The sequence below is a fragment of the Oceanicella actignis genome, assembly GCF_900111545.1.
Classification (GTDB): Bacteria; Pseudomonadota; Alphaproteobacteria; order Rhodobacterales; family Rhodobacteraceae; genus Oceanicella; species Oceanicella actignis.
Window position 1 is genome coordinate 1 of the sequence record NZ_FOHL01000006.1, and the last position, 212,575, is coordinate 212,575.

At 73.0% G+C, this 212,575-nt stretch carries 196 protein-coding genes, 3 tRNA genes and 2 pseudogenes; 85 read left to right on the forward strand and 116 right to left on the reverse strand.

Annotated features, from left to right (window positions below; genetic code table 11):
• From BMW67_RS10190 to BMW67_RS10245, 12 genes are all read right to left on the reverse strand, one after another.
• A partial coding sequence (locus tag BMW67_RS10190; RefSeq protein ID WP_143053720.1) for an acetyl-coenzyme A synthetase N-terminal domain-containing protein occupies positions 1 to 412 on the reverse strand: 412 nt, incomplete at its 3' end.
• A gap of 185 nt (positions 413 to 597) precedes the next feature.
• Positions 598 to 1,542, reverse strand: a complete 945-nt coding sequence (locus BMW67_RS10195) for an AEC family transporter (RefSeq protein WP_072747611.1) — start codon at positions 1,540 to 1,542, stop codon at positions 598 to 600.
• Between the two features lie 8 nt (positions 1,543 to 1,550).
• Positions 1,551 to 2,378, reverse strand: coding sequence for an MBL fold metallo-hydrolase (locus tag BMW67_RS10200; protein ID WP_072747610.1), 828 nt, complete (start codon positions 2,376 to 2,378; stop codon positions 1,551 to 1,553).
• Positions 2,375 to 3,184: a TatD family hydrolase gene (locus BMW67_RS10205; RefSeq protein WP_072747609.1), complete on the reverse strand. Its 810-nt coding sequence runs from the start codon at positions 3,182 to 3,184 to the stop codon at positions 2,375 to 2,377. The genes BMW67_RS10200 and BMW67_RS10205 overlap by 4 nt, the downstream gene beginning before the upstream one ends.
• 51 nt (positions 3,185 to 3,235) lie before the next feature.
• Positions 3,236 to 4,369 (reverse strand): DNA polymerase III subunit delta', encoded by a 1,134-nt coding sequence (locus BMW67_RS10210; protein ID WP_072747608.1) that lies wholly within the window; start codon positions 4,367 to 4,369, stop codon positions 3,236 to 3,238.
• On the reverse strand, positions 4,366 to 5,001 hold the full coding sequence (gene tmk, locus BMW67_RS10215) for a dTMP kinase (protein WP_072747607.1): 636 nt from the start codon (positions 4,999 to 5,001) through the stop codon (positions 4,366 to 4,368). Before tmk ends, BMW67_RS10210 begins: the two co-directional genes overlap by 4 nt.
• Positions 4,998 to 6,272, reverse strand: a complete 1,275-nt coding sequence (locus tag BMW67_RS10220; protein ID WP_083581364.1) for a D-alanyl-D-alanine carboxypeptidase family protein — start codon at positions 6,270 to 6,272, stop codon at positions 4,998 to 5,000. The genes tmk and BMW67_RS10220 overlap by 4 nt, the downstream gene beginning before the upstream one ends.
• A gap of 30 nt (positions 6,273 to 6,302) precedes the next feature.
• Positions 6,303 to 7,466, reverse strand: a complete 1,164-nt coding sequence (locus tag BMW67_RS10225; RefSeq protein WP_083581362.1) for an SPOR domain-containing protein — start codon at positions 7,464 to 7,466, stop codon at positions 6,303 to 6,305.
• A gap of 317 nt (positions 7,467 to 7,783) precedes the next feature.
• Complete coding sequence (locus BMW67_RS10230) at positions 7,784 to 8,509, reverse strand: alanyl-tRNA editing protein (protein ID WP_072747605.1); 726 nt, start codon at positions 8,507 to 8,509, stop codon at positions 7,784 to 7,786.
• The gene (locus BMW67_RS10235; protein WP_072747604.1) at positions 8,506 to 10,935 is read right to left on the reverse strand and encodes a DUF3772 domain-containing protein; all 2,430 of its coding nucleotides are present in this window, start codon (positions 10,933 to 10,935) and stop codon (positions 8,506 to 8,508) included. The genes BMW67_RS10230 and BMW67_RS10235 overlap by 4 nt, the downstream gene beginning before the upstream one ends.
• Positions 10,936 to 10,965: 30 nt before the next feature.
• Positions 10,966 to 12,006, reverse strand: coding sequence for a cysteine synthase A (locus tag BMW67_RS10240; RefSeq protein WP_072747603.1), 1,041 nt, complete (start codon positions 12,004 to 12,006; stop codon positions 10,966 to 10,968).
• A 114-nt stretch (positions 12,007 to 12,120) separates the two neighbouring features.
• Positions 12,121 to 13,152: a pseudouridine synthase gene (locus tag BMW67_RS10245; RefSeq protein ID WP_083581360.1), complete on the reverse strand. Its 1,032-nt coding sequence runs from the start codon at positions 13,150 to 13,152 to the stop codon at positions 12,121 to 12,123.
• A 343-nt stretch (positions 13,153 to 13,495) separates the two neighbouring features.
• On the opposite strand from BMW67_RS10245, the gene BMW67_RS10250 reads away from it, so the two are divergent.
• Both BMW67_RS10250 and BMW67_RS10255 read left to right on the forward strand, forming a co-directional pair.
• The gene (locus tag BMW67_RS10250) at positions 13,496 to 14,041 is read left to right on the forward strand and encodes a GNAT family N-acetyltransferase (protein ID WP_125459031.1); all 546 of its coding nucleotides are present in this window, start codon (positions 13,496 to 13,498) and stop codon (positions 14,039 to 14,041) included.
• Positions 14,038 to 14,532, forward strand: a complete 495-nt coding sequence (locus tag BMW67_RS10255; protein ID WP_072747601.1) for a nucleoside deaminase — start codon at positions 14,038 to 14,040, stop codon at positions 14,530 to 14,532. The genes BMW67_RS10250 and BMW67_RS10255 overlap by 4 nt, the downstream gene beginning before the upstream one ends.
• Before the next feature lie 302 nt (positions 14,533 to 14,834).
• Here the strand turns inward: BMW67_RS10255 and BMW67_RS10260 are convergent, their stop codons facing one another.
• Positions 14,835 to 15,518: a metal-dependent hydrolase gene (locus tag BMW67_RS10260; RefSeq protein ID WP_072747600.1), complete on the reverse strand. Its 684-nt coding sequence runs from the start codon at positions 15,516 to 15,518 to the stop codon at positions 14,835 to 14,837.
• Positions 15,519 to 15,664: 146 nt separating this feature from the next.
• On the opposite strand from BMW67_RS10260, the gene BMW67_RS10265 reads away from it, so the two are divergent.
• From BMW67_RS10265 to gatA, 3 genes are all read left to right on the forward strand, one after another.
• On the forward strand, positions 15,665 to 16,351 hold the full coding sequence (locus tag BMW67_RS10265) for a ceramidase domain-containing protein (RefSeq protein ID WP_072747599.1): 687 nt from the start codon (positions 15,665 to 15,667) through the stop codon (positions 16,349 to 16,351).
• 403 nt (positions 16,352 to 16,754) lie between these two features.
• Entirely contained in the window at positions 16,755 to 17,042 is a 288-nt protein-coding gene (gatC, locus tag BMW67_RS10270) for an Asp-tRNA(Asn)/Glu-tRNA(Gln) amidotransferase subunit GatC (protein WP_072747598.1), read from the forward strand.
• A 76-nt stretch (positions 17,043 to 17,118) separates the two neighbouring features.
• The gene (gatA, locus tag BMW67_RS10275; protein WP_072747597.1) at positions 17,119 to 18,606 is read left to right on the forward strand and encodes an Asp-tRNA(Asn)/Glu-tRNA(Gln) amidotransferase subunit GatA; all 1,488 of its coding nucleotides are present in this window, start codon (positions 17,119 to 17,121) and stop codon (positions 18,604 to 18,606) included.
• Positions 18,607 to 18,989: 383 nt separating this feature from the next.
• On the opposite strand, the gene cobM is transcribed toward gatA, so the two are convergent.
• The 7 genes from cobM to BMW67_RS10310 all read right to left on the reverse strand — a co-directional run bounded on the left by cobM (position 18,990) and on the right by BMW67_RS10310 (position 26,552).
• On the reverse strand, positions 18,990 to 19,754 hold the full coding sequence (gene cobM, locus BMW67_RS10280) for a precorrin-4 C(11)-methyltransferase (protein ID WP_072747596.1): 765 nt from the start codon (positions 19,752 to 19,754) through the stop codon (positions 18,990 to 18,992).
• Positions 19,751 to 21,610, reverse strand: a complete 1,860-nt coding sequence (cobJ, locus tag BMW67_RS10285; RefSeq protein ID WP_072747640.1) for a precorrin-3B C(17)-methyltransferase — start codon at positions 21,608 to 21,610, stop codon at positions 19,751 to 19,753. The genes cobM and cobJ overlap by 4 nt, the downstream gene beginning before the upstream one ends.
• A gap of 83 nt (positions 21,611 to 21,693) precedes the next feature.
• Positions 21,694 to 22,404, reverse strand: a complete 711-nt coding sequence (gene cobI, locus BMW67_RS10290; RefSeq protein ID WP_072747595.1) for a precorrin-2 C(20)-methyltransferase — start codon at positions 22,402 to 22,404, stop codon at positions 21,694 to 21,696.
• On the reverse strand, positions 22,401 to 23,603 hold the full coding sequence (gene cbiE, locus BMW67_RS10295; RefSeq protein WP_072747594.1) for a precorrin-6y C5,15-methyltransferase (decarboxylating) subunit CbiE: 1,203 nt from the start codon (positions 23,601 to 23,603) through the stop codon (positions 22,401 to 22,403). The genes cobI and cbiE overlap by 4 nt, the downstream gene beginning before the upstream one ends.
• Positions 23,600 to 24,277 (reverse strand): precorrin-8X methylmutase, encoded by a 678-nt coding sequence (locus BMW67_RS10300; RefSeq protein WP_083581382.1) that lies wholly within the window; start codon positions 24,275 to 24,277, stop codon positions 23,600 to 23,602. The genes cbiE and BMW67_RS10300 overlap by 4 nt, the downstream gene beginning before the upstream one ends.
• A 905-nt stretch (positions 24,278 to 25,182) precedes the next feature.
• Positions 25,183 to 26,310 carry a sirohydrochlorin chelatase gene (locus BMW67_RS10305; RefSeq protein WP_072747593.1) on the reverse strand — a complete coding sequence of 376 codons (1,128 nt, stop codon included), beginning with the start codon at positions 26,308 to 26,310 and terminating at the stop codon, positions 25,183 to 25,185.
• Positions 26,307 to 26,552, reverse strand: a complete 246-nt coding sequence (locus BMW67_RS10310) for a DUF6732 family protein (protein WP_072747592.1) — start codon at positions 26,550 to 26,552, stop codon at positions 26,307 to 26,309. Before BMW67_RS10310 ends, BMW67_RS10305 begins: the two co-directional genes overlap by 4 nt.
• Positions 26,553 to 26,841: 289 nt before the next feature.
• Between BMW67_RS10310 and BMW67_RS10315 the strand changes: the two genes are divergently transcribed.
• The 10 genes and pseudogenes from BMW67_RS10315 (at position 26,842) to BMW67_RS10360 (ending at position 38,233) form a co-directional block, all read left to right on the forward strand.
• Complete coding sequence (locus BMW67_RS10315) at positions 26,842 to 27,225, forward strand: DUF1636 family protein (protein WP_072747591.1); 384 nt, start codon at positions 26,842 to 26,844, stop codon at positions 27,223 to 27,225.
• A gap of 2 nt (positions 27,226 to 27,227) precedes the next feature.
• Positions 27,228 to 28,277 carry a nicotinate-nucleotide--dimethylbenzimidazole phosphoribosyltransferase gene (gene cobT, locus BMW67_RS10320; RefSeq protein ID WP_072747590.1) on the forward strand — a complete coding sequence of 350 codons (1,050 nt, stop codon included), beginning with the start codon at positions 27,228 to 27,230 and terminating at the stop codon, positions 28,275 to 28,277.
• Entirely contained in the window at positions 28,277 to 29,302 is a 1,026-nt protein-coding gene (cobS, locus tag BMW67_RS10325) for an adenosylcobinamide-GDP ribazoletransferase (protein ID WP_083581354.1), read from the forward strand. The genes cobT and cobS overlap by 1 nt, the downstream gene beginning before the upstream one ends.
• On the forward strand, positions 29,299 to 29,838 hold the full coding sequence (locus BMW67_RS10330) for a histidine phosphatase family protein (protein WP_072747589.1): 540 nt from the start codon (positions 29,299 to 29,301) through the stop codon (positions 29,836 to 29,838). The genes cobS and BMW67_RS10330 overlap by 4 nt, the downstream gene beginning before the upstream one ends.
• Entirely contained in the window at positions 29,820 to 30,329 is a 510-nt protein-coding gene (cobU, locus tag BMW67_RS10335; protein ID WP_072747588.1) for a bifunctional adenosylcobinamide kinase/adenosylcobinamide-phosphate guanylyltransferase, read from the forward strand. Before BMW67_RS10330 ends, cobU begins: the two co-directional genes overlap by 19 nt.
• Positions 30,326 to 31,840 carry a cobyric acid synthase gene (locus BMW67_RS10340; RefSeq protein ID WP_072747587.1) on the forward strand — a complete coding sequence of 505 codons (1,515 nt, stop codon included), beginning with the start codon at positions 30,326 to 30,328 and terminating at the stop codon, positions 31,838 to 31,840. Before cobU ends, BMW67_RS10340 begins: the two co-directional genes overlap by 4 nt.
• A gap of 875 nt (positions 31,841 to 32,715) precedes the next feature.
• Entirely contained in the window at positions 32,716 to 33,582 is an 867-nt protein-coding gene (locus BMW67_RS10345; protein WP_072747586.1) for an HTD2 family dehydratase, read from the forward strand.
• Positions 33,583 to 33,610: 28 nt separating this feature from the next.
• Entirely contained in the window at positions 33,611 to 35,611 is a 2,001-nt protein-coding gene (locus BMW67_RS10350) for an acyltransferase family protein (protein ID WP_072747585.1), read from the forward strand.
• The gene (locus BMW67_RS10355; protein WP_072747584.1) at positions 35,608 to 36,744 is read left to right on the forward strand and encodes a pyridoxal phosphate-dependent aminotransferase; all 1,137 of its coding nucleotides are present in this window, start codon (positions 35,608 to 35,610) and stop codon (positions 36,742 to 36,744) included. Before BMW67_RS10350 ends, BMW67_RS10355 begins: the two co-directional genes overlap by 4 nt.
• A gap of 190 nt (positions 36,745 to 36,934) precedes the next feature.
• Positions 36,935 to 38,233 (forward strand): annotated as a pseudogene (locus tag BMW67_RS10360) (DUF3422 family protein).
• Positions 38,234 to 38,237: 4 nt separating this feature from the next.
• On the opposite strand, the gene BMW67_RS10365 reads toward BMW67_RS10360, so the two are convergent.
• Positions 38,238 to 39,008, reverse strand: coding sequence for an amino acid ABC transporter permease (locus BMW67_RS10365; protein WP_083581351.1), 771 nt, complete (start codon positions 39,006 to 39,008; stop codon positions 38,238 to 38,240).
• Positions 39,009 to 39,379: 371 nt separating this feature from the next.
• On the opposite strand from BMW67_RS10365, the gene BMW67_RS10370 reads away from it, so the two are divergent.
• Positions 39,380 to 40,174, forward strand: coding sequence for a transporter substrate-binding domain-containing protein (locus BMW67_RS10370; RefSeq protein ID WP_072747583.1), 795 nt, complete (start codon positions 39,380 to 39,382; stop codon positions 40,172 to 40,174).
• A 295-nt stretch (positions 40,175 to 40,469) separates the two neighbouring features.
• Here the strand turns inward: BMW67_RS10370 and BMW67_RS10375 are convergent, their stop codons facing one another.
• From BMW67_RS10375 to BMW67_RS10390, 4 genes are all read right to left on the reverse strand, one after another.
• Positions 40,470 to 41,684, reverse strand: coding sequence for a beta-ketoacyl-[acyl-carrier-protein] synthase family protein (locus tag BMW67_RS10375; protein WP_072747582.1), 1,215 nt, complete (start codon positions 41,682 to 41,684; stop codon positions 40,470 to 40,472).
• 7 nt (positions 41,685 to 41,691) lie between these two features.
• A complete protein-coding gene (locus BMW67_RS10380; RefSeq protein ID WP_072747581.1) occupies positions 41,692 to 41,958 on the reverse strand; it encodes an acyl carrier protein in 267 nt (88 codons plus the stop codon).
• Between the two features lie 64 nt (positions 41,959 to 42,022).
• Positions 42,023 to 43,093, reverse strand: coding sequence for a UDP-3-O-(3-hydroxymyristoyl)glucosamine N-acyltransferase (locus tag BMW67_RS10385; protein WP_072747580.1), 1,071 nt, complete (start codon positions 43,091 to 43,093; stop codon positions 42,023 to 42,025).
• Between the two features lie 74 nt (positions 43,094 to 43,167).
• Positions 43,168 to 44,907, reverse strand: a complete 1,740-nt coding sequence (locus tag BMW67_RS10390; protein ID WP_083581348.1) for a L,D-transpeptidase family protein — start codon at positions 44,905 to 44,907, stop codon at positions 43,168 to 43,170.
• A gap of 293 nt (positions 44,908 to 45,200) precedes the next feature.
• Between BMW67_RS10390 and mepK the strand changes: the two genes are divergently transcribed.
• Complete coding sequence (gene mepK / locus BMW67_RS10395) at positions 45,201 to 45,764, forward strand: peptidoglycan L,D-endopeptidase MepK (protein WP_072747579.1); 564 nt, start codon at positions 45,201 to 45,203, stop codon at positions 45,762 to 45,764.
• Between the two features lie 4 nt (positions 45,765 to 45,768).
• On the opposite strand, the gene BMW67_RS15740 is transcribed toward mepK, so the two are convergent.
• Positions 45,769 to 46,419 (reverse strand): NnrU family protein, encoded by a 651-nt coding sequence (locus BMW67_RS15740; RefSeq protein WP_177174502.1) that lies wholly within the window; start codon positions 46,417 to 46,419, stop codon positions 45,769 to 45,771.
• Positions 46,420 to 47,224: 805 nt separating this feature from the next.
• Here BMW67_RS15740 and BMW67_RS15745 point away from each other — a divergent pair.
• Positions 47,225 to 47,992 carry a sirohydrochlorin chelatase gene (locus BMW67_RS15745; RefSeq protein WP_072747577.1) on the forward strand — a complete coding sequence of 256 codons (768 nt, stop codon included), beginning with the start codon at positions 47,225 to 47,227 and terminating at the stop codon, positions 47,990 to 47,992.
• A gap of 12 nt (positions 47,993 to 48,004) precedes the next feature.
• Here BMW67_RS15745 and BMW67_RS10410 read toward each other — a convergent pair whose 3' ends face one another.
• Positions 48,005 to 48,760: an SDR family NAD(P)-dependent oxidoreductase gene (locus tag BMW67_RS10410; RefSeq protein ID WP_072747576.1), complete on the reverse strand. Its 756-nt coding sequence runs from the start codon at positions 48,758 to 48,760 to the stop codon at positions 48,005 to 48,007.
• 10 nt (positions 48,761 to 48,770) lie between these two features.
• Positions 48,771 to 49,745: an NADPH:quinone oxidoreductase family protein gene (locus BMW67_RS10415; protein ID WP_072747575.1), complete on the reverse strand. Its 975-nt coding sequence runs from the start codon at positions 49,743 to 49,745 to the stop codon at positions 48,771 to 48,773.
• A gap of 303 nt (positions 49,746 to 50,048) precedes the next feature.
• Here BMW67_RS10415 and pimC point away from each other — a divergent pair, with 303 nt between their 5' ends.
• Together pimC and BMW67_RS10425 are read left to right on the forward strand one after the other, a co-directional pair.
• The gene (pimC, locus tag BMW67_RS10420; protein ID WP_072747574.1) at positions 50,049 to 51,245 is read left to right on the forward strand and encodes a pimeloyl-CoA dehydrogenase large subunit; all 1,197 of its coding nucleotides are present in this window, start codon (positions 50,049 to 50,051) and stop codon (positions 51,243 to 51,245) included.
• 21 nt (positions 51,246 to 51,266) lie between these two features.
• Positions 51,267 to 52,403, forward strand: coding sequence for an acyl-CoA dehydrogenase family protein (locus BMW67_RS10425; RefSeq protein WP_072747573.1), 1,137 nt, complete (start codon positions 51,267 to 51,269; stop codon positions 52,401 to 52,403).
• A gap of 262 nt (positions 52,404 to 52,665) precedes the next feature.
• Here BMW67_RS10425 and BMW67_RS10430 read toward each other — a convergent pair whose 3' ends face one another.
• Positions 52,666 to 53,466, reverse strand: a complete 801-nt coding sequence (locus BMW67_RS10430) for a crotonase/enoyl-CoA hydratase family protein (RefSeq protein WP_072747572.1) — start codon at positions 53,464 to 53,466, stop codon at positions 52,666 to 52,668.
• Between the two features lie 57 nt (positions 53,467 to 53,523).
• On the opposite strand from BMW67_RS10430, the gene BMW67_RS10435 reads away from it, so the two are divergent.
• Entirely contained in the window at positions 53,524 to 53,976 is a 453-nt protein-coding gene (locus BMW67_RS10435) for a hypothetical protein (RefSeq protein WP_072747571.1), read from the forward strand.
• Between the two features lie 6 nt (positions 53,977 to 53,982).
• On the opposite strand, the gene BMW67_RS10440 is transcribed toward BMW67_RS10435, so the two are convergent.
• Positions 53,983 to 54,774, reverse strand: a complete 792-nt coding sequence (locus BMW67_RS10440) for a class I SAM-dependent methyltransferase (RefSeq protein WP_091764219.1) — start codon at positions 54,772 to 54,774, stop codon at positions 53,983 to 53,985.
• Positions 54,775 to 54,869: 95 nt separating this feature from the next.
• Here BMW67_RS10440 and gloB point away from each other — a divergent pair, with 95 nt between their 5' ends.
• The 3 genes from gloB (at position 54,870) to BMW67_RS10455 (ending at position 57,235) form a co-directional block, all read left to right on the forward strand.
• Positions 54,870 to 55,637, forward strand: coding sequence for a hydroxyacylglutathione hydrolase (gloB, locus tag BMW67_RS10445; protein WP_072747570.1), 768 nt, complete (start codon positions 54,870 to 54,872; stop codon positions 55,635 to 55,637).
• Positions 55,637 to 56,608, forward strand: a complete 972-nt coding sequence (locus tag BMW67_RS10450; protein ID WP_072747569.1) for an ABC transporter ATP-binding protein — start codon at positions 55,637 to 55,639, stop codon at positions 56,606 to 56,608. The genes gloB and BMW67_RS10450 overlap by 1 nt, the downstream gene beginning before the upstream one ends.
• 66 nt (positions 56,609 to 56,674) lie before the next feature.
• Positions 56,675 to 57,235, forward strand: coding sequence for an NADPH-dependent FMN reductase (locus BMW67_RS10455; protein WP_072747568.1), 561 nt, complete (start codon positions 56,675 to 56,677; stop codon positions 57,233 to 57,235).
• Positions 57,236 to 57,357: 122 nt separating this feature from the next.
• On the opposite strand, the gene BMW67_RS10460 is transcribed toward BMW67_RS10455, so the two are convergent.
• The 5 genes from BMW67_RS10460 to BMW67_RS10480 form a co-directional block, all read right to left on the reverse strand.
• On the reverse strand, positions 57,358 to 58,677 hold the full coding sequence (locus BMW67_RS10460; RefSeq protein WP_072747567.1) for a branched-chain amino acid ABC transporter permease: 1,320 nt from the start codon (positions 58,675 to 58,677) through the stop codon (positions 57,358 to 57,360).
• Positions 58,677 to 59,684, reverse strand: a complete 1,008-nt coding sequence (locus BMW67_RS10465) for a branched-chain amino acid ABC transporter permease (RefSeq protein ID WP_072747632.1) — start codon at positions 59,682 to 59,684, stop codon at positions 58,677 to 58,679. The genes BMW67_RS10460 and BMW67_RS10465 overlap by 1 nt, the downstream gene beginning before the upstream one ends.
• A 16-nt stretch (positions 59,685 to 59,700) precedes the next feature.
• Positions 59,701 to 60,411 (reverse strand): ABC transporter ATP-binding protein, encoded by a 711-nt coding sequence (locus BMW67_RS10470; protein ID WP_072747566.1) that lies wholly within the window; start codon positions 60,409 to 60,411, stop codon positions 59,701 to 59,703.
• On the reverse strand, positions 60,408 to 61,208 hold the full coding sequence (locus BMW67_RS10475) for an ABC transporter ATP-binding protein (protein ID WP_072747565.1): 801 nt from the start codon (positions 61,206 to 61,208) through the stop codon (positions 60,408 to 60,410). The genes BMW67_RS10470 and BMW67_RS10475 overlap by 4 nt, the downstream gene beginning before the upstream one ends.
• Positions 61,209 to 61,281: 73 nt before the next feature.
• A complete protein-coding gene (locus BMW67_RS10480) occupies positions 61,282 to 62,469 on the reverse strand; it encodes an ABC transporter substrate-binding protein (RefSeq protein ID WP_072747631.1) in 1,188 nt (395 codons plus the stop codon).
• A 373-nt stretch (positions 62,470 to 62,842) separates the two neighbouring features.
• On the opposite strand from BMW67_RS10480, the gene BMW67_RS10485 reads away from it, so the two are divergent.
• Positions 62,843 to 63,292, forward strand: a complete 450-nt coding sequence (locus BMW67_RS10485; RefSeq protein ID WP_072747564.1) for a MarR family winged helix-turn-helix transcriptional regulator — start codon at positions 62,843 to 62,845, stop codon at positions 63,290 to 63,292.
• A 4-nt stretch (positions 63,293 to 63,296) separates the two neighbouring features.
• Here the strand turns inward: BMW67_RS10485 and BMW67_RS10490 are convergent, their stop codons facing one another.
• The 13 genes from BMW67_RS10490 to BMW67_RS10545 all read right to left on the reverse strand — a co-directional run bounded on the left by BMW67_RS10490 (position 63,297) and on the right by BMW67_RS10545 (position 73,940).
• Positions 63,297 to 64,181: an SMP-30/gluconolactonase/LRE family protein gene (locus BMW67_RS10490; protein WP_072747563.1), complete on the reverse strand. Its 885-nt coding sequence runs from the start codon at positions 64,179 to 64,181 to the stop codon at positions 63,297 to 63,299.
• Positions 64,182 to 64,204: 23 nt separating this feature from the next.
• On the reverse strand, positions 64,205 to 64,387 hold the full coding sequence (locus BMW67_RS15480; RefSeq protein ID WP_125459030.1) for a hypothetical protein: 183 nt from the start codon (positions 64,385 to 64,387) through the stop codon (positions 64,205 to 64,207).
• 65 nt (positions 64,388 to 64,452) lie between these two features.
• Positions 64,453 to 65,673 (reverse strand): cysteine desulfurase, encoded by a 1,221-nt coding sequence (locus tag BMW67_RS10495; protein WP_072747562.1) that lies wholly within the window; start codon positions 65,671 to 65,673, stop codon positions 64,453 to 64,455.
• A 27-nt stretch (positions 65,674 to 65,700) separates the two neighbouring features.
• The gene (locus BMW67_RS10500; protein WP_072747561.1) at positions 65,701 to 66,285 is read right to left on the reverse strand and encodes a YIP1 family protein; all 585 of its coding nucleotides are present in this window, start codon (positions 66,283 to 66,285) and stop codon (positions 65,701 to 65,703) included.
• A 46-nt stretch (positions 66,286 to 66,331) separates the two neighbouring features.
• Entirely contained in the window at positions 66,332 to 66,988 is a 657-nt protein-coding gene (locus BMW67_RS10505) for a YIP1 family protein (protein ID WP_125459029.1), read from the reverse strand.
• Between the two features lie 165 nt (positions 66,989 to 67,153).
• The gene (locus BMW67_RS10510) at positions 67,154 to 67,777 is read right to left on the reverse strand and encodes a hypothetical protein (protein WP_072747559.1); all 624 of its coding nucleotides are present in this window, start codon (positions 67,775 to 67,777) and stop codon (positions 67,154 to 67,156) included.
• Positions 67,774 to 69,081 (reverse strand): Fe-S cluster assembly protein SufD, encoded by a 1,308-nt coding sequence (gene sufD, locus BMW67_RS10515; protein ID WP_072747558.1) that lies wholly within the window; start codon positions 69,079 to 69,081, stop codon positions 67,774 to 67,776. Before sufD ends, BMW67_RS10510 begins: the two co-directional genes overlap by 4 nt.
• Complete coding sequence (gene sufC / locus BMW67_RS10520; protein ID WP_072747557.1) at positions 69,081 to 69,836, reverse strand: Fe-S cluster assembly ATPase SufC; 756 nt, start codon at positions 69,834 to 69,836, stop codon at positions 69,081 to 69,083. The genes sufD and sufC overlap by 1 nt, the downstream gene beginning before the upstream one ends.
• Positions 69,837 to 69,892: 56 nt before the next feature.
• Positions 69,893 to 70,213 (reverse strand): heavy metal-binding domain-containing protein, encoded by a 321-nt coding sequence (locus tag BMW67_RS10525; protein ID WP_072747556.1) that lies wholly within the window; start codon positions 70,211 to 70,213, stop codon positions 69,893 to 69,895.
• The gene (locus BMW67_RS10530) at positions 70,210 to 70,659 is read right to left on the reverse strand and encodes a hypothetical protein (protein WP_072747555.1); all 450 of its coding nucleotides are present in this window, start codon (positions 70,657 to 70,659) and stop codon (positions 70,210 to 70,212) included. The genes BMW67_RS10525 and BMW67_RS10530 overlap by 4 nt, the downstream gene beginning before the upstream one ends.
• On the reverse strand, positions 70,656 to 72,191 hold the full coding sequence (gene sufB, locus BMW67_RS10535) for a Fe-S cluster assembly protein SufB (RefSeq protein ID WP_072747554.1): 1,536 nt from the start codon (positions 72,189 to 72,191) through the stop codon (positions 70,656 to 70,658). The genes BMW67_RS10530 and sufB overlap by 4 nt, the downstream gene beginning before the upstream one ends.
• A gap of 154 nt (positions 72,192 to 72,345) precedes the next feature.
• Positions 72,346 to 73,431, reverse strand: a complete 1,086-nt coding sequence (locus tag BMW67_RS10540; RefSeq protein WP_072747553.1) for a cysteine desulfurase family protein — start codon at positions 73,429 to 73,431, stop codon at positions 72,346 to 72,348.
• Complete coding sequence (locus tag BMW67_RS10545; protein WP_072747552.1) at positions 73,428 to 73,940, reverse strand: Rrf2 family transcriptional regulator; 513 nt, start codon at positions 73,938 to 73,940, stop codon at positions 73,428 to 73,430. Before BMW67_RS10545 ends, BMW67_RS10540 begins: the two co-directional genes overlap by 4 nt.
• A gap of 213 nt (positions 73,941 to 74,153) precedes the next feature.
• On the opposite strand from BMW67_RS10545, the gene BMW67_RS10550 reads away from it, so the two are divergent.
• Positions 74,154 to 74,804, forward strand: a complete 651-nt coding sequence (locus BMW67_RS10550; RefSeq protein ID WP_072747551.1) for an alpha/beta hydrolase — start codon at positions 74,154 to 74,156, stop codon at positions 74,802 to 74,804.
• 63 nt (positions 74,805 to 74,867) lie between these two features.
• On the opposite strand, the gene BMW67_RS10555 is transcribed toward BMW67_RS10550, so the two are convergent.
• A complete protein-coding gene (locus tag BMW67_RS10555) occupies positions 74,868 to 76,013 on the reverse strand; it encodes an anhydro-N-acetylmuramic acid kinase (RefSeq protein WP_072747550.1) in 1,146 nt (381 codons plus the stop codon).
• A gap of 85 nt (positions 76,014 to 76,098) precedes the next feature.
• Between BMW67_RS10555 and tyrS the strand changes: the two genes are divergently transcribed.
• Positions 76,099 to 77,352 carry a tyrosine--tRNA ligase gene (gene tyrS, locus BMW67_RS10560; protein WP_072747549.1) on the forward strand — a complete coding sequence of 418 codons (1,254 nt, stop codon included), beginning with the start codon at positions 76,099 to 76,101 and terminating at the stop codon, positions 77,350 to 77,352.
• 496 nt (positions 77,353 to 77,848) lie between these two features.
• Here tyrS and BMW67_RS10565 read toward each other — a convergent pair whose 3' ends face one another.
• Positions 77,849 to 81,586, reverse strand: a complete 3,738-nt coding sequence (locus BMW67_RS10565; protein ID WP_125459028.1) for an AsmA-like C-terminal region-containing protein — start codon at positions 81,584 to 81,586, stop codon at positions 77,849 to 77,851.
• A 138-nt stretch (positions 81,587 to 81,724) separates the two neighbouring features.
• Here BMW67_RS10565 and bcp point away from each other — a divergent pair, with 138 nt between their 5' ends.
• The 4 genes from bcp (at position 81,725) to BMW67_RS10585 (ending at position 85,048) form a co-directional block, all read left to right on the forward strand.
• Positions 81,725 to 82,195 carry a thioredoxin-dependent thiol peroxidase gene (bcp, locus tag BMW67_RS10570; protein ID WP_072747547.1) on the forward strand — a complete coding sequence of 157 codons (471 nt, stop codon included), beginning with the start codon at positions 81,725 to 81,727 and terminating at the stop codon, positions 82,193 to 82,195.
• Positions 82,192 to 83,076, forward strand: a complete 885-nt coding sequence (locus BMW67_RS10575; RefSeq protein WP_083581343.1) for a ferritin-like domain-containing protein — start codon at positions 82,192 to 82,194, stop codon at positions 83,074 to 83,076. The genes bcp and BMW67_RS10575 overlap by 4 nt, the downstream gene beginning before the upstream one ends.
• 153 nt (positions 83,077 to 83,229) lie before the next feature.
• The gene (locus BMW67_RS10580; protein WP_083581341.1) at positions 83,230 to 84,594 is read left to right on the forward strand and encodes a DUF5930 domain-containing protein; all 1,365 of its coding nucleotides are present in this window, start codon (positions 83,230 to 83,232) and stop codon (positions 84,592 to 84,594) included.
• The gene (locus BMW67_RS10585; protein ID WP_072747546.1) at positions 84,584 to 85,048 is read left to right on the forward strand and encodes a bactofilin family protein; all 465 of its coding nucleotides are present in this window, start codon (positions 84,584 to 84,586) and stop codon (positions 85,046 to 85,048) included. Before BMW67_RS10580 ends, BMW67_RS10585 begins: the two co-directional genes overlap by 11 nt.
• Positions 85,049 to 85,349: 301 nt before the next feature.
• On the opposite strand, the gene prfB is transcribed toward BMW67_RS10585, so the two are convergent.
• The 3 genes from prfB to BMW67_RS10600 all read right to left on the reverse strand — a co-directional run bounded on the left by prfB (position 85,350) and on the right by BMW67_RS10600 (position 90,511).
• Positions 85,350 to 86,477, reverse strand: coding sequence for a peptide chain release factor 2 (gene prfB, locus BMW67_RS10590; RefSeq protein ID WP_072747545.1), 1,128 nt, complete (start codon positions 86,475 to 86,477; stop codon positions 85,350 to 85,352).
• Between the two features lie 103 nt (positions 86,478 to 86,580).
• On the reverse strand, positions 86,581 to 89,157 hold the full coding sequence (locus tag BMW67_RS10595; protein ID WP_072747628.1) for a penicillin-binding protein 1A: 2,577 nt from the start codon (positions 89,155 to 89,157) through the stop codon (positions 86,581 to 86,583).
• 82 nt (positions 89,158 to 89,239) lie between these two features.
• Entirely contained in the window at positions 89,240 to 90,511 is a 1,272-nt protein-coding gene (locus tag BMW67_RS10600) for an N-acetylmuramoyl-L-alanine amidase family protein (protein ID WP_125459027.1), read from the reverse strand.
• Between the two features lie 520 nt (positions 90,512 to 91,031).
• Between BMW67_RS10600 and BMW67_RS10610 the strand changes: the two genes are divergently transcribed.
• Positions 91,032 to 94,862, forward strand: coding sequence for an Rne/Rng family ribonuclease (locus tag BMW67_RS10610; protein ID WP_072747544.1), 3,831 nt, complete (start codon positions 91,032 to 91,034; stop codon positions 94,860 to 94,862).
• A 106-nt stretch (positions 94,863 to 94,968) separates the two neighbouring features.
• Here BMW67_RS10610 and BMW67_RS10615 read toward each other — a convergent pair whose 3' ends face one another.
• Entirely contained in the window at positions 94,969 to 96,120 is a 1,152-nt protein-coding gene (locus tag BMW67_RS10615) for a pyridoxal phosphate-dependent aminotransferase (protein WP_072747543.1), read from the reverse strand.
• Between the two features lie 156 nt (positions 96,121 to 96,276).
• On the opposite strand from BMW67_RS10615, the gene BMW67_RS10620 reads away from it, so the two are divergent.
• The 5 genes from BMW67_RS10620 (at position 96,277) to aat (ending at position 101,164) form a co-directional block, all read left to right on the forward strand.
• Positions 96,277 to 97,611: a M48 family metalloprotease gene (locus BMW67_RS10620; protein WP_177174503.1), complete on the forward strand. Its 1,335-nt coding sequence runs from the start codon at positions 96,277 to 96,279 to the stop codon at positions 97,609 to 97,611.
• A gap of 30 nt (positions 97,612 to 97,641) precedes the next feature.
• Positions 97,642 to 98,421, forward strand: coding sequence for a DsbA family protein (locus BMW67_RS10625; RefSeq protein WP_072747542.1), 780 nt, complete (start codon positions 97,642 to 97,644; stop codon positions 98,419 to 98,421).
• A 146-nt stretch (positions 98,422 to 98,567) separates the two neighbouring features.
• The gene (accB, locus tag BMW67_RS10630; protein WP_072747541.1) at positions 98,568 to 99,059 is read left to right on the forward strand and encodes an acetyl-CoA carboxylase biotin carboxyl carrier protein; all 492 of its coding nucleotides are present in this window, start codon (positions 98,568 to 98,570) and stop codon (positions 99,057 to 99,059) included.
• Positions 99,060 to 99,078: 19 nt separating this feature from the next.
• The gene (accC, locus tag BMW67_RS10635; protein WP_072747540.1) at positions 99,079 to 100,440 is read left to right on the forward strand and encodes an acetyl-CoA carboxylase biotin carboxylase subunit; all 1,362 of its coding nucleotides are present in this window, start codon (positions 99,079 to 99,081) and stop codon (positions 100,438 to 100,440) included.
• Positions 100,441 to 100,507: 67 nt separating this feature from the next.
• The gene (gene aat, locus BMW67_RS10640) at positions 100,508 to 101,164 is read left to right on the forward strand and encodes a leucyl/phenylalanyl-tRNA--protein transferase (RefSeq protein ID WP_072747539.1); all 657 of its coding nucleotides are present in this window, start codon (positions 100,508 to 100,510) and stop codon (positions 101,162 to 101,164) included.
• Here the strand turns inward: aat and BMW67_RS16030 are convergent.
• From BMW67_RS16030 to tgt, 4 genes are all read right to left on the reverse strand, one after another.
• On the reverse strand, positions 101,056 to 101,712 hold the full coding sequence (locus BMW67_RS16030; protein WP_072747538.1) for a DUF2155 domain-containing protein: 657 nt from the start codon (positions 101,710 to 101,712) through the stop codon (positions 101,056 to 101,058). The genes aat and BMW67_RS16030 overlap by 109 nt on opposite strands.
• Complete coding sequence (gene mlaD, locus BMW67_RS10650; protein ID WP_072747537.1) at positions 101,709 to 102,161, reverse strand: outer membrane lipid asymmetry maintenance protein MlaD; 453 nt, start codon at positions 102,159 to 102,161, stop codon at positions 101,709 to 101,711. The genes BMW67_RS16030 and mlaD overlap by 4 nt, the downstream gene beginning before the upstream one ends.
• A gap of 42 nt (positions 102,162 to 102,203) precedes the next feature.
• The gene (locus BMW67_RS10655) at positions 102,204 to 102,587 is read right to left on the reverse strand and encodes an NADH:ubiquinone oxidoreductase subunit NDUFA12 (RefSeq protein WP_072747536.1); all 384 of its coding nucleotides are present in this window, start codon (positions 102,585 to 102,587) and stop codon (positions 102,204 to 102,206) included.
• Between the two features lie 93 nt (positions 102,588 to 102,680).
• Entirely contained in the window at positions 102,681 to 103,808 is a 1,128-nt protein-coding gene (gene tgt, locus BMW67_RS10660) for a tRNA guanosine(34) transglycosylase Tgt (RefSeq protein ID WP_083581332.1), read from the reverse strand.
• 131 nt (positions 103,809 to 103,939) lie between these two features.
• On the opposite strand from tgt, the gene BMW67_RS10665 reads away from it, so the two are divergent.
• The 4 genes from BMW67_RS10665 (at position 103,940) to tpiA (ending at position 106,702) form a co-directional block, all read left to right on the forward strand.
• Entirely contained in the window at positions 103,940 to 104,350 is a 411-nt protein-coding gene (locus tag BMW67_RS10665; RefSeq protein WP_083581375.1) for an SUF system Fe-S cluster assembly protein, read from the forward strand.
• Positions 104,351 to 104,381: 31 nt separating this feature from the next.
• Positions 104,382 to 104,738 (forward strand): HesB/IscA family protein, encoded by a 357-nt coding sequence (locus BMW67_RS10670; protein ID WP_072747534.1) that lies wholly within the window; start codon positions 104,382 to 104,384, stop codon positions 104,736 to 104,738.
• Positions 104,735 to 105,079: a TfoX/Sxy family protein gene (locus tag BMW67_RS10675; protein ID WP_083581328.1), complete on the forward strand. Its 345-nt coding sequence runs from the start codon at positions 104,735 to 104,737 to the stop codon at positions 105,077 to 105,079. The genes BMW67_RS10670 and BMW67_RS10675 overlap by 4 nt, the downstream gene beginning before the upstream one ends.
• Positions 105,080 to 105,952: 873 nt before the next feature.
• Entirely contained in the window at positions 105,953 to 106,702 is a 750-nt protein-coding gene (tpiA, locus tag BMW67_RS10680; RefSeq protein WP_072747532.1) for a triose-phosphate isomerase, read from the forward strand.
• 274 nt (positions 106,703 to 106,976) lie between these two features.
• On the opposite strand, the gene BMW67_RS10685 is transcribed toward tpiA, so the two are convergent.
• Genes BMW67_RS10685 through pcaD form a run of 6 tightly spaced genes read right to left on the reverse strand, consistent with a single transcriptional unit; the run spans position 106,977 to position 111,788 of the window.
• Positions 106,977 to 108,353, reverse strand: coding sequence for a lyase family protein (locus BMW67_RS10685; protein WP_072747531.1), 1,377 nt, complete (start codon positions 108,351 to 108,353; stop codon positions 106,977 to 106,979).
• A 4-nt stretch (positions 108,354 to 108,357) separates the two neighbouring features.
• Positions 108,358 to 109,191 carry a 3-oxoadipate:acetyl-CoA acetyltransferase gene (locus BMW67_RS10690; RefSeq protein ID WP_072747530.1) on the reverse strand — a complete coding sequence of 278 codons (834 nt, stop codon included), beginning with the start codon at positions 109,189 to 109,191 and terminating at the stop codon, positions 108,358 to 108,360.
• 33 nt (positions 109,192 to 109,224) lie between these two features.
• On the reverse strand, positions 109,225 to 109,860 hold the full coding sequence (gene pcaG / locus BMW67_RS10695) for a protocatechuate 3,4-dioxygenase subunit alpha (RefSeq protein ID WP_072747529.1): 636 nt from the start codon (positions 109,858 to 109,860) through the stop codon (positions 109,225 to 109,227).
• Positions 109,857 to 110,582, reverse strand: coding sequence for a protocatechuate 3,4-dioxygenase subunit beta (gene pcaH, locus BMW67_RS10700; protein WP_072747528.1), 726 nt, complete (start codon positions 110,580 to 110,582; stop codon positions 109,857 to 109,859). The genes pcaG and pcaH overlap by 4 nt, the downstream gene beginning before the upstream one ends.
• A complete protein-coding gene (gene pcaC, locus BMW67_RS10705; RefSeq protein ID WP_256598383.1) occupies positions 110,579 to 111,007 on the reverse strand; it encodes a 4-carboxymuconolactone decarboxylase in 429 nt (142 codons plus the stop codon). The genes pcaH and pcaC overlap by 4 nt, the downstream gene beginning before the upstream one ends.
• Positions 111,000 to 111,788, reverse strand: coding sequence for a 3-oxoadipate enol-lactonase (gene pcaD, locus BMW67_RS10710; protein WP_072747527.1), 789 nt, complete (start codon positions 111,786 to 111,788; stop codon positions 111,000 to 111,002). Before pcaD ends, pcaC begins: the two co-directional genes overlap by 8 nt.
• Positions 111,789 to 111,884: 96 nt before the next feature.
• Here pcaD and pcaQ point away from each other — a divergent pair, with 96 nt between their 5' ends.
• From pcaQ to BMW67_RS10725, 3 genes are all read left to right on the forward strand, one after another.
• Positions 111,885 to 112,853 carry a pca operon transcription factor PcaQ gene (gene pcaQ, locus BMW67_RS10715; RefSeq protein WP_072747526.1) on the forward strand — a complete coding sequence of 323 codons (969 nt, stop codon included), beginning with the start codon at positions 111,885 to 111,887 and terminating at the stop codon, positions 112,851 to 112,853.
• Positions 112,854 to 112,911: 58 nt separating this feature from the next.
• Complete coding sequence (locus BMW67_RS10720; protein ID WP_218139770.1) at positions 112,912 to 113,724, forward strand: IclR family transcriptional regulator; 813 nt, start codon at positions 112,912 to 112,914, stop codon at positions 113,722 to 113,724.
• A gap of 112 nt (positions 113,725 to 113,836) precedes the next feature.
• Positions 113,837 to 113,911: transfer RNA gene (locus BMW67_RS10725), tRNA-Asn, on the forward strand.
• A 179-nt stretch (positions 113,912 to 114,090) separates the two neighbouring features.
• On the opposite strand, the gene BMW67_RS10730 is transcribed toward BMW67_RS10725, so the two are convergent.
• The gene (locus tag BMW67_RS10730) at positions 114,091 to 114,306 is read right to left on the reverse strand and encodes a YjiS-like domain-containing protein (RefSeq protein WP_072747525.1); all 216 of its coding nucleotides are present in this window, start codon (positions 114,304 to 114,306) and stop codon (positions 114,091 to 114,093) included.
• Positions 114,307 to 114,501: 195 nt separating this feature from the next.
• Here BMW67_RS10730 and BMW67_RS10735 point away from each other — a divergent pair, with 195 nt between their 5' ends.
• Positions 114,502 to 115,620 carry a THUMP domain-containing class I SAM-dependent RNA methyltransferase gene (locus BMW67_RS10735; protein ID WP_072747524.1) on the forward strand — a complete coding sequence of 373 codons (1,119 nt, stop codon included), beginning with the start codon at positions 114,502 to 114,504 and terminating at the stop codon, positions 115,618 to 115,620.
• 12 nt (positions 115,621 to 115,632) lie between these two features.
• Here the strand turns inward: BMW67_RS10735 and BMW67_RS10740 are convergent, their stop codons facing one another.
• From BMW67_RS10740 to hemC, 12 genes are all read right to left on the reverse strand, one after another.
• A complete protein-coding gene (locus BMW67_RS10740; RefSeq protein ID WP_072747523.1) occupies positions 115,633 to 116,682 on the reverse strand; it encodes a sn-glycerol-3-phosphate import ATP-binding protein UgpC in 1,050 nt (349 codons plus the stop codon).
• 12 nt (positions 116,683 to 116,694) lie between these two features.
• Positions 116,695 to 117,546 (reverse strand): sn-glycerol-3-phosphate ABC transporter permease UgpE, encoded by an 852-nt coding sequence (ugpE, locus tag BMW67_RS10745; RefSeq protein ID WP_072747522.1) that lies wholly within the window; start codon positions 117,544 to 117,546, stop codon positions 116,695 to 116,697.
• The gene (gene ugpA / locus BMW67_RS10750; protein ID WP_072747521.1) at positions 117,546 to 118,427 is read right to left on the reverse strand and encodes a sn-glycerol-3-phosphate ABC transporter permease UgpA; all 882 of its coding nucleotides are present in this window, start codon (positions 118,425 to 118,427) and stop codon (positions 117,546 to 117,548) included. The genes ugpE and ugpA overlap by 1 nt, the downstream gene beginning before the upstream one ends.
• A gap of 82 nt (positions 118,428 to 118,509) precedes the next feature.
• The gene (gene ugpB, locus BMW67_RS10755) at positions 118,510 to 119,814 is read right to left on the reverse strand and encodes a sn-glycerol-3-phosphate ABC transporter substrate-binding protein UgpB (protein WP_072747520.1); all 1,305 of its coding nucleotides are present in this window, start codon (positions 119,812 to 119,814) and stop codon (positions 118,510 to 118,512) included.
• A gap of 309 nt (positions 119,815 to 120,123) precedes the next feature.
• Positions 120,124 to 123,792 carry a vitamin B12-dependent ribonucleotide reductase gene (locus BMW67_RS10760; RefSeq protein ID WP_083581322.1) on the reverse strand — a complete coding sequence of 1,223 codons (3,669 nt, stop codon included), beginning with the start codon at positions 123,790 to 123,792 and terminating at the stop codon, positions 120,124 to 120,126.
• 467 nt (positions 123,793 to 124,259) lie between these two features.
• Positions 124,260 to 124,808 carry a GNAT family N-acetyltransferase gene (locus tag BMW67_RS10765; protein ID WP_072747518.1) on the reverse strand — a complete coding sequence of 183 codons (549 nt, stop codon included), beginning with the start codon at positions 124,806 to 124,808 and terminating at the stop codon, positions 124,260 to 124,262.
• Entirely contained in the window at positions 124,805 to 125,671 is an 867-nt protein-coding gene (gene sseA, locus BMW67_RS10770; RefSeq protein ID WP_072747517.1) for a 3-mercaptopyruvate sulfurtransferase, read from the reverse strand. The genes BMW67_RS10765 and sseA overlap by 4 nt, the downstream gene beginning before the upstream one ends.
• 102 nt (positions 125,672 to 125,773) lie before the next feature.
• Positions 125,774 to 125,849, reverse strand: a tRNA-Thr gene (locus BMW67_RS10775).
• 44 nt (positions 125,850 to 125,893) lie between these two features.
• Positions 125,894 to 127,408 (reverse strand): heme biosynthesis protein HemY, encoded by a 1,515-nt coding sequence (locus BMW67_RS10780; protein ID WP_072747516.1) that lies wholly within the window; start codon positions 127,406 to 127,408, stop codon positions 125,894 to 125,896.
• 28 nt (positions 127,409 to 127,436) lie between these two features.
• Entirely contained in the window at positions 127,437 to 129,083 is a 1,647-nt protein-coding gene (locus BMW67_RS10785) for a hypothetical protein (RefSeq protein ID WP_072747515.1), read from the reverse strand.
• 117 nt (positions 129,084 to 129,200) lie between these two features.
• Complete coding sequence (locus BMW67_RS10790) at positions 129,201 to 129,959, reverse strand: uroporphyrinogen-III synthase (protein ID WP_083581321.1); 759 nt, start codon at positions 129,957 to 129,959, stop codon at positions 129,201 to 129,203.
• 2 nt (positions 129,960 to 129,961) lie between these two features.
• Positions 129,962 to 130,942: a hydroxymethylbilane synthase gene (gene hemC / locus BMW67_RS10795; protein WP_083581370.1), complete on the reverse strand. Its 981-nt coding sequence runs from the start codon at positions 130,940 to 130,942 to the stop codon at positions 129,962 to 129,964.
• Between the two features lie 115 nt (positions 130,943 to 131,057).
• On the opposite strand from hemC, the gene tsaD reads away from it, so the two are divergent.
• From tsaD to BMW67_RS10810, 3 genes are all read left to right on the forward strand, one after another.
• Complete coding sequence (tsaD, locus tag BMW67_RS10800) at positions 131,058 to 132,170, forward strand: tRNA (adenosine(37)-N6)-threonylcarbamoyltransferase complex transferase subunit TsaD (RefSeq protein WP_072747621.1); 1,113 nt, start codon at positions 131,058 to 131,060, stop codon at positions 132,168 to 132,170.
• Positions 132,171 to 132,259: 89 nt separating this feature from the next.
• Positions 132,260 to 132,532 carry a YciI family protein gene (locus tag BMW67_RS10805; protein ID WP_072747513.1) on the forward strand — a complete coding sequence of 91 codons (273 nt, stop codon included), beginning with the start codon at positions 132,260 to 132,262 and terminating at the stop codon, positions 132,530 to 132,532.
• A complete protein-coding gene (locus tag BMW67_RS10810) occupies positions 132,532 to 132,963 on the forward strand; it encodes an EVE domain-containing protein (RefSeq protein WP_072747512.1) in 432 nt (143 codons plus the stop codon). Before BMW67_RS10805 ends, BMW67_RS10810 begins: the two co-directional genes overlap by 1 nt.
• A gap of 425 nt (positions 132,964 to 133,388) precedes the next feature.
• Here BMW67_RS10810 and BMW67_RS10815 read toward each other — a convergent pair whose 3' ends face one another.
• Entirely contained in the window at positions 133,389 to 134,288 is a 900-nt protein-coding gene (locus BMW67_RS10815) for a DUF2189 domain-containing protein (RefSeq protein ID WP_072747511.1), read from the reverse strand.
• A gap of 222 nt (positions 134,289 to 134,510) precedes the next feature.
• On the opposite strand from BMW67_RS10815, the gene BMW67_RS10820 reads away from it, so the two are divergent.
• Positions 134,511 to 135,830 carry a ferredoxin reductase family protein gene (locus BMW67_RS10820; RefSeq protein ID WP_072747510.1) on the forward strand — a complete coding sequence of 440 codons (1,320 nt, stop codon included), beginning with the start codon at positions 134,511 to 134,513 and terminating at the stop codon, positions 135,828 to 135,830.
• A 188-nt stretch (positions 135,831 to 136,018) separates the two neighbouring features.
• On the opposite strand, the gene BMW67_RS10825 is transcribed toward BMW67_RS10820, so the two are convergent.
• The 3 genes from BMW67_RS10825 to ahcY form a co-directional block, all read right to left on the reverse strand.
• Complete coding sequence (locus tag BMW67_RS10825; protein WP_072747509.1) at positions 136,019 to 137,200, reverse strand: acetyl-CoA C-acyltransferase; 1,182 nt, start codon at positions 137,198 to 137,200, stop codon at positions 136,019 to 136,021.
• Positions 137,193 to 139,286, reverse strand: a complete 2,094-nt coding sequence (locus BMW67_RS10830; protein ID WP_072747508.1) for a 3-hydroxyacyl-CoA dehydrogenase NAD-binding domain-containing protein — start codon at positions 139,284 to 139,286, stop codon at positions 137,193 to 137,195. Before BMW67_RS10830 ends, BMW67_RS10825 begins: the two co-directional genes overlap by 8 nt.
• Before the next feature lie 807 nt (positions 139,287 to 140,093).
• A complete protein-coding gene (ahcY, locus tag BMW67_RS10835) occupies positions 140,094 to 141,485 on the reverse strand; it encodes an adenosylhomocysteinase (protein WP_072747507.1) in 1,392 nt (463 codons plus the stop codon).
• A 160-nt stretch (positions 141,486 to 141,645) separates the two neighbouring features.
• On the opposite strand from ahcY, the gene BMW67_RS10840 reads away from it, so the two are divergent.
• The gene (locus tag BMW67_RS10840) at positions 141,646 to 142,233 is read left to right on the forward strand and encodes an HD domain-containing protein (protein WP_072747506.1); all 588 of its coding nucleotides are present in this window, start codon (positions 141,646 to 141,648) and stop codon (positions 142,231 to 142,233) included.
• Positions 142,234 to 142,236: 3 nt separating this feature from the next.
• Positions 142,237 to 143,169, forward strand: coding sequence for an NUDIX hydrolase (locus BMW67_RS10845; RefSeq protein WP_083581316.1), 933 nt, complete (start codon positions 142,237 to 142,239; stop codon positions 143,167 to 143,169).
• Between the two features lie 204 nt (positions 143,170 to 143,373).
• On the opposite strand, the gene BMW67_RS10850 is transcribed toward BMW67_RS10845, so the two are convergent.
• Both BMW67_RS10850 and BMW67_RS10855 read right to left on the reverse strand, forming a co-directional pair.
• On the reverse strand, positions 143,374 to 144,162 hold the full coding sequence (locus BMW67_RS10850) for an ion transporter (protein WP_072747505.1): 789 nt from the start codon (positions 144,160 to 144,162) through the stop codon (positions 143,374 to 143,376).
• A 3-nt stretch (positions 144,163 to 144,165) separates the two neighbouring features.
• Entirely contained in the window at positions 144,166 to 145,782 is a 1,617-nt protein-coding gene (locus BMW67_RS10855; RefSeq protein WP_072747619.1) for an acyl-CoA synthetase, read from the reverse strand.
• 168 nt (positions 145,783 to 145,950) lie between these two features.
• On the opposite strand from BMW67_RS10855, the gene BMW67_RS10860 reads away from it, so the two are divergent.
• Positions 145,951 to 146,766 (forward strand): SDR family NAD(P)-dependent oxidoreductase, encoded by an 816-nt coding sequence (locus BMW67_RS10860; protein WP_072747504.1) that lies wholly within the window; start codon positions 145,951 to 145,953, stop codon positions 146,764 to 146,766.
• A gap of 117 nt (positions 146,767 to 146,883) precedes the next feature.
• Here the strand turns inward: BMW67_RS10860 and yecR are convergent, their stop codons facing one another.
• Together yecR and BMW67_RS10870 are read right to left on the reverse strand one after the other, a co-directional pair.
• Positions 146,884 to 147,207, reverse strand: a complete 324-nt coding sequence (gene yecR / locus BMW67_RS10865; RefSeq protein WP_072747503.1) for a YecR family lipoprotein — start codon at positions 147,205 to 147,207, stop codon at positions 146,884 to 146,886.
• Between the two features lie 245 nt (positions 147,208 to 147,452).
• The gene (locus tag BMW67_RS10870; RefSeq protein ID WP_072747502.1) at positions 147,453 to 148,211 is read right to left on the reverse strand and encodes a DUF1013 domain-containing protein; all 759 of its coding nucleotides are present in this window, start codon (positions 148,209 to 148,211) and stop codon (positions 147,453 to 147,455) included.
• A 137-nt stretch (positions 148,212 to 148,348) separates the two neighbouring features.
• On the opposite strand from BMW67_RS10870, the gene BMW67_RS10875 reads away from it, so the two are divergent.
• Positions 148,349 to 148,987, forward strand: coding sequence for a ribonuclease T2 family protein (locus BMW67_RS10875; RefSeq protein ID WP_072747501.1), 639 nt, complete (start codon positions 148,349 to 148,351; stop codon positions 148,985 to 148,987).
• A gap of 124 nt (positions 148,988 to 149,111) precedes the next feature.
• Positions 149,112 to 149,306 (forward strand): hypothetical protein, encoded by a 195-nt coding sequence (locus BMW67_RS10880; protein ID WP_072747500.1) that lies wholly within the window; start codon positions 149,112 to 149,114, stop codon positions 149,304 to 149,306.
• Between the two features lie 31 nt (positions 149,307 to 149,337).
• Here BMW67_RS10880 and BMW67_RS10885 read toward each other — a convergent pair whose 3' ends face one another.
• The 3 genes from BMW67_RS10885 to BMW67_RS10895 form a co-directional block, all read right to left on the reverse strand.
• Positions 149,338 to 150,336 carry an NAD(P)H-quinone oxidoreductase gene (locus BMW67_RS10885; RefSeq protein WP_072747499.1) on the reverse strand — a complete coding sequence of 333 codons (999 nt, stop codon included), beginning with the start codon at positions 150,334 to 150,336 and terminating at the stop codon, positions 149,338 to 149,340.
• A gap of 88 nt (positions 150,337 to 150,424) precedes the next feature.
• Positions 150,425 to 151,621 carry a dual-specificity RNA methyltransferase RlmN gene (gene rlmN / locus BMW67_RS10890; protein WP_072747498.1) on the reverse strand — a complete coding sequence of 399 codons (1,197 nt, stop codon included), beginning with the start codon at positions 151,619 to 151,621 and terminating at the stop codon, positions 150,425 to 150,427.
• 144 nt (positions 151,622 to 151,765) lie between these two features.
• Positions 151,766 to 152,314 (reverse strand): invasion associated locus B family protein, encoded by a 549-nt coding sequence (locus BMW67_RS10895; RefSeq protein ID WP_072747618.1) that lies wholly within the window; start codon positions 152,312 to 152,314, stop codon positions 151,766 to 151,768.
• A 183-nt stretch (positions 152,315 to 152,497) separates the two neighbouring features.
• Between BMW67_RS10895 and BMW67_RS10900 the strand changes: the two genes are divergently transcribed.
• From BMW67_RS10900 to BMW67_RS10920, 5 genes are all read left to right on the forward strand, one after another.
• Positions 152,498 to 153,529, forward strand: coding sequence for an asparaginase (locus tag BMW67_RS10900; protein WP_072747497.1), 1,032 nt, complete (start codon positions 152,498 to 152,500; stop codon positions 153,527 to 153,529).
• A 113-nt stretch (positions 153,530 to 153,642) separates the two neighbouring features.
• Entirely contained in the window at positions 153,643 to 154,050 is a 408-nt protein-coding gene (locus BMW67_RS10905; RefSeq protein WP_072747496.1) for a hypothetical protein, read from the forward strand.
• A gap of 114 nt (positions 154,051 to 154,164) precedes the next feature.
• Positions 154,165 to 154,884: a haloacid dehalogenase type II gene (locus tag BMW67_RS10910; protein ID WP_072747495.1), complete on the forward strand. Its 720-nt coding sequence runs from the start codon at positions 154,165 to 154,167 to the stop codon at positions 154,882 to 154,884.
• Entirely contained in the window at positions 154,881 to 155,735 is an 855-nt protein-coding gene (locus tag BMW67_RS10915) for an alpha/beta fold hydrolase (protein WP_072747494.1), read from the forward strand. Before BMW67_RS10910 ends, BMW67_RS10915 begins: the two co-directional genes overlap by 4 nt.
• Complete coding sequence (locus BMW67_RS10920) at positions 155,732 to 156,730, forward strand: threonine ammonia-lyase (RefSeq protein ID WP_072747493.1); 999 nt, start codon at positions 155,732 to 155,734, stop codon at positions 156,728 to 156,730. Before BMW67_RS10915 ends, BMW67_RS10920 begins: the two co-directional genes overlap by 4 nt.
• A 385-nt stretch (positions 156,731 to 157,115) precedes the next feature.
• Here BMW67_RS10920 and BMW67_RS10925 read toward each other — a convergent pair whose 3' ends face one another.
• On the reverse strand, positions 157,116 to 159,605 hold the full coding sequence (locus BMW67_RS10925) for a GcvT family protein (RefSeq protein ID WP_072747492.1): 2,490 nt from the start codon (positions 159,603 to 159,605) through the stop codon (positions 157,116 to 157,118).
• A 122-nt stretch (positions 159,606 to 159,727) separates the two neighbouring features.
• Entirely contained in the window at positions 159,728 to 160,621 is an 894-nt protein-coding gene (locus tag BMW67_RS10930) for a cation diffusion facilitator family transporter (protein WP_072747491.1), read from the reverse strand.
• Positions 160,622 to 160,969: 348 nt separating this feature from the next.
• Here BMW67_RS10930 and BMW67_RS10935 point away from each other — a divergent pair, with 348 nt between their 5' ends.
• From BMW67_RS10935 to BMW67_RS10955, 5 genes are all read left to right on the forward strand, one after another.
• Positions 160,970 to 161,362 carry an AtpZ/AtpI family protein gene (locus BMW67_RS10935; RefSeq protein WP_072747490.1) on the forward strand — a complete coding sequence of 131 codons (393 nt, stop codon included), beginning with the start codon at positions 160,970 to 160,972 and terminating at the stop codon, positions 161,360 to 161,362.
• 70 nt (positions 161,363 to 161,432) lie between these two features.
• Positions 161,433 to 162,140, forward strand: a complete 708-nt coding sequence (locus tag BMW67_RS10940) for a F0F1 ATP synthase subunit A (RefSeq protein WP_072747617.1) — start codon at positions 161,433 to 161,435, stop codon at positions 162,138 to 162,140.
• A gap of 59 nt (positions 162,141 to 162,199) precedes the next feature.
• The gene (locus BMW67_RS10945) at positions 162,200 to 162,436 is read left to right on the forward strand and encodes a F0F1 ATP synthase subunit C (protein ID WP_072747489.1); all 237 of its coding nucleotides are present in this window, start codon (positions 162,200 to 162,202) and stop codon (positions 162,434 to 162,436) included.
• A gap of 267 nt (positions 162,437 to 162,703) precedes the next feature.
• Positions 162,704 to 163,279 (forward strand): F0F1 ATP synthase subunit B', encoded by a 576-nt coding sequence (locus BMW67_RS10950; protein ID WP_072747488.1) that lies wholly within the window; start codon positions 162,704 to 162,706, stop codon positions 163,277 to 163,279.
• Positions 163,280 to 163,283: 4 nt separating this feature from the next.
• On the forward strand, positions 163,284 to 163,775 hold the full coding sequence (locus tag BMW67_RS10955) for a F0F1 ATP synthase subunit B family protein (protein ID WP_072747487.1): 492 nt from the start codon (positions 163,284 to 163,286) through the stop codon (positions 163,773 to 163,775).
• A gap of 84 nt (positions 163,776 to 163,859) precedes the next feature.
• Here BMW67_RS10955 and BMW67_RS10960 read toward each other — a convergent pair whose 3' ends face one another.
• The 5 genes from BMW67_RS10960 to BMW67_RS15840 all read right to left on the reverse strand — a co-directional run bounded on the left by BMW67_RS10960 (position 163,860) and on the right by BMW67_RS15840 (position 167,823).
• Positions 163,860 to 164,438, reverse strand: coding sequence for a peroxidase-related enzyme (locus tag BMW67_RS10960; RefSeq protein ID WP_072747486.1), 579 nt, complete (start codon positions 164,436 to 164,438; stop codon positions 163,860 to 163,862).
• Positions 164,435 to 165,214 carry a GNAT family N-acetyltransferase gene (locus BMW67_RS10965; RefSeq protein ID WP_091764224.1) on the reverse strand — a complete coding sequence of 260 codons (780 nt, stop codon included), beginning with the start codon at positions 165,212 to 165,214 and terminating at the stop codon, positions 164,435 to 164,437. Before BMW67_RS10965 ends, BMW67_RS10960 begins: the two co-directional genes overlap by 4 nt.
• 24 nt (positions 165,215 to 165,238) lie before the next feature.
• The gene (gene smpB / locus BMW67_RS10970) at positions 165,239 to 165,715 is read right to left on the reverse strand and encodes an SsrA-binding protein SmpB (protein WP_072747485.1); all 477 of its coding nucleotides are present in this window, start codon (positions 165,713 to 165,715) and stop codon (positions 165,239 to 165,241) included.
• Position 165,716: 1 nt separating this feature from the next.
• Positions 165,717 to 166,595, reverse strand: coding sequence for a 4-hydroxy-tetrahydrodipicolinate synthase (gene dapA / locus BMW67_RS10975; protein ID WP_072747484.1), 879 nt, complete (start codon positions 166,593 to 166,595; stop codon positions 165,717 to 165,719).
• Between the two features lie 352 nt (positions 166,596 to 166,947).
• Positions 166,948 to 167,823 (reverse strand): flavin reductase family protein, encoded by an 876-nt coding sequence (locus tag BMW67_RS15840; protein ID WP_072747482.1) that lies wholly within the window; start codon positions 167,821 to 167,823, stop codon positions 166,948 to 166,950.
• 250 nt (positions 167,824 to 168,073) lie between these two features.
• Between BMW67_RS15840 and BMW67_RS10990 the strand changes: the two genes are divergently transcribed.
• From BMW67_RS10990 to BMW67_RS11005, 4 genes are all read left to right on the forward strand, one after another.
• Positions 168,074 to 169,090 (forward strand): TRAP transporter substrate-binding protein, encoded by a 1,017-nt coding sequence (locus tag BMW67_RS10990; RefSeq protein WP_072747481.1) that lies wholly within the window; start codon positions 168,074 to 168,076, stop codon positions 169,088 to 169,090.
• Between the two features lie 100 nt (positions 169,091 to 169,190).
• Positions 169,191 to 169,700 (forward strand): TRAP transporter small permease, encoded by a 510-nt coding sequence (locus BMW67_RS10995; RefSeq protein ID WP_072747480.1) that lies wholly within the window; start codon positions 169,191 to 169,193, stop codon positions 169,698 to 169,700.
• On the forward strand, positions 169,697 to 171,016 hold the full coding sequence (locus BMW67_RS11000; RefSeq protein ID WP_072747479.1) for a TRAP transporter large permease: 1,320 nt from the start codon (positions 169,697 to 169,699) through the stop codon (positions 171,014 to 171,016). Before BMW67_RS10995 ends, BMW67_RS11000 begins: the two co-directional genes overlap by 4 nt.
• A 37-nt stretch (positions 171,017 to 171,053) precedes the next feature.
• Positions 171,054 to 171,860 carry an SDR family NAD(P)-dependent oxidoreductase gene (locus BMW67_RS11005; RefSeq protein ID WP_072747478.1) on the forward strand — a complete coding sequence of 269 codons (807 nt, stop codon included), beginning with the start codon at positions 171,054 to 171,056 and terminating at the stop codon, positions 171,858 to 171,860.
• 133 nt (positions 171,861 to 171,993) lie between these two features.
• Here the strand turns inward: BMW67_RS11005 and BMW67_RS11010 are convergent, their stop codons facing one another.
• Positions 171,994 to 172,728, reverse strand: coding sequence for a tellurite resistance TerB family protein (locus BMW67_RS11010; RefSeq protein WP_072747477.1), 735 nt, complete (start codon positions 172,726 to 172,728; stop codon positions 171,994 to 171,996).
• A 138-nt stretch (positions 172,729 to 172,866) separates the two neighbouring features.
• Here BMW67_RS11010 and BMW67_RS11015 point away from each other — a divergent pair, with 138 nt between their 5' ends.
• The 3 genes from BMW67_RS11015 (at position 172,867) to BMW67_RS11025 (ending at position 178,153) form a co-directional block, all read left to right on the forward strand.
• Complete coding sequence (locus tag BMW67_RS11015) at positions 172,867 to 176,490, forward strand: hydantoinase B/oxoprolinase family protein (RefSeq protein WP_072747476.1); 3,624 nt, start codon at positions 172,867 to 172,869, stop codon at positions 176,488 to 176,490.
• 70 nt (positions 176,491 to 176,560) lie between these two features.
• A complete protein-coding gene (locus BMW67_RS11020) occupies positions 176,561 to 176,776 on the forward strand; it encodes a hypothetical protein (RefSeq protein WP_072747475.1) in 216 nt (71 codons plus the stop codon).
• Positions 176,777 to 176,812: 36 nt separating this feature from the next.
• Positions 176,813 to 178,153 (forward strand): mechanosensitive ion channel family protein, encoded by a 1,341-nt coding sequence (locus tag BMW67_RS11025; protein WP_072747474.1) that lies wholly within the window; start codon positions 176,813 to 176,815, stop codon positions 178,151 to 178,153.
• Between the two features lie 171 nt (positions 178,154 to 178,324).
• Here BMW67_RS11025 and BMW67_RS11030 read toward each other — a convergent pair whose 3' ends face one another.
• From BMW67_RS11030 to BMW67_RS11040, 3 genes are all read right to left on the reverse strand, one after another.
• Entirely contained in the window at positions 178,325 to 179,317 is a 993-nt protein-coding gene (locus BMW67_RS11030) for an alpha/beta hydrolase (RefSeq protein WP_091764226.1), read from the reverse strand.
• Positions 179,314 to 180,708, reverse strand: a complete 1,395-nt coding sequence (locus tag BMW67_RS11035) for an aspartate aminotransferase family protein (protein ID WP_072747473.1) — start codon at positions 180,706 to 180,708, stop codon at positions 179,314 to 179,316. Before BMW67_RS11035 ends, BMW67_RS11030 begins: the two co-directional genes overlap by 4 nt.
• 65 nt (positions 180,709 to 180,773) lie before the next feature.
• Complete coding sequence (locus BMW67_RS11040) at positions 180,774 to 181,421, reverse strand: GntR family transcriptional regulator (protein WP_072747472.1); 648 nt, start codon at positions 181,419 to 181,421, stop codon at positions 180,774 to 180,776.
• An 80-nt stretch (positions 181,422 to 181,501) separates the two neighbouring features.
• Between BMW67_RS11040 and speB the strand changes: the two genes are divergently transcribed.
• On the forward strand, positions 181,502 to 182,452 hold the full coding sequence (gene speB / locus BMW67_RS11045) for an agmatinase (RefSeq protein WP_072747471.1): 951 nt from the start codon (positions 181,502 to 181,504) through the stop codon (positions 182,450 to 182,452).
• 59 nt (positions 182,453 to 182,511) lie between these two features.
• Positions 182,512 to 183,099 (forward strand): septation protein A, encoded by a 588-nt coding sequence (locus BMW67_RS11050; protein WP_072747470.1) that lies wholly within the window; start codon positions 182,512 to 182,514, stop codon positions 183,097 to 183,099.
• Between the two features lie 94 nt (positions 183,100 to 183,193).
• Here BMW67_RS11050 and BMW67_RS11055 read toward each other — a convergent pair whose 3' ends face one another.
• Genes BMW67_RS11055 through ccmC form a run of 3 tightly spaced genes read right to left on the reverse strand, consistent with a single transcriptional unit; the run spans position 183,194 to position 184,725 of the window.
• A complete protein-coding gene (locus BMW67_RS11055; protein WP_245728509.1) occupies positions 183,194 to 183,757 on the reverse strand; it encodes a DsbE family thiol:disulfide interchange protein in 564 nt (187 codons plus the stop codon).
• Positions 183,758 to 183,797: 40 nt separating this feature from the next.
• On the reverse strand, positions 183,798 to 183,959 hold the full coding sequence (gene ccmD / locus BMW67_RS11060) for a heme exporter protein CcmD (protein ID WP_072747469.1): 162 nt from the start codon (positions 183,957 to 183,959) through the stop codon (positions 183,798 to 183,800).
• Complete coding sequence (gene ccmC / locus BMW67_RS11065; RefSeq protein ID WP_072747468.1) at positions 183,949 to 184,725, reverse strand: heme ABC transporter permease CcmC; 777 nt, start codon at positions 184,723 to 184,725, stop codon at positions 183,949 to 183,951. Before ccmC ends, ccmD begins: the two co-directional genes overlap by 11 nt.
• A 264-nt stretch (positions 184,726 to 184,989) precedes the next feature.
• Here ccmC and BMW67_RS11070 point away from each other — a divergent pair, with 264 nt between their 5' ends.
• Complete coding sequence (locus BMW67_RS11070; protein ID WP_072747467.1) at positions 184,990 to 186,510, forward strand: gamma-glutamyltransferase; 1,521 nt, start codon at positions 184,990 to 184,992, stop codon at positions 186,508 to 186,510.
• Positions 186,511 to 186,547: 37 nt separating this feature from the next.
• Here BMW67_RS11070 and BMW67_RS11075 read toward each other — a convergent pair whose 3' ends face one another.
• On the reverse strand, positions 186,548 to 187,327 hold the full coding sequence (locus BMW67_RS11075) for a sulfite exporter TauE/SafE family protein (RefSeq protein WP_072747466.1): 780 nt from the start codon (positions 187,325 to 187,327) through the stop codon (positions 186,548 to 186,550).
• A gap of 294 nt (positions 187,328 to 187,621) precedes the next feature.
• Here BMW67_RS11075 and BMW67_RS11080 point away from each other — a divergent pair, with 294 nt between their 5' ends.
• From BMW67_RS11080 to BMW67_RS11095, 4 genes are all read left to right on the forward strand, one after another.
• Positions 187,622 to 189,325 carry an acyl-CoA dehydrogenase family protein gene (locus BMW67_RS11080; RefSeq protein WP_072747465.1) on the forward strand — a complete coding sequence of 568 codons (1,704 nt, stop codon included), beginning with the start codon at positions 187,622 to 187,624 and terminating at the stop codon, positions 189,323 to 189,325.
• Positions 189,326 to 189,339: 14 nt separating this feature from the next.
• Positions 189,340 to 189,801 (forward strand): META domain-containing protein, encoded by a 462-nt coding sequence (locus BMW67_RS11085; protein WP_072747464.1) that lies wholly within the window; start codon positions 189,340 to 189,342, stop codon positions 189,799 to 189,801.
• A 181-nt stretch (positions 189,802 to 189,982) separates the two neighbouring features.
• Positions 189,983 to 190,405 carry an Hsp20 family protein gene (locus BMW67_RS11090; RefSeq protein ID WP_072747463.1) on the forward strand — a complete coding sequence of 141 codons (423 nt, stop codon included), beginning with the start codon at positions 189,983 to 189,985 and terminating at the stop codon, positions 190,403 to 190,405.
• A gap of 19 nt (positions 190,406 to 190,424) precedes the next feature.
• Entirely contained in the window at positions 190,425 to 190,658 is a 234-nt protein-coding gene (locus tag BMW67_RS11095; protein ID WP_072747462.1) for a DUF1150 family protein, read from the forward strand.
• Positions 190,659 to 190,699: 41 nt separating this feature from the next.
• Here the strand turns inward: BMW67_RS11095 and BMW67_RS11100 are convergent, their stop codons facing one another.
• The 9 genes from BMW67_RS11100 to BMW67_RS11140 form a co-directional block, all read right to left on the reverse strand.
• Positions 190,700 to 191,167: a PTS sugar transporter subunit IIA gene (locus BMW67_RS11100; protein WP_072747461.1), complete on the reverse strand. Its 468-nt coding sequence runs from the start codon at positions 191,165 to 191,167 to the stop codon at positions 190,700 to 190,702.
• 118 nt (positions 191,168 to 191,285) lie between these two features.
• On the reverse strand, positions 191,286 to 191,861 hold the full coding sequence (gene hpf / locus BMW67_RS11105; protein WP_072747460.1) for a ribosome hibernation-promoting factor, HPF/YfiA family: 576 nt from the start codon (positions 191,859 to 191,861) through the stop codon (positions 191,286 to 191,288).
• 154 nt (positions 191,862 to 192,015) lie between these two features.
• Positions 192,016 to 193,494: an RNA polymerase factor sigma-54 gene (gene rpoN / locus BMW67_RS11110; RefSeq protein WP_072747459.1), complete on the reverse strand. Its 1,479-nt coding sequence runs from the start codon at positions 193,492 to 193,494 to the stop codon at positions 192,016 to 192,018.
• 52 nt (positions 193,495 to 193,546) lie between these two features.
• Positions 193,547 to 194,296 carry an LPS export ABC transporter ATP-binding protein gene (lptB, locus tag BMW67_RS11115; protein ID WP_072747458.1) on the reverse strand — a complete coding sequence of 250 codons (750 nt, stop codon included), beginning with the start codon at positions 194,294 to 194,296 and terminating at the stop codon, positions 193,547 to 193,549.
• Between the two features lie 8 nt (positions 194,297 to 194,304).
• Complete coding sequence (locus BMW67_RS11120; protein WP_072747457.1) at positions 194,305 to 194,838, reverse strand: LptA/OstA family protein; 534 nt, start codon at positions 194,836 to 194,838, stop codon at positions 194,305 to 194,307.
• A gap of 80 nt (positions 194,839 to 194,918) precedes the next feature.
• On the reverse strand, positions 194,919 to 195,587 hold the full coding sequence (lptC, locus tag BMW67_RS11125; RefSeq protein ID WP_072747456.1) for an LPS export ABC transporter periplasmic protein LptC: 669 nt from the start codon (positions 195,585 to 195,587) through the stop codon (positions 194,919 to 194,921).
• A 4-nt stretch (positions 195,588 to 195,591) separates the two neighbouring features.
• The gene (locus tag BMW67_RS11130; RefSeq protein WP_072747613.1) at positions 195,592 to 196,545 is read right to left on the reverse strand and encodes a KpsF/GutQ family sugar-phosphate isomerase; all 954 of its coding nucleotides are present in this window, start codon (positions 196,543 to 196,545) and stop codon (positions 195,592 to 195,594) included.
• A gap of 173 nt (positions 196,546 to 196,718) precedes the next feature.
• On the reverse strand, positions 196,719 to 197,330 hold the full coding sequence (locus tag BMW67_RS11135; protein WP_072747455.1) for a ribonuclease D: 612 nt from the start codon (positions 197,328 to 197,330) through the stop codon (positions 196,719 to 196,721).
• A 61-nt stretch (positions 197,331 to 197,391) separates the two neighbouring features.
• Positions 197,392 to 197,478: transfer RNA gene (locus tag BMW67_RS11140), tRNA-Leu, on the reverse strand.
• Between the two features lie 549 nt (positions 197,479 to 198,027).
• On the opposite strand from BMW67_RS11140, the gene BMW67_RS11150 reads away from it, so the two are divergent.
• A complete protein-coding gene (locus tag BMW67_RS11150) occupies positions 198,028 to 199,029 on the forward strand; it encodes a complex I NDUFA9 subunit family protein (protein WP_072747453.1) in 1,002 nt (333 codons plus the stop codon).
• A 103-nt stretch (positions 199,030 to 199,132) separates the two neighbouring features.
• On the opposite strand, the gene BMW67_RS11155 is transcribed toward BMW67_RS11150, so the two are convergent.
• Positions 199,133 to 199,936: an undecaprenyl-diphosphate phosphatase gene (locus tag BMW67_RS11155; RefSeq protein ID WP_072747452.1), complete on the reverse strand. Its 804-nt coding sequence runs from the start codon at positions 199,934 to 199,936 to the stop codon at positions 199,133 to 199,135.
• Positions 199,937 to 200,213: 277 nt separating this feature from the next.
• On the opposite strand from BMW67_RS11155, the gene BMW67_RS11160 reads away from it, so the two are divergent.
• The 3 genes from BMW67_RS11160 to mtgA all read left to right on the forward strand — a co-directional run bounded on the left by BMW67_RS11160 (position 200,214) and on the right by mtgA (position 207,017).
• Positions 200,214 to 201,665, forward strand: a complete 1,452-nt coding sequence (locus BMW67_RS11160) for an NAD(P)-dependent oxidoreductase (protein ID WP_072747451.1) — start codon at positions 200,214 to 200,216, stop codon at positions 201,663 to 201,665.
• A gap of 112 nt (positions 201,666 to 201,777) precedes the next feature.
• Positions 201,778 to 206,322 carry a glutamate synthase large subunit gene (gltB, locus tag BMW67_RS11165; RefSeq protein WP_072747612.1) on the forward strand — a complete coding sequence of 1,515 codons (4,545 nt, stop codon included), beginning with the start codon at positions 201,778 to 201,780 and terminating at the stop codon, positions 206,320 to 206,322.
• Between the two features lie 17 nt (positions 206,323 to 206,339).
• Complete coding sequence (gene mtgA, locus BMW67_RS11170; protein ID WP_072747450.1) at positions 206,340 to 207,017, forward strand: monofunctional biosynthetic peptidoglycan transglycosylase; 678 nt, start codon at positions 206,340 to 206,342, stop codon at positions 207,015 to 207,017.
• Between the two features lie 94 nt (positions 207,018 to 207,111).
• Here the strand turns inward: mtgA and BMW67_RS11175 are convergent, their stop codons facing one another.
• Entirely contained in the window at positions 207,112 to 208,320 is a 1,209-nt protein-coding gene (locus tag BMW67_RS11175; protein ID WP_072747449.1) for a Coenzyme F420 hydrogenase/dehydrogenase, beta subunit C-terminal domain, read from the reverse strand.
• A gap of 141 nt (positions 208,321 to 208,461) precedes the next feature.
• Between BMW67_RS11175 and BMW67_RS11180 the strand changes: the two genes are divergently transcribed.
• Positions 208,462 to 209,733 (forward strand): polysaccharide pyruvyl transferase family protein, encoded by a 1,272-nt coding sequence (locus BMW67_RS11180; RefSeq protein WP_072747448.1) that lies wholly within the window; start codon positions 208,462 to 208,464, stop codon positions 209,731 to 209,733.
• 332 nt (positions 209,734 to 210,065) lie between these two features.
• Here BMW67_RS11180 and BMW67_RS11185 read toward each other — a convergent pair.
• Positions 210,066 to 210,302: pseudogene (locus BMW67_RS11185) on the reverse strand (integrase core domain-containing protein); the annotation flags it as partial.
• Between the two features lie 116 nt (positions 210,303 to 210,418).
• Positions 210,419 to 211,498, reverse strand: coding sequence for an IS5/IS1182 family transposase (locus BMW67_RS11190; RefSeq protein ID WP_072747447.1), 1,080 nt, complete (start codon positions 211,496 to 211,498; stop codon positions 210,419 to 210,421).
• Between the two features lie 228 nt (positions 211,499 to 211,726).
• On the opposite strand from BMW67_RS11190, the gene BMW67_RS11195 reads away from it, so the two are divergent.
• Positions 211,727 to 211,951, forward strand: a complete 225-nt coding sequence (locus tag BMW67_RS11195; RefSeq protein WP_091764228.1) for a helix-turn-helix transcriptional regulator — start codon at positions 211,727 to 211,729, stop codon at positions 211,949 to 211,951.
• The coding region (locus BMW67_RS11200) for a DUF7146 domain-containing protein (RefSeq protein WP_091764230.1) at positions 211,944 to 212,575 on the forward strand (632 nt) is incomplete at its 3' end. The genes BMW67_RS11195 and BMW67_RS11200, both read left to right, overlap by 8 nt.

Genomic DNA, 212,575 nt, shown 5'->3' on the forward strand with positions numbered 1-212,575 from the left:
CCCGGTCGCCCTTCGACACCCCCATCGCCCGCAGAACGTTCGCAAAGCGGCACACCTGGCGGTGAAGCTCGGCGTAGGTGATGTGTTCGCTCACCCCCGGATCGTCCGATTCCCAGATGATCGCCGTCTGGTCCGCCCGCTCCTTCAGGTGACGGTCCACGCAGTTCGCGCACACGTTCAGCGTCCCGTCCTCGAACCAGCGGATCGACACGTCGGGATACGCGAAGGACGTGTTCTTCACCTTCGCATACGGCCGGATCCAGTCCAGCCGACGGCCATGCTCGCCCCAGAAACCCTCGGGATCCGAGATCGAGCGCGCATACATCCGCTCGTAGCCCGCCGCGTCAACATGCGCGCGCGACGATATCTCGGGCGGAATCGGGTAGGTCCTGGGTTCGGTGGTCTCGCTCATCAGGGTTCCTCCGGTCTGCGGTCTGAAGCGCCGCGGGCGGGCGCGGCGTCGGCGCGCCCGGCCCTGTTGACCCGAGGTCATAGCACAATTCGCAAAGAATTGCGCAACTTTCTGACCCTGAACGATTTTTTTGTAAATTTCCATACCGATGCGACGTCAAGAATGTGAATTCTTGACGCGCCGGCTCAGAATCCCGCCGCCTCGAGCGCGAACAGCCAGAACGACGCCGTCGCCACCGAAGCCGCCGTCGCCATCAGCACCGTCGAGGCCGCCACCGCCGTCGCGCGCTGATACATCGCCGCGAAGACATAGGCGTTGATCCCCGGCGCCATGGCCGCCGTCACCACCGCCGAGCGCACGAACTCGACCGGCAGCGCGAACACCCATCCCGACAATACAAGGGCGATGGCCGGATGCACCAGCAGCGACAGGACCGAGACCATGATCCCCTCGCCCAGCCCGCCGCGGATCGCATAGCGCGTCAGCGCGCCGCCCAGCCCGAACAGCGCCGCCGGAAGCGCCGCGCGCGCCAGCATCTCGACCCCCGCCAGCGCCGGCTCGGGCAAGGCGAAGCCGCTCACATTCGCCGCCAGCCCCAGCGCCAGGCCGATGGTCAGCGCGTTGCGGAACATCGTCCCCCCCACGGCGCGCAGGGTCGCCGCGACGCCGCGCCCGTCGGCGCGCACGGTCTCCATCGCCAGGATGCCCACCAGATAGCATAGCGGCGCATGGATCGAGATGATCACGTAGTTCCCCGCCACCGCATCCGCGCCATAGGCGCGCTGGGTGATCGGCAGCCCCAGCAGCAGCGAATTCGAGAACAGCGCCGCGAAGCCGATCGCGACGCTCTCGCCCGGGCGGCGGCCGAACAGCCGCCACGCCCCCAGCGCCCCCAGCGCGAAGCACAAGAGCGCCCCGGCGTAGAAGCTGACCAGAAGCCGCCAGTCGTATTGCGCGTGCAGGTCCAGCCGATACATGCCCAGGAACAGCAGGCACGGCACGCCGAAGCGCATGGCGAAGGCCAGCACCCCGTCCACATGCGCCGGCTGGAAGAAGTTGGCGCGCGCGGCGCCGTAGCCGCCGGCGACCACTACGAAGACCGGCAGGATGATGCGCAGGATGTCCAGCATCGCCGCCCTCAGGCGTCCGCCGCGGCGTCGGCCGGCGGGAAGGCGTCGGGAAAGACCAGCGTCATGCCGTCATGGGCGGGCTCGACATGGTCGGGCGTGCGCGCGGCGACCTCGTCATAGTCCATGTCGATGTGCATGTTGGTCAGCACCCCCCGCCGCACGCCGGCGCGGGCGATCCAGGACAGGGTCTTGTCCAGATGCGCGTGGGTGGGATGGGGCTTGTAGCGCAGCGCGTCCACGATCCAGGTGTCGGCGCCCTCGAGCGCGGCCCAGGCCTCGTCGGTCATCTCGTGCACGTCGGGCAGATAGACCGCCGGCCCGATGCGAAAGCCCAGCGCCGCGATCGCGCCGTGATCGACGGCGAAGGGACGGAAGGGAATCGGCCCGCCGGCGCCGTCGATGACGAACGGCCCCTCGATGGTGCGCAGGTCGAGGATCGGCGGATAGGGCGAGCCCTCGGGCTGCACGAAGGCGTAGCCGAAGCGCCCGATCAGGGCGTTCTGCGTCTCGGGCGAAGCATAGACCGGCAGGCGCGCGCGGCGGTTGAAGACGATCATGCGCAGATCGTCGAGCCCGTGGACATGGTCGGCGTGCTCATGCGTGTAGAGCACCGCGTCCAGCAGCCCCACCCCTGCATCCAGCAGCTGCCGGCGCAGGTCGGGCGAGGTGTCGATCAGCACCCGCGTGACGCCCTGCGGCCCCTCGCGCTCGACCAGCAGCGAGCAGCGCAGCCGCTCGTTGCGCGGGTTGGTCGGGTCGCACGCCCCCCACAGCCCGCCAAGGCGCGGCACGCCCCCCGACGAACCGCACCCCAGGATGCGCAGGCGCAGGGTCATGCCGTGGCCTCCTGCGGCGCCCAGGCGGCGGCCTTGGCGAAGAGGCGCTCGAAATTGGCGGTGGTCGCGGCGGCGAACGCCTCGAGCGACAGGCCGAACAGCTCGGCCCCCACCTGCGCCGTCAGCGCCACATGGGCCGGCTCGTTGCGTTTGCCCCGATGCGGCGGCGGCGCCAGGTAGGGCGCGTCGGTCTCGACCAGGATGCGGTCGAGCGGCGCGTCGCGGAAGATGGCGCGCAGCGCGTCGCTGCGCTTGAAGGCGGCGATGCCGGACATGGACAGGTGGAAGCCCAGCGACAGGGCCTCTTCGGCCAGCGCCCGGCCGGACGAGAAGCAGTGCATCACGCAGCCGAAGGCGCCGGCGGCGCGCTCTTCGCGCAGCACGCGCGCCACGTCCTCGTCGGCGTCGCGCGCGTGGATGATCAGCGGCAGCCCGGTGCGGCGCGCCGCCTCGGCATGCACGCGCAGGCTTTCGATCTGGGCGTCGCGCGTGTCGGCCGAATAGTGCAGGTCGATGCCCGTCTCGCCGATGCCGACCATCTTGGGGTGGCGCGCCAGCGCGACCAGCGCCTCGACCGTAGCCTCGGGCGAGCGGCCGACATTCATCGGGTGGACCCCGACGGCGTAGAAGACCGGGGCGTGCGCCTCGGCGATGGCGCGCACGCGCGGCTCCTGGTCGAGACGGGTGCAGATGCTGACCATCCGCGTCACCCCCGCGGCCTGCGCGCGCTCGATCACCTGAGGCAGGTCGTCGGCGAAGTCGGGAAAGTCGAGGTGGCAGTGGCTGTCCGCAAGGACGGGAGGCATGGGCGGCTCCGGCGTTCGTGACCCGATGCGCGGCGGCGCCGGCTTGCGGCGTCAGGCCTGCCGCGCCGCGCGGGCGGCGGCGGCGTCAAGCGCCAGCAAGGTATCGAGCATGATCTGCGCCGGGTCAAGATTGACCGCGCGCGCCGCGCGCGCGCGCGCCGGCGCCGTCATGGCCGCCTCGGCCCAGATGCGCGCGCGCGCCTCGCCGCCGCCCAGCCGCCGATGCAGGGCCTCTTCCTCGGGCGTCGCCGCTTCGGGCGCCGCGCCCAGCGCCGCGCCGCGCGCCAGCCGCGCCAGCAGCAGCGCCAGAAGGCGCAGCGCGGCGTCGAAGCGTTCCTCGCCCGCGGGGCCGGCGCACTCGGCCGCAAGGCGCTGCATCTCGACCCGGTCCATGCCAGGCGCGCCGGCCAGGAGCCGCGCCAGGCGCCGGAACAGCGCCGGTCCGTCGGCCGCGCGCAGCCGCAGCGCCTCGCCCGCCGAGCCGGCCGCCAGCGCCGCCAGCGTCGCCGCCTCGTCCGAGGCCGGATCCAGCCCGATCGCGCGCGCCAGCGGCTCGGCCGCAAGCGGCCGCAGCGCCAGGCGGCGGCAGCGCGAGCGGATGGTGGGCAACAGCCCCGCCGGCGCGTGGCTGACCAGCAGGAACAGGCTGCGCGCGGGCGGCTCCTCGATCAGCTTGAGCAGCGCGTTGGCGGCGCTGGGGTTCAGATCGTCGGCCGAATCCACGATCGCCGCCCGCCAGCCGCCATCGGCGGCGGTGCGGCGGAACAGCTCGGCCATGGCGCGGGCGTCCTCGACCACGATCTGCGCGCGCAGGCGCTTGCGCGCCGGGTCCCAGCCGCGGCGCAAGAGCCGCAGCCGCGGCTCGGCCAGCGCCGCGGCGCGGCGAAAGACCGGATGCGCGGGATCGAGCGCCAGGCTGTCGGGCGCCGGCCCCTCGGCGCCGCCTTCGGACCAGGCCAGCACCGCCCGCGCGATGCGCCAGGCCAGCGTGGCCTTGCCGACGCCGCGCGGCCCCTCGAGCAGCCAGGCGTGGTGCAGACGCCCGCCGCGCCAGGCGTCCAGAAAGGCGCGCTCGGCGGCCTCCTGCCCGAACAGCGCGACCGCCTCGCGCGGGTGGGGGGCGCCCTCGACCCGGTCGGGCTCGGGCGGGGCGGCCTCGGGCTCGATCTCGGCCGGGCGCCTCATGCGCGCGCCTCGAACAGCGGCGCCGCGGCGGCCCAGACGCGCGCGGCCACGGCCTCTTCGTCGCCCTCGGCGTCGATCAGGCGGCAGCGGGCGGGGTTGGCGGCGGCCAGATCGCGGAAAGCGGCGCGCACCCGCGCCTGAAAGGCCAGGCCGAAGCGCTCGAAGCGCTCCTCGGCCGTGCCGCGGGCCAGGCCGCGCGTCAGCCCCGTGCGCGGCGCGATGTCGAGGATCAGCGTCAGATCGGGCTCGATCCCGATGGCCAGCGCATGCAGCGAATCGGCCAGCTCGGCGCCGGCGCCGCGCACCACGCCCTGATAGACGCGGCTCGAATCGGCGAAGCGGTCGCACAGCACCACCGCCCCGCGCGCAAGCGCCGGCGCGATGGTGCGCTCAACATGATCGCGCCGCGCGGCGTTGAAGAGCAGAAGCTCGGTCACCGCCGACCAGCGGGCCGGGTCGCCCTCGAGCACCAGGCGGCGGATCTCTTCGGCGCCCGGCGCGCCGCCCGGCTCGCGCGTCTCGACCACCTCGCGCCCCTGGGCGCGCAGGCGGGCGGCCAGGCGGCGCAGCTGGGTCGTCTTGCCGGCGCCGTCGGCGCCCTCGAAGCTGAGGAACACGCCGCGCGCGCTCACCGCGCGCCCTCCGCGCCCTCGCCGGCGACATCCTCGGCCGCCTGGCTGAGCGCGCGCATGGCCCGGGCGAAGACAAGGCGCGCGGCGGCCTTGAAGCGCTCGGGGAAGCCGCCCTCGGGCACGGCTTCGGCCGCCACCACCGGGACCTCGATGGGCGCCATGTCGGGGGCCTCGATCACCAGCCGCGCCACCTCCTGCCCCCTGGCCACCGGCGCCTCGAGCGGACCTTCGTAGACGATGCGCGCGCGCAGTTTGTCGCGCGCGCCCCAGGGCACGGTGGCGACCACGTCGCGCGCGACCGTCAGCGGCGCGCTGGGGCGCGCGCCCAGCCACACCTCGGCCTCGCCCAGGATCTGCCCGGCGGCGTAGAGCTTGCGGTTCACGAACTCGCGGAACGCCCATTTGACCAGGCGCTCGGCCTCGAGCGCGCGGGCCTTGGCGTCGGGCAGCCCGCCGATCATCAGGATCACGCGCCGGTCGCCGCGCCGGGCCGACCCGACCAGGCCGTAGCCGGCCTCTTCGGTGTGGCCGGTCTTGAGCCCGTCGGCGCCGACATCGGCGAAGAGCAGCGGGTTGCGGTTGCGCTGGCGGATGCCTTCCCAGGTGAACTCGGTCTCGGCGAAGATGGGGTAGTATTGGGGGAAATCCTCGATCAGCCGCTGCGCCAGGGTCACCAGATCGCGCGGGGTCATGCGCTGGCCCGGATCGGGCCATCCGGTGGCGTTGGCGAAATGCGATCCGCGCAGGCCCAGCTGCCGGGCGCGCTCGTTCATGCGCGCGGCGAAGGCCTCCTCCGAACCGGCCAGGCCCTCGGCCAGCACGACGCAGGCGTCGTTGCCCGACTGGACGATGACGCCGCGCAGAAGGTCGGCCACGCGGATCGCGTCGCCCTCGCGCGCGAACATCTTCGAGCCGCCCATGGCCGCCGCCCGCGCCGAAACGCGGAAGCGATCCTCCATGGACAGGCGGCCCTCGGCCAGCGCCTCGAAGACCATGTAGACGGTCATCAGCTTGGACATCGAGGCGGGCGGGATCGGAACGTCGGGGTCGCGCGCCAGAAGCTCGGCCCCCGTGCCCGCATCGATCACCAGCGCGGCCCGCGCGGCGGTGTCGAGCGCGCGCGAGGGCGCGGCGGAGCCAAGCGCCAGCGCGGCGAACAGGGCCGCGGACAGGGTTGCGCGCAAGATGGGGCGCAGGCTGGAACGCAGGCTGGAACGCAGGCTGGGGCGCGGCGGGCGGGAGGCGGCGGAGCGCGGCGTGGCGTCAGGCATTGCGCTGTCCTTCTCGTGCGGCGGCGCCGGTCATCGGCGCACGCGCATGGCGTCGGGAAAGCCCGCGGCGCGGGCAAGGTCCAGGGCGTCGCGCGCAGCGCCCTCCCGGGCGAAGGGGCCGAGCAGCAGACGCACCCAGCCGCCCTCGGGCGCGCCGACGCGCACCGGCAGCCCCTGGGCGGCGAAGCGGCGCGCGGCAGCCTCGGCGTTCGCCGGGTTGCGGAAGCTGGCCACCTGAACATAAGGCCGTTCCGGCGCCTCGGCCAGATCCGGCGGCACGTCCGCCTGCGCGCCCTGCGGCGCGGCGGCGCCAGCCTTGGACGACGGCGCGCCGCGCGCCGTCTCGGCGCCGGACGCCGGCGCGACGCGGCGCGGCGCCACGCCCCCGGGCGCGTCGGCGCGCAAGACGGCCCCGGGCGAGGCCGAAGCCGCCTCCGGCGACGCGATGGGCGGCGAGGAGGGCGGCGGGGCGGGCGACTGGGCGGGCGACGGGACGGGCGAAGCGGCGGGGGACCGGCGAGGCGGGGCCGCGGCGCCCGCGCCCGTTCCGGCCTCGATGGGGCGGGCGGCGCCTGCTTGCGCAGCCGTGGCGGGCGCCGGCGCCTCTTGCCTTGCCGGGGCCGGCGGCGCAGGGGCGGCTCCGGCGAGCGCGGGCGCGGCGGCCGCATCGCCCCCCGCCGTCCCGGCGCCGGCGGTCGATGGCTGCGCGGCGGGCGACGCTCCGAGGGCCGAGCGCCCCGCCTCGGCCCGCGGCGCGCCGGCCGCCTTGTGCGCCTCGGCGCCCGGCCGCGCTTCGGCGCCAGGCGGCACGCCAGGGGCCTGCGCGCGCGCCTTGGCGACATCGCCCCCGCCCGCCGCCGCCCCCTCCTCGCCGGCCGCCCCGGCGCGCGCTCCCGACGGGGCGGGCGCGAGCGCGGTCAGGCGCACGCGCGCCACCTGCCCCGGTTCGATCCCCAGCGCGCGCGCCGCCTCGGCCGAAAGCAGGATCGAGGGGCCCGCCAGCCATCCCTCGCGCCCCAACAGCGCGCCGTCCACGAAGGCGCCGCCGTCGAGATTGCGGATGCGCCCGCGCAGCGGACCGCGGATGCCCGGATGCGCCGCCCACACGCCGCCGAGCGAGGGCGCGCCGTCCCACAGCGTCAGCCCTTCGACGTCGAAGCCGGCGGGATCCTCGATCAGGGAGGCAGGGGCCAAGGGGGCGGCCGAGGCGGGGGGGTGCGACGACTCGCGCACCGCCTCGGGCGGCGTCGAGGCCGGCGCGGCGCCCTCGCGCCCGTCGGCCGGCGATGGCGCCGCCGCCCCATCGCGCGCCGTCGCAAGGCCCGCCGCGTCAAGCCCCGCCGCGCCGGGCCGCAGGTCGGGCCGCACAGGCCCTGAGCCCGGCTGCGGCGCGCAGGCGGCGGCGAGCAGCGCCGCGCACGAGGCCAGGGCGCAGCGCCCCGGCGCGGCCCGCGCGCTGGGCCGGGCGCTGGGCCGGGCTGCGCCCGGCAAGGGGCTCGGCGCGCGCGCCCTCACGGCTCCAGATGCAGATGGACGCGCCTGTTGCGGCGGCCCTTCTTCTCGATCTTGCCCAGACGAACGCCCCCGATCAGCCCGGTGCGCGCCACATGCGTGCCGCCGCAGGGCTGAAGGTCGATCGGCGCCTCGGCCGGGCCGATGCGGATCAGGCGCACGCGCCCGGCGCCGACGGGCGGCCGCACGCTCATGGTCTTGACGAGGCCGGGATTGGCCGCGAGCTCTTCGTCCGAGATCCAGGTCTCGGTCACGGGGTGATCCTGCGCCACAAGCTCGCGCAGCCGCGCCTCGAGCGCGTCCCTGTCCTCGGGCGCCTCGGGCATGTCGAAATCAAGCCGCCCGCGATCGGCGGCGATCTGCCCGCCGGTCACCGGCAGCGGAATGACCACCGACAGCAGGTGCAGCGCTGTGTGCACCCGCATGTGGCCCAGGCGCCGCTCGGCGTCGAGGCGCTGCATCACCTCGGCGCCCGGCGCGGGAACGGGGGCGCCGGGTTCGAGGATCAGAAGGCTTTCGTCGCGCCCCGCGCCCTTGAGCGTGTCGGCCACGCGCGCCGCGCCGCCCGCCCATTCGATGACCCCCGTATCGCCCGGCTGGCCGCCGCCGCGCGGATAGAAGATCGGAGCGTCGAGGACCACGCCCTCGGGGCCCGAGGCCAGCACGCGGGCCGGCGCCTCGAACAGCTCGGGGCGCTGACGCCAGAGCGGCGCGGGCGCGCTCATGCCGCGCCCCCCTCGCCGCCGCCCGAAGGCGCCCCGTCGCCCGCCGCGCCGCGCTCGGCCAGCAGGGCGCGCAGCGCGTCCACGTTGCGCAGGTTGAGGTCGCGCTGCGGGAACGGGATCTCGATCCCCTCCTCGCGGAAGCGGCGCTCGATCTCGAAATTCATCTCGCTGCGCACGCTCACCACCGTGTTCACATCGCGCAGATAGGCGCGGATCTCGAAGTTCAGGGCGCTGTCGCCGAATCCCTGGAACACGACGAAAGGCGCAGGATAGCCCATGGTCAAGGGGTGCGCGCGCGCGATCTCGAGCAGGATCCGCTCGACCTTGCGCACGTCCGAGCCATAGGCCACCCCGACCGGCACGATCACCCGGCCGATCGTGTTGCCATGGGTCATGTTCAGCACCTGGCTCGAGATGAGCTCGGAATTGGGCACGATCAGCGTGGCGCGGTCGAAGGTCTCGATCTCGGTCGCGCGCACGGCGATCTTGCGCACCGTGCCCTGGCGCCCGCCGACCTCGATCCAGTCGCCGGTCTTGACCGGGCGCTCGATCAGCAGGATCACCCCCGAGACGAAGTTCGACACGATGTTCTGAAGGCCGAAGCCGATGCCCACCGACAGCGCGCCGGCGACGATGGCCAGGTTCGACAGGTCGAGCCCCGTGGCCGTGATCGCCGCCAGCCCCGCCACCGTGTAGCCCAGATAGCCCACGCCCGAGACCACCGCCGCCCGCGCGCCCGTGTCGAGCCGCGTGTTGGGCAGCACCGAGCCGCGCAGCACCGCCTGCACAAGCCGCGTCGCGCTGACGCCCAGCACCAGCACCACGGCGAAGGTGAGGAAGTCGAGCGGCGAGAGGCGCACGTCGCCCACCGCAAAGCCGCCGGTCAGCATCCGCCACCATTCGCTCAGATCCGAGGGCCGCGCGCCCCAGACCAGCGCCAGCAGCGGCAGCTCGACGCACAGAATGGCGAAACCCGCCAGGATCGGGATCAGGCGCAGGCCGCTGTTCTCGTCCCCGCCGACCAGGGCCTCGACCGCGTCGCGCACAAGGCGCTGCAGCACGATCCCCGCCCCGATCAGCCCCACCGTCAGGATCGGCGGCTCGGTCAGATAGCGCGAGGCCGCATAATAGCCCGCGGCCGCAAGCAGCACGCTCAGCGGCGCGCACAGCCGCAGCCCCAGCGCGCCCAGCGCCTGCGCGCGCCGCACCAGCTGGGATTGCTCGGCGACGGCCTCGTCCTCGGCCGCCAGATCGTCGCCGCCTGCGCCGGCGGGGGCGGCCGGATCGGGCCGCACATGGCGCGCGAAGGCCAGCATCGCCGTCGCGCCCAGCGCCGTCACGCCAAGGTTCCACACCGCCAGCGTGTTCGGGCTCAGCCCCAGCGCCTGGCCGCCGCGCAGGAAAAGCTGCGCGCAGAACAGCGCCAGCCCCAGCAGCATCGTGGCGCGAAAGGCGCTGCGCGCCTCGCGGTCGTCGGCCGAGGACAGCCGCAATTCGGGATCGTAGGGCGCGTAATAGGCCAGGCCGATCGCCCGCGCGCCCAGAAGCGCGATCAGCGCCGGCGCCAGCGCGTCGGCCAGAAGCCGCCCCGTCGCCCCCGTCAAGCCGCCATGGCGCAGGATCAGCACCAGCCCCGCCGCCGCCGCGGCCGGCGCCAGCACGCGCACCGTCGCGGCGAAGACCGCGACCAGCAGGCGCCGCCCCCCGCCCGCGCCCTCGAGCATACGGCGGAACATGGACGAGGCGCGCGCGCGCATCGCCGCCGCCGCGCCCGCCGCGGCGATGACCAGCCCCAGCAGCAGCGGCAGGCGGTCCTCGCGCTGACGCGCGCGCACCGGGTCGCTCCAGGCCTGGCGGACCTCGGCGGCCACGCGCGCGCCGAACTCGGCCGTCTCGGCCAGGGCCGGGCGCCAGACCTCGGGCGACAGGGGCGTGGGGCCGCGCGTCAGCAGCTCGCGCGCGAAGCGCTCGCGCACGCTGGCGTCGATGCGCGCGATCAACGCGTCGGCCAGCGCGGCGGCCTGCTCGGCCTTGCGCGCGCGCCCGTCTATCTGGGCCAGCTTCTCGTTCAGCGCGGCGCGCTCGGCGGCGACCGATTCGGCCTCGGTCGCGCCCTCGGCGGGCGGCGGGCCAAGCGCTTCGAGCTGGGCGCGCACCGGATCGGCGTCGGCGCGGATCTTCTGCGCCAGAGCGCGCGCCGCAATCCGCGCCGCGTCAAGCTGCGCGCGCAGCTCCTCCAGCTCCTGGGTCGTGACGGCGGGGTCTTGCAGCAGCTTCTCGGCGCGGGCGGCAAGGGCCTCCCAGTCGGCGACCTGCTGCGCCTCGGCGCGCTGGGGATCGGCCTCGCGCGCCGTCGCCGGCGCGCCAAGCGCGGCGACGGCCAGCAGAGCGCCGGCCAGCAGCGCGCGCAGGATCTTCAGCTTCATGGCGGAATTCTCCGTGCTCCCGCCGCGCGGTCAGACCTCCTCGAACACCGTCGGCAGCTCGGGCGCCGGCGCCTCGAGCCAGTCGGGCGTCGGAAGTCCCTTTTCGCGCAGGAAGGCGGGGTTGAACAGTTTGGACTGGTAGCGCGTGCCGTAGTCGCACAGCACCGTCACGATGGTGTGGCCGGGCCCCATCTCCTTGGCCATGCGGATCGCGCCGGCCACGTTGACGCCGGACGAGCCGCCCAGGCACAGGCCCTCTTCGCGCAGAAGGTCGAAGATGACGGGCAGCGCCTCGGAGTCGGGGATGTTGTAGGCCATGTCCACCTCCAGCCCCTCGAGATTGGCGGTGATGCGCCCCTGGCCGATGCCCTCGGTGATGGACGAGCCCTCGGCCTTCATTTCGCCCTTGGTATACCAGCTGTAGAGCGCGGCGCCGTCCGGGTCGGCCAGGCCGATCTTGACGTCGGGCTTGCGCGCGCGCAGCCCCGCGGCGACGCCCGCCAGCGTGCCGCCGGTGCCGACGGCGCAGATGAAGCCATCGACCTTGCCGCCGGTCTGCTCCCAGATCTCGGGCGCGGTCGAGTCGATATGCGCCTGGCGGTTGGCCACGTTGTCGAACTGGTTGGCCCAGAAGGCGCCGCCGGGCTCGGTCCGGGCCAGGCGCTCGGCCAGGCGGCCCGAATAGCGGACGTAGTTGTTGGGGTTGCGATAGGGAACGGCGGGCACCTCGACCAGCTGGGCGCCGGCCAGGCGCAGCATGTCCTTCTTTTCCTGGCTCTGGGTCTCGGGGATCACGATCACGGTGCGAAAGCCCATGGCCCGCCCGACCAGCGCAAGCCCGATTCCCGTGTTGCCCGCCGTGCCCTCGACGATCGTGCCGCCGGGGCGCAGAACGCCGCGCGCGACCGCGTCGCGGATGATCCACAGCGCCGCGCGGTCCTTCACCGACTGGCCGGGGTTCATGAACTCGGCCTTGCCCAGGATTTCGCAGCCCGTCAGCTCGGAAGCCTTGCGCAGGCGGATCAGCGGCGTGCCGCCGATGGCGTCGGGCATGTCCTTGCACAGTCTCATCGCGTGGATCTCCGTCATCGTCGCGCAGGCGCCATACCTAGCCTTGCCGGGCGCGGGCGGCAACCGGCGCGCGCAGGCGCCGGCGGAGCGAAGCGGGGAATTGCGCGCCGCTCGTCATCGGCGGCCGCGCCGCCCCGCGCCCGTCGGCGCGCCGCGTCCGCCGCGGCCGTGGGCGTCCGGCGCGCCGCCCTCGGGCGCGCGGGGCTTGGCGCCCTCGGGCGCGCGGGGCTTGTGGGCCGGGCCGGGCTTGCCCGCGGGCGCGGGCGAAGCGGGGCGCGCGGCCTTGCCCTGCGGCGCGCCGTCCTCGCGCCCGCGCAGGCCGCGGCCGCGCCGGGCGCCCTTGCCCGCCGGGGCCGACGCCTGGCCGGCCTCGCCCTCGGGGCGCGGGGGCGCGGGGGCGCGGTCCGAGGGATCGATGGCGATGCCCAGCTGCTCGCGCAGCACCTTGGGGCGGATCTCCTCGACGGCGCCGGGCGCAAGATCGCCCAGCTGGAAAGGCCCGTAAGAGATGCGGATCAGCCGGTTGACCAGAAAGCCCAGCGATTCGAGCGCGCGGCGGATCTCGCGGTTGCGGCCCTCGCGGATGCCGATGGTCAGCCAGGCGTTGGCGCCCTGCTGGCGGTCGATGGTCACGACCATGGGCTGGAAGCGCTCGCCATCCACCGTCACGCCGCGCTCGAGCGGGGCCAGCGCCTCGGGCGTCGGCGCGCCCTTGACGCGCACGCGATACTTGCGCAGCCAGCCCGTCGAGGGCAGCTCGAGCCGCCGCTTGAGCGCGCCGTCGTTGGTCAGCAGCAGCAGCCCCTCGGAATTCAGGTCGAGCCGGCCCACCGACATCACCCGCGGCAGCTCGGCGGGCAGGCTGTCGAACACCGTCGGGCGGCCCTTTTCGTCGCGCGCCGAGGTCACCAGCCCGGCGGGCTTGTGATAGCGCCACAGGCGCGGGCGCTCGGGCGCCGCCACCGGCTGGCCGTCCACCTCGATCCTGTCGTCGGGGCCGACATTGAGCGCCGGGCTGTCGATGCGCCGGCCGTTCACCTTGACGCGCCCCTCGGCGATCATGCGCTCGGCCTCGCGGCGCGAGGCGACGCCCGCGCGCGACAGGCGGCGCGCGATGCGTTCCATTTCGTTCTTTTCGCTGGTCATGGCCCTCACTACGCCGCGCGCGCCGCGGCGCCAAGAGCCGTCTGCGCGCCCTTGCCAATCGCCGCGCAAGGGCGAAGATTGAGGCATGACCGCAACGCCTCCGCCACCCCGGCCCGACGCAAGGCCCCGAACGCGCCCCGACCGGGGCCCCGCGGCCGGTTGCGAAGCCTCGGCGGGCCCGCTGCAGGCCGCGCGGGCGGGCGCGGCGGCGCCGCGCGAGGCCGGCGCGCGCGGCCCGGACGGACCCGCCCCACGCATCGCCGCCGCGCCCGCAGACGCGCCCACCGTCGCGCCACCCGTCGCGCCAGCCCTCGCCCCCGTGCGCTGGCTGCGCACCGCGCGCATGAGCGGCCGCCCCCTGGCCGAATCCGATGCGCCCTTCCTGCGCGCGCTGTTCGCCGATCCGGCCGTGGGCCCTCTGGTCAGCGCCGAGCGCCGCCCCTGGGACGCGGCGCTGGCGGCCGAGGCCGCGGCCGATTACGCGCGCCACTGGCGCCGGCGGGGCTGGGGGCTGCGCCTGTGGATCGAGGGCGGGCGCGCGCGCGGCGTCGCCGGCTTCAACATGTGCGAGATCGGCGGCGTCGAGGCCGTCGAGGCCAGCTTCGCCTTCGTGCCGCGCGCCCAGGGCCGCGGCCTGGCCGAAGAGGCCATGCGCGCCGCGCTGGACGAGCTGCGCCCCCCGGTCGTGTGGGCGGTGATCCATGCCGACAACGCGCCCTCCGAGCGGCTCTTGCGCAAGCTTGGCTTCGCGTCGGCGGGCGCGCTGCCCGCCGAGGGGCCCGAGGAGGTCGCGCCGCGCGCGCGGCTGCTTTTCGTGCGCGCGGCGCAGGGCGAGGCGCCGCCGCGCGCCCCGGGCGCCGGCGCGCGAACCCCCGGCCCGACGACATGAGCGCGCCACGATCCGCGCCGCCCCGCGCGCCCCAGCCCCCCTTTCGCAGCCACATGGCGCTGGCGCTGGACGAGGCGCGCGCCGCGGCCGCGCGCGGGGAAACCCCCGTCGGCGCCGTCATCGTGGACCCGCGCGCCGGCCGGATCGTAGCGCGCGCGGGCAACCGCACGCGCGAGCTGCGCGATCCCACCGCCCACGCCGAAACCCTGGCCATCCGCGCCGCCTGCGCGGCGCTGGGATCCGAGCGGCTGCCGGGCCTCGACATCTACGTCACGCTCGAGCCCTGCCCCTTCTGCGCCGCCGCCATCGCCGCCGCGCGGCTGGCGCGCGTGTATTACGGCGCCGCGGACCCGAAATCGGGCGGAGTCGAGCAGGGGCCGCGCATCTTCGACCACCCGCAGTCGCACCACCGACCCGAGGTCTATGGCGGCATCGACGAGGCCGCCTCGGCCGCCCTCCTGCGCGCCTTCTTCGCCGCCCGGCGCGGCTGAAGACGCCCCAGCGCCGCCCCTGCCCGCATCGCCGCGGGCCGCCCGGGCGCGAGCCGCACGGCGGCGCCGCGCGGGGTGCGCCTTGCGCGCCGGCTGGCCCGCCCGCGTTACGCCGCGCAGGCCCGCCGCCGCCCCGCTCCGCGGCCCCCGCGCGGCGCCCGATCCGGCGCCCGCGCCCATCCGCCGCATCGCGCCGCGGCCCGCGCGCGGGGCGCGAATCCTGCGCCGCCGCCGCGCGCCGCGGGCGGGAATGTCGGCGCGCCCCGCGCTCGGCCCCCTCTGCGGGCCGTCGCGGCGCGCGCTCAGAGCTCGAAGGGAACCATGACCTCGGGCTCGAGCACCTGAACCCCCGGCAGCTCGGCCTTGAGCACCTCGGCGTCCTGCGCCAGCAGCGGGAAGGTCTTGTAGTGGCAGGGGATGACCGTCTTGAAATCGAAGAAGGTGCGCGCCGCATAGGCCGCCCGCCGCTGATCCATGGTGAAATGGCCGCCGCAGCACAGGATGCCGATCTCGGGCCGGTGCAGATCCTGGAAGATCGCCATGTCGGCCATCACGTCCGTGTCGCCCGAGAAGTAGATCGTGCGCCCCTCGCCGGCGATCATGAAGCCGGCCTCGGTCCCCGAATAGGGCAGATCCGGCCCCGACGAGGAATGCGTCGCCGAGACCATGGTCACCGCCGTCTCGCCCAGCGCGACCGTGCCGCCCTTGTTGAAGCCGATGGTGGGCACGCCGCCGGCGACGCGGAAATGCTCCATCAGGTCGTAGATGCCCACGATGGGCGCGCCCGTGGCCTTCGAGATCTCGACCGCGTTCGCGCTGTGGTCGCCGTGGCCATGGCTGATCAGGATGTGCGTGGCGCCCACCACCGCCTCGTCGAATCGGGCCTCGTCGAACATCGGATTGCCGCGAAGCCAGGGATCGACCAGCAGAACCTGGTCGGCGATCTCGATGCGGAAGCCGGAATGGCCAAGCCATGCGATCTTCATGAGTGCTCCTCCTGCCGCGATTGCCGTATCGCTTCGGTCCGCTATCATCGCCCCCGAACGGGCCGCTGGCAAACCCCGCGCGCAAGGGGCGCGGCGGGCCCCCGACGCGGCCGCATCGATGCGGGCGAGCGAAACGAGGAAGCGGAATGGCATTCGACCCCTACCGGCACATCGACGATTATTGCGAGCGCGTGGACGCCGCCTTCTGGGGCGAGCCGCTCAACGCCCTCACCAACGCCGCCTTCCTGATCGCCTCCTGGGTCTGCTGGCGCGCGGCGCGGCGCGCGGGCGGGCCCGACTGGGCCTCGGGGCTGCTGATCGGCCTGATGGCGACCATCGGCGTGGGCTCGTTCCTGTTCCACACGCTGGCCAACGGCTGGTCGCTGTGGGCCGACGTGATTCCCATCCAGCTGGCGATCGTCAGCTACTTCTACATCATCGGCGTGCGCTTTTACGGCCTGCCGCGCTGGGGCGCGGGCGCGCTGACGGCGGGGGCGCTGGCGGCGATCTTCGCGCTGGGAACGGCGCTGACCGCGGCGCTCGGGCCGATGAACGGCTCGAGCGGCTATCTGGCCGTGGCGCTGGTCATCCTGGCGCTGGCCGCAGGGCTGGCGCTGCGCGGGCATCCGGCGGGCGGGGCGATCGCGGCGGGCATGGGGATCTTCGCCGTCTCGCTGACGCTGCGGACCATGGACATGGCCTGGTGCGAGGCCCTGCCCATCGGCACGCATTTCATGTGGCATGTGCTGAACGGCGTCACGCTGGGCTGGCTGACCCTGGCGGTCATCCGCCATGGCGGCGGCGCGCGCCGGGCGGCCGAGGCGGGGCGCTGAGCCGCGGCCGCCCAGCCCCTCGCCCCTTCGCGCCGCATCCGGGCGCGGAAGGGCTGGCCGCACGAACCGGCCGCGCGGCCCCGCGCCCGGGCGCCATGCAGGACCTTCGCCGCCGCGCGCCGGCGCCCCCGCCCGTGCGCCTCCGGGCGCCCCCGCCCATGCGCCATCCAGGCGCCCCCGCCCGTGCGCCATCCAGGCGCCCCGCCCGTGCGCCATCCCCCGCGCCCCGTCTCCGCGCCCGGTCCCTGCGACCCATCCCTGCGCCCGATCCCTGCGCCGCGCCCCTTGCGCCCCGCCCGCCCGGCGCTTAGAACCGGGCCGGATCGCGCCGGGCTTGACCGCCGCGCCCCGCCGCCGGCCCCGCGCCCGGCCTCGTCCGAACGCAGTTGACAGGATCCGCCCGATGGCCATCGACAAGGACACCGCCCGCCGCGTCGCGCATCTTGCGCGCATCAGGGTCGAGGAGACCGAGCTCGAGACGCTCGCGCGCGAGCTTTCGGGCATTCTGGAGTTCATGGAGCAGCTTGCCGAGGTGGACGTCGAGGGCGTCGAGCCCATGACCTCGGTCACGCCCATGGCCCTCAAGCGCCGCAAGGACGAGGTCACCGACGGCGGCATCCGCGACAAGATCCTGGCCAACGCGCCCGACGCGCGCGACGGCTTCTTCACGGTGCCCAAGGTCGTCGAGTGAGCCGCCGGCGCCCGCGCGCCGCGCCCTGCCGCCCGTCCCCGCACCGCACCGCCAGCCGCCCCACCGGAGCCCCGCCATGTCCGACCTGACCCGACTGACCATCGCCGAGGCGCGCGACCTGCTGCGCGCGCGCAAGATCAGCGCCGCCGAGCTGGTCGAGGCCAGCCTGGCCGCCATCGAGGCCGCCGCGCCGCTGAACGCCGCCGTCGAGATCACCGCCGAGCAGGCGCGCGAGGCCGCCCGCCGCGCCGATGCGCGCCTGGCCGAGGGCGACGCGCCCGACATGTGCGGCATCCCCATCGGGGTCAAGGACCTGTTCTGCACCGAGGGCGTGCGCAGCCAGGCGGCGTCGCGCATTCTCGAGGGCTTCCGCCCGCCTTACGAGAGCACCGTCACCGCCCAGCTTCGCGACGCGGGCGCGGCGATGACCTGCAAGCTGAACATGGACGAGTTCGCCATGGGCTCGTCCAACGAGACCTCGTGCTACGGCCCGGCGGTCAACCCCTGGCGCGCCCGGGGCTCGGACGCGCGGCTGACGCCGGGCGGCTCGTCGGGCGGCTCGGCCGCGGCGGTGGCGGCGGGGCTGTGCCTGGGCGCCACGGGCACCGACACCGGCGGCTCGATCCGCCAGCCCGCCGCCTTTGCGGGCATCGTGGGGGTCAAGCCGACCTACGGGCGCTGCTCGCGCTGGGGGATCATGGCCTTCGCCTCGTCGCTGGACCAGGCCGGCCCGATGACGCGCACCGTGCGCGACGCGGCCATCATGCTGCGCGCCATGTCCGGGCACGACCCCAGGGATTCGACCTCGGCCGACATGCCCGTGCCCGACTTCGAGGCGGCGCTGACGGGCGATCTGCGCGGCAAGCGCATCGGCGTGCCGCGCGAATACCGCATGGAGGGCATGCCCCCCGAGATCGAGGCGCTGTGGGCCCGCGGCGCCGAGATGCTGCGCGACGCGGGCGCCGAGCTTGTCGACATCTCGCTGCCGCACACGAAATACGCCCTGCCCGCCTATTACGTCATCGCGCCGGCCGAGGCCTCGTCGAACCTGGCGCGCTATGACGGCGTGCGCTACGGGCGGCGCGCCAAGCTGGCGCCTGGCGACGGCGTGACCGAGATGTACGAGAAGACCCGCGCCGAGGGCTTCGGCCCCGAGGTGCGCCGGCGCGTGATGATCGGCGCCTATGTGCTCAGCGCCGGCTATTACGACGCCTACTACCTGCGCGCGCAAAAGGTGCGCACGCTGATCAAGCGCGATTTCGAGCAGGTCTTCGAACAGGGCGTGGACGCGATCCTGACGCCGACCACCCCGTCGCCCGCCTTCGAGCTGGGCGCCATGGCCGAGCAGGACCCGGTGAAGATGTATCTGAACGACGTGTTCACCGTCACGGTCAACCTCGCCGGCCTGCCCGGCGTGTCGGTCCCCGCGGGGCTGAGCGCCGAGGGGCTGCCCCTTGGCCTTCAGGTCATCGGCCGCCCGTGGGAGGAAGGGCCGATGATGAACGTCGCCTACGCCATCGAGCGCGCCGCCGGCTTCGACGCCCGCCCCGAGCGCTGGTGGTGACGCCCCCGCGCCGCCCCTGCGCCGGGCGCCTTCCCGGCTGAGCGGGCGGGCGCAGGCGCGGCGGCGCGAGCCCGGCGCAAGGGCGCAATTCCGCGCCCCGTCCTTCAGGGCGCGAACCGCCGCGCCGCCCACCATGGCGTCCGCCCCCGCCTCGATCCAGGCGCGGCGCCCGAACCCCGCGGCCGGCGCGCAAGCGCCCCACGCCAAGCCCTGGCAGGCAAGCCTCATGCCCCCGCGCGCAAGCCTAGCCGGAACCTGCTCGATCGAGCAGGCGATCTTGTCATCTCATGCCCCCGCGCGCAAGCCTAGCCGACCGGCGACGCAGCCCTGCGCCCCGGCGCGCGGATCGCGGCGCGGGGCCGGCCGCAACGGCGGCCCGAGGCTCAGGCGCTGCGGCGGGGGCGCAGGACGTGCGGATGGGCGCCGTCGTAAAGGGCGCTGTCGCGGAAGGCGCCGGGGTCCAGCGCCCGCCCCACCAGGATCAGCGCCGTGCGCGTCAGCTTGGCCGCGCGCACCTTCGCGCGAATGTCGGCCAGCGTGCCCTCGATGAAGGCCTGATCCGGCCATCCCACCCGATAGGCGACCACGACCGGGCAGTCGGCGCCGTAGAGCGGGATGAGCTTGCGCTCGATCTCGCGCAGGTTGCGGATCGACAGGTGGATCGCCAGCGTCGCGCCGGTGCGGCCGATGGTCTCCAGATCCTCGCCCTCGGGCATGGCCGAAGACTTCATCGCCGTGCGCGTCAGGATCACCGTCTGCGCCACCTCGGGCACGGTCAGCTCGCGCCCCAGCGCCGCCGCCGCGGCGGCGAAGGCGGGCACGCCCGGCACGATCTCGTAGTCGATGCCCGCCGCGCGCAGGCGGCGGATCTGCTCGGCGATGGCGCCGTAAAGCGACGGATCGCCCGAATGCACCCGCGCCACGTCCTCGCCGCGGTCGCGGGCGGCCTCGATCTCGGCCATGATCTGGTCCAGCGTCATCGGCGCCGTGTCGATGACCCGCGCGCCGGCGGGCGCCTCGGCCACCACCGCCTCGGGCACCAGCGAACCGGCGTAAAGGCACACCGGGCAGGCGCGGATCAGCCGCAGCCCCTTGACCGTGATCAGATCCGGGTCGCCCGGACCCGCGCCGATGAACCACACCTTCATGCCGCGCTCCCTTCCTCGCGCTCCGCACCCGCGCGCGCGTCGATCCGCCTGGCGTAGCCGCGCGGCGTATACATGCGCGGCCCCTCGCCCAGCATCGCCAGGCGCGATTGCGACGAGCCCACCAGCACCACCGTCAGCATGTCCACCTCCTCGACGCGCAGCGCGTCGAGGCGCCGGTAGGCGATGCGCTCTTCGGGCCGGCCCAGCGACGAGGCCAGCAGCACCGGCGTGTCGGGCGGGCGGCGTTCGAGCAGCATGTCGCGGGCGATGGCCAGCAGGTCGCGCCGGCGGCGCGAGACGGGGTTGTAGAAGGCGATGACGAAATCGCCCTCGGCCGCCGCGCGGATGCGTTGCAGGATCGTCTCGCGCGGGGTCAGCAGATCGCTGAGCGAGATGGCGCAGAAATCATGGCCCAGCGGCGCGCCCGCCCGCGCCGCCGCCGCCTGCAGCGCCGAGACCCCCGGCGCCGAGATCACCTCGACCCGCCGCGCCGCGTCGCCGACGCCGCCCTTGTCCGGCGCGCGGTCCATCAGCTCGAACACCAGCGCGCCCATGGCGTAGATCCCCGCATCGCCCGAGCACACGATGGCCACGTTGCGCCCCCGCCCCGCGCGCTCGAGCGCGTAGCGGCAGCGGTCCTCCTCGGCGCCCAGCGGGAAATCCGCGCGCGGCTTGCCCGCCGCAAGCGGCCCGAGCAGGTCGAGATACAGGCTGTAGCCCACCAGCTCGTCCGCCTCGGCGATCAGGCGCGAGGCCTCGGGCGTGCGCCAGTCGGCCTGCCCCGGCCCGATGCCCACCAGCGCCACGCGCCCGCGCGCGCGCCCCGCCGCCCATGGCGCCGCGCCGGGACCGATGCGCGCCGCGGCGCATGTGGCGTTGGCGCTCTTGCGCTTGGGCGCGATCAGCGCGCCCTCGGGACCGGCCAGCGCCAGCGCCGCGCCCTCGGCCACGCCATGGCAGCCCACCTCGGCCAGCACCGTGGGCGAAGGGTTGGCCAGCCGCGGCGCCTCGGCTTCAAGCTGCTCGGCCGAGAACAGCCGCAGCGGCGCGCCAAGGGCGCGGGCGGTCTCGATCACCGCCGGCTCGTCGGCCTTCAGGTCCAGCGAGCCCGCGAAGGCCACCTGCAAGGGCGACAGCCCCGCCTCGCGCAGGGTGCGCCGCGCCAGATCGGCCATCTCGGCCGGATCGCAGCCGCGCGCGCAGCCCAGCCCCAGCGCAATGTCGCGCCGCCAATAGCGCAACGGCCCGGCGCCGCCCGCCGCAAGCGTCGCCGTCGGGGCCGGAGCGGCGCTTGCCGGCGCCTCGGGCGCCGCTCCGGCCGCGCCGGAGGCGGGCGGCCTGCCCGCCCGCGCAAGCGCCTCGGCCAGCCACGGCGCCTCGCCGGTCATCGCCGGCGCGGCGCCCGAAAGCAGCGCCGCGGCCACCGCCTTCGCGTCCTCGGGGTTCTCCAGCGCCCAACCCTCGGGCGGCTCGTCCAGCGCCACGCCCAGCGCCAGATCGCCCGCCGTGGTCAGCGCCGCCGCCCCGCCCAGCGCCGCGGCCAGCGCGCGCGCCATGCGGTTCGCCCCCCGGTGCCCGCCCAGCAGCGGCACGGCCGCCGAGCCGTCCTCGGCCAGCGCCACCACCGGCGGCTCGGCGCGCTTGTCGCCCAGAAGCGGCGCCAGGGCGCGGATCACGATCCCGGCGGCGCACACCGCCACGATGGGCCGGCCCGCGGCGAACAGCGCGCGCAGATGCGCGGCCGCGTCCTCGAAGGGCGCGCCCTCGTCGACGCGCCCGGCGCGTCCGTGCAGATCGGCGCCCAGCGCGCGCGCGGCGCGGCGCGCGGTCTCGAGCCCCGAGGCCGTCAGGCACAGGACGGCCGGGACCGCGCCGGGCGCATCGGCCCGGGGGCGGACCTCGGGGCCGAAGTCGGGGCGGGAGTCGGGGCCGGCGGCGGTCAGGTCAGCCAAGGATCGTTCCCCTTGTAGATCAGGATCATCGAGAAATACGGCGCCTGCTCGGGCGCCTGCGCCAGCGGAACCGCGCGCTGGACGGGCAGCGAGGCGCGCTCGACATAGCCGGCGCGATCGGCCAGCCCCATGCTTCCCAGCAGCGCGCGGATGCGGGCGAAATGGCGCCCGACCTTCATGATCGCGACCGCCTCGGCGCCCTCGATGCGGCGGCGCATCTCGTCGTCGGGCAAGGGGCCGGGGATGACGGTCAGCACGTCGTTGCGCGCCGTCAGCGGCCGGCCCAGCGCGGCGGCGCAGGCGCCCAGGCTGCTGACCCCCGGCGTCACCTGCACCCGGTGATGGGGCGCCAGACGCGCATGCACATACATGAACGAGCCGTAGAAGAACGGATCGCCCTCGCACAGCATCACCACGTCGCGCCCCGCATCGAGGCGGCGGGCGATGCGCGCGGCCGCCGCGTCGTAGACGCCCTGGGCGGGGTGGCGCTCGACGGCCATGGGGACCTCGATGCGCAGCTCTTCGGCGTCGGGGCGGATATGCGCGCGGGCGATGGCGCGCGCGAAGCTGTCGCCGCCGGCCGGGGCCAGATAGGCGACGACGTCGGCCGCGCCGATCAGCCGCGCCGCGCGCAGGGTCAGAAGCTCGGGATCGCCCGGCCCGACCCCGACGCCGTGAAGCGTTCCGGTCGCGCTCATCGCTTGATCAGGCTCCACTGCACCACCGGCATCAGCGGCCGCCAGCCCTTGAGCCGCCCCACCGGCTCGACCCGCTCGACCGAGATGCGGGCCAGATCGCCCCCCATGCGCGCATGCAGCCCCAGCAGGACCGCCTCGCTTTCCAGCGTCACCGCGTTGGCCACCAGCCGCCCCAGCGGACGCAGCGCGCGCCAGCAGGCCTCGAAGACCTGCTCGCTCAGCCCTCCGCCGATGAAGATGGCGTCGGGCGCCGGCAGCCCCTCGAGCGCGGCCGGGGCCTCGCCCTCGATCAGCTCGAGGCGCGGCGCGCCCAGCGCCAGCGCGTTCTCGGCCGCCATGGCGCGGCGGTCGGCGCGCGGCTCGATGCCGATGGCGCGGGCGTAGGCGGCGGCGCGCATCCACTCGATGGCGACCGAGCCGCAGCCGCAGCCCACATCCCAAAGCAGCGCCCCGCGCATGGGCATCAGCTTGCCCAGCGTGGCGGCGCGCACCTCGCGCTTGGTCATGGTCCCGTCATGGCGGAAGGCGTCGTCGGGCAGACCCGGCGCGCGCGGCAGCAGCGCGGCATCGGGCGCGGCCACGCATTCGACCGCCAGCGTGTTGAAGGCCGGCACCTCGTGCGACCAGCTTTCGGCCAGCCCGTCGAAGCGCGCCTCGTCCTTGCCGCCCATGGCGGCGAAGACCGTCATGCGGCTGCGCCCATAGCCCCGCTCGGTCAGGAAGCGGGCGATGCGCGCGGGGGTGTCCGAGCCGGTGGTCAGGATCAGCAGGCGGATGTCGGGCTGGATGAAGGCGATCATCTGCTCGACCGGGCGGCCGTGGACGGTCAGCGTCTCGACGTCGGCCATGGACCAACCCATGCGCGCGGCCGCCAGCTGAAAGGCCGACAGCTGCGGGTGGTAGACGATCTCGGCCGGGTCCAGCGCGCGCCCGATCCGCGCCCCGACCGAGAACCAGAGCGGATCGCCCGTGGCCAGCACCACCACGCGCCGCCCGCGCAGCGCGCGCAGCGTGTCGATGAGCGCATCGAAGGGCGAGGGCCACGAGATGCGCTCGGCCTTGACCTTGTCCGACAGGCGGTGGTGGCGCTCGCCGCCGATGATGATCTCGGCGCTTTCGACGATGGCGCGGGCGGCGGGGCTGAGCCCCTCCATCCCGTCCTCGCCGATGCCGACGACATGAAGCCAGGGTTCGCTCATGACAGCCCCTTCGCGATGGCGTTGACGGCGGCCGAGGCCATGGCCGATCCGCCCCGGCGCCCGCGCAGCGTCAGGAAGGGCGCGCCGCGCGGGTCGGCGGCCAGCTCGGCCTTGGACTCGGCGGCGCCGACGAAGCCCACGGGAAAGCCGAGTATGGCGGCGGGCCTGGGCCAGCCCGCATCCAGCAGCTCGAGCAGGTGAAACAGCGCGGTGGGCGCGTTGCCGATGGCCACCACCGCGCCCTCGACGCGCTCGCGCCACAGCTCGACCGCCGCGGCCGAGCGCGTGTTGCCGATGCGCTGCGCCAGCTCGGGCGTGCGCGGGTCGTTGAGCGTGCACAGCACCTCGACCCCGGCGGGCAGCAGGCTGCGGATGACCCCGGCGGCGACCATCTCGCAATCGCACAGCACCGGCGCCCCCGCCGCGAGCGCCTTGCGCGCCGAGGCGACGACGTCGTCGGACCAGGCCAGGCGGTTGGGCACGTCGGCCATGCCGCAGGCATGGGCAAGGCGCACCGCCACGTCGCGCAGATCCTCGGGCAGGTGATCGAGCCGCGCCTCGGCGCGCACGGTGGCGAAGCTTTCGGCGTAGATGGCGGCGGGGTCGCGCTCGTATCGCAGGCGCCGCGCGCCGGGAACGACGGCCCCCGACAGCGCGTGCTCGAGACCCAGCATCCACCCCTCTTCGCGCGCCACGGCCTCGCGCTCGGCCTCGCCCAGCTCCTCGGGGCCGGCGAACAGCGGGGCGAGGCGGCCCTCGGCGTCCAGCGCCGCCAGCTGCGAGGCGGCGGCGCGCACGCGCGCGGCGCGGGGGGGCTCGCCGGGGCGCGGGGCGGGCTCGACGAAGGCCAGGGCCGCTTCGGCGAAGACGATCGGCGCGGCGTCGGTGTCGGGGGCGGTCAGCCCTGTCTCGAAGGGCCAGATGCGCGCGCCCTCGAGCCGCGGATCGTCGCGCAGCCGGGCGACGGCGGGAATGCCGGTCAGCGCCTCGCCGCCGACCGAGCCGACGCCGTTGAGCTGCCACACCGGCGCGGGCCGCGCGCCGCGCGCGGCGGCCCAGGCCTCGGTCAGGCGCAGCTCCTCGAGCCCCAGCTGCGAGAAGGCCGCGGCCTCTTTCGGGCGCAGCTGGCTCAGTCCCGGATGGCGCTGGCTGGGCGGGTGCCCCCAGAAGGGACCGTCCGCAAGGCCGAGGCGGCGGTTGAGCTCGCCGGCGATGGCGAAGCGGTTGTTGTGATTGGCGCCCGTGTCGATCAGCGCCTCGGTCAGCCCGGCCCAGACGGCCATCCAGTCCGAGGCGCCGTAGGCCGCCGCGGCGAAGCCGCGCGGATAGCCGAAGGGAAAGCCGAACCCGGCCAGGACGCGCCGCCCCGAGGCGCGCTCTTGCGCCAGAAGATCGCCCAGCGCGCGCAGCGCCTCGGCCCGGGTCGGCGCGCTTTCAAGGCGCGCCAGCCCGTCCTTGCGCCGGTGCAGCGCCCAGGTCGGGGCGTCGGCGCCGGCGCCGGGCTGGCCGGCGGCCGACCAGGCGACGATCAGGTAGCTGTCGAAAAGGCTCACGGGTCTGCGCTCCTGCGCCCTGGGGCTCAACGGGGGCGCTTGAGGTGCTTGCGCACGCTCTGCGGCCCCAGCGGGTGATCGGCATGGGGGTAAGGCGGGTGGTGGTGATGGTGGTGGCCATGGTCATGGCCGTGCCCATGGCCGTGCGCGTGGTCATGGCCGTGCGCGTGCTCATGGCCATGGTCATGCCCATGCGCCGCGTCCAGGCGGCACGCGCCGGTGCAGAAATCGTCGCACAGCGCGCAATCGGCCACGTTCGAGCCGGGCGCCGAGGCGCCCTGCCCCTCGACATGGTGATGGTGGCTTTCCTGCGGCATCCCCACCTCGGCCTCGAAGCCCAGCACCTGCGCGCGGTATTTGCACATGGCGCAGTTCATGGCGTTCTGACCCTCGAGGATCTCGGTCACGCGCTCGGCGAAGGTCTCGATCACCTTGGGGTGGTCGTTCAGATACCCCGCCTTCACGAACTGGATGTGCGGATGCGCCTTGGCCACCAGGTCGGCGAAGCCGTAGATGCGGTCGATGAGGATGCCCGTGAACAGGAAATAGGGGAACACGATCACCCGCCTGTAGCCCAGCCGCGCGACATGCTCGAGGCAGGGCTCGACCAGCGGGAAGGTGACGCCCGAATAGCCGGTCTCGGCCCAGCCGAAGCCCATCCCCTCCCACAACAGGCGGGTGATCTTGGCGACGTTGGAATTGGCGTCGGGGTCCGAGGCGCCGCGCCCGATCACCACCAGCGCCGTCTCGGTCAGCGGCACGGGGCCATGCTCGGCGTCGGCGCGCGCCACTGCCTCGCGCACGCGGTCGGCGGCGGCGGCGATCATCTTGGGATCGACGCCCAGCTCGCGCCCGTATTGCACGGTGACGCCATGCTCGGCGGCGTAGGCGTTCAGCACCGAGGGAATGTCGTTCTTGGCATGCATGGCCGCGAAAAGCATCCCCGGCACGGCCAGGATGTGGTCGCAGCCCTGCGCGCGCAGCCGGTCCAGCCCGGCGCGGATGACCGGATTCGCGAATTCGAGATAGCCGTATTCCACCGGCCAGCCCTGCGGCAGATGCGCCGGCAGCTTCTGCGCAAGCACGGCGAATTCGTCCACCGCGGCCTGGCTGCGCGAGCCATGGCCGCAGATCATCACCCCGATGCGGCTCATGCGCGCTGGTCCGCGCCCGAGGCCTCGGGCTGCGCGTCGGCCTGCGAATCCTCGGCCTCGTCCTCGGCCTCGGCCGCGCGGCCGCGGCTCTTGGCCAGCCACGCCGCCAGCGCGGCGGCGGCCAGCATGGCGCCGGCGGCCAGCCAGTGGCTGTGGCCCGAAACCTCGGCCAGGTGCCCCGGATGGGCCAGGGCCGGCGCGGCGGCAAGCCCCAGGACGGCGGCGATAGCGTGACGGGTCATGGTCGGGTCCTTTCCTCCTGCTGCGCCGAGGAGGAGGCCCGCCGCGCCCCATGGCCCGGCCGGCCGACGGAATGCTCCGCCCGTCGAACGGCCCCGGACCGCGCCCCCGGTTTGGGTCGGCGCCGCATCCGAATCCGCTCCGCCCCTCCTCGGGGCGCCGTTCGCGCCCCTTCCTTATCATCTGGGGCGCGTGTCGCAATCCACTTTGATTCCGTCCCCCCGCGCGCATAAGACGACACGCGGCGGCGCCATCATGCGTCCGCCCCGCCCGATGCGCCAAGGAGAGCCGATGTCCGTCCGACTGATCATATGCGAAACCTGCGCCCACGCCCCCGGCGAGAAGCTGCGCGACGGGCGCACCGGCGGCGAGGCGCTGCTGGCCGAGGTCGAGCGCGCCGCGCGCGACGCGCCCGGCGTCGCGGTCGAGCGGCACGCCTGCCTGATGGGCTGCGAGCATCCGTGCAACGCCGCCATCGCCGCCGAGGGCAAGATCGGCTATGTGCTGGGCCGCTTCGCCCCCACGGCGGACAGCGCGCGCGCGCTGGTCGAATACGCCGCGCTCTACGCCGACAGCCCCACCGGGCAGGTGCCCTACCGGCAGTGGCCGCAAGGGGTGAAGGGTCATTTCATCGCCCGCATCCCCGCGCCGCGCGCCGATACCGCCAAGGAGTGAACATGCTTGCCGATCTTCGCGTCCCGCCCTTCGACCCCGCGCTGCGCGCCCGCGTTCAGCACGCCATCGACGTCAAGACCAAGCCCCAGGGCTCGCTCGGCCGGATCGAGGAGCTGGCCCTGCAGCTGGCCCTAATCCAGGAAACCGAGGCCCCGCGCGTCGAGGCGCATCTTCTGTTGTGCGCCGCCGATCACGGCGTCGTCGCCGAGGGCGTGTCCGCCTGGCCGCAGGAGGTCACGGCGCAGATGGTCGCCAACTTCCTGGCCGGCGGCGCGGCCTCGACGGTCTTCGCGCGCGAGATGGGCTGCAAGGTGACCGTCGCCGACGCGGGCGTCGCCGCCCCGATCCCGCCCGCGCCCAAGGGCGCGCCGGCGCTGCGGCGCGCGGGCATCCGGCCGGGCACGCGCAACTTCGCGCGCGAGGACGCCATGACCCCCGCCGAACTGTCCGCGGCGCTGGAATTCGGCGCGACGCTTGCGCGCGAGGCCATCGCCGAGGGCGCGACCGTCATCGCGCTGGGCGAGATGGGCATCGGCAACACCTCTTCGGCGGCGATGCTGGCGCACAAGATCGCCGGGATCGAGCTGGCGCCGCTGGTCGGCCCCGGCGCGGGGCTGGACGGCGAGGGCGTGTCGCGCAAGCAGCAGGTGCTCGAGCGCGCCGCCGCGCGCCATCCGCGCCGCATGGATCCGATGGCGGCGCTGGCGGCCTATGGCGGGCTCGAGATCGCGGCGCTGACGGGCGCCTGCGCCGCGGCCGCGGCCGGCGGGGCGGCGGTGCTGTCGGACGGGTTCATCGCTTCGTCCGCGGCGCTGGCGGCCATCGCCGCGCGGCCCGAGATCGGCCCGCGGGTGATCTTCTCGCACATGAGCCGCGAGCCGGGTCATCGCCTGATGCTCGAGGCGCTCGAGGCGCGCCCGCTGCTCGATCTCGACCTGCGGCTGGGCGAGGGCACGGGCGCGCTGCTGGCGCTGCCGCTGCTCAGGGCCGCCTGCGCGATGCTGGCCGAGATGGCCACCTTCGGAAGCGCCGGCGTTTCGGGCAAGGACTGATGGCGCCGCCGCCCCGCCCCGACGCGCCCGAGCCGGGCGCCGCGCCCGAGGCGCATGGCGCGTCCGCCCCGCATGGCCAGGGCGCAAGCCCAGGGGACGCCGACGCGGCCGGCCTGCGCGGCCGGGCCGGCGCGGGCGGCGATCAGGGCGGCGATCAGGGCGGAGATCAGGGCGGAGATCAGGGCGGCGCGAGCGCCGACGCGGGCGGCCGCGCGGGCGGCGGCGGGAACGGCGCGCGCGCCGGGGCGGCAGGGGCGGCCGGCGCGCTGGGGCGCGAGTTGCGGCTGATCGTCAGCGCGCTGGGCTTTCTGACCCGCGCGCCCCTGCCCGCGCGGCTCTGGGCCTGGGCGGGGCACGAGCCCGACCGGCTGGCGCGCGCCGCGCGCTGGTTTCCGCTGGTCGGCGCGGCCGTCGGCGCGCTGTGCGCCGCGGTGTGGCTGGCGGCGGGCGCGGCGCTGCCCGCGCCGCTGGCGGCGGGGCTGGCGGTGGCGGCGGGCGTCGCGGCCACGGGCGCGCTGCACGAAGACGGGCTGGCCGATTGCTGCGACGGGCTCGGCGGCCATGCGGGGCGCGAGCGCGCGCTCGAGATCATGCGCGACAGCCGCATCGGCGCCTATGCTGGGCTGGGGCTGATCTTCTCGATCGGCCTGCGCTGGGCGGCGCTGGCGGCGCTCGAGCCGGCGGCCGGGGCGGCGGCGCTGATCGTGGCGCATGCATGGGCGCGGGCGCTGATGACCGGCGCGCTGGCGGCGTCGGACTATGCGCGCCCGACCGGCGCGGCGGCCGGCGCGGCGGGCGTGACGCGGGCCGAGGCGGGCGCCGCCCTCGGCCTTGCGCTGGCGATCGCCGCGGCGCTGGGCGGCGCGGGCGCCGTGGCCGCATGCGGCGCCGGTCTCGTGGCCGGCCTGTGGATGCTGCGCCTTCTCAAGCGCCGGCTGGGCGGCCATACGGGCGACGGGTTGGGCGCCATCGAGCAACTGGGAGAGATCGCCGTGATGACGACGCTGGCGGGGCTTTGGACATGATCTTCCTGCGCCATCCCCCCCCCGACGCCCCGCCGGGGCTGTGCTACGGGCGGCTCGATCTGGACCTGGCCCCCGGGGCCGAGGCGGAGATCGCCGCTGCGCTCGACGCGACGCCGCGCGCGCGGCATGTCGTCTCCAGCCCCGCCCGGCGCGCGCGCATCCTGGCCGAGGCGCTGGCCGCGCGCGACGGGCTGGAGGTGCGCTTCGACGAGCGGCTGTGGGAATACGGCTTCGGCGCCTGGGAGGGGCGGCTGTGGTCCGAGCTGCCGCGCGAAGACACCGAGCGCTGGATGCAGGACATGTGGACGCGCCGCGACCACGGCGGCGACAGCTTCGAGCAGCTCCACGCCCGCGTCGAGGCCGCGCTGCGCGACATGCCCGACGGAGCGGTGGTCGTCTGCCATGCCGGGCCGATCCGCGCCGCGCAGATGATCCTGCTGGGGCTGAGCTTCGAGCAGGTCTTCGCCCGCAAGGTGCCCTTCGCCGCGCCCATCGATCTGCGCAAGGAGGCCGCCCGATGGCGCGCGTCGCTCTGATCCTTGGCGGCGCGCGCTCGGGCAAGTCGGCGCGCGCGCTGGCGCTGACCCGCCCGCCGCGCGTCTTCCTGGCCACCGCCCAGGCGCTGGACGAGGAGATGGCCGCGCGCATCGCCGCCCATCGCGCCGAGCGCGGCCCCGACTGGACCGTGGTCGAGGAGCCGCTCGAGCTGACGCGCGCCCTGGCCGCCCATGCCGCCGAGGGGCGCTGCGTGCTGGTCGATTGCCTGACGCTGTGGCTCAGCAACCTCATGGCCGCCGGCCGCGACCCCGAGGCCGAGGCGGCCGCGCTGGCCGCCGCCCTGCCCGCGCTGCCGGGCGAGATCGTCTTCGTCTCGAACGAGGTCGGCATGGGGCTGGCGCCCATGAACGCGCTCGGGCGCGCCTTTCGCGACGCGCAAGGGCGGCTCAACCAGACCATCGCCGCCGTCGCCGACCGGGTCGAGTTCGTCGCCGCCGGGCTGCCGCTGACGCTGAAGGACAGGCCATGACCGCGACGCTGATGATCCAGGGCTGCGGCTCGAACGTGGGCAAGTCGGCGCTGACGGCGGGGCTTGCGCGGCTGTTCGCGCGGCGCGGGCTGCGCGTGCGCCCCTTCAAGCCGCAGAACATGTCCAACAACGCCGCGGTGACCGCCGACGGCGGCGAGATCGGCCGCGCGCAGGCGCTGCAGGCGCGCGCGGCGGGCGTGGCGCCCTCGGTGCACATGAACCCCGTGCTGCTCAAGCCCGAGACCGACCGCGGCGCGCAGGTCATCCTGCGCGGCCGGCGGCTGACCACGGCGCAGGCGCGCGACTATCACCGCCTCAAGCCGCAGCTGATGGAGGCCGTGCTCGACAGCTTCGCGCGCCTGCGCGCCGAGGCCGACCTGGTGCTGGTCGAGGGCGCGGGCAGCCCGGCCGAGGTCAACCTGCGCGCCGGCGACATCGCCAACATGGGCTTTGCGCGCGCCGCCCATGTGCCTGTGGTGCTGGTCGGCGACATCGACCGCGGAGGGGTGATCGCGCAGATCGTCGGCACGCAGGCGGTGCTCGACCCGGCCGACGCGGCGCTGATCCGCGGCTTCGTCGTCAACAAGTTCCGCGGCGATCCGGCGCTGTTCGAAGACGGTCTGCGCCTGATCGAGCGGCGCACGGGCTGGCGCTCGTTCGGGGTCGCGCCGTGGTTTCCCGACGCCCATCGTCTGCCGGCCGAGGACGCCGCCGATCTGACGCGCGCGCGCGCCGCCGACGCGCCGGACGGCGCCGGGCGCGACGGCGCGGCCGCCCCGGCGCGGCCGCCGGTCAGGATCGCGTGCCCGCTCATCTCGCGCATCGCCAATTTCGACGATCTCGACCCGCTGCGCCTCGACCCCGCGGTGCGGCTCGAGATGATCCCCCCCGGCCGCGCCCTGCCCGGCGACGCCGACCTGGTGATCCTGCCCGGCGCCAAGTCCACGCGCGGCGATCTCGACTTCATCCGCGCCCAGGGCTGGGACGTCGACATCCTGGCCCATTGGCGGCGCGGCGGGCGCGTGCTGGGCATCTGCGGCGGCTATCAGATGCTGGGACGCAGCGTGGCCGACCCCGACGGCGTCGAGGGCCCGCCCGGCGAGACGCCCGGCCTTGGCCTTCTGGACGTGACCACCGTCATGCGCCCCGACAAGCGCCTGACGCTGGCGCGCGGGCGTTGCGCGCTGACGGGCGAGGCGGTCGAGGGCTACGAGATCCATATCGGCGTCACCGAGGGCCCCGACCGCGCCCGCCCGGTGTTCGAGCTGGACGGCCGCGCCGAGGGCGCCTCGAGCCCCGACGGGCGCGTGCGCGGCAGCTATCTGCACGGCATGTTCGCCGCCGACGGCTTCCGCGCCGCGTTCCTGCGCATGCTGGGCGCCGCGCCCGCGCATGACGCCGCGCCGGGCTACGAGGCGCAGATCGACCGCACGCTCGACGCGCTGGCCGACCATCTCGAGGCGTCGCTGGATGTGGACGGCCTGCTCGAGGTCGCCCGCGCGGGCGTGTAGGGCGCGCTCGGCGCAGCGCCCGCGCGCCGACACGGCGCCGGGGCGCGCGCCGGCGCCCGCATCGGCAAGCCGCTGCGGGCCGCAAGCGCGCGCGCAACGGCCGCCGAAACGGCGATGCGACCCGTCGCGGAACCGGCGCAGCGACGCCGGGGGCAGGCGCCTGTCGCGCCGCGGCGCAGGCGACGCGACGCCCAGGCGGCGGCGCGCGGGCGCACCGCGCGCCAGCCGCCGCAACAGACACGCCCTTTCAGTCTTCCGACGCGCGCGATCGCGACCCTGGCCTGCACGGTCGGCATCCTTTCGGCGGCCGCCCCACCTGCGCGATCGCGCGCTCGCGCCAAGCGCATCGCCGATGGGCGGGCCGCCCCGCGCGTTCGCGGTCTTCTCGCGGTCTTGCGGATCGCTGCGAGCCGCAACCTGTGCGTGGGACGCTCCGCGCGCGATCGCGCGAACGGCTGCGTCGATCCAGATGCTCGATTGCGCAAGGCCGCCCCACCCCCTCGCGCGGCGGCGCCATCCTCGACAAGTGCGCTCGCGCTCGCGGCGCCCCATCGCGCGTACGGTCGCACCTCGGCGATCGCGCGTCGCGCACGCCTCGCGCGACGGCGCCGCCCCGCACGCGCGCTCGCGCGCCAAACGCCGCCTTGTGCGCCGGCCGCGTCCGGGGGCCGCCACGCGAGCGCAAGACCCGGCCATGCGCCGCGCCCCCGCGGCATCCGGGCCCCGGCTGCATGCGCTTGCGTCCCCGAGCGGCCCCGGGCGCGGCACGCGATCCTTGCCGGAAGCTCCCATTCCGCCCCGCCCGGCGCCGCGCTCGGGGGGCGCAGGGCGCGGCGGCTCTTGACTTCGGGCCACGCGCGGCGTTCTCAGGCTTCATGACCCCGAAACGCATCCCCGACAGCGCCGGGAACGCGCGCGTCATCGAGGACCCGCTCGACCCCTGGCACGCCGCGGCGCTGCACGCCGCGCTCGACCTCGACGGCCCGCCGCCGCAGGCCGGCGATCCGCTGCCGCCGCTGTGGCACTTCGTCTATTTCCGCGAGGCGGCGCGCGCCTCGGCGCTGGGCCATGACGGCCACCCGCGCACCGGCGACTTCATCCCCGACGTCGGCCTGCCGCGCAGGATGTGGGCGGGCGGGCGGCTGCGCTTTCTGGCGCCGCTGATCCTGGGCGCGCCCGCGCGGCGGGTGTCGGCCGTGCAGAACGTGGCGCTCAAGCAGGGCCGGGGCGGGCCGCTGGCCTTCGTCACCATCCGCCACGAGATCTTCGCCGGCCAGGCCCTGGCGATCCGCGAGGAGCAGGACCTGGTCTACCGCCCCCTGCCCGCGCCCGGCGACCCCGCGCCCGCGCCCGCGCCGCGCCGCGCCGACGCGCCCGCCTGGCGGCGCGAGGCGACGGCCGACAGCACGCTGCTGTTCCGCTATTCGGCGCTGACCTACAACGGGCACAAGATCCATTACGACCTGCGCCATGCGACCGAGGTCGAGGGCTACCCCGACCTGGTGGTCCATGGGCCGCTCATCGCGCAGCTTCTGGCCGATCTGGCGCGCGCACATGCGCCCCGGCCCCTGGCGCGGTTCGAGTTCCGCGCCGTCTCGCCCGTGTTCCGCGGCCGCCCCTTCGCGCTGTGCGGCGCGCCCGAGCGCGCAGGAGGGGCGGAGCAGGCCATCGACCTTTGGGCGCTGAACGAGGACGGGCGCCTGGCCATGACCGCCCGCGCCACGCCGGAGCCCGGCCGGTGACGCGCGCCGGGGCCGGGGAAGGCGGCGCATGAAGGCCTTCGCTCCCGCGCCCGAGGGGGCCGAGCGCGCGCCCGCGCGCCCGCCCTATCGGCCCGACATCGACGGGCTGCGCGCGGCGGCGGTGCTGGGGGTGGTGGTCTATCACGCCTGGCCCGCGCTTCTGCCCGGCGGCTATGCGGGCGTGGACGTGTTCTTCGTGATCTCGGGCTTTCTCATCACCGGGATCATCGCCGCCGAGATGCGGGCCGGGGCGTTCTCGCTCACGCGCTTCTACGAGCGGCGCTTTCGCCGCATCCTGCCCGCGCTGTTCGTCATGCTGGCGGCCTCGACGGCGGCGGCCTGGGCGCTGCTGCCCCCGCGCGAGCTGATGGAGTTCAGCCACGCCCTGCGCGGCGCGGCGGTGTTCGCGGCGAACATCGCGCTGGCCGACCTGACCGACTACTTCGCCGGCCCGGCCGAGATGCAGCCCCTGCTGCACACCTGGTCGCTGGGGGTCGAGGAGCAGTTCTACCTTGTCTTTCCGCCGCTGCTTTGGGCGCTCTTGCGCCTTGGCCACGGGCGAACGCTGGCGGCGCTGGCGGCGCTGGCGGCGGCGAGCTTCGCCATGGCGCTGTGGGGCGTGCGCACGGCGCCCGACAACGCCTTCTTCCTGCCGCACATGCGCATGTGGCAGCTGCTGGCCGGCGCGCTGCTGGCGCTGGCCGCGCCGCGCCCATCGAGCGACGCCGCCGCGCTGGCGCTGGCGGGGGCGGGCGCGGCGCTGATCGCGGGCGCCTTCGTCCTGCTGGGACCGCAGGCGGGCTTTCCGGGCTGGCCGGCGCTGGCGCCCACGCTTGGCGCGGCGCTCATGATCGCGGCAGGCGGGCGGGCGAACCCGGTTTCCCTGATGCTGGGGGCGCGCTGGCCGGTGGCGATCGGGCTTGCGTCATATTCGCTTTACCTGTGGCACTGGCCGCTGCTGGCCTTTGCGCGCACGCTTTCGGACGGGCCGCTGGAGGGCTGGACGCGGGCGCTTCTGGTGGCGGCGGCCTTCGCGCTGGCCTTCGCCTCGTGGCGCTGGATCGAGCGCCCCTTCCGCGCGCGCCCGCCGCTCTTGTCGCGGCGCGCGGCGTTCGCATGGGCGGCGGCGGGATCGGCGGCGTTCTTCGCGCTTGGCTGGGCCGGCAAGGTCGCCGACGGCGCGCCCTGGCGGTTCGACCCGGCGCTGCAAGCCGTCTATGGCGCGCGTCAGGCGTATTTCGAGGGCCCCGGCCGGGCCTGCGGCGCGCGCACCGGCGCGATCGCGCGCGCAACGGACCCGGCCGAAGCCGCCGCCCTGGCCTGCCGCATCGGCGCGCCCGAAGGCCCGGCGCAATTCGTCCTGTGGGGCGATTCGCTGGCCATGGCGCTGCAACCGGCGCTGGACGAGGCCGGGCGCGCGCTGGGCGCCGGGGGGCTGGCGCTGGGCCGCTCGGCCTGCGCGCCCCTGCCCGGCTTCCTCCGGCGCGAGGACGCCAAGTCGCGCGAATGCCTCGCTTTCAACGCGCGCGCGATGCAGATCGCCGCCGCGCCGCAGATCCGCGCCGTGGTCATCGTCAGCGCGCTGCAGTCGCTGCTTGCCGGGCCGCAAGGCCCCGAGTTGCGCGCGCGCCTGCTCGACACGGTCGCGCGGCTGCGCGCCATGGGCAAGCAGGTCGTCATCGTCGCGCCGCCGCCCCGGCCCGGCTTCGACGTGCCGCAGGCGCTGGGGCGCGCGCTGCGCTTCGGCCGCCCCGCCCCCGAGGGCCCCGCCCGCGCCGAGGCCGAGGCCGCCCTCGCCCCGCTGACCGAGGCCATGGCCGCGGCGCGGGCGCTGGGGGCGCTGACGGTCGACTCGACGCCCGTCTTCTGCGCCCGCGGCCGCTGCGACGTCGCGCGCGAGGGCCGCGCCCTGTTCGCCGATTCGCTGCACCCCTCGCCCGAGGGCGCGCGGCTGATGACCCCCGCCATCGCGCGCGCGCTCGCCCACGCCCTGCGCGCCACGCCCCAGACCCAGGACGACGACCCATGAGCGACCGCGACGCCGAACCCGCCCGCCCGCCGCGCCTGACGGCGCTGGCCCGCAGCCTGCCCGCCTCGGTTCCCTTCGTGGGCCCCGAGGCGCAGGAACGCGCGCTTGGCCGTGCTTTCCGCGCGCGGCTTGGCGCGAACGAGAACGTCTTCGGCCCCTCGCCGCGCGCGCAAGAGGCCACGCGCGCCGCCGCGGCCGAGGCGTGGATGTATGGCGACCCCGAGGCGCACGAGCTGCGCGCGGCCATCGCCGCCCATCACGGCGCCCGCCCCGAGAACGTCATGGTCGGCGCGGGGATCGACGGGATTCTGGGCGATCTGTGCCGCCTGATCGTGGCGCCCGGAACGCCCGTGGTCTCGTCGGACGGCGCCTATCCGACCTTCGCCTATCACGTCGCGGGCTTCGGCGGGCGGCTGGTCGCGGTTCCCTACGCCGCCGACGACCGCGAGGACCCCGAGGCGCTGGCCCGCGCGGCGCGCGAATGCGGCGCGCCGCTGGTCTATCTGGCCAACCCCGACAACCCGATGGGCTCGTGGAACGGCGCCGAGGCCGTGCGCGCGATGCTGGACGCGCTGCCGCCCGATTGCCTGCTCTGCCTTGACGAAGCCTATGCCGAGTTCGCCCCCGAAGGCGTCGCGCCCGAGCTGCCGGCGGACGATCCGCGCGTCATCCGCATGCGCACCTTCTCCAAGGCGCATGGCCTGGCGGGGCTGCGGGTGGGCTATGCGCTGGGCGCGCCCGAGCTGATCTCGGCCTTCGACAAGGTGCGCAACCATTTCGGCGTCGGCCGCCTGGCGCAGGCCGCGGCGCTGGCGGCGCTGGGCGACCGGGCCTGGCTTGACCATGTCCGCGCCGAAGTCGCCCGCGCGCGCGCGCGCATCGCCCGGATCGCGCAGGAGGCGGGACTGCGGGCGCTGCCCTCGGCGACCAACTTCGTCGCCGTCGATTGCGGGCGCGACGGCGCCTTCGCGCGGCGCGTGGTGCAGGCGCTGGCCGCGCGCGGGGTCTTCGTGCGCATGCCCTTCCGGGCGCCGCAGGACCGGTGCATCCGCATCTCGGCCGGCCGGCCCGAGGATCTGGACCTGCTGGCCGAGGTCCTGCCCGCGGCGCTGACCGAGGCGCGCGCGGGCTGAACGGGGCGCGGGGCCCATCCGCGACGGGCGGCGGGCGGCCCAGGTCGCCGGCCGCCCGCCTGCGCAGCGCCGCCGGCGCGAAGGCGGCGCCGAGGCAAATGCTGCGGCAAATATCGCATGCCCCCCGCGGCGGAGCCGGGCTATGCTGCGCCCTCACGCCCTCTTGCGCCGGACCGCCATGATCGACCGACTGCCGCCGCAACATCCCGACCGCATCGCTCTGGCCAACGAGCTGCACGCGCGCCCCTTCCCCGAGCTGGCCGCGCCCTGCCGCGCCGCGATGATCGCCCTTCAGCCCGAAAGCGGCGCGGCCGAGCGCGACCCCGAGGCCGACCGCGCCCATCTGCGCGCGCTGCTCGACCGCCACGGCGCACAGCACCCGGCGCCGGGCGCCGACCACTATTTCGGCGCCCTCGGCCGCGCGCGCCTGAAATGGGAGCGCCACACCGAGTTCGTCTCCTACACCCTGTTCCTCGACGGCCCCGCCGCCCAGCCCTTCGACGGCGCCGATTTCGCGCTGTTCCCGCCCGACTGGCTGGCCGAGGCGCCGGGCCGGATCATCGCCTCGGCGCTGGTGCATGTGGATCTGACCGAGGACGCCGCCGCCCCCGGCCCGGCCGAACGCGCGATCCTCGAGCGGTGCTTCTCGGCCGAAAGCCTGGCGCTTTCGCGCGTGCTCGACGGCAAGGCGCTGGCGGCCACCGATTTTCGCCTGCACGAGCATGGCTGCGCGCGCATCGCCGTCTTCGTGCGCCCCGAGGTCGGACGCCGCCGGCTGGGGCGGCTGGTGCAGCGCCTGCTCGAGCTGGAAACCTACAAATCCGCCTCGATGCTGACGCTGCCCGTGGCGCGGCGCGCGCAGCGGCGGCTGTCGGAGATCGACCAGGAGCTGACCCGGCTGATGGAGGGGCTGCGCCGGGGCGACGGCGACTCGCGCGCCACGCTCGACGCGCTCATGGAGCTGTCCACCGAGATCGAGACCATGGCCGCGCGCGCCGCCTTCCGCTTCGGCGCCGGGCGCGCCTACGAGACCATCGTGCGCGACCGCATCGCCGCGCTGCGCGAGGAACGCGTCGAGGGGCGCCAGACCTTCGCCGAGTTCATCAACCGCCGCTACGATCCGGCCATGCGCACCTGCCACGCGGCCGAGGGCCGGCTGCGCGATCTGGCGGCGCGGGCGGCGCGGGTGGCCGATCTGCTGCGCACGCGCGTCGACGTCGAGATGTCGGCGCAGAACCAGGCGCTGCTCGAAAGCATGGACCGGCGCGCGGCGCTGCAGCTGCGCCTGCAGGAAACGGTCGAGGGCCTCTCGGTGGTCGCCATAACCTAATACGCGGTCAACCTGGCCGCCTACGCGCTGGCGCCGCTGGCCAAGATGGCGCATGTGGACAAGACGTGGCTGACCGCCGCGCTGGCGCCGCCGGTCGTGGCGGCCGCGTGGTGGGGGCTCAGGCGCATGCGCCGGCGCCTGGCGGGCGGCGGCGACTGAGCGCTCAGCCGTCGGGCCGCGCCAGCCGCCGCTCGAGCCAGCGCACCGCCTGGCTCGCGATCAGGATCAGCGCAAGATATTCGAGCACCAGGATGGTGTAGATCTCGAGCGCCCGATACTCGGTGGTGTTGAGCTCGTTGGCCCTGCGCGTCAGCTCCTGCGCGCCGATGACCGAGACCAGCGACGACATCTTGAGCATGTAGACGAACTGGTTGCCCAGCGCCGGCAGGATGCGCCGCAACGCCTGGGGCAGGATCACCAACCGCATCGTCTGCCACGAGGACAGGCCGATCGAGCGCGCGGCCTCGATCTGCCCGCGCGGCACCGACTGGATGCCGGCGCGGAAGATCTCGGCCTCGAAGGCGCTGTCCGACAGCGCCAGCGCCAGCACGCCGGCCCAGAACACCCCCAGATCCGCGCCCGAGCCCAAGATCGCCGGCAAGCCGTAATAGACGTAAAGCAGCAGCACCAGCACCGGCACCGAGCGCACGACCTCGACATAGACGCGGTTGACCGCCCGCCACCAGGGGCTGCGCGACAGGCCGGGCAGCGCCACCACAAGCCCCAGCGCGACCGAGATCGCCAGCGCCGTCAGCGACAGCGCCAGCGTCAGCTTCAGCCCGCCGAGCATGAACAGAAGGTTGCTGCGCCCCGAGGGCAGCAGCGGCGACACCACATACCACCCGCCGGACGCGCATCCGCCCAGCGCCAGCGCCGCCGCCAGCGCCCCGGCCACGCCCGCCGCGCGCCGCCATCCGCCTGTTCCGCCGGCCATGCCGTCCCGCCCCCCATGCCCGCGCGCCGCCGCACGCGCCCCATGCCTGCGCGCATCCGCGCGCCCGAACTCATGCGCGCATCCGCGCAACCGAACTGACGCGCGCATCCGCGCGACCGAACTGACGCGCGCATCCGCGCGACCGAACTGACGCGCGCATCCGCGCGACCGAACTGACGCGCGCATCCGCGCGCGGGGGGCATCCTAGCGCCCGGCCCCGCCAAGGCAACCGCCGCCCCCGGCCCAGACCGCGCCGCCACGCCCGCCCGGCCGAGGCGAACGCCTCGCCCGGGGGCGACATCGGCGCCGCACGCGCTATGATCTCCGAACGGCCCGCGCGCGGCGCGGGCGCGACAAGGACGGAGAAGCACATGAAGAACTTCATCGCCGGCGCGATCGCCGCCCTCGGGCTCGGGGCGCTGAGCCTTGCGGCCGGCCCCGCCGCGGCCCAGTCAGCGCTGCAGGACATCCTTCAGAGCGGCAAGCTCAAGGTCGGCGTGACGGGCGACTGGAACCCCATGTCCATGCGCGACCCGGCCACCAACACCTTCCAGGGCTACGACATCGACGTGACGCGCAAGCTGGCCGAGGATCTGGGGGTCGAGGTCGAATACGTGCCCACCGACTGGAAGACGCTGGTCAACGGCGTGACCTCGGGCAAGTATCACATCACCGGCTCGGCCTCGATCTCGCCCGCGCGGCTCAAATCCGCCGGCTTTTCCGACAGCTATCTGACGGTGGCCATCCTGCCCTTCACCACCCGCGACAAGCTGCCGCGCTTCGCCGGCTGGGACAGCATCGACAATCCCCAGACCCGCGTCGCCACCACCCTGGGCACGACCTTCGAGCGCATGGTCAAGGACTGGTTCCCCAACGCCCAGCGCAAGACCGTCGAGGCGCCCGCCCGCGGCTATCAGGAGGTTCTGTCCGGGCGCGCCGACGTCTTCATCACCTCGAACGTCGAGGGCGCGACGCTGACGAAGAAATACCCCGATCTCGTGCAGATCCCGGTCGACAAGCCCCGCGCGCCTTCGGCCATCGCCATGCTGCTGCCGCAGGCCGATCAGGTGTGGATCAACTACGTGAACCACTGGATCCGCATCCGCAAGCTGTCGGGATTCTTCGACGAGACGGCGGCCAAGTGGGGTCTGGCGCCGCCCTCCTGACGCGCGGGCGCGATCCGGGCTGGATTTCGCATTTCGGCGGATCGGGATTTTTCCGATCCGTCGTTCATTTTAAAGTTGTGTTATGAATTTTGCATGAATAAGACTCGGCAAGAGAGCGGCGGCGCCGCTCTCTCGGACCCTGGGGGCGGGCGCACCGCTACGCTACGCTACACCGAACGGGCCGCTTGCGGCCCGGGCCTGTCCCCGCCCCCGGGGCTCCGTCACGCCAGCCGCGCATCGCGCGAATGCGGGACAATTCCCGAATTTCGTTCACCTTTGGGAAATCTCGCGCCGCTCAGCCCTCGAAGCGGCGCGCGACCAGCACGGCGTTGAGGCCGCCGAAGGCGAAGGAATTGCTCATCGCCGCGCGCAGCTCGGCCCGCCGCGCCTCGTTCGGCACCACGTCCAGCGCGCATTCGGGATCGGGCTCTTCGAAATTGATGGTGGGGGGAATCACCCCTTCGCGCAGCGCATGAATCACCGCCGCCAGCTCGACCGCACCGGCGCCGCCCAGGCAGTGCCCGTGCATCGACTTGGTGGACGAGACCATCAGCCGCTCGGCATGTGCGCCGAAGGCGGCGCGCAGCGCCTCGCACTCGGTGCGGTCGTTGGCCGCCGTGCCGGTGCCGTGCGCGTTCACATAGCCGATCTCCTCGGGGGCGATTCCCGCATCCTCGAGCGCCGCGCGCATGGCCCGCGCCGCCCCCTCGGCCGAGGGCTGCACGATGTCGCCCGCATCGGCCGACATGCCGAAACCGGCGATCTCGGCCAGGATCGGCGCGCCGCGCGCCTGCGCCGCCTCGAGCGGCTCGAGCACGAAGATCGCCGCGCCCTCGCCCTGCACCATGCCCGTGCGGTTGCGCGAGAAGGGGCGGCAAGCGTCGCGCGCCATCACGCGCAGCCCCTCCCACGCCTTCATCACGCCGAAGACCAGCGGCGCCTCGGCCCCGCCGGTCACGGCGATATCGGCCATGCCCGCGCGCACCATGTGAAAGGCCTGCCCGATGGCGTGATTCGACGACGAGCACGCCGTCGAGACCGACCAGGCCGGCCCGCGCAGGCCATGGCGCATCGAGATGTTCGAGGTCGGCCCCGACACCATCAGCCGCGGCACCACGAAGGGGTGCACGCGGTTCTTCCCCTCCTGGAACACGGCGCGATAGGCCTCGTCGATGGTGCCCATTCCGGTCAGCGCCGTGCCGATCACCGTCGCCGCGCGCAGCCCCGCCTCGCCGGCGAAGGAGACGCCCGATTGCGCCACCGCCTCGTCCGCCGCGGCCAGCGCCATCTGCGTGGCGCGGTCGAGCAGCGCCAGCTCCGAGCGCGAAAAGCGGTCCTCGCCGCGGAACTCCCTGGCCTGCGCGCCGATGCGCACCGACAGGCGCTCGACGTCGGGCATCTCCAGCTCGCCCACGCCCGAGCGCCCCGCCTCGAGCGCGGCGCAATGCTCGGCCGCCGTCGAGCCCAGCGCCGAAACCACGCCCATGCCGGTGACGACGACGCGCCTCATGCGCCGCTCAGCCCTTTTGCTGCGCGATCAGCGTCCGCACCCCTTGGGCGATCTTCTCGACCGACGAGATGTCGAACTCGCCCGAGGTCGGATCGTTGGCGTTGAAGGGGACCGAGATGTCGAAGGCCTCTTCGATGGCGAAGACGGCCTCGACCAGTCCCAGGCTGTCCACGCCAAGCTCCTCGGGGCTGGACTCGGGCTTCACCTCCTCGGGCGAGATCAAAGCCTGCGCGGCGATGATCTCGACGATCTTGCGCATCACCTCGTCCGACATCGCGTTCTCCCAATCCTGCGTCGCCGTCTCCTATCGCGTCGGGCGGCGACGGGAAAGCCGAAATTCATTTCCCGAGCCGCCCGATCAGCCGCGGCAGGCGCCGCATGGCCATCATCATGCGCATCCATTCGTCGCGCGCGATGGCCGGCGAGCCGATCACCACCGCCCGCGGCGGCACGTTCGAGCCCACCCCGGACGAGGCCGCCACCACCGCGTCATGGCCCACGCGCACATGATCGGCCACGCCCACCTTGCCGCCCAGCACCGCGCGGTCGCCGATGCGGGCGCTGCCGGCCACGCCGACCTGGGCGCAGAGCAGGCAGTTCTCGCCGATCTCGACGTTGTGGCCGATCTGCACGAGGTTGTCGATCTTCGTGCCCGAGCCGATGCGCGTGTCGGTCAGCGTGCCGCGGTCCACCGTCGAGCCCGCGCCGATCTCGACGTCGTCGCCGATGCGCACGGCCCCCAGCGAGTGGATGCGCGCGTGATGGGTGTTGAGCGCGTCGGCCGCCACGGCGCCGGTCTGGCGCGCGCTTTCGACGGCGCCCTTCTCGGGCGTGACGAAGGAAAAGCCGTCGCCGCCGATCACCGCGTTGGGCTGGGCGATGAAGCGGTCGCCGATGCGCACGCGCTCGCCCACCCGCACGCCCGCATGCAGCAGCGCATCGTCGCCGATGCGCGCGTCGGCGCCCACGCTGGCATGCGCCAGGATGCGCGCGCGCGCCCCGATGCGCGCGCCCGGCCCGATCCAGACGAAGGGGCCGATCGATGCGCCGGGGCCGATGCTGGCCGACGGATCGACGACGGCCGAGGGGTGCACGCCCTCGGGCGCATGCGGCGGATGCTGGAAGGTCTGCGTCAGCGCCGCCATCGCATAGCGCGGACGCGGGGCGAACAGCGCCGCCTCAAGCCCCAGCGCCCGCCAGTCGGCGCCCGGCCACAGCAGCGCCGCGCGCGCGCCCCCGCCCTTCAGCGCCTCGGCGTAGGAGGGGCTGGCCGCCACGGCCAGATCCTCGGGTCCCGCCTCGGCCGGATGGGCGGCGCGGACGACCGCGATCGACAGATCGCCCGCCCCCTCGACGCCAAGCGCGCGGGCAAGGTCGGAAAGCGTGATGCGGCGAAGATTCTGGGGCATGGCGCGGCCTCGGGCTGGGTTCGTTGCGCCGACCCTATACCCTTCGCGCCGCCCCGGCGCCAGAAGCGGCGCGCTCAGCCCTCGCCGGGCGCCGCCTCGGCCACGCGCGCGCCCTCGCCCGAGGGGGGGTCGCTCAGGCCCTGCGCGCGCAGCGCCTCGTAAAGCCGGGCGTCGCGCCCGTAGACGTCGGCGCGGAACTGCGGCGTGCCGTCCGCCGCGACCCAGACCGTGCGATAGCCGATATGCACCGGCATCGGCGGCCGCAGCGTCACATAGACCTCGCGCCCGGCCTCGAGCCAGCGCGCCATGCGCTCATCGACGTCGGGGTATTGCGGCGCAAGCAGGCGCCGCGCCAGCGCGAAGGGGTCCTCGACGCGCACGCAGCCATGCGAATAGGCGCGCCGGTCGCGCGCGAACAGCCGCTTGGCCGGCGTGTCGTGCATGTAGATGCTGAAGCGGTTGGGGAACATGAACTTCACGCGCCCCAGCGCGTTCTCCTCGCTCGGATCCTGCTTGACGAGGAAGGGGAAGCGGTCGGCGTCGAAGGCCGAGAAATCGGCCGGCATCTGCTCGGGCGGCAGGGGCGCGCCGTCGCGGCCGACGAGGCGCATGCCGTTGCGCTCGAGATAGGCGGGGTCCTCGCGCAGCTTGGGCAGGATCTCCTTGACCGCGATCGAGCGCGGCACGTTCCAGATCGGGTTGAAGACGAGATGGGTCATCTCGTCGTCGAACTCGGGCGTGCGGAACCTGGGCGCCTTGCCCGCCACGATGCGCGCCGAGTGAACGGGCGCGCCATCCTCGAACAGCGTCATGCGGAAATCGGCCAGGTTGACCTCGATCCGCCGGGGCGCCGGCGCGCGCGGCCGCCAGCGGATGCGCTCGAGATTGACCGCCGCCTGGCGCATCCGGTCCTGCGCCGAGGCGCCGAGCGCCTCGAAGCTGAGCGCGCCGGCCACGCCGTCATCGTTCAGGCCGTGCCGGCGCTGAAAGGCGCGCAGCGCCCGCTCGAGCGCTTCGTCGAACAGCTCGGGGTCCTCGGCGGGCGCGGGCTCGGCCAGATCGCCCATCAGCGCAAGGCGCGCGCGCAGCCGCGCCACGCGCGGGCCGCGATCGCCGCGCCGCAAGGTCGGGCCGTTCAGATCCTCGGGCGGCCAGACGCCGGCGCGCGCAAGGCGCCCGAGCTCGGCGTAGAGCGCGCGCAGGGCGGCGTAGTCGGCGTTGGCCGGCGCCAGCGATTCCAGCGCCGCGCGCATGGCGGCCGCATCGCGCGCCTGGGCGGCCAGCGCGATCAGACGCTCGGGCGCGGGGCGCTCGGGGCGGATCTGGATCTCGGGATCCACGCGCGAGGGGTCGAGCGCCCCCGAGGCAAGCCCCGTTCCCACGCGCAGCAACGCGCGGCTGAGCGCCGCCTCGGCCCGCGCGGCGGCGCGCATCGCATCCGGCCCCGGCGCCTGGGCGCGCGCCATGGCGGCGCGCAGATCCTCGGCCAGCCCCGCCGGCAAGGGCAGCGCATGCGCGCTCGCGTCTTCGATCGCGGACAGAAGTCCGCCCGCCCGCCCGCGCCCCGCATCGTCGAGCCAGAGCGGGCGCCATGCCCGCGCCTCGTAGGCGCGGCGCAGCGCGGCGTCTCCGGCCAGCTCGGCGCCCAGCGCGGCCGGCCACGAGGCCTCGTCCCAGGGGGCGGGCGCAAGCGCGCCCCGCTCCTGCGCGGCCCCCGAGGCGGCCCCCGAGGCGGCGCGCGGCCCGGAGAGGTCCGGCGCCAGCGTCAGCGCCAGAAACAGCGCAAGAGGGATCGCGAAAGGCCTGAAAATCATCGTTGCACTCCGAACACGGCGCCAAGGGCTTTGCGTCGCATCATAGACGCGCCGCCCTCGCGGCACGAGAATGACGCGCGATGCGTGAGCAAATCGTGATCATGCGTGGGATTTTCGTCGCAGAAGCGGCCCGCCCCGCCGGCCGCGCCCGGCCGATGGGCGCCGAAATTGCGGCGAATCTGCAACTTGGCGCGACATTCGCCTCATGTGATATGGTTGACGCAATGCTCCGCAACCGGGGCGAAGCCGGGCAACTCCGGCGGCGTAGTGTGAACGAGGCGGCAGGAAGCATCATGACCATGGACCAGCGGCTCACCCGCAGGGGCCTTCTCGGGCTGATCGGCGCCGGAGCGGCGCTTGCCGCGGCGCCCGGGCTGGCGGCGCCGGCGACCTTGCGCGGCAAGGGCGACTATCGCGCGATCCACCTCTTCAGCTCGCGGCTTGGCGAAAGCGTCAACACGGTCTACTGGATCGACGGCGAATACATTCCCGAGGCGCTCGACGAGATCAGCCATCTGCTGCGCGACTGGCGCCAGGATCTGGTCAAGCCCATCGACCCGCGCGTGATCGACATTCTGGCCGAGGCGCACCGCAAGCTGGACGCGGCCGAACCCTTCGAGGTCGTCTCGGGCTATCGCAGCCCCCAGACCAACGCCATGCTGCGCCGGCGCAGCAGCGGCGTGGCGCGCAACAGCTATCACATCAAGGCCATGGCGGCGGACGTGACCATGCGCTCGCGCAGCGTGGAGCAGATGTATCGCGCCGGCCTGTCCTGCCATGGCGGCGGCGTGGGCCGTTACTCGCGCTCGGGCTTCGTGCACATGGATTGCGGCCCCGTGCGCAGCTGGGGCCGCTGAGCGCTCAGAACCAGGCCAGCGGATCCGGCCCGATCAACGCCGGATGCAGGCGCAAAAGCGCCAGCCAAAGCGCCGCGCCCGCCGCCGCCTCGACGGCGAGGCGCGGCGACGCGGCGCGGCGAAGGCGCGCGGCAAGGCGGCCCGAGCGCGGCGGCGCGCGCCGCTCGAACGCCGCGACGCCGGCCAGGGCGAACAGCGCGAAGCCGCCGAACATCATCGCCGCGACCGCGTCGCCATTGGCGATCAGATGCGCCAGCGCCCAAAGGAACAGCCCCCACAAGAGCGGATGCCGCGTCAGCGCCGCCACCCCGTCGGGGCTGGCCGGCGCCGCGCCGGGCAGGATCGAGACGGAATGCGGATTGGGCCGCGCCGCCCCGGCCGCCAGCAGGATCGAGGCCGGCAGCATGAGCGCCACCGCCGCGGCGGCCGTCTCGGGGCCCGAGGGCCAGAGCTCGACGGTGGGCGCGCGCAGCGCCGCCGAGATCGTCCAGGCCAGAGCCCCGACCGACAGCGCGCTGTAGAGCGCGACGTAGCGCCCGCGTCCGAGGCGCGCGATGAGCCTTGCGCGCAGGTCTGCGACGCGCGGCGCCAGGTGCAGGGCCAGAAAGACGGCGTAGGCGGCGAGAAACTCGGCCATCGGGCGCTCCGCGATCATGGCGACGATCCGGCCTCCGTTCTGAACCGCGCGAAGACGGCGCGCAAGCCCCCGCCGGCGGTCCGCAGCGGCGGGCCGATGCCGCGCCGGGCGCGGCGGCGCGCGCGAAGCGGCGTCTTGGGGCGCAAGGCGCCGACGCCCGCGCGAGCGGCGGGCCGAATGCGCGGCCCCGGCGGCGCCGGGCCCGAGGGCGGCGCGCCGTCGAGGCGCAAGGGGTGCCCGAGGCGCGCGCCGGCGGCATGGTCGGCTTGCAAGCCGACCGGGCGAATGGCGCTCGCGCGGGCCCGGCCCCATCGGTCGGCCGCGCAAGACGTCGTCGAAGGGAACGCAAGGCGCAGGCCATCCGCCGCACCGCCCGGCCCATGCCCGGACGTCGCGCGGGAAAGCCATGCCGGAACGAAGCATCGCGCGGCGCCGGTGCGTGGAAGCCGAGACGAGGTTGATGAACGGAACCTTGTGCAGCGCGCCGCCGCCCGATTGTCGGTCGCGCAGGCCCGCCGCAAATCCCTGCGCCCCGCCGGGGTCGGCAATGACGCTGGCGGATCCGCCCCGCCAAGCCCGAGCCCGAGCCCGAAAACCCCGGGTCGGCCTTCGCGCGAATGGAAGCGCCCGCGTCCATTGCCCGATGCGCTCGGCGCCCGGGGGCGCCTCCTTCGCGAATGGCGCGATCCCTGGAACGCGGGGCCCGCGCCGCCGCCGCAAGGGCGCGATCCGCCCCTCGCGGCCCCTTGCCCGCCGCGCGCTCAGGGCTAACTTGCGCGGCGCGGGCGAAGCGCCGCCGCGCCGGACACCGAAGGAGCTTGACATGAATGCACCCGCGCTCTCGCCGCCCGCGGTCGCGCTGCTCATCGCTCATGGCTCGCCCAGCCAGCCCGAGCGGGCCGAAGCCGTCTTCGCCGACATCGCCTCGCGCGCCGAGGCGCTGGCGGCGCCGACGCGCATCATCTCGGCCACCCTGGCCGCGCCGGGCGCGCTGGCGCGGGCGCTGACGGAAGCGGGCGCGCTGGCGGGACCGGGGGCCGAGGCGGCGGCGCTGCCCTTCTTCATGACCGATGGCTGGTTCGCCTCGGACGAGCTGCCGCGCCGTCTGGCCGAGGCCGCGCGCGCCTGCGCCGGCGCGCCGCGGCTGCGCCTGCTGCCCCCCTTCGGCGCAGAGCCCGAGCTGGTCGAGATCGGCGCCGCGCGCGCCCGCGCGGGGGCGCTGGCGGCGGGGTTCGATCCGGCCGAGGCGACGCTGGTCGTGGCCGCGCATGGCTCGCCCTCGGACCCGCGCCCCGGCGCGGCGGCGCGCGACTGGGCGCGGCGGGTGCGCCGGCTGGCCGGCTTCGGGGCGCTGAGGGTGGGCTTCGCCGACGAGGCGCCCAGCCTTGCCGAGGCCCTGCGCGTGCGCGGCCCCGCGGTGTGCCTGCCCTTCTTCATCGGCCATGCCGGCCATGCCGAGCGCGATCTGCCCGAGGCCGCGCAAGAGGCGCGCTATGCGGGCGTCATGCTCGACCCGATCGGCGCCGATCCCGAGACCCCGCGCCTGATCGCGCAGGCGCTGGCGCGGGCCACCCCGCGCCCCTCGCCCTGAGCGCAGGCGCCCTCAGCAGACCGTCTCGCCGCCATCGGCCACGATCACCTGGCCGGTGATGTAGGCCGCGGCCGGCGAGCACAGGAAATGCACCACCCCGGCGATTTCGTCGGGCACGCCGATGCGGCGCAGGGGGTTCTTCTCTTCGGACTGGCGCCGGCGCTCGGGATCGTCGGTCAGCGCCTTGGCGAAATCGGTCGCCACCAGCCCCGGCGCCACCGCGTTGACGCGCACGCCCTTCGGGCCCCACTCGACCGCCAGATTGCGCGCCAGCGAAGCCTCGGCCGCCTTGGACATGCCGTAGCACCCGATGACCGCGTTGCCGCGCAGCGCCGCGATCGAGCTGAGCAGCACCACCGCTCCGCCGCCATTGGCCGCCATCTGCGGCAGCACCAGATTGGTCAGCCAGATGGTCGAGAGCACGTTCACCGTCATGATCTTGTGGAACGCGTCGTCGCTCAGCGCCGAGATCGGCCCGTAGACCGGGTTCGTGGCCGCGTTGCACACCAGAATGTCGATGCGCCCCCAATGGGCCAGCGTCTTCTCGACCAGCTCCTCGATCTGGGCCTTTTCGCCTACATGGCAGGGAATGGCGATGGCCTCGCCGCCGGCGGCGCGGATCTCTTCGGCCACGGCCTCGCAGGGGCCGGCCTTGCGCGACGAGATCACCACCTTGGCGCCCGAGCGCGCCATCTGCATGGCGGTCGCCTTGCCGATGCCGCGCGACGAGCCGGTGATGACGGCGACCTTGCCTGAAATGTCGAACATGGCGGCCTCCTCAGGGCTTGAGCACGATCTTGCCGATCGCCTGGCGGTTCATGAGCATGCGCAGCGCCTCGGGCGCCTGCTCGAGCGGCAGCACATGGCTGACGCGCGGCTTGAGCTTGCCCTCGGCGTGCCAGGCGAAGAGCTGCTCGAAATTGCGCTGGTCCTCTTCGGGTTCGCGCATGCGGAAGGCGCCCCAGAACACGCCCACGATGTCGCAGCCCTTGAGCAGCGGCAGGTTCATCGGAACCTTGGGAATGGTCCCCGAGGCGAAGCCGATCACCAGCACGCGGCCCTTCCAGGCGGTGGCGCGCAGGGCCTGCTCGAACAGATCGCCCCCGACGGGGTCGTAGGTCACGTCCACGCCGTTGCCGCCGGTCAGCTTCTTGAGCTTGTCCTTGATCTCGCCGTCGGAATAGTCGAGCAGCTCGTCCGCGCCGGCGGCGCGGGCGGCCTCCAGCTTCTCTTCGCTCGAGGCGGCGGCGATCACCTTTGCGCCCATCAGCTTGCCGATCTCGACCGCCGCAAGGCCGACGCCGCCGCCCGCGCCCAGCACCAGCAGCGTCTCGCCCGGCTGCAGGCGCCCGCGCTGCTTGAGCGCATGCATCGAGGTGCCGTAGGTCATCGAGAAGCCCGCCGCCGTGACCCCGTCCATCGACTCGGGCCGGCGCATGAGCGCGGCCGCCGGCGCCAGGATCTGCTCGGCGAAGCCGCCATAGCCCGTCATGGCGATGACGGGATCGCCGGGGCTCCAGCCGCTCACGCCCTCGCCCACCGCATCGACCACGCCGGCCACCTCGCCGCCGGGCGAGAAGGGCGGCTCGGCGCGCAGCTGATACTTGCCCTCGATGATGAGCGTGTCGGGAAAGTTGACGCCGCACCCCTCGACGCGGATGCGCACCTGGCCCTTGCCCGGCTCGGGCACGGGAACCTCCTGCACCGCCAGCTTCTCGGGCGGGCCGAACTCGGAACAGATCACAGCGCGCATGTCGCCTCCCTTTCGATCGTTTCGCATGGCGCGGCGGCCGCGCCGCCGCTCCTGCGGGCACATTGCCCGCCGCGAAACAAGATTTCAACATGCAGAACGGCCGGCCGGCCGGCCGCGCGCGCTGACGTGGCGGCGCCCGCGGCCGGCGACGTTGACAGGGACCGGGGCGCGCCTTAGCGTTTCGGCGGCATTGCGGAACGCGCTTTCGCAAGCCGCCGACGCCGCGCCGCCCGCCCCCCGCAAGGCCGGCGCGCGCGGCGCGGCGGCGCGCAGGCCGCGCCCCGCCCCCGACAGGAGACGAGCATGGAACTGGCCTTCACCAAAGAGGAACTCGCCTTCCGCGACGAGGTCCGCGCCTTCATCGACGCGAACCTGCCCGCGCGCATCCGCGACAAGCTGCGCGACGGACGGCACCTTGCGAAGGAAGAGATCGTGGAGTGGACCCGCATCCTTCACAAGAAGGGCTGGTCCGTGCCCAAATGGCCCGTCGAATACGGCGGCTGCGACTGGACGCCGATCCAGCAATACATCTTCTCGGAAGAGCTGGCCGCCGCCCCCGCGCCCGAGCCGCTGCCCTTCGGCTACTCGATGGTCGGGCCGGTGATCTACACCTTCGGCAACGAGGCGCAGAAGAAGCGCTTCCTGCCGCGCATCGCCGACCTGTCCGACTGGTGGTGCCAGGGCTTTTCCGAACCGGGCGCCGGCTCGGACCTGGCGTCGCTCAAGACCCGCGCCGTGCGCGACGGCGACCACTACGTCGTCAACGGCCAGAAGACCTGGACCACGCTCGCGCAGCATGCCGACTGGATCTTCTGCCTGGTGCGCACCGATCCGGACGCCAAGAAGCAGCAGGGCATCTCGTTCCTGCTGATCGACATGAAGACCCCCGGCATCACCGTGCGCCCGATCCAGACCATCGACGGCGGGCACGAGATCAACGAGGTCTTCTTCGACGACGTGCGCGTGCCGGCCGAGAACCTGGTCGGCGAAGAGAACCGCGGCTGGGACTACGCCAAGTTCCTGCTCTCGAACGAGCGCGTGGGCATCGCGCGCGTGGGCGCCTCGAAGGCGCGCATCCGCCGCATCAAGGAGCTGGCGGCGCTCGAGCGCATCGGCGAGGGCCGCGTGATCGACGATCCGCGCTTCCGCGCCAAGCTGACCGAGGTCGAGATCGAGCTCAAGGCGCTCGAGATGACGCAGCTGCGCGTGCTCGCCTCCGAGGCCCGGAACGGCAAGGGCAAGCCCAACCCGGCCTCGTCGGTGCTCAAGATCAAGGGCTCCGAGATCCAGCAGGCGGTGACCGAGCTGCTGATGGACGTGGTCGGCCCCTACGCCCTGCCCCGCGCCCCGCAGGAGGACGGCTGGAACGAGCCCCCGGTCGGGCCCGACTGGGCCGACGCCGTGGCGCCGTCCTACTTCAACACCCGCAAGGTGTCGATCTATGGCGGCTCGAACGAGATTCAGAAGAACATCATCGCCAAGGCCATTCTGGGCCTGTGAAGCGGACGGAGAACGACGAGCATGGATTTCGACCTGAACGAGGAGCAGCGCCTTCTCAAGGAGAGCGTGGACCGTCTGCTGCTGGACCGCTACGACTTCGAGGCGCGCAAGCGCCACATGAGCGGCCCCGAGGGATGGAGCCCCGAGATCTGGGAAAGCTTCGCCGAGCTGGGGCTTCTGGCCCTGCCCTTCTCGGAAGAGGACGGCGGCTTCGGCGGCGGCGGCGCCGAGGCGATGCTGGTGATGGAGAGCTTCGGCCGCGCGCTGGTCGTCGAGCCCTATTTCGCCACGGTCATCCTGGGCGGCGGGCTGATGGCGCGCGCCGCCTCGGCCGAGCAGCGCGCCCGGGTGCTGCCCGGCGTGATCGAGGGGCGCACGCGGCTGGCCTTCGCCCATTCCGAGCGCCAGTCGCGCTATGACCTGGCCGATGTGCGCGCCACGGCCGTGCGCGACGGCGAGGGCTGGAAGCTGAACGGCGACAAGACGCTGGTGCTGCACGGCGACTGCGCGCAGCAGCTGATCGTGTCGGCGCGCGTGGCGGGCGGGCCGCGCGACGAGGGCGGCGTGGGCCTGTTCCTGGTCGCCGCCGACGCGCCCGGCCTGTCGCGCCGCGGCTACGCCACGCAGGACGGCATGCGCGCGGCCGAGGTCGCGCTGCGCGACGTGCGCGCCGAGGCGCTGGGCGATCCCGAGGGCGCCATGCCGATCATCCGCCAGGTCGCCGACGAGGCCGTCGCCGCCCTGTGCGCCGAGGCCGTCGGCGCCATGGAGCGGGCGCACGAGCTGACCATCGAATATCTCAAGACCCGCCAGCAGTTCGGGGTGCATATCGGCGCCTTCCAGGCCCTGCAGCACCGCGGCGCCGAGATGTTCGTGGCGCTCGAGCAGGCGCGCTCGATGGCGATGCTGGCGGCGATGATGTCGCGCGATCCCGACCCGGTCGAGCGCAGCCGCGCCGTGTCGGGCGCCAAGGTCCAGGTCGACCGCTCGGGCCGCTTCATCGGCCAGTCGGCCATCCAGCTGCATGGCGGCGTGGGCATGACGATGGAGTATGCCGTCGGTCACTACTTCAAGCGTCTGAGCATGATCGAGAAGACCTTCGGCGACATCGACCACCACCTGCGCCTGGTCTCCGAGGCGGGGGGCATGGCGCTCTGACCCCGGCCCGGGCCGCGGGACGAGACGGCGGCGGAGGTCATCCGCCGCCGTTTTCCTTTCGGCGGCTCCGGGCGCCATGGCCGCACCCCGCGCGCGCTCGCAAGCCGCAGGTTGCGCAGGCGCGGCGGGGCCGACGCCCGTCGCGCGCCCGAACCTTGGCGCAGTTGCTCAAGACGGGACCGAGACGCACGCCCCCCGGCGCATCTTCCCCGCAGCGCGCGCATGCGCGACGGGCCGCCCGGCAAGGGGCGCGGCGCGCGGGTCAGTCGAAGCGCGGCGGCCGGCCCTCGAGCCCGGCGCGGACGCATTCGAGCTGCTCGGGACCGCCGATGATCTCCATCTGGATGCGGCTTTCGGCCATCAGGATCTCGGCCTCGCGATCCTCTTCGACCAGGTTCAGAAGCCGCTTGGCCGCGCGGATGGCGGCGGGGCTCTGAGCGGCGACGGTCGCGGCCAGCTGGCGCGCGCGGGCCAGCGGATCGTCGGCGATCTCGGTCACAAGGCCGAATTCCAGCGCCTTTGCGGCGTCGATCATCTCGGCCGTGTAGGTCAGACGCCGGATCACGTCGCCGCGCGCCAGCCGGCGCATCAGCGCCATGCCGCCCATGTCGGGCACGATGCCCCATTTCATCTCCATCACCGACACGCGCAGATCCGGCGCGGCCACGCGCATGTCCGCCCCCAGCGCGATCTGGAGCCCCCCGCCCAGCGCGACGCCATGCATCGCGGCGATGACGGGAATCGGCGCGCGCCGCCACATCATGGCCGCGTGCTGGAACAGGTTCGCGTCGCCCCGGTCCCGCACGGTCAGATCGCCCAGCCCCGCGCCCGGCTGGGCCATGCGCGCGAAGTTGCTCTTGTCGAGCCCGGCGCAAAAGGCCCGCCCTTCGCCGCGCAGAACCACGGCGCGCACCTGCGCATCGGCGCATGCGCGCTCGAGCGCCGCTTCCATGCCCGTTATCAGTTCGGGCGTGATGGCGTTCATGCGCTCGGGCCGGTTGAGGATGATCTCGGCCACATGGCCGTCCTTCTCCAGCAGAACGGGGGTCGCTTCGTCGGTCATGCCTGCCGCCTGTCCGCGCGCCTTGCCGGGGCCGCAATCGCGCGCCACTCTCGGGCCATGGAACAGAAGCGACTCGGCCATGGCAAGCGCGACGCGGCGGAAGCAGGGGCGCGGCGCGCGGCCCGGCGCGCCGGCCTGCTGGCGCTGGCGCTGGCGGCGCTGACCGCGGCGGGCGGCTGCACGCCGCGCACGGGCCTGGGTCCGCCGCCCGCCCCCATCATCCGCGGCGGCGATTGCGAGGACCCGGACTGGATGCTGCTGGGCTTCGAGGACGGCCTGCGCGGCGTCGCCCCGGCGGCGCGCGGCTATGCGCTGCGGCGCGCGGCGTGCAAGCTGCCCAACGACCCCGACGACGCGCGCGCCTATGCCGCCGGACACGCGCGCGGCCTGCGCCGGCGCCCCGCCGCGGCCGACGCCCCGCCCGCCCGCTGGCCGCTGCCGCGCATCGGCGCGCATGTGGGGCTGGGCTCGGGCGGCTGGACGACGGGCGGCGTCTCGATCGGGTTCTGAGCGGGCCTAGCCCTCGGCCCTCCCGGCCCCGGCGCGATGGCTGCGCGCTCCGTCCGGGGCCGGACGGGGCCTGCCGGCCAGCCCGGCCAGCACGTCCTCGATCGAGGCGCGCGCCCGCTCGCGGCGCCCGCGCGGCAGGGCGTAGACCGTGCGCGTCGCCTCGACCAGCACCGCGCCCGCGAGGCGGTGCGCGCCAAGGCGGCGTCCGGCGCGTTCCCACAGCTGATGGGTCTTGAGCCAGAAGCGCCTGTGGCTGGGCGGCCCGAACAGGGCGGCGGCGTGACGCTCGGGCTCGAAGCCATGGGCGGCCAGCGCCGCGTCCAGCTGGGCCGCGCTGTAGGGCCGGCCGTAGCCGAAGGGCGTGGCGTCCGAGCGCGCCCACATGCCCGAGCGGTTGGGCGCGATGATCATGACCTTGCCGCCCGGCGCGAGAACGCGGCGCATCTCTTCGAGCAGGGCGTCGGGGCGCGCGCAGCTTTCCAGCCCATGGGCGACGATCAGCCGGTCGGCGAAGCCCACGGGCAAGGGCCAGTGAGTCTCCTCGACCAGGACCGAGACGTTCGGCCCCTCGGCCGGCCAGGGGCACACCCCCTGCGGCGCGGGCATCAGGCAGAGGGTGCGCGCGGCCTCGGCCATGTAGGGCCGCAGCAGCGGCGCGGCGAAGCCGAAGCCCACCACCGTCTCGCCGCGCGCCGATGGCCACAGCGCGGCCATGGCCTCGCGCAGGGCGCGCTGCGCCGCGCGCCCCAGCTGGGTGCGGTAGTAGAAGCGGCGAAGCTGGACCACGTCGAGATGCATTGCGCGGCTCCGGGGCTTGGGACAGGATGCGCCCGACCTTAACAGCTTCGCGCGCCCGGCGGTAACCCGGCCGCGCACCGCGAAAGGAGGCGCCGATGGCCCTGCACGTGACCGTGATCCCCTGCCTTTCCGACAACTACGGATACCTGATCCACGACGACGAAGCGGGCGTGAGCGCGCTGATCGACGCGCCCGAGGCCGCGCCGCTGCGCCGCGCCATCGAGGCGGCGGGGCGGGGGCTGGACCTGATCCTGCTGACCCACCACCACGCCGATCACGTCCAGGCCGCGGCCGAGCTGGCGCGCGCATACGGCGCGCGAATCGCCGGCCCGGCGGACGAGGCCGACAGGATGCCGCCCCTCGACCTGCATCTGCGCGACGGCGACGTGGTAGCGGTGGGCGCGCAGCCGGCCCGGGTCATGGCCGTGCCGGGCCACACGCTGGGGCACATCGCCTATCACTTCCCCGACGCCGAGGTCGCCTTCACCGCCGACAGCCTCATGGCGCTGGGCTGCGGGCGCGTGTTCGAGGGCACGCATCTGATGATGTGGGAAAGCCTGACCAAGCTGGCCGCCCTGCCCCCGCGCACGCGCATCTATTCGGGCCACAACTACGGCGCCGCCAACGGCCGCTTCGCCCTGACCATCGAGCCCGACAACGCGGCGCTGCGCGACCGGGTGGCGCGCATCGCGGCGCTGGACGCCGAGGGCGCGCCCATCGTCCCCGCCACGCTCGAGGAAGAGCTGGCCACCAATCCCTTCCTGCGCGCCTCGGTTCCGGCGGTGAAGGCGGCGGTCGGCCTGCCCGACGCCGACGACGCCGCCGTCTTCGCCGAGATCCGCCGGCGCAAGGACGCCTTCTGATGCCTCCGCCGCGCCCGGCGCCGCGCAAGATCCGCGCGCCGGGCGACGGCGCGCTGCCCGAAACGCTCTGGGGCTATGTCGTGCAGATGAGCGGCCGCAGCCAGCTGGGGCTGTGCCTGCTGGCGGTCGGGGTCTCGGCGCTGAACCTTGCGCCGGTCGAGCTGCAACGGCGCATCATCGACGACGCGATCGCCGCGGGCGACGCGGCGCTGCTGACGCGGCTTGCGGCCCTTTACGGCGCGGCGCTGCTGGTCCACCAGGGCGCCAAGTTCGCGTTGCGCATGTGGCAGGGGTGGATCTCGGAAAGCGCCATCGCCCATACCCGCCGGCGCGCGCTGGCGGCCAGGCGCGCGCGCACCGGCCAGAACGCGCCCAAGGGCGCGCCCATCGTCCTGGGCGCCGAGATCGACAAGCTGGGCGGCTTCGTGGGCGAGGGCCTGTCGGGCGCGGCGGCGAACCTGGCCATGCTGATCGGCGCGGCGGGCTACATGCTGGCGGTCGAGCCGACGATCGCCGCCTTCGCCATGCTGTTCCTGGCGCCCCAGCTGGCGCTGACGCGGCTCCTGCAGCGCCGGCTCAACGCGCTGATCGAAGAGCGCGTGGCCCTCGTGCGCGAGATGGGCGCGAGCGTGCGCAACCCCGACCTGTCGCCCGAGGCGCAGAGCGCGCAGATCGCGCCCATCTTCCGCAACCGGATGAAATTCCTGGCCTTGAAATTCGCCATGAAGGCGGCGCTGAACCTGTCCAGCGCGCTGGCGCCGCTGGCGGTGCTGGGCGTGGGCGGCATGATGGCCGTGCGCGGCGAAACCAGCGTCGGCGTGCTGGTGGCCTTCCTGTCCGGCTTCCAGCGCATCGCGGACCCCCTGCGCAAGACGGTCTCGTTCTACCGCCAATGGGCTCAGACCGAGGTCCAGCGCCGGATGGTCGCGCGCTGGATGCGCGGCGAGGACGGCCTAGATGAGGACGGCTGACGTCGCGCCCAAAGCCGGGCGCATGCCAACCGCCGCCGGCAAGGCGGCCCCGAAGAAGGAACCCCGATGACCGACGAACCGCTCTTGCTGCTCGTCTGCGGCTCTCTGCGCAAGGAAAGCCGCAACGCCGCGCTGTTGAACGAAGCCGCGCGCCTGTTCGGCCCAGCCCGGATCGAGCGCGCCGACCTGCGCCTGCCGCTATACGACGGCGATCTCGAGGCGCAGGGGATTCCGCCCGAGGTGATGCGCCTGGTCGAACAGTTCCGCCGCGCCGACGCGGCGGCGATCGCCACGCCCGAATACAACAAGAACCTGTCCGGCGTGCTCAAGAACGCGCTCGACTGGATCAGCCGCGTCAAGCCGCAGCCGCTTCTGGACAAGCCGGTCGCGATCATGTCCGCCGCGGCGGGGCGCTCGGGCGGCGAGCGCAGCCAGTTCTCGCTGCGCCACTGCCTGACGCCCTTCCAGCCGCGGGTGCTGCAGGGCCCCGAAGTGCTGATCGCCAACTGCGATCAGGCGTTCGACGAGGACGGGCGCCTGAAGGATGACCAGGCGCAGGCGCTGCTGCGGCGGCTGATGGACAAGCTGCGCGCCGAGATCGCGCTGCGCGCGGCGCAAGGCTCGTGACGCGCCGCCGCGCGCAGCGGGGGGCCTGAAGCGCCGCCGTCCGGAGGACCCGATGCGCCGGCGCGCGGGGCAGGCGGGCCGAAGCCCGCCGCCGGACGCGCGCCCGGCGGCGGCCGCCGCGCCTAGCGGCGGATCTTTTCGGGCAGGATGCCCCTGGGCGCAAAGCGCAGCACCAGCAGCAGGATGAGCCCCATGAAGATCATCCGCATGTGCGGCGCGCCCTCGGACAGCGCCTGCGCCAGCGGGCTGCCCTCGGGCAGCAAGGCGCCCACGGTCTCGGCCAGCATCAGCCCCGCCGGTTCGGCCTGAACCCAGACGAACCAGATCAGGAAGCCGCCCAGCACCGCGCCCCAGTTGTTGCCCGAGCCGCCCACGATCACCATCACCCAGATCAGGAATGTGTAGCGCAGCGGGTTGTAGGTTCCGGGCGTGAACTGACCATCCAGCGTGGTCAGCATGGCGCCGGCCATGCCGATCACCGCCGAGCCCAGCACGAACACCTGCAGATGGCGCGCGGTCACGTCCTTGCCCATGGCCGCGGCCGCATGCTCGTTGTCGCGGATGGCGCGCATCATGCGCCCCCAGGGCGAGCGCAGCGCCCGCTCGGCCAGCCACAGGATCGCCAGCAGAACCGCCGCGAACAGCCCCGCATACATCGCCTTGACCGCCAGGCCCGAGGCCTCGGCCGGGTCCAGCCCCCAGGACTGCGCCTTGGCCACGAACCAGGCGCTCTGCTGCAGCTCCAGCTCGTAAGGCACCGGGCGCGACAGGCCGGACACGTTCTTGACCCCGCGCGCCAGCCAGTCCTCGTTCTTGATGATGGCGATGATGATCTCCGAGATGCCCAGCGTCGCGATGGCCAGATAATCCGAGCGCAGCCCCAGCGCGATCTTGCCCACCAGCCAGGCCGCCGCCGCCGCGAACAGCCCGCCCACCGGCCAGGACAGGATGATCGGCAGGCCAAGGCCGCCGATGTTGCCCGCGCTCGACGGGTCGATCGCCTCGATCGCCTCGACCGCCGGGTCGAAGAAATGCCGCGCCAGCGCATAGCCGCCCATGGCCAGGATCGCGGTCATCGTCCCGCGCGCAGGGCCCGGCCGCATGCGCCGCCTGAGGGCCGCGATCAGCGCCGCCGCCGCCAGCGCGCTGGCCGCCGCCGCGCCCAGCCCCGCGCCGCCCGCACGCCAGGCCTCGGGGCGGAAGGGCTCGGACACCAGCACCGCCGCCAGCCCGCCCAGCGCGACGAAGCCCATCACGCCGGCATTGAACAGCCCCGCATAACCCCACTGGATGTTCAGCCCAAGCGCCATGATCGCCGAGATCAGGCACAGGTTGAGCATGGCCAGGCTGACCGACCAGCTCTGCGCATAGCCCACCGCGATCAGCAGCGCCGCCATCGCCCCGAAGGCCGCAAGGCCGCGGCCAAGCCCATTGCCCGCCATCACAGCACCCTTCCCTTGAAGATGCCCGTCGGCCGCACCAGCAGCACGACGACCAGGATGATGAAGCTGACCGCGAACTTGTAGTCGGTCGAGAGGATCTGCAGCAGCCCGTCGGGCTCCCACGCCGGGACCAGATAGGCGAAGAACTTGCGATAGGCGTAGGTCAGCGTGATTTCCGAGAAGGCGACCAGGTAGCCGCCCACGATGGCCCCGATCGGCTGGCCGATGCCCCCGACGATGGCGGCGGCGAAGATCGGCAGCAGAAGCTGGAAATAGGTGAAGGGCTTGAAGCTCTTGTCGAGGCCGTAGAGCACGCCGGCGATGGTCGCCAGCGCGGCGGCGATGATCCAGGTCACGCGCACCACCCGGTCGGGGTCCACGCCCGAGAGCAGCGCCAGATCCTCGTTGTCGGAATAGGCGCGCATGGCCTTGCCCGTGCGGGTGCGCTGAAGGAACCAGAACAGCGCCGCGACCACCAGCGCCGCCACGACCACGGTCAGCGCCTGGCTCTGACGCAGGGCGACGCCCTCGGCCAGCCCAGACCATTCCTTGAAGTCGCGGGCCGTGAAGACGAAGCGCGCGCCGTCGGCGAAGCGTTGATCGTTCGGCCCGATGATCAGGCGCACCAGACCGTTGAACAGGAACATCACGCCCACCGAGGCCATGACGAAGATCACCGGCTTGGCCCGCCGCGCGCGGTAGAAGCGGAACACCGCGCGGTCCGCTGCCAGGCTCAGCGCCACGGCGCCGAGAATGGCGACCGGCAGCGCCAGCAGCGCCGTCGGCAGCGGCGCGATGCCGATCCCCGCTCCCTGCAGCCCCCAGGTGGTCAGCACCGCCAGCATGGTGCCGAAGGCCATCAGGTCGCCATGGGCGAAATAGGCGAAGCGCAGGATCCCGAAGATCAGCGTCACGCCCAGCGCCCCCAGCGCCAGCTGCGAGCCATAGGCCAGCGCCGGGATCGCCACGAAATTCGCGAACAGCGCCAGCGCGTTGAGAATGTCGATCGTCTCGGGCACGGCCTCAGCCTCCCAGGAATGAACGGCGCACCTCGGGGTCGGCCAGCAGCTCGGCCCCCGTGCCCGTGTAGCGGTTGCGCCCCTGAACCAGCACATAGCCGCGGTCAGCGATGTTCAGCGCCTGGCGCGCGTTCTGCTCGACCATCAGCACGGCGATGCCCGCGCGGGCGATCTCGATGATGCGGTCGAACAGCTCGTCCATGACGATGGGCGAGACGCCCGCCGTCGGCTCGTCCAGCATCAGCACCGAGGGCCGCGTCATCAGCGCGCGCCCCACCGCCACCTGCTGGCGCTGGCCGCCCGACAGCTCGCCCGCGGGCTGGCGGCGCTTCTCGCGCAGCACGGGGAACAGCTCGAACACCTGCTCCATGGTGGCCGAGAAGTCGTCGTCGCGGATGAAGGCCCCCATCTCGAGATTCTCCTCGACGGTCATCGAGGCGAAGACGTTGTTCGTCTGCGGCACGAAGGCCATGCCCTCGCGCACGCGCTCCTGCGGGGTCAGGGCGGTGATGTCGCGCCCGCCCAGCCGAACCTGGCCCGCGCGCAGCGGCAGCATGCCGAACATCGCCTTCATGGCGGTCGACTTGCCGGCGCCGTTGGGGCCGACGATGACGGCGATCTCGCCCTTGTCCACGGCGATGGTCACGCCATGCAGGATGTCGGCGCCGCCATAGCCGCCGGTCATCTCGTCGCCGATCAGATAGCTGCCGGTCATGCGCGCGCCTCCGCGGCCCGCTGGGCGGGCGTCTTGTTCTTCAGGCCCGTGCCCAGATAGGCCTCGATCACGCGCTCGTCGTTCTTGATCTCTTCGGCCGTGCCCTGGGCCAGAACCTTGCCCTCGGCCATGCAGATCACCGGGTCGCACAGGCGCGAGATGAAATCCATGTCGTGCTCGATCATGCAGAAGGTGTAGCCGCGCTCGCGATTGAGGCGCAGGATCGCGTCGCCGATGGTGTTGAGCAGCGTGCGGTTCACGCCCGCGCCGACCTCGTCCAGGAACACGATGCGCGCGTCGGTCATCATGGTGCGCCCCAGCTCGAGCAGCTTCTTCTGGCCGCCCGACAGGTTGCCGGCCAGCTCGTCGGCGACGTGGCCGATCTCGAGAAACTCGATCACCTCGTCGGCGCGGGCGCGGATGCGCTCTTCCTCCTCGCGCACGGCGCCGCCGTGGAACCAGGCCTGCCACAGGCGCTCGCCCGGCTGGTTCGGCGGCACCATCATCAGATTCTCGCGCACCGTCAGGGTCGAGAACTCGTGCGCGATCTGAAAGGTGCGCAGCAGACCCTTGGCGAACAGCTGATGAGGCTTGAGGCCGGTGATGTCCTCGCCGTCCAGATAGACCTTGCCCGAGGTCGGGGGAAAGGCCCCGGCGATGACGTTGAACAACGTCGTCTTGCCCGCTCCGTTGGGGCCGATCAGGCCGGTGATCGTCCCGGTCTTGATCTCGAGCGTCGCTCCGTCCACCGCGTGCACGCCGCCGAAATGCTTGTGCAGGTTCTCGACACGGATCATGAGACGCGTCCCGTCTTGTCAAAGACCCGGCGCGGGGGCCGCGCCGGGTCCGGTTGCGTGGATGAGGCCGCGCTCAGCGAACGCGGACGGTGGTGAACTTGCCGCCCTTGACCTCGAGTTCGCGATACGAGCCGGCGGCCTCGCCCGGGCCGATCAGCTCGACATTGGTGGCGCCGACGTAATCGACGTCGCCGCCCTTGGCCAGGATGTCCAGCGCCTTGGCCAGCTCGCCGGGGCCGATGGGCTCGCCGGGGGCGTTGGCCACCTCGATGATCTTGGACTGGATGGCGGCGCGGTCGTCGGAACCGGCGGCCTGCATGGCCAGGGCGATCAGCGCCGCGGCGTCGTAGGATTCGCCGCGATAGGGACCGTCGCCCATGATGCCGTTGGCCTTGGCCATCTTGTCGAACTTGGCGAAGTTGTCGCCCGCCGAGCCGGGCGCGGTGCCGAAGCTGCCGTCCAGCGCCGAGCCGAAGGTCTGGGTCAGGCTGTCGCCGATCATGCCGTCGCCAAGGATGAAGGTGTCGAAGGCGCCGGTGTCGAGCGCGGCCTGGATCACGCCCTTGCCGCCCTGATCGACATAGCCGAACACGGCCAGCGCATCGGCGCCCGCCGCGGCCAGCGCGCCGACTTCGGCCGAGTAGTCGCCCTTGCCGTCCTCATGCGCGGAAACGATCGGAACCTCGCCGCCCGCGGCGGTGAAGGCGGCGACGAAGGCGTCGGCCAGGCCCTTGCCGTAGTCGTTGTTGGTGTAGGTGACGGCCACGCTCTTGATGCCGCGCTCCTTGACGATGTCGGCCAGCACCTGGCCCTGGCGCGCGTCGGACGGCGCGGTGCGGAAGAAGTAGCCCTTGTCCTCGATGGTCGAGAGCGCCGGCGAGGTGGCCGAGGGCGAGATGGTGACGACGCCGTTGGGCACCGACACGTTCGCGGTCACGGCCATGGTCACGCCCGAGCAGTCGGGGCCGTAGATGGCGGCGACCTTCTCCGAGGTGACCAGGCGCTCGGCCGCGGCGACGGCGGCGGCCGAGTCGACGCAGGTGCTGTCGGCGCGCACGGGCACGAGCACCTTGCCGCCCAGCAGCGTGCCGGCGTCCGAGGCCTCCTTCATGGCCAGCTCGGCCGAGGCGGCCATGTCGGGGGTCAGCGACTCGATCGGGCCGGTGAAGCCCAGGATGACGCCGATCTTGACCTCCTGCGCGCCCGCGGCGCCGGTCAGCGCCAGCGCGACGGCGGCCGAGGCGAGAAGCGTTTTCTTCATGATCATCTCCCGTTGGGTGTCTCGTTGCTTGTTGGGCGCGCGCCGGGCGCGCGGCGACGGAAAACCCTTCCGCGCCGCCCGCCGGGGCGCCATGCCGCGGCGCCATTGTGTCTTGGATCGGCGGCGCGCTGTCAATCAAGACAAGCGCCAGCATATGTCTATTTGCGCGCCCTGCGCGCAGAATTCCGCCCCCGCAGAGGGCCGCGCGGCAATTTTCTTCCCAACTTTCCCCGCCGCGCCCCCCGCGCGCGGAATCCGCCCCGGCCGCGGCCGCGAAGGCGCGCTCAAGCGCCCTTGCGAGCGGCGCGCCGAGCCGCGATAAAGACCTGATCCTTCCCGCGGCGCCCCGGCCGCTCACAGGAAAAAGGCTGGAATGGAAGCGAAAGACGTCAACCCGCGCTCGCTCGGCTTTCTGATCACCGACGTGGCGCGGCTGCTGCGCGCCGATCTGGAACGGCGCGTGGCCAGGGCCGGGCTGGCCCTGACCAGCGGCGAGGCGCGCGCGCTGGTTCACGCCGCCGCCGCCGAGGGCGCGCGCCAGACCCACCTGGCCGAGCGCATGGGCGTCGAGCCGATGACCCTGTGCGGCTATGTGGACCGCCTGGAATCGCAGGGGCTGGTGGCCCGCCAGCCGCACCCGCAGGACGGGCGCGCCAAGATCGTCACCCTGACCCCGCAAGGGCGCGAGATGATCCGCGAGATCGCGCCCCTGCTCGCCGCCATGCTGGCCGACGCCACCGAGGGCATGTCGCAGGCGCAGATCGACGCGCTGCGCGCCGCGCTCGAACACATGCGCGCGCGCCTGACCTCGGACGAGGGCTGAACGCTCAGCCCCGCGGGGCGTGGAGGAACCGCGCCTCGGGCGCGCCGCGCACATCCTCCAGATCGATCGCGAACACCGCCCCCGCATCGGGCTGCGCGGCCAGCTGCGCCTCGCTCAGCCCCGCGCGCGCCGAGACCACGAAAAGCCGCCGCAGATCCGCCCCCCCGAAGGCCGGGCAGGTCGGGCGCTGGATCGGCAGCTCGACCACCCGCTCCTCGCGCCCGTCCGGGGCGTAGCGCACCACGCGCCAGGCGTCCCACTGCGCGTTCCACACATGCCCCTCGGCGTCGCAGACCGAGCCGTCGGGCCAGGCCTTGCCGCGCAGGTCCACGAACACCTCGGACTCGCCGCGCGGCGCGCCGTCGGCCGGGTCGAGCGGCTGGCGCCAGATGATCTGCTCGACCGTGTCGGTCCAGTAGGCCGCGCGCCCGTCGGGCGAGAAGCAGATCGAGTTGGGCACCGTCACGCCCTTGCGCCAGAGCCGCGGCCCCTCGGCGCCGACGCGCCAGATGGCGCCCGCGCCGCGCTCGAACTTCCAGCCCATGGTCCCGATCCAGAAGTTCCCCCACGGATCCGCCCGCCCGTCATTCGCGCGCGTGACGGGATCGTCGGCCTCGAGCGGCCAGAGGCGCTCGCACGCCTCGCCGTCCAGATCGAGCCGCCAGAGCCCGCTCTGCGAGGCGGCCAGGATGCGGCGGCGGTCGATCCAGGCGGCGGCCGAGAAGGCCTCGGGCAAGGCGCGGCGGCGCAGATTCTCGCCCTCCGCGCCGCATTGGAACATCGCGCGCTCGGGGATGTCGAACCAGATCAGCTCGCCGCGCTCGGGATGCCAGAGCGGCCCCTCGCCCAGACGGCAGCGCGTCGGCGCGATCACGCGCGGCCTGCCCATGCCTGCGCCTCCAGCCGGCGCGCTCAGCGGCCCGGCCCGAGCGATTCGCGCGCCATCTCGGCCGACAGGGCCAGGAACAGCCGCCACGGCGCCGCCAGCAGCGTCATCATGTTCTGCACGCCCTGCAGCTGCGCCTCGGCAGCCCCGAACGAGAACGCGTCGCCCGCGACGGGCGCCGGGGCCTCGGTCATCGAATGTCTGCTCATCTTCGCCTCACGCAACTTTCTCGCGATCAACGGCGCAGCTGCGCAACGCCGTTTCGCAAAAGCTATCATGCGAAGAGTTTATGACAGGTTTCAAGCGCTTCGATCAGCGCATCGACCTCTTCGATGGTGTTATACAGCCCGAAGCTCGCCCGGCAGGTGGCGGGCACGCCCAGATGCTCCATCAGCGGCTGCGCGCAGTGATGGCCGGCGCGCACGGCCACGCCCTTGCGGTCGAGCACGGTCGAGATGTCGTGCGCATGGGCCGGCCCGCGCATGGTGAACGAGAAGATCGCCCCCTTGCCCGGCGCATCGCCCTGCACCTCGAGCCAGTCGAGCGCGCCGAGCCGCGCGCGGGCATGATCGCGCAGCCGCGCCTCGTGGGCGGCGATGTTCTCCATCCCCAGCCCCTCGAGATAGTCGATCGCCGCGCCCAGCCCGATCATCTGCACGATGGCGGGGGTGCCGGCCTCGAACTTGTGCGGCGGATCGTTGTAGGACACCGCGTCGCGGCGCACCTCGCGAATCATGTCGCCGCCGCCGAAGAAGGGGCGCATCTCGGCCAGCCGCTCGGCGCGCGCGAACAGCGCCCCCGAGCCGGTGGGGCCATACAGCTTGTGGCCCGTGATCACGTAGAAGTCGCAGCCGATGCGCGAGACGTCCACCTTCATGTGCACCGCCGCCTGACTGCCGTCGATCAGCGTCGCCACGCCCCGCTCGCGCGCGGCGGCGCACACGCGCGCCACATCCACCACCGTGCCCAGCACGTTCGACATGTGCGTCAGCGCCACCAGCTTCGTGCGCGGCCCGATGGCGTCGATCACCTTCTGCGGATCGAGGCTGCCGTCGGGCTCGGGCTCGACCCAGCGCAGGACCGCGCCGTGGCGCTCGCGCATGAAATGCCAGGGGACGATGTTGGCGTGGTGCTCCATCACCGACAGGACGATCTCGTCGCCCGCCTCGATGCGCGGCTCGAGCCAGGCGTAGGAGACCAGGTTGACGCCATGCGTGGCGCCCGAGGTGAAGATGATCTCCTCCTCCGAGGGCGCGCCGAGGAAGGCGGCGATGCGGGCGCGCACGCTCTCGTAGCGCTCGGTGGCCAGGTTGGACAGGTGGTGCAGGCCGCGGTGGACGTTGGCGTATTCCTCGGCATAGGCGCGCGTCACCGCCTCGATGACCGCGCGCGGCTTCTGCGCCGAGGCGCCGTTGTCCAGATAGACCAGCGGCTTGCCGTGGACGGTGCGCGAGAGGATCGGGAAATCCCGGCGCACGGCGTGAACGTCATACATGCGAAAGCCTCCTTGGATACCCGGCCCTCATCCCAGCAGCCCCCCGATCAGCCCCGCGGCGACCAGCGCCACGAAGCCCAGCGCGATGAAGCCGACCAGCGTGGCGCCGATGACCGGCGCAAGGCGCGTGAAGCCATGCGCCTCGGCCACGAACTGCGCGAACATCCAGATCGACACGCCGACCGAGAAGGGCAGCAGCAGCGCCAGCCCCTCGGGCAGACCCGCCTCGGGGCGCGCGGCGGCCATGCCCAGCGCCGTCGCCGGCGCCAGGGCCGAGGTCGCCAGGCTGTGCCACGCCACCGCCGCCGCCACCTGCATGCGCGCGCCGCGCCCGCCGAAGCGCGCGCCAAGAGCGTAGGCGCCCTGCGCGAGCAGCGCGAACATGAACAGCTGCGCCAGGAGCTCGAGCGCGCGCGCCGCCAGCCCCGCCGGCGCCGGCGGCAGGCCGGCCAGCGCGAAGGTCAGCCCCGACAGCACCGACTGGATCAGGTAGCCCAGCGTCACCATCAGCACGCAGGCCGACATGTCGGGCGCCGCGGCGATGATCCGCCGCGCCGATTCGCGCGGGCGCAGATAGGCGTCGCGCAGGTTCAGAAGAAAGTCGTTGATCATGCGGCGCGTCCCCTGATGCCGGGGCGACGCGCCGCGCGCGCGCGGGTCAGACGACGCCCCTCGCCGCCAGATAAACCGTGAAGACCGAAAGCGCCACCGCCGCGACGGACAATCCCATGAAGAGGAAACCCATGCGCCGGAAGCCATGCACCTCGGCCAGGGCGCAGGAGATGAAGAACAGGAAGGGAATCAGCCCCACGTAATAGGGCGGCAGGGCCAGCATGTCGTGCCTGAGGATCGGAAAATCGTCCTCGAACCAGCTCATCGCCACCGTCAGCAGCGCCGCCGCCAGGCCGAAGGGCGCCGAGACCAGCGCTCCCCAGAACACGGCCAGGCGCGTCTCCCACCACCCGGCGGCGCCGCCGAAGACGCGGCACACGATCCGCAGCCCGGCCGCGAGCGCATACATGAAGCTCGTGCGCGCCAGCAGCGCCAGCACCAGCCACATCCCGATCTGCGCCGGCAGCTTGGCCTGCGCGGCCGCGGTGGGCGCGACCACCGTCTTGATGGTCCAGCTGAGGAAGAAGATGATGTCCGAGAGCATGACGTAGAACAGGAGCCGCGCCTCGGAAGGCTCCTCGCGCAGCAGGCGCCGGGTCGAGGCGCGCATGTCCGCCCACGCGTCCAGCACCCTGTCCTTGAGCGAGGCCCGCGCCAGATCGTCGCCATCCATGGCCGCAAGCCCGGAGTCCGCACGCTCCATCAATCCGCTCCCCTACGCAACGCACACGCCAGGCGCCCCCCGAAGGCAGGCGCCGCGCGCCGAGGCTAGCAAAGAACGGTCGGGTTGCGAAACCCTTTCGCGCATCGCGGCCCGCGGGCGCGGGCGTCGGGCAGCGCGCGGGGCCGGGCGCGGGGCCGGGCGCGCTCATGCCCCGCCCGTCAGCGCCGCCAGCGTCATGAAGGCCAGCGCCGCCCCGTTTACCAGCACGAACAGGCCCGCGAACACCGCCGCCGCCGAGCGGAAGCCATGCGCCTGCGCCACGCACGAGGCCCAGATCCACGCCGTCAGCGCCCAGGCCGCGGCGCCAAGCGCCGTCGCCGCCCAGCCCGCCCCCGCCATGCGCAAGAGGTCGCCCACCAGCGTCGCCCCCAGCTGCGCCGGCGCCGCCACGAGCAGCGCCCAGAAGGTCGCCAGCCGCGTCTCGTACCAGCCGCCGGCGCCGCCGAAGGCCCGCGCCCCCAGCTGCGTCAGCGCCGCGACGGCGTAAAGAACCAGCGGCAGAAAGAACAGGAGCGCCAGCATCGCCGCCCCGACCTGCGCGCCAAGCCCGCCCTGCAGGCTGCCCGCGGGCGCATGCAGCAGCTGCGCCAGACGGCCCAGGAACAGCGCCAGGCACGCGCCCATCGCATAGGCCAGCAGCCGCGACTCGGGCGGCCGCTCGGCCAGCTGCGCGGCCATCGAGGCGCGAAACCGCGGATACGCCCCCAGCACCGCCGCGGCCAGGCCGCGGCGGCGGGCGGGGGCGGATCCGGCGCCCGGCGCGCTCATCGCGAGCGGCGCTCGAGCCACGCGGCGACGCGCGCGCGCACCACGTCGGCCAGGGCCTCGTCCTCGATCTCGGCCACGGCCTCGTCGAGGAAGGCCAGCACCAGCATGTTGCGCGCCGCATCGGCCGGAACCCCGCGCGAGCGCAGATAGAACAGCGCCGTCTCGTCCACCGCCCCGACGGTCGAGCCGTGCGAGCACGCCACGTCGTCGGCGTAGATCTCGAGCTCGGGCTTGGAGTCGAACTCGGCGTTCTCGGTCAGCAGAAGCCCCTGGCTGAGCTGATAGCCGTCGGTCTTCTGCGCGCCGGGCCGGACCAGGATCTTGCCCTGGAAGACGCCGCGCGCGCCCTCGCGCAGGACCTTCTTGAACACCTGGCGGCTTTCGCAGCCCACGGCGTCATGGGTGATGAACACCGTGTCGTCGTGCAGGAAGGCGCCGTCGCCCACGCACGCCCCGGCCAGATGCGCCGAGGCGCCGTCGCCCGCCAGGCGCACCACGGTCTCGTTGCGCGTCAGCCGCCCGTTCGCGGTCAGCGTGAAGCTCTTGAACGAGGCCTCCGCGTCGAGCAGCGCGAAGATGTGCGCGGCGCCCACGCGCTCGTGATCGCGCCCCTGCGCGCGCACGTGATGCAGACGCGCGCCCTCGGCCAGCGAGACCTCGAGGCACATGTTCGCGCGCGCCGCCACGGCCCCCTCCTCGAGCAGCGTCAGCTCGGCGCCCGGCTCGAGCCGCACCAGGTTGCGCACCATGGCGTCGGCGCGCGGATCCTCGTGCACGTAGCGCAGGTCGATCGGACGCGCCGCCTTGCCGGTCGCGCGGATGGCGAAGCCCTGCGCCGCGCGCGCGGTGTTGAGCGCGGCCAGCGGGCGCTCGACCTGCGACTGGCCCTCGGCCTCGAGCCGGCCGAACAGGTCGGCCGCCCAGTGGATGTCGGCCGCAAGCGCCTCGGACAGGGGCGCGATCTCGACCCCCTCCATGCGCGGATCGTCCGACAGGTCGGGGCGGAAGACGCCGTCCACGAACACCAGGCGCAGCGCGTCGGTCCCGGCCCAGAGCGGCCCCTCGTCGTCGGCCATGGCGGGCGCGGCGTCGGGCGCGGGCTGGAGCAGCGGCGCGGGGTCGGTGTATTTCCAGTACTCGTCGCGGCGCGCGGGCGCGCCCATCTCGCGCAGGCGCGCCTCGGCCGCGGCGCGGGCCTCGCGCGCCCAGCGCGCCTCGCCCTCGGGCGCGGGCCGGGCGGCCAGCAGCGCCTCGGCCGCCTCGAGCTTCTGCGGCGTCTTGCGGGTGCGGATCGGCGCCAGCATCAGACGACCTCCGCCAGGATGTCGGCATAGCCGTTGCGCTCGACCTCGAGCGCCAGCTCGGGCCCGCCGGTCTTGACGATGCGCCCGTCGGCCATGATGTGCACCACGTCGGGCGCGATGTGGTCCAGCAGGCGCTGGTAATGCGTGATGACCAGGAAGGCCCGCCCCGCGTCGCGCAGCGCGTTCACGCCCTCGGCCACCAGCTTCATCGCATCGACGTCAAGGCCCGAGTCGGTCTCGTCCAGGATGCACATCTTCGGCTCGAGCACCGCCATCTGAAGGATCTCGTTGCGCTTCTTCTCGCCTCCCGAAAAGCCCACATTGACCGGCCGCTTGAGCATCTCGGCGTCGATCTTCAGCGCCTTGGCCTTCTCGCGCACGATCTTGAGGAACTCGGCGGCCGAGACCTCGGGCTCGCCGCGCGCCTTGCGCTGGGCGTTGTAGGCGGTGCGCAGGAAGGTCATGTTGCCCACGCCGGGGATCTCGACCGGATACTGGAAGGCCAGGAACAGGCCGGCGGCGGCGCGCTCCTCGGGCTCCATCTCGAGCAGGTCCTTGCCCAGCAGCGTGACCGAGCCCTCGGTCACCTCGTAGCCCTCGCGCCCGGCCAGCACGTAGCTGAGCGTCGACTTGCCCGAGCCGTTGGGCCCCATGATCGCGTGCACCTTGCCCGCCTCGACCGTCAGATCGACGCCCTTGAGGATCGCCTTGTCCTCTTCCTCGAGCTTCACGTGCAGGTTCCTGATCTCAAGCATTCCCGATTTCCTTCTTTCCGTTTCGTCGGCCGCCTGGCGGCCATGTTCCGCGGGCGTCAGGGGCGCGACAGCGAAACCGCCGTGCCCGAAGCCGACACCATCAGCATCGACTCGCCCAAAACCTCGTAGTCCAGATCGACGCCCACCACCGCGTCGGCGCCCAGCGCGGCGGCGCGCTCGGTCATCTCGCGCAGCGCCGTCTCGCGCGCGTCGGCCAGCTTGCCTTCATAGGCGCCCGAGCGGCCGCCCACGATGTCGGTGATCGAGGCGAAGAAGTCGCGCAGCACGTTCGCGCCCATGATCGCCTCGCCCGTCACGATGCCGCGATAGGCCGTGATGCGCGCGCCCTCGACGGCGTGGGTTGTGGTCACGATCATGCCTCTCGCTCCGTCTCGTCGGCCTGACGCCGCTCCTCGTCCCCTTCGGCCAGGTTGAGCAGGATGCCCACCAGCGCCATGCCCGACAGCGCCGCCGCGCCCAGCGCGGCGCGCCCGACGCCCGTGGCGAAGCCGCCGCCGAAAAGCCCCGCCGCCGCCGCCGCCAGCATCAGCGCGAAGGCGGCCATGGCCCATGCCCGCGCCCCGCCCGACAGGAAGCGCGCCGCGGCGCGCCGCCCCTGGCGCGGGTCCGGCGCCCAGCGCGCCATGAATCCCGACAGGGTCAGCGCCCAGGTGCCCTGCGCCACCACCAGAAAGATCGCCGCCTGCGAGACCAGACCGCCCCCGGCGCGCGCCGACAGCGTGGCCGCCCCCTGGGCCGCCAGGACGGGGGCCAGCACGCAGGCGGCCCCCTCGAGCATCTGGCGCAGGCGGCGCGGCGTCACCCGACCGACCCTTCGAGCGAGATCGCCACCAGGCTTTGCGCCTCCATGGCGAATTCCATGGGCAGGGCCTGCAGCACCTCGCGGCAGAAGCCGTTGACCACGAGCGCCACGGCCTCTTCCTCGGTCATGCCGCGCTGGCGGCAGTAGAACAGCTGATCCTCGTCCACCTTCGAGGCGGTCGCCTCGTGCTCGACCCTCGATGAGCTGTTCTTGCACTCGATGTAGGGCACGGTGTGGGCGCCGCACTTGTCGCCGATCAGCAGGCTGTCGCACTGGGTGTAGTTTCGGCTGCCCGACGCCTTGGGATGGATCGAGACCAGTCCGCGATAGGTGTTCTGCGCCCGGCCCGCGCTGATGCCCTTCGAGACGATGCGGCTGCGCGTGTTGCGCCCCAGATGGATCATCTTCGTGCCGGTGTCGGCCTGCTGCATGTTGTTGGCGATGGCGATCGAGTAGAACTCGCCCTGGCTGCCCTCGCCGCGCAGGATGCACGACGGATACTTCCAGGTGATGGCCGAGCCCGTCTCGACCTGCGTCCACATCACCTTCGAGCGCGCGCCGCGGCAGTCGGCGCGCTTGGTGACGAAGTTGTAGATGCCGCCCTTGCCGTTCTCGTCGCCCGGATACCAGTTCTGCACCGTCGAATACTTGATCTCGGCGTCGTCCAGCGCCACCAGCTCGACCACCGCGGCGTGCAGCTGGTTGGTGTCGCGCATGGGCGCGGTGCAGCCCTCGAGATAGCTGACGTAGGAACCCTTGTCGGCGATGATCAGCGTGCGCTCGAACTGACCGGTGTTCTCGGCGTTGATGCGGAAATAGGTGCTCAGCTCCATCGGGCAGCGCACGCCCGGCGGCACGTAGACGAACGAGCCGTCCGAGAACACGGCCGAGTTGAGCGTGGCGTAGAAGTTGTCCGTGGCCGGCACCACCGAGCCCAGATACTTGCGCACCAGCTCGGGATGCTCCTGCACCGCTTCCGAGATCGAGCAGAAGATGACGCCGGCGCGCGCCAGCTCTTCCTTGAAGGTGGTGCCGACCGAGACCGAGTCGAACACCGCGTCCACCGCCACCTTGCGCGCGTCGGCGCGCGCGTCGGCCGGCGCCGCCTCGGCGCCCTCGACGCCGGCCAGGATCATCTGCTCGCGCAGCGGGATGCCCAGCTTCTCGTAGGTGCGCAGAAGCTCGGGATCCACCTCGTCCAGCGACTTAGGCTTCTTGGCCATGCTCTTGGGCTGGGCGTAGTAATACTGCTCCTGGAAGTCGATGGGCGGATGCTCGAGCATCGCCCAGCGCGGCGGCTCCATGCCCTGCCAGCGGCGGAAGGCGTTCAGGCGCCATTCGAGCAGCCATTCGGGCTCGTTCTTCTTGGCCGAGATCAGGCGCACGATGTCCTCGTTCAGGCCCTTGGGCGCGTATTCCGTCTCGACCTTGCTCTCGAAGCCGTATTTGTAGCGCTCGCCGATCGAGCGGACCGCCTCGACGGTCTCCTTCTCGACGCCTTCCTTGACCTTCGTCTCGTCCAAAGCGGCCATCCTCGTCTCCATTGCGTTTCGCCGGGGCGCAAGGCCGGCCGGCGTCCTGTCCTGCTGCGCGGCCCCCGCGGGCCGCATGGGGGCGCGCCCCCGTTCGTTCCTCATCCCCCGTCCGGATCCCCCGTCCGGGCCCCTCGGCGCCCGCGCGGGCCGTTCAGGCCGCCGAGGCGCTCCGGCGGCGCCGGCGCAGCTCGGCCCAGGCCTCGGCGAAGGCCAGCGCCTCGTCCTCGCGCGTGTCCGGGCCCAGCGAGACCCGCAGCGCGCAGCGCGCCAGTTCGGGCGCCAGCCCCATCGCCGCCAGCGCGCGGCTGGGCGCCGTCTTGCCCGAGGCGCAGGCCGAGCCGGCGCTGACCGCGAAGCCGGCGAGATCCAGCTGCATCACCTGCGTCTCGCCCTTCCAGCCCGGCGTGACGGCGCAGGTCGTGTTGGGCAGGCGCGGCGACCCCCTGCCGGGGAAGATGGTTTCGGGAGAAGCCTTTTCGAGCCGCTCCTCGATCATGTCGCGCAGCCTTTCGACCCGCGCCCAGACGCCCGCCTCCAGATCGCGCAGCGCCGCCTCGGCCGCGGCGCCGAAGCCGGCGATGCCGGGCACGTTCTCGGTGCCCGGCCGGCGGCGCAGCTCCTGCCCGCCGCCGGCGGGGCCGAAATCGACCCCGGCGCCCGCGCGCACGATCAGCGCGCCCACGCCCTTGGGCCCACCGATCTTGTGCGCCGACAGCATGAGCGCCCGCGCGCCCATGGCCGCGAAATCCAGCGCCGTCTTGCCCGCCGCCTGGGTGGCGTCGCACAGAAGAAGGGGTGCGCGGCGCGCGGCCGGCTGCATCACGCCGGTCTCGGAATTGGCCAGCTGAAGCGTCGCGGGCGCGCCCTCGGGCGCATCTTCAAGACGCACGCGCCCGCCCGCCTCGACCCCCAGCCGCGCCGGCGCGGCGCAGGCGACGGCCTCGGCATGGACCGAATCGTGCTCGACATCGGCGAAGGCCAGCGCGCGGCGCCCGCGCAGCATGATCCGCGCCGCCTCGGTGGCGCCCGAGGTGAAGACCACCTCTTCGGGCGCGCAGCCCGCCAGCGCGGCGACCTGGCGGCGCGCGCGCTCGATCGCGGCGCGGGCGGCGCGGCCCTCGGCATGGACCGAGGACGGGTTGCCGACCAGATCAAGCGCCGCCAGCATGGCCGCGCGCGCCTCGGGGCGCAGCGGGGCGCTGGCGTTCCAGTCCAGATAGACGCGCGGGGCGCTCATGGCGCGTTCGCCGCCGCGGCGGAATCCTCGGCGTCGTCCTCGATCAGCGCGGCGAAATCCGGCACCGCCGGGCACGGCGCCAGCCGGTCGGCCACCACGTCGGCCAGCGTCATGCGCGCCAGGAACACATGCACATGGGCCGAGAGCTGCTCCCACAGGTTATGCGTGAGGCAACCCGCCTTCGAGCCCCCGCAGCCCTGCCCCGGCTTCTTGTCGCAGCCCATGGCGTTGAGGCGCTCGTCCACCGCCGCCATGATCTGCGCGATGTTGATCTGCGCCGCGGGCCGCGCCAGCCGGTAGCCGCCGCCCGGGCCGCGCATCGACTCGACCAGCCCCGCCCGGCGCAGGCGCGCGAAGAGCTGCTCGAGATAGGCCAGCGAGATGTCCTGCCGCTCGGCGATCTCGGCCAGCGAGACCAGCCGCGCCTCGTCCCCGCCCGGCTCGGCGCCCTGCAGCGCGATGTCGGCCAGCGCGGTCACGGCGTAGCGTCCCTTGGTGCTGAGCTTCATGGCCGTGTCCTTTCCGAGGGGCGCGCAGGCGCACGCGACGCCGCGGCCATTGACGGCGCGGCCCGCGCCGACTACCTCCTGTCGGTCGATCCAGGCCGCGCACGGCGTGGCGGCCGCGCTCGATTCTGGAATGTTTCTAGGTTTTCCTAGTCAAACAGTCAAGCATCGGCGCGCGCATTCGCCGCCGCCGGCCCCAAAGGATGAGGAAAAGGCATGCCCGAGGTGATTTTTCCCGGCCCCGAAGGCCGGCTGGAGGGACGCTATCACCCGCAGAAGGAGAAGGACGCGCCGATCGCGCTGATCCTTCACCCCCACCCCCAATACGGGGGGACGATGAACAACAAGGTCGTCTACAATCTGCACTACGCCTTTCACCGTCTGGGCTTCTCGGTGCTGCGGTTCAATTTCCGCGGGGTCGGCCGCAGCCAGGGCGAGTATGACCAGGGCGTGGGCGAGCTGTCGGACGCCGCTTCGGCGCTGGACTATCTGCAGGCGATGAACCCGGGCGCGCGCACGACCTGGGTGGCGGGGTTCTCGTTCGGCGCGTGGATCGGGATGCAGCTGCTCATGCGCCGCCCCGAGATCACGGGATTCGTCTCGGTCGCGCCGCCGGCGAACATGTATGACTTCAGCTTCCTCGCCCCCTGCCCGGCCTCGGGCCTGATCATCAACGGCGAGGCCGACCGCATCGCTCCGAAGGACGACGTGCAGAAGCTGGTGGACAAGCTCAAGACCCAGCGCGGCATCGAGATCACGCACAAGGTCATCCCCGGCGCGGGCCACTTCTTCGAGAAGGAGCTGGACGACATGATCGCCCAGGTCGAGGACTACGTGCGCGCGCGCATGCTGGCCGACGCCATCTGATCGGCCGCTCCCGCCGCCGCCCGGCGCAGGGCCGCGCGGGCGGGGCCGCGGCGCGCCGCGCGCTCAGGGCGGGCTGACGCGGCCGCCCCTCGTGGGCGCGCGGCAGCCCGTCGCGCCCGGCGCCGACAGCGGCAGGCCGCGCAGCGCGCGCACCGCCAGATGCGCGAAGGCCTGCGCCTCGAGCATGTCGCCGTCCAGCCCCGCCGCCTCGACCGGCTCGACCGGGGCGTCGAGCCGCTCGACCAGCATCGCCATCAGCGCCGCGTTGCGCCGCCCGCCTCCGCAGATCAGCCAGCGCGCCGGGGCCGCCGGCAGGCGGCTTGCCGCCGCCGCGACGCAATCGGCCGTCAGCGCCGTCAGCGTGGCCGCGCCGTCCTCGACGCTCATCCCCGCGACCGCCGCCATCGCCGGCGCGAAATCGTTGCGGTCGAGGGATTTGGGCGGCGGACGCTCGAGCCACGCGGCGACGCCGCCAAGCCGCGCCAGACGCGCGCGCACGCGCCCGGCGGACGCCGCCGCGCCGTTCGCATCGCACGGCGCGCCGGCGCGCGCGCGCATCCAGTCGTCGATCAGCGCATTGCCCGGCCCGGTGTCGAAGGCGACCAGGGCGCCGGGCGCCTCGGGCGCCGGGGCCGCGGGATCGACCCAGGTCACGTTCCCCACCCCGCCCAGGTTCAGAAACGCCAGCGGCGCGTCGGCGCCGATCATCCGCGCCAGCGCGAAGTGAAAGAACGGCGCCAGCGGCGCCCCCTGCCCGCCCGCCCGCATGTCCGCCGAGCGGAAATCCCACGCCACCGGCACGCCCAGCGCCCGCGCCAGCGCCGCGCCGTCGCCCAGCTGCCAGGTCCAGCCCTGATCGGGCGCATGCGCCACCGTCTGCCCGTGAAAGCCGACGATCGCGGCCGGCGGCGCGCCCGGCGCCGCCAGAAGCCGCCGCGCCGCGCGCGCGTGCAACGTCAGCACCTCGTCCTCGGCCGCGGCCAATGCCGCCGCCTCGGCGGGGCCGCGCGGCGGGCGGAACGGGCGCCAGTCGGCGTGAACGCGCCTGAGCGCCGGCGCGTCGCCGGGCCCGTAGGGCGCCGCCAGGCTGGGGCCGAAGGCGCGCGGGGTCTCGCCGTCGGTCAGCACCAGAGCCGCGTCGATCCCGTCCAGCGAGGTGCCGCTCATCAGCCCGAGAGCCCATACCGGGCCATGCGCCGCTTCGTTCATGCGCTGCTCTTTCCTTCCTCGCGCGGCCGGTGCATACATCGCGGGCCGACCGGCCAGAGGTTAGCCAAAGCGACGGAACAGGACCATGACCTACACGCCCAAGTCTGACTTCCTTCACGTCATGCAGACGCGCGGCTTCCTGCAGGACTGCACGGACCTGCAGGGCCTGGACGAGGCGCTGCTTGCGGGCGTGGTGCCGGGCTATATCGGCTTCGACGCGACGGCGCCCTCGCTGCATGTGGGCTCGCTGATCCAGATCATGATGCTGCGCTGGCTGCAGAAGACCGGCCACAAGCCGCTCGTCCTGATGGGCGGCGGCACCTCGAAGGTGGGCGACCCCTCGTTCCGCGCCGAAGAGCGCGCGCTGCTGTCCGAGGAGCAGATCGCCGCCAACATCGCGGGCATCCGCCGCGTCTTCGCCAACTACGTCGAGTTCTCGGACGCGCCGACGGGCGCGCTCATGCTCGACAACGCCGAGTGGCTCGACGATCTGAACTACCTGCGCTTCCTGCGCGAGGTGGGGCGGCACTTCTCGGTCGGGCGCATGCTCAGCTTCGAAAGCGTCAAGCAGCGCCTCGAGCGCGAGCAGTCGCTGAGCTTTCTCGAATTCAACTACATGATCCTGCAGGCCTACGACTTCATGGAGCTGAACGCCCGCTACGGCTGCCGGCTGCAGATGGGCGGGTCGGACCAGTGGGGCAACATCGTCAACGGCATCGACCTGACGCGCCGCATGCGCCGGCAGGAGGTGTTCGGCCTGACCTCGCCGCTGCTGACCACGGCCGACGGCAAGAAGATGGGCAAGACGCAGGACGGCGCGGTGTGGCTGAACGCCGACATGCGCTCGCCCTACGAGTTCTGGCAGTTCTGGCGCAACACCGCCGACGCGGATGTCGAGCGCTTCCTCAAGCTCTACACCGAGCTGCCGCTCGAGGAATGCGCGCGGCTGGGCGCGCTGCAGGGCGCCGAGATCAACGAGGCCAAGATCCGGCTGGCCAACGAGGTCACCGCCCTGGCGCACGGCCCCGAAGCGGCCGCCGCCGCCGAGGCGACGGCGCGCGAGGTGTTCGAGCGCGGCGGCGCGGGCGAAGACCTGCCCAGCGTCGCCCTCGGCGCCGACGAGCTGGCCGGCGGCCTGAGCGCGGCGCAGCTTTTCGTGCGCGCGGGGCTGGCGGCCTCGGGCAAGGAGGCGCGGCGGCTGTTCAAGGAGGGCGGCGCGCGCATCAACGACCGCCCCGAAAGCGACCCGGGCCGGATGATCGACGCCGCCGACTTCGCCGACGGACCGCTCAAGCTGTCGGCCGGCAAGAAGCGCCACGCCCTGGCCCGCCTGGCCTGAGGCCGCCCGCCGCGCCGGCGATCGCGGCGGCGGGCGCGGCCGACCGGCCCCTGCGCCCGTCGCGGGCCGCCCTCGCCGCCGGGCCCCGACAAGGGCCGCGCGCACGGGCAAGTCCACGCGCGCGCCGACACGCACCGGGCGCACGGGCAAGGCCATGCCCGCACGGACATGCACCGCGCGCAGGGGCAAGGCGGCGCGCGAGGCCGACACGCACCGGGCGCTGCAGGCAAGGCGAAGCGGACCGAGCGTAGCCGCCGCGGCGACCGAGCCGCTCGGCGCCGGTCCGGCGGCCTGCGGCATGTCGCGCCTCAGCGTTCGATGCGCTCGTCATCCCGGACCGAGACCCCACCGCGGCGTCCAAGCCGCTCGACGCCGGTCGAGCGCCCTGCGGCGTGTCGCGCCTCAGCGCTCGATGCGCTCGTCATCCCGGACCGAGACCCCACCGCGGCGCCCAAGCCGCTCGACGCCGGTCGGGCGCCCTGCGGCATGTCGCGTCTCAGCGTTCGATGCGCTCGTCATCCCAGACCGAGAACCCGCCACGACGCGCCGGAGGCGCACCGGGCGGACGAGCGCCCGCGGCCCCGTCGCCGGGCGCATCGGCGTCGCCCGCCGCCGCGCCGCTCCCGGCCCCGGCCCGGTCGGGCGGCGGGGCGGCTTGCGGCTCGCTTGCCCCGCCCGACCCGCCCGGCCCCGCCGACGCGGCTGCGGGGCCATCGCCGCTCGGGGCGGAGGACTGCGCATCCGCGCCCGGCCCCGCCGCAGCCGCATCTGCGCCTTCGGGCTGCGCGGGGCCCGCATCCGGCCCGCTACGGGCCAGGCCGCCCTCGTCGGGGCTGGCCACATCCTCTGGCACGCCGCGGCGCGGGGCGATCAGCTTGCGCAGCACCCCCGGCGCCAGCGCGGACAGCGGGTTGACCGACACCTCGGGATCCTCGCGCGGGCCGGCGATGGCGAAGGTCACGCCGATCAGCCCCTCGCCCTTGCCGCCGAACAGCGCGCCCAGAACCGGCAGCTGGGCCAGCGCCCCGTTGACGGCGTAGGCGGGGGTCAACACCCCGTCCATGGCGATGCGCCCGTCGCGCAGGTTGTAGACGCCGCCCAGCGTCAGCCCAAGGCTGGGGCCCTGGGCGCGGGCGTTCTCGATCTCGATCACGTCGCCATGCAGGCGGAAGGGCGCGTCGATGGTGGTGAACAGAAGGCCGCCGCCGCCCATGTCCTCGATCACGCCGAACAGCGACGCCGAGCGCAAGAGCCGCGTCAACGCCGTGTCGCTTTTCACGCGCATTCCGCGCACGACCAGCCGCCCGGTCAGATCCGCCCCCTGGGCGCCGCCCTGCGCGGCCGGGCGCGCGGTCAGCGTCAGCGCGCCGCCCTCGCCCGAGGGGAACAGATCGAGCGCGCGCAGCGTCGCGCCGGCATCCTCGGCCCGCACCCGCAGCCGCCCGCCCTGGCCGTCGTCGCTCCAGCGCGCCGTCGCCTCGGGGCCGCCGTTCACGCGCCCGCTCACCTCGGCGAGGACGCGGCCGGGCGTGATCTCGGCCGATCCGCGGGCCTCGTGCAGCGCGGCGCCTTCGGCCAGGATCAGCCGCTCGAGCGCAAGCGAGACGCGGGTCGGCACGGCCCCCGAGGCGCCCTCCGAGGCGGCCCCCGCGGCGCCCCCCGAGGCGCCCGACGAGCCCGCGTCCCGGGGCGCGGCGCCCTCGGACATCGCCTTGAGGCGGCGCAGATCCAGCAAGGCGCCGCTCAGCCGCAGCGTGCGCGCGCGCGCGTCGTCCTGCGACAGCTCGACCGCCAGATCGGCCGCCCCGTCGATCTTCAGCCGCGACAGCCGCAGCCGCGTCAGCGCCCCGCCGGCCGAGACCTGGCCCCGCCCCTCGGCCTCGAGCCCCGGTGCGCGAAGGCGCAGCGCGGTGATGCGCGCCGCCCCGCCGGGCGCGATCGCCGCCTCGGCCGACAGCGTTCCGGGCGCGCCGGCGGGCTTCGACCAGCCAAGCGCCGGGATCGACAGCGCCGCCTCCTCCAGCCGCGCATCGAGCCGCGCTTCGCCGCCGCGCCCGATGCGCGCATCAAGGCTGACCGCGGCCGCTCCCGCCTCGATGCGCGCCGCCTCGACCCCCAGCCGACGCAGCAGCGCGCCGTCCACCGCCGCCGAGGCGCGCAGCCGCGTGCCCGCCCCCCCATCCGGCGGCGAAAAGCTCTCGTCCCAGCGCAGACGCACCGGCGCGCCTTCGATCATCGCGTCGCCGCTCAGGCTCAGCCCGTCGTCATCGGCCCTGAGCGTCGCCGTCTCGGCCCGCACCTGCAGGCCCAGCGCCGGATCGCGCAGCGCCAGCCCGCGCAGCGCCGCCTCGACCTGAACGCCCACGCGCTCGATCGACAGATCGGCCAGAAGCGGCACGCGCAGCCGCGCGCGCACATCGGCGACGCCCCGCACCGGCCCCAGATCGGCGCCCAGCCGGCGCACGAGCCCAAGCGGCGGCTGGTCGATCAGCGCCAGCATGTCGGCGACGGCCCCGCGCGCGCGGATGTCCGGGCGGCCGATCTCGGGCGAGCGGGACAGGTCCTCGATGGCGAAGGACGATCCGGCCAGGTCGATGCGCCCGCCGCCCGGCGGCGCCGTCCAGCCGCGATCGATGCCGATCTCGAAGCGCCCGCCCGCAAGGCGCCCGCGCCCGGCGCCCTCGCGTATCGGGGGCATGCCGTCGAGCACGCGCGCCGACACGCCCGAGAAGGCGAAGTCAAGCGCCGCCTCGACGTCGTCGGGGCCGCGGCGGGCGAAAAGCTGGGCGCCGTCCACCCTGCCGCCGCTCAGACTGCGCGCGACCCATGCCCGCGCCCCGGGGGCCGCGCCCAGCGGCCAGTTGGGCGCCAGCGCCGCGACCGGCATGGGCCCGAGCGTCGCGTGCAGCGCGCCCGCAAGGCCCGCCTCGGCCAGGCGCCCCTCGACCCGGCCCTCGATGCGCGCGCCGGCCAGCGTCAGGGCGAAGCGCCCTTCGCGCAGCACCCAGCCGGCGGACGGGTCGGACAGGTCGAGCGCGCCGCGAAACTCGGCCCCTTCCAGCGGGCGCGGCGCGGCGAATCCCAGCCCCGCGCCCAGCGCCCCGCGCTCGAGCAGCCGCAGCGCAAGCCGCGCCCCCGCGATGCGCCCCTCGGGATCGCGCGTCAGATCGGCGCGCCCCGCCAGCTTCAGCGCGCCGACATCGCCGCTCAGACTGGCCTCGCGCAAGGTCACGCGGTCGGACGAGGCATCATAGGCGAAGCGCGCCAGGGCCTCGGAGAGCGCCGGAGCGGGCGCGGACAACGGCGCGCCCTGCGGCTCGAGACGCGCCGCGCCCTCGAGCGAGACCAAACGCAGCCCCGGGGCGAGGCGCGCGCGCGCCTCGATCGCGGCCGAGCCCTCCAGTCCCAGCCCCGCAAGCGCCGGCGCGCGCGCGCTCAGCGCGTCAAGACGCACCCCGGTCAGCCGCAGCCGCGCCTCGACGAAGCCGTCGGCATCCATGCGCCGCGCCGTCGCGGTCAGCCGCGCGGGCGCGCCGCCGGGCAGCGGCAGCTCGGCGGCAAGCGCGGCCGACACGCCCCCGGCGACCCGCCGCAGCGTCAGCCGCGCGTTGCGCGCCGTCAGGTTCGCCCCCGCGGCGCGATCGACGTAGCGCAGACGCAGGCCGCGCCCCTCGATCACCCGCAAGGCTCCGGTCGGCCCCTCGGCGTCGGGCAGAAGCAGGTCCAGAAGCTCGTCGCCCGCCGCATCCTCCTCGGCGGCGCCCAGCGCGATGTCGAGCCGCCCGTCGCGGCCGCGCTCGAGCCGCAGATCCAGCCCCTCGGCCAGGATCGCCGTCGGCCTCAGCCGCCCCATGACCAGGTCCGGCAGGCGCACGCGCATGGTCAGCGCCGGCAGCCGCGCCACCACGCGCCCGTCCGCGTCGCGCATCCGCACGCCGCGCAGGCGCAGCCCGCCCATGCCCTCGGCCGCGCCAAGGGCGAATTCGGCGCCGTCCGCCTCGAACAGCGCGTTGGACGACTGGTTCAGCGCCTCGATCGCCGGCGCCAGCAGCGCATCCAGCGGCGCAGGCCCCTGGCGCAGGCGCAGATACCCCGCCGCGCCGACCAGCGCCGCCAGCATGGTCAGGCTGACCGCCAGGCCGACAAGCCGCGCCAGCGCCGCGCGCACCGCAGAGCGCCGCGGCGGCCCCGCGCGGCGCGCCCGCGCCATTCGTTTGCGGTGATGCGGGTGCATCGGCCTCCATCTTTCGCCGCGCCGCGGACGAAGGGCGCCGCGCGCTTGACGCGGGCGGCTGCGGCTGTCTTCCTCGCCCGCGGAACCAGCAATGCTGTTCCACTCTAGGGCCCCCGCCCGTCAAGGAGAAGTCGAAGGATGAACGAACCGCTCGAGGTCGGCGCCCCCGCGCCGGATTTCACCCTGCCCAAGGCCGGCGGCGGCGAAACGTCGCTGCGCGATCTGCGCGGACGCAAGGTCGTGCTCTACTTCTACCCCAAGGACGACACCTCCGGCTGCACCCGCGAGGCGCAGGAGTTCACCGCCCTGCTGCCCGAATTCGAAGCCGCCGGCGCCGTCGTTCTGGGCGTGTCGCGCGATCCGGTCTCGAAGCACGAGAAATTCGCCGCCAAGCACGGGCTCGGCGTCACGCTGCTGTCGGACGAACAGGGCGAGACCTGCGCGCGCTACGGCGTGTGGGTCGAGAAAAGCATGTATGGCCGCAAGTACATGGGCATCGAGCGCGCCACCTTCCTGATCGACCCCGAGGGCCGCATCGCCCGCATCTGGCGCAAGGTCAAGGTTCCGGGCCACGCGCAGGCGGTGCTGGACGCGGTCAAGGCGCAATGAGCGGGTCCGACGCCCCCTCCGCCGCACAGCCCCCGGCGCTGCCGCCGACCCTGGCCGCCTGCGCCGAGGCGGTGCTGCGCGAGGGCGACGCGCGCGCCAAGGCCGCGCTGGCCCGCCGCGCCGCCGCCGCCTGGCTGGCCGGGCGCGAGGCCGGCGCGCCCATGCCGGTCGGGCGCGCCGATCCGCCCGACTTCCCCGCCCGACCCGCGCGCCCCGAGCTGCGCCCCCCGCGCGAGATGCCCCGCCGCCGCGGCGGCACGCAGGCCGGGCGCGCGGCGCTGCTGCATGCGGTGGCGCATATCGAGCTCAACGCCGTCGATCTGCACTGGGACGTCATCGCGCGCTTCGCCCACATCCCCATGCCGCCGGGCTTTTACGACGACTGGGTGCGCGCCGCGGATGACGAGGCCAGGCACTTCAACCTGCTGGCCGACCGGCTCGAGGCGATGGGCAGCTTCTACGGCGCCCTGCCCGCCCATGCGGGCATGTGGCGCGCCGCCTCGGACACCGCGCATGACCTGATGGCGCGCCTGGCCGTCGCGCCCATGGTGCTCGAGGCGCGCGGGCTGGACGTGACGCCCGGCATGATCGAGCTCTTCCGCAAGGCCGGCGACGCCGAGACCGTGGCCGCGCTCGAGATCATCTACGCCGACGAGGTCAGCCACGTCGCCTACGGCGCCAAGTGGTTCAACTTTCTTTGCGGGCGCCATGACCTCGACCCGCGCGACGCCTTCCACGCCCTGGTGCGCAAGCATTTCCGCGGCGCGCTCAAGCCTCCCTTCAACGAGGAAAAGCGCGCCGAGGCCGGCCTGCCGCCCGATTTCTACTGGCCTCTGGCCGAAGAGCTTGCGCAGGCGGACGGGACGGCCGAGACCGATTGACGCGACGATCGCCGCGTGCGCGGGCGCGATTTGCGTTGATCGCCGGGTCAAGCTTCGCTATCGATGCATTTCGACAACACAAGAACAAAAAATGCGGCCCCCCGCGCGCCCTTCCCCACGCGCGACGGCCGCGCAAGCCGAGGGACCCGGACGATGGCTCAAGACGGGAATCACGCCGGCGGCTCGTCGCCCGAACATCCGGCGGGGCGCGCCGGCGCCGGCCTTTTCGCCGAGAAGCGCATCTTCATCCGCAGCGGAGAGCGCATGCGCTATCTGCGCCTGTCGCGGCGCGCGCAGATCGCCGCGGCGGCGCTCGGCGCGGCGCTGACCTGCTGGACGGCCTTCGCCACGGTCTCGCTGGCGACGCTTTACGCCGAGCGCGCGGCGCAGGGCGAGGCGGTCGCGGCGCTGCGCGCGGGCTACGAGCGGCGCCTGGCGCGCGAGGTCGCGCGCGCCGAGGCGGCCCAGGACGCCATGAGCCGCCTGCGCGAGCGCGTGGCGGCGCTGGATGCGGCGCTCGATTCCGAGCGCGGCGCGGTGATCGCCGCGCGCGCCGACCGCGCCGCCGCCCAGGCCGAGGCCGCCGCCCTGCGCGAGCGTCTGCGCCAGGCGGTCGCCGAGCGCGAGGCGGCCCGCCGCTCGGCCGAGGCGCTGCGCCGGGGGCTGGACCAGGCGCGCCGCCGGCTGGCAGGTCTGGACGACGCGGCCGAGGACTGGGGCGCGACCGTCGCCGCCGTCGCCGAGGCGCTGGATTCGGCCGTGGCCGAGCGCGACGCCGCCGAGCGCCGCGCCGCCGAGGCGGCCGAGAAGCTGGCCGCGCTCGAAAACCGCATGCGCGAGGACGAGGCGCGGCGCGCGCGCATGTATGCCCAGCTTGAGGATGCGATGCAGATCGGGCTCGGCTCGCTCGAGCGGATCTTCGCGCGCGCGGGCATGGATGTGGAAAAGCTGATCGGCCGCGTTCGCGCCGAGTATTCGGGCGCGGGCGGCCCGTTCATCCCCGTCGAGCCGGCTTCGCTGGACGCCGAGGCCGGCTCGGACGCGGCGCGGGTGACCTCGCTCATCACCGGGCTCGAGCGGCTCAACCTGATGCAGGTGGCGGCCGCGCGCCTGCCCCTGGCGGCGCCGCTGCGCGGGTCCTACCGCCTGACCTCGGGCTTCGGCATCCGCCGCGACCCCAAGAACGGACGCCGGCGCATGCATGACGGCGTGGACGTGGCCTCGGCCCGCGGCACGCCCATCCTGGCCACGGCCGACGGGGTGGTGACCTATGCCGGCTGGCAGCGCGGCTATGGCCGCGTGGTCAAGATCAGGCATGATTTCGGCTACGAAACCGTCTACGCGCATCTGGACAAGATCCGCGTCAAGAAGGGCGAGCGGGTTGCGCAGGGCGACCGTATCGGCGATATGGGGAACTCTGGTCGAAGCACCGGCGTCCATCTCCACTACGAGGTGCGCAATGGCGGAAGGCCGATCAACCCGCTCAGATATATCGAGGCTGCGCGCAATGTTTTCTAAGCCGAAGATCACCGACCCGATCGAGCCCGCGAAGGACCAGGCCGCCCCCAAGGCGCCGCCGGCCGCCCCGCCCGCGCCCTCGGGCGCGCCGGCCAAGCCCAAGGCCGCGCCCTCGGTGCTGTCCTCGGACCTGACCATCAAGGGCAACGTGACCACCACCGGCGACGTGCAGGTGGAAGGCTCGGTCGAGGGCGACATCCACGCCCATCTGCTGACCGTGGGCGAGACCGCCACCATCCGCGGCGAGGTCGTGGCCGACGACGTGGTCGTGCACGGCCGCGTGGTGGGCCGGCTGCGGGGGCTCAAGGTGCGGCTGACCTCGACCGCCAAGGTCGAGGGCGACATCATTCACAAGACCATCGCCATCGAATCGGGCGCGCATTTCGAGGGCTCTGTGCAGCGCTCGGACGACCCGCTGGGCGACGGCGGCAAGGCCAAGCCCGCCGCGGGCTGACGGCCGAAGAGGGCTTGCCGGGACCGAGCGCCCGGCGCGCTTGGGGGGCGGGCGGCCGCAGGGCCGGCCCGCCCTTTTCGCATTTCTCCGCGGCGTTTCCGCCGGCCTGGCGCCGACAGGAGGCGGGCAAGCGCCTTGAGTCGGACAGGACGCACCGCGCCGCAAGGACCACGCCGGGCCGGCGCAGCGCCCGCGATGGGGCGCGCGGCCACGCGCCCCGGTTCGGCCGGCCGAGCGGCGGCTTGGGGGCGTCCTGCGCCCGGTTCCCTGGGTCTGGTTCCTTGCGCCCGGTTCCTTGCGCTCAGTCCTCGGCCTGGGCCTCGGCGCGCGACTTGCCGGAGACCTCCATGGCCAGGGCGGCGGCCATGAAGCGGTCGAGATCGCCGTCGAGCACGCCCTGGGTGTCGGAGGTCTCGACGCCCGTGCGCAGATCCTTCACCATCTGGTAGGGCTGCAGGACGTAGGAACGGATCTGGTTGCCCCAGCCGATCTCGCCCTTGGCGTCGTGCTGCTCCTGGATGGCTTGGGTGCGCTTGCGCATCTCCAGCTCGTAAAGGCGCGACTTCAGCGCCGCCATGGCGTTGGCGCGGTTCTGGTGCTGCGACTTTTCCGAGCTGGTCACCACGATGCCCGTGGGCAGGTGGGTGATGCGCACCGCCGAGTCGGTGGTGTTCACGTGCTGCCCGCCCGCGCCGGACGAGCGGTAGGTGTCGATGCGGATCTCGTTGGGCTTGATCTCGATCTCGATGCTGTCGTCCACCACCGGATAGACCCACACCGACGAGAACGAGGTGTGCCGCCGCGCGGCGCTGTCATAGGGCGAGATGCGCACCAGGCGGTGCACCCCGCTTTCCGACTTCAGCCAGCCATAGGCGTTGGGGCCGATGATCTTGTAGGTGGCCGACTTGATGCCCGCCTCTTCGCCGGGGTTTTCCGAGATCAGCTCGACCTTGTAGCCGTGCTTCTCGGCCCAGCGCACATACATGCGCGCCAGCATCGCCGCCCAGTCGCAGCTTTCGGTGCCGCCGGCGCCGGCGTTGATTTCAAGGAAGGTGTCGTTGCCGTCGGCCTCGCCGTCCAGCAGCGCCTCGATCTCCTTCTGCGCGGCGCGCTCGCGCAGGTCCAGAAGGGCCTGCTCGGCCTCGCCCACCACCTCGGCGTCGCCCTCGGCCTCGCCCATCTCGATCAGCGCCCGGTTGTCGTCCAGCTCCTGCATCAAGGCCTTGCAGGCGTCGATGGCGTCGGCCAGCGTCTGGCGCTCGCGCATCACCTTCTGGGCCTTTTCGGGATCGTTCCACAGCTCGGGGTCCTCGGAGCGCGCGTTCAGCTCCTCGAGCCGGTGCTCGGCGGTTTCCCAGCCCAGGCGCTGGCGGATCAGATCCAGCGACTTCTCGATCTGCGCGACGGCGGATTGGATTTCGGCCCGCATCTGAAGTTCCGCTCCCATCATCGATGCCGCGCGCCAGCGCGCGCGCGAGGGTCAGAGAGATAGCCGCCGACGCGCGCCCCCGCAAGGGCGCGCGGGGCGCCGTTCAGTAGAGCCCGCCGCTGCCGAAGCCCGCGGCCGGGCGCGGCGGCGCCGGGCGCGCGTCCTGCCCGGCGCCGGGCGCGGCGGAGCCGGGGGCGCCGGGGGGCGGCGGCGCGGGCGCATCCTCCTCGGCGCGCATGGGCAGATCGCCCCCGTCCGGCGTGAAGCCGAACACGCCCTCGCCCACCACCGCGCCGCCGGTGAAGGCGCCGATCTGGGGGACCTGATCGGGGCGGAAGGCCTCGACCACCACCTCGGGGCCCTCGGCCTCGTCGGGCAGGCGCACGCCGGTGTGGCGGTCGATCTTGACCAGGACGGCGTCCCTGGGCGGCTTGAAGTCCAGCTTCGGGCGATCGCGCATGGCCGCCTCCATGAACTCCTGGAAGACGGGCGCGCAAAGCGTGCCGCCATAGGCGCCCTTGCCCATGGGCCGGGGCGTGTCGTAGCCGATGAAGCAGCCGGCGACGAGGTTGGGCGTGAAGCCGATGAACCATGCGTCGCGCGCGTCGTTGGTGGTGCCCGTCTTGCCCGCCACGGGAAAGCCCAGCGCCGCCAGCTGACGCGCGGTGCCGCGGGTGGTCACGCCCTGCATCATGGAGGTCAGCTGATAGGCCGTGACCCCGTCCATGACGCGGCGCGCGGGGTCCTTGAGCCACGGATCGGGCAGATCGGGCCGCCAGGGCGCGTCGCAGCCCACGCACACGCGCCGGTCGTGGCGCAGCACGGTGACGCCGCGGCGGTCCTGCACGCGGTCGACCAGCGTCGGCTCGACCCGGAGCCCGCCATTGGCGAACATGGCATAGGCGGCGACCAGCCGGTAAAGCGTGGTCTCGCCCGCGCCCAGCGCGTAGCTGAGCAAGGGCGGCATCGAGTCGTAGACGCCGAAGCGCTCGGCGTATTCGGCCACCTTGTCCATGCCCAGATCCTGCGCCAGGCGCACGGTCATCACGTTGCGCGACTGCTCGATCCCCAGCCGCATGGGCGAGGGGCCGTAGAACTTGCGCGAGCTGTTCTGCGGCTTCCAAAGCTCGCCCGTGCCGTCGTCGACCACGATCGGCGCGTCCATGATGACGGTCGAGGGCGTATAGCCATTGTCCAGCGCCGCGGCGTAGACGAAGGGCTTGAAGGCCGAGCCGGGCTGGCGGCGGGCCTGGGTGGCGCGGTTGAAGACGCTCGTCTGGTAGGAAAAGCCCCCCTGCATGGCCAGCACCCGCCCCGTGCGCGGGTCCATGGCCATGAAGGCGCCCTCGAGCAGCGGGATCTGCCGCAGCGACCAGCGCAGGAAGGCGCCCTTCTCGTCGCGCAGATCGGCGGTCAGGATCACGTCGCCGCGCGCAAGCACGTCCGAAGGCCGGCGCGGCGCGGCGCCCAGTCGCCCGTCCTTGCCGCGCGGGCGGGCCCATTTCATGTCGCTGAAGGGGATGAAATGGCCGTCCGCATCCTCTTCGACGCCCTCGATGCCGATGCGCACCGACTTGGCGCCCACCTCCAGCACCACGGCCGGGCGCCAGCCCTCGATGTCGCGCGGGATCTCGCGCAGCTCGGCCAGGGCGGCGCGCCAGGCGGCCTCGTCGGCCATCTGCTCTTCGCTCAGGCGCGCCAGGGGGCCGCGCCAGCCGTCGCGCTCCCGATCCCAGCTTTCGAGCCGCCGCCGCAGCGCCCGCGCGGCCGCGCGCTGCATCTGGGGATCGACCGTCGCGCGCACCGTCAGGCCGCCCGAGGCGACCTCTTCCTCGCCCAGGACCGCCGTCAGCTGGCGGCGCACCTCTTCGGTGAAATGGTCGGGCGCGGGCGGGCGCGGCAGCCGGTCGGGCAGCCCGCCGTCCAGCACGGTCAGCAGCGGCGCCCGCATGGCGGCCTCGGCCTGCTCCTCGTCGATGTAGCCGTTCTCGAGCATCTGGCCGATGACGTAGTTGCGCCGCGCTACGGCCCGCTCGCGGTTGCGCACGGGGTGCAGCGTGCTGGGCGCCTTGGGCAGCGCGGCCAGATAGGCGGCCTCGGCGATGGTGAGCTCTTCGAGCGGCTTGCCGAAATAGGCGTCGGCGGCGGCCGCCACGCCATAGGCGCGCGCGCCCAGATAGATCTCGTTCAGGTAGAGCTCGAGGATCTGGTCCTTGCTCAGCGTCCGCTCGAGCCGCACGGCGAGGATGATTTCCTTGAGCTTGCGCTCGCCCGAACGCTCGTTCGACAGCAGGAAGTTCTTCATCACCTGCTGGGTGATGGTCGAGGCGCCGCGCAGCCGTCCCCCCGCCAGATAGTCGCGCACCGCCGCGAGGATGCCGATGGGGTCGAAGCCCGCATGCTCGTAGAAGTGCTTGTCCTCGGCCGAGATGAAGGCCTGCTTGACGATGTCGGGGATCTCGTCGATCGGGGCGAAGATGCGCCGCTCGGTCAGGTATTCGGCGATCAGCCGGCCGTCCTTGTCGTAGACGCGGCTGAGCGTTGGGGGCTGATAGGCGGCCAGCTGCTCGTGATCGGGCAGATCGCGCGAGAAATGCCAGATCAGCCCCGCGAATGCGCCGAGGCCGGCGATCCCGGCGATCGAGGCGAGGCTGAAGAGCGTGGCCAGAATTCGGATCATGCGTTCGGCGTCTTTCCCGTCATCGGGCGCGACGCGGCCGATCCGCGCGCGCGCCGCGCACCGCATATATCGCCTGCGGCCCTCATTGGCGATACCCGGGCGCCGCCGCGCGGGCCTCGGCGGGCGGCGGCGCGAAGGCGGGGGCGCGGGCGCGCCGCTCGGCCCAGTCGCCCAGCGCCGCCGCCATCGCCCGCGCCGCGCGCCGCCGCCAGGCGGGATCGCTCAGGTTGCGCAGATCGTCCGGGTTCGACATGAAGCCCAGCTCGACCAGCGCCGAGGCCATGCTGGGCGATTTGAGCACGCGGAATCCGGCGAAACGGTGGGCGCGCCCGGGCAGGATCGGGGCGGCGCGGCCCAGCCCGCGCAAGAGCGCCTCGGCCAGCTCGCGCGAGCGCGCCTGCGCGCGCCGGCGCGCCAGGTCGATGAGCGCGCGCGCCACGTCGTCGCCCTCGCCCTCGAGCTCGTCGCCGCCGGGCAGGTCGGCGCGGTTCTCGAAGGCGGCCAGGGCGGCGGCCTCCTCGTCCGAGGCGCTCTCTGACAGGGTGTGCACCGAGGCGCCCGAGGCGTCGCCGCTCTCGACCGTGTTGACGTGGATCGAGACGAAGGCGGCCGCGCCCGCGGCGGCGGCGATGCGCACGCGCTCGCGCAGGCCCAGAAAGACGTCCTCGTCGCGCGTCATGGCCACGCGCACGCGCCCGTCGCGCCGCAGGGCGTCGCGCAGCTCGCGCGCGAAGGCCAGCGCCAGGTCCTTCTCCAGCACATCCCCGCGCACCGCGCCCGGATCGGCGCCGCCATGGCCGGGGTCGATGACCACCAGCGGCGGCGGCGCGGGCCGGGGCGCGGGCGGCGGCGCGTCGGCAGGCTGGGCGGGGGCCGCGCCGGGCAGCGCGCGCAGCAGCAGCTCGAAGCCGCCGCCGCCCTCGGGATAGCCGGCCGAGACGATGCGCGCCGGGCGCGACAGCGCCACCGTCAGCCGCGCGCCCCCCGCCCCCGCCGGCGCGGCCGAAAGCGCGCGCGCCAGCCCGCCCGCGGCGCGCGGGGCGGGAAGGGGCGCGCGCCATTCGAGGCGCGGAAACTCGAGCACGGCGCGCGGCGGATCGGCCAGCATGTAGGCGCGAAAGGGCGCCACGCGGTCAAGCTCCAGCCGCAACGCGAAGCCCGCGCGCCCCTCCTCCAGCCGCGCCGAGCGCACCTCGACCGACTGCGGCCCGGCCGCCGGCGCGCGCGGCGCCGTCGCCGCCCCCAGCAGGGCCAGCGACAGAAGGCCGGCCGCAAGGCGCGCCCACGGCCCATGGCGCCCGTTGCGCGACGGTTCTTTCCGGCGCTCCTCGCCCGACAAGCCTTCCTCCCGCATGCGCGCGTCGATCGCGGCCGCTTCCCGCCCGCGCAGCATAGGGGGGCCTTGCGCCAATTCCAATTGTCAAGCCCCTCGCGGCAAGGCTATGGTGCTCGGGCCGCGAACCGTCCGCGCGTCCGCCCTCCGGCGGCGATCGGCGGCGCGCGCGAAAGACGAATTTTCGAATGAAGCGGCCAGACCTCGCCGAAGCTCCGCGGACGGAGCCGCCCGGGGTCCACCGAAAAGCGCTGCAGAGTTTCGAATGGCCCCGGCCCGAAGCCGCCCCAGGCGGCGCAGGAACCGGGGACCCGCCCGACCGGGGCCGACGCCGAATCGGCGCGGCTCGAAGAGAGATGAACGCGATGACCCGAGCCGAACGACAGGACATGCACGCCGCGCAGGACGGGGCCCAGCGCCCCGCCGGCGCCGCGCCGCGCTGCGGGCGGCCGGCTCCTCTCGCACAGAACGAGAACGCGGCGCCGCCCCGCGGCGGATGCGATCCCGCCCGGATTGCGCGCGCGCCGCGGCGCAGGAGAACATGGCCAAGAAGATGCTCATCGACGCGACGCATCCCGAGGAGACCCGGGTCGTCGTCGTGGACGGAAACAAGGTAGACGAGTTCGATTTCGAATCGAGCAGCAAGAGGCAGCTTGCAGGCAACATCTATCTGGCGAAGGTGACGCGCGTCGAGCCGTCGCTGCAGGCCGCTTTCGTCGAATATGGCGGGAACCGGCACGGCTTCCTCGCCTTTTCCGAGATCCACCCCGACTATTACCAGATCCCCAAGGCCGACCGCGAAGCGCTGCTGGCCGAAGAGGCCGCCGCCTCGCGCGCGGCGCAGGCGCGCGACGACGCCGCCGCGGGCGACGCCCCGGCCGGGGACGAGGACGAAGACGAAGCGCAAGAGGCCGGCGCCGCGGGCGACGAGGACGGATCGCGCAAGCGCCGCGGCCGCGCCCGCCGGGGCGGCCGTCGCCGGCGCCGCGAGGAAGGCGGCTCGGACGACGCCGCGGGCGGCGGCGAAGCGGCTGGCCAGGCGACGGGCGACGCCCCCGCCGAGGCCGCCGAGGCCGCCGCGCCCGCGGGCGACGAAGCCTCGGAACCCCAGGGCGGCGCGCAGGCCGAGGACGCGGCGAATGCGGCCGACGCGCAGCCCGAGGGCGGCGAGGCCCCGGCGGCCGAGGCCGAGCAAACCGCGACCGCGGAGAAGGAGGCCGACGCGCCGGCTGACGCGGCAGGCGCCGCCCCCGAGGGCGACGAGCTCCCCGCCGCGCCCCAGACCGCCCGCGCCGACGCGCCCGCCGAGGATGTCGCTGCGGCCCGGACGGCCGACGCGGCGGACGAGGCGCCGATTTCGCCCCGGCAGCCCGCCGAAACGGCGCCCGCCGACGCGCCGGCCGGCGAGGGGGCGGCTGACGAGGCCGCTGACGGGGCGGACGACGCGAAGGATGATTCCGGCGAAGGCCCCCGCTCGATCGCCGAAAGCGCCGGCGCGGACAAGGACGAGACCATCCACGAAGACTACGCGCCCGCCGAGGCCGCCGGCGCGCGGGCGCCGGATGCGGCCGCGGGCGCCGAGGACCAGGCGGCCCCGCCCGTCGCCGCCGCCGGCGAAGCTGGCGAAGATGGCGCGCCCGCGCCCGAAACGCCCCTGACCGAAACGCCCGCCGCAGACGCCGCCGCTCAGGCGCCCGACGCCGTGACGGTCAAGGCCGGCGACGCGCCCGCCGACGAGCGCAACGAGACGACCACCGACGCGGCCGCCGAGTCGCCCTCCGACGCAAGCAGGCCCGACGCCGCCGATGCGCCCGAGACGGTCGCCGAGGGCTCCGAAACGCCCGACTCCGGCGCCGCGGCGGCCGAACCGCCGCAGGACGACGCCGCGGAAGGCGGGGCGGCGCAGGCCGAAGCCGATCCGGCCCGGAGCGGGGAAGCCGAAGCGGACGAAGCGGACGACGCCCCCGCCCGCCCCCGCAGCCGACGCCGCCGTCCGGCGCGCGGCCGCGGCCGGGTGCAGCCCGACGCGCCCTCGGACGAGGACGCGCAGCCCGAAGCCGAAGCCGAAGCCGAGCCCGAGGTCGAGGAGATCGCCCCCGAGGACCCGATCGAAGAGGCGCGCCCCCAGCGCCCGCGCATGCGCCGCTACAAGATCCAGGAGGTGATCAAGGTCCGGCAGATCATGCTGGTCCAGGTCGTCAAGGAAGAGCGCGGCAACAAGGGCGCGGCGCTCACCACCTACCTGTCGCTGGCCGGGCGCTACTGCGTGCTCATGCCCAACACCGCGCGCGGTGGCGGCATCAGCCGCAAGATCACCAACGCCGCCGACCGCAAGAAGCTCAAGGAGATCGCCGCCGAGCTGCAGGTGCCCAAGGGCATGGGGCTGATCATCCGCACCGCCGGCGCCAAGCGCACGCGCGCCGAGATCCGGCGCGACTACGAATACCTGCTGCGCCAGTGGGAGCAGATCCGCGAGCTGACGCTGCGCTCGATCGCCCCGACCCTGGTCTACGAGGAGGGCAGCCTGATCAAGCGCGCCATCCGCGACCTCTACAGCCGCGACATCGACGAGATCCTGGTCGAGGGCGAAGAGGGCTACCGCGAGGCCAAGGACTACATGAAGATGCTCATGCCCTCTCACGCCAGGAACGTGAAGCGGTATGAGGACCGCGTCCCCCTCTTCATCCGCTACAAGGTCGAGGACGAGCTGGCCTCGATGTTCAACCCCGTCGTGCAGCTCAAGTCCGGCGGCTACATCGTCATCGGCGTGACCGAGGCGCTGGTGGCCATCGACATCAACTCGGGCCGCTCGACCAAGGAGGCCTCGATCGAGGAGACGGCGCTCAAGACCAATCTCGAGGCCGCCGACGAGATCGCCCGCCAGCTGCGCCTGCGCGACCTGGCGGGGCTGATCGTGATCGACTTCATCGACATGGACGATCCGCGCAACAACCGCGCGGTCGAAAAGCGGATGAAGGAGCGGCTCAAATCCGACCGCGCCCGCATCCAGGTCGGGCGCATCTCGCCCTTCGGCCTGATGGAGATGTCGCGCCAGCGCCTGCGCCCGGGCATGCTCGAGGCCTCGACCGCGCCCTGCCCCCACTGCCACGGCACGGGCGTCACGCGCTCGGACGAATCGATGGCGCTGTCGATCCTGCGCGAGGTCGAGGAAGAGGGCGTGCGCGGCAAGGCGCCCGAGATCCTGGTCAAGGCGCCGCTTTCGGTCGTCAACTTCCTGATGAACCAGAAGCGCGAGCATCTGATGCGCATCGAGGCGCGCTACGACATCTCGGTGCGCGTCGAGGCGGACCCGACCATGATCGTGCCCGACCGCAAGATCGAGCGCATCAAGACCCCGCTGCGCGAGCGCGCGCGCGTCCAGGCGCCGGCGGCGGTGACGGCGGCCGCCGTCTACGCCGCCTCGCCCGACCTGGCCGGCGCGGTCGAGGACGCCGAGATCGTCGCCCCCGAGGCCGAGGCGCCCACGGCGCCCGCCCCGACGCCCGAGGCCGAAGGCGCCGAGGCCAAGCCGCGCCGCGGCCGCCGCGGCGGACGGCGCCGGCGCAAGAGCGCTTCCGCCGAGACCTCGGATGAGGGCGCGCCCGTGCAGGCCCCGGCGCAGGCCGATGCGCAGCAGCGGACCGATGCGGGCGCCGAGGCGGCGCTGGGCTTCGGCCCCGAAGGTCCGAACATCGCGGCCGAGGGCGCCGAGGCCGACATCCCCGCGCCGCGCCGCAGCCGCCGCCGGCGCAAGCCCCGCGGCGAAGGCGCCGCCGACGCCGAGGCCGCGCCGACGCCCGAAACCGGGACCGGAGCAACGACCGCGCCGGCCCCCAAGGATGAGGGTGAAGCCGAGACCGGGGCGGCGACTGGCGCCGAGACCGGGGCCGGGGCCGAGACCGGAGCCGAAACCGGAGCGGCCGAGACTGGGGCCGGGGTCGATGCCGCCGCGCCGCCGGAACCCGAAGCGGACGAGGCCATGGCGACGGCAGAAACGCCGACGCAGGCCGAGGCCGAGGGCGCTCCTGCGCCGAAGCAGCCGGCGACCGGCGACGGGACCGCGCCCGCCGCCGCGCCCAAGGCCGAGGACGAAGCCGCGGCGGACGCCCAGGCGGCGCGGGCGCCCGAAACCGAGCCCGAAACCCCGGCCGAAACCCTGACCGAAGCCAAGGCCGAAGCGGCGCCGACGCCCGAGGCGGGGACGAGCGACGCCGAGGACGGCGCCGCGCCGGAGCAAGGCGCGCAAGCCGAGGCAGCGCAACCGCAGGGCGATGCCGCGCAGCCGCAGGGCGCCGCACCGACGGACGCCGCGCCTCAGCCCGACTCGCCGCCCAAGCCGCGCAAGCGCGGATGGTGGTCGCTGCGCCGCTGACGCGCCCTGCCCTCTGAAAGACGACGCCCGGCCGCGCCTGCGGCCGGGCGTTTTCGTCGCCCCCTGGGTCCTGATCGCGCGGGCGCCGCCGCGGCCAGGCGGGCGGTCAACGCGCCGCCTTGCCGCCCGCGCCCAGCCATGCCCTGAGCCGCCGAGCGCCCTCGCGCATCTGCGCCTCGGAGCCGGCGAAGCTGAAGCGGACCGTCCGCGCCCCGCGCACCGGGTCGAAATCCAGCCCCGGCGTCGCCGCGACGCCCGCCTCGTCAAGCATCCGCGCGCAAAAGGCGCGGCTGTCGTCGGTCAGATGCGCGACGTCGGCGTAAAGATAGAACGCCCCGTCGCAGGGCGCGATGTCGCGGAACCCGGCGCGCGGCAGCTCCTCGAGCAGCAGGGCGCGGTTGCGCGCATAGACGGCGCGGTTGGCCTCGAGCTCGTCCTCGGCCTCGAGCGCGCCCAGCGCGGCGACCTGGCTGGCATGGGTCGGGCAGATGAACAGGTTCTGCGCCAGCCGCTCGACCGCGCGCAGATGGCTCGGCGGCACGACCATCCAGCCGATGCGCCACCCCGTCATGGAGAAATATTTCGAGAAGCTGTTGATGACGAACACATCGTCCGTCGCCTCGAGCGCCGAGACCGCCGGGCGCTCGTAGGTCAGGCCGTGATAGATCTCGTCCGAGATGAAGGCCGCCCCGCGCGCGGCGCAGGCCTGCGCCAGCGCGCGCAGCTCGTCCAGCGCCAGCATCGTGCCGGTCGGATTGGCCGGGCTGGCGACCAGCAGGCCGTCCGAGTCGCCCATATCCGCGGGCGTGGGCTGATAGCGCGTCTCGGGGCGCGTCTCTATCCGGCGCACCCGCACGCCCAGCGCCTTGAAGATGTTGCGATAGCTCGGATAGCTGGGATCGCCCAGCGCGACCTCGTCGCCGATCTCGAACAGCGCCAGAAAGGCCAGAAGGAACGCCCCGGACGAGCCCGCCGTGACCACCACCCGCGCCGGGTCCAGATCCAGCCCATGCCGGCGCTTGTAGAGCCGCGCGATGCCCTCGCGCAGCTCGGGCAGGCCAAGCGCCACCGTGTAGCCCAGCGCGTCGCTGTCCAGCGCCCGCGCCAGACGCTCGCGCGCAAGGCGGGGCGCGGGCGTGGCCGGCTGGCCGACCTCCATGTGAATGACGTCGCGCCCGGCGGCCTGGGCGGCGCGGGCCTGCTCCATGACGTCCATCACGATGAAGGGATCGACCGATCCGCGTCTTGAAATCTTCATCTTCGCGCAGTCCTCTGATCGGGCCTCTGATCGGGCCTCTGGCCGGGTTCGCGCCGTGGTATGGGCCGCCGCGCGCCCAAGGGCAAGCGGCGCGCGCGCCCGCCGGGGGTGACATGACGGCCCGAAGGGGCCATATGGTCGGGAATGATGACGCGCTTGACACGAACCCTATCGCGCGCGGCATGCGCGCTGGCCGTCGCGGCGGCGACGCTGCAGGCGGCGCCTGCGCAGGCCCTGTCGCTGATCCGCGACGCCGAGATCGAGGCGACGCTGCGCCGCCTGTCGGGGCCGGTGTTCCGCGCCGCGGGGCTCGATCCCGACGAGGTGCGCATCGTCATCCTTCAGGACCCGAGCGTGAACGCCTTCGTCTTCGGCGGGCGCAACATGGCGCTGACCACGGGGCTGCTGCGCGAATCCGATCGCCCGGCGCAGCTGATCGGCGTCATCGCGCATGAGGCGGGGCATATCGTCGGCGGCCATCTGGCCCGGCGCCAGATCGCCGAGCGCAACGCCCGCGGCCCCGTGCTTCTGGGCCTGGCGCTGGGCGTGGCGGCGGCGGCGGCCGGCGGCGGGCCCGCGGCGGCCGCGGCCATCGCCGGCGGCGGGCAGGCCGCCGAGCGCGCCCTTCTGGCCTACAGCCGCGCCGAGGAAAGCGCCGCCGACCAGGCCGCGCTGACCTATCTCGAGCGCGCGGGGATCGACCCGGGCGGGATGCTCGAGGTGCTCGACCGTTTCCGCGGGCAGGAGGTGTTCTCCGAGCGCCACCAGGACCCCTTCGCGCGCACCCATCCCATCAGCGCCGAGCGCCTTTCGCTGGCGCGCGCGCGGGCGATGCGCTCGCCGGCCTGGGGGCGGGCCTCGCCGCCCGAAACCGTCTATTGGTTCGATCGCATGCGCGCCAAGCTCGACGGTTTTCTCGAGCGGCCCGACCGGCTTCTGGCGCGGCTCGATCCGGCCGACGGCTCGGAATTCGCGCGGCTTCGCCGGGCGGTGGCGCTGCATCGCCTGCCCGATCCCGACCGGGCGCTGGCCGAGGTGGACAAGCTGATCGCGATGCGCCCCTCGGACCCCTATTATCACGAGCTCAAGGGCCAGATCCTGCTCGAAAGCGGCCGCGCGGCCCAGGCCGTGCCCGCCTATCGCGAGGCGGTGCGCCTTGCGCCGGACGAGCCGCTCATCCTGGCGTATCTGGGCCGCGCCTTGCTGGCGCTGAACGATCCGGCCGCCGACCGCGAGGCGCGCGCGGCGCTCGAGCAGGGGGCGGCGCGCTCGGGCGGGGGCGACGCGACGCTGCTGCGCGATCTGGCGCTGGCCTATGCGCGCACCGGCGACGAGGGCATGGCCGCGCTGACCACCGCCGAGCGGCTGGCCATCGCCGGCGCACGCCGCGACGCGGTGAACCAGGCCCGCCGCGCCCTGACCCTGCTGCCCAAGGGCAGCCCCGCCGCCACGCGCGCGCAGGACATCATCCTCAGCCTGCAGGACGGCTGAGGGAAGCAGACAGACCGCGAAAGGACCGACATGCCCGTTTTCCAGACTCTCCGCAGCCTTGCCGCAGGCGCCCTCGGCGCGCTGTGCGCGGCCGCCGCGCTGCTTCCCGCCGGCCCCGCCGCCGCGCAGGAGATGCCGCCCGAGGAACGCGCCCTCTTGCGCGCCGAGGTGCGGCGCTATCTGCTCGAGCATCCCGAGGTGGTGATGGAGGCGCTGCGCACCCTCGAGCAGCGCCGCCGAGAACAGGCCGCCCAGGCCGACGGCCATCTGGTGCGCGCCAACGCCGACGCCTTGTTCAACGATGGCTACTCCTACGTCGCCGGCAACCCCGAGGGCGACGTGACGGTGGTCGAGTTCCTCGACTACAACTGCGGCTACTGCAAGCGCGCCCATGGCGAGGTGAAGAAGCTGCTCGAAACCGATCCGAACGTGCGCCTGATCATCAAGGAGTTCCCGATCCTCGGCCCCGGCTCGACCGTGGCGGCGCAGGCCGCGCTGGCGGCGCTCGAGCAGGATGGCGGGTCGCGCTACCTGGCCTTTTCCGACGCGCTGATGCGCCATCGCGGCGCGCTGGACGAGGAAGCCGTGTGGCGCATCGCCGAAGAGGTGGGGCTTGACGTGCGGCGCCTGCGCGACGACGCCGCCTCGCGCCGGGTGCGCGAGCGCGTGCGCGCCAATCACGACCTGGCGCGCGCGCTGCGCATCGAGGGCACGCCGACCTTCGTCGTGGGCGATCAGCTGGTGCGCGGCTACGTGCCGCTCGAGCAGCTGCGCCAGCGCATCGAGAAGGCGCGCGCCGACAAGGGCTGAGCCGCGCTTGCAACCGCGCGGCGCGTTGGTGTAAAGCGCGGGTCTGTGAACGCGCCCGACAACGGGCCGGGCCGCGCCGGACGCGGACCGGGGCAAGCGCCGCGCGGGCCCTCATGGCCCGCCGCGCCAGGAGATTCAGGGATCCCATGAGCAAGACCCACGAAAGCGACATCGCCTTCATCCGCGAACTGGCCGAGCTGCTGCGCGAAACCGACCTGTCCGAGATCGAGGTCGAGCGCGAATACGGCAAGGAGGACACCCTCAAGGTCCGCGTCGGCCGCCACGCCGCCGCCGCGCCCGTCGTCCAGGCCTACGCCCCGCCGGCGCCCGCGGCGCCGGCCGCCCCCGCCCCTTCCGCCGCGCCGGCGGGCGAGGCGCCCGCGCCCGCCGATCCGGCGCAGCATCCGGGGGCGGTGACCTCGCCCATGGTCGGCACGGTCTATCTGCAGCCCGAGCCCGGCGCCGCGCCCTTCGTCAAGGTCGGCGATCAGGTGGCCGAGGGGCAGACGCTGCTCATCATCGAGGCGATGAAGACCATGAACCAGATCCCCAGCCCGCGCGCGGGGACGGTCAAGCGGATTCTCGTCGAAGACGGCACGCCGGTCGAGTTCGGCGCGCCGCTCATGATCATCGAATAACCGCCCGGGAGGACCGGGCATGTCCCGAAACGAGCCGCTTTCCATCAAGAAGGTCCTGATCGCCAACCGCGGCGAGATCGCCCTGCGCATCCAGCGCGCCTGCCGCGAGATGGGCGTGCGCACGGTGGCGGTGCACTCGACCGCCGACGCCGACGCCATGCATGTGCGCCTGGCGGATGAGAGCGTGTGCATCGGCCCGCCCTCGGCGGCGCAAAGCTATCTGAACGTGCCGGCCATCATCTCGGCCGCCGAGATCACCGGCGCCGACGCGATCCACCCCGGCTACGGCTTTCTGTCCGAGAACGCCAGCTTCGTGCAGATCGTCGAGGATCACGGCCTGACCTTCATCGGCCCGACCGCCGAGCACATCCGCCTGATGGGCGACAAGATCGCCGCCAAGGAGACCATGCGCGCGCTGGGCGTGCCCTGCGTGCCCGGCTCGGAGGGCGGCGTCGCCGACGTCGAAGAGGCCCGGCGCATCGCCGACCAGATGGGCTATCCGGTGCTGGTCAAGGCCGCGGCGGGCGGCGGCGGGCGCGGGATGAAGGTGGCGCGCTCGGCGCAGGAGCTGCCCAACGCCTTCTCGACCGCGCGCTCCGAGGCCAAGGCCGCCTTCGGCGACGACGCCGTGTATATCGAGAAATATCTTGGCCGCCCGCGCCATATCGAGGTGCAGGTGTTCGGCGACGGCAAGGGCGGCGCCGTGCATCTGGGCGAGCGCGACTGCTCGTTGCAGCGCCGGCATCAGAAGGTCTTCGAGGAAAGCCCCTCGCCCGCCATCTCGGACGCCCAGCGCGCCGAGATCGGCCGCGTCTGCGCCGAGGCCGTGGCGCGCATGAACTATCGCGGCGCGGGCACCATCGAGTTTCTCTACGAGGACGGGGCCTTCTACTTCATCGAGATGAACACCCGCCTGCAGGTCGAGCATCCGGTGACCGAGGCGGTCTATGGCGTCGATCTGGTCAAGGAACAGATCCGCGTCGCCGCCGGTCTGCCCCTGTCCTTCCGCCAGGAAGAGCTGCGCCCGCGCGGCCATGCCATCGAGTGCCGCATCAACGCCGAGCGCCTGCCCGACTTCGCGCCCTCGCCGGGGCTGGTCTCGCATTATCACGCGCCGGGCGGGCTGGGCGTGCGCATGGACAGCGCGCTTTACTCGGGCTACCGCATTCCGCCCTACTACGACAGCCTGATCGGCAAGCTCATCGTCCATGCCGAGGACCGCCCCGCCGCGCTGGCGCGCCTGCGCCGGGCCCTGCGCGAGACGGTGGTGGACGGCATCGACACGACGCTGCCGCTGTTCGCGCAGCTGGCCGACGATCCGCAGGTGATCGCGGGCGATTACGACATTCACTGGCTGGAAAAGAAGCTGTCCGGCGAGTGACCCGGCCCGCGGCGCGCCCGCGCGCCGCGGCCGTCAAGCGCAAGGCGTCCCAGCGCAAGGAGGCCCCATGCCCGGCCCGTCCGACCGCGACGGCGTCACGCCCGAGCTGCTGCTGCAAGCCTATGCGGCGGGGGTGTTTCCCATGGCGCAGTCGGCCGGCTCGACGCGCATCTACTGGGTCGATCCGCGCTGGCGCGGGATCCTGCCGCTGGCGCGCTTCCACGTCCCGCGCTCGCTGCGCAGGCGCGCGCGGCGGGGCGACTTCTCGATCACCGTCGACCGCGACTTCGCCGGCGTGCTGGACGGCTGCGCAGACCGTCCCGAAACCTGGATCAACCCGCGCATCCGCGAGCTTTACCTTGCGCTGCACCGCATGGGCTGCGCGCACTCGATCGAGGTGCGCATGGACGGCGAGTTGGCCGGCGGGCTGTATGGCGTGCGCATGGGGGCGGCGTTCTTCGGCGAAAGCATGTTCTCGCGGCGCACGGACGCCTCGAAGCTGGCCCTTGTGTGGCTGGTCGCGCGGCTTCGGGCCGGGGGCTTTCGCCTGCTGGACACGCAGTTCGTGACCGATCATCTGCGCCGCTTCGGCGCGATCGAGATCCCGCGCGCGCGCTACCTGACGCTGCTGGACGAGGCGCTGTCCTGCGCCGCCGATTTCCACGCCCTGCCCGAAGACGCCTCGTCCGAGCTGGTGCTGCAATTGACCAGCCAGACGTCGTAGCGCGCGTGATCCATGGCCGAGAGCGCGGGGCTCGAGGCGAACATCCACCCGGCGAAGCGCGGCGCCTCTTCGCGCAGGTCGCGCGCCTCGAGATAGGCGAAGGCGTCTTCGGCGGCGACGTCCTCGGGCGGGACGCGGCAGGCGCGCAGGACCAGTTCGAGGCGCCCGCGCCGCAGCCGCGCGCCCACGGGCAGGTCCAGCGTCTCGACCCGGCCGGTCATCTTGTCCAGCAGCCGAAGCCGCGCGCCGGGCTGGGAAACGCCGCGCCATTCGGGCGGGCGCGCGTCTTCGAAGCCGAACCATTGCGGCCCGTCCTCGGGCGCGGCGCCGTCCGGCGGGCGGCGGAAGAGCGCGCCCAGCGGGCCGCGATCGGCGCCGTCTTCGGGCGCGCGCGCGGCGGGCCCCTCGGCGGATCCGTCGGCGGGGCCGTCGGCTGGCGCTTGCGCGGGGCCGTCCGGGGGCGCGGCGCCGGGGATGGCGGGCGTCTGGGCCGGCGCGGGCGCGGCCAGAAGCGCCAGGATCGCCGCGCAGGGCAGCGCGCGTCTCACTGCCCCGCCGCCGAAATCGCCTTGCCGACCAGATCCAGGATGCTGATCGAGCCCTGCGTATACTGGATCTCGTCGCCGTTCTCGAACATCACGTCCGACGAGCCGGGCGTGATCGCCACATAGGCGCCGCCCAGAAGGCCCTCGGTGGCGACGGCGGCGTCGCTGTCCTCGGGCAGCTTGATCTTCTCGTCGATGGCCAGGCGGGCCAGCGCGCGATAGGTCTTGAGGTCAAGCTCGAGCGCGGCGACCGAGCCGACCTTGACCCCCGCCACGCGCACGTCCGAGCCCACGGCCAGCCCGTCGGCCTTGCGGAAGGGCGCGACCAGCTCGTAGACGCCGGCCTTCCCGCCCAGCTCGTAGCCGGTGGTCTGCGCCGCATAGGCGAAGAAGCCGCCGGCGGCGAGCAGAACCGCCGCTCCGATCACGGTTTCGGCTGCGGAATTGGCCATGTCGCTGTCTCCCGGAAAAGGCGGCGGCGCGCCGGGCGCGGCTCAGTCGGCGGGGCGCCAGGCTTCGTAGTCGGGACGCATGCGCGGCGCCGGATCGGGGTTCAGCAGGCTGCCCGGCGGGTGATAGGCCGCCTCGGTGCCGGTCATGTTCGGCTTGTGCGGCTTTTCCCACGGCTTGTGCGGCAGCGGCGCCGCGGTGGGCGGCTGGTCCCAGGTGTGGTGCAGCCAGCCATGCCATTCGGGCGAGATGCGCGAGGCCTCGGCCTCGCCATTGTAGATCACCCAGCGGCGCTTGCCGTCGCGGCTCTGGTAGAACTGGTTGCCCTGCTCGTCCTCGCCCACCTTCACGCCATGGCGCGAGGTGAACAGCAAGGTGCCGACGGTGGCGCCGTTCCACCAGGTGAAGATCCTCTTGAGCAGCTGCATCACGGGCGTGGTTCCCTTGGCGATGTGTCCCGGGTCGCCCGCCGTTCTATCACAGCCTGCGGCCGGGTCCAGCCCGACATGGCGCCGCGCCGCTCAAAGCGGGGGCAGGTCGCCCTCGGCGCGGCGGGCGTGGAAATCGGCGACGAAGGCGTCGAGCCGCCCGGCGGCGATGGCGTCGCGCAGGCCCTGCATCAGCTCCTGGTAGTAGTGCAGGTTGTGCCAGGTCAGCAGCATGGCTGCGATGATCTCCTGCGCCTTGTGGACGTGGTGCAGATAGGCGCGCGAGTAGTTGCGGCAGCACGGGCAGGCGCAATCGGGATCGAGCGGGCGCGGGTCGTCCTGGTGGCGGGCGTTGCGCAGATTGACCGCCCCGCGCCGCGTCAGCGCCTGGCCGGTGCGCCCCGAGCGCGTCGGCAGCACGCAATCGAACATGTCGACCCCGCGCTGCACCGCGCCGACGATGTCGTCGGGCTTGCCCACGCCCATCAGATAGCGCGGCTTGTCCTCGGGCAGCAGGCCGGGGGCGTAGTCCAGCACGGCGAACATGGCCTCCTGCCCCTCGCCCACAGCCAGCCCGCCGATGGCGTAGCCGTCGAAGCCGATGGCGCGCAGCGCCTGCGAGCTTTCCTCGCGCAGCTCGCGGAACACGCTGCCCTGCTGGATGCCGAACAACGCATGGCCCGGCCGGTCGCCGAACGCCTCGCGCGAGCGCGCGGCCCAGCGCATGGACAGCCGCATGGATTCGGCCGCCGTCGCCTCGTCGGCCGGAAAGGGCGTGCACTCGTCGAAGCACATCACGATGTCCGAACCGAGCAGGCGCTGGATCTCCATCGAGCGCTCGGGCGTCAGCTCGTGGCGCGAGCCGTCGACATGCGACTTGAAGGTCACGCCGCGCTCGTCCAGCTTGCGCAGGCCGGCCAGGCTCATGACCTGAAAGCCGCCCGAATCGGTCAGGATCGGCCGCTCCCAGTTCATGAAGCGGTGCAGCCCTCCCAGCCGGGCGATGCGCTCGGCGCCGGGGCGCAGCATCAGGTGATAGGTGTTGCCCAGGATGATGTCGGCCCCCGTGGCGCGCACGTTCTCAGGCAGCATGGCCTTGACGGTGGCGGCGGTGCCCACGGGCATGAAGGCGGGGGTGCGGATCTGGCCGCGCGGGGTGCTGACGACCCCCGTGCGCGCGGCGCCGTCGGTCGCATGGACGGTGAAAGAGAATCGGGTCACGGGCCTTGCTCCTGCTTGCCGGATGGCGCTGCATACCCCCGCAAGGGCGGCCGACGCCAGAGCGGGCGGCGCTGGACCTGAACCCGCGCCGGGCCTATATCTGAGGAAACGGATCAGGCATGGAGAACGCGATGACGGACGCCGTCAAGGACGAAGCGCCCGAGGCCGGGGTCGGCGAGCGCGCCGGGGCCGACGCGCCGGCCGAGGGACAGCCGCTGATCGGACCCTCGAGCGTCGATCACCCCCTTTATCCCCAGATCGTCGAGGCGTGCCGCACCGTTCACGATCCCGAGATCCCAGTGAACATCTACGATCTCGGGCTTGTCTACCGCATCGCCATCGACGACGAGAACAACGTCGAGATCGACATGACCCTGACCGCCCCGGGCTGCCCCGTGGCCGGCGAGATGCCCGGCTGGGTCGCCGACGCGGTCGAGCCCCTGCCCGGCGTCAGGACGGTGAACGTGCGCCTGGTGTGGGAGCCGCCCTGGGGCATGGACATGCTCTCGGACGAGGCGCGGCTGGAGCTGGGCTTCATGTGAGGCCCGCCTTTCGGATCAAGGGAGCAAGCCGATGTTCGCAATGCCCGGAAAGCCGCCGGTCACCCTGACCGAGGCCGCCGCGCGCGAGGTGCGCCGGCTGATCGAGGAATCCGACGGCCGCGTGTTCGGCCTGCGCATCGGCGTGCGCAAGGGCGGTTGCGCGGGCATGGAATACACCATGGACTACGCCGAAGAGGCCGGCCCCCATGACGCGGTGGTCGAGCAGGACGGCGCGCGGGTGCTCATCGCCCCGACGGCGCAGATGTTCCTGTTCGGGACCGAGATCGACTACAAGTCCTCGCTGCTCGAATCGGGCTTCGTCTTCAACAACCCGAACGTGACGGAGGCGTGCGGCTGCGGCGAATCCGTCAAGTTCGCGAACGCATGATCATGGCCCTGGGCGCCGAGGCGCTGGCGCGGGCGCGGCGGCTGTTCGCCGCGCTGGCCGAGCTTGAGGTGCGCCCGATGGCCGGGGGCGCGGGGCTCTACTCGCAGGGCGTGCTCTTCGGGCTGATCTGCCCGCGCGCGCAGATCTTCCTGCGCGCCGAGGGCGTCGTGGCCCGCGCCATGGCCGCCGAGGGCGCGACGCGCTTCGCCTTCACCCGCGACGGCGCGCCGCGCACGCTGGGCTATTGGAGCCTGCCGGCCGACAGCGAGGACGACCCCCTCGCCGCCGCCCGATGGGCCCGCCGCGCCGTCGAGCTGGCCCGCGCCGAGGCGCTGGGCTGACGCGCGGCCGATCGGCAGGGCGCAGGGCGCCTGCGCCCGCATCGTCGCAAGGCGCGCCCCGGGCTGTTGCGTGATCCGCGGCCGATCGGCAAGGTGCGGGGCCGGGCGCCCCCTCCCTTCTCGCGAAAGGCCCCGCGCGCCCCCGCCCTTGCCCCCCTTGCCCACGGCCCCTCGCGCGCCGAGGCGCGGGCCCGGAGCGACGCAAGGTCCGGCTTCGACGGCACGCGCCCAGGCCCCGCCGCCGCATCCGCGCCCTGCGGCCCCGGGACCCCCTGCGCGCGCCGCGCCCCTTGTCCCGCCAAGCCGAGGCCCGCGCCTCGCCCGTTCGCGACCGGCCGGCCCGCCGCGCGGCCCCCGCGCCCCCTTGCGCGCGCCGCGCCCCTGTCCCGCCAAGCCGCGGCCCGCGCCTCGCCCGTTCGCGACCGTCCGGCCCGGCCCGCCCCGGCCCCGGGCCCCTTGCGCACGCCGCGCCCCTTGTCCCGCCAAGCCGAGGCCGCGCCTCGCCCGTTCGCGACCGTCCGGCCCGCCCCCGGCCCCGGGCCCCTTGCGCACGCCGCGCCCCTTGTCCCGCCAAGCCGCGGCCCGCGCCTCGCCCGTTCGCGACCGTCCGGCCCGCCTCGGCCCCGGGACCCCCTGCGCGCGCCGCGCCCCTTGTCCCGCCAAGCCGAGGCCGGCGCCTCACCGCCCCTCCCGCGCCCGCGGCCGCCCGGCCTCAGCCCCGCCCCAGCCCCGCCCCGGCCCGCGCCGGCTCGGGCGAGCGCGCCTTGGCCGTCGGCGGGGCGCGGGCGGCGCCTTGTCCGCTGCCATGCGCGCGCGTTCCTGCTATGACGCGGCCCAGGCATTGATCCGATCCGCAACAAGGGAGACCCCGCCATGGCCCGACGCAAGCTGGCCGCCGGAAACTGGAAGATGAACGGAACCCGCGCCGCCCTGGCCGAGGCCGAGGCGCTGGCCGCCGCCTGCCCCGCGCCGGGCTGCGACGTGCTGCTGTGCCCGCCCGCCACGCTGATCGCCGCCATGGCCGAGCGGCTGCGCGGCGGCCCCGTGCGCGTGGGCGGCCAGGATTGCCACCCCGCCCCTTCGGGCGCGCATACGGGCGACATCGCCGCCGAGATGCTGGCCGATGCGGGCGCCGTCGCGGTCATCGTCGGCCATTCCGAGCGCCGCGCCGATCACGGCGAGACCGACGCGCTGGTTCGCGCCAAGGCCGAGGCCGCGTGGCGCGCCGGGCTGACCGCCATCATCTGCGTCGGCGAGACCGAGGCCCAGCGCGACGCGGGCAAGGCGCTCGAGGTGGTGGGCGCGCAGCTTGACGGGTCGGTTCCCGACGGCCCGACGCCCGAGCGGCTGGTGATCGCCTACGAACCCGTCTGGGCCATCGGCTCGGGCCGCACGCCCACGCTCGAGGACATCGCGCAGGTGCACGAATTCATGCGCGCGCGTCTGGCCGCACGCTTCGGCGACGCGCTCGCCGACGGGGTGCGGCTGCTTTACGGCGGCTCGGTCAAGCCGGGCAACGCGGCGCAGATCTTCGGCGTGCCCAATGTCGATGGCGGGCTGGTCGGCGGCGCCAGCCTGAAGGCGGCGGATTTCGCCCCCATCGTCGAGGCCGCCTCGACCTGAGGATCCGAAGCCGCTCCCGCGCCGCGCCACGCCGTCGCGGCGCGGCGCGGCCGCCGGTCGCACGACCGGCAGGGGCGGGCAAGGGGCGCCGCGCGTCCGGTTCGGCGCGCCCGCTCAGGGGCCGCATGCGCCCGCCGAACGCCCCGGAACGGACCGCCGGCGCAAGACACGCTCGCCGGCCCAATTGCAGGGTTCGATCGCCCCGGTTGATCGCCCTAGCCGGGTGCCCACCAGGTCAGTCGCCCGGGTCAATCGCCTTGGCCGGCCGCCCGGGTCAATCGCCTTCGGGCGCCGCGCGCCGCCCCGGCCCGGTCGCGTCCTCGACCGCGTCGGCGAAGCGGTCGGCCAGCGCGGGCGCCATGCCCAGCCAGCGCTCGGGCGCCAGGATCGCGGCCCAGTCGCCCTCGGGCGCGGGGGCCGGATGCAGCGCCTCCAGCGCCTCGGCCAGCGCGATTCCCCTGGCCAGCGCCTCGGCGCAGGCGCGCTTGACCAGCGCCTGCGCCTGCGGGCGCGGCAGGCTGCGGGCCAGGGCGAAGCTGGCCGCCTCGGCCATCGCCAGCCCGCCGCGCGCGCCCAGATTGGCGGCCATGCGCGCCGGGTCGGGCCGCAGATCGGCGGCCAGCGCCGCCGCATGGCGCAGCCCCCCCGCCGCGCCCACGCACAGCTGCGGCAGGGCGTGCCATTCCAGCGCCCAGGCGGCGCCGTCGCGCTCTCCTTCGTGCAGGAGCGCGTCGTTCATGCTTCCGGCCAGCCGCGCCGTCAGCCGCGCCAGCGTCACCAGCGCCTCGGGGCCGACCGGGTTCGCCTTGTGCGGCATGGTCGAAGAGCCGCCCCCCGCGCCGGCCCGCAGCTCGGCCACCTCGTCCTGGCCCATCAGCGCCACGTCGCGCCCCATCTTGCCCAGCGCGCCGCACAGGGCGGCCAGCGCGAAGGCCAGCTCGGCCAGGGAATCGCGCGCCGAATGCCAGGGCGCGGGCGCCGGCTCCAGCCCCAGGGACTCGGCCATGCGCCGCGCGGTCTCCTCGGCCTGCGGGCCGAGCGCGGCCAGCGTGCCCGCCGCGCCCCCAAGGCTCAGCGTCAGAAGGCGCGGGCGCAGCTGCGCCATGCGCGTGCGCGCGCGCAGGAGCGGCCAGCCCCAGCTCGCGACGCGCGCGCCGAAGGTGGTGGGGGCGGCGATGCGCCCGCGCGTGCGCGCGGCCATGGGCAGAGCCCGGTGCGCGCGCGCCGCCGCGGCCAGCGCGCGCAGCGCGTCGTCGAGCTGCGCCTCGATCAGCGCCAGCGCCCGGCGCAGCCGCAGCGCCAGCCCGGTGTCGGCGGCGTCCTGGCTGGTGGCGCCGAAATGCACGTAGGCCGCGTGCTCGGGCGCGCCCATCGCTGCGCGAAAGGCCTCGACCGCGGCGGGAACGGGCGTGCCGTCGCGCGCGGCGCGGGCGGCCAGCGCGCCGGGGTCCAGCGTCACCTCGCGCGCGGCGCGGGCGATGGCGGCGGCGGCCTCGGCGGGGATCACGCCCAGCGCCCCCTGCGCCTCGGCCAGGGCGCCCTCGAACAGCAGGATCGCGCGCAGCTCGGCCGCGTCGGAAAACAGCGCCGCCACCTCGCGCGCCCCGAACAGGTCGCGCAGCAGCGCCGAGTCGAAGGGCGAGACGGCCATGCGCTCAGCCCGGCTCGGGCAGGCCCAGGATGCGCCGCGCCTGGCGCCAGTCGGCCACCGGGCGGCCGTGCTTCTCGCAGATCTCGGCCGCGATGCGCACCAGCGCCGCGTTGGACGGCGCAAGGGTGTCGCGGTCGAGGCGGATGTTGTCCTCGAGCCCGGTGCGCGTGTGGCCGCCCGCGGCGATGGACCATTCGTTCAGCGTGCGCTGGTGGCGCCCGATCCCGGCCCCGCACCAGGTGGCGTCGGGCATCAGGCGGCGCAGGGTGCGCACGTAGAAGTCGAACACCTCGCGATCCACGGGCATGGCGTTCTTCACGCCCATCACGAACTGCACATGCAGCGGCCGCTTGAGCCGCCCGTCCTCGACCATGGCGGCGGCCTGGAAGATGTGGCTCAGGTCGAAGGCCTCGATCTCGGGCTTGACGTCGTGGCGGATCATCTCGGCCGCCAGCCAGTCGACCAGATCGGGCGGGTTCTCGTAGACGCGGGTGGGAAAGTTGTTCGACCCGACCGACAGCGAGGCCATGTCGGGCCGCAGGGGCAGCATGCCTCCGCGCGCCTTGCCCGCCCCCGAGCGCCCGCCCGTCGAGAACTGGATGATCATGCCGGGGCAGTGCTTTTCGATCCCCTCCTTGAGGCGCGCGAAGCGCTCGGGGTCCGAGGTCGGCCTGCCCTCGTCGTCGCGGACATGGCAATGGGCGATGGTCGCGCCGGCCTCGAAGGATTCGTGGACCGACTCGATCTGTTCCTCGACCGTGACGGGCACGGCGGGGTTGTCGGCCTTGGTCGGCACCGAACCGGTGATGGCGACGCAGATGATGCAGGGATCGGACATGGGGTCCTCGCTGGGTCTGTGGCTGGTTCCGTCCTAGACGTCGAGGAAGACGGTTTCCAGAGGTCCTTGCAGGCGGATCTCGAAGCGATGCACGGTCGGCCCGCCGCCCGGGTCGGGCTCGGGGCGCGAGATCAGCGTCTCGCGGCGGGAGGGCTGCTCGATCATGGCCAGGAGCGGGTCGGCGGCGTTGGCCTCGGGCTCGTCGCCGAAATACATGCGCGTGTGCAGGCCCATGTTGATGCCGCGCGCCACGATCCAGAAGGTGATGTGCGGCGCCTGCAAGCCGCCGCCGGGCCAGGGCACGGGGCCCGGCTTGACGGTCTCGAAGCGCCACAGCCCGTCCTCGAAGCCGGCGCACACGCGCCCGAAGCCGCGAAAGCGCGGATCGACCTCGGCCGCGCGGGGGTCTTCGGGGTGGCGGTGGCGGCCCATGTGGTCGGCCTGCCAGACCTCGATCAGCGCGTCGCGCAAGGGGGTTCCGGTTCCGTCCAGCACCACCCCCTCGACGGCGATGCGCGGGCCCGGGCAGCCGGGCGCCGCCGGGTCGCCCGCAAGCGGCCGGCCGACGGCGCGCAGCCCCGCCGCCTCGGGGGCGAGGCCGATATGCACATAGGGCCCCGCGGTCTGCGAGGGCGTCTCCTTGAGGTATCGGGGCGCGTTCGGGGTCATGTTCCCTCCGGGCGGTTCTCGAACGGGGTGGCGCGGCGGCCGCGCAGCACGATGTCGAAGCGGTAGGCCAGGCAGTCGAAGGGGATGGCGGCGTTCATGTCGAGCCGCGCGGTCAGCAGCTCGACCCCCGCCGGATCGGGCAGCGTGCGCACGATGGGGCATCGCGGGATCAGGGGGTCGCCCTCGAAATAGAGCTGCGTGATCAGCCGCTGGGCGAAGGCGCGCCCGAAGACCGAGACATGCACATGCGCCGGGCGCCAGGAGTTCGAGTCGTTGCCCCACGGATAGGGCCCCGGCTTGATGGTGCGGAAGGCGTAGCGCCCCTCGTCATCGGCCAGGGTGCGGCCGCAGCCGCCGAAATTGGGATCGAGCGGCGCAAGGTAGCGGTCGTTGCGATGGCGGTAGCGGCCGGCGGCGTTGGCCTGCCAGATCTCGATCAGCGCGCCGGGCACGGGGCGGGCGTTCTCGTCCAGAACCCGGCCGTGCAGGATGATGCGCTCGCCAACGGGCTCGCCGTCCTGCGCGTAGTTGCGGATCAGGTCGTTGTCGAGGGGGCCGATGTCGTCATGCCCGAAGACCGGCCCGGTGATCTCGGACAAGGTGTTGCGCAGCGACAGAAGCGGCGCGCGCGGCGCGCGGTGGACGGTGGTCTTGTAGAAGGGCGCGAAGGCGGGCGTGCGCCAGGCCGGATCGCGCGGGAGATAGTCGTGCGGCGTGCTCATGAGGCGGGCTCCTGCTGGGGGCGGGATTCGGCGCGCTCGGCGAACACCTCGCGCGCGATGGCGAAGGCGCGGTTGGCGGCGGGCACGCCGGCGTAGACGGCGACGTGCAGCAGCGCCTCGCGCACCTCGGCGGGGGCGGCGCCGGTGTTGCGGGTGGCGCGCAGATGCATCTCGAATTCCTCCCAGTGGCCCAGCGCCGCCAGAAGCGCCAGCGTCACCAGCGAGCGCTCGCGCCGGCCCAGCCCCGGCCGCGCCCACACGCCGCCCCAGGCGGCCTCGACGATGTATTCCTGGAACGGCGCGTCGAAATCGGTGGCGCGGGCGGCGGCGCGCTCGACATGCGCGTCGCCCAGAACCTGGCGGCGCACGCGCATGCCGCTTTCGCGGCGCGAGAATCCTGCGGGGTCGTCGGCGCGATCAGGCAAAGCCGTTCTCCTTCAGAAAATCCAGAATCAGCCGCGCGGTCTCGTCGGGGCGCTCGACGCCGGGCAGATGCCCCGCCCCGCGCACCAGCGCGAAGCGCGCGCCCGGGATCAGCGCCGCGGTCTCGCGCACCAGATCGGGCGGCGTCGAGCCGTCCTCGTCGCCCGCCAGCGCCAGGGTAGGCAGGCGCAGCCGCGCGGTGCTTTCAAGCAGGTCCGTGTCGCGGATCGCGGCGCAGCAGCCCAGATAGCCCTCGACCGGCGTGCGCGTGAGCATGTTGCGCCACAGCGCCAGCTCGTCGGGCCGCGCGGCGCGCGTTGCGCGCGAGAACCAGCGCTCGAGCACCTGATCGGCCACCGCCTCGACGCCCCCGGCGCGGATGGCGGCGATGCGCGCGTCCCACATGCCCGGCGCGCCGATCTTGGCGGCGGTGTCCATCAGCACCATGGCGCGGACAAGGTCCGGGCGCTCGGCCGCCAGGCCCTGCGCGATCATTCCGCCGATGGACAGGCCCACCACCGCCGCGCCCCGCACCTCGAGCCGGTCGAGCAGCGCCGCCAGGTCCTGCACCAGGTCGCCCATGCCCCACCCGTCCTCGGGCAGGCCGCTGAGCCCGTGCCCGCGCTTGTCGTAGCGGATGATGCGCAGCCCTTCCGGCAGCCGCGCGATCAGCCGGTCCCAGACGCGCATGTCCGTGCCCAGCGAGTTGGCGAAGACCACGGGCGCCCCCGCGCCCTGGTCGGCGTAGTGCATCAGGCATCCGTTGATGACCGCGGCTTGCATGACCCAGGCTCCTTCTCAGCGTGCGGAAAAGAGTGTTGCCCGAAAGAGGCGGTTATGTGAAATGATGTTATCTGGCTTTTCCATAACCGGAACAACATGAACTTCGCGGCGCGCATAAAATTCCGCCATCTCCAGTGCTTCATGGAGATCGCCCGCCAGGGCCACCTGTCCCGCGCGGCCGAGGCGCTGGGGGTCACGCAGCCCGCCGCCTCGAAGACCCTGCGCGAGCTCGAAGAGACGCTGGGCGCCAGCCTGTTCGACCGCAGCGGACGGCGGATGCGGCTGACCCCCGAGGGAGAGACCTTCCTGCGCCATGCCGGCGCCTCGCTGGCCGCGCTGCGGCGCGGGGTGGACAGCCTGCGCGGAGGCGGCGGGCGGCCGCGGCGCATCCGCGCGGGCGTGCTGCCGACCGCCGCCGGGCGCGTGATGCCGCGCGCGGCGCTGAACTTCGCGCGGCGCGCGCCCGACGTGCTGCTCAGCATCCATGCCGGGCCGAACGCGCTGCTGCTCGAACGCCTGCGCGCGGGCGAGCTGGACCTGATGATCGGCCGCCTGCCCGAGCCAGACCGCATGGCCGGGCTGACCTTTCAGCATCTCTACGACGAATCGATCCGCGCCGTGGTGCGCGCCGGCCATCCGCTGCTGGGACGCCCGCCCGAATTCGCGCGCATCGCCGCCTATCCGATGATCCTGCCGACGCCCGACTCGATCATCCGCGCGGACGTCGAGCGCTTTCTGCTGGCCAACGGCCTGCATTCCGAGGGCGCGCGCCTCGAAACCGTGTCGCTTGCGGCCGGGCGCGGCCTGCTGCGCGGATCGGATGCGATCTGGTTCATCTCCGAAGGCGTGGTGGCCGACGAGCTGGCCTCGGGCGAGCTGGCCGCCCTGCCCTTCGAGATCGGCGAAACCGCCGGCGCCGTGGGCGTGACCATGCGCGCCGATCACAAGCCCGACGCGCCGCTCTCGGATCTGGTCGCGGCGCTGCGCGAGGCGGCCATGGGGCTGCCCGGCGCGCCGCCCCCCGCCCCGCCCTGCGCCGCCCCGCGACAGGCGGCGGCGCGCTGACCGCGCGCGCCCCCGCAACCGATCCCTCATGGCCCGCCATCTGCAAGGAACGCACGGCATGCCCGCCAAAGACGACGACATCCGCATCGGTCAGGTCCGCTCGGTGACCCGCGCGCTGACCGTGCTGCGCACCCTGGCCGAAAGCGCCGACGGCCTGACGCTGACCGAAACGGCGGCGCGGGCGGGGCTGGCCGCCTCGACCGCGCACCGCATCCTGACCACGATGGAAAGCGAGCGCTTCGTGCGCTTCGACGCGGCCAATGGCTGCTGGCATGTGGGCGTGGCCGCCTTCACCGTCGGCGCCGCCTTCGCGCGCACCCGCGACGTGATCCAGCTGGCGCGCCCCTACATGCGTCGCCTGGTCGAGCAGACCGGCGAGACGGCCAACATCTTTCTCGAATCGGGCGGCGAGGTGATCTGCATGGCGCAGGTCGAATCGCGCCACCAGATGCGCGCGCTGACCCGCGTCGGCGGCCGGGTGAAGATGCACTGGTCCGGCGCGGGCAAGGCCATGCTGGCCTTCATGGAGCCCGCCCAGGTCCAGGCCGTGATCGCCGAGCACGGCCTGCCCCGCGCCACGGCGCGCACCATCGTCGCCCCCGAGGCGCTGGCCGAGGAGCTGGCCCGCATCCGCCGCGAGGGCGTCGCCATCGACGACGAGGAGAACGCCGAGGGCCTGCGCTGCGTCGCGGCGCCGGTGCTCAACGAATCCGGCGCGCCGGTGGCGGCGATGTCGGTCTCGGGCCCCAAGACCCGCATCACCAACGAGCGCCTGCGCCATCTGGCGCAGGTGGTCGCCCGCGTGGCCGGCGACGTGACGCGCGATTTCGGCGGCGCGGCCGCTCCCGCGGCGCTGGGCGCGGCGCGCTGACAGGCCGCGCGGGCCCTTCGCGCGGGCCTGCGCGTGCGGGGCGAAAAGCCTCTGGACGCGGCGAATCCGCTTTGCTATACGCTGCGGCGTCCCGGGGGGCCGGCCCTTCTGATCCGGCGTAGCTCAGTGGTAGAGCATCGGACTGTTAATCCGCTGGTCGCAGGTTCGAATCCTGCCGCCGGAGCCAATGACAGGCCGCCCCCCGGGACGATCGCCCCCTTCCCCGCAATCCTCGCCGCGCGCGCAACGCCGAACCGCGCCCGATCGCGCCGCGTCGGCCTGCCCGCCTTGCGCGCATGAAAAAGCCCCTCATCCGCGTCGGACAAGGGGCCTTGGGCGCCGCGCGCCGGCCGCCGCGCGGGGCGGTCAGCGGTTGAGCGTCTCGGCGATCTCCTCGATTGTCATGTCGGCGAAGCCGATGTCGGCCAGCTGGGCGGGCGTCAGGCGGCGCAGCGCGGCGATGGTGCGGCGGCGGCGCAGATGGGCGTGAACCGACGCGATCGCGGACTCGACCGCGGTCACGATGCGAAGGGCGGCGATGGCGCCGAAGGGCGCGACAGGCGCGTTGGGAGCGATGGCCATGGCGGCGTTCCTTGATGCGAGAGGCGACGAACCGGCGACGGGCCGGCGACGGGCGCGCGCCCGCCGATACGCGGCAGTTAGGGCTCCGCGCATCCTTTCGCAACTGCGAAAAAGGCATGTCTCCCATGCGCGCCGCGCAAGCCCCCGCCGCCGAAAACGGTCGCGCCGCGGGCCTGCGGCGGCTATGCACCCGACATGAGCACGCAAGACGATCTGGACATTTTCCTGGCCGCCCCGCCGGGCCTCGAGGACGAGCTGCTGGCCGAGGCGCGCGAGCTGGGCTTCGCCGATCCGCGCCCCGAGCGCGGCGGCGTGGCCGTGCGCGGCGGCTGGCCCGAGATCTGGCGGGCGAATCTGCAGCTGCGCGGCGCCCAGCGGGTCATGCTGCGGGCGGGCGCGTTCATGGCCTTTCACCTGGCGCAGCTGGACAAGCGCGCACGCCGCTTTCCCTGGGGCGATTTCCTGCGCCCCGACGTGCCGGTGCGGGTCGAGGCGAGCTGCGCGCGCTCGAAGATCTACCACGCCGGCGCGGCGGCCGAGCGCGTCGCGCGCGCCATCGCCGAGACCCTTGGCGCGCCCGTGCGCGACGACGCCCCCGTGCGGGTGCTGCTGCGCATCGAGAAGGACCGCGCGCAGCTGAGCATCGACTGCTCGGGCGCGCCGCTTCACAAGCGCGGGCACAAGCTGGCCGTCGCCAAGGCGCCGCTGCGCGAGACCATGGCCGCGCTGATGCTGCGCCGCTGCGGCTATGCGCCGGGCGCGCCGCTGGCCGATCCGATGTGCGGCTCGGGCACCTTCGTGATCGAGGCCGCCGAGATGAGCGCGCGCCTCGCCCCCGGACGCGGGCGCGACTTCGCCTTCGCCCTGCTGCCCTCGTTCGACGCCGGGCGCTGGGAGGCGATGCGCGCCGAGGCCGCTGCGATGGCGCGCACGCCCGAGCCGGCCTTCTTCGGCGCCGACCGCGATCAGGGCGCCGTGCGCGCCGCCGCCGCCAACGCCGAGCGCGCGGGCGTGGCCGCCTTCGCGCGCTTCGCCTGCCAGCCGGTCGGCGCCTTCGCGCCCCCCGACGGCCCGCCCGGCCTTGTGATGGTCAACCCGCCCTATGGCGGCCGGATCGGCCAGCGCCGCCCCCTGTTCGCGCTTTACGCCACGCTCGGGCGCGTGCTGCGCGAACGTTTCCAGGGCTGGCGCGTGGGGCTGGTGACCTCGGACCCGGGGCTGGCGCGCGCGACCGAACTGCCGCTCGCGCAGCTGGGGGCGCCGATCGGCCATGGCGGCATGACGGTGCGCCTGTTCGCCGCCGGGCCGCTCTGAGGCCCGGCCCGCTCAGTCTGCCAGACGCTTGCCGCTGGCGGCGTCGAACAGGTGCAGCTGACCGGGGGCGAAGCGCATGATCCGCCCCGCCTCGGGCGCGCGCACCCCGTCGAGCTGCACGGTCATCTCGTGCTGCGTCCCCTCGAGGCGGCCATGGACCAGCGTCGCGGCGCCCAGCTGCTCGAGCACCTCGACCTCGACCGCCACGGGCCCGGCCTCGTCGGGCGTCAGATGCTCGGGCCGCACGCCCAGCGTGGCGTCGCCAGCGGCGCGGGCGGGCGCGGGCAGCCGCGCGCCGTTCGGCAGGATCGCCGCGTCGCCCTCGACGCGCACGGGCAGGAAGTTCATCGCCGGGCTGCCGATGAAGCCGGCCACGAAGACCGAGGCCGGGCGCTCGTAAAGCTCGATGGGCGAGCCGAACTGCTCGACCACGCCCTTGTTGAGCACCATCAGCCGGTCGCCCAGGGTCATCGCCTCGACCTGGTCATGGGTGACGTAGATCGACGTCACCCCGAGGCGCCTCTGCAGCTTGCGGATCTCGAGCCGCATCTGCACGCGCAGCTTGGCGTCGAGGTTGGAAAGCGGCTCGTCGAACAGGAACACCTGCGGGTGCCGCACGATGGCGCGGCCCATGGCCACGCGCTGGCGCTGGCCGCCCGACAGCTGGCGCGGCTTGCGGTCAAGATAGGGGCGCAGCTCGAGGATGTCGGCCGCCTCGTCCACGCGCCGGGCGATCTCGGCCCTGGACATGCCGCGGATCTTCAGCCCGTAGGCCATGTTCTGCCGCACCGTCATGTGCGGGTAGAGCGCGTAGTTCTGGAACACCATGGCGATGTCGCGCTGCGAGGGTTCAAGGTCGTTGACCACGCGCTCGCCGATCAGGATGCGCCCGGCGGTCACGGCCTCGAGCCCGGCGACCATGCGCAGCAAGGTGGACTTGCCGCAGCCCGACGGGCCGACGACGACGATCATCTCGCCATCCGCGATGTCGGCGTCGATGCCGTGCAGGATGCGCGTGTCGCCATAGGATTTGATCAGGTTCTCAAGCTTGATTCCGGCCATGGGTCGAACGCCTTACTTGTCGGTTTCCGTCAGGCCCTTCACGAAGAGCTTCTGCATGGCGATGACGACCGCCACCGGGGGCAGCATGGCCAGAAGGGCCGTCATCATGATGATGTTCCATTGCGGCGACTGCTCGGCCGCCTCGAGCATCTGCTTGATCGAGATCATCACCGTGGACATGTCGCGGTCGGTGGTGATGAGCAGCGGCCACAGATACTGGTTCCAGCCGTAGATGAACAGGATCACAAACAGCGCGGCGATGTTCGTGCGGCTGAGCGGCAGCAGGATGTCCCAGAAGAAGCGCAGCGGCCCCGCCCCGTCGATGCGCGCGCTTTCCAGCATCTCGTCCGGAATGGTCAGGAACACCTGACGGAACATGAAGGTCGCCGTGGCCGAGGCGATCAAGGGCACGGTCAGGCCCCAGTAGCTGTTCAGCAGGCCCAGATCCGAGACCACCTCGTAGGTGGGCAGGATGCGCACCTCGACCGGCAGCATCAGCGTGATGAAGATCATCCAGAAGAAGGCCATGCGGAAGGGGAACTTGAAATAGACGATCGCGAAGGCCGAGATGATCGAGATCGCGATCTTGCCCGCCGCGATGCCCAGCGCCATGACCAGGCTGTTGAGCAGCATGCGCCAGACGGGCGCGGTCTCGGCGCCGGACAGGCCTTCGCCGAACAGCGTGGCGCGCAGGTTCTCCCAGAAATGGCCGCCGGGCAGCATGGGAATGGGCGCCTGCATCATGCGCGCGGCCTCGTGCGAGGCGGCGACGAAAGTGATCCAGATGGGCAGCGCGACGATCGCCACCCCCAGGATCAGGGCCAGATGGGCGAAAAGGTTCAGCCAGGGGCGGTTCTCGATCATCAGTATTCCACCCGTTTTTCGACGAAACGGAACTGCACCGCCGTCAGGGCGATGACCAGCGCCATGAGGATCACCGACTGCGCGGCCGAGCCGCCCAGATCCAGGCCCACGAAGCCGTCGTTGAACACCTTGTAGACCAGCGTGGTCGTGGCGTTCGCCGGCCCGCCCTGCGTGACCGCGTGAATGATGCCGAAGGTGTCGAAGAAGGCGTAGACCGCGTTGATGACCAGCAGAAAGAAGGTCGTCGGCGAGATCAGCGGGAAAACGATCGAGAAGAAGCGCCGCACCGGCCCCGCCCCGTCGATGGCCGCCGCCTCGATCACCGAGCGCGGGATCGACTGCATCGCCGCCAGGTAGAACAGGAAGTTGTAGGCCACCTGCTTCCACGCCGCCGCCAGGATGACCAGCAGCATCGCCTGCGTGCCGTTCAGATGGTGGTTCCACTCATAGCCGACCATCTCGAGCAGATAGGGCAGGATGCCCAGCGTCGGGTTGAACATGAACAGCCACAGCGCGCCCGCCAGCACCGGCGCCACCGCATAGGGCCAGATCAGCAGCGTGCGGTAGGTTCCCGCGCCCCGCCCCACATGATCGGCGAAGGCCGCCAGCGCCAGGGCGAAGGACATCGACAGGAACGCCACCGCGCCCGAAAAGACCAGCGTGCGCCAGAAGCTGGCCAGATACTGGCTGTCGTGGAACAGGGCCTCGAAATTCTCGAACCACACGAATTCGGTGGACAGGCCGAAGGCGTCCTCGATCAGGAAGGACTGCCACAGCGCCTGGCTTGCGGGCCAGATGAAGAAGACCAGCGTGATCAGCACCTGCGGCGCCACCAGCAGATAGGGCAGCGGCGAGGCGGGGAAGTGGACGCGCTTGAGCATGGCGAGGGGGAATCCCGGCGGATCTTGCGACGAAATCGCCCCGGCCGCGCTGGGCGGCCGGGGCGTCGGCGGGTCTGGGGCCTCAGCGGGCCGAGCGCTCGAACTTGCGCAGCAGGACGTTGCCGCGCGCCACAGCCTCGTCCATGGCCTGACGGGCGGTCTTGTCGCCCGCCCACAGGGCCTCGAGCTCTTCGTTGATGATGTCGCGGATCTGCACGAAGTTGCCGAAGCGCAGACCGCGCGAGTTCGGGGTCGGCGGGTTCAGGCTCAGCTGCTTGATGGCCGTGTCCGTGCCGGGGTTCTTCTCGTAGAAGCCCTGCTTCTTGGACAGCTCGTAGGCGGCGTGGGTGATCGGAACGTAGCCCGTCTCCTGATGCCACCAGGCCTGCACCTCGGGCGAGGACAGGTAGGACAGGAACTTGGCGACGCCCTTGTATTCCTCGGCGTCATGCCCCGACAGCACCCACAGCGTGGCGCCGCCGATGATCGAGTTCTGCGGCTTGTCGCGCACGGCGGTGTCGAGCGGCAGCATCGTCTGGCCGAAGTTGAACTTGGCCTGGCTCTTGATCGAGCCGTAATAGGCCGACGAGTTCATCCACATGCCGCACTCGCCGTTGACGAAGAGCGGCAGGCTGTCGCCGCGGCGCCCGCCATAGACGAACTCGCTGCGCTTGCCCATGTCGGCCACGCGGTCAAGCCGGTTGACCACATGGTCGTTGTTGAAGACCAGCTCGGTGTCGAGGCCGGCGAAGCCGTTCTCCTTCGTGCCGATGGGCAGATCGTGCCAGGCCGAGTAGTTCTCGATCATCACCCAGCTCTGCCAGCCGAAGGACAGGCCGCATTTCATGCCGTTGGCGACCAGGGCCTTGGCGGCGGCCTCGACCTCGTCCCAGGTGCTGGGCGGCTTGACGCCCGCGGCCTCGAGCGCGTCGGCGTTGTACCACAGCACCGGCGTCGAGCTGTTGAAGGGCATCGACAGCAGCTGGCCGTCCGAAGTCTGGTAATACGAGATCACCGCCGACAGGTAGTCGGACTTGTCGAAGGGCTCGCCCGCGTCGGCCATGAGCTTCTCGACCGGGTAGATGGCGCCCTTGGCGGCCATCATGGTGGCGGTGCCGACCTCGAAGACCTGCACGATGTGGGGCTGCTCGCCGGCGCGGAAGGCGGCGATGGCGGCGGTCATCGTCTCGGTGTAGTTGCCCTTGTAGACGGGCTTGACCTCGTACTCCGACTGCGTGGCGTTGAAGTCGGCGGCGATCTTGTTGACCCGCTCGCCGTTCACGCCGCCCATGGCGTGCCACCACTCGACCGTGACCTTGGCCGAAGCCGATCCGGCCGTGAGCGCAAGCGCGGCGACCCCCGCGGCGAAGGCTGTTTTCATCGTCATGCGACGTTTCTCCGTGCAAATGCCTGACGCGGGCGGTTTGGCCCAGGCGCCGTAGCCGCGCAAGTGAAACATTCTTGACGCCGGATATCACCGATTTTTCACATTACCACGCAGAAACGAACGCAAACGCGGAATTTCGCGCATGCCGGCGCGCGAAACCGCCCCATGGGCGCGCAACCCGAAAGAAAAGGGCGGCGCGGGGCCGCCCAGTCCGACGTCGAATTCTCAGGCTTCTGATTGCTGCTCGGAGGTTTCTGCGCCCGCGGCCTGATTCCGTGGCCGGGGCGCGCGCGCCCCGGCGATTCTCGCTCAGCTGCAGCCGCTGGTGGCGCCGCAGGTGTTGCACTTCATGCAGGTGCCGTTGCGCACGAGGGTGAAGTTGCCGCACTCGCCGCACGGGTCGCCCTCATAGCCCTGCATCCGCGCCTTGGCGCGCTCGTCCATCACGGCCGCGCCCACGCGCGCCACCGTTTCGGCCACCGAGGCCGAGCCGCCCACCGTTTCGAGCACCGGCGCGCCCAGCCGCGCCGAGGCGCCGCCGTTCAGCACCACCAGCTCCTGCGGCAGGCGCTTGCGCAGATAGCCCGGCGACGAGACCTGGCGGATCATCTCCACCGCCGCCTCGGACACGCGTGGCGAGGCCTTGACCACGTTCGAGCGCCCCTCGTCCTGGCCGCGGCCGATCTCGTCCCAGCCCAGCCCGTCGGGCTTCACATGCGCAAGGTCCGTGCGGTCGAGATAGCTGACCGCCAGCTCGCGGAAGATGTAGTCGAGGATCGAGGTCGCGTTCTTGATCGAGTCGTTGCCCTGCACCAGCCCGGCAGGCTCGAAGCGGGTGAAGGTGAAGGCCTCGACGAATTCCTCGAGCGGCACGCCGTATTGCAGGCCCACCGACACGGCGATGGCGAAGTTGTTCATCATCGCGCGGAAGGCGGCGCCCTCCTTGTGCATGTCGATGAAGATCTCGCCCAGCGTGCCGTCCTCATACTCGCCGGTGCGCAGATACACCTTGTGCCCGCCGACGATGGCCTTCTGCGTGTAGCCCTTGCGCCGCTCGGGCAGCTTGCGGCGCAGGCCGCGCTGGCGCTCGACCTCGCGCACCACGACCTTCTCGACGATCTTCTCGGCGATCATCTCGGCGCGGGCCGCGGCCGGGGCCTCGGTCAGCTCGTCGATGAAGTCCTCGTCATCCTCGTCGTCGATCAGCTGCGCGGCCAGCGGCTGGCTCAGCTTCGAGCCGTCGCGGTAAAGCGCGTTGGCCTTCACCCCGAGGCGCCAGCTCAGCTCGTAGGCCGAAAGGCAGTCCTCGATGCGGGCGTCGTTGGGCATGTTGATGGTCTTCGAGATGGCGCCCGAGATGAAGCTTTGCGCCGCCGCCATCATGCGGATGTGGCTTTCGACCGACAGGTAGCGCTTGCCGATCTTGCCGCAGGGATTGGCGCAGTCGAAGACGGGCAGGTGCTCGGGCCGCAGGCCGGGCGCGCCCTCGAGCGTCATGGTCCCGCAGACGAAATCGTTCGCCTCGGCGATCTGGCGGCGCGAGAAGCCCAGATGCGCCAGCAGGTTGAAGGTCGGATCGATCAGCTTCTCGGCCGGGACGCCCAGCACGCGGGTGCAGAACTCCTCGCCCAGCGTCCACTGGTTGAAGACGAACGAGATGTCAAAGGCCGTGGCCAGCGCGTCCTCGATCTTCTCGAGCTCGGCCTTGCCGAAGCCCAGCGCCGCCAGCGTCTCGTGGTTGATGTGGGGCGCGCCGGCCAGCGTGCCGTGCCCGACCGCGTAGGCGACGATGCGCTCGATCAGCAGCGGATCGTAGCCCAGCTTCTGCAGCGCGGCGGGCACCGACTGGTTGATGATCTTGAAATAGCCGCCCCCGGCCAGCTTCTTGAACTTGACCAGCGCGAAGTCGGGCTCGATGCCGGTGGTGTCGCAGTCCATCACCAGGCCGATCGTGCCGGTGGGCGCGATGACGGTGGTCTGCGCGTTGCGGTAGCCGTGGCGCTCGCCCAGCTCCAGCGCGCGGTCCCAGGCGGCGCGGGCGCGCGCCGACAGCTCGGGGTCGGGGCAGTTGGCGTGGTCGAGCGGCACGGGCGGGGTGGCCAGCTCCTCGTAGCCCGAGGCCTGACCATGCGCGGCGCGGCGATGGTTGCGGATCACGCGCAGCATGTGCGGCGCGTTGCGCTCGTAGCCGGGGAAGGCGCCCAGCTCGGCGGCCATCTCGGCCGAGGTGGCGTAGGCGACGCCGGTCATGATGGCGGTCAGCGCGCCGCACAGGGCGCGGCCCTCGTCCGAGTCGTAGCCATGGCCCATGTTCATCAGCAGGCCGCCGATATTGGCGTAGCCGAGGCCCAGCGTGCGGAACTCGTAGGAGCGGCGCGCGATCTCCTTCGAGGGGAACTGCGCCATGAGCACCGAGATCTCGAGCGTCACCGTCCACAGCCGCGCCGCGTGCTCGTAGGCGTCCACGTCGAAGCGGCCGTCCTTGTAGAACTTGAGCAGGTTCATGGACGCCAGGTTGCAGGCGGTGTCGTCCAGGAACATGTATTCCGAGCACGGGTTCGAGCCGCGGATGGGCCCGTCCTCGGGGCAGGTGTGCCAGGCGTTGATGGTGTCGTGGAACTGCACGCCCGGATCGGCGCAGGCCCAGGCGGCGTGGCCGATCTGCTCCCACAGCTCGCGCGCCTTGACGGTCTTGGCCACCTTGCCGTCGGTGCGGCGGATCAGCTCCCAGTCGCCGTCGCGGCGCACGGCCTCGAGGAAGGCGTCGGTGACGCGCACCGAGTTGTTGGAGTTCTGCCCCGACACCGTCAGATAGGCTTCGCTGTCCCAATCGGTGTCATAGGTGGGGAACTCGATCGAGGCGTAGCCCTGCTCGGCGTATTGCAGCACGCGCTTGACGTAGGTCTCGGGGATCATGGCGCGGCGCGCGGCCTTGATCGCCTTCTTCAGCGCGGGATTTTTGGCGGGGTCGAAGGCGTCGGCCTCGGCGCCGTCCCAGCCGCGGATGGCGGCGAAGATCTCGTTCAGCTTCTTCTCGTGCATCTTCGAGCCGGCGACCAGGCTGGCCACCTTCTGCTCTTCGCGCACCTTCCAGTTGATGAACTCCTCGATGTCGGGGTGATCCATGTCGCAGATCACCATCTTGGCCGCGCGGCGCGTGGTGCCGCCCGACTTGATGGCCCCGGCGGCGCGGTCGCCGATCTTGAGGAAGCTCATCAGCCCCGACGACTTGCCGCCGCCGGCCAGCGGCTCGTTGGCGCCGCGGATGGACGAGAAGTTGGTGCCCGTGCCCGAGCCGTATTTGAACAGCCGCGCCTCGCGCGTCCACAGATCCATGATGCCGCCTTCGTTCACCAGGTCGTCCTCGACCGACTGGATGAAGCAGGCGTGGGGCTGCGGGTGCTCGTAGGCCGATTCCGAGCGCACCAGCTCGCCGGTGCGGAAATCGACGTAGTAGTGGCCCTGCCCCGGGCCGTCGATGCCATAGGCCCAGTGCAGGCCGGTGTTGAACCATTGCGGCGAGTTGGGCGCCGCCATCTGGTTGGCGAGCATGAAGCGCATCTCGTCGAAATAGGCGCGCGCGTCGGCCTCGGACGAGAAATAGCCCCCCTTCCAGCCCCAGTAGGTCCAGGCGCCGGCCAGGCGGTCGAACACCTGGCGGGCCGAGGTCTCGCCGCCGAAGCGGGCGTCTTCGGGCAGCCTGGCAAGCGCCTTCTCGTCGGGGACCGAGCGCCAGAGGAACTCGGGCACGTCCTTTTCGGCTACCTTGCGCAGGGCGCGCGCCACGCCGGCCTTGCGGAAATACTTCTGCGCCAGAACGTCGCAAGCCACCTGGCTCCACGCCGCGGGAACCTCGATGTCCTTGAGCGCGAACACCACCGAGCCGTCGGGGTTTCGGATCTCGGACGAGGTGCGGCGGAACTCGATGCGGGCGTAAGGCGACTCGCCCTCGGCGGTGAAGCGACGTTCGATCTTCATCTTTTTCCTGTCCCCGTCATCCGGGCGCAGCCGTTCGGCGGCGCGCAAGGCGCCTGCGGGCGGCGGCGGCCCGGGTGATGTGCTCGTCATGTGGTTGAGGGACGGACGCGCCGCGTCCAACCCGTTTCGGCGCGCGGGCCGCCCTGGCTTCAGCCACCAGATCTTGCGGCCAGCGCCCCCTGCACCACCAAGATTAGGGAATTCGGGGGGCGCATCAACCGATTTTTTATCTGTCTTAACGACATTTCGCGGTTGACGCGCCGCCGGCCGCCAAATGTGGGGCCCGCAATCAAGGGCTGCCTTTGGCCGACCACGCACACCCTATCCGTGTGTCGCGTCGGGCATTTTCGCCGCCGGGCGCATGCCGCGCTCGATTCGCGCGCCCCCGCCGCGCCCGCGCCGGGGCGGCGCGCAAGGGGCGGGCAAGGGACGGGCAAGGGACGGGCGGTCGACGGGAATCGCCGCCGTCAGCCGCGGCGGGCGGAGGCGATGATTCTGGTCGCCTCGGTCCGGCGCACCGGCTCGAAGCCCGCGCGCTGATACAGCGGCAGCGCGCGCGGATCGTCGAGCGAGCAGGTGTTGACGGTCATCTTCTCGACGCCCTCGCGATCCCAGCCCATGCGCACCGCCTCGCCCAGCAGCCACTTGCCAAGGCCGCGGCCATGCAGCTGCTCGGCCAGGCCGAAATAGGCCAGCTCGCAGCGGCCCGCCTCGCGCCAGTCCAGAACGAAGAATCCCCCCGGCCAGCCGTCATGCAGCATGGCGAACAGGGCCACGTCGTCGTCATGCAGCCAGGCGCGCAGCGCCTCGGCCGAGTCGGCGTGCCGGTCGGTCCAGTGATAGGCCGCGCCGACCATGTCGTAGAGATAGAGGAAATACGCGACCGGCGGGCGCACCGCCCGCATCAGCGACACCGGCGCGTTCATGGGCAGCGGCGCCGGCGGCGCCGAGGGGCGGCGCGTCATCTCGAGCCAGGTCACCACATAGGAGACTTCGTCGCCGGGCGTGGGGCTCATCCGCGTTCCACCTTCAGGTCGGGATAGGCGCCCCACTCGGCCCAGGAGCCGTCGTAAAGCGCATGGTCGCGGTGGCCGATCAGCTCGAGCGCCAGCGACAGGATCGCCGCCGTCACGCCCGAGCCGCAGCTGGTGATCACCGGCCGCGACAGATCGACCCCGGCCGCCTCGAAGGCCGCGCGCAGCTCGGCCGGCGGCTTCATGCGCCCGTCCTCGGTCAGCAGCTCGCGGTAATGCAGGTTGATCGCGCCCGGGATGTGCCCCGAGCGCAGGCCGGGGCGCGGCTCGGGCTCGTCGCCGCGAAAACGCCCGGGCGAACGCGCGTCCACGATCTGCTCCGAGCCCAGCTTGACCGCCTGCGCCACCTGCGTGACGTCGCGCACCAGCGACGCGTCGCGCCGGGCGGTGAAGTGCCGGTCGCGCGGCGTCGCGGGCAGGTCCTCGACCGGGCGCCCCTCGGCGATCCAGCGCGGCAGGCCGCCGTCCAGCACCGCCACGTCGCGATGGCCGAACAGCCGGAACAGCCACCACGCCCGCGGCGCCGAGAAGATGCCCGCCTGATCGTAGATCACCACCCGGTGCCCGTCGCCCACCCCCAGCTTGCGCACGCGCGAGACGAACTTCTCGGGCGGCGGCGCCATGTGCGGCAGGGACGAGCGCGTGTCGGCGATCTCGTCGATGTCGAAGAACTGGGCGCCGGGGATGTGCGCGGCCGCGAATTCGGCGCGCGCGTCGCGGCCGCTGTCGGGCATGTGCCACGAGGCGTCCAGCACCTTGACGTCCGGCGCCGACAGATGCTCGGCCAGCCATTCGGTCGAGACGAGAAGCCTCGGATCGCTCTGGTATGAATCGCCATGCGCCACGCGCGGCCCTCCGGGTTGCGTTCCTTGCGTCTGCGGAAAGGCTTAGAGAAGCGCGGCGGCCAGATCAAGCGCCCGGGCGCGGGCGATCGGGCGCTGAAGCCGTGGTGCCGCAGGAGGGACTCGAACCCCCGACCCCATCATTACGAATGACGTGCTCTACCAGCTGAGCTACTGCGGCGTCCGACGCGCTCTATAGAGAGCGCGCCGGGGGATTGCAAGGGCTCACGCGCCGGCCGCGGGGCGCGCGCCGTCCTCGGCCTTCGCGCGGCCGTTCTCGCCCGCCTCGGCGTCGGGCGCGTCGGCCAGCTCGGCGTCCTGCGCATCCTCGCCGCGGCGCGAGGGCGGCGTCGGCGCGGCCTCGAGCGCGCCGACGATCAGCGGCAGCATCGCGCTTTCGGCGGCGGTCGATTCGCCCGCCCCCTCGGGCTGCTTCCACGCCAGGCTGTCGACCGCGCGGCAACGCTCGCACAAGGGGCGCCATTCGTCATGCACATGGCCGCAGGCCTCGCAGGTCCAGCGCTCGCCGCGCGGGGCGGACAGGGCCTTGGCCAGCCAGGCGCGCACCACATGCTCGTCGGCGCCCGAGCCCCGCTCGGCCGCCGCCATGATGGCCAGCGCGCGGGTGGTCGGCTCGGTGGTCGGCAGATCGCCCAGCGCGGCGCGCGCGCCGGGAAAGTCCTCGGCCGCCAGGGCCAGCTCGGCCTCGAGCATCCGGCTTTCCTTGTGGTCCGGGTTCTCGGCGATCAGGGCGCGGAAACGGCGGCGGCGGGCGACCGGGTCCTCGTCCGGCTCGAGCGCGGCGTAGGCGCGGGCGATGTCGGGATGCGGCGCCAGCTTCCAGGCCTTGCGCAGGATCTTCTCGGCGCGGCGCTTGCGCCCCTCGGCCATCAGGCGCTCGGCCGCGGCGACGGCGGCGGGCGCCAGGTCGGGCGCGCGGCGGTTGGCCTCGAGCGCCGCGTCGCGCGCGCGCGCCAGGTCGCCCTTCTCGAGCGCCTCGCGCGCCTCGGCCAGCGCCAGCACCGCGTCGCGGCGCGCGCCCACGTCGCGGGGCAGCACGCCGGCGCGCACCTCGGCCGCCAGCATGCGGCGCGCGGCGGCCCAGTCCTCGGCGCGGGTTTCGAGGTCGAACAGCGAGGACATCACCTCGGCGTCGCGCGGGCGCAGCGCGAAGGCGCGGCGGCCCAGAAGCAGGGCGCGCTCGACGTCGCCCTCCTCCATGGCCTGCTTCATCAGCCCCTTGACGCCGATGGCCTGGGTGCGCTCGTCGCGCGCCAGCGCCTTCAGATAGGCCTGCGCGCGCGCCTTGTCCCCGGCCAGCGAGGCGGCCTGCGCGCCGACCAGGTTGGTCAGTTCGGGATGGTCCAGAAGCCGCCCGGCCTTTTCGGCGCGCTCGACCGCGCGGCGCGCGTCGCCCTCGGCCAGGGCGATGAGGCTTTCGGCCATGGCGTTGACCCCGCGCCGCTGGCTCGAGCTGTTGAAGAAGCGGCTGAGCGCGGTCTCGTCGCCGCCGATCAGCCGCGCGATCGCGATCAGCAGCCCCACCAGCTTGAACAGCAGCCAAAGCGCGGCGAAGCCGGCCAGGATCAGCCCCGCGAAGGTGAGCGGATCGAACAGATAGCTGCGCCCGTTCCAGGTCAGCTCGACGCCGCCGGGCGTGTCGAGCAGCATCGAGACGCCCCAGGCCCCGGCCAGAACCAGGGCGACGAAGACGGCGGCGCGCAGAAGAAGCCAGATCATGGTCGCGTTCCTTTCCTGTGCGCAGCGTTCAGCCGCGGGTCAGCGCGGCGCGCCACTGGGCCAGCGCGCTCAGCGCCGCCTGGCGGGCGCGGGCGCGATCGAGCCACGCGCCCATCGCCGCGCGCGCCGCTTCGGGCAGCGCCTCGGCCTCGGCCAGCGCGTCGTCCAGCCGCCCTTCGCTCAGCGCCGCGTTCATGCGCCCCAGCGCCGCGTCGGGCGAATCGCCCTCGACCGCGCCGGTGGGCAGGCCCGTCAGCCGCGCCTTCAGGCGCGCCGCCAGCCGTCCCTGCACGGTCGGCTCGGCCTCGGCCATGATCGCCGCCTCGAGCGCGGCGCGCGCGGCGGCGGGGAATGCCTCCTGCAACGCCAGAAGCGTCGGCGCCCCCCTGGCCGCGACCAGCGCCAGCGCCTCGGGGGCGGCGACGCCCGAGGCGGCCTCGACTTCGTCCAGCGTCGCGGCGAAAGGCGCGCCGGTGTCGAGCGCGGCGCCGATGGCCTCGAGCCCGGCGCGAATGCGCGCCTGCGCCGCGGCCTTCGCGGCCTCTTCGCGCGCGGCCGCGGCCTCGGCGTCGGCCAGGGCGACGCGCGCGCGCATCTTCTCGAGCGCATCGTTCAGACGCCGCTCGACCCCGGCCTCGACCGCGTCCACCCGGCCCGTCAGCGCCTCGACCCGCCGCGCCAGCTGGGCGAACTCGCCGCGCAGGGCGTCCACCTCGGCCTTGAAGGCGGTCACGCGCATGGCCGATTCCTCGCTCAGCCCGCCATTGGCCTGCCCCAGATCGGCCAGCCCGCCGGACAGCGCGCCAAGGCGCCCCTCGAGCCCGGCCAGCTTGGTCTCGAGCCCGGCGACGCGCGCGTTCACCCCGGCCGGGTCCAGCGCGTCAAGCTGCGCGGCCAGCGCCTCGAGGCGGGTTCTCAGCTCGGCCAGCTCGGCCGGATCCGCTCCCTGCGCGCGCGGCGCGGCCGACAGGCGCGACAGCTCGGCCTCGACCGCCTCGATGCGCGCCATCGCCTGCTCGAGCGCGGCGCCGACGCGCTGGTCCATCTGCGCGCCGATGCGTTCCTCGAGCGCGGCCAGATCCTCGGGCGTCACCGCCGCGGCCGGGGCCAGCAGGCGCGCCACGGGCGCGGGCAGATGCGGCGCGGCCTTGGGCGCAAGCCACAGCGCCAGCCCCGCGCCGGCCAGCAGCAGGATGAGGCCGGTCAGCAGCACCCCGGCCACCGAGCGCCCGCCCTCTTCGTGTTCGTCATGCGCCTCGTCCTCGAGCGCACCGTCCTCGTCATGCGGATCGTCGAGCGGATCGCCATGCAGATCAGGCGCCTCGGAGGGGCGCCCATCCGCGCGCCCGGCCTCGGCCGAGAAGCGGCCCGCGCCGGGCGCGTCGGCCCTGTCCGTCGCGCCGGCGCGCGGGGCGTCGGCCCCGTCCTCGTCCCGCGCGGAGGCGGTTTTGCCCGCCTCGTCGGCCGCCTCGCCCTTGCGCGGCGCGGCGTCCTCGCCCTCGTTCGACGCGGCGCCCGCCGGTGGCGCGTCCGGCTGCGCGCCGTCCTCGGCCGGCGCGGCGTCGGCCGCGGCCGCCGCCTTGCCCGGGGTTCCCTCGCCCTGCGCCTTGTCGGAGCGCGGCGCGGCCTGCCCGGGGGTCTTTTCGTCTTCCGAGTCGCCGTTCCTGCCCGTCATTCGCCCGCCTCTGATCCTGAGTTTCCTGCCCGCGCGATAGTGCCGCCGCGCCTTGCGCCTGTCGATCCGCAACGGCCGCGGCCGATTGCTGCGGCCGCGTGCGCCGCTCACAAGGGCTTAGCGCGAAGCGCGGATGCGGTCCAGCAGCCTTGCCGCCGCGTCGCGCATCGCCGCCCCGTCGGGACGGGCTGCGATCTCGACCAGGCCCGGCGCCAGCGGCGCCAACGGCGCGGCCGCGGCGGGGCTGATCGCCGCCGCCCCCGCCAGCCGCGCAGCGCCCCCCTGCCGCGCAGCGCCCGCCAGCCGCGCAGCGCCCGCCTGCCCCGCCGCCAGCTGCGCCAGAAGGGCCGCGCCGCGCGGCGAATAGACCGCCGCCGACGCCCCGCCCTCGGCCAGCGCGCGCAGGGCCGGCTCGGGCAAGGCCTCGCAGGCCTGCATGCGATAGACCACGGCCTCGATCACCTCGACCCCCGCGGCGCGCAGGCTGCGGGCGGGCTCGGCGCGCGCCTCGGCGCCGCGCAGATGCAGCACCGGCCCGCGCTCGCCCGCCGCCAGCATCCGCGCCGCCAGCGCCGCGCCGTCGCCGCCGCCCTCGCGCACGTCGCGAAACCCCGCCGCGCGCGCCGCCGCCGCCGTGGCCGGCCCCACGCACCAGACCGGCAGCGCCAGCGCGCCGGCGCAAGGCCGCACGGCCCGCAGCGCCTTGGCCGAGGTCAGCGCCAGCGCGCGGGCCGAGGCCCAGTCGGGCGCCTCGGCCGTCGGGACGAATCGCGAGACCGGGCAGGGAATCGCCCGCCACCCCAGCGCCGACAACGCCTCGGCGTCGCGCTCGGCCTCGGGGCGGGCGCGCACGACCAGAAGCGGCGGCGCGCGCATGCTCAGCCCCAGTCGAAAAAGCCGGGCCCTGCGCGCCCGCGCAGCTCGGCCGCGGCGTCGGCGCCCATGGCGGCCCCGTCCGAGGCCGGCCCCTCGCGCTCGGTCGCAAGGCGCTCCGAGCCATCGGGGCGCAGGATCTCGGCGCGCAGGCGAAGGCGGTCGCCGTCAAGCTCGGCAAGGGCGCCGATGGGCGTGCGGCACGAGCCGTCGAGCCCCGCCATCAGCGCGCGCTCGGCCGCAAGGCGCAGCCCGGTCGGGGCGTGGTCGATCGCCGCCAGGAGGGCGCGCACCTCGTCGTCGGCGGCGCGCTGCTCGATCCCGATCGCGCCCTGCGCGACCGCCGGCAGCATCACCTCGGGCGCGATCGGATGCGCGGCCAGATCCGCCATCCCCAGGCGCCGCAGCCCGGCCACGGCCAGGAAGGTCGCCTCGGCCACGCCCTCGGCCAGCTTGCGCAGGCGCGTCTGCACGTTGCCGCGGAACTCGACCACCTCGAGATCCGGGCGGAAGTGGCGCAGCTGCGCGCGCCGCCGCAGGCTCGAGGTCCCGACCCGCGCGCCCGGCGGCAGCGCCGCGATGCCCGCATGGCGCGACGAGATGAAGGCGTCGCGCACGTCCTCGCGCTCGAGATAACAGGCGATGACGAGGCCCTCGGGCTGCTGCGCGGGCATGTCCTTCATCGAGTGCACCGCGATGTCGATGCGCCCGTCCAGCAGGGCCTCCTCGATCTCCTTGGTGAACAGGCCCTTGCCGCCGATCTCGGACAAGGGGCGGTCCAGCACGCGGTCGCCGGTGGTCTTGATGACGACGATCTCGAAGGCGGATTCGGGCAGGCCATGGGCGCGCATCAGCCGCGCGCGCGTCTCGTGCGCCTGCGCCAGCGCAAGCGGCGAGCCGCGGGTGCCGATGCGCAGCGGCGCGTGGGCGCCGAAACGGCTCGAGGAACGGGCGGCGGGGCGCGGCGCGCGGGCTTCGGATTGCATCGTCATGCGCGCGGTGTTACCTGCCGCGCAAGCCGCGCGCAACGCCCGCGCGCCGTCCGGGGCCCGCGCGAGGGCCCCGCGGGGCGCGGCGGCGCGCATGCGAGCGGAGGTGCGACTGACCCGCCATCTGACCATTCTGGGCCTTGAGTCGAGCTGCGACGACACCGCCGCGGCGGTGGTGCGCGCGCGCATCGAGAACGGCGCGCCCGTCGGGCCGGGGCGGATCCTGTCCTCGGTCGTGGTGGGGCAGAACGCGCTGCATGCGGCCTTCGGCGGCGTCGTGCCCGAGATCGCCGCCCGCGCCCATGCCGAGCGGCTGGACCTGTGCGTCGAGCGCGCGCTGGCCGAGGCCGGCCTGGCGCTGCGCGACATGGACGCGGTGGCGGCGACCGCCGGACCGGGGCTGATCGGCGGGGTGCTGTCGGGCGTGATGTGCGCCAAGGGGCTGGCCATGGGCGCGGGACTGCCGCTTGTGGGGGTCAACCACCTCGAGGGGCACGCCCTGACGCCGCGCCTGTCCGATGGGCTGCCCTATCCCTATCTGATGCTGCTGGCCTCGGGCGGGCACTGCCAGCTGCTGGCGGTGCGCGGGCCGGGCGCCTACGAGCGGCTGGGCGGCACCATCGACGACGCCCCCGGCGAGGCCTTCGACAAGGCGGCCAAGCTGCTGGGGCTGGGCTATCCGGGCGGCCCCGAGATCGAACGCGAGGCGGCGGCGGGCGATCCCTCGCGCTTCGCGCTGCCGCGCCCGCTGCTGGACCGCCCGGGCTGCGACATGAGCTTCTCGGGGCTCAAGACCGCGCTGCGGCGCGCGCGCGACCTGCTGGTCGAGCGGCAGGGCGGGCTGACCGCCGCCGACCGCGCCGATCTGTGCGCCGCCTTCCAGGCCGCCTGCGCCGAGGTCCTGGCCGAAAAGACCCGCCGCGCCCTGGCGCAGGAGCGCGCGCGCGCGGGCGCCGCGCCGGCGCTGGCGGTGGCCGGCGGCGTGGCGGCGAACCGGACGCTGCGCGCCGCGCTCGAGCAGGCCGCGCGCGACGAGGGCGGCGCCTTTTTCGCGCCCCCGCCGGCGCTGTGCACCGACAACGCCGCCATGATCGCCTGGGCGGGGGCCGAGCGCTTCGCCCGCGGCGCGCGCGACGGGCTGGACCTGGCGGCGCGGCCGCGCTGGCCGCTCGACCGTTCGGCCGCGCCGATGCTCGGCTCGGGCAAGCGCGGGGCCAAGGCCTGAGCGCCTTGCGGCGCGCGCCGGCGGCGGGCATATCTGCATCGGATCGCGCCCGATCCCGAACCCGGAACCCAGAACCCGACGGAGCGCCCATGCCCCATATCCTGATCTGCAAGGACAAGCCCGGACATCTCGAGGTCCGCAAGGCCAATCGCGACGCCCATCTGGCCTATGCCGAGCAATCGGGCCTGGTGATCTTCGGCGGCCCGATGACGGACGAGGGCGGCGCCATGATCGGCTCGGTCCTTGTGCTCGACACCGAGGATCGCGCCCGCGCCGAGGACTTCGCCGCCGGCGATCCCTATGCGCGCGCCGGCCTGTTCGAGAGCGTCGAGATCCGCGGCTTCCGCAAGGTGTTCGGCTGATGGCGCGCTGGCTGTTCAAATCCGAGCCCAACACCTGGTCCTGGGAGGATCAGGTCGCGCGCGGCGACGCGGGCGAGCCCTGGGACGGCGTGCGCAACTACCAGGCCCGCAACAACATGCGGGCCATGAAGAAGGGCGACAAGGGCTTCTTCTATCACTCGGTGAACGAGAAGCGCATCATGGGCGTGGTCGAGGTGATCGAAGAGGCCCGCCAGGACCCCACCACCGACGATCCGCGCTGGGAGTGCGTGACCATCCGCGCCCTCGCGCCCCTGCCCCGGCCGGTCACGCTCGAGGAATGCAAGAACGATCCGCGGCTGAAGGACATGGTGCTGGTGCGCAACTCGCGCCTGTCGGTCCAGCCCGTGAGCGAAGAGGAATGGCGCGTGATCTGCGAGCTGGGCGGCCTGACCGGCCCGGCGGCGGACTGACGCCGCCCGCGCGCGCGCCGCAGGGGGGCTTGCGCGTGCGGGCCTTCTCAGGCGCCGGCGCCGCGCCCTGCGGCGCACGCGCGGCCCGGCATCGGGCGCGGCGGCTGCAAGAGCCAAGGCGCGCGTCATCGGCCCTGCATGGCGGCGCATCGGGCCTCGGCGCCCCGCCCCGCGGCGCACGCAACCCGGCATCCGCAAAAACCCGGTCGCGCGTCGTCGGCCGCACCGACGCCCCCGCCGAGGCTGTGCCGAGAGCCCGCTGCGAAGGCGCGCAGCCGCCCCCCCCCCCGGAACGCAACGCCAAACGCGGCGCGACGAGGACGGGCGCGACCGGCAAGGCCGGCCGCGGCCGACGCATCCCGCCATCGCCCTCGCCCGTTGCCCCGAATGGCGGCCGCGACCTGCGCGGCGCGGCCCTGCGCGGCTCAGGCGAGCGCCTTGTCCGCGCCCGGTTCGGCCTCCGGCGCCGTCGCGCGGCGGTATAGATGCCAGGTCGCATGGCCCAGCACCGGCACCGCCACGACAAGCCCCGCGAACAGGGGCAGCATCCCCAGCGCCAGGGCGCCCGCCACGATCGCCCCCCAGGCCAGCGCCGGACCGGGGTTGAGCAGCGTGAAGCGCACCGAGGCCACCACCGCCGCCGGCAAGCCGACGTCGCGGTCGAGCAGCATGGGAAACGAGATCACGCTCGCCGCCAGCACCGTCGCGGCCAGAAGGCCGCCGACCGCCGCGCTGGCCGCGATCAGCGCCCAGCCCTCGGGCGTCGTCAGCGCAAGGCGCGCCAGATCGGCCAGCGAGGCCGGCGCATGGGCGCCGAGCGTCGCCGCATACAGCGCCGCCGCGATCGCCATCCAGGCCACGAAGACCGCGCCAAGCATCAGCGTCAGCGCGAAGACCGGCCCGAAGGCGGGCGAGCCGATCACGCGAAAGGCGTCGATCCAGCTGGGAGACTCGCCGCGCTCGCGCCGGCGGCTGAGCTCGTAGAGCCCGATCGCCGCCGCCGGCCCGATCAGCGCAAAGCCGGCGGCGGCCGGAAACAGCAGCGGCAGAAGGCGCGCATCCGCGGCCGCCATCCAGGCCGCCAGGCCGACAAGCGGATAGATCACGCACAACAGCAACGCATGCGTGCGGCAGGCCAGGAAATCATCCCAGCCCGCGCGCAGCGCGGCGCGGATGTCCTCCATCCCGATCCGACGCAGGGCCGGCGGCGCCTCGCGCCCATCCGCCGCCCCGCCCAGGCGCGCGCCCGCCTCGGACAAGCCGCCCAGCGCGCGTTCCAGCGCCTCGGCGCTCCAGACCAGGGGGTTTCGTATGGTGTTCGCCATGACGGACTCCTTTCGAGCCTCGCCCGCCGCCGCGGCGCCTTCGCGCACGGCTGGCGGGCTATTGTTGACGTAACGTCACCATAGCACGATGCGCCGCCGCGCGCCTTCACATCTGCGCGCCGCCACGACATGCGCGGCCCAGGGCTCGGTGATCTGGATCAAGGCCGGCAAGGGGCGGCGCCGGCACGATGCGCGCCGAACGCCGCAACGGATTGGACGCCCATGCCCGCTTTCGCCCTCGCCCTTGGCTATCTTGCCACGCTGCTCGGACCGCTGGCGCTGGCGGCCTGGCGCGGACCCGCCCCGCGCAGCCCCGCCGACGAGCTGGCCTCGGGCGCCGGGATGATGGCCCTTTCCATCATCCTGGTCGAATTCGCCCTGTCAGGACGCTTCGCCGTCATATCGCGCCGAACGGGGCTGGATGCGACGATGCGCATGCATCAGCTTTTCGCGCGCACGGCGCTGGCCCTGGCGCTCGTGCACCCGTTCCTCTATCGCGCGCCGGCCGCGCCGCCCCCGCCCTGGGACCCCACGCGCCAGGGCGTGATCGCGCATGAGCCCTGGGCGCTGGCCGGGGGCATCGCCGCCTGGCTGATCCTGCCCGCGCTGAGCCTGTCGGCCATCGGGCGCGACGCGCTGGGCTGGCGGCACGAAACCTGGCGGCTGACCCATGGCGCGCTGGCGCTGGCGGCGCTGGGCGGCGCGCTGCACCATGCGCTGAGTGCCGGGCGCTACGCGGCCGAGCCGACGCTGGCGGCGGTCTGGATCGCGGGATCGGCGCTTGCGGCGCTGTCGCTGCTGTGGGCGCGGATCGGGCGGCCGCTGGCGCTGGCGCGTCGCCCCTGGCGCATCGCCGCGCTGGCGCCCGCCGCCGAGGGCGTGTGGCGGCTGCGGCTCGAGCCCGACGGCTGGCGCGGGTTTCGCTACACGGCGGGGCAGTTCGCCTGGCTCAAGCTGGCATGCGGGCCGTTCTCGATCCGCGAGCATCCGTTCTCGATCGCCTCGGCGCCGGCTTCGGGCGACGGGCTGGAATTTCTCATCAAGGAGCTGGGCGACTTCACCTCGCGCATCGGGGCGCTCGAGGTCGGCGCGCGCGCCTGGGTGGACGGCCCCCATGGCGCGCTGACCATCGAGGGCCGGCCTGCCCCGCGCGTGGCGCTGATCGCCGGGGGCGTGGGCATCGCGCCGCTTCTGGGCATCGCGCGCCAGATGGCGCTGACGAACGACCCGCGCCCGCTGACGCTGGTCTACGGCAACCGCCGCGCCGAGCAGATCGTCCATGCCGACGAGCTCGAGGCCCTGGCCGCGCGCCCGCGCACGCGCGTCGCGCTGGCCCTGGCCGAGCCGCCGCCGGGTTGGCGCGGTCATCGCGGCGTCATCGACCCCGGCCTGATCCGCGCGCTGTTCGGCGCGCCCGAGCATCGCGACACGCTGTTTCTGCTGTGCGGACCGCCCGCGATGATGGAATCGGTCGAGGGCGCGCTCATCGCCCTTGGCGTGCCCGCCCGACGCATCCTGTTCGAAAGGTTCCGCCATGACTGACCCGCGCGACCGTCTGCCCCAGCGCGCCCGCCTGCTGCTGGCCTTTCACGCCTTCAATCTGGCCGCGGCGCTGGCGCTGATCGCCTTCGCGCTGCGCTGACGCGGCGCGCCCGGCCGGATCGCTCCGGCCGGGCGCTGCGGCAAGATGGCGTCGCAGGATGCCTGCGGAAGATGCCTGCGGGGCGCGCTCAGAAGACCTCGAACAGGCCCGCCGCGCCCTGACCGCCGCCGATGCACATGGTGACGACCACATACTTCACGCCGCGGCGCTTGCCCTCGATCAGCGCGTGGCCGACCATGCGCGCGCCCGACATGCCGTAGGGGTGGCCGATCGAGATCGAGCCGCCGTCGACGTTCAGGATCTCGTCGGGGATGCCGAGGCGGTCGCGGCAGTAGAGCACCTGGCTGGCAAAGGCCTCGTTCAGCTCCCACAGGCCGATGTCGTCCATCTTCAGCCCGGCCCGCTCGAGCAGGCGCGGCACGGCGAAGACCGGGCCGATGCCCATCTCGTCGGGCTCGCAGCCGGCGACCTGGAAGCCGCGGAAGGCGCCCAGCGGCTCGAGCCCGCGGCGTTCGGCCTCCTTGGCCTCCATCAGGATGCAGGCCGAGGCGCCGTCGGACAGCTGCGAGGCGTTGCCCGCGGTGATGAAGTTGCCCGGCCCGCGCACCGGCTCGAGCGCGGCCAGCCCCTCGAGCGTGGTGTTGGGGCGGTTGCACTCGTCGCGGTCGAGGACGACCTCCTTGTGCGTGACCTCGCCCGTCTCCTTGTCCTTGACGGCCATGGTGACGGTGATGGGCACGATCTCGTCGGCGTAGCGCCCCTCGCGCTGGGCGGCGGCGGTGCGCATCTGCGACTGGTAGGCGTATTCGTCCTGCGCCTCGCGGCTGATGCCGTAGCGCTGGGCCACGATGTCGGCCGTGTCGATCATGGGCAGGTAGAGATCGTCCTTGTGCTTCTCGAGCCAGGGATCCTTGCGCGCCACCGGGTTGAGATTGGCCTGGGTGATCGAGATGCTCTCGAGCCCGCCCGCGCCCATCACCGGCGAGCCGTTCTGCGTGACGGCGTGCGCCGCCATGGCGATCGCCTGCAGCCCCGACGAGCAGAAGCGGTTCACCGTCACGCCGCAGGCGGTGACCGGAAGGCCGGCGCGCAGGGCGATCTGGCGGGCGATGTTGCCGCCCGTGGCCGCCTCGGGCAGGCCGCAGCCCATGATCACGTCCTCGACCTCGGCCGGATCGATGCCCGCGCGCTTGACCGCGTGCTCGAGCGCATGGCCGCCCATGGTCGCGCCATGCGTCATGTTCAGCGAGCCGCGGAACGCCTTGCCGATGCCCGTGCGGGCGGTGGAGAGGATGACGGCCTCACGCATTGTTCAGATCTCCGAATTTCCGGCCGCTCTCGACCAGTTCAACCAGCAGAGGCGCCGGCTTCCAGAAGCGCGGATCCTCCTTCTCGAATTCGCGGATGTCGGCCAGGATCCTGTCCAGCCCGACATGATCGGCGTAGTGCATCGGCCCGCCCCGCCAGCGCGGATAGCCGTAGCCGAAGATGCTGACCATATCGACGTCCAGCGGCCGCAGGGCGATGCCCTCGCCCACCACCTTGGCGGCCTCGTTGACCGTGGCGGCGACGTAGCGGCGCATGATCTCTTCCTTCGAGAACTCGCGCGGGGTGATGCCCAACTTCTTGCGCTCTTCCTCGATCAGGGGCATGACGCCGGGGTTGGGCGGGCCCGAGCGCGGGTTCTGCGAGTAGTCGTAGAAGCCCATGCCCGCCTTCTGCCCGATCCAGCCCTTCTCGTACATGCGGTCGAGAAAGCCCGCCGCGTAGCGGTCGGCCGGATCGCGCGTGGCGTCGCGGTCGCGGCGCGACAGGTAGCCGATGTCCAGCCCCGCCAGGTCGCCCATCTGGAACGGCCCCATGGGGTAGCCGAACTCGCGCACCGCCTCGTCGATGACGTAGGGGCTGGCGCCGTCCTCGACCATCATGTTGGCGGCCTTCATGTAGCTGCCGAGGATGCGGTTGCCGATGAAGCCGTCGCACACGCCGCAGCGCACGCCCACCTTCTTCATCTTCTTGGCCAGCAGGAAGCCCGTGGCCACCGCGTCGGGCGCGGATTTCTCGCCCACGATCACCTCGAGCAGGCGCATGATGTGCGCCGGCGAGAAGAAGTGCAGCCCGATCACGTCCTGCGGGCGGCGGGTGCAGGCGGCGATCTCGTCGATGTTCAGATACGAGGTGTTCGAGGCCAGCACCGCCCCCTCGGGGACCACGGCGTCGAGCTTGGCGAAGACCTCCTTCTTCACCGCCATGGTCTCGAACACCGCCTCGATGACCAGGTCCACGTCAGAAAGCGCGCCGTAGTCGTCCGTGGCCTGGAAGTTGGCGGCCAAAAGCGCGTCGAGCTGCTCCTGCGTCATGCGGCCCTTCTTGACCGACGAGGCGAAGTTGCGGCGCACGTTCTGCTCGCCGCGCGCGGCGGCCTCGGCGTCGCGCTCGACCATCACCACCTTGAGCCCGGCCTGAAGCGCCGCCGCGGCGATGCCCGCGCCCATGGTGCCGCCGCCGATGATGCCGATCTTCTCGAGCTTGCGCGGCGTGGCGCTGGCCTCGGGCACCTTGGCCACGGCCCGCTCGGCGAAGAAGGCGTGCACCAGCGCGGCGCGCTGGGGATCGTCATGCAGCTTCTGGAACAGCTCGCGCTCGCGCTTGAGGCCCTCGGGCAGCGGCAGGTTCGAGGCCTCGACCGCGTCCACGCACACCACCGGCGAAAGCTGGCCGCGCGACTTCTTCTTCATCTCGGCGCGCCAGGCGTCGAAAAGGGCCGGATCGTGGCCCGCGGCGGTCATGTCGCCGGTGCGGCGCACGCCCTTGCCCTCGGCCAGCAGCTTGCGCGCGAAGGCGACGCCCGCGGCGCGCGGGTCGCCCGAATCGTCGATCGCGTCGATGATGCCCTTCTCCAGCGCCTCGGCGGCGGGCACATGGCGGCCCGAGGTGATCATGTCCAGCGCGGCCTCGACCCCGGCCACGCGCGGCAGGCGCTGCGTGCCGCCGGCGCCGGGCAGTATGCCCAGATGCACCTCGGGCAGGCCGACGCGGGTGTCCGGCTGCGCCACGCGCCAATGGGCGCCCAGCGCCACCTCGAGCCCGCCGCCCAGCGGCGTGCCGTGCAGGCTGGCGACCACCGGCTTCGAGCAGGCCTCGATCTCGTTGACCAGCTCGGGCAGCCAGGGCTCCTGCGGGGGCTTGCCGAATTCCGAGATGTCGGCGCCGGCCATGAAGGTGCGCCCCTCGCCTACGATGACCGCGGCCTTGGCCTCGGGGTCCGACTCGAACTTGCGCAGCGCGTCCTGCATGCCCTTGCGCACGGCGTGGCTCAGGGCGTTGACTGGCGGATTGTTGACGGCGATGACGGCGATGTCGCCGTCGCGCGTGTATGTCACCACGTCGGACATGTTCCTCTCCTGACTTCGGACGGCCCGCACGTTTTGCTGTGCGGCACAACGTTTCGCAATGTCGGAGCCGGAGTTTAGACACGCAGACCGCCAGCGCAACCCCCCGCCGCGACGCGGCGCGATTTTCCGCGCCGCCGGGGCGGAGCCGCGCCCGGCGCCCGGCACCCGGCGTCATGGCCCATGGTCCCAAGCGCGTCCCGGGCGCGGGCGGTTGGCGCGCCGAGGCCGGATCTTCGCGGCGACGCAAGGGCGCGCGGGGCGACCGGCCGCGCAAGGCGCCCGGGCGCAAGGTCTTCGGCGCCGCCGGATGGCGACCTGCCGATGGACATGCACGCCCCCCGCGCGCACGCGGTCTCGCGGCGGCGCGTCAAGGACTTCGCCCGCGACCCGCAGAGCGCCGCGTTGCCGGCGCCCCGCGCGCACGCAATGAAGGAAATGGCGACGAAGGAACGCCGCGGCCGTTCGGGGGCGCCATGTCGGGTCGGCGGCGCGGCGCGAACGCGGAATGGCGGAGGGTCCCCCAACCCTCCGCCTCCCCACGTTCAGCCGCGATCGCGGCTGCGCTCCCACCCGTTCGGACGCCTCGAGCGGCGCTGGCGAATGGTCTTCCGTTCTGGAGAGTCTCTTCCGGTCCTCGCGCCGGCCATGGGCCGGGCTTGCCGCGGAGGGCGGGCGCATCCTGCGCCGGCCCGTGGGGGCGGGGCCAAGCCTGCCGCCCCCTCTACATGGATGTTTCTACGGGATGATTCTTAACAAAGCATGGCCGCCCGCCGGCCGCTCGGAAAAAACCGCCGGCGGGCCGAAGCGTCAGTAGCGGTAGTGTTCGGGCTTGAAGGGCCCCTCGGGCCTGACGCCGATATAGGCCGCCTGCTCGGGCGTCAGCGACGTCAGCTTCACGCCCAGCTTGCCCAGATGCAGCCGCGCCACCTTCTCGTCCAGATGCTTGGGCAGGACATAGACCTTGTTCTCGTAGGCGTCGCCATTGGTCCACAGCTCGATCTGCGCCAGCACCTGGTTGGTGAAGCTGGCCGACATCACGAAGCTGGGATGGCCCGTCGCGTTGCCCAGGTTCAGGAGCCGCCCCTCGGACAGAAGGATGATGCGCGCGCCCGAGGGCATCTCGATCATGTCCACCTGCGGCTTGATGTTGGTCCACTTGCAGTTGCGCAGCGCCGAGACCTGGATCTCGTTGTCGAAGTGGCCGATGTTGCCGACGATGGCCATGTCCTTCATCCTGCGCATGTGCTCGATGCGGATCACGTCCTTGTTGCCGGTGGCGGTGATGAAGATGTCGGCCGTCTCGACCACGTCCTCGAGCGTGACCACCTCGAACCCGTCCATCGCCGCCTGCAGCGCGCAGATCGGATCGACCTCGGTCACCTTGACCCGCGCCCCCGCGCCCGCCAGCGAGGCGGCCGAGCCCTTGCCCACGTCGCCATAGCCGCACACGACCGCGACCTTGCCCGCCAGCATCACGTCCGTGGCGCGGCGGATGCCGTCGACCAGCGACTCGCGGCAGCCATACTTGTTGTCGAATTTCGACTTGGTGACCGAGTCGTTCACGTTGATGGCCGGGAAGGGCAGCCGCCCCTGCTCCATCAGCTGGTAGAGCCGGTGCACGCCGGTGGTGGTCTCTTCGGACACGCCGCGGATCATGTCGCGCTGGCGCGCGAACCAGCCCGGCGAGCGCGCCATGCGCTTGCGGATCTGGGCGAACAGCGCCTCTTCCTCCTCCGACTGCGGCGCGGCGATCAGCTCGGTCTCGCCCTCTTCGACGCGCGCGCCCAGCAGGATGTACATCGTCGCGTCGCCGCCGTCGTCCAGGATCAGGTTCGCGCCGCCCTCGGGGAAATCGAAGATGCGGTCGGCGTAGTCCCAGTATTCCTCCAGCGTCTCGCCCTTGACGGCGAAGACCGGGATGCCCCGCGCCGCGATGGCCGCGGCCGCGTGATCCTGCGTCGAGAAGATGTTGCACGAGGCCCAGCGCACCTCGGCGCCCAGCGCCGTCAGCGTCTCGATCAGCACCGCGGTCTGCACCGTCATGTGCAGCGACCCGGCGATCCGCGCGCCCTTGAGCGGCTGCGCCGCGCCGTATTCCTCGCGCAAGGCCATCAGCCCCGGCATCTCGGTTTCGGCGATGTCGAGCTCCTTGCGGCCGTAATCGGCCAGCGAGATGTCCTTGACGACGTAATCGGTCATGTTCCCGTCTCCTTCGCGCGCCCGGCCTGCGGGCGCATTCCCGCGTGGTGTTATCAGCGCCGGGCGGCCGCGGCAATGCGGGGGCCGGGCGCGCGCTCGACAAGGCGGCGGCGCTGGACTAGACCTCGGCGCGCAGGCTGGATCGGGAACCGGAGGCGACATGGCCGCCGCGCGCGCATGGCAAAGGATGCTTTCGGGGCGCAGGCTGGACCTGCTCGACCCCGCGCCGCTCGACATCGAGATCGAGGACATCGCCCACGGCCTGGCCTTCGTGGCGCGCTGGAACGGGCAGACCCGCGGCGAGTGGGCGTTCTCGGTCGCGCAGCATTCGCTGGTGGTCGAAGAGATCTTCGGACGCATGGCCGAGGCGCCGGCGCGCTGGCGCCTGGCGGCGCTCTTGCACGACGCGCCCGAATACGTGATCGGCGACATGATCTCGCCCTTCAAGGCGGCGCTGGGGCTTGACTACAAGGACTTCGAGCGCCGCCTGGCGGCCGCGGTGCACATCCGCTTCGGCCTGCCGGCCGAGCTGCCGCGAACCGTCAAGGCCCGCATCAAGCGCGCCGACCGCGCCTGCGCCTGGCTCGAGGCGACGCAGCTGGCAGGCTTTTCCGAGGCCGAGGCGACGCGCCTGTTCGGCAAGCCGCGCTTCGGCGGCTGGGACGGGATCCGCCTGACGCCCCTGCCGCCGGCCGAGGCGCGGGGGCGGTTCCTGGCGCGCTTCGCGCAGCTGACCGGGGCGGACTGAGCGGTGGCGTCCGCGCGCCCCATCGCCGTCGATCTGAGCGCCGTCATCGTCGCGCTCGACGAAAGCGAGCGCGACGCGCAGCCGCTGGCGCTGGTGACCGATCAGGGGCGGCTGCCCAGCGTCGGCTACGATCCGGGGCGCGGCCGCACCCTGGCGCTGGCGCTGCGCGACAGCGTGCGCCGCACCACGGGTCTGTCGCTGGGCTATATCGAGCAGCTCTACACCTTCGGCGACAGCGCCCGCGCCCCCGAGGACGACCCCGGCGCGCCGCATGTGGTCTCGATCGGCTATCTGGCGCTGACCCGCCGCGGCCCCGAGCCGCCGCCCGGCCACCAATGGGTCCCCTGGCGCCAGTTCTTTCCCTGGGAGGACCGCCGCGGCCCGGCCCCGGCGCTGGACGAAATCGAATCGCGGCTGCGCGTCTGGACCGAAGGCCGCGGCGCGGCCGAGCGCGAGCGCGCGCGGATGCTGTTCGGGCTGGACGGCGCGCCCTGGCGCGACGAGCTGACGCTCGAACGTTACGAGCTGCTCTACGCCGCCGAGCTGGTCGAAGAGGCCTGGCGCGACCGCGGCGCGGCGCCGCCGCCCGATCTGCCGCGCCTTGGGCTGGCGGGCTGGCGCGACAACCGGCGCATCCTGGCCACGGGCGTCAGCCGCCTGCGCGGCAAGCTCAAATACCGCCCCGTCCTGTTCGAGCTGATGCCCGACGAGTTCACCCTGTTCGAGCTGCAGCGCGCCGCCGAGGCTGTGTCGGGCGTGCCGCTGCACAAGCAGAACTTCCGCCGCATGGTCGAGAAATCGGGGCTGCTCGAGCCCACCGGGCGCACCTCGTCGCGGCTCGGCGGACGGCCGGCGGCGCTGTTCCGCTTCGTCTCGGACGGGCGCTGGGAACGCGGCCTGGTCCCCGTGCGTTTCGGCGGCGCCCGGCGCGGCTGAGCGCGGGTCGCGGGCCGGCTGCGGCGCAGGCCCGCCGCCCCGGGCGGCGCGGGCGATCCGGCCCGGCGCGGGCGCAGAACCGGCCCCGGCCTCGCGGGCGGCATGCGAAAGCGGGCGGGACCTAGCGGGCGGACAAGGGGCGCAAGCGCCGGCCGGGCGTGGCTTGGCGCATGCCCGCGCAAGGCGCCCGAAGCGGCGCCGCGGTCAGGCGTCGGGGCCGCGCTCCTTGGCCGCCTTGCGCGCGCGCTGGAAGGCGTCCGAGAAGGCCGCCGCCAGAATGCCGGCGGGCACCGAGATCAGCGCGATCGAGCTGAGCATGGTGAACCCCGCGATCGCCTTGCCCAGCCCCGTCGCCGGCACCGCGTCGCCGTAGCCGACCGTGGTCAGCGTCGCCACCGCCCACCACATGGCGCGGGGAATCGAGCCGAAAACCTCGGGCTGGACCGCGCGCTCGGCCAAATATAGCCCCACCGCCGAACCCATGATCAGGATCAGCCCCAGCACGCCCGCCAGCGCCAGCTCGATGCCGCGCTCGCGGATCGCCCAGACCAGTTCGCGCGTGGCCATGCCCACCGCCGATTCCCGCGTCAGGGCGAAGATGCGCAGGATGCGCGCCAGACGCAGCATCACCGCCCAGCTCACGTCATGGCCGATCAGCGCCTCGGACCACACCGCCGCCAGCGCCGCCAGGTCGATCAGAGCATGCCAGCGCAGCGCATAGCGCAGCCAGCCCCAGCGCCCGGAAAAATCGGGCGCCAGCGGCTTGACCCACAGCCGCGCGACGTATTCGACCGTGAAGACGGCGGCCAGCGTCAGGCCGATCGCCGACAGCGTCGGGCGCAGATGGGCCAGCGTCGGTTCCGTGCCGAGCGCCGCGCAGGCGACCGAGACCAGCACCAGCGCCAGGATCACGCGGTTGAGCGGCGACACCCCCTCGCCGCGCCAAGCGTCGAGATCCAGCTGGCGATAGAGCCGCTCGCGAAGGCGCTCCACGGCTCAGAGTTCCCGCGCGCGCGCGCGCAGCTCGAACTTCTGGATCTTGCCGGTCGAGGTCTTGGGCAGCGGGCCGAACACCACCTTGCGCGGCGCCTTGAAATGGGCCAGATGCGCGCGGCAATGGGCGATCAGCTCGGCCTCGTCGGTCTGGGCGCCCTCGCGCAGCTCGACGAAGGCGCAGGGGGTTTCGCCCCATTTCTCGTCGGGCTTGGCCACCACCGCGCAGAAGGCCACGGCCGGATGCCGGTAAAGCGCCTCTTCGACCTCGATCGAGGAGATGTTCTCGCCGCCCGAGATGATGATGTCCTTCGAGCGGTCCTTGAGCTGGATGTAGCCGTCCGGGTGCCGCACCGCCAGATCGCCCGACCAGAACCAGCCGCCGCGAAAGGCCTTGGCCGTGGCCTCGGGGTTCTTGAAGTAGCCCTTCATCACCACGTTGCCGCGGAAGCAGACCTCGCCCATCGTCTGACCGTCGGCGGGAACGGGTTTCATGGTTTCGGGGTCGAGCACCTCGAGCGCCTCGAGCGCGGCGTAGCGCACCCCCTGCCGGGCCTTGAGCCGCGCCTGCTCGGCCGGCGGCAGGGCGTCCCATTCGGGCTTCCACTCGTTGATGACGGCGGGGCCGTAGACCTCGGTCAGCCCGTAGACATGCGTGACGCGAAAGCCCGCCGCCGCCATCGCCGCCAGCACCGCCTCGGGGGGCGGGGCGGCGGCGGTCCAGAACTCGACGGGATGGGGCAGCGGGCGCTTCTCGCTCTCATCGGCGTTCAGAAGCGTCGACATCACGATGGGCGCGCCGCACATGTGCGTGACCCCGTGGCGGGCGATGGCGTCGTAGATCGCGCCCGCGCGCACCTGCCGCAGGCACACATGCGTGCCCGCCTTGGCCGCGATCGACCACGGAAAGCACCAGCCGTTGCAGTGGAACATGGGCAGCGTCCACAGATAGACCGGGCGGTCGCGCATGCCCGCATGCAGAACGTTGCCCGTGGCCAGCAGCATGGCGCCGCGGTGATGATAGACCACGCCCTTGGGATCGCCCGTGGTGCCCGAGGTGTAGTTGAGGCTGATGGCGTCCCACTCGTCCTGCGGGCCGGGGGCGGCGAAGTCGGGATCGCCCGCGGCGAGGAAGGCCTCGTAATCCTCGCCCTCGGCCTCGGCCGGCGCCATGGGATCGCGCCAGACGATGACGCGCGGGCGAACGCGCGCCAGCGCCAGCGCCTCGTTGGCCAGCCCGGCCAGCTCGGCGTCCACCAGCAGCACCCTGGTCTCGGCATGGTCGAGGATGAACGCCACCCCCGCCGGATCGAGGCGCGTGTTGATGGCGTTGAGCACCGCCCCCAGCATGGGCACGCCGAAATGGGCCTCGAGCATGGGCGGCGTGTTGAGCAGCAGCGCCGAAACCACGTCGCCCCGCCCCACCCCGGCGGCCGCCAGCGCCGAGGCCAGCCGGCGCGAGCGCGCCGCGAACTGCGCCCAGGTGAAGCGCATGTCGCCGTGGATCACCGCCTCGCGGTCGGGAAAGACCTGCGCCGCGCGGTCCAGAAGGCTCAGCGGCGTCAGCGGCTGGTGGTTGGCGGCGCATTTGTCCAGGTCGCGCTGGAAGGCGTCGTTCATGGTCGGGGTCTCCGCGTCATGGCGCATCGGGGCGTGCGGCGCATATTCGCCGCCTTGCGCGGCCATGCGCAAGGGGCCGCGCGCCCTCGCCAGGCGGGCCGCGTTCGGCTAGGGTCCGCCCCGGCCGGCCGCTTCCCCGCCGGCGCGAAAGAACACGGAGATCTTCCGATGACCGATCTGCTCGAGGGCAAGACCGCCATCGTCACCGGGGCCGCCCATGGCGTCGGCCGCGCCGCGGCGCGCCGGCTGGCGCGGGCCGGCGCGCGCGTCGTCGCCTCGGACCGCGATCACGACGCGCTGGCGCGCACGGTGGCGCAGATCGTCGAGGATGGCGGCCAGGCGGTCGCCTTCGCCTGCGACATGCGCGGCGCGCTCAGCGCCTCGAACCTGATCGCCTCGACGCTGGACGCCTACGGGCGGCTGGACATTCTGGTGAACGCGGCGCGCTCGGTGGTGCCGGGAACCTTTCCGGACGGCGACGACGGCGCCCTGCAGGACGCCTTCGACGCCAACGTCCGCTCGGCCTATGTGATGAGCCGCGCGGCCGCGCGGCGCATGATCGCGCAGGCCGAGGCCGACCCGCAAGAGGGCCGCGGGCGCTGCGCGGGGGCGATCGTGAACATCTCGTCCATCGCCGCGCAGCGCACGATCCCCGAGCTGCTGCACTATTCGGTCAGCTGCGCCGCGCTCGACCAGATGACGCGGGCCATGGCGGTGGCGCTGGCGCCGCACCGCATCCGGGTGAACGCGGTGGCGCTGGGCAGCGTGATGACGGCTAGCCTGCGCGACGCGCTGCGCGAGCGCGCCGAGCTGCGCGAGGAACTTGTGCGCGTCACCCCGCTGGGCCGAATCGCCGAGCCCGACGAGGCCGCCGAGGCGGTGCTCTACCTCGCATCCGAGCGCTCGAGCTTCGTCACCGGGCAGGTGCTGAGCGTGGACGGCGGACGCACCGTGCTGGACCCGCTGAGCGCGCCCGCCCACTGACGCGCCGCGCGCGGCGGCGGCCGGACGCCGGGTCGGCCTGAGATCGCGCCGCCCCCGCCGCGCCATCCCCCCGGCGCGGCGCGCATGACGGGGGCGGATGGGCCGCGCGGCCGCGCGTCATTCAAGACATTGATAGGTGCGGATCACCGTCGTCCGAAGGCAGGTTCCATAGCCGTCGGACACGTCGCAGCGCGTGCGCACGCCCTCGTAACCCTCGGCGCGCGCGTAGCCCCATTGCCGGCAGCGCCTGCTCGCGGCGTCCTCGGCGGCGGTCCAATCGACCACCGGCTTCTCGAAAAGGCCCACCTGATAGGCCATCTCGATCGCCGCATCCGCGCGGCTGCCGCCGATCGGAACCGGCGTCTTGGCCACGTTCTGCGCGCACGCGCCGGTCATGGACGCAAACGCCAAAAGCAGGATCGGCTTGATGCCCGGGCGCATGAACTTACCTCCTGAAGCGAAATATCGCCCCTCGCAACTCTACCTATACGGGCGCACAACCTGAACGGCAAACCCCATTTGCCCATCGCACCTTCGCGTCGGCCGGGCCGCGGCGCGCGCCGCACGCTCGCCGGCCGTCGGCGCCCCTTCGGGGCCGCCCGGCGCCGCCGCCATGCCCTGCGCGCAAAAAAGCCCCGGCGGCGCCTTGCGGCGCGCCGGGGCGCGGTCGGGCGGGGCCGGGCCGGTCAGACGGGCTGGTCGTCCTCGTCGCCCTTGCCCTTGGGCAGGTTGAACAGCGCGTCCGGGTCGGCCGAGTCGGGATCCGCGTCGCGCGGATCGTCGGCATGTTCGACAAGGCTGAAATTCTCGAGCCCCGAGATCGCCGAGGGCATCCGCGGCGAGGGCTCGGCCGAAAGGCTTTCGTCGGTGGAAAGAAGGCTCATGCGCTCTTCGGCGGACATGACCTCTTCCTGCTCGCGGCGCTTGCGCTCGGCGGCCTTGCGCACGGCCTCGTCCAGCTCGGTCTGCTTGCACAGCCCCACCGCCACCGGATCGACCGGCACGATGTTGGCCGAGTTCCAGTGCGTGCGGTCGCGGATCGACTGGATGGTGGGCTTGGTGGTGCCGACCAGCTTCATGATCTGCGAGTCGCTCAGCTCGGGGTGATAGCGCACCAGCCAGGCGATGGCGGCCGGCCGGTCCTGCCGGCGGCTCAGCGGCGTGTAGCGCGGCCCCTTGCGCTTCTGCTCGCCCTCGGCGGCGGGGTTGCGCTTGAGGCGCAGCCGGGCCTTGGGATCGGCCTCGCAGCGCTTGATCTCTTCGGGGTCGAGCTGGTTGTTCGCGATCGGATCGAACCCCTTCATGCCCACGGCCACCTCGCCATCCGCGATGCCGTTGACCTCGAGCTCGTGCAGGCCGGTGAACTCGGCGATCTGCTTGAAGGTCAGGCTGGTGTTCTCCACCAGCCACACGGCGGTGGCCTTGGGCATCAGCGGCAGCGTCATCGTTCTAGTCTCCATGCAACATACGGCATACGGCTTCGCCGCGGTCCGAGAACCAGGCGGGAGGTCCGGCTGAGGTTTTCGCGGGGGAGCTTCGCCGGTTATATAGCCATGATCGAGACCGAACGAAAGGGTCAAACATGCGCCTTCTGCTCGCCATCGCCGCCTTCTGGGCGCTTTCGGGGCCGATCCTGGCCGATCGGCAACGGCCGGCGGGCGATTTCGACCATTACATCCTGGCCCTGAGCTGGTCGCCCGCCTGGTGCGCCCAGGAGGGGCGCGCGCGCGGCGCCGAACAATGCGCGCCCGGACGGCGGCTGGGATTCGTGCTGCACGGGCTCTGGCCGCAATACGAGCGCGGCTGGCCCGCCTGGTGCCGGTCCGGGCGCCGCGACCCCAGCCGCGCCGAAAGCGCCGCCATGGCCGACATCATGGGATCGGCCGGGCTGGCCTGGCATCAGTGGAAGAAGCACGGGCGCTGCACCGGGCTGAGCGCGGGCGACTACTACGCGCTGATGCGCCAGGCCTGGGCGCGCGTCGTCCGCCCCGAGGCGCTGCGCCGCCTCGAGCGCGCGGTGCGCATCGACGCGCGGGTGATCGAGCAGGCCTTCCTCGAGGCGAACCCCGAGCTGACGCCCGACGCGATCACCATCGTCTGCCGCGACGGAGCGATTCGCGAGGTGCGAATCTGCCTGAACAAGGACCTGTCCCCGCGGCCCTGCGCGCCCGAAAGCGCGCGCGATTGCCGGGGGATGGCCAGGCTTGACCCGCCGCGCTGACGAAATTTCGCGAACGGGACAAGAACACCCAGCCCGACTGCGCCGCGACCCCTTGACGCGCCCCGAGGCCGGCCTTCTAGGTTGATTCGGTCACGCCACGTTCACCGACGCGAGGACGCCAGGAATGCGCCATTTGCGGCTTGTCGAGCTGGAACAGCCCTGCACCGCCCCCGACGCCTCGGCCGCCGAGCGCGCCGCGCTGGCCCGGATCCTGATCTGGGCGCGCGCCGAAGCCGAAAGCATGGGCTGCGAGGGCGCCGCGGCGCATCTGCGCGCGGCGCTCTTGTGCATTCACGGCAAGTCCGACGCCTCGTCCTGACGCTGCGTCAACTCCCCGCCTGACGCGCCGGTCAGACCGTCAGCACGATCTTGCCCATATGCGCCGAGCTTTCCATCAGCTCGTGCGCCCTGGCCGCCTCGGCCAGCGGGAAGGTCGCGTGCACGCGCGGACCCACGCGCCCGGCCTCGATCAGCGGCCAGACATGCGCCTCGAGCGCGCGGGCGATGGCCGCCTTGGCCTCGATCGACTGCGGGCGCAGCGTCGAGCCGGTGATCGTCAGCCGCCGCACCATCACCGGCGCGAAGTTGAGCGTCGCCTTCGACCCGCCCAGGAACGCGATCATCACCAGCCGCCCGTCATCGGCCAGCGCCGCCACGTCGCGGGCCAGATACTCGCCCCCCACCATATCCAGGATCACGTCCACGCCGCGCCCGCCGGTCGCGCCGCGCACCGCCTCGACGAAATCCTCGGTCTTGTAGTTGATCGCCAGCTCGGCCCCGAGCGCGCGGCAGAAGGCGGCCTTTTCCTCCGAGCCGACCGTGGCGAAGACGCGCGCGCCGAAGGCCCGCGCCAGCTGGATCGCGGTCGAGCCGATGCCCGACGAGCCGCCATGGACCAGAAAGGTCTCGCCGTCGCGCAGCCGGGCGCGGTCGAAGACGTTGGTCCAGACGGTGAAGAAGGTTTCGGGCAGCGCCGCGGCCTCGACCGCCGTCAGCCCCGCCGGGATGGGCAGCGCGTGATCGGCATGGGTCAGCGCGTATTCGGCATAGCCGCCGCCGGGCAGCAGCGCGCACACCCGGTCGCCCGGCTTCCAGCGGTCGACGCCGGGCCCGACCGCGACGACCTGGCCCGCGCATTCGAGCCCCGGCAGATCCGAGGCCCCCGGCGGCGGCGGATAGGCCCCCGCGCGCTGCAGGACGTCGGGCCGGTTGACGCCGGCCGCCTCGACCTTGATCAGGATCTGCCCCTGCTCGGGCGTCGGGATCGGACGCCGCGCGGGGGTCAGCGCCTCGGGGCCGCCGGGGCGCGCGATCTCGACCGCGAGCATGTCGGTGGGAAGGTCTTGCATCTGGGTTCTCCGCTGCGCGCCTGGCCGGCGCCGTCGCGCCATCAATGCCCGACCCGCCCCCCGCGCGGCAAGCCCCGCGCGGCCCGTTTCAGCGCGCCGGGGCGGCGGCGCGGGCCTTGCGCGCGCGCTCGGTGGCGGATTTGAGCTGCCCGCAGGCGGCCATGATGTCCTGCCCGCGCGGCGTGCGCACGGGGCTGGCGTAGCCGGCGCGGTTGACGATCTCGGCGAAGGCCTCGATGCGGTCCCAGTCCGAACGCTCGTAGGGCGCGCCCGGCCAGGGGTTGAAGGGGATCAGGTTGATCTTGGCCGGAATCCCCGCGATCAGGCGCACGAGGCGGCGCGCGTCCTCGTCCGAATCGTTCACGCCCTTGAGCATCACGTATTCGAAGGTGATGCGCTCGGCGTTGGACAGGCGCGGATAGGCGCGGCAGGCGTCCAGCAGCTGGGCGATGTTCCACTTGCGATTGATGGGCACCAGCTTGTCGCGCACCTCGTCGGTGGTGGCGTGCAGGCTGATGGCCAGCATGCAGCCGATCTCTTCGCCCACGCGCGGGATCAGCGGCGCGACGCCCGAGGTCGACAGGGTGATGCGCCGGCGGCTCAGGCTGATGCCCTCGGGGTCCATGGCGATCTTCATCGCGTCGCGCACGGCCTCGAAATTGTAGAGCGGCTCGCCCATGCCCATGAGCACGATGTTCGACAGCAGGCGCTTGTCCGAGGGGCGCTCGCCCGGGCGCGGCCATTCGCCCAGATCGTCGCGGCACGCCAGGATCTGGCCGACGATCTCGGCCGCCGTCAGGTTGCGCACCAGCCGCTGCGTGCCCGTGTGGCAGAACGAGCAGGTCAGCGTGCACCCCACCTGCGAGCTGACGCACAGCGTGCCGCGGTCCTCTTCGGGAATGTAGACGGCCTCGACCTCGTGCCCGCCCTCGATGCGCAGCAGATACTTGCGCGTGCCGTCCTGCGAGACCTGGCGCGTGACGATCTGCGGCCGGCCGACCACGAAACGCTCGTCCAGAAAGGCGCGAAACGCCTTGGACAGGTTGGTCATCTGCGCGAAATCCGTCGCGCCGCGCTGGTAGATCCACTGCCACAGCTGCCCGGCGCGCATCCTGGCCTGCCCCTCGGGCGCGCCGGCCTCGATCAGCGCCGCGCGCAGCGCCTCGCGCGTCAGGCCGACCAGCGCGGGCTTGCCCGCCGCCGGGCGCGGGGCATAGGCGGCCACGTCGGGGCGCAGCGGCGCCGGCTCGGGCGTCGCGGCCGGCTGCGGATGCGATGCGGTCATGGCGGCGGCCTCCGTTGCAGGCGCCGCGCGGCCCGCGGCCTGCGGCGCAAAAGCGCGCGCGCCCCCAGCACAGGGCGGGAGGCGCGTCGCCCATTGGCTATCACATCCGCGTCGCCGCGCCAAGGCGCCGCGGGCGCCGGCGGCTCACTTGCAGCGCGCCTGCGCCTCGGCCAGCGCCGCCGTGAAGCCCAGAAGCGAGAAGGTGTCCTTCGTCACCGTGCCGCGGCTGGAGACGCCCGTCAGCACCGCCGTCGCCCCGCGCTTCATGTCGGCGACCATGCGGTCGTCCTCCTTGGCCGAGCTGAGCCAGGCGCCCTCGCCCTTGGTGAACATCTCGTATTCCGAAGAGCCGACCCTGGCTTTCACCTTCGACCCCGGCTTGAACGGATAGCCCGACAGCATCGAGACCTCGTTCTTCACGCCCCTGGTCGGACGCACCGAGACCATCAGGAAGATGTCGCCGCGGCGCACCGACACCGGCTTGCCGTCGCGCAGCGCCACCGAGGCGGTCGGCCTGCTGGCGATCCAGCACAGCTTGCCGTCGCGGTCGGATCCGACGAAGACCGACCAGTCCTTCTTCGCGTCGACGCGGTTGGCCGTCTGCGCCAGGGCCTGCCCCGCCGGCGCGGCCGCCAGCCCCAGCGCGAGGATGGCCGCCGCCGCCGCCCGGATTCCGGTTTCGATTGCTCTCATCATCGCCTCATCGTCGTTTTTCGTCGTCCGCTCGCGGTTCGCTTCTTCGCGGCGCGCGCGCGTCGCGGCTTTTGCTTGTGCGCCTGCACGGTTAATCTAGCCGCAAAGCGCCGCCGCGCGCCACCCCCGGCGGGCCGCGGCGCGGGCTCCGCCGCTTGTCCGCCGCTCGAAGGATCCGCCCCCATGACCCGACCCTCATTCGACGACGCCGCCCCCGTGCTGGTCGAGCTGCGCCGCGGCGAGATGACCGAATCGGTCCATCGCGGCATCGCCGCCGTCTGCGCCCCCGACGGCGCGCTGATCGCCGCCTGGGGCGACGTCGATCGGCCGATCTACCCGCGCTCGTCATGCAAGATGCTCCAGGCGCTGCCGCTGGTCGAAAGCGGCGCCGCCGACCGCTTCGGGCTGAACGACGAGCGCCTTGCGCTGGCCTGCGCCTCGCACAACGGCGCGCGGATGCACGTCGCGCGCGTGCGCGCCTGGCTGGCGGATCTTGGCCTGGCCGAGAGCGACCTGCGCTGCGGCCCCCAGCGCCCCGACGACCGCGAAGAGCGCGAGCGCCTGCGCGCCTGCGGCTGCCCGCCCGACCAGACCCACAACAACTGCTCGGGCAAGCATGCGGGCTTTCTGACCCTGGGGCGGCATCTGGGCGGCGGGTCCGAATACGTCGATCCCGACCACCCCGTTCAGCGCGCCGTGGCCGAGGCCTTTCACGAAATGACCGGGCAGGAGCCGATCGGATACGGCATCGACGGCTGCTCGGCGCCCAACCACGCCGCCCGGCTGCGCGGGCTGGCGCTGGCGATGGCGCGCATGGCCCGGCCCGAAGGAACCCTGCCGCCCGCCCGCGCCCAGGCCGCCCGGCGCCTGACCGAGGCCATGGCCGCCCATCCCGAGCTGGTCGCCGGCGAGGGGCGCGCCTGCACCGAGCTGATGCGCGCCGTCAACGGCGGCGGGCGCGTGCGCGCCGTGATCAAGACCGGCGCCGAGGGCGTCTTCGCCGCCATCCTGCCCGAGCTGGGGCTGGGCGTGGCGCTGAAGATCGACGACGGCGCCACGCGCGCCTCCGAGGCCGCCATCGCCGCGATCCTGGTGCGTCTTGGCGTGGCCGATCCCCAGGATCCGGCGGTGCGCAAGCGCCTTTCGCCCGACGAGATCAACCGCCGCGGCCTGCGCGTGGGGGCGCTGCGCGCGGTCCTGCCCGATCCGGCCTGAGCGCCGCTCTCCCGCCCGCGCCCGCCGCGCTAACGCGCCTTTCACGAATGCGCGCCATTCTTCGGAGCGTGGTGATGCGGCGCCCTGCGGCGCCTATGGGAGAGAACGGAGACATGAGCGCAACCATCGTCAGGATTCTGCCGACGGCGCGGGAAGCCGCGCTGGACATCGACGCCATCGAAGCCCTGCGCGAGGCGGTCGGGCCGCATCTGTGCCGCGAGATCATCGAAGACGGCATCCTGCACGCCACCGATCGCCTCGCGGCGCTCGAGCGGGCGCTGCGCGAAGACGACTGGGCCGCCGTCGCCCGCATCGCGCGCGACCTGATCGCCGTGCCGGGCCAGATCGGCATGACCGAGGTCTCGCGCCAGGCGCGCGCGCTGCTGGACGTGTGCGTCGCGCATGACCCAGTGGCGCTGCACGCCGTCGCCGCGCGGCTGCTGCGCACGGGCCGCGACGCGCTGATGGCCGCGCCCTTCGACGCCGACCGGCTTGACGACGAGGGCGGGCGCGGCGTCTGATCCGCCGCCAGGCGGAAAGGCGGCCCGGCGCCTCTTGCGCCGCGGGGCGCGCGGGGCGATCGTCCGGCCGGGCGGCCCGCGCCAGGGCCGTGCGCGCACGCAGGAGGATCGCTCATGCCCCAGCCCCTCACGCCCCCGGCCGGCGCCGCCTCCGCGACCGTCTGCGTCTTCGACGCCTACGGCACGCTCTTCGACGTGGCCGCCGCGGCGCGCAATCTTGCCGCCCAACCGGGCAAGGAAAGCTTCGCGCGCATCTGGCCCCGCCTGTCCGAGATCTGGCGCGCCAAGCAGCTGCAATACACATGGCTGCGCGCGGCGGCCGGCGTGCATGCCGATTTCTGGACGGTGACGGCGCAGGCGCTCGACTACGCCATCGAGGCCGTCGGCCCCGAGGCCGCCCCCGAGCGCGAGGCGCTGCTCGCGCTCTACCGCCGGCTCGACGCCTATCCCGAGGCGCCGGCGGCGCTGAGGGCGCTGCGCGCGGCGGGCCTGCGCACGGCCATCCTCTCGAACGGCACGCCCGACATGCTGGCCGACGCGGTCGAAAGCGCCGGCATGGCCGATCTTCTCGACGCCACGCTGTCGGTCGAATCGGTGGGCGTGTTCAAACCCGCCCCCGCGGCCTACGCGCTGGTCGAGCGCCATTTCGGCGTTCCCGCGGGCCAGGTTCTGTTCCTTTCGTCCAACGGCTGGGACGCGGCGGGCGCGGCGGGCTACGGCTTTCGCGCCGCCTGGGTCAACCGCGCGGGCGACCCGGTCGAGCGACTGCCCTGGCGCCCGGCCGCCATCCTGCGCGATCTGAGCGGCGTCCCCGCCCTGGCGGGCGTCGCATGAGCGCCGAGCCCCGCTTCTTCGCCGCGCCCGATGGCCGCCGGCTGGCCTATTGGGACGAGGGCGACGGGCCGCCGGTGCTGTGCCTGGCCGGGCTGTCGCGCAACCGCCGCGATTTCGAGCCCTTGCGCGACGCGCTGGTCGGCCGGTGGCGCGTCATCCGGCTGGATTCGCGCGGCCGCGGCCTGTCCGAGCGCGCGCGCGATCCGCTGGCCGAATACGCCCCCGCGGTCGAGGCCGCCGACGCGCTGGCGCTGCTCGACCATCTGGGGCTGGAGGGCGCGGCGGTGGTCGGGACCTCGCGCGGGGGCATATTGGGCATGACCATGGCGGCGCTGCGCCCGGGCTCGGTGCGCGCCCTGGTCCTCAACGACATCGGCATCGAGGTGCGGATCAACGGGCTGCGGCGCATCATGGGCTATCTTGGTCTGCCCCCGGACCACGCCAGCTTCGAAGAGGCCGCCCGCGCCATCGCCGAGGCCGAGGCGGCGCGTTTCCCGGGCGTTCCCCTGGCGCGGTGGGAGCGGCATGCGCGCGCGATTTTCGACGACGAGGGCGGGCGGCCCGTCCTGTCCTACGACCCGCGGCTGCGCGACGCGACGGCGGCGGCGCTGGCCGCGGTCGAAGGCGATTCGCTGTCGCTCGAGCCGCTGTTCGCCGCGCTCGAGGGCGTGCCGCTCCTGACGATCCGCGGCGAGAATTCCGACATCCTCGACGCCGACGCGCTGGCGCGGATGGCCGCTCTGCGCCCGGACATGGCGCATGTGACCATCGCCGATCGCGGGCATGCGCCGTTCCTGGACGAACCCGAGGCGATCGCGGCGATCGAATCGCTGCTGGCGCGCGCGCGATGAGCGGCTTCGCGGTCGATCCGGCCATGATCGCCGACGCGGCGCGCCGGCTGGACGGGCGGGCGCTGCGCACGCCGCTGCTGGAATCGGCGTTGCTCAACGAAGCGGCAGGGCGGCGAATCCTGATCAAGGCCGAATGCCTTCAGCATGGCGGCGCCTTCAAGTTCCGCGGCGCCTGGTCGGCGATGACCGCGCTGGCGCCCGAGCGCCTGCGGGCCGGCGTCATCGCCTATTCATCGGGCAACCATGCGCAGGGCGTGGCGCTGGCGGCGCGGCTTCTGGGCGTTCCGGCGGTGATCGTGATGCCCGAGGACGCCCCGCGCGCCAAGCGCGAGGCGACGCGCGCGCTGGGGGCCGAGCTGGCGACCTATCGCCGGGGCGAGGAAAGCCGCGAGGAGCTTGCCGCCCGCATCGCCCGCGCCCGCGGCCTGACGCTGGTGCGGCCCTATGACGATCCGCACGTCATCGCCGGCCAGGGCACGGCGGGGCTCGAGATCGCCGCCCAGGCCCGCGCCGCGGGCGTCGCGCGCGCCGAGGTGCTGGTTCCCTGCGGCGGCGGCGGGCTGACGGCCGGGGTCGCGCTGGCCCTGGCCGAGGCGGCGCCGGACATGCGCGTGCGTCCGGTCGAGCCCGAGGGCTTCGACGACGTCGCGCGCTCGCTCGCGGCCGGGCGGCGGCTGAGCAACCCGTCCGAGAAGGGTTCGATCTGCGACGCCATCCTGACCCCCTGCCCCGGCGAGCTGACCTTTCCCATCATGCGCGCGCTGTGCGGCCCCGGCCTTCGGGTGCGGGACGACGAGGCCCTGCGCGCCATGGCGACGGCGTTCGAGCGCCTGCGGATCGTCGTCGAGCCGGGCGGCGCGGCGGCGCTGGCGGCGGCACTGTTCCGGCCCGATTCGCTCGAATCCGACGCGGCGATCGTGATCGCCTCGGGCGGCAACGTCGATTCGGCGCTTTTCGCGCGCGCATTGACCCGCAATGACGGCGCCGAGGTCTGAATCCCGCGTCGCGCCTCGCCCTGTTAGGTATTTCTACGGCGCCTGACGGCGCTGCGCGCGCGGACGCGTCACGAACCGATCACGCGGAATCGCCCATACATGTCCTGCAACGCACGGTGAGGGTGTGGGGCGAAGAACAGGAAGGCGCAGGACATGTGAACGGCGCCGCTGAGGAACCGGAAATTGAGGCCGGGAGACAGCGGGAACACCGCCGCCACGCGACGGCAACTCTTGGGGAAGACATGCCGCGCCGCGGCGCCGCCTGACGAAGGCCCGTCTCGAGATTTCCGAGACGGGCCTTCAACTTGTTTTCAGCGCCCGCCCCCCCGTCGCGGCGGACGTCGCGCCGGGGCGGGCGCGCGGTCGGCCCCGGCGCGGGCGGCGGTCAGCCGTCCTTGCGGATGCGCTCGTTCTTCGGATCGTAGGGGCTTTCCTCGACCACCTCGGCGTCCCACAGCCGGCGCAGCATGCGCACCTGCAGTTTCGTGCCGGGCGCGGCCAGATCGGGGCGCACATAGCCGATGCCGATCGACTTGCCGAAGGCCACCGAATATCCGCCCGAGGTCAGACGCCCGACCTTCTCGCCGTCCTTGAGCAGCGCCTCGCGCCCCCAGGGGTCGGCGTCCTCGGGACCGTCGATCAGCAGCGTCACGCAGGACGAGCGGATGCCCAGGGACTGCATCGCCGCCTTGCCGCGGAAGTCCTTCTCCATGTCCACGAAGCGGTGCAGGCCGGCCTCGAGCGGGGTGGCGTCGCGGCCCAGATCCGAGCCGAAGGCGCGGTAGGACTTCTCCTGCCGCAGCCAGTTCTGCGCGCGCGCGCCCACCAGCTTGAGGCCGTGCTTCTCGCCCGCCTCCATCAGCCGGTCGAAAAGGTGGTTCTGCATCTCGATCGGGTGGTGCAGCTCCCATCCCAGCTCGCCGGTGTAGGCGACGCGGATCGCCAGCGTGCGGACCATGCCCAGGTCGATCTCCCTGGCCGAGAGCCAGGGGAAGGCCTTGTTGGTCAGCGCCGAGGCGGGGTCGGCGTCGACGATCAGCTCGCGCAGGATGTCGCGGCTGTTGGGGCCGGCCAGGGCGAAGACGCCATATTGGGTGGTGACGTCCTGCACCTCGATCCAGCCGAATTCGTCGCGCTTCTTCTCGGCCTGCTTGACGAAGAAGTCGTGGTCGTATTCCTGCGCCGCGCCGGCGGTGATGACGTAGTAGTCGTCCGGCGCAAGGCGCACGATGGTCGCCTCGGTGCGGATCGTGCCGGCCTCGGTCAGCGCATAGGTCAGATTGATGCGCCCCACGCGCGGCAGCTTGTTGCAGGTCAGCCAGTCGAGGAAGGCGGTCGCGCCCGGCCCCTTGATGCGGTGCTTGGCGAAGGCGGTGGCGTCGATCATGCCCGCCGCGCCGCGGATGGCCTTGGCCTCTTCGACCGCGTAGGGCCACCAGCCGCCGCGGCGGAAGCTGCGCGCGGCGTGGTCGTCGAAGCCCTGGGGAGCGAAGTAGTTCGGGCGCTCCCAGCCGTTGACCTGGCCGAACTGGGCGCCGCGCGCCTTCATGCGGTCATAGCAGGGGGCGGTGCGCAGGGGCCGGCAGGCGGGGCGCTCCTCGTCCGGGTGGTGCAGGATGTAGACGTGCTCGTAGGCCTCCTCGTTCTTCTTCGCCGCGTATTCGCGGTTGACCCAGCGGCCGAAGCGGCGCGGGTCGAGCGACCACATGTCGATCTCGGCCTCGCCCTCGGTCATCAGCTGCGCCAGGTAATGGCCGGTTCCGCCGGCGGCGGTGACGCCGAAGCTGAAGCCCTCGGCGAACCAGAAGTTCTCGACCCCCGGCGCGGGGCCGACCAGCGGGTTTCCGTCGGGCGTGTAGCAGATGGGGCCGTTGAAATCGTCCTTCAGGCCCACCGTCTCGGTCGAGGGGATGCGGTGGATCATGGACATGTATTCCTCCTCGATCCGCTCGAGATCGAGCGGGAAGAGGTCGGCGCGGAAGCTGTCGGGCACGCCGAACTTGAAGCAGGCCGGGGCGCCGCGCTCATAGGGCCCCAGGATCCAGCCGCCGCGCTCTTCGCGCACATACCACTTGGCGTCGGCGTCGCGCAGCACGGGATGCTCGGGATTGCCGGCCTTGCGCCATTCGACCAGGGCGGGGTCGGGCTCGGTGACGATATACTGGTGCTCGACCGGAATGGCGGGGATGTAGCAGCCGACCATGGCCGCCGTGCGCTGGGCGTGGTTGCCGGTGGCGGTGACGACGTGCTCGCAGACGATCTCGAAGGTTTCCTCGCCGGGCACGAGGTTGCCGCCCTTCTCGATCATCTTGCGGCCCTTGACGACCCACTCGCCGCCGCGGCGCTCGAAGCCGTCGACCTGGACCTTGCGGTAGATCGCCGCGCCGCGCTGGCGCGCGCCCTTGGCCATGGCCTGGGTGACGTCGGCGGGGTTGATGTAGCCGTCGGTGGGGTGGAAGATCGCGCCCTTGAGGTCCTCGGTGCGGACCAGGGGCCAGCGCTCCTTGATCTGGGCGGGGGTCAGCCACTCGACCGGGATGCCGACCGATTCGGCGGTCGAGGCGTAAAGCGCGTATTCGTCCATGCGCGCGTCGGTCTGCGCCATGCGCAGGTTGCCCACCACCGAAAAGCCGGGGTTGAGGCCGGTTTCGGCCTCGAGCGTCTTGTAGAACTTGACCGAATAATCGTGGATGTGGCTGACCGCGTAGCTCATGTTGAACAGCGGCAGCAGCCCGGCGGCGTGCCAGGTCGAGCCGGCGGTCAGCTCGTCGCGCTCGAGCAGGACCGTGTCCCAGCCGGCCTTGGCAAGGTGGTAGGCGATCGAGACGCCGACGGCCCCGCCTCCGACGACGACTGCGCGCGCATGGGTTTTCATCTGTATCCTCCGTCGGATGCCTCGGAATGCGTCGCCCCTATCAAGCGCGCCGCGCCGCGCCGCGCGCGGCGGCAGGCGACGCGCGGGCGCGGCTTTGCGACACGCGCCGCCGCGGCGGGCCGTCAGCGCCTGCCCGCCACGTCCTTGTGGATGATCACCTCGGCCTCGGGGAAGGCCTCGAGCAGGCGCCGGCGCAGCGCCGCGCCGATGTCGTGCGCCTCGCGCAGCGACTGCTCGCCGTCGAGCTCGACATGCACCTGGATGAACAGCCGCGCCCCCGAGGTGCGCGTCTTGAGGTCGTGAAAGCCCCGCACCCCCGGATGTGCGCGCACGATCGCCTCGATCCGCGCCACCACGTCGGGGGCCGCGCGCCGGTCCATGAGCGCGTGAAACGCGCCCGCGGCGATGTTGCGCGCCCCCGCCAGCAGCAGCGCCGAGGCGCCCAGCGCCACGATGCTGTCCAGCGTCGAGACCCCGAACCGCGCCGAGGCCCAGAGCGCGGCCAGCGCGCCCAGATTGGGCAGAAGGTCCGACAGGTAGTGCAGCGAGTCGGCCGCCACCACGCGGCTGCCGGTGCGCGCCGCCACGCGCCGCTGCCAGGCCACCAGCGCCGCCGTCAGCGCGATGGACAGGAGCATGACCGCAAGCCCCGCCTCCTCGTGACGCAGCGGCGCGGGCTCGTCCGCCGTCAGCCGGGCGATCGCGCGCCATCCGATCATCAGCGCCGATCCCGCCACCAGGACCGCCTGCCCCAGCGCGGCCAGATCCTCGGCCGCGTCATGGCCGAAGGCGTGGTCCTCGTCCGGCGGGCGCGCGGCGTAAAGGATCGCCGCCAGCCCGGCCAGCGAGGCGACGAGGTCGAGCGCGCTGTCCGCCAGGCTGGCCGCGATCGACAGCGACCCCGTCTGCGCCAGCGCCCACAGCTTGGCCGCCACCAGGATCACCGCCACGCTCACCGAGGCGGCGCTTGCTGACAGGTTGAGCCGTACGCGCGCGGCCCGGCGATCTTGGCTCATGCGGCGCCTCCTTGTCCGCGGGCCTGACATCGGGTCCGCCCCTCCGTGGCCGGCCCCGGGCGGGCGCGAAACCTAGCAGCCCGCGCCCGCCGACGAAAGACGCCGGCGCGCGGGCGGCGACGCATGGCGGGCGCGCGAGCCGCCGCCGCGCGGCGCGGATTCCGCCCCCGACCCCCCATCGGCGCCGGCCCGGCGGCGCGCCCGAACGTCGCGCCGCAGGATTTCTCTTTCATATCAACATCTTGCATCTTTACGCCAAGCGCATCGCAGCGGGTTGACACACCATTGACCCCCTCATAATGTGCGCGCCAACCGAAGGCGCGGCTCCGCACCGGCGAAGGAGACATCATGTCGGACCCCGACACGTCGACCGATCGCCTCAAGCGGCTGGAGACGCAGCTGGAAGAAGCGCGGCGACGTCGGGCCCCCAAGCCCCGGGCCGCGCGGCCGGGCAAGTTCGCGGGCGCCGAGCTGGCCTGGCGGATGGTGATCGAGCTGAGCGCGGGGATCGCGGTCGGCACGGGGATGGGATGGGGGCTCGACGGCCTCTTCGGCACGAAGCCGGTCTTTCTCATCCTGTTCATATTGCTGGGCTTCGCGGCCGGGGTGCGGGTGATGCTTCAATCCGCCGCCGGCGAGGAGCGCAGAAGAAAGCGCCGCGAGGCGGACGCCGCGCAGGTCGGCGGCGCCGAGCGGAACGGAAACGAGCCCCCCGGCGGGGGCGGCAACGCCGGCGCCTGAGCGCCGCAAAGCGAGGGAAGCGAACGTGGCGGCGACCGAACACGCCCAGGGCGGCATCAACGCGCATCCGATGGAGCAGTTCACCATCCGTCCGCTTTTTGGCGACGAGGTGGGCCTTTTCACCATCACCAACTCCACGCTGTGGATGTTCATCGCGATCCTTGCGGCGACGGCGCTTCTGGTGCTGCCGACGCGCAACGGCGCGCTGGTTCCCACGCGCATGCAGCTGGTGGCCGAGGGCATCTACGGCTTCGTGCGCAAGATGGTGGACGACACGCTGGGGCCGGAAGGGCGTCCCTTCTTCCCCTACATCTTCACGCTGTTCGTCTTCATCCTGATGTCGAACGTGCTGGGGCTGCTGCCCTGGTCGTTCACCACCACCTCGCACATCGCCGTGACCGGCGTTCTGGCGCTGGCGGTGTTCATCTCGGTGACCGCGATCGGCTTCGCACGGCACGGGCTGCACTTCATCTCGCTGTTCTGGGTGTCCAGCGCCCCGACCGTCGCGCTGCGCTGCGTGCTGTTCGTGATCGAGTTCATCTCGTATTTCGTGCGCCCGCTCAGCCACTCCGTGCGACTTGCGGGCAACATGATGGCCGGCCACGCGGTGCTCAAGGTCTTCGCCGCCTTCGTGCCGGCCATGGGCATCGCCGGCATCATCCCGATCGGCGCGATGACGGGCATCTACGCGCTCGAGCTGCTTGTGGCCTGCGTGCAGGCCTACATCTTCACGATCCTGACCTGCGTCTACCTCAACGACGCGCTGCACATGCACTGACGGTCGGGACCGCACAACCACCCCAACGGGCAAGCCATTCCAACTCAGAGGAGCACATCATGGAAGGCGATATCGCGAACATGGGCCAGTACATCGGCGCGGGCCTCGCCACGATCGGTCTGGGCGGCGCCGGCATCGGCGTGGGTCACGTGGCCGGCAACTACCTGGCCGGCGCCCTGCGCAACCCGGCCGCGGCCGCCGAGCAGCAGGCGACCCTCTTCATCGGCATCGCCTTCGCCGAGGCGCTGGGCATCTTCTCGTTCCTCGTCGCGCTGCTGCTGCTGTTCGCGGTCTGAGGAAGCGACTCCCGGCGCCGGCCGCCCCAGGGCCGTCGGCGCCGGACGCCAAGCCGGAGCGCGGCCGCGACGATCAGAAGAACGCGCCCCGCGCCGTTCCATGATCGGCCCCGCTCCAGCGCCGCGCCCATCCGCGCGGCGCAGTCATGTCCGCCCGGCGCGGCAGGCGCGCGCGCCCCGCCCCGCCAAAGGGGACGCCGGGGCCGCCGCCCGCCCGCGGCGCCCGTCCACAGCCGCCCCTGGCGGCGCGCAGAACCGGAGAGCCCCATGGGTCTGTTCCTTGCAGCCGCCCAGGCCGCCTCGACCGCCGGTCACGGCGCCGAGGCCGCCCACGGCGCCGAAGCCGCCGCAAGCGGTCTTCCCCAGCTCGCCACCCACACCTACGCCTCCCAGATCTTCTGGCTGGCCGTTGCGGTGGCGGTCATGTATCTCATCTTTTCGCGCGTGGCCCTGCCGCGCATCGCGGGCCTGATGGAAGAGCGCCGCGACGCCGTCGAGGACGATCTCGACCGCGCCGCCGAGCTGCGCCGCAAGGCCGAGGACGCGCAGAAGGCCTATGAGGCCGCCCTGGCCGAGGCCCGCGCCGAGGCCCAGAAGATCGCCGAGCAGACGCGCGCCGAGATCCAGAAGCAGGTCGACGAGGCCATGGCCAAGGCCGACGCCGAGATCGCCGCCCGCACCGCCGAGGGCGAGAAGCGCATCGCCGAGATCCGCGCCTCGGCGCTCGAGGCCGTCGAGGCCGTCGCCGCCGACGTCGCCGCCGAGATCGTCGCCGCCATCCTGCCCGCCGCCGCCGACGCCGAGCGCGTCAAGGCCGCCGTCGCCGCCAAGCTGAAGGGCTGAGACCATGGAACTTCTGCACGACAGCTACTTCGTGGTCGCCATCGCCTTCTTCTGCTTCATCGGCGTGCTGCTGTGGCTCAAGGTCCCGGCCAAGCTGGCCGAGATGCTGGACAAGCGCATCGCCGCCATCCGGCAGGAGCTGGACGACGCCCGCCGCCTGCGCGAAGAGGCGCAGGCCCTGCTGGCCTCGTTCGAGCGCAAGCAGAAGGACGTCGAGGGCCAGGTCGCCGACATCAAGGCGCATGCGCGTCTCGAGGCCGAAGAGGCCGCCCGCGTCGCCCAGGAGCAGATCCGCGAGTCGGTCGCGCGCCGCATCAAGGCCGCCGAGGAGCAGATCCAGGCCGCCGAGAAGGCCGCCATCCGCGAGGTGCGCGAGCGCGCCGCCGCCACCGCCGTCGCCGCCGCGGCCGACGTCCTGTCGGGCGCCATGACCGACGAGCAGCGCGCGCGCATGACCGACGAATCCATCGCCAAGGTCGGCGGGCTTCTGCACTGAACGCCCGGCCGGCCTGAAGGACCGGAAAAAACGGGGGGTGCCGACCGCAAGGTCGGCGCCCCCTTCTCGTCGCGGCCGAGCCCTTCAGCGCGCCATGGCGTGGTATTCGTCGTTCGGGCGCATGTCCACCGCCGAGGCCATGCGGTTGGTCATGTTGAAGAACGAGGCGACGGCGGCGATGTCCCAGATGTCGCGGTCGCCGAAGCCCGCCTCGCGCAGCGCCTGGCGGTCGGCCTCTTCGATCTCGTGGCCGCGCTCGGTCATCTTGACGGCGAAGTCCAGCATCGCCCGCTGGCGCGGGGTCAGATCGGCGGCGCGGTAGTTCATGACCAGCGCCTCGCCCAGCTTCGGATCGCCCGACAGCTGCCGCACGGCGGCGCCATGCGCCGTCAGGCAGTAGAAGCAGCGGTTGACCGAGGACACGGCCACGGCGATCATCTCGCGCTCGAGCTTGGACAGGCCGCTGTCGGCCAGCATCAGGTCGTTGTAGAGCGTCGAGAAGGCGCGCAGCTTCTCCGGCGCGAAGGCATAGGCGCGCAGCACGTTGGGCACGAGGCCCAGCTTCTCCTGGCAGACTTCGAAATACCTGGCGATGTCCTCGGGCAGCGGATCGGCCTGGGGCAGATCAAGCGCGGTGGGCGCGTCGGGGTCGGTGCTGGTCATGGGCGTCTCTCTTTGTTCGTCGGCGCGGCCGTCTCGGCGGCGGCGCGGTAATGGTAGCGGCCCGCCTCGCGCATGCCCATGCGCCCATAGAGCGCCAGCGCCGGCGCGTTGTCGGCCGTCACGGCCAGCGCCAGGGTCCGCGCGCCGTGGTCGAGGGCGAAGCGCGCCGCGCCCCTGAGCACGCCGCGCCCCCCGCCCTGGCGGCGGCGCTCGGGGCGCACGACCATGGCATGGACCATCGCCACAGGCCCATGCACGGCGACGAAGCCCACGCCGGCCACGGCCATGTCGGTGCGCGACATGACGACCGTGCGCGGCCCCTCGGCGCGGGCCATGACGGCGCGGCGCTCGGGCCCGATGCCGGCGGCGGTCCAGATCTCGTCAAGCAGGGCGAGGCGCGCGCGCACCTCGACCGCGCGCACGCCGCGCGCCGGCTCGATCGCGGCGATGCGCTCGGCCGGGGCGACGAGGAACAGCGTTTCGTCGCGCCGCGCAAGGCCGCGGGCGGCCAGGGCGGCGTCCAGGTCCTCCTCTCCGGCGCGGATGCGGAACAGCGGCGCGCGGCCCTGCGCGCGCATGGCCGCGATGGCCGCGTCCGGGTCGGCGTCCGCCCTGAGCCGCGTCGCCGCCGACACGCGCGCGCCGCCTCCGCCGCCGTCGCGCAGCCGCCAGCCCGGCGCGCTCAGCTCGTCGACGGCAAGGGGCGGCCAGGTCGCTTCGAGCGCCGCCTCGAGCGTCGCCAGATCCGCCTCCGGCGTCATCGCCTCGCCGCCCATGGCCCGTCCTCCTTGCGGCCGCGCTCAGCCCTTCTCGCGCAGAAGGCGGCTTTTCTCGCGCGCCCAGTCGCGGCGCTTTTCCGTCTCGCGCTTGTCGGCCAGCTTCTTGCCCTTGGCCACGCCGAGCAGAAGCTTGGCGATGCCGCGTTCGTTGAAATACAGCTTGAGCGGCGCCAGCGTCATGCCCTGCCGCCCCACCGCCTGCGCCAGGCGCGCCAGCTGCCGGCGGTGGACCAGCAGCTTGCGCCGGCGGCGCTCGTCATGGCCGAAGGCGCGCGCCTGATCGTAGGCGGGAATGTAGCTGTTGATCAGCCACAGCTCGCCATCCTCGATGGCGGCGTAGCTTTCCGCGATGTTGGCCTGCCCGTTGCGCAGCGACTTCACCTCGGAGCCCTGCAGCGCGATGCCGCACTCCAGCTCGTCCTCGATGAAGTAGTGGTGGCGCGCCTTGCGGTTCTCGGCCACCAGCTTGATCTTGGGATCGGCCTTCTTCGCGGCCATGTCAGGCGTCGATCAGACCGGCATGGACCATGGCCGCGCGCACGGCGGCGCGGGTCGGCTCCTCGATCTCGACGAGGGGCGAGCGCACCTCTTCCGAGCAGCGGCCCAGCAGCGAGAGCGCGTATTTCACCGGGCAGGGGTTGGGCTCGAGGAACAGCGCGACATGCAGCGGCATGAGCCGGTCCTGCAGCGTCAGCGCGCGGGCGTAGTCGCCGGCCAGGCAGGCCTCCTGGAACTCGGCGCACAGGCGCGGCGCGACGTTGGCGGTCACCGAGATGCAGCCCCGCCCGCCATGGGCGTTGAAGCCCAGCGCCGAGGCGTCCTCGCCCGACAGCTGGATGAAGTCGGGCCCGCAGGCGGCGCGCTGGCGCGACACGCGCGAGACGTCGCCCGTCGCGTCCTTGACGCCGACGATGCGCGGCAGCTGCGCCAGGCGGCCCATCGTCTCGGGGGTCATGTCGATCACCGAGCGGCCGGGGATGTTGTAGATGATGATCGGCAGGCCGCAGCAGTCGTGCAGCGCCGTGTAGTGGCGGATGAGGCCGCGCTGGCTGGGCTTGTTGTAATAGGGCGTGACGACCAGCGCGCCGTCCGCGCCGACCTTCTCGGCGAAGCGGATGAGGCTGATCGATTCCTCGGTGTTGTTCGAGCCGGCGCCGGCGATGACCGGGATGCGCCCGGCGGCGGTCTTGACGATGATCTCGACGCAGCGCTCGTGCTCGGCATGGGACAGGGTCGGGCTCTCGCCGGTGGTGCCGACGGCGACGAGGGCGTGGCTGCCCTCCTGCACATGCCAGTCGACCAGTTTCTCGAGCGCGGCCTCATCCACCTTGCCGTCCTTGAACGGCGTGACGAGTGCGGGGATGGAACCTTTGAACATGGAGCGCTCCGTGCGTTGCCCGCGCGCGGCGCGGCGGGTCTTCGATCGCGTCAGGGTCTTCGACCGCCCCCGGGGCCACGCGTCGCCGCGCGTCGCGCCGCCCCAGGCGGGGTCGCCGGAACCTAGCCGCGAACGCGCGCGCCCGCAAGACGGCCCGGCGCCGGCGCGCGCGCCGGGCGGCCGCCGTTCCGCCCTGCGGCGGACGCCCGCCCCGGCGCCCGACGATGCGGCGCGGGCGCCAAGGGGCGCGCCGCGACAGGCCGACGCCGGCGCGCGCCGGGCGCCCGCCGTTTTGCGTGGCGCCGAATGATGGGGCGCGGGCTCGGATGGGCGCGGCGGGACGCGGCGGGGCTCAGCCGGCGGCCTCGGGATCGCGGATCCGCGCCAGCAGCGCCGCCAGGGCGGCGGCCTCTTCGGGCGCCAGGGCGCGGGCGCAGCGGCGCTCCCACTCGGCCTCGTCGCGCGCGGCGGCCTCGAGCGCGGCCTCGCCGGCCGGCGACGGCGCGACGCTGGCGTCGGCGCCGGGCCGGGCCAGGCCGCGGGCGATCAGCGCCTCGTCCTCGGGCGCGCGCGGGCGCGGCCCCTCGGCCAGCAGCTCGAGCCGCGTCCACGCCGCCTCGTCCAGTCCCGCCGCGGCCATGGCGCGCGCGCGCGCCCGCCCCAGCAGGTCGGCGGCGCGCGCGGCCGCGCGGCGCAGCGGATCGGGCGTGGGATCGGCCGCGCCCATCACGGTGCCGAAGTCGCCGCCGAAGAAGGTCAGCGGCGCGCCGCCCCGCTCGGTGCAGCGCTCGACGCGGCCGATGAACAGCTCGTGATCGCCGGCGGGGTGGATCGCCTCGTGCACGCACTCGAAGACCGCGATGGCGCCGTCAAGCACCGGCGCGCCTCCAAGGCCCGGGCGCCAGCCCACGCCCGCATAGCGGTCTTCGACGCGGCTGGCGAAGCGGCGGGCAAGCTCGGCCTGCCCCGCGCCCAGCACGTTCACCGCATAGGCCTTGGCGGCGCGGTAGGCGGGAAGGCGCTCGGAGCTGCGCGCCAGGCTCCACAGAATCAGCGGCGGATCCAGCGACACGGAATTGAAGCTGTTGGCGGTGAAGCCGATGGGCGCGCCGTCCGGGGCGCGCGCGGCGATGACCGTCACGCCCGTGGCGAAACGTCCCAGCGCGCCGCGCAGCCCGGCCAGGTCGCGCGGGTCGATCCTGTTTCCGCCTTGCCGCGCCTCATTCATCGCCGCCCGTCTCCTTGCCCTGCGAACGCGTCCGGGGACCCGTCCGGTCCCGTCCGGCCAAGTCAGACATAGCCCGCGCGCCCGCTTTCGTCGAGGCGCGCCGGGCGCCTGCGCGGCGGGGCGGGAAGGCGGGGCGGGAAATCGTTGCGCGGCGCCAACCGATACGTTACAAAACATTCTCGAAACTCGGCAGGCTCGTAACAATAAAAGGCCGCCGCGGATCGAACGACACCTTCAGGGAGGAAGCCATATGCGCATGTTCCGCACCATCGCCGCCGGCGCCGCCGCGGCGCTGATCTCGACCGCCGCCATGGCGGCGGAATACACGCTCACCATCTCGAGCTGGGCGCCGCCGACCCATGGCATCAACGCCAAGATGTGGCCCGGTCTGATCAAGATGATCGAGGACGCCACCGACGGCCGCGTCACCGCCGAGGTCAAGCTGGGCATCGCGCCTCCGCCCGCCCAGATGGACCTGGTGCAGGACGGCGCGGCGGACATGTCGATCATCTTCCACGGCTATCAGGCCGGGCGCTTCGTCACCACCAAGCTCATCGAGCTGCCCGGCTACGAGGGCAGCGCCGAGGCCGCCTCGGTCGCCTACTGGCGCGTCTTCGAGAAATACCTGTCCAAGGCGAACGAGCATCGCGGCGTCAAGGTGATCGCGCTGCACACCCATGGCCCGGCGCAGCTGCACACCAACGTCAAGGTCACCGCGCTCGACCAGATCAAGGGGCTGAAGCTGCGCGTGCCCGGCGGCGTGGGCGGCGACGTGGGCGCGGCGCTTGGCGCGACGGGCATCAAGGTGCCGGCGCCCAAGGTCTACGAGACGCTGGCCTCGAAGGCGGCCGACGGCGTGGTGATCCCGATGGAAAGCCGCAAGGGCTTCCGCCTGGTCGAGGTCGCGCCCTATGTCTACCGCATGCCCGGCGGCTTCTACCGCGGCTCGTTCGCGATGATCATGAACGAGGACGCCTTCGCCGCCCTGCCCGAGGACATCCGCAAGGCGCTTGCGGAAAAGGTGTTCGGCGAGCCCGCCAGCCGCATGCTCGGCAAGGTCTGGGACGAGATCGACGCCATCGGCCTGGAAGAGACGCTCAAGACCCCGGGCAACGAGATCGTCGACGCCTCGGCCGAGGACGTGGCCGCCTACAAGCCCATCGCCGACAAGATCATCGCCAAGGTGCTAGACGAGGTCGCCGCCGCCGGCGTCGACGCCAAGGCCGCCTACGCCATGATCCGCGAGGAAATGGCCAAGGCCGAGTGACCCTGACGCCGGCGCGCAGGCGCCGGCGCGGCCCCGGGGCCCGCGCCCCGGGGCCGCGCCCCCACCCCCCCTTTCCCGACGCATCAGCCCGGAGCCCGCGATGTCCGCGTTCCTTCGCCTTGCGCGTCTGGCCTCGCTAGCGCCCGTCGCGGCGGCCTGCGCCGCGCTCTTCGCCCTCATGCTCATGACCTTCGCCGACGTGCTCATGCGCTCGGCGCTGGACGATCCGATCGAGGCGGCCACCGAGCTGACGCGCGTCTTCATGGCGATCATCGTCTTCTCGAGCCTGCCGGTGGTTTCGGCGCGGGGCGATCACATCTCGGTCGATCTTCTGGACCCGCTGTTTCGCGGCCGCGCGCGGCGGGTGCGCGACGCGCTGGTGGCGCTGGCCTGCGGGGCGATGCTGACCTGGCCGGCGGGGCAGGCCTGGAAGCTGGCGCTGCGCGCGCGCTCCTATGGCGACGTGACCGAATACCTGCACATCCCCCAATACCTGCCCGCCGGCTTCGTCAGCCTGATGACCTGGGCGGCGGCGGCGGCGCTGATCGCGCGCGGGGCGCTGCTGTTGCTGGCTCCGCGCGCCCTTCGCGAAGAGGAGCCGGGCGCATGACCGAGGCGCTGATCGGATTCGCCGCCGTTCTGGGGCTGGTTCTGCTGCGCGTGCCCATCGCCTTCGCCATGGGGCTGGTGGGCATGATCGGCTACGCGATGGAGACGAGCATGCGCGGCGCGGTCTCGATGGCCGGCCGGCTGCTGATCGACACTGCGCAGGATTACGGGCTGTCGGTGGTGCCGCTGTTCGTGCTCATGGGCCTGTTCGTGAACAAGGGCGGGCTGAGCCGCGAGCTTTACGCCGTCTCGCACGCCTTTCTGGGGCACCGGCGCGGCGGGCTGGCCATGGCCACCATCGTGGCGTGCGGAGGCTTCTCGGCGATCTGCGGCTCGTCGCTGGCCACGGCGGCGACCATGTCCAAGGTCGCCATGCCGCAGATGCGCCGCTACGGCTACGCCGACAGCCTGTCCACCGCCGCCATCGCGGCGGGCGGCACGCTGGGCATCCTGATCCCGCCTTCGGTGATCCTGGTCATCTACGGGCTGCTGACCGAGACCTCGATCGGCAAGCTGTTCATCGCCGGGATCGTGCCGGGGCTGATGGGCGTGCTGTTCTACCTGGCCGCCGTGGCCTGGACGGTGCGGCGCAACCCGGCCGCCGGCCCGGCGGGCGAGCGCACCGACTGGCGCGGGCGCCTGGCGGCGCTGCGCGACGTGTGGGCGGTGCTCCTGCTGTTCTTCCTGGTGATCGGCGGACTTTACGGCGCGCTGGACGTGTGGCCGCTGCACCTGACCTTCTCGCCCACCGAGGCGGCGGGCATGGGCGCGACGGGCGCGTTCCTGATCGCGCTGGCGCGCGGCGGGCTTGACCTGCGCGGCATCTTCCAGACCCTGCGCGAGACCGCCGACACCACCGCGACGCTGTTCGCGGTGCTGATCGGGGCGTGGATCTTCTCGAACTTCGTCAACATCGCCGGCCTGCCCGAGGCCCTGCGCGCCGTGGTGCAGGAGAACGCCGTCGCGCCCTGGATGGTGATCGCGCTGATCCTGGCGGTCTATCTGGCGCTGGGCTGCGTGTTCGAGTCGCTGTCGATGCTGCTGCTGACGGTGCCGATCTTCTTTCCCCTGGTGACGGGGCTGGGCTACGATCCCGTCTGGTTCGGCATCATCGTGGTGGTGGTGACCGAGATCAGCCTGATCACGCCGCCGGTGGGACTGAACGTGTTCATCCTCAAGGGCGTGGTGGGCGACGTCAGCACCGCCACGATCTTCCGCGGGGTCACGCCCTTCTGGGTCGCCGACATCCTGCGGCTGGCGCTTCTGGCGCTGGTTCCGGCCATCACGCTGTTCCTGCCCGAATCGATGGGTCCGTAAGGCGCGGGCCCGCAGGCGGGCCGGCAAGGAGGACGCGATGAAGGACATGCAGGGCCGCCGCGCGGCGGTGACGGGTTCGGCCACGGGGCTTGGGCGGGCGATCGCGCTCAAGCTGGCCGAGCGCGGCGCGGACGTGATCGTCAACTGCGCGCGCAGCCTGGACGAGGCCGAGCGCACCGCCGACGAGATCCGCGCGCTGGGCGTCGAGGCGCGCGTGGTGCAGGCCGACGTGGCCAGCGAAGAGGGCTGCGCCGCCCTCGCCCGCGCCGCCGCCGACTGGGGCGCGCTGGACATGCTGGTCAACAACGCCGGCATCACCCGCCACGCCCCCGACCATGGCGACATGGACGCGCTGTCGGCGCAGGACTTCCTGGACGTCTACGCGGTGAACGTGGTCGGCGCCTTCATGGCCACCCGCGCCATGCGCCCCCTGCTCGAGGCGGCGGCCGCGGCGTCGGGGCGGGCCTCGGCGGTGCTCAACACCTCGTCCATCGCGGGGGTGACGGGGATCGGCTCGTCGGTGGCCTATGCGGCGTCCAAGGGCGCGCTCAACACCATGACCCTTTCGCTGGCGCGGGCGCTGGCGCCGAGCATCCGCGTCAACGCCATCTGCCCCGGCTTCATCGGCACGCGCTGGTTCCGCAAGCTGATGGACGACGACGCCTACGCCCGCCAGGTCGAGCAGGTGAAGGCCCGCACCCCGCTGCGCGCCGCCTCCGAGGCCGAGGACATCGCCGACGCCGCCCTGTTCCTGCTGTCGGACGCGGCGCGCCACGTGACGGGCGAGCTCCTGTCGGTGGATGCGGGGCTGCATCTGGGCTTCGCGCCGCTCAAGGCGCGCTGAGCCGCGCCCGGCCGCCGCGCCTCGCGGCCCCGGCCGCGCCGCCCGCGATCCGTCGCGCCCCTGATCCGTCGCCCTGCCCCGCGCCCGCGGCCCGGCCGCGTCCGGCGCCGCCCCCGCGCCGCCCGCGCCGGCATCAGTCGCCCGCGGCCGCGCCTTGACCGGCGCCGGCGCGACCCGCGGCCGCGGCCGCCTCGTGATGTCGGCGGATCGCCTCGTAGGCCTCGTTGATGGCGGCCATACGGGCATTGGCCAGGCGGATTCCCTCTTCGGGAACGCCGCGCGCCAGCAGACGGTCGGGGTGGGTCTCGCGCACCAGCCGGGCGCGGGCGCGACGCGCCTCTTCGAGGCTGGCGCCCGGGCTCAGGCCCAGCACCTCCCACGGGTTGGGCGGCGCGCCGGGGACGTAGCGCGCGATCAGGGCGCGCCAGACCCGCTCGTCCAGGCCGAAGATCTCCCACACCCGGCGCAGGAACCCCTCCTCGGCGGGGTCGAATCGCCCGTCCGCGGCGGCGATGTGGAACAGCCCCTCGAGCAGATGGGCAAGGGGCTCCTTGCGGTCGCGGAACATGCGCGCGATGCGCCGCGCATAGCCCTCGAAGCCGGCCACGTCGCCGCGCGCCAGGTCGAAGACGCGCGCGGCCGCGGCCTCGTCGCGGGGCGGGATGCGGAACACCTCGCGAAAGGCGGCGACCTCGTCGCGGGTGACGCGGCCGTCGGCCTTGGCCATCTTGGCGCCCAGCGCGATGACGGCGATGGCGAAGCCGGCGCTCCGTTCGGGGGGCGTGCGCAGGCGGTCGAACACCGAGGCGAGCGACTCGCCCTGGCGCAACGCCGCGATCAGCTCGCCGATGCGTGACCAGATGGACATGGGCGGACCTTATCCCGCCGCGGGCCGGGCCTCCAGCCCCGCGCGCCCGCCCGCGCGCGCGTTGCGCCGCGCCGCGCCGGGCGCTAGGCATGAGGCGGGCGCCCCGCGCTTCGGGGCCCGCATGGCAGGAGGACGACGATGGAGCTTTGGGATTTCTGGATCGACCGCGGCGGCACCTTCACCGACATCGTCGCGCGCGATCCGTCCGGCGCGATCCGCACCGCCAAGCTCCTGTCCGAGAACCCCGAGCAATACGAGGACGCGGCCCTGGCCGGCATCCGCCGCTTCCTGGGCCTTGGCCGCGACGCGCCCATCCCGGCCGACCGCATCCGCTCGGTCAAGATGGGCACCACCGTGGCCACCAACGCCCTGCTCGAGCGCAAGGGCGACCGCACGGTTCTGGTCACCACCCGCGGGCTGGGCGACCAGCTGCGCATCGCCTACCAGAACCGCCCGGACCTGTTCGCGCGCGAGATCGTCCTGCCCGAGCAGCTCTACGAGCGCGTCATCGAGGCGGACGAGCGCGTGCGCGCCGACGGCTCGGTCGAGCGCCCGCTGGACGAGGGCGCCCTGGCCGCGGCCCTGGCCGAAGCGCGCGCCGAGGGGATCGACGCCTGCGCCATCGTCTTCATCCACGGCTATCGCCACACCGCGCACGAGCGCCGCGCCGCCGAGCTGGCCCGCGCGGCCGGCTTCGGCCAGGTCAGCGTCAGCCACGAGGTCAGCCCGCTGATGAAGATGGTCAGCCGCGGCGACACCACCGTGGTCGACGCCTATCTGTCGCCCATCCTGCGCCGCTACGTCGACCGCGTGGCCGCCGCCTTCGAGGGCGACATGAGCGGCAAGCTGATGTTCATGCAATCCTCGGGCGGGCTGACCGACGCGCGCCGCTTCCAGGGCAAGGACGCCATCCTGTCGGGCCCCGCCGGCGGCGTGGTCGGGGCGGCGCGCACCTCGCAGATCGCCGGCGAGAACAAGATCATCGGCTTCGACATGGGCGGCACCTCGACCGATGTGTGCCATTTCGCCGGCGAGTTCGAGCGCGTGCTGCACACCGAGGTCGCCGGCGTGCGCATGCGCGCGCCCATGATGCACATCCACACCGTCGCGGCGGGGGGCGGCTCGCTGCTGACCTTCGACGGCGCGCGCATGCGCGTGGGCCCCGAAAGCGCCGGCGCCGACCCCGGCCCCGCCTGCTACGGGCGCGGCGGGCCGCTGGCCGTGACCGACGCCAACGTCATGACCGGCAAGCTGCGGCCCGAGTTCTTCCCGGCCATCTTCGGCCCGAACGCCGACAAGCCGCTGGACGTCGAGGCCACCCGCCGCGCCTTCGCCGACATCGCCGCGCGCATCGGCAAGACGCCCGAGGAAACGGCCGACGGGTTCCTGCGCATCGCGGTCGAGAACATGGCCGCCGCCATCAAGAAGATCAGCGTCCAGCGCGGACATGACGTGACCGAATACTGCCTGACCGTGTTCGGCGGCGCCGGCGCGCAGCACGCCTGCATGATCGCCGACACGCTGGGCATGGAGCGCTGCCTGATCCACCCGCTGGCCTCGCTGCTGTCGGCCTACGGCATGGGCCTGGCCGAGATCCGCGCCGCGCGCCAGCAGGCGGTCGAGGCGCGGCTGGACGCGGCCTCGCGGCTGCAGGCGGCGGCGGATCTGGACCGGCTGTCGGTGGCCGCCGCGGCCGAGGTCGAGGCCCAGGGCGTGGACCCGGCCCGCATCGCGCTGACGGCGACGGCGCTGCTCAAGGTCCAGGGAACCGACACCGCCCTGCCCATCCCCTTCGGCACGGAAGAGCGGATGCGCGCCGACTTCGCCGCCGCCCATCGCGACCGTTTCGGCTTCGATCCGGGCGACAAGCCGCTGGTCATCGAGGCCGTCGCCGTCGAGGCGGTGGGCCAGGCCGCCGACCTGACCGAACCCGAACACCCGTTGATCGAGCGCGACGAGGCCGAGATCGAGACCGCGCTGACCGACCGCATCTATTCCGACGGCGCCTGGCGCCCGGCCCGCTTCGTGCGCCGCGAGGCCATGCGCCCCGGCGACCGCCTGACGGGCCCCGCCGTTCTGGTCGAGCCGCACACCTCGATCGTGATCGAGGAGGGCTGGCAGGCGCGCATCACCGCCCACGACCATGTCATGCTGCGCCGCGTCAAGCCGCGCCCCGACCGCCGCGCCGTCGGCGCCGAGGCCGACCCGGTCATGCTCGAGGTCTTCAACAACCTCTACATGTCCATCGCCGAGCAGATGGGCGCCGTGCTCGAGAACACCGCCGTCTCGGTCACGATCAAGGAGCGGCTCGACTTCTCCTGCGCCGTCTTCGACGATCGCGGCGACCTCATCGCCAACGCCCCGCACATGCCCGTGCATCTGGGCTCGATGGCCGCCTCGGTGAAGGCGATCATGCGCCAGAACCCGGACATTAAGCCGGGCGACGTGTTCGCGCTGAACGCGCCCTACAACGGCGGCACGCATCTGCCCGACATCACCGTGGTCATGCCCGTGTGGAACGAGGCCGGCGACGCGCCGCTGTTCTACGTCGCCGCGCGCGGGCACCATACGGACGTCGGCGGGCTGACCCCGGGCTCGATGCCCCCCGACAGCCGCAGGGTCGAGGACGAGGGCGTGCTGATCGACAACTTCAAGCTGGTCGATCGCGGCCGCCTGCGCGAGGAAGAGACGCTGGCGCTGTTCTCGTCCGGGCCGTGGCCGGCGCGCAACCCGGCCGAGAACCTGGCCGACCTCAAGGCCCAGGTCGCCAGCTGCGCCAAGGGCGCGCAGGAGCTGCGCAAGATGGTGGCCCATTTCGGCCTCGACGTGGTGCGCGCCTACATGCGCCACGTGCAGGACAACGCCGAGGAATGCGTGCGCCGGGCCATCACGCGGCTGAAGGACGCCGAATACGTCTATCCCATGGACCCCGACTATGACGGGCGCCCGCGCGAGATCCGCGTGAAGATCACGGTCGATCGCGAACGCCGCGAGGCGACGATCGACTTCACCGGCACGACGGCCCAGCTGCCCACCAACTACAACGCCCCCGAGCCCGTGACCCGCGCGGCGGTGCTCTACGTCTTCCGCTGCCTGGTGGACGACGCCATCCCCATGAACGAGGGGGTGATGAAGCCGCTCCGGGTCATCCTGCCCAAGGGCACGATGCTGTCGCCCGAATATCCGGCGGCGGTGATCGCGGGCAATGTCGAGACGTCGCAGGCGGTCACCTCGGCGCTGTTCCTGGCGCTGGGGGTGCAGGCGGCGGCGCAATCGACCATGAACAACACCACCTGGGGCAACGCGCGCCACCAGTATTACGAGACGATCTGCGGCGGCTCGGGCGCGGGCTGGCTCAATGACGGGCGCGGGCATCACGGGACCTCGGCGGTGCACACGCACATGACCAACTCGCGCCTGACCGATCCCGAGGTGCTGGAATGGCGCTTCCCGGTGCTGCTGGAAGAGTTCTCGATCCGCCGCGGCTCGGGCGGCAAGGGCCTGTTCCATGGCGGCGACGGCACGCGCCGGCGCATCCGCTTTCTCGAGCCGATGACCGTGGCGATCCTGTCCGGTCACCGCGTCGTGCCCCCGCCGGGGCTGGACGGCGGCGCCCCCGGCGAGGTCGGGCGCACGCGCGTCGTGCGCGCCGACGGCTCGGTCGAGGAGCTGCGCTCGGCCGACAAGCGCGAGATGGCGGCGGGCGACGTGTTCTGGCTCGACACGCCCTCGGGCGGCGGCTGCGGGCGCCCGCCCGAGTGAACGGCAACCCGGGGGCGGCGCGGGCGCGCCGCCCCGCCGCCGGGCGGCGGCGCGCGAAAGGAGCGCAAGCATGGCCATTCTCATCTGGATCGGCGCGGCGATGGCGGCTGCGGGGCTGGGCGGGTTGATCTGGTGCATCGTCCAGGCGCTGCGCCTGCGCCGCCAGGCCCCCGACGCCGAAGCCGCGCGCAGGCGCCTTGCCCGGCTGCAGGCCGCGAACCTCGCCTCGGTCGCGTTGGGCTTTCTGGGGCTTGCGCTGGCGGCGGCGGGCGTCATTCTGTCCTGAGGGCGCAAGGACGCCTGACCGCGAAAGGCGCGATCGATGGAAGAAGAACTGGCGCCGCTCGCCGCAAGCGCGCGCGCCCTGGCGCTCGAGGCGCTGAACTGGCTGGATGCGCGGCTCTTGTCGCTGGCCAGCGCCTACCAGCTGGCGGCCATGGCCGCGGCGCTGGCGGCGGCGTTCCTGGCGCATCGGCTGATCCGCCGCGCGCTCGAGCGCATCGCCGCGCGCCCCATGCCGCGGCTGCTTCGCCAGGCGCTGCGCACCGCCTCGTCGATCAGCCTGCCGGTGGCGTGGACGGCGGGCATGTGGATCGCCATGGCCGTTCTGCGCGACTTCGGCCAGCCCGTGGCGCTGCTGCGCCTGACCGCAAGCCTGGTGAACGCCTGGGTGGCGATCCGCATCGTCACGGTCCTGATCCCGAGCGCGGGCTGGGCGTCGGCCTTCGCCTGGTGCGCGTGGAGCGTGGCGGCGCTGAACGCGCTGGGGCTGCTCGATCCCACCGTCGAGACGCTGCGCGAGATCGGGCTGAACGTGGGCGGCGCGCGCATCACGGCCTGGTCGGCGCTCAAGGGCGCGGCGCTGACGGCGGCGCTGGTCTGGGGGGCCAACCTGGCGGCCGGGCTGCTCGAGGGCCGGCTGCAGCGCGCCCGGGCCATGAGCCCTTCGATGCGGGTGCTGATCGGCAAGGCCGCGCGCTACCTGGCGATTGCGCTGGCCATCACGGCGGGCCTCGGCGCGGCGGGCATCGACCTGACGGCGCTGGCGATCTTCTCGGGCGCGATCGGCGTGGGCATCGGCCTTGGCATGCAGCGCACCGTCGCCAACCTGGTGGCGGGCTTCGCGCTGCTGGCGGACCGCTCGCTCAAGCCCGGCGACGTGATCGAGATCGAGACCGCCTCGGGCGCCACCTATGGCGTGGTGCGGATGATGGGCGCGCGCTACGTCGCCGTGCAGGCGCGCGACGGCACCGAGACGCTGATCCCCAACGAGCTGCTCATCACCAGTCCGGTCACGAACTGGACCTACTCGAACAAGGCGGTGCGGCGCTCGATCTCGGTGGGCGTCGCCTACAGCGCGGACGTCGAGAAGGCCATGGAGCTGTGCCTCGACGCCGCCAGGCGGACGCCGCGCGTGCTGGCCGCGCCCCAGCCGGTGTGCCTGCTTCGCGGCTTCGGCGACAGCTCGGTCGATCTGGAGCTGCGCATCTGGATCGACGACCCGGAAGGGGGCGTGTCGAACGTGGCCTCGGAGGTCAACCTGCACATCTGGCGCCTGTTCCGCGCGCACGGCATCGAGATTCCCTTCCCCCAGCGCGACGTGAACTTCCGCACGCCGCTGCCGGTCGAGCTGCGCCGCCCGCCCCGGCGCCCCGAGGCCTGACCGCGCCATCGGCGGCCGCGGTCGGGGGTCGGAGGCGGGGAACCGGAGACGCGGGACCGGAGGCGAGGGACCGGAGGCGGGGCGCGGAAGCGGGCGCGGCGGAGCGCGCCTCATCGCCCAAGGCCGACGCGCCGTCGGGGACCGACGCGGGGCGCCGCATCGTCGGGAGCGTCACAGCGTCAGAACGCCCCAGGCCCAGCCGATGATCCGCTGCGCGACGGGCACGGTCATGCCCGGGCTGCGCAAGGCGCCGGCCAGCACATGGCGGTTCGGATCGTCGCCCGGGCCGGGGATCACCTTGTGCGCCACCTTCGGCCCGCCCCAGGCGGCGAAGACGCGCTCGGTCTCGGCGGGGTCGACCACCCGATCCGCGGGCGACCAGATGAACAGCGCCGGCGTGCGCGCCCTGGCGTAATCGGCCGCGCGCGCCGCCTTGACCAGCGCCGCCATGGGCAAGAGCGCCTCGAAGGGATAGCGCAGCGTCCACCAGCGCGCATGCCCTTCGCTCAGCGGCTCGGACACGATCTCGTCGCCCGCGACCAGGCGCAGGACCGGATCGGCGAAGGGCAGCGTCAACAGGTCCGCCCCCGCCGCGCGGACGCGGAAATTGGGCGAGACCAGCACGATGCCCCCGACGCGCGTCATCCAGTCGGGGCGCAGCGCGGCCATGGCCGCCAGCGTGCCGCCGGTCGAGGTCGCGATGACCAGGACGCGCCCGCCCAGCATGCGGCCGATCTCGAGCGCCTCGGCCGTGTCCTCGAACCAGGCGCGCGTGTCGGCCTGCGCCAGCGCCGCGCCGTCGCGCCCATGCCCGCGCAGCCGCGCGAAGAACAGGTTCGCCCCCAGCGCGCGCGCCACCAGGTCGGGAACCGGGCGAAGCTCTTGCTTGGTGGCCGAGAAGCCGTGCAGATACACCACCGAAACCGGCGTCGGCGCCGGCGCCGCCGGGTTGGCCCAAACGATCTCCTTCTGCGCGCCGGGGCGCAGGCCGGGCACGGCGGCCTCGCGCGCGGCCAGCCACGCTTCCAGCCGCTCGATCCCCGGCAGGGCGGGCGGCGCGGCCGCGTCGTCGAAGCGCGCGCGCGGACCGAACAGCAGCGCCGCGGCGATCGCCACCGACAGCGCCGCCGCCAGATGGGCGCCCAGCCGCAGCCAGCGCCTCACAGCGCCCCTTCGCGCTCGAGCCGCTCGGCCAGATCGTCGAGCGTGCGGCGCGCGCGCGCGCCCAGCTCGTCGATCTCGTCCTCCGAGATGACCAGCGGCGGCGCGATGATCATCGTGTCGCCCACCGCGCGCATGACCAGCCCGTTGCGCACGGACAGGTCGCGACACAGCGCCCCCGCGCCCACATGCTCGGGGAAGCGCGCCATGTCGGGCTTCGAGCGCACCAGCTCGAGCGCGCCGACCAGCCCGCGGCAGCGCGCCTCGCCCACCAGCGGATGGTCGGCCAGCGCGCGCCAGACCTGCGCCAGGCGCGGCGCGGCGATCCGAGCGGCGCGCTCGACCAGGCGCTCTTCCTGCATGATGCGCAGATTGGCCAGCCCCGCCGCCGCCGCCGCCGGATGGCCCGAATAGGTGAAGCCGTGGAAGAACTCGCCGGCCTTGTCGATCACCGGCCCGGCGACGCGGTCCGAGATGAGCACGCCGCCCATGGGCTGATAGCCCGAGGTCATGCCCTTGGCGATGGGCATCAGGTCGGGCTCGATGCCGAAGGTCTCGGACCCCCACCACGCGCCGGTGCGCCCGAAGCCGCAGATCACCTCGTCGGCGACCAGCAGGATGTCGCGCTCGCGGCAGATGCGCTGGATCTCGGGCCAGTAGCTGTCGGGCGGGATGACGACGCCGCCCGCGCCCTGGATGGGTTCGGCGACGAAGGCGCAGACATTGTCGGCGCCCAGCTCGTCGATCATGGCCTCGAGCTCGCGCGCGCGCGCGAGGCCGAATTCCTCGGGGGTCATGCCGCTGTCGCGCCCCTCGCCGAACCAGTAGGGCTGGCCGATATGGCGCACGCCCTCGATGGGCAGGCCGGACTGGGCGTGCATCGGCGCCATGCCCCCGAGGCTGGCCGCGGCCACGGTCGAGCCGTGATAGCCGTTGCGCCGGGCGATGAAGATCTTTTTCGAGGGCTTGCCCATGCAGTCCCAGTAGACCCGCGCAAGGCGGAACACGGTGTCGTTCGCCTCGGAACCCGAATTGGTGAAGAACACCCGGTTCATGTGCGCCGGGGCCTGGGCGCACAGGGCCTCGGCGAACTCGGCCGCGGCGGGATGGGTGCACTGGAAGAAGGTGTTGTAGTAGGGCAGCTCGCGCATCTGGCGGGCGACGGCCTCGACGATCTCTTCGCGGCCATAGCCGACGTTGACGCACCACAGCCCGGCCATGCCGTCGAGGATGCGCGCGCCTTCGCTGTCGGTCAGCCACACGCCCTCGGCCTTGACGATCACGCGCGCGCCCTTGGCGTTCAGATCCTTGGTGTCGGTGAAGGGGTGCCAGTGATGGGCGGCGTCGATGGCCTGGTATTCGGCCGTGGTTCGGATGTTGCGGTGCAGCGTCATGTCGTTTCCCTTGCAATGCGGACGGCGCGGGTCCGCCGCGAAATTTCCCTGGCCCCTCGGGCGGTTCAGGCGGCGTCGAGCCCCTCGGAGGACAGCAGCGTCAGCCCTTGGCGCACGTCGGCGCGGATGGCCAGGCGCAGCCCGGCCTCGTCGCCCGCCGCCAGCGCGGCGATGGCCTTGCGGTGATAGTCCATCACCCGGCCCATCCCGATGCGCCCATACAGGGCGCGCATGGACGGCCCCATCTGCAGCCAGACGGTTTCGGCCACGGCCAGCATCGCGGGCGCGTGGGCGCGCAGGTAAAGCGTGCGGTGGAACTCGATGTTCGCGCGCACATAACCCGCGGCGTCGCCGTTCTCGAGCATGTCGTCGATCTCGGCGTCCATGCGCTTGAGCCGCTCGATCAGGCTGAAATGCGCCCGCGGCAGGGCGCGCGCGGCCAGCTCGGGCTCGAGCAGCGCGCGGATGGCGGCCAGCTCCTCGACGCGCTGGGGCGTGAGCACGGGCGCCGAGACGCGCCCCGAGGCCGAGATCGCCAGCGCCCCCTCGGCCGCCAGGCGGCGCACGGCCTCGCGCACCGGGGTCATCGACACGCCCAGCTCGGCCGCCACGCCGCGCAGCGTCACCGCCTGGCCGGGCGCCAGCTCGCCATGCAGGATCTTCCGGCGCAGGCGCCGATAGACGCGCTCATGCGCGGTCGCCCCTTCGTCCATCTTGCTCTCCCGCCGGTTTTCCTATTTTGTGATCACAAACGCATCCCATGTCAACACGCCCGCCCAACCGGAGCCGATTCATGACCGATCCCCATCGCCGCGACTACGCCTTCATGGCCGAAGACCCCAAGGCCGTCACCCATGACGAGCAGATGTTCTCGGGCGCGCTCAGCTTCTGCCGGCGCAAATACGCGCGCGACCTGACCGGCGCCGACGTGGCGGTGGTCGGCGTGCCCTTCGACGCCTCGGTCACCAACCGGCCCGGCGCGCGCTTCGGCCCGCGGGCGGTGCGGGCGGCCTCGGCGCAGCTGGGCTGGTCGCGCTTCTGGCCGAGCGCCTTCGATCCGTTCGAGCGGCTGAACGTGGTCGATTGGGGCGACGTGCACATTCCCCACGGGCGCCCCGATTCGATTCCCGCCCAGATCGAATCGGCCATGGGCGCGATCCTGGACGCCGGCGCCACGCCGCTGGCCATCGGGGGCGATCACTTCACCACCTACCCCGCCCTGCGCGCGCATGCCGCTCGGCTGGGCCGGCCGCTGGCGCTGGTGCAGTTCGACGCGCACACCGACACCTGGAAGGCCGATCCCGACTGGATCGACCACGGCACCATGTTCCACACCGCCGTGCAGGAGGGAATCATCGACCCCGCGCGCTCGATCCAGGTGGGCATCCGCACCACCAACGACGACCCCGAGGGAATCGAGGTCTACGACGCGATCAAGGTGCATGAGCGCGGCGCGGCCGCCGCGGCCGAGGCCATCCGCCGCCGCGTGGGCGATGCGCCGGTCTATCTGACCTTCGACATCGACTGCCTCGACCCCGCCTTCGCGCCGGGCACGGGCACGCCCGTCTGCGGCGGGCTGGCCAGCTGGCAGGCGCTGGCGATCCTGCGCGGGCTGTCGGGCATCCGCCTGACGGGCATGGACGTGGTCGAGGTGGCCCCCGCCTACGACGTGGCCGAGATCACCGCGCTGGCGGGCGCGACGATCGCGCTGCAGCTTCTGTGCCTGTTCGCCGAGCGCCCCTGACGGCCCCGCGCCCCGCGGCGACGCTCGACGCGGGGCGCGGTTCGGGCTAAGGCAAGGCCATGCCGCAGACCAAGCACCCCCACCCGCTCGTCAAGATGGCGCTCGAACTCGGGCCGATCGCCGTCTTCTTCGTCACCTACAGCCGCAGCGACATCTTCACCGCCACGGCGGTGTTCGTGCCCGTGGTGCTGGCCTCGCTGGCCGCGGGCTGGGCGCTGACGCGCAGCCTGCCGCGCATGGCCGTGGTCACGGCGGTGGTGGTGACGGTGTTCGGCGGGCTGACGCTGTGGCTTCAGGACGCGACCTTCATCAAGATGAAGCCGACCATCGTGAACCTGATCTTCGCGGCCATGCTGGGCTGGGGCCTGCTGCGCGGGCAGTCCTACATCCGCTACCTGATGGGCGACGCGCTGTCGCTGACCGACGAGGGGTGGATGGCCTTCACCCGCCGCTGGGCGCTGTTCTTCGTGTTCATGGCGGCGCTGAACGAGCTGGTCTGGCGCACGCAGAGCGAAGCCTTCTGGGTCTCGTTCAAGACCTTCGGCAGTCCGCTGATCTCGCTGGCCTTCATCGCGGCGCAGACGGGCCTGCTGCGCCGCCACGCCGCGCCCGAGGACAAGGCCGACGACGCGCCCCCGCAGGGCTGAAGGGCGGCGCGCCGGCCGGCGACGGGTTCGCGCAGACGGGTTCGCGCCGGTGGGCCGCCCCTTCGGCCGAGCCGGGGCGAAGGGCGCGGCGCCCTCAGCCCTGCCAGCCCGCGGCGCGCAGGGCGGGAAGGATCTTCGTCTCGAGATCGTCGTTCTGAATGGGGCCGACATGCTTGTAGGCGATGCGCCCCTGGCCGTCGACGACGAAGCTTTCGGGCACGCCGTAGACGCCCCACTCGATAGCCGCGCGGCCCTTCTCGTCGGCGCCCACCTGCGCGAAGGGGTCGCCCTCCTCCTCGAGGAAGCGCAGCGCATTGGCGCGGCTGTCCTTGTAGTTGATGCCGTAAACCGGCACGCCCAGCGCCTTGAGCTGCATGAGGAACGGGTGCTCGACCCGGCAGGGGCCGCACCAGCTGGCCCAGATGTTGACCATCTTCACCCCCGGCGCGCGCAGCAGCGCCGAGTCGAGCGGCGGCTCGCCCTCGCGCAGGCCGGGCAGCGAGAATTCGGGAACCGGCTTCGAGACGAGCGGGCTTGGCAGCGTCTCGTGATCGCGCCCGAGCCCGCCCCAGAACATCGCCGCGATCAGCGCGAACACGGCCAGCGGCAGCAGGGCCATGCGATGGCGGGCGAAAAAGGACGGCGGCCGTTGGGACATGGACAGGCTCCTTGCGTGGCTCGAGGCGGGCGAAAGGCGCTCAGCGCGGACGGCGCGGGGCCTCGGCCTCGAGCGCTTCCAGCTCGCGCCGCACGCGCCGCGCCTCGATGGCGCTGAACAGGGCGACAAGGCCCAGAACGGCCAGCGTCACGCCCCAGCTGCCCAGAACGTAAAGCGTGTATTTGCCAAGGTCAGGCAACATCGGCGGCTCCCTCCAGCGCGCCCTCGCGCGCCTCCTCGGCGCGGGCGCGCGCCATGCGCAGCGCGCGGATGCGGCGGCGGCGGATCTCGGTGCGCGTGCGCAGCAGCAGCAGCGCCAGGAAGAACAGCGCGAAGCCCGCGATCATGGCCAGCAGCGGCCAGTAGAAGGCGTCGTCGACGTTCTCCTTCGCATCCAGCGACAGGGATGCGCCCTGATGCAGCCCCTGGTTCCAGAACAGCACCGCATAGCGCGACACCACCGCGAACACCGTTCCCACCAGGCACAGCACCGAGGTCAGGTCCGCCGCCGCGTCCGGGTCCTCGATCGCCGCCCAGAGGGCGATGTAGCCGACATAGAACAGGAACAGGATCAGGAACGAGGTCAGCCGCGGGTCCCAGACCCAGGGCGCGCCCCACATGGGCTGGCCCCACATGGCGCCCGTCGCCAGCGCGATGGCGGTCATGGCCGCGCCGATCGGCGCCGCGGCCTTCGCCGCCAGCGCCGAGACGTGATGCCTGCGCACCAGCCAGATCACCGAGGCCACGGCCATCATCGCGTAGATGTTGATGGCCATCAGCGCCGAGGGCACGTGCACGAACAGGATCTTGACCGTCGAGCCCTGCCGGTAGTCGTCGGGCGTCAGGAAGAAGCCCCAGACCGTCCCCACAAGCAGCGCCAACGCCGCCCCGCCCGCGCACCAGGGCAGCGCGGCGGCGGACAGGCGCATGAAGCGGGCCGGATTGGCCAGTTCCCAGATCGATCTCATGGCACTGCATGTAGCGACCATTGCGCCTTGCGGCAACGGCGCAATGGTCGCGCCCGCCGCTCGCCGGGCCGGCGCGCCGGTCCTTGCGTCGCGCGCGCCGGCCGCGCCCTGGCCCCCCGCCCTGGCCCGTCCGGCGCGTCGCCCGTCGGCGCGAGCGGGCCGCGGCGCGCCCATGACCCGCCGCGGCCCTTTCGCGCCCGGGCGCGAGCGGCTAAACCCTTGCCGGGCGCATCGCGCCGCCCCCGCCCTGACAGGAGCCTCGCCATGACCGCCGCCTTCGCCGTCGCCGCCGGACATCAGCTGACCGCCGAAGCCGCCGCCGCCGTGCTGCGCGAGGGCGGCTCGGCCGTCGACGCCTGCATCGCCGGCGCGCTGACCGCCTGCGTGGCCGAGCCGGTGCTGGCCTCGCTGCTTGGCGGCGGCTTCCTGACCGTGCGCCCGCCGCGGGGCAAGGCGCAGGTGCTGGACTTCTTCGTGCACACGCCGCGCCGCCGCCCCCCCGCGCGCGAGCTGGACCTGCGCGAGATCCAAGCCGATTTCGGCGACGCCACGCAGGCCTTCCACATCGGCGCGGGCACGATCGCCGCGCCGGGGGTCGCGCGCGGACTGGCCGAGGCGCATGCGCGCTTCGGCCGCGTTCCCATGCGCGAGCTGGCCGCCCCCGCCGTCGCGGCCGCGCGCGAGGGCGTGGCGCTGACCGACTTCCAGGCCGAGGTGCTGCGCATCGTCGCGCCCATCTTCGGCGCCTCGGCGCCCGCGCGCGCGCTGTATTTCCGCGGCGACGCCCCCGCGCCCGCCGGCGAGACGCTGCGCAATCCCGAGCTGGCCGACGTGCTCGAGGTGTTCGCCATCGAGGGGCCGCGCTTCGTGCACGAAGGCGAAGTGGCCGCCGCGCTTTTGTCGCTTTGCGCCGAGGGCGGGGCGCTGACGGCCGAGGACCTGCGCCGATACGCCCCCATCTGGCGCGAGCCGCTGAGCGTCCGGCGCGCGGGGGCGCGGATCGACCTCAACCCGCCGCCGGCGCTGGGCGGGGCGCTGAGCGCCTTCGCGCTCGAGCTGCTCGGGCCGGGGGCGCGGGCGATCGACCTTGCGCGGGCCTTCGCGCTGAGCGCCCGCGCGCGGCTCGAAAGCGGCATCGATCAGGATGCGGCGGCCGGGGCCGCGCGGCTTCTGTCCGGGGAATCGCTGGCGCTGTGGCGCGCGCGCCTTGCGGGCGCCAGGGCCGCGACGCGCGGCACCACCCATGTCTCGGCGGTGGACCGCGACGGCTTCGCCGCGGCGCTGACGCTGTCGAACGGCGAGGGCTGCGGGCTGATCGCGCCGGGCTGCGGGATCATGCCCAACAACATGCTGGGCGAAGAGGACCTGTGCCCCGACGGCCCCGACGCCTGGCCCGAGGACGCGCGCCTTGCCTCGATGATGGCGCCGGCGGTGGTCTCGTGGCCCGACGGCGCGGTGATGGCCATCGGCTCGGGCGGCTCGAACCGGATCCGCACGGCCATGGCGCAGACGCTGAGCCTGATCCTGGACGAGGGCGCGCCCCCCGACGTCGCCCTTGCGGCGCCGCGCCTGCATGTCGAGGGCGCGCGCGATCCGCAGGTCGATTTCGAGGACCGCTTTCCCGAAGATCAGCGCGCCGAGCTTCTGGCCGCCTTTCCCGAGGCGCGCCCATGGCCGCGCGACAGCATGTTCTTCGGCGGGGTGCACGCCGCCCTGCGCGATGCGCGCGGAGGCGTGGCGGCGGCGGGCGACCACCGCCGCGACGGCGCGGCGCGGCTGGGCTAGACCGCGTCGGCCGCGCGCGCCCCTCGGCGCCCCGCGTTCAGAACAAGGCGCGGCGCAGCAGGTTCAGCCCCGCCAGCGTCAGCACCGCCAGGGTCGCCTGGCGAAAGCGCCGCTGGTCCAGCCGGTCATGGGCCGCCAGCCCCGCCGCCATCCCGGCCGCGGCGGGCAGGACCATCCACAGCGACAGCGCCCCGCCCGTTCCCGCCAGAAGCCCCGAGCGCAGATGCGCCGCCGCCAGGATCAGCGATCCCAGCAGAAAGGCGACTCCCTGCGCGCGCACCATCTCGGCCTTGGGCAGCTCGAGCGCGACCAGATACATCAGGATCGGCGGCCCCCACACGCCCGAAAGCCCGCCGAAGAACCCCGCGACCAGCCCCACCGCCGCCTCGAGCGCGGCCGAGCGCCCGCGCGGGCGCGGCGGGCGCCAGCCGGCCAGCTGAACCGCGCCGAAGGCCGTCACGCCGCAGCCCAGGATCATGTAAAGCGCCCGGTCCGACAGCATGGTGACCAGCTGCGCCGAGGCGGCGATGGCGGCGAACATCGTCGCGTTCAGCACCCAGAAGCGCCGCATGCTGGACAGGGCCGGCCGCAGCCCCTGGCGAAAGGTCTGCCAGAGGTTGGCCGCCACCGAGGGCGCGATCACCGCCGCGATCGCCAGCTGCGCCGACAACGCCGATCCCACCCCCGAGATCGCGATCATCGGCAGGGCGAAGCCGACCGCGCCCTTGGTGAAGCCGCCCAGGAACATCACGGCAAAGGCCGCCGCCACCGCCGCGGCGCCGAATTGCGTGCAAAGCTGTTCGAGCGCGTCGATCATCCGCGATCCATAGCGCGCCGTCCCGCCCCCCGCCAGTCTCCGGCACCAGTCTCCGCCGCCAGCGCCCCACCAGCCCGCCGGCGCGGCGGCCGCGCCCCGCGTCGTCGCCGCGCCGCCCTCGCCTCGCCCGCAAAAGCGCGCGCAAGAAAATTCCCCGCCCCGCGCATCGCGCAAAACTATGTTGCCGCGCGCTTGACGCTTCCTCGGCCCGACGCTAGCTTTCGGCGCAGCGCAGCATGATTTGCGCACCGCAACATCGGCCGCCCGGCGCGGCCGCAGCAGGAAGGACGCTCGATGACCCAGGCCGCCGCCCTCGACAACGCGCCCGCCGCAGCCGCGCCCGCGGTCCTGCCCGATCTCCTCGACCTGGCCGCCGCCGCCCTGCCCGCGGCGCAGGCCGCGCTCGACGCCGCGCGCAAGGCGCTGGCCGCGCGGGTCGCCCCCCAGGGCCGCCCCTCGGCCGCGCTGCTCGAGCAGGACCAGTTCGCCGCCCACGGGCTGAGCTGGTTCGCCACCTATGTCGAATCGCTGCGCGAGATGCTGGACTGGGCCCGCCGGCTCGAGGCCGAAGGGCGCCTGGGCGAGATCGAGAAGCTGATCCTGCAGATCGCCTTCGGCGAGTATCTGAGCCAGATCCACGGCGGCATCCCCATGAGCCAGGGCGAGATCGTGCGCCTTCAGGACCTGGGCGCCGACCAGCAGATCCGCCGCGCGCTCATGACCGAGGCGGTCGAGCGGCTGACCGCGCATGGCGCCTCGGACGCCGCCCGCCGCCGCCTGGTCGAGCTGATGGTCGCCCAGGACGGCGCCGCCACTTTCGGCGCGACGGGGCTCGACGAGGAATTCGAGATGATCCGCGACCAGTTCCGCCGCTTTGCGGACGAGAAGGTCGCGCCCTTCGCCCATGAGTGGCACCTGAAGGACGAGCTCATCCCCCTCGAGCTGATCGAGGAGATGGGCGCGCTGGGCGTGTTCGGCCTGACGATCCCCGAGGAATACGGCGGCTCGGGCATGGGCAAGACGGCGATGTGCGTGGTCTCGGAAGAGCTCTCGCGCGGGTATATCGGCGTCGGCAGCCTGGGCACGCGTTCCGAGATCGCGGCCGAGCTGATCCTGTGCGGCGGCACGCCCGAGCAGAAGGCGAAATGGCTGCCCAGGATCGCCAGCGCCGAGATCCTGCCCACCGCCGTGTTCACCGAGCCCAACACCGGCTCGGACCTGGGCAGCCTGCGCACCCGCGCCGTGCGCGAGGGCGACGAATATGTCGTCACCGGCGCCAAGACCTGGATCACCCATGCCGCGCGCGCCGACGTCATGACGCTGCTGGCGCGCACCGATCCGAACACCGACAATTACGCGGGGCTGTCGATGTTCCTGGCCGAGAAGCCCCGCGGCACGGACGAAGACCCCTTCCCCGCCCCCGGCATGACCGGCGGCGAGATCCCCGTGCTGGGCTATCGCGGCATGAAGGAATACGAGCTTGGCTTCGACGGCTTCCGCGTCAAGGCCGAGAACCTGCTGGGCGGGGTCGAGGGCCAGGGCTTCAAGCAGCTGATGCAGACCTTCGAATCGGCGCGCATCCAGACGGCCGCGCGCGCCATCGGCGTGGCGCAGAACGCCATGGAGCTGGCGCTGCGCTATGCGCAGGAGCGCAAGCAGTTCGGCAAGCCGCTGATCGCCTTCCCGCGCGTCTACTCCAAGCTGGCGATGATGGCGGTCGAGATCATGATCGCCCGCCAGCTGACCTACTACGCCGCGCGCGAGAAGGACGCCGGCCGGCGCTGCGACCTCGAGGCCGGCATGGCCAAGCTGCTGGGCGCGCGCGTCGCCTGGGCCTGCGCCGACAACGGGCTGCAGATCCACGGCGGCAACGGCTTCGCGCTGGAATACCCGATCAGCCGGGTGCTGTGCGACGCGCGCATCCTCAACATCTTCGAAGGCGCGGCCGAGATCCAGGCGCAGGTGATCGCGCGCCGCCTGCTCGAGGCCCGGCCCTGAACCCGCCTCGCATCATGGGCGCGGCCCGGCTCGCAAGACGGGCCGCGCGCGCCCTGGCGCTGGCCGCCGCGGCGCTGTCGGCCGCCTGCGCCGCCCCCGCCCCGCGCCAGGCGCCGCCCGAGGCGCGCGCCGCCGCCCCGCGCGCGCCCGAAGACCCCGAAGACGCGGTGTGGCTGCTGGCGGCCATCGACGGGCGCCCCGCCCGCGCCGCGACGCGGGCGGTCTTCGCCGACGGCGCCGTCAACGCCCAGGGCCCGTGCAACGCCATCCGCGGCCGCTACCGGCGCGAGGGCGCGGCGTTTCACGTCGTGGGCCTGGCGGTGACGCGGGCGACCTGCCCCGACCAGGACGAGGAGAACCGCCTGCTCGACGGCCTCCTGAGCGCCCGCAGCGCCGAGGTCCGGGACGGACGGCTGGTCATCCGCGCTTCCGCCGGCCCGACCCTGACCTTCGAGGCCGCCCGCCCCGGACAATGAGGCGCGGCGGGCAAGGCCCGACCCGAACGCCCCGGCATGCGCCCCGCGGCCGCCGCGGCCGGCCCCGCGCCGCCGACCCCGCGCCGGTTGCAATGCGCTGGAACGCTTCCCATATTTGCCTCGAGAGCGGTCGCCTGAGCAGGGGCCGCCCTCGCAGTCGCTTGCAACAAGGACACGCCCGATGTCGAAAATGACATTCGCCTCGCACCCCTTCCTCCTGGGCTTCGAGCAGCTCGAACGCCTGGTGGAGCGCACCGCCAAGTCGGGCGCCGACGGCTACCCGCCCTTCAACATCGAACAGACGGGGCCGAGCGCCTACCGCATCACGCTGGCGGTGGCGGGGTTTTCGGAAGACGACCTGTCCGTCACGCTCGAGGACAGCCAGCTGGTGATCCGCGGCCGTCAGTCGGACGAGGACGCCGAAAGGCGCGTGTTCCTTCATCGCGGGATCGCATCGCGTCAGTTCCAGCGCAGCTTCGTGCTGGCCGACGGGATGGAGGTGGTCGGCGCCCGGCTCGAGCGCGGCCTTCTGCACATCGACCTCGAACGCGCGCAGCCCGAAACCGTGGTGCGCAAGATCGAGATCGCCCGCGGGAAAGGATGATCAGGGAAGGAACCGAAACATGCCCAAACAGCCGTTCTTCATCGAGGGTCTGGGCCCGGACGACAAGCGGATCGTCTATGTGCGCGAGCTGCGTCAGGACGAGCTTCCGCCCGAGGCGGTCGCGTCGGGCAACAGCCGCATCTACGCCATCCACGACGCCGCTTCGGGCGCGCGGCTGGCCTTGACCGACGATTGCAAGCTGGCCTTCAAGCTGGCGCGCCAGCACGACCGCAAACCGGTCCACGTGCACTGAGGGCGGCCTCGCCGCCCTTGGCCCGCCCCGCCGGCGCCCCCTCAGGCGGCGTTCGACGAGGCCAGATCCTCGACCAGCAGCGCGTAGTGCGCCGCCGGATCCGAGGTCGATCGCAGCTTGGCGCAGCGCCCCTCGTCGCGCAGCAGGCGCGAGACGCGCGCCAGGGCGCGCAGATGGTCCGCGCCCGCATTCTCGGGCGCCAGCAGCATCATCACCAGATCCACCGGCAGACCGTCGGGCGCGTCATAGTCGACGGGCTTTTCGAGGCGCGCGAAATAGGCGGTCATGCGATCGACGCCCGGCATGCGGGCATGGGGAATCGCCACGCCCCGGCCCATGGCCGTCGCGCCCAGACGCTCGCGCTCCATCAACGCGTCGAACAGGCTGCGCGCGTCCAGCGCGTTGCGCTCGGCCACGCGGTTGGCCAGCTCCTGAAGCATCTGCTTCTTGCTCGACGCGCGCAGGGCGGGGGCGATCGATTCGGGGTCGATCAGCTTTTCCAGATCCATCTGTGCCTCAGCCTCGTTTTCGGAAGAGCAGGCGACGCGCGTCTTCCATCTCTTGCGCGGAGCGGCGTTGACGCGCCGCCCCGCTTGATCGTCGCGGCGGCCCGGCCGCCGCGACGCGTCAGGTCCTGGACAGATTCGCCGGATCGATCCAGCCGATGTTTCCGTCCTGGCGCCGATATACCACATTCAGGCCGCCATTGGCCTCGTTCCTGAACACAAGGAAGGTCTCGTCGGCCATTTCCATCTGCATCACGGCCTCGCCCACCGACAGGCTTTTGATCTGCGCCTTGGTCTCGGCGATGATGACGGGCTGGAGCGAGTCGGGCTCGTTCTCTTCGTCGGCGCTGCTGATGACGTAGGACGGCGCCTCGAGCGCCTCGACCGGCTCGCTGCGCTTCTTGTGGTGGTCCTTCAGCCGGCGCTTGTAGCGCCGCAGCTGCTTCTCGAGGCGGTCGCACGCATCGGCGGCGGCGGCGTAGGGCTCGGTCGCGCGGCCTCGGGCCTTGGCGGTCAGGCCGGTGGACAGGTGCACCAGCGCGTCGCACAGGATCTCGTGCCGATCGCGGGAGAAGGTGACGATGCACTCGGTCGGCCGTTCCGCGTATTTGGTCACAGCGGCGCCGAAATGCTCCTCGACATGAGTGCGCAAGGCGTCGCCCACGTCGATCTGCTTGCCGTTCACCTGAATAAACATCTCGTCTCCCTTGATTCGGAGTTGGCGGTCAGCCGGACCAGGATCCGGCCGGGCATGAACCCCCTCTCCGGCGCGGCGCGCGGAACCTAGGCGGGGCGTTCGGGCGTGTCAACCAAGGGGGGAAAGACCCCTTCGCCCGACGCCTGCCGGCGCCTCAACCCAGCGAAGCGTTCTGGCGTTTGCGCTGCACCGACGAAGGGATGTCCATGCCCTCACGATATTTCGCCACGGTCCGGCGCGCAACATCCACGCCTTCGGCGCGCAAGAGCCGCGTGAGCGCGTCGTCGGACAGGGGGCGGGCGGGGTTTTCGGCCTCGATCAGGGCGCGGATGCGCGCGCGCACGGCCTCGGCCGCCAGGGCCTCGCCCCCGTCGGCGGCCGCCAGCGCCTGCGAGAAGAAGAAGCGCATGTCGAAGGCGCCGCGCGCGCAGGCGAGGCGCTTGCCCGCCGTCACGCGGCTGACGGTGGATTCGTGCAGCCCCGTCTCCTGCGCCACGTCGCGCAGCGTCATCGGCCGCAGGGCTGCGACCCCCTCTTCGAAGAAGCGGGCCTGCAGGCGCACGATGGCGGTCGAGACCTTGAGGATCGAGCGCGCCCGCTGCTCGAGGCTGCGCACCAGCCACAGCCCCTCGCGGCGGCGCTCGGCGACGTAGCTGCGGGCCTCTTCGCAGCCGCCGGCCATGACCCGCGCCGCGAAGACGTCGTTGACCAGCACCCGCGGCAGCGCCTCGGAATTGAGCTCGACCGCCCAGCCGCCCGCCGGGTCGCGGCGCACGAAGACGTCGGGCGGCGCCAGGCGCAGCGGGGCGTGGTCGAAGACGCGGCCGGGGCGCGGATCCAGCCGGCGCAGCCGCGCAAGCATCCGCCCGACCTGCTCGGGAGCGACGCCGCACAGGCGCGAAAGCGCCTTCAGATCGCGCCGCGCGGCCAGCGGCAGATGGCCCAGCAAGGCGCGCATGGGCTCGTCCAGCGCGCCTTCCTCCTCAAGCTGCAGGGCCAGGCACTCGGCCAGGTCGCGGGCGCCGATCCCCGTCGGCTCGCAAGCCTGAAGCACGCGCAGCGCATCGAGGGCGGCCCCGGGATCCGCGCCCAGCCGCGCCGCGACCTCGCGCGGGTCCGCGCGCAGATAGCCGTCCTCGTCCAGCTCGCCGGCCAGCGCGGCGGCCAGCATGCGCACGCCCGCCGGCGCGGGCGAGAGGGCGATCTGGGCGTGCAGGCGCTCGAGCATCGACGGCGGCTGGGCCACGCGCTCGACGGCCGAGGGGCCGTCCCATTCGCCCGCCGCGGCGCCGCCCGCGCCCGGGCGCGGCGCGGCGCGGTCGGCGTCGAACAGGTTCTCGGCCGCCAGACCCTCGAGGGCCGGCGAGGCCGCCATCGCCTCGGGCGAGGCGGGCGAGGTGGGCGAGGCTGGCGCGGAGGGCGCCGCGGCGGGCGCGGGGTCCGCGCGCCGCGACGGCGCGGGCGCCTCGGCATCCTCGGCGCGCTCGAGCAGCGGGTTGCGCTCGATCTCGGCCTCGACATGGGCGGCCAGCTCGGCCGCAGACATCTGCAGCATGCGGATGGCCTGCCGCAGCTGCGGCGTCATGGTCAGCCGCTGGCCTTGCCGAAGTTCAAGTCCCGGTCCGATCGACATGCACGCTCCGTCTTCGGGGCCGCCCGCCGCGGAACCCCCTGCTGCGGGCGGGTCAGATGCGGAAGCCGTCCCCGAGATAGACGCGCCGCACGCGGTCGTCCTCGACCACGTCCTGCGGGGCGCCGCTCATCAACACCTGCCCGTCATGCAGGATATACGCCCGGTCGATGATGCTCAGAGTCTCGCGCACATTGTGGTCGGTGATCAAGACTCCGATGCCGCGATCCTTCAAATGCGAGACAAGCTGCCGGATCTCGGCCACGGCGATCGGATCGACGCCGGCGAAGGGCTCGTCCAGCAGCACATAGGCCGGGTCCGAGGCCAGGCAGCGGGCGATCTCGACGCGCCGGCGCTCGCCGCCCGACAGGGCCTGGGCGGGCGTGTTGCGCAGATGGGTGATCGAGAATTCGGCCAGCAGCTCGTCAAGGCGGGCGTTGCGCCGCGCGCGCTCGGGCTCGCGCAGCTCGAGAATGGCGCGGATGTTCTCCTCGACCGTCAGACCGCGAAAGATCGAGGCCTCTTGCGGCAGGTAGCCAAGGCCAAGGCGCGCGCGCCGATACATCGGCAGCTCGGTCACGTCGCGCCCGTCCAGCTCGATCGCGCCGGCATCTGCGGCGATGAGGCCGGTGATCATGTAGAAGCACGTCGTCTTGCCCGCGCCGTTGGGCCCGAGCAGGCCCACGGCCTCGCCGCGGCGAAGCTCGAGCGACACGCCGCGCACGACCGGGCGGCGGCGGTAGCTCTTGGCGATGTCGCGGGCGCGCAGGCCGGCCTCGGCCCGCGCAGGAGCGTCCTGCGTCATGGGAGCGGTCACTTGTCGTTGCCGGCCGCGCCGGGGGTGAACACCGACTGCACGCGCCCGCCCGAGATCTGGCCGACCCCGGCGTTGAGGTCGATGCTCAGCCGCTCGCCGCGGATGGCGTTGTCACCCTGGGTCAGGGTAACGCCGCCGCCCATCTCGACCTTGCCGCCGACCACGTCGTATTCGGCCCAGGCGCCGCTGGCCGTCTCGGCGCCGTTGGACAGGAACACCGAGCCTTCGGCGCGCAGGCGGTCGATGCGCCCGGTTCCCGGCGCCGCCCCCTGGCCGCCGCCCTCGCCGCCGTATGAGACCACCACCTTGTCGGCCGTCAGGCGCAGCGTGCCCTGCCCCGCCACCACATTGCCCGAGAAGGTCGCCTGCCGGCGCGCGCTGTCGACCATCAGGCTGTCGGCGGTCACCTCGATCGGCTGCGTCGCGTCATGCTTGAACGAGCCGAAGGGATTCGCGCTTTGCGCCGCGGCGCCCGCCCCGACAAGCGCCGCCATGCCGGCGGCCGCGACGATCGATCTGAGCAAGGCCATGCGCGTCAAACTCCCCCTTCGGCGCCCGCTGCGGGCCGGCCGCTTCGTCAAGCCCCGCGCGCACCCTTCGCGCGCGTTCGTCAATCCCTGCGCGCGCGCCCTTCGCGCGCGGCGGCAGGATCATACGTCACCCTTACCCGCTTCTCGAACCAAAAGTAATCGCCAGGCGCAAGGCCCTCGGGGACCGCGGCGCCGGGGCGCGGCGCCTCGACGCGCGCGGCGCGAAAGGCGCCGGCCTCGATCGCGCCGGCCGGCCCGACCGCGCGCACCGGCCCCGGCGCGCTCACCGAGCGCCCGCGCAGATCCGCGCTGAGGCTGGGCGCGGTCACCTCGTAGCCGTCCGAGCTGCGCAGCACCACCCCGCCCTCGAGCGCCAGCGTCTGCTCGTGCACGCCGATGCGCCCCTGAGCCGCGCTCAGCGTCACCTGCGCGCCGTCGCGCCGCTCAAGGCTGGCCTCGACCCGCTCGAGCGCCACCTCGGCCGGATCGGGCGCGTCCGGGCGCGCCACCGCCGCGCGCACGACGAAAGGCTCGCCCTGCTCCGTGCGGCCGGTGAAGCTGGGGCTCTCGACCGCCATGCCCTGCCCCAGCCGCGCCAGATCCGCGGTCGAGTAGCGCAGCCCCGACACCGGCCCGCGCGCGCGCGGCCACAGGAACAGCGCGCTGAGCAGGGCCAGCGCCATGAGGGGCAGCGCGATCTTGAGCCGCCGCACCATGCGCGAGCGGCCCGCATATGCGGCGCGGGCCATCGGCTCAGACCTGGTCGAGCCCGGCGCGCAGGCAGTCATGCACGTGCAGCAGCCCCAGCGGCCGGCGCCCCTGCGCGGGATCGACCACGAACAGCGCCGTGACCTTGCGCTGGTTCATCAGCGCCAGCGCCTCCTGCGCAAGGCGGTCGGGGGCGATGGTGGCGGGCGCGCGGGTGGCCACCTGCCCGGCGACGCGCGCCAGAAGCCCTTCCATGTTGCGCCGCAGGTCGCCGTCCGAGATCACCCCGACAAGGTCGCCCGCCGCATCCACCACGCCGGCGACGCCGAAGCCGCGGCGCGTGATCTCGAGCAGCGTCTCGGTCATGGGCGCGTCCTCGGCCACCAGCGGCAGCTCGTCCTCGGGATGCATCAGGTCGCGCACATGCACCAGCTGCGCGCCAAGCTTGCCGCCCGGATGGAACAGGCGGAAATGCTCGGCCGTGAACCGGCGCCGCTTCATCAGCGCCACCGCCAGCGCATCCCCCAGCGCCATGGTCAGCGTCGTCGAGGTGGTGGGCGCCATGCCCACCGAGCACGCCTCGGGCGCGCGCGGCAGCACCAGCGCGATGTCGGCCGCGCGCAGAAGCGGGCTTTCGGGCCGGCTGGCCACGCCGATCAGCGGAATGCCGAAGCGGCGGGTATGCGCGATGACGTCGGCCAGCTCGGGCGTGCCGCCGGAATTGGACAGCACCAGCGCCACGTCCTGGCGCGTCAGCATGCCCAGATCGCCATGGCTGGCCTCGGCCGGATGCAGGAACTGCGCCGGCGTGCCCGTCGAGGCCAGGGTGGCGGCGATCTTGCGCGCCACATGGCCCGACTTGCCCATGCCCGAGACCACGATGCGCCCCTTGCAGTCGATCATGGCCTGCACCGCGTCGGCGAAGCTGTCGCCCAGCGCGCCCTCGAGCTGGGCCAACGCCTGCGCCTCGATTCGCAGCACCTCGCGCCCGGCGGCGATGTCGGCCGCGCGCTGGGCGGCGGGGTCGGCGGGCCGGGCGCGGCCGGCTTCGATCAGGGCGTCGATCACTGGTTCCTCTCCCGCGGTCGCGGCCGGAGCGCCCGGCCGTGGCGTTCAGATCAGATAGGCCTTCGCGCCGCCCGCCGCCAGCCCGGCGGCCCGAACGGCGCGGATCAATGGGCGAAGATGTCCTCTTCCGGCCAGCCCTCGAGGTCCAGAAGGGCCCGGTCGGGCAGGAACTCGAAGCACGCGGCCGCCAGACGCGCGCGCCCCTCGCGCTCGAGCATGCGCTCGAGCTCGGCCTTGAGCCGGTGCAGGTGCAGCACGTCCGACGCGGCGTAGTCGAGCTGGGCGCGCGTCAGCTCGGCCGCGCCCCAGTCCGAGCTTTGCTGCTGCTTCGAGATGTCCACCCCGATCAGCTCCTGGCACAGGTTCCGCAGCCCGTGGCGGTCGGTGTAGGTGCGCACCAGCTTCGAGGCGATCTTGGTGCACCAGACGGGCCGCGCCACCACGCCGAAGCGATGCGCCAGCACGGCGATGTCGAAGCGGCCGAAATGGAACAGCTTGAGCGTTCCCGGATCGGCCAGCATGGCGGTCAGGTTCGGCGCCTCGTAGCTGTCGGGCGGGATCTGGATCACATGCGCGTCGCCGTCCCCGGCCGAAAGCTGCACCACGCACAGCCGGTCGCGATGGGGGTTGAGGCCCATCGTCTCGGTGTCGATGGCCACGACCGGGCCCAGATGCAGCCCGTCGGGAAGGTCGCCGATGTGGTGATGAACCGTCATGCTCTCCTCGCTGATGGGCCGCGGCTCTTGCGCCGTCCGGCCTTCGGCCGCGGGAGAGATATGGTGCCCAGGAGAAGACTCGAACTTCCACGTCCTTTCGGACACTAGCACCTGAAGCTAGCGCGTCTACCAATTCCGCCACCTGGGCAGGTGTCGCTCGGTGAGCGGGCTTCTAGGAGAGTCGGCGCGCCGTGTCAACGCCCCTTTCGCCGATTTTTTTCGCCAAGCCAATCGCGGCCCGGCGCCGCCCGCCCCGCCCCCGGGCCGAAGGCGGGCCGGAGCCGCGAAATGGGCCGCGGGAAGGCCGCGCCCCCCGCGCGGCGCGGAACGATGCGGCGCGCGCGAACGATGCGGCGCGCGGCGTCGGTCGCCCCCGCCGCCGCGCAGCGCCTCGCCGACCGGCCGCGACGCGGGGCCATCCGGCCGCCGGACCCGCCGGCGGGGCGCCGCCGCATGGGGCGCGGCAAGCGCGGACGATTCCCGCGCGCCCGGCGTCGCCGCCGCCCCCCGCCCCACGCGGCGGGGCGCGGATGGGCGGGAATCGGGCGCAAATCACTTGTTCCGCGCCGCGCCAGCGCATAATCAGGGCGCGAGTTCGACCGCGGCCGCGCAGCCGCGGCGCGCCCCGGCCCGCCGCGCCCGCCGCACGCGTTCAGAGAACCGGCCGCCGGCCGGCCCGCGCAAGTGAGAGGCAGACATGACGAAGACGGCTCCCATCGTCACCATCTTCGGCGGCTCCGGCTTCATCGGCCGCTACGTCGTCCAGCGCATGGCGCGCCGCGGCTGGCGCGTGCGCGTGGCGGTGCGCCGCCCCAACGAGGCCCTCTTCACCCAGACCTACGGCGATGTCGGGCAGGTCGTGCCCATCCAGGCCAACATCCGCGACGACGCCTCGACGCGCGCGGCGATCCGCGGCGCGGACGCGGTGATCAACTGCGTGGGCATCCTGTTCGCCGAACCGCGCCAGGGCTTCGACGACGTGCATGTGGCGGGCGCCGAGCGCGTCGCGCGAATCGCGGCCGAAGAGGGCGCGCGCACGCTGGTCCACGTCTCGGCCATCGGCGCCGACCCCGAATCGGACAGCGACTATGCGCGCTCGAAGGGGCTGGGCGAGGCGGCGGTGCGCAAGGCCTTCCCGGGCGCGACCATTCTTCGGCCCTCGGTTGTGTTCGGCCCCGAGGACCAGTTCTTCAACCGCTTCGCGGCCATGGCGCGCATCTCGCCGGTCTTGCCGATCGTGGGCGGGCGCACGCGGCTGCAGCCGGTCTATGTCAACGACGTGGCCGAGGCCGCCGCGCGCTGCGCCGCCGGCGAGGCCGCGCCGGGGACCTACGAGCTGGGCGGCCCCGACATCCGCACCTTCCGCGAGCTGATGGAGCTGATGCTGCGCATCATCCGCCGCCGCCGCCTGATCGTGGACGTGCCGCTTGCGCTGGCGCGGCTGATGGCGCGCACGCTGTCGGCGGTCGAGACGATCACCTTCGGGCTTGTCCCCAACCGCGTGCTGACGCTGGACCAGATCCGGCAGCTGTCGCGCGACAACGTCGCCGCGCCCGACGCGCCGGGCCTTGCGGCGCTGGGCATCGCGCCGACGGCGCTCGAGGCCGAACTCGAGGCCTATCTCTACGTCTATCGTCCCTACGGCCAGTATGCGCGCGTGACCGAGCAGGCGCGGCGCCTGCGCCACCTGCGCGGCTGACCCGCCGCGCGCCGGGCCGTTTCGGCGGCCGCAAGGGCCGGGGCCGTCCGGGCGGACGCCCCGGCCTTTTCGCGCCCTTTTCGCGCCCCCTCGCGCCCGCCCGTCAGGCGTAGACGTAGATCATCAGCGCCGCGCCCAGGGCGAAGCGGTAAAGGACGAAGGGCGTCATGCTCCAGCTGCGCAGCATGCGCATCATCGCCCACAGCGCCAGCAACGCCGCCGCAAAGGACAGCCCCGCGCCGATCGCCGCATCCAACCCGAGCCCGGAGTCGCCCGAGCGCGCCAGATCGCGCGCCGTCAGCGCGCCGGCGGCGATGATGGTGGGCGCCGACATCAGCAGCGACAGCCGCGCCGAATCGGTGCGCTCGTAGCCCAGCCATCGCGCCGCCGTCATCGTCACGCCCGAGCGCGACACCCCCGGAACCAGCGCCAGCGCCTGCGCCGCGCCCATCAGCGCCGCGTCGCGCCAGCTCCACTCGCGCCAGCCGCGGCGGCGCGGGGCGTAGCGATCCGCCGCCCACAGCAGCGCGCCGAACACGATCGTCGTCCAGGCGATGACCTCGACCGAGCGCATGGCCTCGTCGGCGCCGCTCAGCTTCACGGCCAGCCCCGCCGCGACCACCGGAAGGGTGGACAGCGCCAGCAGCAGCGCCAGCCGCGCCTGCGCCGTGCCGAAACGGCCCCGCAGCACATGCGCCGCGCCGACGAAAGCCTCGGCGAACTCGGCGCGGAAATAGATCAGCACCGCCGCCAGCGTGCCCACGTGAACGGACACGTCCACCGCCAGGCCCTGATCCGCCTCGCCCGTCAGCGCCGGAAACAGGATCAGATGCGCCGAGGACGAGATGGGCAGGAACTCGGTGATTCCCTGTATGATCGACAGCAGGATCAGGTCCAGAAACGGCATCGGGCGGCCTTTCGCGCGGATGAGGGACGACGCGCGATGTAAACCGCGCCGGGCGCGCCGCCGCAAGCGCCAAGGCCGGCGCCGGGCTATAGGTCAGCCATTATGCCATTTCCTGACCCGCCGCGGCGCTGCGCCGCGCCGCCCTCGCGACGGGGATCGCGCTTTACGTCAGCAATAATGACTTTTCAGGGCGCCGCACTTGCGCTAAAAGACGCCGCAGCCGCGCAGCCGACCGCCGCGGCCACCCCGCGACGCACAGCCAGGGAGGGCGAACGACATGGCCGAGAAGATGCTCAAATTCGTGGACGTCCCGCGCGCCATGCCGGAGAAACGCCCGCCCGAAGAGCGCCGCCGCGATTTCCACGAGATCTACCGCGAGTTCGCCGACGCCAAGGCCGCCGAGCAGGCCGCGCGCTGCTCGCAATGCGGCGTGCCCTTCTGCCAGGCGCATTGCCCGCTGCACAACAACATCCCCGACTGGCTCAAGATGACCGCCGAAGGCCGCCTGCAGGAGGCCTACGAGCTGGCGCAGCTGACCAACACCTTCCCCGAGATCTGCGGCCGCATCTGCCCCCAGGACCGCCTTTGCGAGGGCAACTGCGTGATCGAGCAGTCGGGCCACGGCACCGTCACCATCGGCGCGATCGAGAAATACATCACCGACGAGGCCTGGGAGCGCGGCTGGGTGCGCCCCATCGCCCCCGCCGCCGAGCGCGCGGGCAGCGTCGGCGTGATCGGCGCCGGCCCCGGCGGCCTGGCCGCGGCCGACTCGCTGCGCCGCATGGGCTTTCAGGTGACGGTCTACGACCGCTACGACCGGCCCGGCGGGCTGATGACCTACGGCATCCCCGGCTTCAAGCTGGAGAAGGACGTGGTCATGCGCCGCATCGCCCAGCTCGAACAGGGCGGGGTGCGCTTCGTGCGCAACTGCAACGTCGGCGGCGACGGCCCCGACGATCTGTCCTTCGCCCAGATCCGCGAGCGTCACGACGCCGTGCTGATCGCCACCGGCGTCTACAAGGCGCGCGACATCGGCGGCCCCGGCGCGGGCCTGCCCGGCATCGTGCCGGCGCTCGAATATCTGACCGCCGCCAACCGCAAGTCCTTCGGCGACGAGGTTCCGGCCTTCGACTCGGGCGAGCTGAACGCCGCCGGCAAGGCCGTGGTGGTGATCGGCGGCGGCGACACGGCCATGGACTGCGTGCGCACCGCCATCCGCCAGGGCGCGAAATCGGTCAAGTGCCTCTACCGCCGCGACCGCGCCAACATGCCCGGCTCGATGCGCGAGGTCGCCAACGCCGAGGAAGAGGGCGTCGAATTCGTCTGGCAGACCGCGCCCAAGGGCTTCGTCGGCGACGAGCGCGTGCGCGGCGTGCGCGTGATCCGCATGCGCCTGGGCGAGCCCGACGTCAGCGGCCGCCGCGCCCCCGAAGAGATCCCCGGCTCCGAGTTCACCGAACCGGCCGACCTGGTGATCAAGGCGCTGGGCTTCGAGCCCGAGGACCTGCCGGCCCTGTGGAACGAGCCCGCGCTCGAGGTCACGCGCTGGGGCACCATCCGCGCCGACCACCGCACCCATCGCACGGCCATGCCGGGCGTCTGGGCCGTGGGCGACATCGTGCGCGGCGCCAGCCTGGTGGTGTGGGCCATCCGCGACGGCCGCGAGGCCGCCGAGGCCATCGCCGCCGAGCTGGAAGCCGCCGAGCGCCGCCCGGCCGCCGCCGAATGAGCCGCGCGGCGCCCGCCGCGGCGCCGCGCTTCGCACTCGCCACGCCATGCGCCGCCGCGCGCGCCCGACATGCCGCGCCGCCGCCGCGCACCCGCCGCAGGGGACCAAGACCATGACCAAGTATGACGCCGAATGGGCCGCCCGCCACGAAGCCGCGCGCAAGCGCCTTGCCGCCGAGGGCATGTATCGCGAAGAGGACGAGCATGCCTCGTGCGGCGTTGGCCTCGTCGTCGCCATCGACGGCAAGCCGCGCCGCCAGGTGGTCGAGGCGGGCATCGCCGCGCTGAAGGCCGTGTGGCATCGCGGCGCGGTCGACGCCGACGGCAAGACGGGCGACGGCGCGGGCATTCACATCCAGATCCCGGTCGCCTTCTTCCACGACCAGATCCGCCGCACGGGACACGAGCCCGACGACCGCCTAATCGCCGTCGGCCAGGTGTTCCTGCCGCGCACCGACTTCGCCGCGCAGGAGGCGTGCCGCACCATCGTCGAAAGCGAGGTGCTGCGCATGGGCTACTACATCTACGGCTGGCGCCATGTGCCGGTGGACGTCGCGTGCCTGGGCGAGAAGGCCAACGCCACCCGCCCCGAGATCGAGCAGATCCTGATCTCGAACGCCAAGAACGTGGACGAGGAGACCTTCGAGCGCGAACTCTACGTCATCCGCCGCCGCATCGAGAAGGCCGTGGCCGCGCGCCAGATCAACGGCTTCTACATCTGCTCGCTGTCGTGCCGCTCGATCATCTACAAGGGCATGATGCTGGCCGAGCAGGTCTCGGTCTTCTACCCCGACCTGATGGACGAGCGCTTCGAAAGCGCCTTCGCCATCTATCACCAGCGCTATTCGACCAACACCTTCCCGCAGTGGTGGCTGGCGCAGCCCTTCCGCATGCTGGCCCATAACGGCGAGATCAACACCCTCAAGGGCAACCTCAACTGGCTCAAGAGCCACGAGATCCGCATGGCGTCGAACTATTTCGGCGACATGGCCGAGGACATCAAGCCGATCGTGCCCAACGGCTCGTCGGACTCGGCCGCGCTCGACGCGGTGTTCGAGGTGATGGTGCGCGCCGGCCGCTCGGCCCCCATGGCCAAGACCATGCTGGTGCCCGAGGCCTGGTCCAAGACCGCCACCAAGATGCCCGAGGCGTGGGAGAAGATGTATGCCTATTCGAACTCGGTCATGGAGCCCTGGGACGGCCCCGCCGCCCTGGCCATGACCGACGGGCGCTGGGTGTGCGCGGGGCTGGACCGCAACGGCCTGCGCCCCATGCGCTACGTGGTCACGGGCGACGGGCTGGTGATCGCCGGCTCCGAGGCGGGCATGGTGCCCACCGACGAGACCACGGTGAAGGAGAAGGGCGCCCTTGGCCCCGGCCAGATGCTGGGCGTGGACATGGCGCGCGGCGTGCTGCTGCATGACGCGCAGATCAAGGACGAGCTGGCCGCCTCGGCCCCCTTCGGCGAGTGGGTCGAGAAGGTGGCCGATCTGAGCGCCACCGCCAAGGCGCCCGAGCCGCGCCTGTTCGCCCGCGACGAGCTGCGCAAGCGCCAGATCGCCGCCGGCTACACGATCGAGGAGCTCGAGACGATCCTTCACCCCATGGCCGAGGACGGCAAGGAGGCCATCGCCTCGATGGGCGACGACACGCCCGCCGCGGTGCTGTCCGAGCGCTACCGCCCGCTGAGCCACTTCTTCCGCCAGAACTTCAGCCAGGTCACCAACCCGCCCATCGACAGCCTGCGCGAGCATCGCGTGATGTCGCTCAAGACGCGGTTCGGCAACCTGAAGAACGTGCTCGACCAGGACGGCAGCCAGACCGAGATCCTGATCCTCGACAGCCCCTTCGTCTCGAACGGCCAGTTCGAGAAGCTGCTCGAGGCGTTCGGCGACTCGGCGCGGCGCATCGACTGCACCTTCCCCGTCGGCCGCGGCAACGACGCCGAGGGGCGCAGCACGCTGCGCATCGAGCTGCAGCGCATCCGCGCCGAGGCCGAAGAGGCCGTGCGCGCCGGCGTCGGCCACATCATCCTGACCGACGAGGGGCAGAACGCCGAGCGCGCCGCCATGCCCATGATCCTGGCCACCTCGGCGGTGCATTCCTGGCTGGTCAAGCAGGGGCTGCGCACCTTCTGCTCGCTGAACGTGCGCTCGGCCGAGTGCATCGACCCGCATTATTTCGCCGTGCTGATCGGCTGCGGCGCGACCACGGTCAACGCCTATCTGGCGCAGGACAGCCTGGCCGACCGCATCGAGCGCGGCCTTCTGGACATGTCGCTGGACGAGGCGACGGCGCGCTATCGCAACGCGATCGACCAGGGCCTGCTGAAGATCATGTCCAAGATGGGCATCTCGGTCATCTCGTCCTATCGCGGCGGGCTGAACTTCGAGGCCGTGGGCCTGAGCCGCGCCATGGTGGCCGAGTATTTCCCCGGCATGCCCTCGCGCATCTCGGGCATCGGCGTGGCCGGCATCCAGCGCAAGATCGAGGCCCTGCACGCCGAGGCCTTCCGCCGCGGGCGCGACGTGCTGCCCGTGGGCGGCTTCTACAAGGCGCGCAAGAGCGGCGAGGTCCACGCCTGGGGCGCGCAGCTGATGCACATGATGCAGAAGGCCTGCGCCACCGGCGACTACGATCTCTGGCGCCGCTACTCGGAGGGGATGCGCGCCCAGCCGCCCATTCACCTGCGCGACCTGCTGGACTTCAAGCATGACCGCAAGCCCGTGCCGCTGCACGAGGTCGAGAGCATCACCTCGATCCGCAAGCGCTTCGTGACGCCGGGCATGAGCCTTGGCGCGCTCAGCCCCGAGGCGCACCGCACGCTCAACATCGCCATGAACCGCATCGGCGCCAAGTCGGACAGCGGCGAGGGCGGCGAGGACCCGCGCCACTTCCACCCCCTGCCCAACGGCGACAACGCCTCGGCCAAGATCAAGCAGGTGGCCTCGGGCCGGTTCGGCGTGACGGCCGAATACCTGAACCATTGCGAGGAGCTCGAGATCAAGATCGCCCAGGGCGCCAAGCCCGGCGAAGGCGGACAGCTGCCCGGCTTCAAGGTCACCGAGATGATCGCCAAGCTGCGGCACTCGACGCCCGGGGTGACGCTGATCTCGCCGCCGCCGCACCATGACATCTACTCGATCGAGGACCTGGCGCAGCTGATCTACGACCTCAAGCAGATCAACCCCGACGCCAAGGTCTGCGTGAAGCTGGTCGCGGCCACGGGCGTGGGCACCATCGCGGCGGGCGTGGCCAAGGCCAAGGCCGACGTGATCCTGATCTCGGGGCACAACGGCGGCACGGGCGCGTCGCCCGCCACCTCGATCAAGTTCGCCGGCCTGCCCTGGGAGATGGGGCTGAGCGAGGCGCATCAGGTGCTGGCGCTGAACAACCTGCGCGATCGCGTCACGCTGCGCACCGACGGCGGCCTGCGCACCGGGCGCGACATCGTGATCGCGGCCATGATGGGCGCCGAGGAGTTCGGCATCGGCACCGCCGCGCTCATCGCCATGGGCTGCATCATGGTGCGCCAGTGCCAGTCCAACACCTGCCCGGTGGGCGTCTGCACCCAGGATCCGCGCCTGCGCGAGAAGTTCACGGGCACGGCCGACAAGGTCGTGAACCTGATCACCTTCTACGCCCAGGAGGTGCGCGAGATCCTGGCCTCGATCGGCGCGCGCTCGCTGGACGAGGTGATCGGCCGCGCCGACCTGCTGGCGCAGGTGTCGCGCGGGGCGGCGCATCTGGACGATCTGGACCTCAATCCGATGCTCGTCACCATCGACGAGGCCGAGCACATCCGCTACGACCGCAATCGCCCGCGCCAGGAGGTGCCCGACACGCTCGACGCGCAGATCGTGCGCGACGCCCAGCCCTTCTTCAAGGACGGCGAGAAGATGGAGCTGAGCTACACCGTGCAGAACACGCTGCGCTCGATCGGCACGCGCGTGTCCTCGCACATCGTGCGGCGCTTCGGCATGCGCAACGAGCTGCAGGAGGGGCACCTGACGGTCAAGCTCAACGGCTCGGCCGGGCAGAGCCTGGGCGCCTTCGCCGCGCCGGGCCTCAAGCTCGAGGTCCACGGCGACGCCAACGACTATGTCGGCAAGGGGCTGTCGGGCGGCGTGATCGTCGTGCGTCCGCCGCTGGGCTCGCCCCTGCGGCCCGAAGAGAACACGATCATCGGCAACACCGTCCTTTACGGCGCCACGGCCGGCAAGCTGTTCGCCAACGGCCGCGCGGGCGAGCGGTTCTGCGTGCGCAATTCGGGCGCGAAGGTGGTGGTCGAGGGCTGCGGCTCGAATGGCTGCGAATACATGACCGGCGGGCTTGCCGTCATCCTGGGGCGCGTGGGCGACAATTTCGGCGCCGGCATGACCGGGGGCATGGCCTTCGTGCATGACGCCGACGGCGACTTCGTGGCCCGCGCCAACATGGAGACGCTGATCGTTCAGAAGCTGCGCTCGGTGCATTGGGAGGCCGTGCTGCACGCCATGATCGAAGAGCATGTCGAGCAGACCGGCTCGCCGCTGGGCAAGCGCATGCTGCGCGACTGGGAGAACGAGCGCGAACGCTTCGTGCAGGTCTGCCCGAAGGAGATGCTCTCGCGGCTCGAGCACCCGCTCACCGACGAGGCGGCGGCGGGGGTCGCCTGACGCGGCGCGCGCGCCCCATGCGGCGCGCGGCGCGGCTGGCCGGGCGCGTCCTGGCCAGCCTTGCGGCGGCGGCGACGCTTTGGGTCCTGGCCTATCGCTTCGTCGACCCGCCGACCACGCCGCTCATCGAGGCCGAGCGCGCGCGCCTGGGCGCGGTGCGCCGCGCGCCGGTGCGCCTGTCGACGCTGCCGCCCCATGTGCCGCTGGCCTTTCTGGCGGCCGAGGACGCGCGCTTTTGCGATCATTGGGGCATCGACTGGACGGCCGTTCGCGCGGCGTGGCGCGACAACGCCCGGGGCGGGCGGCTGCGCGGGGGCTCGACCATCACGCAGCAGACGGCCAAGAACGCCTTCCTTTGGCCCGCGCGCAGCTGGGCGCGCAAGGCGCTCGAAGCGGGCTTCGCGCTGCTGATCGAGGCCCTGTGGCCCAAGCGGCGCATTCTCGAGGTCTATCTGAACATCGCCGAAACGGGCCCGGGCCTGTTCGGGATCGAAGCGGCGGCGCAGACCTGGTTCGGCCGCCCGGCGGCGCGCCTGACGCCGCGCCAGGCGGCGCTGATCGCCGCCGCCCTGCCCGCCCCCAGGGACCGCGACCCGACGCGCCCGTCGCCCTTCATGCAACGCCGCGCAGCCGCCATCGCCGCGGGCGCGGCCGACCTGGCGCAGACGGGCCGCGGCGCCTGCGCCCTGCCCTGACCGGCGCCCCGCCCATCCGCCCCGCCCATCCGCCCCGCCCATCCGCCCCCCCCCGCAAGGACGCCGGCGCGCCGACGATGTGGCGAAGGATGGCTCAGCGCTCGTCCGCAAGAAGCGCGCGGCGCAGAGATCCGAGCAGATTGCGCAGATTGGAGGCGACGCCGCCGCGCCGCGCCGCCGCAAGCAGATGCAGCCCGCGATAGCGCGGAACCGGGCGCCCGGCCAGACGGCGCCCCGCCAGCCGGGCCAGCAGCGCCTTGCGGCGACCAGCCTGCCCGGGCTGCATCGCCTCGAGCCGCCCGCGATCGAACGGGCGCAGCGACAACGCGCCGGCTTCGGCGGCCTCGCGCAACAACGCCTCGCCCGCCCGCGTTCGCGCGACCGCCAGGCTGACTCCGTCGCGCTCCTCGAACAGGGGGTAGCCCTTCTCGTCGGTCTGCCAGGCATCGGCGAAGGCAAGGTCCGCCGCCATGCCGGTCCCGTCGGCGCAAATCTTGCACCGGACCTGAACATGCCGCGACAGGATTCCGCCCCAGCTTTCGTGATAGCTCATCGAGCGCTCCTCGCCATTCCTGAGCCGCGCGGCCGCCCGGCCCGGCCAACCCCTGCCGCGATAGCGGAACGCGGCCACCTCGTCAGGGGCGACGCCCAGCGCAAGGAGCACCTCCTGCGCGCCGGAAAGCGACGGCACGCCGGCGCAGAAGAACGACAGCATGAACGCAAAACGCGCGCGCACGCGCGGATCAAGACGCGCCAGCGCGCGCAGGGCCGCCACGTCGCATGGCTTGCCCACGAAGGCATAGATGCGGTCGTCCTCCAGGCAGGGGCCGAGCGCGGCCAGGGGGGCCGAGGGCGCGTAGCGCGATCCGGCGGCGGCCAGGACCTCGGCGCGCGAGGTCGAGATCACCGTTCGGTTCGCGACCGGATCGGCCGGATCCGCGGCCGTCTGCACCACCGCGTCGACCTTTCCGCTCTCGAGCAGATGAACGAGCACGGCCGACAGCGCCCCGCCCGAAGACCCCGTGAAGCGGAGCTCTTCATCCTGCGCCCAGGCCTCGTGCATGGCCAGGGAGGGCCCCCAGAGCACGTCGTCGGGCCTGCCCTCGGCCGCGACGCTCTGCCCGAGAGCGGGGCATATGGCGGCGATCCGCGCCTCGGCTTCGCGGCTCAACGGCCCCTGCGGGACGGGCCGCAGGAACCCGGGCGGCGTCCGCTCCATGCGCAACGCCCCGTCCGACAGCAACGCGCAGCCCCCGCATCCCGCGCACAATCGTCCGCGCTCGACACGATCGAGAAATGACATGCTTCGATCCCTTCGTCATGGGCCGCGTAACTTGACACAGGCGGGCGCATTTGCAAGCAGGTTGCCTCAGGGCGGGAGGGGAAGAGCGCGCCTCGGCGGTCGCGCCGCGCGGCCGGCCGACATTGTCGAAAGGATATTCGCTTGGAAGCTTCGCGTCGCGTGACCATCGGCCTGTTCTGGCATTCCCTGAACTCGGACAATCTTGGCGTCGGGGCGCTCACCCTGGCCAATATCGACATTCTGCGCAGAGCCGCCAGGCAATGCGGGCTGGAGCCCCATTTCCTGGTGCTGGGCTGGCGCGATCCCCGCCCCCTGTATCTGGAGGCGCCGGACGTCGAGAACCGCCCTTTCCGAACACGCGATCTCGTTCGCCCGGGCGGCAAGATCGCGGCCGACGTCAGGCGCTGCGACATCGTCTTCGACATCGGAGGCGGAGACAGCTTCGCGGACATTTACGGCCTGAAGCGCTTCTTCACGCTGTGGATCAGCAAGATGCGGGTCATCGCCGCGGGCAAGCCGTTGGTGCTGTCGCCCCAGACGATCGGCCCCTTCGACAAGTGGTGGTCACGTCCGCTGGCGCGCATCGCGATGAACCGAAGCCGCGCCATTTTCACGCGCGACGATCTTTCGACCAGGTTCCTCGAAGATCTGGGCATCCGCAGACGCGTCGTCCAGTGCACGGACGTCGCCATGGGCCTGCCCTACGAAGCGCCCCCGCGCAAGAACGATGGAAAGGTGCGCATCGGGCTGAACGTGTCTGGGCTGCTGTTCAACGGCGGCTACTCGGGAAAGAACCAGTTCTCGCTAAAATGCGACTATCCGAGTGTGGTGCGAAGGCTGATCCAGCGCCTCTCTGAACATGAGAACGCCGAGATTCATCTCATCGGGCATGTCCAGTCCAGGCACATCCCCGTCGAGGACGATCAACGCGTCGCCGAGCAGCTGCAGGCCGAGCATCCCCATGTTCGGGTCGCTCCGGTCTTCTCGTCGCCGATCGAGGCGAAGAGCTACATCGCCGGCATGGACTTCTTCATCGGCGCGCGCATGCATGCGACCATCGCAGCCCTGTCCTCGGGCGTGCCCGTGACGCCGATGGCCTACAGCCGAAAATTCGTCGGCGTGTTCAGGACCGTCGGCTATGATCACGTCTGCGACTGCCGCGAGCTGGACGATGACAGCGTGCTGGAATACGTGACCGATCGCTTCGCCCGGCGGGCTGAATTGAAGCGCGACGCCGAGCGCGCGCGCGACAAGGCGAAAGAGATTCTCGTCTCCTACCAGGACGAAGCCTCGCAAGAGCTCCGGCGCGCCACTGGAGGCAGCGGATCGGCTGCGCACCAGGACTTGCGGCGAGCGGGACCAAACCTTGCCCATCCGTCCAAATCCTTGAGGCTATCGGCGCTCAAGCGATGACGCGGCCGGGATTCGCCGAAAATCAAGGCGCCGGCATTCCGAACGAGCCTGAGGCGGGCGCGCAGGGCCGGACTTGTGCGGCAAGAAAGCGATGTCATCTGGGAAGACTTGCACCTGGAAGGCGGGATGACGGCGCAATCCCGCCCATGACGTCAAGGCCGGTTCGAAACTGGGCCCATTTGGCCGAGGCAATTCTGGCCCAGCTGGGTGAAGAGAAGGCCAGAGCGCGCAGGGTCTGCACGCAACCTAAGCGCAGCGTGGCCTGCGGCGGTGGGGCTTTAGATCGGCGATCTCCTTCGCGGGCCCTGACCTGCTCCCCTTAGAGTCCGCGTTTAAGCGTTAGCTCTGTTCAGGGTTTGGTCCTCGCTTGACCGTTTGTGATACTCCCGCGGGGTGAGCCCGTCGAGGCTCGAATGGGGACGGTGATGGTTGTAGTCGTCGCGCCAAGCCGCAATCAAATGGCGGGCATGGCGCAGGTTGGCAAACAGGTGCTCGTTGAGGCATTCGTCCCGCAGACGACCATTGAAGCTTTCGACGAAGCCGTTCTGCATCGGTTTGCCGGGCGCAATGGGACACCCGCAACAACCCTCTGAATTGGCCGCGTTTGGCAATTTTGGGCAGGTTGAGGCAGGGGCTTTGACCGGATCGGTGTGATCCGGGGGGATTTCTGCGATTTCGGACGGATTCATCCCCTGGCGTTTCTGCGCTCGTGCAAGATCAGGCGGTCGAAGTTGTAGGCGAGGTTGGCCAGCGTCAGTTTGGCCTCGGCGCGCGCCAGACCGATCGTGCGGATGAACAGGCCGAAGCGGTTCTTCTGGTGCGCGAAGACGTGCTCCACGCGGGCGCGGATCGACGACTTCTTCGCATTCGCCCGCGCCGTCGCCCTGGGCAACGGCTTTCCGGCCGGTTTGCGCCGGTGGATGCGGCTGGTCATCATGTGCCTGGCCAGCCACTTCTCGTTCCTTTGCGAGCGATATGCCGTGTCTGCCCAGACCTCGGAGCTCGTGTTCTCCCGGTCGATGAAATTTGGCAATTGTCGCCCATCCGTCTCCGACGCCGACGTCACGACACTTTCGCGGATGAAGCCAAACCGCCGGTCGATGCTGATGTGGGATTTGTAGCCGAAGACCGGCGCCGCGATCTGCGGCAGGAGCGTGCCGTCGGGGCGATGCCGGATCCTGCCGCCGACCTTCAGCGTCCAGCGCGCATCGGGGTCCTTCTGGGCGGCCTTGTTCGGCTCGTCGGGCCAGATCTCGGCGGCACTTTTCCCGGCCTTGATCGCCGCCTTCTCGGCATCGGCATTGCGCTGTCTGGGCGCCGGGATCAGGCGGGCGTCGACAATCTGGCCCGACATCGGGATGTAGCCCTTCTTGCGCAGGCGCCGCTCGAACGCCTTCATCGCCCGCTTCAGCGTGCCCGCCTCGGTCAGCCGGTTGCGGAAATGCCGGATGGTGTTCTCGTCAGGGGTTGGCGCGCCCAGATCAAAGCCCAGAAACCGCATCCACGAGAGCCGGTCGCGGATCATGAATTCCATCCGCGCATCGCTGAGATTGTGCCGTGCCTGCAGGATCAGCGCCTTGAACATCGCCACCGGGTCGAACGGCGGCCGGCCGCCCCTGGACCCGTCACCATAGCCGAGCCCCTCGACCAGCCAGCCCCGGAAATACTCGAAGTCTACCGTGGCATCGAGAACCTCGAGCGGATCGCCGTGCTTGCTCAGAGCCTCAAGGTGATCAGAAAGGCCGAACAGATTGCTGGGATTCATGACCGCACCTCCGCGCCGCCACTGAATCACACATCGCCTCGATCCGATAGGTTCTTGCGGGTGTCCAGATACCCCGACACCCCTACCCAGTCAGGGGCAATAGACAATATGCAAGACAATAAATAAGCTTGTAAAAAATTCTCTTGGAAACGCGTGCAAATATTTTCCACGAAATCCATATCCCATTATGGACCTAGCGATTCTAGGTTCTTGCCAATGGATACTATTATGGTTCAAAGAATTCTTCGGCTGAAAGACGTTCTGGTCCTTACGGGCCTGTCGCGCTCGAGGCTCTACGAATTGCAGGCGCGGGGCGAGTTTCCGCGCGCGGTGCGGATCGCCGACCGGGCCGTGGCCTGGCGGGAAACCGACATCTGCGCGTGGATCGAAACCCGCCCCCTTGCGGGCGACGACCCCGAGCTTGCCGCGAAGGGAGGGCGCGCCGATGGCTGACGCCCGCACCCTCACGCAAGACCTTGGCGGGCGGTGGTTCGGGGCGTATCGCCTCGCGCCGCGCCCTGTCTGCCAGCCCGAGCGGCGGCGCGATCAGGCGGCGCCGAGCATCGCGCAGGGGCGCGGCGGGCGGCTTTTGCTGCGTTGTCACAAGGCCGGATGCGGTTTCGCCGACATCCTGCGGGCGGCCGGGCTCGCGCCCGGCGCGCCTTCGCGGCCCGATCCCGAAGCCGAAGCCCGGCGCATGGCCGAGCTTGCCGCGCAGCGCAAGCGGCGCGACGGCGCGGCCTGGCGCATCTGGCAGGAAGCCCGCCCGGCGCGCGGCACGCTGGCGGAAGCGTATCTTCGCGGCCGTCATATCGCCTTTCCAGAAGGCGCGGCCCTGCGCCTCCACCCATCCGCGCCGCACCCGACCGGCGCGCGCTTGTCCGCCATGGTCGCGCAGATCGACGGTGACCAGGGCGGCGCGGTGCGGCTGATCGCGCCGCCCGAGGGCGGCCCGCCGCCGATCGGCGAGGGCATCGAGACGACGCTTGCGGCGGCGGCAATGTGGGGCGCGCCCTGCGGCGCATGGGCGGCGCCGAGCGCAACGGGCATGGCGACCCTGAACCTTGCCCATATCCC

Bases quoted from the DNA above. Each gene is read 5' to 3' on its own strand.
- BMW67_RS10195 (WP_072747611.1), bottom strand. From the start codon at position 1,542: ATGCTGGACATCCTGCGCATCATCCTGCCGGTCTTCGTAGTGGTCGCC.
- BMW67_RS10200 (WP_072747610.1), bottom strand. From the start codon at position 2,378: ATGACCCTGCGCCTGCGCATCCTGGGGTGCGGTTCGTCGGGGGGCGTG.
- BMW67_RS10205 (WP_072747609.1), bottom strand. From the start codon at position 3,184: ATGCCTCCCGTCCTTGCGGACAGCCACTGCCACCTCGACTTTCCCGAC.
- BMW67_RS10210 (WP_072747608.1), bottom strand. From the start codon at position 4,369: ATGAGGCGCCCGGCCGAGATCGAGCCCGAGGCCGCCCCGCCCGAGCCC.
- BMW67_RS10220 (WP_083581364.1), bottom strand. From the start codon at position 6,272: ATGCCTGACGCCACGCCGCGCTCCGCCGCCTCCCGCCCGCCGCGCCCC.
- BMW67_RS10230 (WP_072747605.1), bottom strand. From the start codon at position 8,509: ATGAGCGCGCCCGCGCCGCTCTGGCGTCAGCGCCCCGAGCTGTTCGAG.
- BMW67_RS10235 (WP_072747604.1), bottom strand. From the start codon at position 10,935: ATGAAGCTGAAGATCCTGCGCGCGCTGCTGGCCGGCGCTCTGCTGGCC.
- BMW67_RS10240 (WP_072747603.1), bottom strand. From the start codon at position 12,006: ATGAGACTGTGCAAGGACATGCCCGACGCCATCGGCGGCACGCCGCTG.
- BMW67_RS10245 (WP_083581360.1), bottom strand. From the start codon at position 13,152: ATGACCAGCGAAAAGAACGAAATGGAACGCATCGCGCGCCGCCTGTCG.
- BMW67_RS10250 (WP_125459031.1), top strand. From the start codon at position 13,496: ATGAGCGGCCGCCCCCTGGCCGAATCCGATGCGCCCTTCCTGCGCGCG.
- BMW67_RS10255 (WP_072747601.1), top strand. From the start codon at position 14,038: ATGAGCGCGCCACGATCCGCGCCGCCCCGCGCGCCCCAGCCCCCCTTT.
- BMW67_RS10260 (WP_072747600.1), bottom strand. From the start codon at position 15,518: ATGAAGATCGCATGGCTTGGCCATTCCGGCTTCCGCATCGAGATCGCC.
- BMW67_RS10265 (WP_072747599.1), top strand. From the start codon at position 15,665: ATGGCATTCGACCCCTACCGGCACATCGACGATTATTGCGAGCGCGTG.
- gatC (WP_072747598.1), top strand. From the start codon at position 16,755: ATGGCCATCGACAAGGACACCGCCCGCCGCGTCGCGCATCTTGCGCGC.
- gatA (WP_072747597.1), top strand. From the start codon at position 17,119: ATGTCCGACCTGACCCGACTGACCATCGCCGAGGCGCGCGACCTGCTG.
- cobM (WP_072747596.1), bottom strand. From the start codon at position 19,754: ATGAAGGTGTGGTTCATCGGCGCGGGTCCGGGCGACCCGGATCTGATC.
- cobI (WP_072747595.1), bottom strand. From the start codon at position 22,404: ATGAGCGCGACCGGAACGCTTCACGGCGTCGGGGTCGGGCCGGGCGAT.
- cbiE (WP_072747594.1), bottom strand. From the start codon at position 23,603: ATGAGCGAACCCTGGCTTCATGTCGTCGGCATCGGCGAGGACGGGATG.
- BMW67_RS10300 (WP_083581382.1), bottom strand. From the start codon at position 24,277: ATGCTGGGTCTCGAGCACGCGCTGTCGGGGGCCGTCGTTCCCGGCGCG.
- BMW67_RS10305 (WP_072747593.1), bottom strand. From the start codon at position 26,310: ATGAGCCGCATCGGGGTGATGATCTGCGGCCATGGCTCGCGCAGCCAG.
- BMW67_RS10310 (WP_072747592.1), bottom strand. From the start codon at position 26,552: ATGACCCGTCACGCTATCGCCGCCGTCCTGGGGCTTGCCGCCGCGCCG.
- BMW67_RS10315 (WP_072747591.1), top strand. From the start codon at position 26,842: ATGTCCGTCCGACTGATCATATGCGAAACCTGCGCCCACGCCCCCGGC.
- cobT (WP_072747590.1), top strand. From the start codon at position 27,228: ATGCTTGCCGATCTTCGCGTCCCGCCCTTCGACCCCGCGCTGCGCGCC.
- cobS (WP_083581354.1), top strand. From the start codon at position 28,277: ATGGCGCCGCCGCCCCGCCCCGACGCGCCCGAGCCGGGCGCCGCGCCC.
- BMW67_RS10330 (WP_072747589.1), top strand. From the start codon at position 29,299: ATGATCTTCCTGCGCCATCCCCCCCCCGACGCCCCGCCGGGGCTGTGC.
- cobU (WP_072747588.1), top strand. From the start codon at position 29,820: ATGGCGCGCGTCGCTCTGATCCTTGGCGGCGCGCGCTCGGGCAAGTCG.
- BMW67_RS10340 (WP_072747587.1), top strand. From the start codon at position 30,326: ATGACCGCGACGCTGATGATCCAGGGCTGCGGCTCGAACGTGGGCAAG.
- BMW67_RS10345 (WP_072747586.1), top strand. From the start codon at position 32,716: ATGACCCCGAAACGCATCCCCGACAGCGCCGGGAACGCGCGCGTCATC.
- BMW67_RS10350 (WP_072747585.1), top strand. From the start codon at position 33,611: ATGAAGGCCTTCGCTCCCGCGCCCGAGGGGGCCGAGCGCGCGCCCGCG.
- BMW67_RS10355 (WP_072747584.1), top strand. From the start codon at position 35,608: ATGAGCGACCGCGACGCCGAACCCGCCCGCCCGCCGCGCCTGACGGCG.
- BMW67_RS10365 (WP_083581351.1), bottom strand. From the start codon at position 39,008: ATGGCCGGCGGAACAGGCGGATGGCGGCGCGCGGCGGGCGTGGCCGGG.
- BMW67_RS10370 (WP_072747583.1), top strand. From the start codon at position 39,380: ATGAAGAACTTCATCGCCGGCGCGATCGCCGCCCTCGGGCTCGGGGCG.
- BMW67_RS10375 (WP_072747582.1), bottom strand. From the start codon at position 41,684: ATGAGGCGCGTCGTCGTCACCGGCATGGGCGTGGTTTCGGCGCTGGGC.
- BMW67_RS10380 (WP_072747581.1), bottom strand. From the start codon at position 41,958: ATGTCGGACGAGGTGATGCGCAAGATCGTCGAGATCATCGCCGCGCAG.
- BMW67_RS10385 (WP_072747580.1), bottom strand. From the start codon at position 43,093: ATGCCCCAGAATCTTCGCCGCATCACGCTTTCCGACCTTGCCCGCGCG.
- BMW67_RS10390 (WP_083581348.1), bottom strand. From the start codon at position 44,907: ATGATTTTCAGGCCTTTCGCGATCCCTCTTGCGCTGTTTCTGGCGCTG.
- mepK (WP_072747579.1), top strand. From the start codon at position 45,201: ATGACCATGGACCAGCGGCTCACCCGCAGGGGCCTTCTCGGGCTGATC.
- BMW67_RS15740 (WP_177174502.1), bottom strand. From the start codon at position 46,419: ATGATCGCGGAGCGCCCGATGGCCGAGTTTCTCGCCGCCTACGCCGTC.
- BMW67_RS15745 (WP_072747577.1), top strand. From the start codon at position 47,225: ATGAATGCACCCGCGCTCTCGCCGCCCGCGGTCGCGCTGCTCATCGCT.
- BMW67_RS10410 (WP_072747576.1), bottom strand. From the start codon at position 48,760: ATGTTCGACATTTCAGGCAAGGTCGCCGTCATCACCGGCTCGTCGCGC.
- BMW67_RS10415 (WP_072747575.1), bottom strand. From the start codon at position 49,745: ATGCGCGCTGTGATCTGTTCCGAGTTCGGCCCGCCCGAGAAGCTGGCG.
- pimC (WP_072747574.1), top strand. From the start codon at position 50,049: ATGGAACTGGCCTTCACCAAAGAGGAACTCGCCTTCCGCGACGAGGTC.
- BMW67_RS10425 (WP_072747573.1), top strand. From the start codon at position 51,267: ATGGATTTCGACCTGAACGAGGAGCAGCGCCTTCTCAAGGAGAGCGTG.
- BMW67_RS10430 (WP_072747572.1), bottom strand. From the start codon at position 53,466: ATGACCGACGAAGCGACCCCCGTTCTGCTGGAGAAGGACGGCCATGTG.
- BMW67_RS10435 (WP_072747571.1), top strand. From the start codon at position 53,524: ATGGAACAGAAGCGACTCGGCCATGGCAAGCGCGACGCGGCGGAAGCA.
- BMW67_RS10440 (WP_091764219.1), bottom strand. From the start codon at position 54,774: ATGCATCTCGACGTGGTCCAGCTTCGCCGCTTCTACTACCGCACCCAG.
- gloB (WP_072747570.1), top strand. From the start codon at position 54,870: ATGGCCCTGCACGTGACCGTGATCCCCTGCCTTTCCGACAACTACGGA.
- BMW67_RS10450 (WP_072747569.1), top strand. From the start codon at position 55,637: ATGCCTCCGCCGCGCCCGGCGCCGCGCAAGATCCGCGCGCCGGGCGAC.
- BMW67_RS10455 (WP_072747568.1), top strand. From the start codon at position 56,675: ATGACCGACGAACCGCTCTTGCTGCTCGTCTGCGGCTCTCTGCGCAAG.
- BMW67_RS10460 (WP_072747567.1), bottom strand. From the start codon at position 58,677: ATGGCGGGCAATGGGCTTGGCCGCGGCCTTGCGGCCTTCGGGGCGATG.
- BMW67_RS10470 (WP_072747566.1), bottom strand. From the start codon at position 60,411: ATGACCGGCAGCTATCTGATCGGCGACGAGATGACCGGCGGCTATGGC.
- BMW67_RS10475 (WP_072747565.1), bottom strand. From the start codon at position 61,208: ATGATCCGTGTCGAGAACCTGCACAAGCATTTCGGCGGCGTGCACGCG.
- BMW67_RS10480 (WP_072747631.1), bottom strand. From the start codon at position 62,469: ATGAAGAAAACGCTTCTCGCCTCGGCCGCCGTCGCGCTGGCGCTGACC.
- BMW67_RS10485 (WP_072747564.1), top strand. From the start codon at position 62,843: ATGGAAGCGAAAGACGTCAACCCGCGCTCGCTCGGCTTTCTGATCACC.
- BMW67_RS10490 (WP_072747563.1), bottom strand. From the start codon at position 64,181: ATGGGCAGGCCGCGCGTGATCGCGCCGACGCGCTGCCGTCTGGGCGAG.
- BMW67_RS15480 (WP_125459030.1), bottom strand. From the start codon at position 64,387: ATGAGCAGACATTCGATGACCGAGGCCCCGGCGCCCGTCGCGGGCGAC.
- BMW67_RS10495 (WP_072747562.1), bottom strand. From the start codon at position 65,673: ATGTATGACGTTCACGCCGTGCGCCGGGATTTCCCGATCCTCTCGCGC.
- BMW67_RS10500 (WP_072747561.1), bottom strand. From the start codon at position 66,285: ATGATCAACGACTTTCTTCTGAACCTGCGCGACGCCTATCTGCGCCCG.
- BMW67_RS10505 (WP_125459029.1), bottom strand. From the start codon at position 66,988: ATGGAGCGTGCGGACTCCGGGCTTGCGGCCATGGATGGCGACGATCTG.
- BMW67_RS10510 (WP_072747559.1), bottom strand. From the start codon at position 67,777: ATGAGCGCGCCGGGCGCCGGATCCGCCCCCGCCCGCCGCCGCGGCCTG.
- sufD (WP_072747558.1), bottom strand. From the start codon at position 69,081: ATGCTGGCGCCGATCCGCACCCGCAAGACGCCGCAGAAGCTCGAGGCG.
- sufC (WP_072747557.1), bottom strand. From the start codon at position 69,836: ATGCTTGAGATCAGGAACCTGCACGTGAAGCTCGAGGAAGAGGACAAG.
- BMW67_RS10525 (WP_072747556.1), bottom strand. From the start codon at position 70,213: ATGATCGTGACCACAACCCACGCCGTCGAGGGCGCGCGCATCACGGCC.
- sufB (WP_072747554.1), bottom strand. From the start codon at position 72,191: ATGGCCGCTTTGGACGAGACGAAGGTCAAGGAAGGCGTCGAGAAGGAG.
- BMW67_RS10540 (WP_072747553.1), bottom strand. From the start codon at position 73,431: ATGAGCGCCCCGCGCGTCTATCTGGACTGGAACGCCAGCGCCCCGCTG.
- BMW67_RS10545 (WP_072747552.1), bottom strand. From the start codon at position 73,940: ATGAAGCTCAGCACCAAGGGACGCTACGCCGTGACCGCGCTGGCCGAC.
- BMW67_RS10550 (WP_072747551.1), top strand. From the start codon at position 74,154: ATGCCCGAGGTGATTTTTCCCGGCCCCGAAGGCCGGCTGGAGGGACGC.
- BMW67_RS10555 (WP_072747550.1), bottom strand. From the start codon at position 76,013: ATGAACGAAGCGGCGCATGGCCCGGTATGGGCTCTCGGGCTGATGAGC.
- tyrS (WP_072747549.1), top strand. From the start codon at position 76,099: ATGACCTACACGCCCAAGTCTGACTTCCTTCACGTCATGCAGACGCGC.
- BMW67_RS10565 (WP_125459028.1), bottom strand. From the start codon at position 81,586: ATGCACCCGCATCACCGCAAACGAATGGCGCGGGCGCGCCGCGCGGGG.
- bcp (WP_072747547.1), top strand. From the start codon at position 81,725: ATGAACGAACCGCTCGAGGTCGGCGCCCCCGCGCCGGATTTCACCCTG.
- BMW67_RS10575 (WP_083581343.1), top strand. From the start codon at position 82,192: ATGAGCGGGTCCGACGCCCCCTCCGCCGCACAGCCCCCGGCGCTGCCG.
- BMW67_RS10580 (WP_083581341.1), top strand. From the start codon at position 83,230: ATGGCTCAAGACGGGAATCACGCCGGCGGCTCGTCGCCCGAACATCCG.
- BMW67_RS10585 (WP_072747546.1), top strand. From the start codon at position 84,584: ATGTTTTCTAAGCCGAAGATCACCGACCCGATCGAGCCCGCGAAGGAC.
- prfB (WP_072747545.1), bottom strand. From the start codon at position 86,477: ATGCGGGCCGAAATCCAATCCGCCGTCGCGCAGATCGAGAAGTCGCTG.
- BMW67_RS10595 (WP_072747628.1), bottom strand. From the start codon at position 89,157: ATGATCCGAATTCTGGCCACGCTCTTCAGCCTCGCCTCGATCGCCGGG.
- BMW67_RS10600 (WP_125459027.1), bottom strand. From the start codon at position 90,511: ATGCGGGAGGAAGGCTTGTCGGGCGAGGAGCGCCGGAAAGAACCGTCG.
- BMW67_RS10610 (WP_072747544.1), top strand. From the start codon at position 91,032: ATGGCCAAGAAGATGCTCATCGACGCGACGCATCCCGAGGAGACCCGG.
- BMW67_RS10615 (WP_072747543.1), bottom strand. From the start codon at position 96,120: ATGAAGATTTCAAGACGCGGATCGGTCGATCCCTTCATCGTGATGGAC.
- BMW67_RS10625 (WP_072747542.1), top strand. From the start codon at position 97,642: ATGCCCGTTTTCCAGACTCTCCGCAGCCTTGCCGCAGGCGCCCTCGGC.
- accB (WP_072747541.1), top strand. From the start codon at position 98,568: ATGAGCAAGACCCACGAAAGCGACATCGCCTTCATCCGCGAACTGGCC.
- accC (WP_072747540.1), top strand. From the start codon at position 99,079: ATGTCCCGAAACGAGCCGCTTTCCATCAAGAAGGTCCTGATCGCCAAC.
- aat (WP_072747539.1), top strand. From the start codon at position 100,508: ATGCCCGGCCCGTCCGACCGCGACGGCGTCACGCCCGAGCTGCTGCTG.
- mlaD (WP_072747537.1), bottom strand. From the start codon at position 102,161: ATGGCCAATTCCGCAGCCGAAACCGTGATCGGAGCGGCGGTTCTGCTC.
- BMW67_RS10655 (WP_072747536.1), bottom strand. From the start codon at position 102,587: ATGCAGCTGCTCAAGAGGATCTTCACCTGGTGGAACGGCGCCACCGTC.
- BMW67_RS10665 (WP_083581375.1), top strand. From the start codon at position 103,940: ATGACGGACGCCGTCAAGGACGAAGCGCCCGAGGCCGGGGTCGGCGAG.
- BMW67_RS10670 (WP_072747534.1), top strand. From the start codon at position 104,382: ATGTTCGCAATGCCCGGAAAGCCGCCGGTCACCCTGACCGAGGCCGCC.
- BMW67_RS10675 (WP_083581328.1), top strand. From the start codon at position 104,735: ATGATCATGGCCCTGGGCGCCGAGGCGCTGGCGCGGGCGCGGCGGCTG.
- tpiA (WP_072747532.1), top strand. From the start codon at position 105,953: ATGGCCCGACGCAAGCTGGCCGCCGGAAACTGGAAGATGAACGGAACC.
- BMW67_RS10685 (WP_072747531.1), bottom strand. From the start codon at position 108,353: ATGGCCGTCTCGCCCTTCGACTCGGCGCTGCTGCGCGACCTGTTCGGG.
- BMW67_RS10690 (WP_072747530.1), bottom strand. From the start codon at position 109,191: ATGTCCGATCCCTGCATCATCTGCGTCGCCATCACCGGTTCGGTGCCG.
- pcaG (WP_072747529.1), bottom strand. From the start codon at position 109,860: ATGACCCCGAACGCGCCCCGATACCTCAAGGAGACGCCCTCGCAGACC.
- pcaH (WP_072747528.1), bottom strand. From the start codon at position 110,582: ATGAGCACGCCGCACGACTATCTCCCGCGCGATCCGGCCTGGCGCACG.
- pcaD (WP_072747527.1), bottom strand. From the start codon at position 111,788: ATGCAAGCCGCGGTCATCAACGGATGCCTGATGCACTACGCCGACCAG.
- pcaQ (WP_072747526.1), top strand. From the start codon at position 111,885: ATGAACTTCGCGGCGCGCATAAAATTCCGCCATCTCCAGTGCTTCATG.
- BMW67_RS10720 (WP_218139770.1), top strand. From the start codon at position 112,912: ATGCCCGCCAAAGACGACGACATCCGCATCGGTCAGGTCCGCTCGGTG.
- BMW67_RS10730 (WP_072747525.1), bottom strand. From the start codon at position 114,306: ATGGCCATCGCTCCCAACGCGCCTGTCGCGCCCTTCGGCGCCATCGCC.
- BMW67_RS10735 (WP_072747524.1), top strand. From the start codon at position 114,502: ATGAGCACGCAAGACGATCTGGACATTTTCCTGGCCGCCCCGCCGGGC.
- BMW67_RS10740 (WP_072747523.1), bottom strand. From the start codon at position 116,682: ATGGCCGGAATCAAGCTTGAGAACCTGATCAAATCCTATGGCGACACG.
- ugpE (WP_072747522.1), bottom strand. From the start codon at position 117,546: ATGATCGAGAACCGCCCCTGGCTGAACCTTTTCGCCCATCTGGCCCTG.
- ugpA (WP_072747521.1), bottom strand. From the start codon at position 118,427: ATGCTCAAGCGCGTCCACTTCCCCGCCTCGCCGCTGCCCTATCTGCTG.
- ugpB (WP_072747520.1), bottom strand. From the start codon at position 119,814: ATGACGATGAAAACAGCCTTCGCCGCGGGGGTCGCCGCGCTTGCGCTC.
- BMW67_RS10760 (WP_083581322.1), bottom strand. From the start codon at position 123,792: ATGAAGATCGAACGTCGCTTCACCGCCGAGGGCGAGTCGCCTTACGCC.
- BMW67_RS10765 (WP_072747518.1), bottom strand. From the start codon at position 124,808: ATGAGCCCCACGCCCGGCGACGAAGTCTCCTATGTGGTGACCTGGCTC.
- BMW67_RS10780 (WP_072747516.1), bottom strand. From the start codon at position 127,408: ATGATCTGGCTTCTTCTGCGCGCCGCCGTCTTCGTCGCCCTGGTTCTG.
- BMW67_RS10785 (WP_072747515.1), bottom strand. From the start codon at position 129,083: ATGACGGGCAGGAACGGCGACTCGGAAGACGAAAAGACCCCCGGGCAG.
- BMW67_RS10790 (WP_083581321.1), bottom strand. From the start codon at position 129,959: ATGCGCGCGCCGCCGCTTCTGGTCGTGCGCGCCCGCCCCGAGGCCGAG.
- hemC (WP_083581370.1), bottom strand. From the start codon at position 130,942: ATGCAATCCGAAGCCCGCGCGCCGCGCCCCGCCGCCCGTTCCTCGAGC.
- BMW67_RS10805 (WP_072747513.1), top strand. From the start codon at position 132,260: ATGCCCCATATCCTGATCTGCAAGGACAAGCCCGGACATCTCGAGGTC.
- BMW67_RS10810 (WP_072747512.1), top strand. From the start codon at position 132,532: ATGGCGCGCTGGCTGTTCAAATCCGAGCCCAACACCTGGTCCTGGGAG.
- BMW67_RS10815 (WP_072747511.1), bottom strand. From the start codon at position 134,288: ATGGCGAACACCATACGAAACCCCCTGGTCTGGAGCGCCGAGGCGCTG.
- BMW67_RS10820 (WP_072747510.1), top strand. From the start codon at position 134,511: ATGCCCGCTTTCGCCCTCGCCCTTGGCTATCTTGCCACGCTGCTCGGA.
- BMW67_RS10825 (WP_072747509.1), bottom strand. From the start codon at position 137,200: ATGCGTGAGGCCGTCATCCTCTCCACCGCCCGCACGGGCATCGGCAAG.
- BMW67_RS10830 (WP_072747508.1), bottom strand. From the start codon at position 139,286: ATGTCCGACGTGGTGACATACACGCGCGACGGCGACATCGCCGTCATC.
- ahcY (WP_072747507.1), bottom strand. From the start codon at position 141,485: ATGACCGATTACGTCGTCAAGGACATCTCGCTGGCCGATTACGGCCGC.
- BMW67_RS10840 (WP_072747506.1), top strand. From the start codon at position 141,646: ATGGCCGCCGCGCGCGCATGGCAAAGGATGCTTTCGGGGCGCAGGCTG.
- BMW67_RS10855 (WP_072747619.1), bottom strand. From the start codon at position 145,782: ATGAACGACGCCTTCCAGCGCGACCTGGACAAATGCGCCGCCAACCAC.
- BMW67_RS10860 (WP_072747504.1), top strand. From the start codon at position 145,951: ATGACCGATCTGCTCGAGGGCAAGACCGCCATCGTCACCGGGGCCGCC.
- yecR (WP_072747503.1), bottom strand. From the start codon at position 147,207: ATGCGCCCGGGCATCAAGCCGATCCTGCTTTTGGCGTTTGCGTCCATG.
- BMW67_RS10870 (WP_072747502.1), bottom strand. From the start codon at position 148,211: ATGACGCTGCCGCTGATGCCCAAGGCCACCGCCGTGTGGCTGGTGGAG.
- BMW67_RS10875 (WP_072747501.1), top strand. From the start codon at position 148,349: ATGCGCCTTCTGCTCGCCATCGCCGCCTTCTGGGCGCTTTCGGGGCCG.
- BMW67_RS10880 (WP_072747500.1), top strand. From the start codon at position 149,112: ATGCGCCATTTGCGGCTTGTCGAGCTGGAACAGCCCTGCACCGCCCCC.
- BMW67_RS10885 (WP_072747499.1), bottom strand. From the start codon at position 150,336: ATGCAAGACCTTCCCACCGACATGCTCGCGGTCGAGATCGCGCGCCCC.
- rlmN (WP_072747498.1), bottom strand. From the start codon at position 151,621: ATGACCGCATCGCATCCGCAGCCGGCCGCGACGCCCGAGCCGGCGCCG.
- BMW67_RS10895 (WP_072747618.1), bottom strand. From the start codon at position 152,314: ATGAGAGCAATCGAAACCGGAATCCGGGCGGCGGCGGCGGCCATCCTC.
- BMW67_RS10900 (WP_072747497.1), top strand. From the start codon at position 152,498: ATGACCCGACCCTCATTCGACGACGCCGCCCCCGTGCTGGTCGAGCTG.
- BMW67_RS10905 (WP_072747496.1), top strand. From the start codon at position 153,643: ATGAGCGCAACCATCGTCAGGATTCTGCCGACGGCGCGGGAAGCCGCG.
- BMW67_RS10910 (WP_072747495.1), top strand. From the start codon at position 154,165: ATGCCCCAGCCCCTCACGCCCCCGGCCGGCGCCGCCTCCGCGACCGTC.
- BMW67_RS10915 (WP_072747494.1), top strand. From the start codon at position 154,881: ATGAGCGCCGAGCCCCGCTTCTTCGCCGCGCCCGATGGCCGCCGGCTG.
- BMW67_RS10920 (WP_072747493.1), top strand. From the start codon at position 155,732: ATGAGCGGCTTCGCGGTCGATCCGGCCATGATCGCCGACGCGGCGCGC.
- BMW67_RS10925 (WP_072747492.1), bottom strand. From the start codon at position 159,605: ATGAAAACCCATGCGCGCGCAGTCGTCGTCGGAGGCGGGGCCGTCGGC.
- BMW67_RS10930 (WP_072747491.1), bottom strand. From the start codon at position 160,621: ATGAGCCAAGATCGCCGGGCCGCGCGCGTACGGCTCAACCTGTCAGCA.
- BMW67_RS10935 (WP_072747490.1), top strand. From the start codon at position 160,970: ATGTCGGACCCCGACACGTCGACCGATCGCCTCAAGCGGCTGGAGACG.
- BMW67_RS10940 (WP_072747617.1), top strand. From the start codon at position 161,433: ATGGAGCAGTTCACCATCCGTCCGCTTTTTGGCGACGAGGTGGGCCTT.
- BMW67_RS10945 (WP_072747489.1), top strand. From the start codon at position 162,200: ATGGAAGGCGATATCGCGAACATGGGCCAGTACATCGGCGCGGGCCTC.
- BMW67_RS10950 (WP_072747488.1), top strand. From the start codon at position 162,704: ATGGGTCTGTTCCTTGCAGCCGCCCAGGCCGCCTCGACCGCCGGTCAC.
- BMW67_RS10955 (WP_072747487.1), top strand. From the start codon at position 163,284: ATGGAACTTCTGCACGACAGCTACTTCGTGGTCGCCATCGCCTTCTTC.
- BMW67_RS10960 (WP_072747486.1), bottom strand. From the start codon at position 164,438: ATGACCAGCACCGACCCCGACGCGCCCACCGCGCTTGATCTGCCCCAG.
- BMW67_RS10965 (WP_091764224.1), bottom strand. From the start codon at position 165,214: ATGGGCGGCGAGGCGATGACGCCGGAGGCGGATCTGGCGACGCTCGAG.
- smpB (WP_072747485.1), bottom strand. From the start codon at position 165,715: ATGGCCGCGAAGAAGGCCGATCCCAAGATCAAGCTGGTGGCCGAGAAC.
- dapA (WP_072747484.1), bottom strand. From the start codon at position 166,595: ATGTTCAAAGGTTCCATCCCCGCACTCGTCACGCCGTTCAAGGACGGC.
- BMW67_RS15840 (WP_072747482.1), bottom strand. From the start codon at position 167,823: ATGAATGAGGCGCGGCAAGGCGGAAACAGGATCGACCCGCGCGACCTG.
- BMW67_RS10990 (WP_072747481.1), top strand. From the start codon at position 168,074: ATGCGCATGTTCCGCACCATCGCCGCCGGCGCCGCCGCGGCGCTGATC.
- BMW67_RS10995 (WP_072747480.1), top strand. From the start codon at position 169,191: ATGTCCGCGTTCCTTCGCCTTGCGCGTCTGGCCTCGCTAGCGCCCGTC.
- BMW67_RS11000 (WP_072747479.1), top strand. From the start codon at position 169,697: ATGACCGAGGCGCTGATCGGATTCGCCGCCGTTCTGGGGCTGGTTCTG.
- BMW67_RS11005 (WP_072747478.1), top strand. From the start codon at position 171,054: ATGAAGGACATGCAGGGCCGCCGCGCGGCGGTGACGGGTTCGGCCACG.
- BMW67_RS11010 (WP_072747477.1), bottom strand. From the start codon at position 172,728: ATGTCCATCTGGTCACGCATCGGCGAGCTGATCGCGGCGTTGCGCCAG.
- BMW67_RS11015 (WP_072747476.1), top strand. From the start codon at position 172,867: ATGGAGCTTTGGGATTTCTGGATCGACCGCGGCGGCACCTTCACCGAC.
- BMW67_RS11020 (WP_072747475.1), top strand. From the start codon at position 176,561: ATGGCCATTCTCATCTGGATCGGCGCGGCGATGGCGGCTGCGGGGCTG.
- BMW67_RS11025 (WP_072747474.1), top strand. From the start codon at position 176,813: ATGGAAGAAGAACTGGCGCCGCTCGCCGCAAGCGCGCGCGCCCTGGCG.
- BMW67_RS11035 (WP_072747473.1), bottom strand. From the start codon at position 180,708: ATGACGCTGCACCGCAACATCCGAACCACGGCCGAATACCAGGCCATC.
- BMW67_RS11040 (WP_072747472.1), bottom strand. From the start codon at position 181,421: ATGGACGAAGGGGCGACCGCGCATGAGCGCGTCTATCGGCGCCTGCGC.
- speB (WP_072747471.1), top strand. From the start codon at position 181,502: ATGACCGATCCCCATCGCCGCGACTACGCCTTCATGGCCGAAGACCCC.
- BMW67_RS11050 (WP_072747470.1), top strand. From the start codon at position 182,512: ATGCCGCAGACCAAGCACCCCCACCCGCTCGTCAAGATGGCGCTCGAA.
- BMW67_RS11055 (WP_245728509.1), bottom strand. From the start codon at position 183,757: ATGTCCCAACGGCCGCCGTCCTTTTTCGCCCGCCATCGCATGGCCCTG.
- ccmD (WP_072747469.1), bottom strand. From the start codon at position 183,959: ATGTTGCCTGACCTTGGCAAATACACGCTTTACGTTCTGGGCAGCTGG.
- ccmC (WP_072747468.1), bottom strand. From the start codon at position 184,725: ATGAGATCGATCTGGGAACTGGCCAATCCGGCCCGCTTCATGCGCCTG.
- BMW67_RS11070 (WP_072747467.1), top strand. From the start codon at position 184,990: ATGACCGCCGCCTTCGCCGTCGCCGCCGGACATCAGCTGACCGCCGAA.
- BMW67_RS11075 (WP_072747466.1), bottom strand. From the start codon at position 187,327: ATGATCGACGCGCTCGAACAGCTTTGCACGCAATTCGGCGCCGCGGCG.
- BMW67_RS11080 (WP_072747465.1), top strand. From the start codon at position 187,622: ATGACCCAGGCCGCCGCCCTCGACAACGCGCCCGCCGCAGCCGCGCCC.
- BMW67_RS11085 (WP_072747464.1), top strand. From the start codon at position 189,340: ATGGGCGCGGCCCGGCTCGCAAGACGGGCCGCGCGCGCCCTGGCGCTG.
- BMW67_RS11090 (WP_072747463.1), top strand. From the start codon at position 189,983: ATGTCGAAAATGACATTCGCCTCGCACCCCTTCCTCCTGGGCTTCGAG.
- BMW67_RS11095 (WP_072747462.1), top strand. From the start codon at position 190,425: ATGCCCAAACAGCCGTTCTTCATCGAGGGTCTGGGCCCGGACGACAAG.
- BMW67_RS11100 (WP_072747461.1), bottom strand. From the start codon at position 191,167: ATGGATCTGGAAAAGCTGATCGACCCCGAATCGATCGCCCCCGCCCTG.
- hpf (WP_072747460.1), bottom strand. From the start codon at position 191,861: ATGTTTATTCAGGTGAACGGCAAGCAGATCGACGTGGGCGACGCCTTG.
- rpoN (WP_072747459.1), bottom strand. From the start codon at position 193,494: ATGTCGATCGGACCGGGACTTGAACTTCGGCAAGGCCAGCGGCTGACC.
- lptB (WP_072747458.1), bottom strand. From the start codon at position 194,296: ATGACGCAGGACGCTCCTGCGCGGGCCGAGGCCGGCCTGCGCGCCCGC.
- BMW67_RS11120 (WP_072747457.1), bottom strand. From the start codon at position 194,838: ATGGCCTTGCTCAGATCGATCGTCGCGGCCGCCGGCATGGCGGCGCTT.
- lptC (WP_072747456.1), bottom strand. From the start codon at position 195,587: ATGGCCCGCGCCGCATATGCGGGCCGCTCGCGCATGGTGCGGCGGCTC.
- BMW67_RS11135 (WP_072747455.1), bottom strand. From the start codon at position 197,330: ATGACGGTTCATCACCACATCGGCGACCTTCCCGACGGGCTGCATCTG.
- BMW67_RS11150 (WP_072747453.1), top strand. From the start codon at position 198,028: ATGACGAAGACGGCTCCCATCGTCACCATCTTCGGCGGCTCCGGCTTC.
- BMW67_RS11155 (WP_072747452.1), bottom strand. From the start codon at position 199,936: ATGCCGTTTCTGGACCTGATCCTGCTGTCGATCATACAGGGAATCACC.
- BMW67_RS11160 (WP_072747451.1), top strand. From the start codon at position 200,214: ATGGCCGAGAAGATGCTCAAATTCGTGGACGTCCCGCGCGCCATGCCG.
- gltB (WP_072747612.1), top strand. From the start codon at position 201,778: ATGACCAAGTATGACGCCGAATGGGCCGCCCGCCACGAAGCCGCGCGC.
- mtgA (WP_072747450.1), top strand. From the start codon at position 206,340: ATGCGGCGCGCGGCGCGGCTGGCCGGGCGCGTCCTGGCCAGCCTTGCG.
- BMW67_RS11175 (WP_072747449.1), bottom strand. From the start codon at position 208,320: ATGTCATTTCTCGATCGTGTCGAGCGCGGACGATTGTGCGCGGGATGC.
- BMW67_RS11190 (WP_072747447.1), bottom strand. From the start codon at position 211,498: ATGAATCCCAGCAATCTGTTCGGCCTTTCTGATCACCTTGAGGCTCTG.
- BMW67_RS11195 (WP_091764228.1), top strand. From the start codon at position 211,727: ATGGTTCAAAGAATTCTTCGGCTGAAAGACGTTCTGGTCCTTACGGGC.